Origin of the sequence: Nocardia sp. CA-135398 (genome assembly GCF_050955845.1) — a bacterium.
Classification (GTDB): Bacteria; Actinomycetota; Actinomycetes; order Mycobacteriales; family Mycobacteriaceae; genus Nocardia.
This window is the reverse complement of sequence record NZ_CP192084.1, coordinates 8,151,913-8,381,524: the sequence shown is the minus strand read 5'-3', so window position 1 is coordinate 8,381,524 and position 229,612 is coordinate 8,151,913. Positions and strand designations below refer to the sequence as shown.

Genomic DNA, 229,612 nt, shown 5'->3' with positions numbered 1-229,612 from the left:
CCCATGATCGGCGCCGCGGCATTGACGTCACCCTTCTTGCTCCAGTGCTCGCCGTCCCAGTACTCGTACTCGCCCAGATTCGCGATATCGCCTTCCCGGACCCGCGCGACGTAGGCCGCCCGATTGCGCCCGGACTGGGTGCCGTATTCGTAGACGTAGCCACCGTCCTTGACGAATGCGTTCATCTGGAAGTTGGCATTACCGCCCTCATTCGGGCGCCGGGTCTCGGGTAGCTCGGCCCAGGTCTCACCGTTATCGCCGGAAACGGCGAGTCCGGAGAAATTCGTGGTCCACCGGCCGACATCGTCCCAGCTCTGCACCGACATCAGGCTCATATACTGCACGCCGCCGACCGAAATGCCAGCCGTGGGGATTCGGCTGATCTCGATGAATGGAATCTTCGGGCTGGGAATCAGATCGCGTGCCTGGCCGAAGATATCGCGCACGACGCTGTCGAAGTAGATGCCGTTGGACGGATCGTGGGTGTGGCTGCGCACGAGAATATTGCTGCGCCACGCCCACATGCTGCCCGCGAGCAGATTCGGCAGGCCGAGTCCGGCGGTATCGCCGAATGCGGTCAGCATCTCGCCGTCGCCGTTATCCCACATGATGCCCAGATCGGTGCCGAGCACGTTATAGGTCTGGGTGTTATTCGGGCTGGCCATGCCGGTCACCTGGAATACCGCCCTGGTTCGGCCGACCAGATTGGGAAGTCCGCTGGTGCCGTTCAACACCGGGATCGGATTGATCGCATTGGGGTTTGCCGTGGCTGGGATAGTCGCTACGAGGAGCAATACCGAAGCTCCTGCCAGGGCCGAGAGCAAAGCGGACGCGGTTTTGTGCAAGTCTCAAAGCCCTCCGGTTCTGGCCGAAGTGGCACGGTACGCAGGCCCCCAACACCGTGTGTCGTGTCACATTTCGGCTGGCTGGCAAATCGTTCAAGATGCTAACAGCGAAACCGGCGAAATTGGTGGCTTGAGTGATTCGTCTGGAAACTTGTAAGCGTAGTGCTACCCGAATTGTGATCAGCGACTACGAGATATGGCCTGCCGCAGGATCAATGGCAGCTGGGTGGCCCGTTCGATGGCGAAGGTGCGCCGAGCCGAGGCGTGCCAGGAGCGATCGAAGAGTTGTTTGGCGCCCGCGACGGCGCGCGGGGAGCGGATGGCGATGCGATCGGCGAGCCTTTCCGCCGCCGCGACCGGGTCCGCGGTCACCTCGGTGACCAGGCCGATCCGCTCGGCGTATGCGGCGTCCACGATATCGGCGGTCATGGTCAGCAGCAGCGCCTTGTCGACGCCGATCAGCCGGGACAGCGTCGCCGCGCCGGTCATATCCGGCACCAGGCCGTACTTGGCCTCCATTACCGAGAATTCCGCGTCGGGGCTGGCGAAGCGGACGTCGGCGGCCAGTGCGATCTGCAGCCCGCCGCCGTAGCAGTGGCCGTGTACCGCCGCGATCACCGGCACCGAGAGTCGACGCCAGGCCCAGCAGGCCTCTTGAAAGGTATTGGTGCCGCGCCAGGGCAGCGGGATGAAGCCGCGGACGGCGGCGAGCGGATCGCGCCTGGCTCCGGCGATGTCGAGGCCGCTGCTGAAGCTCGGGCCGTTGCCGGACAGGATGACCGCGCGGACCTCCTTGTGGCCCGCGACGGTATGCGCGGTCGTGACGAGATCGCGCAGCATCTCGATGGTCAGACCGTTGTGCTTATCCGGCCGGTCCAGCCTGACGTAGGCGCGGTCGTCGACGAACTCCAGCGCGATATTCGAAGCCATTCCCGGATCTTACCCGTGAGTCAGTTCCAGGGCTATTGCCTGCACGCATGCGCTTTGCTGTAATCGAACGCAAGTTACCGTCAACATTGACGGTAAAGAGTGGAGGAACCATGCTGCCACCCGGATCGGAGCCGCGCACGCCGGTACTCGTCGGCGTCGGACAGATCGTGCACCGCTCCGGCGAGCCCGGACTGCCCGGACCGGTCGAACTCGCCGCCGAATCGCTGCGCCGCGCGGGCGCCGACAGCGGCACCGGGGATCGGCTACTGCGCTCGGCCGATCTGATCGCGGCCGCGGCCCCGGTGACCAGGCCGTATCCCGATCTCGGCGGATTGGTCGCGGCGGAACTGGGCGCCGCGCCGAGACGCACGCTGCAATCCGCGCGATTCGGCGGTGACGCGCCGCAGCGCCTGGTCAATACCGTCGCGCAGGCCATTGCCGATGGACGCTGCGAGGTCGCACTGATCACCGGTGCCGAATCGGTCGCATCCTGGAATGCGGCCACCCGCACCGGCGCCGCACTCGATTGGCCCGAGCAGGGCGAGGATGTGCGGCCGACCGAGCTCATCGGCACCGAACGCGGCCCCAATTCCGATATGGAGACGGCGGCGGGGCTGTGGGGGCCGACCTACTTCTATGCGCTGATGGAAACCGCGCTGCGCGGACGGCTCGGTCTGAGCGAGGCCGCGCATCGCGAGCGGATCGGGGGACTGTGGTCGCGGCTCTCGGCGGTGGCGGCCCGGAATCCGTATGCGTGGCAGCCCGCCGAACAATCGATCGAGGATCTGGTGATGCCGACGCGGGCGAATCGCATGGTGTCATCGCCTTATCCGAAGCTGCTCGTCGCGAACCTGTCCGTGGATCAGGGCGCGGGGCTGATCCTGTGCAGTGTGGCCGCGGCCGATGCGGCGGGCGTGCCGAGGGACCGCTGGGTCTTTCCACACGGCGGGGCCAGCGCCACCGACGAGTGGTTCGTCTCCGAACGTGCGGAGATGTCCAGTTCACCGGCTATCGCAGCGACCGGGCGGGCGGCATTGTCGGGCGCGGGTATCGACATCGACGACGTCGCGCATGTCGACCTGTACTCGTGCTTCCCGGTCGCGGTGCAGGTCGCGGCCGAGGCGCTCGGGCTGCCGATCGACGATCCGGCGCGTCCGCTGTCGGTCACCGGCGGACTCACCTTCGCTGGCGGCCCCGGCAATAACTACGCGACCCATTCGATCGCGACCCTGACCGGTCGGCTGCGCGATGACCCGTCGGCCTACGGATTGGCGAGCGCACTCGGCTGGTACATCACCAAGCACGCCATCGGCGTCTACTCCGCCCGCCCACCTGCGCGACTCTTCCATGCGGTCGAACCGGAAGTGCCTGTGGCACGGCGTGATACGGCGCCCGGTTACACGGGACCCGCTACCGTCGAGGCCTACACCGTCGCCTACCGCAAGGGGCCAGCGCCCGAACACGCCGACGAACCCGAGGCCGTGGTGATCAGCGCGTTGACTCCGGCCGGTGCCCGCATACTGGTTCGGGCGTCCGATTCGGAAACCGTCGCGGCGTTCACCGACGGCGACCCGATCGGCGCGGACGCCGATGTGATCGCCGCCGATAAGCTCATCTTGCTCACCGAGAGGACCGTCAAATGAATTCAGCGTCGCACAGCGACTCCGTGAGCGGTGGCGGCCGGGAGACGGGTGCGCCCGATCTTGTACTCGTCGAAAAGCGTAATGCGATAACGCTATTGACCGTCAATCGACCGGAAGCCCGCAATGCCATCAACCTGGCCACCGCGCAGGCCATCGAGGCGGCCGTCGACGAATTCGAGGCCGACGAAGCCGCGCGCGTGCTCGTACTCACCGGCGCCGGCGGAACCTTCAGTGCCGGAATGGATCTCGTCGCGGCATCCAGGGGTGAGATGCCGATGACCCGCAACCGGGGTCCACTGGGCATTGCCGCGAAACCCCCTGTCAAGCCGATGATTTCGGCCGTCGAGGGTTTCGCGCTGGCCGGCGGGTTCGAACTCGCGCTCTCCGGTGATCTCATCGTCGCCGCGAACAATGCCCAGTTCGGTATCCCCGAGGTCAAGCGCGGGCTGGTGGCCGCGGGCGGCGGCGTACTGCGGTTGACCCAGCGGCTCCCGCGCCCCATTGCCGCGGAGCTGGCGCTCACCGGTGGCCGTATCGACGCCGAACGGCTCTACCAGCTCGGGCTGGTCAACCGGCTCACCGCACCCGGTGCGGCACTGGAGGGCGCATTGGCACTGGCCGCCGAAATCGTCGCGGCCGCACCGCTTTCGGTGGCGGCGAGTAAGCGGATCATCGATGAATCCCCGGATTGGTCCGTCGCGGAGGGTTTCGCCAAACAGGGCGAAATCGCGCTGCCCGCGCTGTTCTCCAAGGATGCCGCCGAGGGTGCGCTCGCCTTCGCGCAGAAGCGCGAACCCCAGTGGCAGGGACGCTGATCCGATGCCCGAACGCGTCCGGGAGACGCAGGCGCAGCGGCGCTCGCGCATGCGCACGCGGCTCCTGGACGCGGCGGTGGACAGTCTGGTCGAGGTCGGCTACGCGGGTACCACCACACTCGAGGTGCAGAAGCGGGCCGGGGTGCCGCGCGGCACGCTGCAACACCACTTCCCGACCAAGGCCGATCTGCTCGCCGGTGCCGTCGAACACCTGGCCGAGCGCCGATTCGCCCAGCTGACAAGGGAATTCGCGGCGATTCCGGTCGATGCCGATCGCCTCGAAACCGCGGTCGAGCTGACCACGCGCATGTTCACCGGGCCGTCGTTCTGGGCGGCGCTGGAGATGTGGGTCGGCGCGCGCACCGATCCCGAACTGCTCGCGGCCTTTCTGCCGCTGGAGCATCGACTATTCGACCTGATACACAACAGTATTCGCGATATCTTCCGGCAGGAATTCCCGGACGACCCGCGCGTGCCGACCATTACCGAATTCACCATCGAGATCATGACCGGTCTCGCCATGCGTGTGCTGCTCACCGGCGATCTGGACCGCAACCGAATCCTGCAGCAGCGCTGGGGAAATGCGGTCCGGATCCTGCTCGGCACGGCGGATCCGGCAACACTGACGGTCAGGGATGTGGGCTGATGGTGTCGAGCAGGACCTGCGCGCAGCCCGCCGGATCGTCGAAGAACGGCGTGTGGCCGCTGCCGTGCAACGTGACGTGGCGGGCATTCGGCAGCACGGTGCGTGCCTTCCTGCTCTGGGTGGCGTAGGTCAGCAGGATATCCCGGTTGCCCCAGGCGATGGTGACGGGAATGTCGGCCAGCGCACCGATTTCGTGCAACTTCGCATCGGTGAAGGAGGCGAGGGCGGGCTCGAAGCCGGGTGCGTCGGCCGCATCGGTGGCGGTATCGATGGCCACCTGTGGATCGATCGCCCACGGCTTGCCGAAGACCAACGACAGGAAAGCGGTGCGTCCCGCGGCGGTGCCGAGCACGTCGGGCAGCCATCGACGCAGTACCCGGGCGAGTTGGCGGGATTTGCCGAGCGACTGTTGGCACCACACGCGGCCGGGGGTGTCCCAGAATCCGATCGGCGAAAATGCCGTGACCGAGCGGGCCGCGCCCCGGGCGCCCAGGTTCAGGCTGATGAGCCCGCCCATCGAATTGCCCGCCAGGTGCGGGCGCTCGATGCCCTGTTCGGTCAGGAAGTCGGCGAGTGCCTCGGTGAGGGTGTCGACGGTGGTGTGCTCGATCGGCGCGGAACCCGCGAAGCCGGGCAGATCGACGGCGATGACGTCGAAGGATTCGGCCAGGGTGTCGATGATCGGCTCCCACACCTGCCAGCGGCTGCCTACGCCGTGCACCATGACCAGCGGTTCCCCCGCGCCTGCCCGGTGATGGTTCAACGTCGTCATAGCTGTGACCGTACAGCGATTCCCGGCGGTCGGACCGAGATTTCCGGCCATGGCTAGGGCCGGATTTGCGCTGGCAGTCGGCCGAAACGTGGGTACGATAAATGGTATGGCAACGCGTAAGGTCACCCTCTCGCTGGACGAGGCGTCCTGGGCCTTCGCCGAACAGGCGGCGGCCCGCGCTGGGATGTCGCCGTCGGCGTGGATTTCGAAGGCAGCGCGTCGCGAAGCCGTCCGGACCGGCGTCGGTCCGATACCCGATGTGACGGCACTGGCCACCGCGGACGAGGCGGAGCTGGCCGCCGCCGAGGAGGCGATGCGTGCGCAGGGGTGAACTGTGGATCTATCACCCACACGGTTCGCCGCGGCGCCGTACCGTCGTGCTCATCAGCAGCGATGGCATCAATGAATCACCGAGGCAGTGGCTGATCGCCGCCGAGGTCGTCGACGAGGATCCGCTGGACATTCTGGCGGTGCCCGTCGAACGGCACGGTTGGGTGCATGCCGGGAATATCGGTCGCATCTACCGCGGCTGGCTGGCCGAACCCATCGATGAGATGGAAACGGATGCGCTGGAGCGGTTGGACACCGCATTGCGCGCGGCGATGGACCTGTAACCCCCTTCCCGACTGGGAAGCCGATCGCCGCGCTACCGCTGGACGTCGTACGGCATTATCGTTGCGGCGCCACCGCGGTGGCCGTGTATTCGAACTGAATCGAGAAGAGGAATCAGGTGCGGACCTTCCTGATCGCCGCAGCGCTCGTCGCGCTGCCGGTACTGGCGGCTTGCGGCAACGACAAGGCCGCGGACCAGCCCGCGGTAACCCAAGCGGACCTGTCCAAGTCGCTGCAGGACAAGGGACTCAAGGACAAGAGCCTGGCCGACTGCGCCGCCAAGCTGTATGTGGACCAAGGCATTTCGCAGGAGGGCCTGCGCAAGATGATCAGCGACGAATACGACACCAAGGCCGCGGACCCCAATAACTTCGGCATGAGTCAGTCCGATGCCGACAAGGCCCGCGAGGCCAACACCAAGATCTTCACCGAATGCCGCGCGAAATAGCCGGTTGATCGGCCCGTATCCGCCCCGGACCCACTGGGTTCGGGGCTCATTCGGAGCTCAGGCGGCAGGGCAGTGTGTCGACGGTGCCGGGATGACCAGGTCGATGAGATAGCGGTCGGCCGCATGTGTTGTACAGGGCGTGCGGTCGTAGGTGCCGTGGCCCCAGCCGTCGTAGGTGAGCAGGGTGGAGTCGGGGATTTGGGCGGCCACCCGAGTCGCCCATTCGTACGGGGCGGCGGGGTCGTGGCGGCCGTTGATGATGAGAATCGGTGGGGCGCCGTCGAGCCTCGGGCGGTGTGGGGGATTCTGCGGAGAGGTCGGCCAGGCGGAGCAGAGAGTGCCTGCGGCCCAGGCGAAATGGGCACGCAGCGTCGGGGTTGCGGCGTTCTGTTCGTGCCATTGCCTGATCCAGTCGTCCTGATCGGCGATATCGAATTTCCAATCGGCGCATACGAAGGCCTCCGGCGCCGTCGTCGGTCGCCCTGATCGCTGGACTGCGGCCGGTTGCACCGGGGTCTCCGGTTGAGTGGCCAATGCCTGCAGATCGGCGGCCAATCCCGACCAGTCCGGGCGGTAAAGCCGTTGTATCACTGTGATACTCAGATCGATCGGGCCTATTGCCCGATCCGGATCGGCCGAATCGTGCAACGTTGTGTGCGCGGCCCGGTCGGCGAGGTCGCCGTAGATCCGGTACACATCCGCGCCGTGCAGTGCGCAGGTCTGATCCCGTGCGCACCACGCCGCGAATTCGTCGAAAGCATCTTGGCCAGCACGCGCCTCGGTGGTGAAGAAGCCGCGACCGTCGAGGCTGTGATCGTCCACGCTGTCCATCAGCAATGCGCGCAGCCGCTGCGGGAACAGTTCCGCATAAGCCTGCGCGAACATGGTCCCGTACGACCGGCTGTAGACGCTGAACTGATCGACCCCGAGGGCAACCCGCAGCGCCTCCACATCCCGGGCGACGCTGACGGCATCCAGATGGTCGACGAGCGGGCCGGTATGCTCGCGACAACTCGCGGCGAACTCCCTTGCATAGGAACGAACTTCGTCGAGTCGGCCACCGAGGTCGGGCACCATATTCGGCCGATGCGCGGCCAGTCCGCCGTCGCAGCGCAGCGGGTGACTGCGCCGCACCCCACGTGGATCGAGACTGATGATGTCGAATCGCGTCCGCAGTTCCGGCGAGAATTTCCCGCCCTTCAGAATATCGTCCACCCCGGAGGACCCGGGGCCGCCGGGGAGCGCGACCAGCGTCCCCAGCCTCCGCGCCGGATCATCGGCCTTGTCCCGGATCACGGCGATATCGATCGTCGCACCATCGCGATCGGCCCAGTCGATCGGCACAGTGACTGTCGCGCAGTCATATTCGGCGTTCTCGGGGCAGGAGTGCCAGTCGAGCGTCGAACTTGCGTTTGAACCGCAGGCGACCAATGCGGCGGGCGCCAACGCGCTCGCCAGGACGACACAGAACATGTTGCGGCGAAAGAACATACGCGCAATCCTCAGTGTCCGATCGCACACCCGCATCATCCCGGCGAGCCATTCCGACTCACTCTCCGGTACGAGCCACCTCGGCGAGCCGTACGCCCTGTCGAAGTTCTAGAGCAACGGAGTTGACCGGCGTAGTGCCTGGTCTGATAAAGTCGCGGACGCGCATAGCGCACTGCCGATGTAGTTCAATGGTAGAACTTCTGCTTCCCAAGCAGACAGCGCGGGTTCGATTCCCGTCATCGGCTCAAAAATGCCCTGACCAGCACATTTGCGGTCGGGGTCTTTAGTTTGTGCAGAGGCCTACGCGGTTTGATCGCGGCGGTGTTTGCGGTGGCTGGTGTCGCACAGCGGGTAATTCTTCGAGCGGCGGCACAGGCAGATGGCCACCAGGAAACGGTCGCAGTGCAGTGTTCGTCCGTCGGCTGTCACCAGCTCGACCGGGCCCTCGACCAGCATGGGCCCGTCGGCGGTAAAGGACAGTCGGCGTACCGGATCAGATTCGGTCGGCACGGATCACCACCAGCTCTTCATGTCGTTGTCGCGGACCGATCAGACCGGTCGCCTCGAGCCAGGCGGCGCGCCTGCGCATTACCGGCCCGAACGGCAGGACGGCCCTGGCGACGATCGCCGCCTTCAGTCCGCCGCCGCGCAGTTGGGTGAGGGTGCGATCCGGATCGCAGACCGCGGAGTGCACGATCAGGCCGATACCGTTGTGCGCCAACAGTGTCGGCAACCGGTGGCACAGCTGGTTCAATACGGCCCGGCCGTGGTGTCCGGCGTTCCACGCGCGCGTGTGCCCCCGACCTGGGTGAGTGCTCGGTACATACGGCGGGTTGGCGACAACCACATCGAAGCGGCGATCGCCCAGCACGGTGGCGACATCGCCGCGCACGACCTCCACACCGATGCCGTGGATGCGGCTGTTGAGCCATGCCGTGGCGAGCGCCGCCCGGGAGATATCAACGGCGGTCACCGACGCCGCTCCGGCCAGTGCCGCGTGGATCGCGAGTACACCGGTTCCGGTGCAGGCGTCCAGCGCGTGCCCGCCGGGCGGCAGTGGCGCATCCCGCATGGCGCGGGCGAGCAACCAGGTATCGGCTTGCGGGCGATAAACGCCGGGCGGGCGAATCAACATCACATTCGGCGATTAACCCGAACGGTGCTCGGCAATCAGATCGGCTGGTATCGGATCGGGCTCGATGAGTCCGGGACTATGCAGCGAACTGCGCCCGTGTGCCCAGTTCTGGGCGAGAACATGATCGGCGAAGCGATCTTCGAGCAGGTTGGTGACCTGGATGCCGAGGACGATCGATGAGGTCAGCTCGGGTTCGCGGCCGATCAGGTCGCCGATCACATCGCGTCGCATGACCTGTTCGTGGACCGCGTCAGCCTCCACATGCTCGGTGTAGAACCGCACACACGCCGGGGCCGATTCGAGTCTGCGCAGGGCCTCGACCATCCGTGCCGCGCCCGGCGACGATGTTGTCTCAACGGTTGCGAAGTGCCCGACCAGCGCACCGCGCAAGTGCCGGTGCAGGCCGAATAGCGACATCATGTTGACCACCGCCAGCATCGGCGCGGGGACCACATCGAGGTAGTATAGATAGCCGGACTCCAGCCCGGCCGCGGCCATCAGGTCCGCGTAGAGCTGTGCGTGCACGCGCTCGCCGCGCCCGCCGCCGAATTCGTCGAACTCCACCGCGACCAGCGATGCCTTGGCCTGACCGCGCAGCCTGGGGATCACCCACGCATATGGATCGGCCTCCTTGTGGTGGTAGATCGATCGATGCACGAAATACTCACGCATCTGCCACCATTCACCGGCCTCCCGCAGGTGCGCTCCGATGCCCGTCGGCTCGGTGGGCTCGGTGACCAACTGAGCCAGCTCGGCGTCCAAGTCGGTGCCGCCCGGCACATCCCGCAGCAGCGCGTCGAGGAACTGTTTTTCACATCCGGCCCGCAATTCCAATAACCGCGGATTCCACTCCCACCCCGGATCGACCCCGTCGAAGCCCTGGTAGTGCAGCTCGTAACACAACTGCAGAGCCAGTTGCAGATCTTCGCCGTACGGATCCGCATCGATCACCGGCGGAACGGAATGACCGATATCGCCGCGCAACGCCTCGATGATCCCCGCCGAGAGTTCCCCGCGCGGTCGAGGCAGCACGGGCGCGGAAGTGTCGACCACTGTCATGGTTGCGCAATACCCGACCTCGGCGAATCTATCGCCGCGCCTGCGGCCGAACTCGCGCGCGAATGGCGGCTGAGGACCGGTAGCGAGCAGGCGCTACGCTCGTCGGCGTGCTGCTTTCCGATCGTGACATCCGTGCGGAGATCGCCGCTGGGCGTCTCGGCGTCGAGCCGCTGCTGGAAAACCTGATCCAGCCGTCGAGTATCGATGTGCGGCTCGATGGGCTGTTCCGGGTATTCGACAACTCCCGCTACACCCATATCGATCCAGCGCAACGTCAGGATGAGCTGACCAGCCTGGTCGAGCCCGACGAGGGTGAGCCCTTCGTACTGCATCCCGGCGAATTCGTGCTCGGCTCCACGCTGGAGGTCTGCACGCTGCCGGACGATCTGGCCGGTCGACTGGAAGGCAAGTCCAGTCTCGGACGGCTCGGCCTGCTGACCCATTCGACGGCGGGTTTCATCGATCCCGGCTTCAGCGGCCACATCACACTGGAACTGTCGAATGTGGCGAATCTGCCGATCACCCTGTGGCCGGGTATGAAGATCGGTCAGCTGTGCCTGTTGCGCCTGACCAGTCCGGCCGAGAACCCCTACGGCAGTACCAGCGCGGGCTCGAAGTACCAGGGCCAGCGCGGGCCGACCCCCTCGCGGTCCTACTTGAACTTCCCGCTGCCCACCTAGGTCGATTTGCCCGGTGGCGGTGCGGGTTTCAGGGTCCGGAAGTAGTCGCGACCCAGCGGCAGGTACCCGTACGTCGGCGCCGACCCGAACGATCTTCCTCGTCTCGCTCGAATCGTGCGCCTACGTACGGGTTTCGGCTCCGGTATGCAACTCCGGTGCCCTTTCGCTGCCATTCGCCGGCATGGAACCGGCTCGAAACACACCCGACCGAGCCCGCCCCTGTCGACTGCCAATAGAGGGGCGGACTCGGCAGGCCCGGCGCCGAGCGGCGGCGGGGACCGACGACGCATTCAGTCCCCGCCACCCGCCCCCACCGCGAGTGCCGTCGTGATGACGACGGATAACGGTGGGAGCGTGTCGCCGCGACTCGGTGGGCTGACCCAGAAGCACCCTTCCCGGGTCCACCGTCCGAGTCCGGTCGGCAACATCACGGCACTGCCGATGGCCGGAATGCCTATATCGAGACGGTTCAGCACCTCCAATACCTGTGCGCCCGGCCGACTGTCCGGCTCGGCGAGGAAGCTCCAGCGGATCTGCCTGGCCAGCATGGGGCCCCTCGTCCCCTGCTGTTCCATTGCGGCCCTGACCTTTTCGGCCCGAGTCGTCGGCAGATGGACAACGCAGACCCGGCCGGTGATGGGCAGCATCACGAACCCGCCACGTTCGGTGACCGGCAATCCGAACTCGTGCCGGTAATAGGCCACCCAATCGTCGACTGTTCTGAGTTTCTCCACATTCACGGCCAACTCCTTGCCTCCTCGGTCCAAGGGTCCTGTGCCGGACGGCGATTCGGGAATTGCCCACCCGCCCGCCTTCCACTGCCTTTCCGCTGCCTCTGATAGCGGAATGCTTTTACCTGTGGCCGCACTCACAAACCGCTCGTACTCTGAGAAGGAGTTCGTTCGGAAGGGATGCCATCGTGGTCCGGCAGTGGTCAGGTAAGGAGGCCCGCGCCCTTCGCGATGCCAGGCGGATGAGTATCCGGGAGTTCGCGGCACATCTGGGAGTGCACGAGCGGCTGGTATCGAAGTGGGAGGCCGGCGGCGCGCGGGTCCATCCGCGTCCGGTCAATCAAGCGGCCCTCGATACCTCCCTGGCAAGGTCCGACGAGGTTGTGCGGGCACGGTTCGCGGCCATGATCGATCAGCCCGTATTCGATCGACCGACCGCGCCCGGATTCGACAGGCGGGTCGATGCCTCGGCCCGCGCCAACTATTCCAGTGACGCGGACCTTTTGGCTCTCATAGACGCCGGTGCGATGAGAGGTGATGCGTTAGAGGCGATTTCGGAGAGGGATCTGATTATGGCGGCTGCCCACGAGGCGAGCGAGCACGCCGGCCGGGCCGAGAGCACCAATGTGGGTGCCACCACCTTGGAACAGCTCGATGCTGATGTCACGCGGATCGCGAATGAATATGTGCACATTCCGCCGGTGCCGATGATGGTGGAGATGCTGCGAGTGCGACGCCGGGTCTACCGGCTGTTGGAGGGGCATCAGCGCCCCGCCGATACCAGCCATCTGTATCTGCTGGCGGGCACACTGTCGGGATTGCTCGCCAACGCGAGCACCGACCTCGGCTATCTCGATGCCGCCGGCGAGCAGATCAGAGCGGCCTGGGCCTATTCGGAATTGTGTGGTCACAACGGGTTGCGCGCCTGGACCCGCGGCATGCACGCGCTGATCGAATACTGGTCCGATCGGCCGCGCCGGGGAGTGCTGCTGGCGCAGAGCGGGCAGGAGTTCGCCGAATCGGCCACGGCCAAGGTTCGACTACTGAATATCGAGGCCAGGATCTGGTCCCGGTTGGGCAGTGACGCCGACGCCGATCGCTGCATTCGGGCCGCCGACGATGCCCGCGAGGCGGCCGATACCGACTCACTGCACGACGAGGTCGGCGGCGTCTTCGGCTTCAACGAGGCCAAGGCCCATTACTACGCGGGTGCGACCTATATCCATCTCGGTCAGGCCGAACCCGCGTTGGCCGCGACCCAACAGGCCATCGAGCTGTACGCGAACGGGCCGTCCGAGCGACGCTCCTACGGCACGGAGGCGATGGCCCGGGTCGACAGCGCCGCGGCGCATCTGATCAACGGCAGTCTGGACGGTGCGTCCGCCGCCCTGCTTCCGGTGCTCGGCCTCGCCGAGGACAAGCGCATCGCCCAACTGGAGGAACGGCTCATCGGGCTGCGGCGGCGGATCGCCGGACCGCAGTTCCGCGACGCTGTCGAGGCGCGGTTACTCGATGAGAAAATCGAGGAGTTCTGCGGATCCACTGCGGCCAAGGGCATCCCGCCGGGCAACTCGTCGTCTTGATTCGGCGGAGCGCACTGGATCAAACTGCGGCTGCAAGCACCGTCGACCACCACGGAGCGAGTCTTACGAGCGACCCGTCTCGTCCGAGCGCATGCCGCAGACCCAGCACTCGACCACCAGAACGCGTGCAACATGTGCCGAACGCTCCGCCATCACCGACCACCACGGAGCGAGTCTTACGAGCGACCCGTTCGCGGCCCGTCTCGCGTCCGAGCCGTCGAAGCGCATGCGCCGCAGGCGCGAGTCTCGACGGCTCGGACGCGAGACACCGGGGGGCCGCGAACACGCCGCGGCCACGCGGCCAAAAATACAGATGGCACCATAGGCAGGGTGAGTCCTAGCCATCTACCGCACCATCCGCCGCGCGTGCTGGAGCAATCCACGAAGCTGCAGAACGTCCTCTACGAAATTCGTGGACCGGTGGGCGCGCATGCGGCACGGCTGGAGGCGGAGGGGCATCGCATCCTCAAGCTGAATATCGGCAACCCCGCGCCGTTCGGATTCGAGGCGCCCGATGTGATCATGCGTGACATCATCGCCGCGCTGCCGTATGCCCAGGGCTATTCCGAATCCAAGGGCATCCTGTCGGCTCGGCGCGCCATCGTGACCCGGTATGAGCTGGTTCCCGGCTTTCCCGAACTCGATGTCGACGACGTCTACCTGGGCAACGGCGTCTCCGAGCTGATCACCATCACGATGCAGGCGCTGCTCGACAATGGTGACGAGGTGCTGATCCCGGCCCCCGACTATCCGCTGTGGACCGCCATGACCAGCCTGGCCGGGGGCACCCCGGTGCACTACCTGTGTGACGAATCCAACGGCTGGCAGCCCGATATCGCCGATATCGAATCGAAGATCACCGCCAAGACCAAGGCGCTGCTGGTCATCAATCCGAACAACCCGACCGGCGCGGTGTACTCCACCGAGGTGCTGCAGCAGCTGGTCGACCTCGCGCGCAAGCATCAGCTGCTGCTGCTCGCCGATGAGATCTACGACAAGATCCTCTATGACGATGCCAAGCACATTTCGCTGGCGACGCTCGCGCCCGATCTGCTCTGCCTGACCTTCAACGGACTCTCCAAGGCCTACCGGGTCGCGGGCTATCGCTCCGGCTGGTTGGCGATCACCGGACCCAAGGAGCATGCGGCTGGTTTCCTCGAGGGCATCGATCTGCTCGCCTCGACCAGGCTTTGCCCGAATGTGCCTGCGCAGCATGCGATTCAGGTGGCTTTGGGCGGGCATCAGAGCATCGAGGATCTGATCCTGCCCGGCGGGCGACTACTCGAGCAGCGCGATGTGGCGTGGGAGCGGCTGAATATGATCCCGGGCGTTTCCTGTGTGAAGCCGAAGGGCGCGCTCTACGCGTTCCCGAAGTTGGATCCGAACGTCTACGAAATCCACGATGATTCGAAGCTGATCCTGGATCTGCTGCTGCAGGAGAAGATCTTGATGGTGCAGGGCACCGGGTTCAATTGGCCGAATCATGATCATCTGCGGATCGTCACGCTGCCGTGGGCACGGGATCTCGCGGTGGCCATCGAGCGCTTCGGGAACTTCTTGTCGAGTTACCGGCAGTAGCGGGCTGGGCGGTCCGATCTCCCTCGCCAGCGTGCGCTGGGCTACCGGATCGCCCTGCTTCTGGGGCCGAAACATACCCTGCGTACGGATATTCAAGAGTTTTAGTTACTAGCTAGCGCTAAACAAGACTTTTTGTGTACAGTGTCTCTTGGCACTTCGAGTGCCCGGTCAAGTTGTCTACCCCCCCTGGACAACCTGACCTCGGGTTAGGCTGCCTACCCCCCTGGGCGCCGACCTGCGGGCGGCGGAGACATCCCCCTGCTCTCCGCCGCCCCCTCCCGATTTTCCATTCGGAAGCTTTCCCGACTCCTCGTCGGTCGCTGTCGGTCCGTGAATCCGATCTTGAAAATGAAATCCTTTAAGCTCGCACCCTGGACTACAGACGAAAAGGTAGGAGTCCGGTGAGCCATGAGTGATCATCACCATCACCACGACCATTCCGGCCCCATCGCGATCGGCGCGACCGCGGCCCGAGTCGTCGTCGGGCTGCTCGCCGCGATCGGTGTCGTGGTCGTGATCGCCGCCATCGTGCTGTGGCCGAGCAGTCAGCACATCGATATTCCGCTGCCGATGCAGAACGCGGGTGGTGGCGCGGTGCAGACCGAGGCCGGAACCGTGGTGATGCAGGACCTCGGCGCCTGCGGCAGCAGTTCGATCGGCAAGGTATTCATCGATAAGCCCGAGCAACCGCGTGCCGCCGGATATACCTGTCAGCGCAGTCTGATCAGCATCGATTCGGGTCCGCACAAGGGCAATCACACCCTGTTCGAAATCGCGCCCGGCCCAGGCCAACCCGATCTGCGCGCCGGTGATCACATCCGGATCGTGCGGCAGACCGATCCGACCGGGATGCCGCTGTATTCGTTCGAGGACTATTCGCGTGGGCTGCCGTTGACCCTGATCGTGCTGGCCTTCGTCGTCGTGGTGATCGTGGTGGCGCGCTGGCGCGGGTTGCGGGCACTGCTCGGGCTGATCTTCGCCTTCGCGGTGCTCGTGCTGTTCATGCTGCCCGCGCTGTTGGACGGTAAGCCCGCTATTCCGGTCGCGCTGGTCGCGGGTGCGATGATCCTGTATGCCGTGCTGTATCTCGCGCACGGGGTGAATCTGCGCACCAGCTCGGCCCTGCTCGGCACGCTGACCTCGATGATCGTCGCGGCGGTGCTGTCCTGGATCGCCATCGAGATCACCCATCTGACCGGGCTGTCCGAGGAACAGAACACCAACGTCGCCACCTACATTCAGCACGTCAGCATTACCGGTCTGCTGCTGGCGGGCTTCATCATCGGTTCGCTCGGTGTGCTCAACGACGTCACCATCACCCAGGCCTCGGCAGCCTTCGAACTCGCCGCCATCGACGAAGCCGCTTCGCGCCGCGAGGTTTTCGCCGCCGCCATGCGCGTCGGCCGGGACCACATCGCGAGCACGGTCTACACCCTGGTGCTGGCCTATGCCGGTGGCGCGCTGCCATTGCTGCTGCTGTTCAGCGTCGCGGGCCGCTCCATCCGGGACGTGCTGACCGGTGACGCGGTCGCCATCGAAATCGCTCGCTCCTCCGTCGGCGGTATCGCGCTGGCCCTTTCGGTCCCGTTGACCACCGCCATCGCCGTCCTGCTCGCCCGCCCCTTCGGCCACAAGCCCGAACCCGCGGCCCCGGCCCGGCACTCGCGTCATGCGAAGTCCGAGTCCTCCGGAGCGGCCAGGCGCGGCAGCGGTCCGGCCAAGCGGTCCAGCCGCACGGTGGCCACCGATACGAGAGATACCGGACGCGGACGGGTGTCGGATCAATCCCGGGACAACGCGGCGGGCACCGGCTCGCACCGCCAGGTCAGCTGGGACGATCGAGCCTCGAATCCCCGTGCATACGACCGTAATCGCGGCTACCGCGGCGCCGATCCACAGGAGTACGAATCCGATTACGAGACCGACCCCCGCGGCTACCGCCGCCCGGATCCTCGCGGATACGAGAGCACGTGGGACGACGAGGCTCCCGGCCCTCGATAACTGCCGCAGGGTTCAGCTGTTGCCATGTCCAGATAGCTTCTGCCGTATCGCTGCTCGGCCCGGGTTCCGTCGAACGTAGTCGAATGGTGGTCGCCCACGCCGAAGTCGACCGCCATATCACTACGCTCGGCGAGCTGCTGGAGGCGGATCGCGCGGCAAGCAATCTGGATGCGGCACTTGCTATCACACACCCGTGCGAAAAGTGCACCCCCGGTACTGGGTATGAGCTCGGCACAAAGATTGTGCAACCGGCTGCCACATCACCTGCTACCTGGGCAGTGGCAGGTAACCAGCTCAGCGCGGTCCGGGCGGCGGGAAGGGGAAGACCTCGGGCGGAATTGTCGGCACCACGATCGGCGGTAGGCCTGGTACGACAATGGTATTCGGGCCGGGTGTGGGTGGGGCCTCGGACGTGGTGGTGCGGCGCGCGGGCGGCGGTGCGGCCACCGACTCGCTGGACTCGGTGGTGCTGGCGGGGGCGACGGCGATCTGCGGATCCAGGGTGGTGGTGCGCGGCGGGCTGGTCGGGGAGACCGAGGTCGGGCGGTCACTGCTCTGCGAATCGCGCGTGAGAACCTGTGGACCGTAACCGAGTCCGAGTCCGATCGCCGCGACGACAGCCAGGGCGCTGACGGTCAGCACCGCACCATTGATCTCCCGCTTGCCGCGGCGCCGCTTGGGCGGTGCGGATAGCCAGGCGGGTGCGAGCTCATCGTCATCGAGCAGCGGATCCGCCGCGGGCGCGTGCCGCTGCGGGGTCTGAACGACCGTGCGCACCGGACGCGCCATCAGCGCGGCACCGCGCGTGACCACCGTCTCCGGGCTGTCCGGAACGATGACCGGCACACCCATCCAGCGTTCGAGGACCTTGGCGATCAACGGAATTCGCGCGCAACCGCCGATCGCGAGCACACCGTGCACCGGACGATCCGAGCGCACGATGACATCGCGCGCCATCCGCGCCGACGATTCGATCGCCAGCATGATCAGGGCCTCGAAATTCTCCTGGGCCAGCAGCACCAGCCCTTGTTCGCTGGGCAGGGCCACCGCGGTATTCGAGGACAATTGCTCTTTGGCCTCGCGGCACAGGGCGTCCAGGGCGGCCAGCCCCGCCGAATCCGGCGGATGTGCGATCCGGCCCGAGGCGATCTGCTGTTCGCGGATCAGCGAATCCAGATAGTCGCCACTGATATCGCTGGTTCGTTCGCTGTGGCGGATCTCACGGGTCTGGGTGTCGACGACGCTGACCGTGAGTCCGGAGCTGCCGAGGTCGTAGACCACGAGTGAGGAGATGCCGCGGATATCCCCGGTGGCCTGCGCGAATTCGACCGCGGCGATGATTTCGGGAACCAGTTCGTAATTGGTGAGCTGCTGACGCGCCATGGCCGCGCGCAGCGCCTTGGCGTGCTGCTCACTGCGGTAGGCGATGGCGGTGGCCGCGATGCCGGGCATGGATTCCAGCGTCACGCCGATCGCCTCGGCGGCCAGTTCCTCCACCTGGTGCTCGACAACCGGAATGGTCTGCAAATCGAAGGAATGCGGGGCGATGGGGCCGTGGGGGCTCGCGGTGTGTGGTCGCGCCATTCGGACGGCGCCGGCCCCCACCGAAACTCCCAGAACCGAACTCATCAGCTGCCCATCCCGTTTCACACATCACGACATGCGAGCCTGCGCCGCCCGCCGGTGGATCGGCCCGCTCCCGGGACCCTACCGTCGACGTCCGACAGACCCGAAGGCAGGACCTGATCGTCTCGGCGTCGCCCCCGCGTCGGAGGCAACTCTACGGTGTGCCGAGTCCGGCGTACACCCATCCGGCGTCTCTCCAGGTGGCACGATTGAGACAGTTCCGGCCGTCGATGATCGACCGTTTGCGAACCACCGGATCGAGGTCTTGCGGACGCAATGCGACGAATTCGTCCCACTCGGTCAGCACCAGCACCACATCGGCGCGATCGCAGGCCTCGGTCACCGAGGTCGCGTAATTCAGGGTGGGGAAGACCCGTCGCGAATTCTCCGCCGCCTTCGGGTCGTACACCGTCACCACCGCGCCGTGCAGCTGGATCATCCCGGCCACATTCAGCGCGGGTGAGTCACGCACATCGTCGGATTCGGGTTTGAAGGCCGCACCGAGCACCGCCACATTGGCGCCGAGCAGCGATCCGCCGCAGGCCCGCGCGGCCATATCGACCATCTTGGTGCGACGGCGCATATTGATGTTGTCGACCTCGCGCAAGAAGGCCACCGCGTGATCGGCGCCGAGTTCGCCCGAGCGCGCCATGAACGCGCGGATGTCCTTGGGTAGGCAGCCGCCGCCGAAACCCAGTCCGGCATTGAGGAATCGGCGACCGATGCGGGCGTCGTAGCCGAGTGCGTCGGCCAGCATGGTCACATCGGCGCCGGTCGCCTCGCAGACCTCGGAGACCGCGTTGATGAAGGAAATCTTCGTCGCGAGAAAGGCATTCGCGGAGACCTTGACCAATTCGGCGGTGGCCAAGTCGGTCAGCAGGAACGGCACCTCGGCCGCGATCAGGTCCGCGTAGATCTCGCGCACCAGTTCTTCGACCCAGGCCGCGCTTTCGCGTTCGCGGTCCACGCCGAGCACGAGTCGATCCGGGCGCAGCGTGTCCTTCACCGCGAAACCCTCACGCAGGAACTCCGGATTCCAGGCCACCTCGACCTCGGCATCGGTGAGCGCGCGGGCACGCGCACCCAGTGCCGCGGCGGTCCCGACCGGCACCGTCGACTTTCCGACGATCACCGAAGGCCGCTCCAGCAGCGGTGCGAGCGTATCCACCACGGCGTGCACGTATTTCAGGTCCGCGGCGTATTCGCCCTTCTTCTGTGGTGTGCCGACACCGAGGAAATGCACCTGGGCATGGTCGGCCGCCTCCGCGTACGAGGTGGTGAAGCGCAGCCGACCGGCGTCCAGGTTCCTGCGCAGCACCTCCTCGAGCCCGGGTTCGTAGAACGGCACCACGCCATCGGACAGCTTCGCGACCTTGCCCGGATCGATATCCACGCCGATCACATCGTGTCCGAGTTCGGCCATGCACGCCGCGTGCGTGGCCCCGAGGTACCCGGTTCCGAAGACTGTGCATCGCATGATCGATTGATAGGTCCCGCCGATGGCCACCCCACGTCAGCGAGGCAAGGGTCTCGGCAACAGCAGATGTACATGTGGCGACATGAATTGCGGATAGCCATGCTGACCTGCGCAAACTCATCCTGTGACGGCCCGGTTACGATCGATCTCGTGCGACGCCAGCGCAGCATCCGGGCCCGCAGCGCCTGGGGGGTACTCGGCGTTGCGGTGGTGGTGTCGGTCGCGTGCCTGTGGCCGGTTTACGTCCGGCCGCGGGTGGACGCGCCCGCGAAAGCCGATGCGATTCTCGTGCTCGGCGGCGCGCACGATGGGCGCGAGAAGCTGGGACTGCGGCTGGCCAGCGAGGGTTACGCACCAAGGGTGCTGTTCTCCGACCCATATGAAAACAGCGCGCTGGTGAATCGAATCTGCCACAGCCGCTATACATTTCAGGTCACCTGCTTCGATCCCTCGCCGCGCACCACGCGCGGCGAGGGGCGGGAACTCGCCGAACTCGCCGCGTCGGAGGGCTGGCGTCGCGTCATCGTCATCACCTTCACGCCGCATATTTCGCGGGCCCGCTACGTCCTCGGGAAATGCTGGGACGGCGAGGTGCTGATGGTGGATCCGCGGCCCCGTCTTTCGGTCGCCAGGTGGACCTACGACTACGTCTACCAGTCCGCCGGATACGTCAAGGCCGTCTTCGAAGACTGCTAGGCCCGCAAGTGCGGGCAGGTGGCCTCAGTTTGATTTTCCAGGTGGGACGGACGTACATTGCGTCTCATGGGGCCGCAGGACGACCCGATGCAATGACGCAGATCCCCTTCGGGAGGGCAGATGGATTACGACTGGTCGGCGGCCGATCTGGCCTTTCGCGATGAGGTTCGCGCATTTCTGGACGAGAAGCTGACGCCGGATTTGCGGCGGGCCGGGCGCTTGGCGACGAGCGTGTACCCGGACCACGAGGCGAGCATGCGGTGGCAGCACATCCTGCACGAGCGCGGCTGGGCGGCACCGGCCTGGCCGGTGGAGCACGGCGGCTGCGATTGGAGCCTCACCCAGCACTACATTTTCAATCGCGAGTCGACGCTGGCCGGTGCGCCTTCGCTCTCGCCGATGGGCATTCGGATGGTCGCGCCCGCGATCGTCGCATTCGGTACGCCGGAGCAGAAAGCCTTCTATCTGCCGCGCATCCTGACCGGGGAAATCTTCTTCTGCCAGGGCTATTCGGAACCGGAGGCCGGTTCGGACCTGGCCGCGCTGAGCATGGCCGCCGTCGATGACGGCACCGATTTCGTCTGCACCGGCAGCAAGATCTGGACCACCCACGCCACCGAGGCGAATTGGATCTTCTGCCTGGTCCGGACCTCGCGCGAGGGTAAGAAGCAGCAGGGCATCACCTTCCTGCTGATCGATATGACCACGCCGGGCATCGAGATCCGCCCGCTGGTGATGACCTCCGGCGAACAGGTGCAGAACCAGGTCTTCTTCGATAACGTCCGGGTGCCGAAGGCCAATGTGCTCGGTCGCATCGATGACGGCTGGACCGTGGCGAAATATCTGCTCGTACACGAGCGCGGCGGTGCGGCCGCGCCGATGCTGCAGGTCATGGCCCAGGATGTGGCCACCGCGGCGGCCGGGCAGACCGGACCCGACGGCAATCCGCTGATCGATGACGCGGCATTCGCGGCGAAGCTCGCGGAGGCTCGAATTCGTACCGAGGTGCTGGAAATCCTGGAGTACCGCACGCTTTCGGCGATGGCACACGGCAAGAATCCGGGCCCGGCATCCTCGATGCTCAAGATCCTGGCCACCGAATTGAGTCAGACGCTCACCGAATTGGCGCTGGAGGCGGCCGGTCCGCGCGGACGCGTTTATCAGCCACATGCCACCGCGCCGGGCGGGCCGATTGCCGAATTCACCCCGCCCGCCGACGGTTATCGCAGCGGTGCGGACTGGCAGGCCGTCGCGCCGCTGCGCTATTTCAACGACCGGGCGGGCTCGATCTATGCGGGCAGCAACGAAATTCAGCGAAATATCCTCGCCAAGGCAGCATTGGGGCTCTGATGGACTTCACCTTCACCGATGAGCAGGAACTGCTCCGCGACGCGGTGGCCGGATTCCTCGGCGCCCGTTACGAATTGGACAAAAGCCGGGGCGCGGCGAAATCCGCTGCCGGTTGGCAGCCGGGCGTGTGGCGCGGATTCGCCGAGGAGCTGGACATCCTCGGGGCCACCCTGCCCGAGCGGGTCGATGGTATGGGCGGTGGCCCGGTCGAGATGATGATCATCACCGAGGAACTCGGCCGTGCGCTGGTCGTCGAGCCGTATGTCGACACGGTGGTGGTCGGCGCCGGTCTGCTGAATCGCGCCGGTGGCGAGCTCGCGGATTCGGTGCTGCGCCACATCGTTTCCGGTGCGGCGCGGACCGCGTTCGCGGCGCTGGAGCCGAACTCGGGGCAGACGCTGCACGATGTATCGACCACCGCGCGTCGCGATGGTGATGCGTGGGTGCTCGATGGCGTCAAGACCGTCGTGACCAGTGCGCCGCTGGCGACACATCTGCTCATCACCGCGCGCACCGCCGGTGATCGGCGCGATAAGGATGGGATCTCGCTGTTCCTCGGCGAATTCGATGCCGCCAACCCGCCCGCCGGGGTCGAGGTGCATTCATACCGGACGATCGACGACCGGGTCGGCTCCGATATCACCTTCAACGGATTCCGGTTGCCAGCCGATGCGCTGCTCGGGGCCCAGGGCGCGGCTTGGGATGCGATCGATGCCACGGCCGACGAGGCGATCGCCGCGATCTCGTCCGAGGCGGTCGGCTGCATGCGAAAGGTATTGGCGGACACCGTCGAATACGCCAAACAGCGGCAGCAGTTCGGTCAGCCGATCGGCAGCTTCCAGGTACTCCAGCATCGGATGGTCGATATGTTCATCGAGCTCGAGCAGGCCATTGCCGCGGTATATCTGGCTGTCTACTCCTTGGGTGCGGCAGCGGCGGACCGGGCGCGTGCGGTCTCGGCCGCGAAGGTCACCATCGGCCGGGCCGCGCGGTTCGTCGGCCAGAATGCCGTGCAACTGCACGGTGCGATGGGCATGACCGAAGAGCTCGCGATCGGCCACTACTTCAAGCGCCTGACCGCGATCGAATACGAATTCGGTTCCAGTGACCAGCATCTCGCTCGCTATGTGGCGCTGACGAGGCCGTAGCCGTGTCCGACGGGGCAGCGGTCGTATCGAAGCCGGCGCGTGCGGATGTGATCGATCTCGCGCACCGCTGGTTCCTCGACATATGCAGATCGGGTCGCAGAGCGTTTGGCCGGGCTGCCCGTTCTGCGTCCGCCGATCGAGATCCGCGCTGAACCGTAGTCAGGAGCCGAATTGTCCTATAGAACTATTACTTACCGCGTTGCGGATGCGATCGCCACGATTACGCTGAACCGACCGGAGGCGCGCAACGGTTTTACCACCGAAATGGCCGATGAACTCGGCGCCGCCTTCATCGCCGCCGATAACGACGATGCGGTGCGCGTTGTCGTATTCGCCGCGGCGGGAACGGATTTCTGCGTCGGCATGGATCTCACGGCTGGCGGCTCCGACGAGGATGTCACCGCGCCTGACTGGGTCGAATGGTCCACGCGCGTGGTCCGGCCGATGACCGATCTCGATAAACCCGTCATCGTCGCCATGCAGGGCGCTGCCGTCGGTGTCGGCCTGTCCATGACACTCGCCGCCGACTTCCGCTTGGCCGCAACCGATTCCCGCTTCGGCTTCGTCTTCGCCCGCCGCGGCCTCTTTCCCGAGGGCGGCTCGCTATGGTTCCTTCCGCGCATTGTCGGCCTGGCCAAGGCCAAGGAATGGATGATCACCGGCCGCGTCTTCGGCGCCGACGAGGCCTTGGCCGCAGGACTGGTCACCAGCCTGCATGCCCCCGAAGACCTACTCCCCGCCGCCCATGCCCTCGCCACCGAACTGGCCACCGAGGTGGCCCCCGTCTCGATCGCCGCCATCCGCCGCGGCTTGGTAGCCATGTCCGGCGACAAAACCCCAGAAGACGCCTTCACCCTCGACGCCCGCCTCATCTCCTACGCCTTCTCCAGCCCCGACCTCCGCGAGGGAATCCTCGCCTTCCTCCAAAAACGCCAACCCACCTTCACCGGAAAAGTAGCCACCGAACTCCCCGCCCTGGGCGATTGGTTGTCTTAGCCTCAGGCATTGAACATCAGCTCGACCGCCTCATGCATCTTGTAGCGCGTGGCGAGAACATGGAGCACTTCGTCGACCGATCGTGGCGGATTGCGATGTCGAAGCGAAAGTTGGGCAACGGCCGCCACAGCGCGGGGCGGATCGACAGCGCATGTGTTGGCGGCGAATTCGGCAGCGCCGACGACCTGAAGCCCGGTTGGTAAGTGTTCGGCGGGAAAGTGCCGGCGGTTCTCGGTGACGATCGCTCCGGCCCCACCGATAACCGCGGCGGCGACCACATGTTCATCGTCCGGGTCAGGCAGACCGAACGAACCCGCCAAGGGTTCCCAACCGCACACGAGGGCGTCGTCGAACGCATCGCTCATGACGGAGACCAATCTGCCTGCGCGTGCTTGTGCAGACTCGATGAGCTCGCCGCGACGAACGAGTTTGCGTGCCTCATGCACTTCGAGCTCGGCCAGGATCGCGCCACTCCAGAGCGGTCGATAGAGGTTTTCCACTGCCAGTGACAGTAGAAAGTCGCGCTGCAGGCTCGGCCACAGGACACAGGTATCGAGCAGGGCGGCGAACATCAGCTAAGCCGTCGTTTCGCTACCTCCTTGCGGATTTCGCGTAGTTGGGCCAAGACCGCCTCCGGATCGTCTTCGTCCTCGAGATCGACTGCGGTGGCAGCGAGCGCTTCGTACTGCTTGCGTCGACGTTCGTCTCGATACGCGAGGACATCGGCGAGCAGTACCCGTCGGCGCGAGCCCGTGCGTTCGGAGGGAATCTCGTTTGCATCGATCAGCCGGACGACGGTCGGGCGGCTGACGCCCAACAGATCCGCCGCCTGTTGAGTCGTCATGGACATGCTCTGCGGGGCAACGGTGACCGCCTTGCCCTCGCGAAGCGCCGCGACGACCTGCACTAGAACGCGGTGTACCGAATACGGCACCTCCACTTGATCGTGCTCGTCCGCGCCGACCAAAAGGTATCGCGGCCGGACGGATTCACCTCGCCGCGATTCGTGGGCGGCCAGGAAGCTGACGACCGGCGCGAGTTCTTCGGATGGTTCGGGTAGGTAGGTCTGCTGGACCAAGGCATGTGACGTCATCGCGGCCACCTCCTTCGAACAAATCGTAATAGGTTTCGAAACATTCGTACAGACCCGAGCGTGCCTGTGGATAAAGCTCGACCCGGGTTCGAAACGAACCCGGGTCGAGTGTTCAGTTGTGGGCGGCGGTCAGTTCTTGCGGCCGGGGGCCTTGGCGCCGGATTTGAAGCCGAGGCCGCCGGGCTTGGCGGGTGGGGGTGTCACGGCGGGGGCGCCGTTGCCGTTGGGCTCGTCCGGTTCGGCGGCGGGTTCCGTCGCGGCCTCCTGGGTGGGGGAGGCCGGTTCGGCGGGGGCCGACGATGCCGGGGTGGCCGTGCCGGGGGCCTTCGGGCCGGGGCGTTTGAAGCCGGACTTCATGGCCAAGCCCTTGGCGGGGATGGACGGCTTGGTTTCGGTCGGGGTCGAAACCGATTCGGGGGCAGGGGTTTCCGTTGCCGCGGTGGCTTCGGCGGGGGCCGAGGCTTCCGGTGCCTTGGCGCCGGGCGCCTTTGCCGCGCCCTTCATGGCGAGGCCCTTGCCCGGCGCCTTCGCCGGACCCTTCATTGCCAGACCCTTGACCGGCGGCGCGGCCGGTGCCTCGGCAGCCGGAGCCGCTTCGGCAGCCGCTTCGGCGGACGGAGTCGCCTTGGCTCCGGGCGCTTTCGCGCCGCCCTTCATGCCGAGGCCCTTACCCGGTGCCTTCGCTGGACCCTTCATCGCGAGACCCTTGACGGGCGCGGCCGGAGCGGCGGTCGCCTCGGCCGCGGTGTCCTCGGCAGGAGCCGGCGTCGCCTTGGTCCCGGGTGCCTTCGCGGCACCCTTCATACCGAGCCCACCGGGCGCCTTGGCGGCACCCTTCATACCCAGACCACCGGGCGCCTTGCCGCCCTTCATCGCCAGACCGCCACCGGTCGGAGCCGCCTTCGGTTCGGCGGGCGCTTCGACGGCGGGGGCCGGTTCGGGTTCGGCGGCAACCGGTTCCGGCTCGGGGGCCTGCTTCGGTTCCTGCACCACGGTCAGGTTCTCGGTGAGCTCGGACGGGTCGACCCGGTCGATGGCGTCGAGCATCAACTGCGCGACATCCACGACCTCGACGCCCTGGCCGACCTCGCCGCCGTCCTTGCGCGCGGTGACACCGTCGGTGAGCATGACGCGGCAGAACGGGCAGCCGGTCGCGATCTTGGACGGTTCGTTGCCACCGTTCAAGGTGGACAGCGCCTCGTCGACGCGATCGATATTGATCCGCTTGCCGAGCTGTTCTTCCATCCACATCCGCGCGCCACCGGCGCCACAGCACATGGAACGTTCGCCGTGCCGGGGCATTTCGACGAGGGTGGAGCCGGAGGCCTCCATCAGCTCACGCGGTGCGTTGTAGACCTTGTTGTGTCGGCCCAGGTAGCACGGGTCGTGGTAGGTGACGTTCTGCGATACCGAGGCAACCGGGATCAGCTGCTTGGTGCGCACCAGCCGGTTCAACAGCTGAGTGTGGTGCACCACCTCGTAGGTGCCGCCGACCTGCGGGTATTCATTGTTCAGCGCGTTGAAGCAGTGCGCACAGGTGACGACGATCTTCTTGCGTGACTGCTCGACACCCTCGAACACCGAGTTCAGCAGTTCGATGTTCTGCTGCGCGAGCTGCTGGAACAGGAATTCGTTACCGGCCCGGCGCGCGGAGTCACCGGTGCAGGTCTCGTCGGCGCCGAGCACCATGAACTTCACGCCCGCGGTGGCCAGCAGCTCCGCGACGGCCTTGGTGGTGCGCTTGGCGCGATCCTCGTACGCACCCGCACAGCCGACCCAGAACAGGTACTCGTACCCGTCGAAGGAGTCCGCATCCTGGCCGAATACCGGGATCTGGAAGTCGAGTTCGTTGATCCAGTTCAGCCGGTCCTTGGCGTTCTGGCCCCACGGATTGCCCTTGTTCTCCAGGTTCTTGAACAGCCCGGCCAGCTCGGAGGGGAACTCCGACTCGATCAGCACCTGGTAGCGGCGCATATCGATGATGTGATCGACATGCTCGATATCGACCGGGCACTGCTCGACACACGCACCACAGGTGGTGCAGCTCCACAGCACCTCTGGGTCGATGATGCCGTTGACATCCTCGCCGCCGACCAGCGGACGCTCCGCCTCGGCCTTGGCCAGCTCGGAGATCTTGGCCAGCTTCGCCTCATCGGGCTTGCCGTCGCCGTCGACCAAGCCGACCTCGTCGCCGCCCATATCCTTGCGGCCACCGGCCAGTAGGTACGGCGCCTTGGCGACGCCGTGGTCGCGCAGCGACATGATCAGCAGCTTGGGCGACAACGGCTTACCGGTATTCCAGGCCGGGCACTGCGACTGGCAGCGACCGCATTCGGTGCAGGTGGTGAAGTCCAGCCAGCCCTTCCAGGAGAAGTCCTCGACCCGGCCCGCGCCGAAGGTGTCGACATCCGGGTCGGCGGTCTCCATATCGACCGGCTTGCCCTTGGACATCATCGGCTTCGCGGCGCCCAGTGCGACGCCGCCGTCGTCCTCACGCTTGAAGTAGATATTGAAGAAGGCCGCGAACCGGTGCCAGGCCACACCCCAGTTGATATTGCGACCGACCAGCAGCAGGAAGGTGCTGCCCGAAACCATCTTGATGAACGCGAAGATGGCGACCATCGCCACGCTGGAGGGCAGCAGCTTGGCCACCTGCATGGTGAAGAAGTCGGTCCACGCCTCGGAGTGGCCGTAGGTGGCGATCTTGCCCGCCTTCACCATGACCATGCCGATGCCCTCGATGAAGACGATCGCCTCGATGACATAGGCCGGAGCGAACCGGGAACCGCTGAAGCGCGACAGTCGCGCGGGCACCCGCGGGTGGTTGAGCTGGCGAATGGCGATCAGCACCAGGATGCCGATCACGGTGCCGATACCGAGCAGTTCGTCCCACAGGTGGTAGATGCCCCAGCCGCCGATGATCGGCCAGTGGAATTCGGGATCGAAGGTCTGCCCGTACGCCTCGAAGTACAGGATGAAACCGCCGAGGAAGCCGATCATCACCAGCCAGTGCGCCCAGCCCACCGTGCGGAATTTGTTCATCCGGGTGTGGGCGAGGAATTCGACGACCATCGTCTTGAAGCGCGGGAAGAATGGTCGCCAACGATCCGGCGCGGGTTGGCCGATCATGATCGCGCGGGTCATTTTGCCGACGCCACCGACGAATGATGCCCAACCCAACAGGCTGAACGCCACACCAATCGTGCCCAGCGTCAATGTCAGGGCATTCATGTCGCGACCTTTCTTTAGAGGCAACACGAGCGTGGGCGGCGATCTCGCCACCCGGTTGGCTCGTATCCTAACTGCAAGTAAGTTACTCACCGGTAACTTACTTGTCTATCGTACGATCGCCGGTTGCTGCTGCCCCTTCTTTCTGGGGCTTGACGCGTTTTCCGCCTGTGATGGATTTCACGAAGATCGTCCGATCCCGCTGCTGTTCGGGGCGACAACCACCGTAAACAATGCTCGGTGCCCGATCGGCGGTAAGGACAGGCTTATGTCACGCCGAGATCACAGTGGGAATAGTCGATCTCGCATCTTCATGTCGGTTCGATTACGCTCACCACGTTCTGTTTGATGTGCCTGTCTTTCACACTGCTCGGGGAGAATCCGGGGTCCGACCGCCTCGGGTTGATGAGCGCTCTCGCGTGTACGGAAGCGGCGCGCGGACAACCCTGATGATGGATTGGAAACTGAATGAATCTCCGCAGCACCACCGCGGCTGCCACGATGGTCATCGGCGCGATGACCATCGGATTCGGAGTTGCTCATGCCGAGCCCGCCCCCGCGGCCGCTCAACCGATCAGCTACTCCGTCAAGCTCGTGGACAAGACGGTCGTCGCGACCCTCAAGGGGGGAACCTTCGAGCTGACGAAGTCCGACGAGGAATTGAAGGAACCGGACCTCTACACGGTCAAGGACGAGCTCGGTAACGCCGTCGTATCGGTACCGCTCGACGTCAATGTCGACCAGACCCCGGTCGACGTCAAGCCGGTTGTCAAAGAGGATGGCAAAGTCCTCGAACTGACCCCTGATCAGAGCGTCAAGCTTGAGCAAAAGGTGAATACGGTCAACGCCGTCGCCAAGCCGATCGCCTCCCCGGATGAAGACCAGCGGGCCATGAACGAGTTCTCCACTCAGTTCGGCATCGCCACGGCCGTCGGCGGCTTCGTCGGGACCGCCATCGGTGTCGTCGCCGGTGGTGTCATCGGCTGCATCCTCGGCCTGCCACTGCTCGGTGTCGGCTGCATTCCGGCCGCGATCGCGGGCGCGGGTATCGGTGGCATCCTCGGCACCCTCGCCGTCGGTGGTCCGATCCTGACCCTCGCGGGTATCGACCTGCTCAACACCCTGCAGGCGGCGCCCGGCACCACCAAGTTCGCCGACAAGTCGGTACCGGCCCAGCAGCCCGCGTCGGCTCAGCAGCCGGTGCCTGCCCAGCAGCCGAACTGATCTAGATCGAACTCGACCGGCCCGCTCCCGTCAGGAGCGGGCCGGTTGTGTTTCAGGCCTGGTGTTCGCGCAGATCCAAACTGCCGCTGAAGGTTTCCTCGCCCTTGTGCCTTCCGAATCGTCCGAAGGAACGCTCGGCCATCTCGAACGAACCGTCCTCGCGCACCAGCAGGACCGTGCTCGCCCTGGTCCCGTGCAGCGCGTTGGCGATGAATCTGGCCGAGAGCGTGCGCTCACGCCGCAGCGGAACGCCGGTGTGCGGCAACAGATCGTCGGGCGCCTCGGTGCGATCGGCCAGCACCTCGAAGTAGCGCGCCACATTGCCGGGATCCGATTCGACCACCGCGCGCAGGTCGGTGAGACCACCGCGCACCTTCGGCCAAATGGGTTGGGGCGCTTCGAATGCCGCCGCCGGGCCCGGTGCGGCCGAGGTGATGAACATGCCGTTGGATACGCCGTGGAAGCCCGGCGTCAACTCCTGAGGGGGAAGCGCGCTGCGGTTGGAATGCCACCACAGCGATTCGAGATCCGAGACCAGCACGTTGTAGCCGTTGTAGTCGTCGGGGGCGGCGGCGACATCGAGCAGGTACTTTTCCGGGGTAGGTAGTTCACGGGTCGGCCGGGTGTCGCGCAGAAAATCCATCAGCAGCGCCCCGCGTGAACGTGCGTCGCCGCGTTCGTCTTCCGGATTGCGGACGTTGGTCACGGTGGCGAATCGATTGCGGCCCTTGTCTTCCCGTGTCAACCCGAGCCAGGTGCCCGGCGGATCGCCCGCGACCTTGCGCAGCGCTCCGAGATCGCGCCCGGCAAGTAGGCCGGGTACCTCGGACCACCATCGCATCGACTCGGTCGGGCGGGAGTAGAACTCGTCGCGATTGGCCGCGACGATCAACCGATACTCCGGATGGACCCGCCAACCGATCAACACCAAACACATGCACTCCAGGATGCCGGAAGGTCGCCGGGCCCCACAGGGCATTTACCCGCTCCCGGGCGACGCAAGTTCGGTGGATCGCCCCCAATGACAGCAAAAAGGCCGACAGCGTCGCCGCTGTCGGCCTTTCGCGGGTTCTGCTAGTCGTTGACCTTCAGACCGGGATTGTCCGAAAGCACGACGCTCACCGGCTGCGCGAACAGCTGGGGCGCATTGCCGGTGAGTGCACCGATCAGATTCGGGATCTCGCAGATCGGGAAGTCGGCCACCGAGGACGCGCTGGAGATGCCCAGTGCCATCCGGCCGGTGACGATCGCACCGCCACTGTCACCGGGCAGGGCGCAGATATTGGCGGAGAAGGCCTGGGTGAGTTCCCGGTCGCCGACCTGCACGGTCTGGTCGACGGCGTTCACGATGCCGCAGCTGAAGCCGGTGCGCGCACCGGACTTGCAGACCGGAGCACCGACCACCGGAACGGCGACGCCCTCGACCGCGACCGGCTGACCCGGCTGGCGCACGAAGTTGTTGCTGAACCGGTCCTTGGCCTGATCGTTGATCCGGATGATCGAGTAGTCCTGCGAGCCGAGCACCGACTTCTGGAACGTGCCCACCTGCGCACCCGGCCGATCACCGGCCAGCTCGTAGACCCCGGCCGCATTTCCGGAGCCCGCCGACCCGATGTCCGGGTTGCAGTGGCCCGCAGTGATATTCACGACGTTGCCGTTGCGGTCGGTGCCGTTGAAGCCGAGCGAGCAGCGCAGCGACGTCCGCCCGGCGATCGAGGCGAAACCGTCGCCACCGGCCAGCGGGCCGGTCTGCGCCGCACCCGCGACCGGGGTGGTCTGCAGCTGCTCACCGGCGACCGGCGGGGCCGTCACGATGACCCGCGAGGGATCGACGAAGTTCGGCATCGGCAGGCCCGCCTGCTCGACCCGGACCGCGATGCTGTTGTTGACCGGATCGATCACCACCCCGCGCACCAGCGCGGAGACCGCCTCGGGCTGCCCCTCCAGCCAGCGCTCGAACGCGCTCTTCTCACCGCGCAGCGCCGACTCGCTCTTGGCGACATTGCGGACCTCGAATCCGGCCGACGTGGCCGCCTGGCGAGCCTCATCGGCACCGGGGCCCTGCGCGAGCGCCACAACCGCCTTGCCGCCGTCATCGAGCCACGAACCCGCGAAGACCTGCGGGAACTGGCGCTGCGCCGTGGTGGCGAAGGCCGCGACCTGCTGGGCCAGATCGGCGCGGTGCAGGTACTCCTCGGGAGAGATCTTCAGATCGCGCGCGACCGCGGCGATCAGATCGGCGGGCAGAGCCGGCTGGTCCGGTTGTGCGTTCGCCACTGCCGCCGTTGGACCGAACAGCAGAATCGCCGCCGAGGCGGCGATAACTGATTTTCGAACCCGGGCAGCTGATCGGAACTGACCTATACGTGGCAGGAGCATGCCCATACCTTAAAGTGTCCGGCCGGTTATGCCTACTTATCTCGCGATGTTGTTCGGCCCACTAGTCGAGCGGCCGCCTGTTTGTCGGAAATACGGTGTCCGACAAGGCCTCTCACCCGACGTTCGGACGGGTCCGCAATGCGATGCCGGAGCCGACGCCGCCGTCGGCGGAGGCGTCGATATCGGCCAGGATCGAGCGGATCGGAATGCCGAGCGTCGCGGTGCCGCCGTACTGGGCGAGCGCGATATTGGCCTCGTTGCAGTCGGGCGCGTCGGCGGCATTGGAACCGCTGGTGATGCCGAGAGCCAGCGTGCCCGAGACGATCGCGCCGCCGCTGTCACCGCCGAGCGTGCAGGCCGAGCTGGCGAAACCGCGCACGGTCTTGCTCACACCCTCGGCGGTGTACAGCTGGGTTTCGACCCGATCGGCCACCACGAATCCGCAGGTGAAGGTGGAGGACTGACCCGACTTGCAGACCGGCGCGCCGGTGACCGGCTCGGCGGTACCGGTGATGGTCAACGTGGTGCCATTGGCGCCGCGCACCGACGGCTGATCCATGCCCGCGTTGACCGAGCGCTCGTTGAGCTTGATGACGGAGTAGTCGAGTGCGGTCGGGCCGCCGAGGCGCGCCTTGACGAAGTTGCCGAGCTCGATGCTGTTCGGGATGTCTTTGATGTTGGGCAGGTAGACCGCGGCGTGCTGGTCGTCCTTTTCCAGGTTCGGGTCGCAGTGGCCCGCGCTGATGTTGAGCGCGTTACCCGCCGAATCCACACTGTTGAAGCCGAACGAGCAGACATCGACGCCGCGCAATGAGGTGTCCTTCAGCGAGGTCGGCGCGGTGATGTAGGTGTCGCCGCCCATCGGACGGCGCTCGATGGGGCCGCCGCTGTTGGGCGAGAGGATGACCTTGACGTTGGCGATCAGCGTGGGCAGGTTCAGCGCGTGGCCGACCGGCGTATTGGCGACCGACAGCACCAACTGGCTGTTGAGGAAGTCGACCGCGACGGAGTTGATCGACTGGGAGATCTCCTTGGGCAGCGTGTTGATCCACTGATTCAGCTGCATCAGCGAGTTCTCCAGGCTGTTCGCCGAGATCGGGGCCAGATGGGTCTGGTAGCCGTCGGCGGCGGCGATCTTGGCGGCGTCGACCGAGGTGACCGCGACGACCGGCTTACCGTCGGTGCCGAGCCAGGCTCCGGCGTAGGTGTCGGGTCGCTCGCTGCGGAACGACTCCGCGTATTCGCTGAGCTGCTGGGCCTCGGCGGAGCGTTCCAGATACTCCGCGGGCGTCATCTTCAGATCGCGGGAAATGGCCTCGACGAGTGCGGGCGGCAGGTTGTCGGCGGAGAGCTGCCCGGGTGCTGGCGGTTCGGCCGAAGCGGCGGTGGTGACGAGCAGGGGTGCGATGAAAACGGTCGCGGCGAATCCGATCGAGGCTGCCTTGACCGCGGCGCTGCGCGCCACCAACTTGCGCATGAAGTCCCTTCGTCGGCACGGGATGTGCCAGCTACTACACCGGTCAGCCGATCACTTTAAGGCACAAACCCGAGGAGGTCGCTATGAAATCAACGAGGAGGTGCCATCTCGTACGGAAAAGGCTGCTGCCACGGCAGTTGCGTCCACGTCGGGGGCGTGAACATGGGGAAGCCGGGACGGGTGGTCGTGGTCCGGCCCGGCCGGGTAGTGGTCGGCGGTGTCGTTGTGGTCGGCGTTGTGGTCGGTGGTGTCGTGGTCGGCGGCTCGGTGGTCTCCGGTTCGCTGCTGGTGATGACCACGGGCGGTTCGGTGGTCGGCGGCGTGGTTTCCGGCACCGTCGGTAGATCCACCGGCGGCTGCGGAGCCTGGCTCGTCGAGACCTGATCGGATTTGGCGTCGCGCACCGGTGGCACCGGGGTCGTGCCGGGATCACGGAACAGCACGGCGATGCCGATGCCGCCGAGTATCAGGCCGATGCCTACCGCGACCGCGATCAGCAGCGGTGTGCCGCGGTCTTTCTTGGGGGTCGGGGCCGGAGGCGGATGCGGTGTGGTTTCCTCGATCGCGGTCGCCGCGACCAGCGGGGCGGCAACCGGCATCGCCGCCGAATAGGCCTGCGGCTGTACCTCGGGCGTCGGCACCGCCGGGATGACATCGGTGACCACGGTCGAATTCTCGGCATTGCTCGGATCCGGCGGGGTCGCGCCCGCCGGGGTCGCCAGCACCGCGGCCAGCGCGGCGCGCGCGGCGTCGTAGGCGTAGGACACTTCCGGTGCGACGGTATCGCTGCCGGGCAGGTCGCCCTCGCTGACCAGCAGTACCGATTTCAGGCCAAGGTAGTCCAGTGCGTCGCGGAGCGAGAGCACATACTCCGACGGCCAGCCCGCGGGATAGGTCGCGTAGAACTCGGCGGCGCCGTTGAGATGTTCGGCGGTCAGATTGATCAGGCAGAACAGTGCGGTCGCGACCAGATCCTCGGCCCGATAGGCCTCGCCGTCGTCGACGGAGATACCGGCCGGATCGCCGACCGCGGACGCGAAACCGGCGATCGAATGCGAATGACCGGCCGGGGCCGGTCCGCCGAGGACGGTGTCGCCGTCGTCGGACATATGCAGGATCGACTCGCGGACGATGAACGTCGGTTCGCCGTTATCGGTGACGATGGCCGCTGTGCAGTTGTCCTCGGCGATGCGCAGGCCCACCCCAGTGGCCATCCTCAATACCTCGCTTCGGCGTCACGGATCGGGCCGCACCCCGATCACACCAGCAGCGAGCCGTGTCCCATGGCGCGGAGCATCGACAATAACTCCGAACGGGAACGAGCACCGATCCGGCGTCGGATACGGGCGACATGATGCTCCACTGTCTTGGCGGAAATGTAGAGGCGAGCGCCGATTTCCCGGTATGTCAGACCGAGCAGGACGAGTTCGGCGACCTCGCGTTCGCGGTCACTGAGAATCGCCGCGTCGGCGACTCGTTCCGGAGCGGCGGCCTGCCCGTCGCCCGAGGCGGCGGCCGCGGTCGGGCGGACCGCGGGCTCCTGCGGACGGGCATCGGCCCGGACGGTTCTGGCCAGTTTCAGCAGCGCGGTCGCGGTCGTGGAATCGGCGGCCGCCAGCGCGGCCTCGCTCGCCAGCCGGGCGGCGTCCCAGGTCAGGCCGATCTCGCTGAGTCCGGCCACCGCCGCCTGCACCGGAGCCGCGGCGACCTGACCGCGCAGCACCAGCACCCAGGTGCGGCCAGCGTCGGCGAGGATCGCGGCGTGCCGGTCGCCGGATTCGGCCGCGGCCTTGAGCAGCCGGGCGTGCGGGAGCAGTTCCTCCGGACTCTCGTGGGCGATCGCGGCCTGCACGCCGTACCAGTGGAAGGCATTGGCCCAGGCGGGCGGCTGTTCGAGTCGACGCAGCAGCGCGAGGCTGGCATCGACCAGCGGTGCGATCCGACGCTCGTCGCGCAGCCGGATGCCCGCCAGCCACAGCTCGCCGATCGGCAGCAGGGTGAGCAGGTCCGCGTCCACATCGTCGAAGAGCGGATAGGCGGCCTGCCAGGCGCGAGTGAGTGCGGCGTGGTCGCCGCCACGCCGGGCCAGACCGACCGCGACACCGTGCGCGAGCAGGCGGTCGCGGATATCGAGGGAATCCATTCGCAGCGCGGCGACGGTGGTCGCGGCGGCCTGTTCATCGCCACCGAGCATCGCGGCCCACGCGGTGAGGACCTGCAACTGATGGCAGCGCAGGCCGCTGGTGGTGGCGCGGCGCAACGCCTCACCGGCGCGGCGCGGTTCGCCGGTGCTCAGACACAGCAGCGTCGCGATGGAGACCGCGGTGCACGGCAGGAACCGATCGCTGCCCGCATCGGCCTGCGCGGCCTGGATCAGCGCGGATACGGCTGCGGCAGTGCCGGTTTCGTGTTCGACGATGGTGCGCGCGAGTGCGGTGGCGATCAGCCGGGCGTGCGCGTTGGCCTCGGTCGGCGGCCACTGCGTCGCCGATTCGGACAGCTGCGCGGCGGCGGCCACATCACCGGCGAGATACTGCACGGTCGCGCCGACCGCCCAATCCGCGCCGACCCGATGTGCGCCGAGCCAGGAATACAGCTGGGCGGCGCGCCCGACCAGACCGCGGCGGGTCAGCACTGCCGCGCAGATCCGCACGGCCGCAGCGAGTTCCGCGCCCGTGACACCAGGACGAGCCAGCACCGGTTCGGCCAGTCGCATGGCCGTATCGCCGTCGCCGGTGCATGCCGCCGCCTCCGCCCAGCGCAGCGCGATGACATCCGGATCTGCACCGGTCGCCGCCGCGGCAGCGTAGTAGCGCACGGCCTCACGTCCCGCCTTTGCTGCTGCGGCACAAAGGAATTCGGCGAGACGCTGGTCCCGGACGCCGGATTCGGCGAGCAGCAGTGCGGTGTGATCACGCAGCAGACCCGCATCCAGTCGTGCGTTGAGCAAGCGACGCTGCACGGCCACGAAGCGGCGATCGCCGAGCAGGGTGCGCAGCGGTGCGACGGCGGGTTCGAGCAGCAGATCGGCATCGGTGACCAGGGCGCTCGCCCTGGCCCGGTCGATCAGATCTTGGGCCACGGCGGTATCCACGCCGAGCACCTCGGTGAGTTCGGTGGAGTCCAGGCCGGTGCCGGTGGTCGCCACGACCAGGGTCTCCAGCAGATCCGGCTCGAGATTGTCCAGCAGGGCACGGGCCCAAGCGGCGACGGCATCGTCGACGGCGCGGATTCCGGCATCGAGGCGGGCCGAGCAGGCGGCGGTCAGCGCGGCGACCACGCCACCGCGACAACCCGCGGTCTGGCGATGGATGTGCTGGGCGACCGGGCGCGGCACCGCCATGCCCAATTCGCGGGCGAACGGTGCGATATCGGAGACGCCGAGTGCGCGCAGATCGGCCACCCGGCCGCGGCGAGCGACGGTGTCGGCGAGTGCGCGCAGCTGCGGATCGTGCGGGCGCGGCTGGGTCGCGACAATAACCGTGAAACGGCCGGATTCGATAGTGGCGCAGAGCGATTCGAGATCCGATGCGCTCAGGGTGTGGGCGTTGTCGATGATCAGGGCCGGCCGTGGGACGCGCGGGCGTGCGCCATCGGTGCGGTGGATCGGCTGTGTTGCGTTGTCGGGGCGCTGGATGATGGTGGGCTTCTCCGCGGTTCGGATCGCGTGTCCGTCGCCGATGGACTTGGCCGCGCCGTTGCCGGATGTTCGGCTGATGGGCGAATCGTCGTGGCCGAGTTGCCGCCCGTCCAGCGAGGCATGCGCTCCGTTGGTCGAGTTGACTTGCGCTGCAAGGTGTTCGGGCATCACGGGATCGTCTTGGAACGGGATGCCGTGGGCGCGCAGCCGGCCCCGGATCACCGACAGCAGGGTGGATTTGCCGGAGCCGGAGCGGCCTCGGATGAGATAGACGACCGGTTCCCGGTCCGCGGAGTCCAATTCGCGGAAGATCTCGCGTGCGCAGGGCAGCGTGTCGAAGGCGATATCACCCATTATCTGCCTCCGGGGATCTTGGGAAGTGCGGATACGACGCCGCCAACGGTGTCGCCGAGGGTGTCGCCGAGGGGGCTCGTCGGCAGCGACGGCGCGGTCGGGACCTGCGGCTGCGGCGCGGGCTGCGGTTGCGGTGCCGGCTGTGGTTGCGGCGCCGGCTGTGGTTGCGGTGCAGGAACTTCCACCGACGGCTGCGTCGCCGGTGCAGGCGGTTGGCTCTGGGTGGGTTGATTCTGGACGGGTTGGCCTTCGGTGGACTGGCCGGACGAGGGTTGGCCGTTCACCGCCGCGACGGTGCTCGTGCTGGAGGAACCCGGTTGTCCCGCAGCGGGTTTCGGATTCGCGCTGCCGACGGGCGAATCCTTCGCGGACGGCGTCGCAGAGCTGGTGGTAGTGCCGTCATCGGTGGCCGCCACGACGGATGCGCCCGGCCTGGTCGTCGGATCCGAGCTCGCCGGCGAGGTCGGACCGGACTGCGCGCCGGTGCCGATGGCGACGGTGCCGGTAGCGAGTGCGCCGAGCACCAGCGCCGCACCCGCGATGATGGCGGCGCGTTGGCGGCCGCTGAGCCTGCGGCGGGATCGCTCGCTCGTGTCGGGTAGCGACGTCTTTGGTGCGATGTCATCGCGTGGAACGCCACCACTGGCCAGCACACTGCTGGCCCGACTGGTCGCGGACTTTTCCACCGGCACGGTGGGCAGTTCCTCGGTTCGCGCATTGCTGCCCATGGCCGCCACCGGTGTGCGATCCACGGTGACCGCCAACAAGTCCGCGGCCAATTCGGCGGCGCCGAGCGCGCTGGTGAGCCGCGGTTGCGGCGCCGCGACCACCGGGAGTCCGAATTCGGTAGAGATCAACTCGGCCACCAGTGGGATCGCACCGCCGCCGCCGGTGAGCAGCACCCGGCCGATATCGCCGATATCGAGTCCGGCGCGATGTACCGCATCGCGGATGAGATCGAGCGAGGTCAATAAGGGGCCGCGCAGTAGGTCCTCGAGTTCGTCACGGACCAGCCGGATGTTTTCGGCGTGCTGATCGGCCGGATTCAAACGGACCGGGACAACCGTCGCGGTATTTGTGGAAAGCTCTTCTTTCGCATATCGGCAGCGATCACGCAATGCCGACAATTCCCGTTCCACCACCGGATCGAACGGATCGAAATCATTTCCACGCAAGGCATTAGCCAGGACATAGCGCATGGTCAACAGATCGAATTCGGCGCCGGCCACATCGGTGGTGCGCAATGGCGCGCCGAGTACCGCCGCCTGCGCGCCGGTGCGGCCCACCGAGACGGTGAGACCGGACGCGCCGAGGTCGTATACGACCACCGTGCCGTCGCCGAGCGGGCCGTGCGCCGCCTCCAGCCAGCGCACCGACGCGGTCGGCTCCGGTACCAGGGTCACCTCGCGCAGACCCGCGTGATCCAGCGCGGCCCGCTGCACATCGACGGTATGTCGCGACCACCACGCCGGATGGCAGGCGACCATGGAATGCGCGGCGTCGGCGCCGATCTCATCGATCAGGCAGCCGACGGCAGTGGCCACGAGATCCGCTGCGGAGTGGGCGGTTCCGTCCTCGGCGAGGATGTCCACCGGATCACCGACCCGGGCGAGGAAGCCCTCGAGTACTACGTCACTGGAGTGCCTGCCGGTGGGACGGGCACCGCTGCCGAACGCGGGCGCCGCGTGCGGGGCGAGGCGCAGCACACTCGGATGGGTGATGACAGTGTCGCCGGAGTGGCCCCTGTCATAGTCGCCGCCGTCCCCCGGGGTCGCCACGGCGACCGAATTCGACGCTCCGACAGTGATGCCGAGCGCCAGACGCTCTGTCATTCGAGAACCCCGTTCGAAAACTGTGTGGCCCGGTAGTCGCTGTTGTGTAGACAGGCAGGCGGAGTGGACCTGCCAGCCGCAACACTTCTGTCGGTTGCTGGGCGTCCGCCGTTACTCGGTCGGGGAAGTTGCGGGGAAATTCCCCTAACGGTTCGGGTGCCCCTAACCGGAACGTGTGGTGCGTAGTAGGGGCGCGCCCCGTTTCGGAGTAACGCCGGGCGTACCTAGCGTGAAAAGCATTCCAACGACTGCGGATCGCCAGGGTCCGCTCATCCAGGAGATGATTTCGATGACACCCAACGCGATTCTCGAGTTCATTCTCAACCTGCTGCGCGACCACGAGGCCGCGGTTGGTTATTGCGCGAACCCCGGACAGGCGCTGGCAGCTGCCGGTTTGCCCGCCGTGACGCCGGAGGATATCGCCGCCGTAGCCCCCATGGTCGCCGAATCGGCCCTGATCGCGGGCGGCTCGCAGCTGTCGGCGATTGTGGCGGCCGGTGGCGCGGGGGCCGCCGGTGCCGGTGCCGCCGCCGGTGCCAATACCGCCGCCGCGGTCGGGCTCGGTGCGGCCGCTGACGCGGGCGTCGACCTCGGCGCCGATATCGATCTCGGCGTGGACCTCGGCCTCGGCGTGGGCACCGGACTCGACCTCGGTGCCGGACTGAACGGTGCGATCGGTGCGGGCCTGCAGGCCGGAGCCGACCTCGGTGCCGGTCTCGGCAGCATTGTCGGCGCGGGCGCGGACCTGACCGCCGGTCTCGGCGGTGCCATCGGCGCCGGTGTGCAGGCAGTGACGGGTCTCGGTGGTGCGCTCGGTGCGGGCGCACAGGCCGGTGCCGATCTGGCCGCGGGTCTGGAGGGTGCGCTCGGTGCCGGTGTGCAGGTCGGCACCGGTCTGGAAGGAGCACTCGGTGCGGGCCTGAACGGCGGCGCACAGGTGATTTCGGGCCTGGAGACCGGCCTCGGTGGCGCAGTCGACGCGGGTGCCGACCTCGGCGCCGGACTGAGTGGTGTTATCGGAGCGGGCACTCACCTGGGAGCCGACCTCGGCGGTGCCGTTGGCGCCGGCGCGCGAGCCGGCGTTGATCTGGGCACTGGTCTTTCGTCCAGCCTCAGCGGAGTTGTGGATGCAGGCGCCCAAGCCGCCGCAGGTCTGGAGGCCGGGATCGGCGGAGCCGTCGGTGCGGGTGGCGCGCTCGGCGCTGGTTTGGGTGGTGTTGTTGGTGCCGGTGGTCAGGCTGGTGCGGATCTCGGTACTGGTCTCGGCGGCACGATCGGCGCAGGGACACAAGCGATTTCGGGCTTGGAGGCCGACCTCGGCGGCAGCCTGTCGAGCGGTGTCGGTGGTGCGGTGGATGCCGGTGCCCACGCCGGATCTGGCCTCGAAGCTGGCCTGTCCACCGGTCTCGGTGGCGCACTGGACGCCGGTGCCCAGGCATCGACCGGATTCTCCAGCGCAATTGGCACCGCAGCCGACGCGAACGCCGATCTGTCCACAGGTCTGACAGGCACGCTGAACGCCGGTGCGCACGCGGGCTCCGATCTGGGTGGCAGCCTGTCCACCGGTCTGGGTGGTGCTGTTGATGCCGGTGCGCAGGATGCTGGTGGTCTGGAATCCGGCTTGTCCACCGGTATCGGCGGTGCCATTGATACTGGCGTGCAGGCGGGTGCTGGTCTGGGTGGCAGCGTACCCACCGGCCTGAGCGGTGCGGTGGATGCCGGGGCGCAGGCGGCCGGTGGTCTGGAGACCGGCTTGTCCACCGGAATCGGTGGCGCACTCGGCGGCGGTGCACAGCTGGGATCGGACCTGGGTGGCGGCTTGTCCACTGGTCTGGAGGGCGCGGCAGGCGCTGGAGCCCAGGCAGGTGCTGATCTGTCCACAGGTGTGAGTGGCGCGGTTGGTAGTGGCGCGGAGCTGGGGAGCAATCTCGGTGCCGGTCTGTCCACGGGTCTCGGTGGTGCTATCGACGCGGGTGCTCAGACGGGTGCCGACCTGGGGGGCGGTTTGTCCACAGGTATTGGTGGGGCGCTTGGTGGTGGTGCACAGCTGGGTTCTGAGTTCGGTGGTGGTTTGTCGACCGGTCTGGAGGGCGCGGCGGGTGCCGGTGCCCAGGCGGGCGCCGATCTGTCCACAGGGCTGAGCGGTGCCGTTGGCGGCGGTGCGCAGGCTGGTGCTGACCTGGGTGGTGGTTTGTCCACTGGCCTGGGTGGTGCTGTTGATGCCGGTGCGCAGGCTGCTGGTGGTCTGGAGACCGGGTTGTCCAGCGGAATCGGTGGTGCGCTCGGTGGTGGCGCGCAGTTGGGTGCTGAGTTCGGTGGCGGTTTGTCGACCGGCCTGGAGGGTGCGGCTGGTGCTGGTGCACAGGCGGGTGCTGATTTGGGTGGTGGTTTGTCCACGGGGCTCGGCGGGGCGGTTGATGCAGGTGCTCAGGTGACGAGCGGTCTGGAAGCGGGGTTGTCCACCGGGGTGGGTGGGGCTGCTGGCGTTGGTGGTGGTTTGTCCACAGGGCTCAGCGGTGCTGTCGACGCTGGGGCGCAGGCTGCTTCCGGGATCGAGGGGGCTTTCGATGCGGGGGCGCATGCGGGTAATGGGCTCAGTGGTGGGCTGGAGGCCGGTCTTGGCGGTGCGTTGGATGCCGGGGCCGGGCTCGGTGGTGGGGTGTCGAGCGGGGCTTCGTCCGCGATCGGTACCGGTGCTCAGGTGACGACGGGGCTGGAGTCGAGTTTGGCTACCGGGGCGGCGCTCGGTGCGGGTACCGAGCTCGGTGGCGGGTTGTCGAGCAGTCTGGGGGGCGCTCTCAACGGCGGCGCGCAGGTTGGATCGGATCTGGGTGACGCTGGGACGCACGCTACGTCCGGGTTCTCCAGTGCCATCGGTGGCGCGGCTGATCTGGGTGGCGGTTTGTCCACAGGGCTGGGTGGTGCCGTCGGCGCCGGGACGCAGGCCGGTGCGGATCTGTCCACAGGCGTCGGCGCCGGTGCACAGGCTGGTGCCGATCTGGGTGGCAGCCCGGCATCCGGACTGAGTGGTGCTGTGCACAGCGGTACCCAAGCGGGAGCAAATCTCGGTGCGGGTCTGTCCTCGGGTGTGAATGGCGCGGTGGGTGCTGGTGCACATGCGGGTTCGGAGCTGGGTGCGGGTCTGTCCTCGGGTGTGAATGGCGCGGTGGGTGCTGGTGCACATGCGGGTTCGGAGCTGGGTGCGGGCCTGTCCTCGGGTGTGAATGGCGCGGTGGGCGCTGGCGCGCACGCGGGTTCGGAGCTCGGCACAGGGTTGTCCACAGGTTTGGGTGGTGCTGCCAATGCCGGGGGCCATGCGGCTACCGGTCTGGAGACGGGGCTGTCCACCGGAGTCGGTGCGGCTACCGGTCTCGGCGGCAGTGTCTCCACCGGAGCACAGGGCACGGTCGACGCCGGTACACATCTCGGGACGGGTCTGGAGACCGGTCTTTCCAGTGGAATCAGCAGCGGCGTCCAGGCCGGCAGTGGCCTGGAAACCGGTCTCGGCGGTGCCATCGATGGTGGTGCGCATGCCGGAACCGGTTTGGCGACAGGGCTTTCCACCGGTGGCACCGCGAATGCCGGTCTGGGCGGTGGACTCTCGTCGAGCGTCGACTCCACGGTGCACTCCGGCGCCGCGGCACAGACCGGCGCGAACGGCGCCGCGGATCTGGGCGGCCATGCCGGTTCCACACTGACCGGCGGCGCCTCCTCGACCGTCGGGTCCACCGCGCATACCTGGTCGTCGCTGGATGTTTCGAATGCCTTCGGTTCCGGACTCGACAGTTCGGCCGGTTCACATCTGGACACGTCGGTCACCGGACACAGCGATTCCGGCCTCTTCACCGATACTCATGCGGGTACCGATCTGGCCGGACATGCCGGCGGCGATCTCGGTGGCGACGCCTTCCTGCACTGAGAGATATTCGTACGAAAGAGGTTCGATGGGGACACCCGCAGTGAATGCTCAACCGCCCGCGGTACCGCTGCTGACGGTATTGGGTGAAACCATCGCCGCGGCGCGCGCCGCGGGTCGCAATGATCTGGTCGGTCGCCTGGAAATAGCGGCCGACCGGGTCCGCGATCCGCGGCGGCGCATCGTGATCGTCGGACAGCTCGGTCAGGGCAAGAGCTGTTTCGTCAATGCCCTGTTGAATCTGGAGATCTGCCCGGTCGGCGATGACGCGACCACCGCTGTCCCGACCTTGCTCGCCCACGGTCCCGAACCGCATGCCGAACTGGTGCTTGCCGGTCCGAGCGGGACAGAGGAGGCGCGAGTTCCAGTGCCGGTCGACGAGATCGGCATGATCACCGTCCGCACACCGCAGGCGCACGGTCGTCGGGTGCTGCGCATCGAGATCCAGCTGCCGAATCCGCTGCTCGCCGACGGTATCGTCCTGGTGGACACCCCCGGTGTCGGCGGACACGGAAGCGGTTATGCGGCAGGCGTACTCGGTCTGGTGGCGACCGCCGACGCGGTTCTGGTGCTGTCGGATGCCTCCACCGAACTCACCGAACCGGAACTGGCCTTCCTCCGGCAGGTCCGCGAACTGTGCCCGACCACCGCACTGCTGCTCACCAAGATCGACCTGTATCCGCATTGGCGCCAAGTGCATCAGGCCGACGAGGATCATCTGAGCCGGGCGCGAGTCGAGCTGCCGATCATCCCGGTTTCCGCGGTACTGCGCAGGCACGCAATGCTTTTGCAGGATCAGCAGCTCGGCGCCGAATCCGGTTTCGGTGTGCTGTATCAGTTCCTCCGCGAACAGGTGGTGGCTCGTGACCAAGCCGCGACCCTGGTCGCCGTGTCGCACGACATCCAGTCGGCCGCAGAGCATTTGGCGCTCGCGCTCGGCAGTGAACTGGTCGCGCTGCGTGATCCCCGCCAGGGCGCGGTGGCGGTGCGTGAGCTGCAATTGGCGAAGACCACCGCCGAGGATCTGCACCGACGCACCTCGGCCTGGCAGCTGACCCTCTCCGACGGGATCACCGATCTGGCCGGGGATGTGGATCACGATCTGCGCGAACGCCTGCGCGAGATCGCCAGAACCGGTGAGGAATGGATCGATAAACACGATCCGGGCCGCCATTGGGACCGGATTGCCGAATGGCTCACCGGCGATATCGACACCGCGCTCGGCGACAACCTGCTCTGGACGCATACCCGCGCCGTGGAACTCGCCGAGCGGGTCGCCGAGCACTTCACCGAGATCGGCATGGTCGAACTGCCCGATGTCAGCTCCGGCCTGCACACCGAGGACAGCCGTGCCGGTGGGGGCACCCTGGCCGATCTGGAGCCCGATATCGGCTTCGGCAGCAAAATCCTGGTCGGCATGCGCGGCTCCTATGGCGGTGTGCTGATGGTCGGGCTCGCGACCACCTTCGCCGGGCTGGCGATGCTCAATCCGATCTCCATCGGCGCCGGTGTCCTGGTGGGCGGCAAGGCATTCCGCGATGACAAGCAGGCCAGGCTGGCCCGGCGCCGCAATGAGGCCAAGGTCGCCATCCGGCGTTTCATCGATGACGTCGCCTTCCAGGCGGGCAAGGAATCCAAGGACCGCCTGCACCGTATTCATCGGGCATTGCGCGATCACTACACCGGCGTCGCCGAACGCAGCCTGCGCTCCATCGACGATTCGCTGCGGGCCGCGCAGGAGGCGGCGCATATGGAAACGGCCCGCCGGACCGAGCGCTGTGCGGTGCTCGACCGGCAGCTGCACATGGTCGCCGAGCTGCGACGCTATGCGGATGCTATGCAACCTGCCATCGCCGCGCCGCGGAGAGGGGCCGCCGGTACGGTAACCCCGTGAGAAGAGACGTGACCCGGCATGATGCTCGGCGGGCGCCCGGCATTGTCGCCGAGGCGCATCAGCTGGTCGCCGCGGCCAGGCAGGCATTTCCCCGCGAGCCGCGACCGCATGCGCTGCTGGCCGACTGTGCCCGACGCCTGGATCAGCCGCTGCGGGTGGCGCTGGCGGGTTCGTTGAAGGCGGGCAAGTCGACCCTGCTCAATTCTCTGGTCGGCCAGGACATCGCCCCGACCGACGCGACCGAATGCACGCGCGTGGTCACCTGGTACCGCAATGGTTCGACCCCGAGCGTCACGGCTTACGCACCGGACGGTTCGACGGCGAATGTGGTGGTGCGTCGCGGCAGCGGCACGCACGGGCTCACCTTTGATCTGGAACGACTGAACTGGAATGCGCCTGGCCCGCGCGAGGTGGACCATCTCGAGGTCGAGTGGCCCGCCGCCGCACTGGCGAATACCACCATTATCGACACCCCTGGCACGTCGTCGCTGTCGCGCGAGGTGTCGTTGCGGACCGCGCGACTGCTCACCCCCGGTGACGCCGACGGTGACCGCGGCATGGCCGCCGTATCGGTTCCTGGTGCGGACGCCGTGGTCTATCTGCTGCGTCGGCTCGACGATGCCGATATCAGGTTCCTCGAACAGGTCGGTGCCGGAACTGCTGGCGCGCAGGGTATTTCGGGTCCCCTGGGCGTCATCGGTGTGGTCTCGCGCGCCGATGAGATCGGGGCTGGCCGGATCGACGCACTGCATTCCGCCCGCGATGTCGCGGCACGTTTCGCGGGCGAGTTGGAGCGAACGGGACTGTGCCAGGCGGTAATTCCGGTCGCCGGTCTGCTCGCATTCGCCGCCGCGACCCTGCGTCAGCAGGAATTCGCCGCTTTCGAGGCGCTGGCCCGGGTCCCGGTCGAGGAGTTGAGCGCCGCCTTGCTCTCGGCAGATCGCTTCGCGCGTCCCGATATTCCGCTCCCGGTCCCGGCCGAACTCCGCGCCCAGCTGGCGGCACGGTTCGGCCTCTTCGGAATTCGCATGGCGGTCACTCTGATCCGCCTCGGCGTGCGCGATTCGGCCGCGCTGGCAGCGGAATTGACCAACCGCAGCGGCGTGGACGAACTCCGCTCGGTACTCGACGTGCAATTCGGCCAGCGCGCCGACCAACTCAAGGCGCACTCTGCCCTCACCGCCCTGGCCCGTGTCCTCACCGCATATCCCGGCACCCCCGCCGACCAGCTGCTACCCCGCGTCCGCACCCTGCTCGCCGACGTGCACGGTTTCGCCGAACTCCGCCTCCTCGGTCGCCTGCGCACCGATGAATTGGCTCTGCCCGCAGCCGATCTCGCCGAACTGCACCGCTTGATCGGCGGCTCGGGCGTCGCCCCGCATCTGCGACTCGGCCTGCCCTTCGGCACTGACTCCGCCATCCAGCGCGCCGAGGCCATGGCCGCCGTGCGCAAATGGCGTGCCCGCGCCCGCCATCCCCTGGCCGACCAGTTCACCACCACCGCCTGCCTGACCGCAGCACGCAGCGCCGAAGGCACCCTCAGCCTCCTGCCGGAGTGATCCCCGCCAACCGACGCCCGCGGCAAGCCACAGTGCTCCACCCTGCCTCGTCGGTGACCACGCCGCCCGAGGTTCGACGGCGAAGCACGCGGGATAGTAGTGCTCATCGGTGATGTGGTGCGCGGCATTGGTGTTCATCTGGTGATGCGGGGTGAGGCGGCAGTGTTCATCTGGTGATGCAGGGTGAGGTGACAGCGTTCATCTGGTGATGCGGGGTGAGGCGGTAGCGCTCCTCCGGTGATCCGGCGTGAGGCATCAGTGTTCATGGACGAGTGGTCGAAGGGCCGCGTCGCACTGGTCGGCGATGCGGGCTACTGCGCCGCACCGCTGTCCGGGCAGGGCGCCGACCTGTCGCTGGTCGGCGCATACATCCTGGCCGGTGAGCTGGCCGCCGCGAATGGTGATCACCATCGCCTTCGCCCGCTACCGCGCCGAGATGCTGCCGATGGTGCGGACCTGCCAGACCTTCGCCGAGGGCGTCGGCAAATGGTATGCGCCGCCGAGCGATTCGATGATCCGCATGCGCAATCTCAATGTCCGCCTGCTGCCGTATCTGCCGTGGCGGGGTTTGATCGGCGGTGCTCCGCAGAAGGTCGCCCGTACGGTCGCCGCCAAGGATTACGCGGTGTAGTCCAATGCCCCATGGGTACGCCCCGGATATCCGAACCCAGGAGCATGCGATGACTCAGAAAGATGTGGTGAACGCTTTGCTGGACCGGGCGGGCAGCGGCTATGCGGCCGAGGCGGGCATCAAGCTGGCCGATAAACCGGCTCCGCTCTTTCAACTGCTCATGCTCGCCGAATTGCTCAGCACCCGGATCTCCGCCGATATCGCCGTCGCGGCGGGCAAGGAGTTGGTGAGCAGCGGATATCGCACCCCGAAGCGGGTCGCGGACGCCGACTGGCAGGAACTGGTCGACGCACTCGGGCGCGCCCATTACAAGCGCTATGACGAAAGTACGGCGTCGCGCTTGGGTGCCAACGCGTCGCGCGTGCTGGACCGCTACGGCGGTGATCTGCGCAAACTCGCCGACGAAGCCGAGCACGATCCGACCCGCGCCGCCGAACTGCTGCAACAATTCCAGGGCGTCGGCCCGACCGGCAGCGATATCTTCCTGCGCGAAGTCCAGGACGTATGGACCTGGGCCCGACCGCATTTCGACGAACGCGCGCTACGCGGCGCCGAACGTGTCCGACTTCCGAAAGATCCGGACCGCCTGGCCGATCTCGCGCCGGAAAACCACACGGCCGATCTGGCCGCTGCGCTGGTCCGTGTTTCACTGGACAGCGAGATCGCCGATGAGGTGCTCGCGGCCAGCTGAGGATCAGGTGATCAGCACCTGCACCCGCATACCGGCCGCGGCGATCATGTTGACCAGCGCGTCCAGGCTGAACAGCTGCGTGCGGCCGCCGAGCAGATCGGAGATCCGCGCGACGGTCACGCCTAGGTGCTCGGCCGCGACCTCCGGACCCCAACCCTCGGCCGCGATCCGGTCGGTCAGTTCGAATATCAACTGCGACCGCAGCCGCATATTCTCGACGTCGCCCCGGATGTCATCGATCGCATCCCACACGATGTCGAAGATCTTCTCGGCCATGCCTAGCCCACCTTCTCGAGCTGTTCGAGGACGTATGCGCGCTGCTGGGTGTACAAGTGGAGAGACCGTGCCCATAGTCGCAGCAGGTGCGGCCAAGCGGTGGCAACTCCGCCGAACCCGCGTATTTCCGGACCCGGCGAGGGAAGGTCGTGAGGTGATGTCGGACCGTGACGCGCAACCATTCGCCCAGGTGAAACTGGTCGCGGGAGCATTATTCGTGCGCGGTGAGGACGTGCTGCTCGTGCATCAGGTCGATCGGGGCGGTTGGGACATTCCGGGCGGCAATGTCGCGCCCGGCGAATCACCCGCAGCGGCCTGTCGCCGCGCGATCCGCGAAGAACTCGGCCTCGACCGCCCGCCGTGCCGACTGCTCGTGCACGACTGGTCGCAGAAACCCGCTGGCGACCAGATCCGCTATATCTTCGACTGCGGCGAACTCGGCGACGAATCCGCGATCCATCTGCGGGCAAGCGAATTGGACCACTGGCGGTGGGTCCGTGTCGACACCGTGGACACCTTCGCCCGACCCGAGCCGTCCCGGCGCGTCTGGCAGGCGTTCCGTGCCCGGATGGAGGGCCACGCCGTCTATCTCGAACACGGTGCACCCGCGCTCAGCTACCCGGACACCGCGGCGCCCTCGTGGCTCGATCGGCAGCCCGACCGCGACCGCCACCTCGGCTGAGCGTCAGGGCGTCGTCGCGGTGCTGGCCGGGTCGATGAGGATCTTCGCGTGCTGTTCCGGATCGGCCAGCGCGGTGAAGGCGTTATCGATACCGTCCAGCCCGACCGTGCCGGTGATCAAGCGAGCCGGGTCGACCTTGCCGTCGGCGATCATGTGCAGTGTGTCGCGGAATTCACCCGGGTCGTAGCCGAAGGCGAAGCGAAGTTCGATTTCCTTGTTGATGGCCATCGCCGGTTGGAAGCGGTCGGTCTCCATACAGACGCCGACCACGACAACGCGCGACAGCGGCGGCGCGGCCATGAGTATCTGATCGATAATGCCTGGCACGCCAACGCATTCGAAGATGACCGGACCTGCCGGACCCGCATCGAGCGAATGCGCCAGCCGGAAGACATACCACCAGGGCAGATTCGGGACCCGGCGCAGCCGTTCCATGGTGTCGAAACCGAGGCTGAGAATATCGGTGACACCGTTGATCCGCCCGCGCTTCGGCGCTGCCTCCCAAGGGGATTTGGTCGCGGGGTCGACGACGATATCGGCACCGCAGCCGACGGCGAGCTCGCGGCGGCGCGGCGAGAAATCACTGGCAACGACGGTGCGTACACCCGCTGCTTTCAACATGCTGATAACCGCCAAACCAATGGGGCCACAGCCGATTACGAAAGCGGTCTGCCCCTTGCCGACCCGTCCCTTGCGCACCGCGTGCCAGGCGACGGCCATCGGCTCGGTGAGCGCGGCATGTTCGGTCGAAAGTCCGTTCGGGATCGGCATGGTCATGGATTCCTGCACCACAACCTGCTCGGCATACGCACCGGGCGCGGCCGTCGATAATCCGGTCAGCTGTGGTGCGCCGTCGTGTCGCACGATCGGCAGCGCCACCACGGGCGTACCCGTCCGCCAGCGTTTGCGGCAGCCCGGCCCGTAATCGACTATCGCGCCGCTGAATTCGTGTCCGAGCACCACACTCTGCTCCGCACGCATGAATTGGTCGTATCCGGTGCGTGCGGCCAGCTCGGCCATCTCGTCGGCATGGGTGCGAGCATGCAGATCTGACCCGCAGATGCCACATCGCGCTACATTGATCAGCACCTGCCCGCGTCCGGGCGTCGGGGTAGGCAACTCCTCCACCACGAACTTGGTATTGGTGACGACGGCGGCCCTCATAGACGGACTCCTCGAATCGGCGGCGCGCGGCTCCCCTATGTCGTCACCCTACTGCCACGCACACCGGCCGCAGCGGAAATTGCGTGTCTGAGTCAGGCAGATCCGACAGATCCGAGGCCAACGCGGTGACGGCGGCCCCGTTGTCCGCGGGAACCGCCGTCTCGCCCTACTGACGCGCCAAAGTCGGAATGACCACTTCGTTCAGATACTCCTCGATTCCGCGTCCGCCGCGCTTGGCCTCGTGCACGATGACGTGCTGGTCGGCCGCCTTCCGTTTCAGCGCCGCACGCGAATCCGCTTCCACGCCACCGCCGATGATCAGATCGGTGATCTCGCCGGTATCGAGTGCGCGCAGTGCTTCGACGTCGGCGATGGTGCCCACGGCGGCATAACCGTTGGCCCGCAATAATTCGGTGGCGGTATCGACGACGGCTTGTCCGCGTCCGATGGCAAGTACTTTCATCTCAGACTCCTGTCGGTGCCAGTTCCAGAGGATCGTCGATTTCGTGCTGCTCTAGTCGCGCATCCTTGGGGAGTGCGAGGAAGCCGAGGCACATGATGGCCAGCAGGCCGATCCCGTACCACAGCGTGTAGCGGAAGGTGTTGGCGAAATTCACCGCATTGGCCCGTTCGCCCGCATCGGTGAGCACCTGTGCCACAGCGTAATTGCCCGGATCGGAGCTCCGGCAACTGTCGGGGACCACCGTCGGATCGACCTGTGCCGACCGATCGCGAACGCAGGCAAGGAAATTCGCGATGATCTGGTCCTGTGCCGGTTCGGGAAGGCCGATGGTCGAGAGCTCGGTGCGTACCTGCGGAGTAACCGCCTCGACGCCGCGCGCCGAATCATGGTCCAGCTGACCGAAGAACACCACGCCGACCAGTGCGACGCCGAGTGCGGTACCGAGCTGCTGTCCGGTGTTGAGGAGCCCGGACGCCGCCCCCGCCTCCCGCGCGGGCACCTGACCGAGCAGCAGGTCGATGGTCGGCGCGACCACCATGCCGAATCCGACACCGGTGATGATCAGCGGAATCACCATCTGCCATGACGTGATCGACGCACCGTAATGCGCGGCCAGCCACCCGTACAGCGCGAATCCACCGGCATTCACCACACCACCGGCGACCAGCACGATGCGCCCGAACCGTGGCGCGAGCGCACTCACCGAAACCCCCGCCCCGATGCCGGCGCCGACCGCGAAGAAGACCGCGGTGAGTCCGGCCCGCATCGCCGACCAGCCCAGGCCTGCCTGCATGAACAGCGTCCAGATCAGGAAGAATCCGCCGAGACCGATCCAGAACAGCAGCCAACTCGCGAGGCCGACGGTGAACGGACGGGACCGGAACAGCTCCAGATCGATCAGCGGGGATCCGACGGTCCGCGCCCGCCGCCGCTCGAAGACGACGAATGCGCCGAAGACGACCGCGGCGCTCGCCATCATGATGAAAGTCCATGCGGGCCAACCCAATCGGCGGCCCTCGGTGAGCGGGTAGGCCAGCAGCAGCACCGCGGAGATCGCCAGCGCCATGCCGATCGGATCCAGCCGCGGTGCTGTGTTGTTTCGAGCGACCGGCGAGCCATCGCTAGCGGTGGCCGAGCGCGAATCCCGCATCACGATCGTCGCGGCGATCAGCGCCGCGATCCCGACCGGCACATTGACCAGGAAGATCGGCCGCCAGTCCAGATCGAACAGATTCCACTGCACCAGCAGTCCGCCGAGTGACAGGCCGACCGCCGAGGCCGAGCCGCCGACACCGCTGTAGATCGCGATGGCCTTGGCACGCTCCTGCCGCGGGAACGTGGCCCGGATGATGGCGAGGATCTGCGGCACCATCAGCGCCGCCATCGCGCCCTGGACGAACCGGGAGGTGATCAGCATGGTCGGATCCGAGCTGAAGCCGCACGCGGCCGAGGCGAGCGTGAAGCCGGTCATGCCGATCAGGAAGATCCGCTTGCGGCCGTAGATATCGCCGAGTCGGCCGCCGGTGATCAGCACCGCGGCGAAGGCGAGCACATAGGCCGCGATGATCCATTCGACCTGCGAATACTGGGCGCCCAGATCGGTCTGAATGCTCGGCACCGCGACATTGACGATGGTGACGTCGAGCAGATCCATGAATCCCGCGGCCAGTACGACCGCGAAGGCGATCCAGCGGCGCGGGTCGAGTTGTGGTGGCGCGTCCGCGCCAGGGGAGATGTCGGTATCCACGAGAAGGCTCTTTTCGGTCGGTGGAGTATGACGACACCTAAAACTATGCACTCGAAGTGATTATCAATCAAGTGTGCAATCACAAAGGGTGCATTGATCGGGGTATGCTCGGTGGGTGACCGATCCGACCCTCGTGCCGCTCTCCGAGCGCGCCGCCTTCCTGTTCGGCCAGCTCGGATTCCATGTCGCTCAGCGCTTCACCGATCTGCTGGCACCGCTCGGCATCAGCCCGCGTCACTACGGCACGCTGCGAATATTGCGGGCCAACGACGGCCAATCGCAGCAGCAGCTGTGCGAGGCGCAGCGGATCCATCGCAATGTGATGGTCGGGCTGGTGGACGAACTGGAGAAGCGCGGACTCGTCGAGCGACGCAAACATCCGACCGACCGGCGCGCACATGCGGTGTATCTACTTCCCGCGGCACACGAACTGCTCACCCGGGCCGAGGCGATCGTGACCGGCTTGGATGCCGACGTCACGGCCGCACTCGCTCCCGACGAGCGTGCCACCCTGGTCGAACTCCTACAGCGCACCGCGGCGGCGAACGGACTGATCCCGGGCATCCACCCGGGCTTGGCCCGCCCAGCGGACAAGCGCTGAGCTCAGATCAGCACGCCGGGATTGAGGATGCCGGCCGGATCCAGTGCGGATTTGGCGGCGCGCAGCGCATCGGCGAACGGATCGGGGCGCTGGCGGTCGTACCAGGGTCGGTGGTCCCGGCCCACCGCGTGATGATGCGTGATGGTCCCGCCGGCAGCCGAGAGTGCCTCGGAGACAGCGGCTTTGATGTCATCCCACTGCGCGAGCGTACTGCCCCAGCGACCGGCGGCGTAGATGCCGAAATAGGGTGCCGGACCGTCCGGATACACATGGGTGAAGCGGCATGTCACCACGCCGGTGGCGCCGACGGATCGGATGGCCGCATTCGCGGCCTCGGTCACCGCTGCCTTCAGATTGTCGAATTTGTCCCAGGTGCAGGCGGTTTCGAAGGTTTCGGTGATCATCGACTGTGCCGCGAGGGCGTCGCGCTGATAAGGCATCCGCAGGAAGGACGAACGCCAGGTGTCGGCCGCGCCCGAACCCGCGTGGTGCTCGGTCGATTCGGTGTAGCGCGCGGGTTCGGGAAGTGTGCCGCCGTGCTCGGTGACCAGCTCGAGCGCGCGTTCCATCCAGGTACGCGTCGGATGATCGGCGGATTCGAATCCGAGCACCAGCACACCGCCGCTCGTGGCGGCACCGGCATTGAGAAATGCCTCGGTCGGATCGAGTAGTCGGCAGTTGGACGGGTAGAGGCCGGACTGGGCGATGGCCCTGGTCGCGGCCACCGCCTGTGCGTAGTCGTCGAAGTGCACGGAAGCCGTTGCGCGCCAACGTGGCCGGTCCTGCAAGCGCATCCACGCCTCGGTGATAATCCCCAGTGTCCCCTCGGATCCGAGGAACATGCGATCCGGTGACGGCCCCGCCCCTGATCCGGGCAGCCGCCTCGATTCGCTGATGCCCGTCGGGGCCACCACCCGCATCGACTCGACCAGATCGTCGATATGGGTGTAGAGCGTGGCGAAATGTCCACCTGCCCTGGTGGCCAGCCAGCCGCCGAGCGTCGAGAATTCGAACGACTGCGGAAAATGTCGCAGCGTCAGGTTCGCGCCGCGCAGCTGATTCGCCAGCGCCGGACCGAAAACCCCGGCTTGAATGCGCGCGGCGCGGCTGATCCGATCGATGTCGAGGACGCGATCCAACGCGCCGAGATCGAGGCTGATCGCTGCGGCGAAATCGTCATCCATACCGTGGTTGTCGCCATTTGTGCCGCGGCTGCCAACGGCGTCGCCGATCCTCGGCTCTATCCCGCCGACCACGGAAGTACCGCCGCCGAACGGAATTACCGCGACATTCGCCCGCGACGCCCAGTCGAGCACGTCGACGATATCGGCCTCATTGCGTGGTCGAACAACCAGATCCGGCGGATTACGCACATCGCCGAGCAGATTGCGCACCACATCACGAAACGCCTGCCCGTGCGCGTGCGCCGCGCGGTCGACCGGGACGGTCGAGCTGAGTGCGGTGAGCGAATCAGGCACTGCGACACGAGGTTCGGGAAGTCGGAGCGATTCGATCGAGGGCGGCTCGTGCACGGTGAGATCGGTGCCAGGCAGGATGGCCGCGACGCGCTTCGTCAGCGCCTCGCGCTCCGCGCCGGTAACGGCGTCCTCGACATTTCCCCAACCCCACCACGACCGCGTCTTCGTCGGCACGACCACTCCTCTCGGCGGTTCGGCCGCACCGCCGACCGCCATCCTCGGTTCCCGAAATTACCGGAGGCATTCCATCGCTCAAACCACCAAGACCCGCGTCGCAATAGGCGCAATCGCAGCCCTGACGATCTCGCTGGCCGGGGCGCTCTTTGCGGGCGGGGGAACCGATGCCACGCCGGCACCGTCGGACAAGGGCACCACGGTCCGCAACTGGCGGGCATCACCTCGGCTGACGAGATCGGCGGACGGTGACGGTCCGGGAATAGATCGCGAAGGCAGCCGGTTGTGCTTTTCGACAACATTGAGTGTGATCGGCTCAAGTTTCAGTTGACGCCCGGTGTCGAATGGGTGCAGGATTGAGCCGACCACGCTCACCGTTGCTGGGACCGTGCTCCGTGAGGTGCTTGGGGCGAGGTCTCGTGGCAGTCGACTCGGGTTGTCCCGAGCGGATGTCGCAGAGCGGGTAGATCGCCCGAAAACCGCGATCGCCCAGCACCGACACAAGAAGTTACGTCAACTAGGAGGAACCACCATGGCTCGTGCGGTCGGAATCGACCTCGGGACCACGAACTCGGTCGTCGCCGTACTCGAAGGCGGCGAGCCGGTCGTCGTCGCGAACTCTGAAGGATCGCGCACCACCCCATCGATCGTCGCGTTCGCCAAGAACGGAGAGGTTCTGACGGGCCAGCCCGCCAAGAACCAGGCGGTCACCAATGTCGACCGCACCATCCGCTCGGTCAAGCGCCACATCGGCACCGATTGGTCGGTGGCCATCGACGACAAGAAGTACACCGCGCAGGAGATCAGCGCGCGCGTGCTGATGAAACTGAAGCGTGACGCCGAGTCCTACCTGGGCGAGGAGATCACCGACGCGGTCATCACCGTGCCCGCGTACTTCGAGGACTCGCAGCGCCAGGCCACCAAGGAGGCCGGTCAGATCGCCGGTCTGAACGTGCTGCGCATCGTCAACGAGCCCACCGCGGCCGCACTCGCGTACGGCCTGGACAAGGGCGATAAGGAACAGACCATCCTGGTCTTCGACCTCGGTGGCGGCACCTTCGACGTCTCGCTGCTGGAAATCGGCGAGGGCGTCGTCGAGGTCCGCGCCACCTCCGGCGACAACCACCTCGGTGGTGACGACTGGGACGAGCGCGTCGTGAGCTGGCTGGTCGACAAGTTCAAGGCCAGTGCGGGCATCGACCTGACCAAGGACAAGATGGCCATGCAGCGCCTGCGTGAGGCGGCTGAGAAGGCCAAGATCGAGCTGAGCTCCTCGCAGAGCACCTCGATCAACCTGCCCTACATCACCGTCGACGCCGACAAGAACCCGCTGTTCCTCGACGAGCAGCTGACCCGCGCCGAATTCCAGAAGATCACCTCGGACCTGCTCGACCGCACCCGCGCGCCGTTCCAGTCCGTGATCAAGGACGCCGGCATCAATGTGGCCGATATCGACCACGTCGTGCTCGTCGGTGGCTCGACCCGTATGCCCGCCGTCTCGGATCTGGTCCGCGAGCTGACCGGCGGCAAGGAGCCCAACAAGGGCGTGAATCCGGACGAGGTCGTCGCGGTCGGCGCCGCACTGCAGGCCGGTGTGCTCAAGGGCGAGGTCAAGGACGTCCTGCTGCTCGATGTCACCCCGCTGTCGCTGGGTATCGAGACCAAGGGCGGCGTGATGACCAAGCTCATCGAGCGCAACACCACCATCCCGACCAAGCGCTCGGAGACCTTCACCACCGCCGACGACAACCAGCCGTCGGTGCAGATCCAGGTGTTCCAGGGTGAGCGCGAGATCGCCTCGCACAACAAGCTGCTCGGCTCCTTCGAGCTGACCGGCATCCCGCCGGCCCCGCGCGGTGTGCCGCAGATCGAGGTCACCTTCGATATCGACGCCAACGGCATCGTGCACGTGACCGCGAAGGACAAGGGCACCGGCAAGGAAAACACGATCAAGATCCAGGACGGCTCCGGCCTGTCCAAGGAGGAGATCGACCGGATGGTCAAGGACGCCGAGGCGCACGCCGCCGAGGACAAGGCCCGCCGCGAGGAGGCCGAGACCCGCAACCAGGCCGAGTCGCTGGTGCACCAGACCGAGAAGTTCATCAAGGAGAACGAGGACAAGGTCCCCGCGGACGTCAAGACCAAGGTCGAGGCGGCCATCGCAGAAGCCAACGAGGCGCTCAAGGGCACCGATATCGCGGCCGTGAAGTCCGCGGTGGAGAAGCTCGCGACCGAATCGCAGGCGCTGGGTCAGGCGATCTACGAGGCATCGGCCGCCGAGCAGGCCGCGTCCGGCAACGGCGCGTCGAGCTCCGCCAGCGATGACCAGGTCGTGGATGCCGAGGTCGTGGACGAGCCGGTCGACACGGAGAAGAAGTGAGCGACGGAAACTCCGAAAAGGAGCCGATCACCTTCGTCGATAATCGCAAGCTCGATCCGGAGACAGGTGAAGTCCGGGAACCGGTGGCCGAACAGTCCGCCGCCGGGCCTGGGCCGGAAGCCGGGAACGGCACCGAACCCGTCATCGGTACCGATGAGGGCGCCGAGATCCTGGCCGAGTCCATCACCAAGGAGTTGGCCGAGCGCACCGCCGATCTGCAGCGGCTGACCGCCGAATACGCCAACTACCGGCGTCGGGTCGAGCGGGACCGGCAGGCGACCATCGACTCGGCCAAGGCGGCCGTGGTCTCCGAACTGCTCGGCGTACTCGACGATCTCGATCGTGCGCGGGCGCACGGCGATCTCGATGCCGGACCGCTCAAGTCGGTGGCGGATAAGCTCGCCGACGCGCTGCACAAGCAGGGTCTGCAGGAATTCGGCACGGAGGGTGAGCCTTTCGACCCGACCCTGCACGAGGCGGTGCAGCACGAGGGCTCCGGCCACGATCCGGTGATCGGCCTTGTCATGCGCAAGGGCTATCGGTTCGGCGATCGAGTGCTTCGGCACGCGCTCGTCGGGGTAACCGATGGGGTGGCCGATCTGGTCGAAGAAGAGGCATCGGATGCTGATGCCAATGCGAACAACCAATAGGAACCCGAGAGGAGGAGATGCCCGGTGAGCCAACGGGAGTGGATCGAAAAGGACTTCTACAAGGAACTGGGTGTCTCCTCCAGCGCCTCGCAGGACGAGATCAAGAAGGCCTATCGCAAACTCGCCCGTGACCTGCATCCGGATGCCAATCCCGGCGATACCAAGGCCGAGGAGCGGTTCAAATCCGTCAGCGAGGCGCATGCCGTGCTGTCGGATCCGGCCAAGCGCAAGGAATACGACGAGACCCGAAAGCTGTTCGCCGGTGGCGGATACGGGCGCGGCGGCTTCACTCCGGGTGCGGGCGGCGGCTTCTCGCAGGACTTCAATATCGGGGACATCTTCGGCCAGGCGAGTGCTGGCGACGGTGGCCTCGGTGACCTGCTCGGCGGCCTGTTCAACCGGGGCGGCGGGCGCACCGCGAGCCGCCCGCGCCGCGGCGCCGATGTGGAGACCGAGACGACCCTCGGCTTCCGCGAGGCCGCACAGGGTGTCACGGTTCCGCTGCGGATGACCAGTCCGTCGCCGTGTACGACCTGTCACGGCAGCGGCGCCAAGCCGGGGACCAGTCCGCGAGTCTGCCCGGTCTGCAATGGCAACGGCGTGATCAGCCGCAACCAGGGCGCGTTCGGCTTCAGCGAGCCGTGCGACGAATGCCGTGGTACCGGTTCGATCATCGACGATCCGTGCGTCGACTGCCACGGCAGCGGCATCCAGAATCGGACCCGCACCATCACGGTGCGGATTCCCCCTGGTGTCAGCGATGGGCAGAAGATTCGGCTGGCCGGACAGGGCGAGGCCGGACTGCGTGGTGCGCCCTCGGGTGACCTCTACGTGACCGTGCACGTCAGCCAGGACAAGGTCTTCGGCCGCAACGGCGACGACCTGACCCTGGTGCTGCCGGTCAGTTACAGTGAATTGGTGCTGGGCACAACGGTTTCCGTGCCCACGCTGGAAGGGCGCGTCGGTGTCAAGGTGCCTGCGGGCACCGCGGACGGTCGCATCCTGCGGGTGCGCGGCCGCGGCGTTCCCAAGCGCGGTCCCGGTGGCGGGGCGGGCGATCTGCTCGTCACCGTCAAGGTGGCCGTGCCGCAGAAGCTGGACGACAATGCCGCCGAGGCGCTCAAGCGCTACGCGGAGGCGGAGAAGACCAGCGGGTTCGATCCACGTGCGGGATGGGCAGGTGCGTGATGTCCGATAATCCGAAGCAGGCGTCCGGCGGGGCGTCCCGGGCGGAGTTCTTCATGATCTCCGTGGCGGCCCAGTTGGCGGGTATGCACGCGCAGACACTGCGTACGTATGACCGCCTCGGACTGGTTACGCCGCAACGGACTTCGGGTGGCGGTCGACGTTATTCGGCACGGGACGTCGAACTGCTCCGCGAGGTGCAGCGGCTGTCCCAGGACGAGGGCGTCAACCTGGCGGGCATCAAGCGCATCATCGAACTCACCAATCAGGTCGAGGAACTGCAACAGCGCGTCGCCGAGATGTCGGCCGAGCTGGATCGGCTGCGCGCGGGGTATCGCCCCGATCTCACGCCGCCGCAACGCAGTACCGCACTGGTGGTGTGGAAGCCGCGCAATAGGCGCTGATAAGCGCGAGAGGCTCCGGGATTCGGTTTCGACCGAGCCCGGAGCCTTTGTCATTCGTGCGAATTTGTTTTGCGCATATCGGAATTACTACTGGCAGCGCTCGAGCAAACTCCGGACGCGGGTTTGATTACCCGACGATTGGTTCGGCCGCTCGTAGGTGTCGGCATATGGTTCGACAGGGTTGCCGGTGATGTGCCGAGCTGCGAAGTTTGCTGTGGGCCTTGGCTCAGCAAACTATGTGCCGGTGGGGGGCGTCGATGCGGTCGGTCGCCAGGTCGGCGGGTGCTCCCGGTTTGCCTGCGCCGGACCGGTGGTCCCGGATCGCGGGTTGCCGTGCGATCGCTCCACGATCCCGATTGGGATGAATCTTGCAAACCGGGCCGGTCGAATTCGGCGAGTATGTGGCGGATTTCGCCGTTGTGTTCGTTCTTTCGGTTTGTTTTCAAGGGGTTTCGTGGTGCGGATCCTCGTTTTGGGGGAATTACATGCGTGATGTTTATTCGACTGATTCCGTAGCTGGCAAACCTCGCCTACACTCATTCGCATCGGCTGCTGTCGAGTGTCCCGCAGCACCTCACTCGCCGGCACGGGTTTGTGTTCGAGTGCAAAAGGGGTTGTGACACAAATGGATTCGCGGACTGTCGCTTTGATAAGAACCACGTTCAAGGCGGTTGCTGCGGAGGAGGGGGGTCCGGCCAAGCTGGCCAGTTCGTTCTACGCAATCCTGTTCACGGACTATCCCGCCGTCCGGGATTTCTTCCCCGCGGCGATGGATTCCCAGCGTGACCGATTGGTCAAGGCCATCTCCTATGCGCTGGATCGGCTGGAGGAGCCGAACAAGTTATTGCCATTCCTCGCCCAACTCGGGCGCGACCACCGCAAGTACGGGGTACAGGCCGCGCATTACCACGCCGTGGCGACCTCGTTGAAGTCCGCGATGCGGATTTTCGCGGGCACCGAGATGTGGACCGATGAGGTCGAGCGAGCATGGGACGAGGGCCTGAAGATCATCGGCGAGACCATGATCGGCGCGGCCGAACAGGAATCGACACCGCCGGTCTGGACCGGAACCGTCGTCGAACGCCGCGAGGTGCTGCGCAATCTCGCCGTGGTGCGGCTGCAATTGAATCAGCCGATGCAATACGCCGCGGGCCAATACATCAGCGTGCAGATCCCGGCCAGGCCGCGCATGTGGCGCTATCTGTCCCCGGCGGTGCCCGCGAATGCGAACGGGGAGATCGAATTCCACATCCGCGGCGTGCTCGGCGGCTGGGTCAGCCCGGCCATTGTCGGCCACACCAATATCGGTGACCAGTGGCTGCTCGGTTCACCGCTCGGCGGACTCGGTGTACCGCGCAATGTGAAACGGAAAATGCTGATGGTCGGCTGCGGTACCGGCATCGCACCCCTGCGCGCCCAGCTCATGGCGATGGCACAACGGCGCGTCAACCCGCGGGTGCATCTGTTCGTCGGCGGCCACCATCCCTGTGACCTCTACGATCTGGACATCCTGAGCCAACTGGCCACCGCCAACAAGTGGCTCACCGTCACGCCGGTCACCGAGAGCGATGAAAACCCCTGGTGGTATCTGGATTCCGGCGAACCGGAGCACCCTTGGCCGGGGCTGGAAGCCCGGATGACCGGCCAGATAGGCAAGGTCGTCGCGAGCTACGGCTCCTGGTCCGACCGGGATGTGCAGATAGTCGGATCACCCTCGATGGTGCAGACCACCAAGTTCCGGTTGATGGCCGCCGGAACGCAGACCAAGAACATCCGACACGATCCGCTGTTTTGAGTTATCGGCACCTCGTAAGACTCGCTCTGTTGTGGTTACAGTCCCTCGAATTGGATATTCGCGGCGGGGGTTCCGGTCTCGACGAGCCGATCGAGCGTCACGCGGACCATGTTGGGTGAACCGCAGACCAGCACCTGATGTTGGTCGAACGCACCGTGCGACCCGACGACATCGGCGAGCGTGCCGAAGAGCATATCGTCGAGCGGGAATCCGATATCCACGCGCGACTGCTCGTACCATTCGTCGACCCAGCCCGGATCCTCCGGACTCTCGACCACGGGAATCACCGTGAGCCAAGGCAATTCGTTCGCCAAGAGGAACAGCATGTCATCGGCGTACAGGTCGCGCGGGGAGCGCCCGCCCACGAACAGGTAGGTGGGCGGCGGATCCTCGTGCCGGGCGAGGTCGAGAATCTGGGAGCGCATCGGGGCCAGCCCGGTGCCGCCCGCGATCATCACCACCTCGTCGCCGTACGGGTCGACGGCGAGAGTGCCCATGGGAGCGCTGATCTGCCATTCGTCGCCAGGTCGGGTGTCGGCGACGATACTGCCGCTGCACCAGCCGCCCGGCACCGTGCGCACATGGAATTCCATCTTGCCGTCCAGCGACGGCGGCAGCGCGGGGGAGAGCCGACGGCGCATCCCCGGATGCTGCGGCACCCGGACCTCGACGGATTGTCCCGCGAGAAACGGGACGTACTCGCCGATCAGGCGGATCACCGCGATGTCGTGGCGCAGCCGGTGGTGACCGACAACGGTCGACTTCCATTCGGGCGCCGCACCGTTGCCGTGCGGGCTCGGATCAATTGTCATTGCTTCTCTCACACGGGATCTGAGCTGATCACCGACTCGGGGGTGCCCACCGCCATGAGAGCGCGGCGGGTGTCGGCGATCATGCGGGCCGAACCGGCGATCTGGATCTGCCGGTCGGCCCATGAGCCGAAGCTGGCCACGACCGCGCCCAGATTTCCGATCAGGCGGCGGTGCATGCCGTACGGCTCGTCCTGCGGTGGATGTGGATACCACCACGGGTTGGTCTTCTGTTCGCAGACCGGGACCACGGTGAGCCACGGATTGCTCTGCGAGAGCTGCCACATATTCTCCACGTCGTACAGATCGCAGGGATAGCGGCCGCCGATGAAGAAGTGCACGCGCGGATTGATGCCGCGCTGACCCATCTCGATCAACTGGGCGCGCAGCGGCGCGATGCCGGTGCCCGCACCGATCAGCAGCACGTCACGGCCGCTGTCGCGATCGATGTGCAGACCACCGAGCGGTCCGGCGATCATCCACCGATCGCCGACCCTGGTCTCGTTGACGATGGCCGGGCTCACCCAGCCGCCGCGAATCTTGCGGACGTGGAATTCGATTTCGCCGTAGGGATTCGCCGGAATCGCGGGCGAGAGATAGCGCCACATCTTGGGGCGCTGCGGCAGCGAGACCGGTACGTACTGTCCGGCCTGATACGGAATCGGACTGTCGGACTGGAGCCGCACGATGGCCAGATCCTCGAGCACCCGACGATGGCCGACCACGGTCGCATCCCAGTACGGCTGCGATTTATCGGAATTGGCGCCGATGGCCATGGAGGCGGAGATGAGGATGGTGATATCGCGCCAGCCCTCCTCGAGCGCGCGATTCCACATCGGACCGTTGAAGACCCGGAAGGCGGCGAGTAGCGCCCGCCCCGCGATGTCGTAGTGCGCGGCGATGACACCGTATTTGCGGTGATCGCGCGCCAACTGCTCCAGGAACTTCTGCGCCCGCCCCCAGTCCTCGAGATTGTCGAGCACGTAATGGATGGCGGTCACTACCCGCTTGGCCTGCATCTCCATCGCGGGCGGGAACAATTCCCGCAGCTGCGGCTTCTCCGCAAACAGGTGACCATAAAACGCACTGATCAACCGCTCGGGTCCGTTCGGCGACTCGATCACCGATCGGAAGTTGGCGCGGACCAGCGCTGCCGAACGCGCATCCACGACGTGGAGCTTCCTTTCCCTCAAAATCTGCCCAGGGACATGTCCGTAACCGGCGGTCCTCCGCCGTCAAGTATCCCTGAAAATCACGTGGTCGTGTGGGTATGACCGATCACGCCCGGCCAACGGTAATCCGTGGGCAAATCGGGGCTGGTGTGGGCCGGACATGCAGGATATCGCGAGCCCGATCGCTCCGGGTTACCGCCGGGTCAACTCGCGACGTTCGCGCGCACCGCGGGCGCGACCAATTCGGCGTAGCGATGCACCTGGTCGACCGGGTCGCCTTCGGTCGGCCAGAAGATGAAGCCGTCGATGCGCTGGTCGCGATGCAGCGCGGACAGATCGTCCACCCAGCGCTCGGGCGGGCCCTCCAGGAAGCCGTGGTCGGTGCCGTCGGTGGTGATGGTGCCGGAGAGGTTGTAGACCCGGCGGATGGCGCGCGGATCGCGCTGCGCCGCGGCGGCCGCATCGTCGATGCGCTTACCCGCCTCGGTCAGGAATTCGGGCGGGGCCCAGGCCGCCGAGGGCAGCCAGCCGTCGGCGCGCTGTCCGGTCAGCGCGAGCATGTGCGGCCCCTTCGCGCCGAGCCAGATGCCGGGATCGTGTTGCGGCCGCGGGCCGGGGTGAGCGCCGGCGAGCAGATGGTATGTGCCGGGCACCCGGACTGAACGTTCGTCGCTCCACATGGCCCGGATGACCGCGATGCCCTCGGCCAGCGCCCGGACCGATTCGCCCGCGCTCAGGTGGTAGCCGCCCATGGCGGCGATGGCGGCCCAGAAGGCGCCGGCGCCGAGTCCGAGGTGGATCCGGCCGCCGGTCATGATGTCCAGGGAGGCAACGGATTTCGCGAGTACGGCGGGATTGCGCAGTGGCAGGTTGGCGACATCGGGGAAGAAGGTGAGTCGCTCGGTGCGCATGGCCAGGCCGGTGATCAGGGTCCAGGTGTCGAGGAAGCGACGCTGGTAGGGATGGTCCTGGACGCCGATCAGGTCGAGTCCGGCGCTCTCCGCGTATGTCGTCAGCTCGGTGAGCTGCTTGTAGTTGTCGGCCTCCGGAAGCAGGAAGAGGCCGAATTCGGGTGGGCGTGCTGAGCCCTTTTTTCGGGCGGCCACCTGAGCTCAGATGGCTAGCACGGTTTTGCCCCGCGCGCCCAACGCGCCGATGACCGAAGGGCCCTGGTCCAGCGGGACGGTCGCGTCGATCGGCACGACCACATCGCCGGCGGCGACCCGCGCGAGCAGTCGGGTCAATTCCGGTGCACGTCCGGAGGATTCGATATTGCCGCCCTTGATGCCCCGATCGCGCAGCGCGTCCGGATCGGCGGACCAGATGGTGGAGTAGACCGTGCCGCCGTCGCGGACCAGCGCCGTCAGTTCGGCCAGCGCCTCGGGTGGACTCACCAGATCGAACAGCGCGTCGACGCCGTCGGGATGGGCGGCGGCGACCTGTTCGACGACCGGACCCCGGGTGTAATCGATGGTCTCGGCCGCGCCGAGCCTGGTCATCTGATCGGCGACCGCCACGCGCGCCGTCGCGATGACGTGCGCCCCGGCGATATTCGCCAGCTGCACCAGGAAGGACCCGACGCCGCCGGTGGCGCCGACGATCAATACCTTCTGGTCCGGCTCGATCTTGGTGGCGTCCACGATGTCCTGCGCGGTTATGCCCGCGGTCGGCAGCGCCGCCGCCGCCACGGTCGGCACCCGGTCCGGGATGGGGACCAGGGTGGCGTCCTCGGGCAGTACCGAATACTCCGCGAAGCTGCCGTGGCCCGCGGGCGGGTACAGGAATTTGCCGACAACGCGGTCGCCGACGCCGAATTTGGTGACGCCGGGGCCGACCGAGGCCACCGTGCCCGCACCGTCGACGCCGAGGATCATCGGAAAATCGTGTGGCAGCTTTCCTTCCAGAATGCCGCCTGCCATCTTCTGGTCGAAGGGGTTCACCCCGGCCGCTTCGAGCTGGACTCTGACCGCGCCCGCGCCGGGTTCGGGTGTCGGCATCTCGGCCAGTTCGGGTGTTGCTCCGAAGCTTCGTACCACGATCGCGCGCATACATCGCTCCTCGAGTCGGGCTGGATTGTGATGCATCAACCATCGGCCAAGGCCATCGTAGGCATCGCGGTGCCATGGACCCGGCGATTGATGCCATTCGGCAGTGTCGCGGCGTAGCGTTCAAGCCGAGTCTTTACCGGTATCGGGCGCTCCGCTCGAGCGATTGAAGTTGAGTGGAACAGACTCAACCTTTCCGACGTTGGATAGGGCGAATCGACTAGTAGGAAGGTGACTTGTGGACTCGTTCAATCCCACCACCAAGACCCAGGCGGCCCTGACCGCCGCCCTGCAGGCCGCCTCGGCCGCGGGCAATCCGGAGATTCGTCCGGCGCACTTGCTGGTGGCGTTGCTGGATCAAACCGATGGCATCGCCGCCCCCTTGCTCAAGGCCGTCGCGGTGGATCCGGCGACGATTCGACGTGAGGCACAGGACATCGTGGACAGGCTGCCTCGTGCGACCGGTGCGACCACTACTCCGCAACTCGGCCGCGAGGCCCTGGCCGCGATCACCGCAGCCCAGCGCCTCGCCACCGAACTCGGCGACGAATACGTCTCCACCGAACACGTCATGGTCGGCCTGGCCGACGGCGATTCGGATGTGACCATGCTGCTGAAGAAGTACGGCGCGACCCCCGAGGCGCTGCGCGAGGCCTTCACCGCCGTGCGCGGCAGTGCGCGGGTCACCAATCCGGATCCGGAGGGCAGCTACCAAGCGCTGGAGAAGTATTCGACCGATCTCACCGCGGCCGCCCGCTCCGGCAAGCTCGACCCGGTCATCGGGCGCGATACCGAAATCCGCCGTGTCGTACAGGTTTTGAGCCGTCGCACCAAAAACAATCCGGTGCTGATCGGCGAACCCGGTGTCGGTAAGACCGCGATCGTCGAGGGCCTCGCCCAGCGCATCGTGGCCGGTGATGTGCCGGAGTCGTTGCGCGGCAAGTCCGTTGTCTCGCTCGACTTGGGCGCGATGGTGGCCGGTGCGAAGTACCGCGGCGAATTCGAGGAGCGGCTCAAGGCCGTCCTCGAGGAGATCAAGAGCAGTGCGGGCCAGATCATCACCTTCATCGATGAGCTGCACACCATTGTCGGCGCGGGCGCGACCGGTGAATCGGCGATGGATGCCGGAAATATGATCAAGCCGATGCTCGCCCGCGGTGAGCTGCGGCTGGTCGGCGCCACCACGCTGGATGAGTACCGCCAGCACATCGAGAAGGATGCCGCACTGGAGCGTCGCTTCCAGCAGGTGCTGGTCGGCGAGCCGTCGGTGGAGGACACCATCGGCATCCTGCGCGGCATCAAGGAGCGTTACGAGGTGCACCACGGTGTGCGCATCACCGACTCCGCGCTGGTCGCCGCCGCCACGCTCAGTGACCGCTACATCACCTCGCGGTTCCTACCGGATAAGGCGATCGACCTGGTCGACGAGTCGGCGTCCCGGCTGCGCATGGAGATCGATTCGCGCCCAGTGGAAATCGACGAGGTCGAGCGCGCGGTGCGCAGGCTGGAGATCGAAGAGGTCGCGCTGGAGAAGGAGACCGACGCGGCCTCCAAGCAGCGGCTGGACAAGTTGCGCCAGGAACTCGCCGACGACCGCGAAAAGCTCAACCAGCTGATGACCCGCTGGCAGAACGAGAAGAGCGCCATCGATCAGGTCCGGGTGCTCAAGGAGGAGCTGGAATCGCTGCGCGGTGCGTCCGAACGCGCCGAGCGCGACGGTGATCTCGGCAAGGCGGCCGAACTGCGCTACGGGCGCATCCCGGCATTGGAGAAGCAGCTCGCCGAGGCCGAAAAGGCCTCAGCCACAGCCGGTGACGGCGAAGTGATGCTCAAGGAGGAGGTCGGCCCCGACGATATCGCCGAGGTGGTCTCGTCCTGGACCGGTATTCCGGTCGGCCGGATGATGGAGGGCGAAACCCAGAAACTGCTGCGGATGGAGCAGGAGCTGGGTAAGCGCGTGGTCGGTCAGGCCGAGGCGGTGCAGGCGGTTTCCGATGCGGTGCGCCGGGCGCGCGCCGGAGTCGCGGATCCGAACCGGCCGACGGGTTCGTTCATGTTCGTCGGCCCCACCGGTGTCGGTAAGACCGAGCTGGCAAAGGCGTTGGCGGACTTCCTGTTCGATGACGAGCGCGCCATGGTCCGCATCGATATGAGCGAGTACAGCGAGAAGCATTCGGTCGCTCGGCTCGTCGGCGCCCCGCCCGGCTATGTCGGTTACGACCAGGGCGGTCAGCTGACCGAGGCGGTGCGGCGGCGGCCGTACACGGTGGTGCTCTTCGATGAGATCGAGAAGGCGCATCCCGATGTCTTCGACATCCTGCTAGCCGTACTCGACGAGGGTCGCCTGACCGACGGCCAGGGCCGCACGGTCGACTTCCGCAACACCATCCTCATCCTGACCTCGAATCTGGGTGCGGGCGGCGAGCGGGAGTTCGTCATGAACGCGGTGCGTTCGGCCTTCAAACCGGAGTTCCTGAACCGCCTCGACGATGTGGTCATGTTCCATGCCCTCGACGAGGAGCAGCTGGAATCCATCGTCGATATCCAGCTCGACCAGTTGCAGAAGCGACTGTCGCAGCGCCGACTGAAGCTGGACGTCAGCGATTCGGCCCGGTTCTGGCTGGCCGTGCGCGGCTACGACCCGGTCTACGGCGCCCGCCCGCTGCGCAGGCTGATCCAGCAGTCCATCGGTGACACCCTCGCCAAGGAACTGCTCGCCGGTGAGATCACCGACGGCGACACCGTCGCGGTCAATGTCTCCCCGAACGGCGAGGGCCTGATCGTCGGACGCGGCTGAAATAGCGGCCCGGCTTGCGAAAAGCCCGCAGCTGGGCCGCCTCGGTCACCACCACGCAGCGAGTCTTACGAGCGACCGTTCGCGGCCCGTCTCGCGTCCGCGCCACAGGCGCGGCCATCGAACACAGCCGAGTCGTCGAAGCGCATGCGCCGCAGGCCCCGGCACTCGATCACCCCGCATGCGTGCACCAAGTGCCGAACACTCCGCCGTCACCGACCACGGCGGAGCGAGTCTTACGAGCGACCGTTCGCGGCCCGGCTCGGACGCGAGACATCGTGGGGGCCGCGAACACGCGGCGCCGCAGGCGCCGCAAAAACAACAGAGCCTACCCTGGAGGGCATGAGTAGTCCCAACGATCCCTGGGCTCAGCGACCGGAGGATGCGCCGACGGAACATATCGGTCCGTCGGGTAAGTCGGGATTCCAGCCGTCCTCGCATACGACCGAATACACCGACGCGTATGGCCACGGCGATGCGACGTCGGTGTATCCGTCCGCCGAGCGATACGACCCGTGGGCTCCGCCCCTGGTCAATGCGACAAAGGAGTTCTCGCCATACGACAGCCAGGTCCAGTGGGGCGGACCGGAAGGCGGCGGGTGGCAGGAGCCGACCCAGGTCGGTGCATACGGTCAGCCCGGCGCGCCGTATCCGCCGGGACCGCCGGGTGGACCGTTACCTCCGGATCAGCAACCACCGCGCAAGCGCAACGCCGGCCTGTGGATCGCCCTTGGACTCGGGGTGATTCTGTTGCTCGGCGCGGTCAGTGTGGTCGCGGGGATGCTGCTCGGCGGTAAGGACACCTCATCGAGCTCAGCCGCCAGCACCTCGGCCGTCCCGACCGCGGGCCGATCCACCGGCACCGCGCCCTCGGGCGGTCCGTCCTCCCCCCGGGTCCTTCCGAGCATTCCGGGACTCGGCGGCATCGATGACCTCGGCGCGACCATGGGCACCATCACCGCTAATGCCGGTGGCCAATTGACCCTCGACACTGTCGGCGGATCCGCCGTGACGGTACGCACCACCGATAAGACCCAGGTGATCTCGATGAACGGGTCCAAGGCGGCCGAGCTTCCGGTCGGTGACATGGTCGTGGTGCAGGGCGATAAGGCCGCGGATGGTTCGATCGACGCGAAGATCATCATCAGCACCGCACTGCCCGGAGGCACGCGGTGAAATATCGGCGGGCAGTGCTGCGCAATAGCCCTGTCGGCTCTATAGGGTAGGCGACGATGACGGCAATGTGGTTCGGGTTGGCGGCGATCGCGCTCGTTGGTGCGATCGTGCTGCTGTATTTCGATCGGGTCCAGCGGCAGCGGACCGGTCATGCGCGCCAGGTGTGGGCGAAGGCCCAGGGCTATACGTATGTGTCGGTGGAACCGGCACTGGCGTCCACCTGGCGCCGCGGTGCGTTGGCCAAGCTCGGCTACCTGTCCGCGGTGGATGTGGTGTCCGGCATTCGCAAGGGCGAGAAATTCGTGCTCTTCGATCTGGAAGACGCCGCGACGCTGGTCGCGGTGCGCAGGCAGATCGGCTCCGATATCGATGTGGATATGCGGCTCAAGACCGCCTCCCCGCCCAAGGATGCCGATCTGGAACTGCTCGGCGCGATCGGTGATCGGGTGGTGTTCGCGACCAATCCGGAGATCGCCAGGCACGCTGTCGACCAGCGCATGGTCGCCTTCATCGAATCGCTGCCCGACACCGTGCAGATGCTGTGGAGTGAGGGCAACTGGACCCTCGGCATGCTGAATGTCGGTACGGTGGCCAAGGATTGGGAGACCGCCATCGATGCGGTGCTGCGGCTGTCCGGTCTACTGCATGTGCTGCCGCCGGTGAGCGATGTGCGCGGGGTGGATTCCGGCGGTCACGATCCGGGTCGACCGCATCCGCGCAAGCGCCCTGGTGATCGGGAAGAGGCGGATCGTCCGGTCGCCGCGCGGGTCGCGTCGGCGGATCTGCGCAAGCGCGCGGACTTCGACGACGAGGACTACGACGAATCGCCTTATGACGGAGACGATTTCGAACGTCCGAAGTACCGTGAGTACTCCGATGACGACTACTACGACGAGGAACCGGCCGCCGATCCGGTGACTCCGGAGCCGCCGCGTCGCCCCAGTCTCGCTGTCGTCCCGGATGCCCGCTCGCGGGCCCGCGACGAGCGCTGGGCGGCCGAACCGGATGACGACTGGTCGCCGCAGGACCGCCCGGCCCAGCGCGAACCCGCCGGGTCCGAGCCGGATGAGGACGAGTGGCACTCTGCCGAGCGCACGCCGGATCAGCCCGGCGGTCCGTTCCATCCTGGATTCCGCCCGTATCAGGGACCCGTTCCGCAGTGAGCGGGCACAGCGCCCCTTCGAACCGGATTGCGCAATGAACGACAGTCCCGCGCGCCTGCCCGGTGCCATCCGCCCCGTCGCGCTGATCACCGGACCGACCTCCGGCATCGGGCACGGATTCGCCGTGCGTTTGGCGGCACTCGGCTATGACCTGGTGCTCGTCGCCCGCGACAAGGACCGGCTGAACGCACTCGCCGCGGAATTGGAGCGGAAATTCGCGACCCGTTCAGAGGTGCTCGTCGCCGATCTGGCCGATACCGAAGATCGGGATCGGGTGTCGGCCCGCGCGGCCGACGGCATCGAATTCCTGGTGAACAATGCCGGATTCGGCCAGTCGGGGGAGTTCTGGACGCAGCCGCCCGCCGCGGTCCAAGCGCAGCTCGACGTCAATGTCACCGCGGTGGTGCAGCTCACCAGGGCCGCGCTGCCGTCGATGATCGCGGCCGCGAAGGGTTCGATCGTCAATGTGGCCAGCGTGGCTGGTCTGATCCCCGGACGGGGCTCGACCTATTCGGCCTCCAAGGCCTACGTCGTATCCTTCACCGAGGGGCTGGCGGGCGGACTGGCCGGAACCGGAGTTCGGGTCCAGGCCCTGTGCCCCGGATTCGTGCATACCGAATTCCACGAGCGGGCCGGTATCGAGATGTCCTCGCTGCCGAAACAGCTGTGGCTGAGCGTCGACCAGGTGGTCGCCGGTTCGCTACGTGATCTGGAGAAGGACCGGGTGCTCAGCGTGCCCGGTGTGCAGTACAAAGTGCTCACCACCGCCGCCGGGATGATCCCGCGAGCCCTGGCGGCCCGACTGAATCGCGGCATATTCAACGCACGCGGAAGGACTTGACAGACATGATCGACGAGGCGAACAAGGCCGCCGTTTCGACCGACGATCGCGATAGATTGGCCGCACTCGTACGCGAGCTCGCGGTCGTACACGGCCGCGTCACGCTGTCCTCGGGCAAGGAGGCCGACTATTACGTCGACCTGCGCCGCGCCACCTTGCACCACGATGCCGGGCCGCTGATCGGCAAGCTGCTGCGTGAACTGGTGGCGGACTGGGATTTCGAGGCCGTCGGCGGACTCACCATGGGGGCGGATCCGGTCGCGCTGGCCGTCATGCACGCGCCCGGCCGTCCGATCGACGCCTTCGTGGTGCGTAAAGCCGCCAAGACCCACGGTATGCAGCGCCAGATCGAGGGTCCGGACATCGTCGGCAAGCGGGTGCTAGTCGTCGAGGACACCACGACCACCGGAAATTCACCGCTGACCGCCGTGCGCGCGCTGCGCGAGGCCGGTGCGACCGTCGTCGGCGTCGCGACCGTGGTGGACCGGGAGACCGGTGCCGATCAGGTGATCGCCGCGGAGGGCCTGGAGTACCGGTCCATCCTCGGATTGAAGGATCTCGCCCTCGGCTAAGCTGCAATTGCGGTCCCGGGTCGCAATCGCTGGTGGTCGGAGCTTGGAATTGGTCTGAAACTCCGACAGCGGTGCGACCCGATGAGGGGGCGTGTTCGAGACAGCGAAGGGTCGTGTGAGTTACCTGTGGTGAGCATTGCAGTCAATAAGAGCCGTGCGAATGTCGCGATGCTCGGCATCGGTGCTTACCGTCCGAAACGCCTGGTCAGCAATGAAGAGGTGTGCGAGGTTCTCGATTCGACCCCGGAGTGGATCTACGAGCGCACCGGTGTGCGCAACCGTCGGTGGATCAGCGGCGACGAAACGCTGCAGTCGATTTCGGCTGCGGCCGGTGAGCGCGCGATCGTCAACAGCGGCATCGACCGGTCCAAGATCGGCGCGCTGATCCTGGCCACCTCGAGTTGGTTGACGCTTACTCCGCACGGCGCCCCCAAGGTCGCCAATGACCTGGGGATGAATGGGATCGCGGCCTTCGATCTGACCTCCGGCTGCGGCGGTTTCGGCTATGGTCTCGGCGTCGCCGCCGACCTGATCCGGTCAGGATCGGCCGAATACGTGCTGCTCATCGGTGCCGAGACGATGACGGTCGGACTCGATCCGACCGATCGTGGCACCGCGATGATCTTCGGTGACGGTGCGGGCGCGGTGGTGGTCGGCCCGAGCGAGGAGAACGGCATCTCCCCGACGGTGTGGGGCAGCGACGGCGAGAATGCGTCGGCGATCGAGCAGGACGTCAACTTCCTGGAATACATGGAGAAGGCGCAGCGGCTGCAGGGCACCGATCCGGCCGTCGAGCCCATCGGCCGGATGTCGCTGCGGATGGAGGGGCCGCGGGTATTCCGTTGGGCGGCGGTCACTTTGCCGCGCGCGCTGGCCTCGGCGCTCGAGGTCTCCGGTGTCTCCAAGGACGATATCGAGGTCTTCATTCCGCATCAGGCCAATGCCCGCATCAACGAGTTGATGAAGAAGAACCTCGGACTGGCCGATGACATCCCGGTGGCCAATGACATCGAGAACACCGGCAATACCTCGGCCGCCTCCATCCCGTTGGCGATGGAGGAGATGTTGGTGACTGGTAAGGCCAAGGGCGGCCAAGTGGCGCTGCTGCTCGGCTTCGGTGCGGGTCTGAGCTATGCGGGCCAGGTGGTCACGCTGCCGCCCGCGCCGAAAGAGCCGAGCTTCGGTGTCTGATTTGCGGCTTTCGCGGGGCGTGCGTCCGTTCCGAGCGGGGTTTGTGGTGGCTGCCGCGTTGACCGTGTATGGCGCGGTCACCGGCCGTGACAAGCTGCAATGGGTGGCGAAGCCGCTGCTGATGCCGCTGTTGGCGGCGGATGTGGCGACCGATCGGACGGTGTCGGATCCGGTCGGTCGGACAGTTCTGCTGGGTTCCCTGGGTGCCGCGACCATCGGTGATGTGCTGTTGATCGAGCCGGATAATGATCGGCGGCTGATCGCGGGGGCGTCCTCGTTCGCGGTGATGCAGACCGGATATTCGGTGCTGTGGTGGCGGCGGGGTGGACGGCCCCGTCCGGAGATCGCGATTCCACGGCTGCTGGCCTGGCTCGGCGCCGCGGCGCTGATGCGGACCGGGGCGCCGACCGTCGCGGCTCCGCTGACGGCCTACGGTGCGACGCTGGGCAGTGCGGCGGTGCTCGCCTCCGACCCAGGTTTGGCTCCGGGCGCGAAAAATATTGCCGGACTGAATATTCCGAATTCCGATCCACGTAGTCGGCTCGGCCTCGGTGCATTGCTGTTCACGGTTTCCGATGGGTTGATCGTGCTGCGGCGGCTGTTCGCGCGCAGTGCGCGTTCCCGGCGGGTCACCGAGGGCGTCATCCTGGCTACCTATGCGGCCGCGCAATATCTGCTCGCGGACCCGCGAGCGCATGCACGGGACTGACCTCGCGCCCGAAAGCTATTGCCCCAGAACGAGAATGATCCGATCCCGATTTTCCGGATCGACTCGGATGGAGATGGTCTCACCGACCGCCAGTCGCGGCTTATCGGCCGGGGTGACATCGAAAACGATGGTGCCACGGTAACTTTCGGATCCGGGTACAACGAGCTCCAGATCGAATTCGGTCAACTCGGTGTGATGATCGGTGCGCTGCAGCGTATGCGCACCCTCGATGGTCGCCCACCCCTCCAGCCCGTGCCGCCACAGCTGCCGATCCGCGCGCGATGGCCGAGCGGCCAAGAGCATTCCGACGCCCACGCATGATCCGAACAGACCGACCAGCGCGACGATCTGAAACGGCTCGGTCCCGGGCGGCGTATGCGGTAGTAGCCAGCCCAGCCAGAATCCGAGCACGATCAAATACCCGGCGGTCACCCCGAGCACTGTGCGGAGAACGCGTGCGTGATCCATGCCAGCCTCCACCCGACTGCCCTGCATCTCCAGAATAGGACCGGCCACCCTGGCGTGAATGCGCCTTGACCAGAACCGTGACCTGCCCGTTTTCGCCGCGCCCGGCCGTCCGTCCCCTCCGATGGGCGACCGAGTGGTCCGCGAGCCCGTAATGCTTCCCGGTCACGACTCGCGGCGGTGCCGTCGAACCATACGGTTCTGCCGAGCACCGCGGTAATACCGCTGATCAATTGTCCGGCAATGCTTTTGGTCAGCTGATCGAACTGCTTACCAGCATGCGGATGCCTACAGCCCGGCCGCGCTGACCTGGTAGGCCGCCTCCATCAGCAGCCACCCCGACAGTTGCACCGACATATCGCGTTCGGGCACCCGCGACGAGGTCACCGAACCGCCCGCGGTGAAATGTCCGGCGCCGGACCGGCCGCCGGGTAATTGGGCGGGTTTGCTCCAGTCGTGGCCGAACAGCGGCTCGCCCTCGACGTCGAGCCGGTTCGCCCAAGCCGCCGCCGCACTGGCGCGGACCATGGCCGCCGCGGTCCGCCGGTCGGCGGCGTGTTCGCGCTCATCACCTGGCAGCATCAGCGCGACCACCGCGAGATACCGGGCCAGAATGCCGTTGAACAGGCCGCCGTCGCCACCACCGCCGCCATTGATCACCCCATTGGTGGTCATCTGCTCCTCGACCGCGGCGAGCAGTCGGTGCACCCGTTCGCCGTGCCGCGGCTCGCCGGTGTGCACCGCGAGTTCGGTCTCCAAGCCGAGCACCACGCCCTGGCAGTAGCTGAAGGTCGGGCGCTCGATCTCGCCGGAAGGCAAGTGGATGCCATCCAGGATCAGGCCGGATTCCTTGTCGCACAACCTCGCATCGATCCAGTCGGCCATTTCCTGCGCGCGGACGTGGCGGCCGAGCCGCAGCAGCGCGATGGCGGCCGGCCCGTTGGCGGGGGCATTGAAATAGTCCGAGTCGACCCGCCACGGCACACCACCGCCGCGTGCCGGATCCCAAGCGCCGTACAGCTCCTTCTCGAGTGCGACCAGAGCGCCGCGCGTCTCGGTGATGCCCTGGGTCCGCTCGGCACGCTCCAAAGCGATTGCCAGCCAGGCCATATCGTCGTAGTAGCTGTTGGTCCATCCGGTGATATTGCGCAGCCGATGCGCCCGCGCGATGGCGGCGATGCGCTTGCGCCGGGTCGGCGTCGGCACCCGGTTGGCGGCATCGACCGCGCAGTCGATCAGATGCGCCTGCCACCAGTAGTGCCAGGTCGCGAAGCCGCGTTCACGACGGGTCGCCGGCCAACCGACCACACCCAATTCGGTACCCGGCACGCCCCATAGCGCGCGTAGGTGCCGAGAGACGATCGCGGATTCGGCCATATCCGCACGCTCGGACCACAGCGCGGGCGTGGGGGCAGCATCGCGCCCGGTATCCGGGCTCCGCGAGGTCATGGGTCAATGGTGCCAGCTTCGTGCCGAATAATGCCGGTCTTTTCGTTACCAAGCTGACGTCAAATCGGCATGTTGCCGGATCCATGCGTGCATGGCGATACCAGCCGCGACTCCGGCATTGATACTGCGGGTCGAACCGAACTGCGCGATCGAAACCGTCAGCGCGGCCGCACCCTTGGCATGTTCGGTGACACCCGGTCCTTCCTGCCCGAACAACAGCAGGCAGCGGCGCGGTAACTCGACGGTTTCCAGCGGAACCGAGCCCGGCACATTGTCCACGGCGACCACGGTCAGATTTTCCCGCTCCGCGAAGGCGATCAGCTCGCCGATATCGGTGTGATGTTCGATGTGCTGATAACGGTCGGTGACCATGGCGCCGCGGCGATTCCAGCGCCGCCGACCGACGATGTGCACGGCGGCCGCGGCGAAGGCATTGGCGGTGCGTACCACGGTGCCGATATTCGCGTCGTGGCCGAAGTTCTCGATGGCGACATGGAACGGATGCCTGCGGCGGTCGATATCGGCGATGATCGCCTCGCGCGCCCAGTAGCGGTAGGCATCGACGACATTGCGGCGGTCACCGCCCGCGAGCAGCTCCGGGTCGTAGCGTGGATCATCCGGCGGGGCCTGCCCGTGCTCCTGCGCCCATGGCCCGACACCGTGCGGATGCTCGCCCCATTCGGTGGGGCCTGGCTGCTCGGCCGTATCCGGCGCGGGGTGGTTCACCCCGACGATGCTAATTCCGGCCGCGCCGCCACGTTCGGGTGGCCGGATTCAGTAGGTCGAGGACGAGGCGCCTATAACGGCGAAGACCGCAATGATGATGACGAATGCGAGGGTCACGACCAGCAGGATCGAGGCGATGATGCCGCAGATATATCCGGCCTGGACGCTGCCGCGACCACCGATGGCGCCGCCGGACGCGTCGATCTCGTTGAGCGCCTTCTTCCCCATCACCCACGCGACCGGGCCAAGGATCTGGCACATCAGCAGGCCGAGAATGCCGAGGATCATGATCGTGACGGCCTGCGGATGATCCTGCGGCGGACCATAGGCCGGGTAGCCGTACGGCGAACCGTACTGCGGCGGTGGCGGATAGTTCATGCGCAGGATGGTAATTGGTGGTGTAGCTGGCCACACCTCGGATTCGCCGGTCAGCTCGATCGAATGCCGAAGTGACCGCGACAACGATGGAGTCCATGACCGAGACCCGAACCCTCGTGCTCGACGCGCCCACCGGTAAGACCGGTCCGGACGCGCGAGCGGTGCTGCGCGCGATATTGCGGGCGCCGATCCAGGCCAGGACCTGGAAGCAACTCGTCTATGTATTCACGGTTTTCGCGATCGGCATGCTCGCCGTCTGCTATCTGTTCTTCGGTTTCGGCGGCGGTCTGTACGCCTCGATCTTCCTCATCGGTATTCCGATCCTGGCACTGGTGATTCTGGGCGCGCGGCTGTGGGCGAAGGTGTATCGCGCGCTGGCCAGGGATCTGTTGGATACGCCGGTGGACGCGCCGCCGCCATATGTCTCGCGGCCGGGCTTCTTCGGATTCCTGAAGAGCGCGTTCACCGATCGCGCGAGTTGGCGAGCCATGCTGTTCCTGTCAGCGCAGGCGGTACTCGGTGTGGTCGGCGGATATCTGGTGCTGGTCGTGGTGGCCGTGACGGTATTCACCGCGCTCTCGCCCATCCCGTGGGTGCTGTTCAACCCGACGAATATCGACGACAACGGTGTCGCGCACCATTCCCTTGCCCAGTTCGGATCCGTGTACATCGACACTTGGTCGCGGGTTTTGCTGATGTCCGCGGTCGGCATTATCTGCTGCTTCGCACTGCCGTGGCTGCTGCGCGCGGTGTGCTGGGTGCACGGACTGCTCACCATCGCGTTGCTATCGGCGACGGCGCGGGACCGGCAGCTGGTCGAATTGCGGGCGAGTCGGCGTGCGGCGGTCGAGGATTCGGCGGCGACGCTGCGTCGGGTGGAGCGGGATCTGCACGACGGCACGCAGGCGCGGCTGGTCACCATCGCCATGGCGCTGGGTCGGGCCGAGGAGCGGATATCCCTCGGCGGCGACGCACGCGACCTGATCGCCGACGCCCACGCCAATGCCAAGGAGGCGCTGACCGAATTGCGCGAACTCGTACGCGGAATCCATCCGCCCGCACTCGAATTGGGGCTCGAGCCAGCATTGGAGACACTGGCTTCGCGGTGTGCCGTTCCGGTGGAACTGCGAGTCCAGCTGCCGCAGCGGCCGAATCCGGCCATCGAGGCGATCGCCTACTTCTCGGTCGCCGAACTGCTCACCAATGTGGTCAAGCATGCGCATGCCACCAGTGCGTGGGTGTCGGTCGTGCCGACCGATGCGCACACCATCGCGGTCTCGGTGCGCGACAACGGGATCGGCGGCGTGCTGCCGCCGATCGATGGGGAACATGTCGCGGGTAGCGGACTTTCCGGGCTTGCGGCGCGGGCGCGTGCGGTGGACGGCACGCTGACGGTGCAGAGTCCGACCGGCGGACCGACCGTGGTGACCATCCTGCTGCCGACGGCCGGGCCGCGATGAGTACGCCGTTGCGGGTGGTCATCGCCGAGGACAATGCGATCCTGCGCGACGGGCTGGCCGGACTGCTGACCGAGCGTGGCCACGAGGTGGTCGCCATCGTCGGCGACGCCACCACCTTGAGCGATGTAGTCGGCACCTACCACCCCGACGTGGCGGTGGTCGACGTGCGCATGCCGCCCACCTTCACCGACGAGGGCCTGCTCGCGGCGATCGAGTTGCGCCGCAAGTACCCGCTCACCGGCGTGCTGGTGTTCTCGCAGTGGATCGAGACCCGCTATGCCACCGAACTTCTCGCGGGTGGCGCGAGCGGCGTCGGCTACCTGCTCAAGGATCGGGTGGCCGACGTGCGCGATTTCGTCGACGCCCTGGACCGAGTCGCCACCGGCGGCACCGCACTCGACCCGGAGGTGGTGAGTCAGTTGATGGGTGCTTCGCGCCAACAGGATTCGCTCGCCCGGCTCACACCCCGCGAGCGCGAGGTCCTCGAACTGATGGCACAGGGACTGTCGAACAATGCGATCGCGACCGCGCTCACGGTCACCGAGCGCGCGGTCGAAAAGCACATCGGCAACATCTTCACCAAACTGGATCTGCCGCCGTCGGACACCCACCACCGCCGGGTCCTCGCGGTCCTGCGCCTGAAAGGCTGAACCGGCGCGGCCGCGGTTGCGCCGGTCATGGCGTCAAATCGAGGCCGTCTTCGTGTCGTCGCCCGCGGTTTCGAAATCGAATTCCTCGGCGGGCTTGGCGATCTCCTGGCGGTAGTGCCGGATGCCGATGGCGGTTCCGATGATCAGGCCGACCACCAGGGTGCCGATGACTCCCGGCATCAGCCACGGCACCCGGTCCAGGAAACTGCCCGCGTAGTAGCCGATGAGCAGCAGCACCGGCGCCCAGATAATGGCGCCGACCGTGCTGGCCACGGTGTATTTGCGGTGATCCATCCTGGCCGCGCCCGCGACCATCGGGCACAGCGTGCGCACCCATGGGATCCAGCGCGAAATGAGCACCGCGAGGAAACCGTGCCGCTGCAGCAATTCGGTGACCCGCTGCAGGTTGCGGGTGTTGATGTAGCGGCCGTTCTTCCTGGCCACCAGGTGATGGCCGGTGCGATGCCCGATGACGTAGCCGACCTGGTTGCCCGCGATGGCCGCGACCATCGCGCCGACGGACAGCGCCCAGACATGGGCCTCGCCCGTGGCATTGGAGGCCATCACGATGCCCGCCGTGATCAGCATCGAGTCACCGGGCAGGAACAACCCGATGATCAACGCGCATTCGAGGAAGACGAAGGTCAGCACCACCGTCCAGACGAGCGCGGGCCCCGCCGAGGTCAGCGGATCGAAACTGCCCACTGCTAGGGGCAACTGCGCCGTGGACACGGGCTCAGTGGGTCGGCTCGTTCGTCGAGGCGGTCAGCGCGGCATCGTCGTGCTGAGCGGCCTCGTCCGCACCGCGGTTGAGCACCTTTTTGGCCACCGTGATGATGCCGGGCAGGATCGAGATGAAGACGATGAGCAGGAAGATCGGCTCGATGTTCTTGCGAATGAATTCGATGTTGCCGAGGAAGTAGCCGAGCACCGTGACACCGCCGCCCCACAGGATGGCGCCGACAATGTCGAAGGTGACGAACTTGCGATAGTCCATCTTGGACACACCGGCCAGTACCGGCATGAACGTGCGCACGATCGGCACGAAGCGGGCCAGGATGATCGTCTTCGGACCGTGTTTTTCGAAGAACGCGTGCGTCTCGGTGACGTAATGCTTCTTGAAGAACCGGGTGTCTTCCTTCTGGAACAGCGCGGGCCCGATCGCCCGGCCGATCCAATAGGCGCATTGGTCACCGGCGAAGGCGGTCACCATGACGGCGGGCAACAGCAGCCAGATCGAGACCGGCGGATTGTCCGTCGCGGACAGCAGGCCGCCGGTGAACAGCAGCGAATCGCCCGGGAGGATCGGGAAGAGCAGGCCGGTCTCGATGAAGACGATCACCAGGATCGCCGGGAGCACCGCATTCTTGAGCCACGTCTCCGTAAGCAGGTGCATCGGGTCCAGCAACTGGGTCAATGCGACGTTGCTCGTCACCGATTCTGTCGCTGCCAGCAGAATCACGCGGCCTCCTGTCCCGGGTACGGCTGGCCTACATTGCTTGCCACCGCATCGGAAGCTGCCAGCGCAATTACGCGGCCAACAGTACCGGGTCCAACTGAGAAACCTCTTGCTGTGCGAAAAGTTCGCCATGTCCGACCGGCCGGTCCGCACTCTGCGGCGGGCGCGCAGAGCGGTCCCCGCACATCGCGCGAAAGCCCGCTGGCCTAGTCTGTGACCTGACAGAATTGTCTTTTGCCGCACAACACGGAGGTCTTCACAGTGCCCATCGCGACTCCGGAGGTCTACGCCGAGATGCTCGGTCGGGCCAAAGCGAACTCCTTTGCCTTCCCGGCCATCAACTGCACCTCCTCGGAAACCGTCAACGCGGCCATCAAGGGCTTCGCCGACGCGGGCAGCGATGGCATCATCCAGTTCTCCACCGGCGGCGCGGAGTTCGGCTCGGGCCAGGGTGTGAAGGATATGGTCGTCGGCGCGGTCGCACTGGCCGAATTCGCGCATGTGATCGCCGCGCGCTACGACGTGACCATCGCGCTGCACACCGACCACTGCCCCAAGGACAAGCTGGACACCTTCGTGCGGCCGCTGATCGCCATCTCCCAGGAGCGGGTGAACGCGGGCAAGAACCCGCTGTTCCAGTCGCATATGTGGGACGGCTCGGCCATCCCGATCGACGAGAACCTGGAGATCGCCAAGGAGCTGCTCAAGGCGACCAATGCCGCGAACATCATCCTCGAGGTCGAGATCGGCGTCGTCGGCGGTGAAGAGGACGGTGTCGAGGCCGAGATCAACGAGAAGCTCTACACCTCGCCCGAGGACTTCCAGAAGACCATCGACGCGCTCGGCTCGGGCGAGAACGGCAAGTACCTGCTCGCCGCGACCTTCGGCAATGTGCACGGCGTTTACAAGCCGGGCAATGTGGTGCTCAAGCCCGAGGTGCTGGCCGAGGGGCAGCGGGTGGCGGCCGCCAAGCTCGGCCTGGCGGCGGACGCGCAGCCGTTCGATTTCGTCTTCCACGGCGGTTCGGGCTCGCTGAAGTCGGAGATCGAGGATTCGCTGCGCTTCGGTGTGGTGAAGATGAACGTCGACACCGACACCCAGTACGCGTTCACCCGACCGGTCGCCGCGCACATGTTCACCAACTACGACGGTGTGCTCAAGATCGACGGCGAGGTCGGCAACAAGAAGTCCTACGATCCGCGCAGCTACCTGAAGAAGGCCGAGTCGGCCATGGCGGCGCGGGTCGTCGAGGCGTGCAATGATCTGAAGTCTGCGGGTCGCTCGATCAGCGCCTGAGCCTTTACGTTTAGTACATGAGTCTGGATGTGCGCGTGCTCGGGCCCGTGCGACTGCTGGTCGGTGGTGAGCCGGTGGCGGTCGGCGGGCCCAAGCCGCGAGCCTTGCTCGCCGCGCTGACCGTCAATCGACGGCGCGCGGTGGCTTCGGCCGCGCTGGCGGATATGGTCTGGAACGAGGATCCGCCCGATTCCTACGCCGCCAGCCTGCAGGTATTCGTCTCGAATATTCGTAAGGCACTGCGTAATTCGGGTGTGGACCCGGCCATGGTGCTGCGCACCGAATCATCCGGCTATCGACTCGAGATTCCGGAGGACGCCTGCGATCTCGGCCGCTTCGAGGCGGCCAGGGATGCGGGCGCGCGTGCCGCCGAGGTCGGCGACCATGTCGGCGCGTCGCAGCTGTTCGGAAACGCGTTGCGCGAGTGGAGCGGTCGGGCACTGGCCGATCTGGCCGGATTGCAGTTCGCCGACGGTTTCGCCACCGCGATGGACGAGGAACGGCTGCAGGCCGCATCGGCTCGGATCGATGCCGAAATCGCCTGTGGGCGTGCGTCATCGGTGATCGGCGAGTTGGTCTCGATGACCAATGAACATCCGCTGCGCGAACCGCTGTGGGGGCAACTGATCACCGCGCTGTACCTGTCCGGCCGACAGGCCGATGCGCTGGACGCCTGCCGCCGGGTGCGCACGGTGCTCGCGGACGAACTCGGCATCGATCCTGGGCCGGTCCTGGTCGATCTCGAACAGCGGGTGCTGCGGCAGGAACCGCTGAGCACAATGGAACTCAAGCGCACCGAGCGGCTGGCCGCGGCGATGACCGAGACGGTCACCGAGATGCCGCGCGCGGTGCGCAGCGGACAGCTGCGCATGCCGGACGGCCGGGTCACCGCGATCGCGCAGGGCGGCATGCGAATCGGCCGGATGACCGACAACGATCTGGTCCTCGACGATCCGAAGGCCAGCCGCTACCACGCGCATATCATGCCGAGCCGGGCCGGACTGCTGATCAAGGATCTGCATTCGGCCAATGGCGTGTACGTCAACGACGAGGCGATCGATAGCGGTGCCCTGCTCGCCGACGGCGACAATATCCGCATCGGCGCAACAGTTCTGGTGTTCCAGGCCGTTCAGTAATTCGCTCAGTCGCAGGCGATACCGTCCCCATCTGGATCCAGATACGGGTTATACCCAGCCTGCCCACGGTAAAGCGGTAGCTTCCCCTCGGCCCGAACCTGATCGCAATCGGTGTAATACCTCGGCGACTCCTCCTTAGACTCCTCCGGCGGCGGCACATTCGACCCCTTCGGCCCCGGCCGATAGCTCGGCACCGGAAGCGAACTATCGGGCCCGGCAACGAATTGGACGGTGGACGAATCGGCGGCGGCGATCGGCGACGCGATGCCGCCGATCACCAGACATGCGGCTCCGAGCGCGGGTACAGCGCGGCGATAGATCAGTGAAGCGTTCACATTCTCCATCCTGCTCCGCTTTCGGCGCCGATGTCAGTGCGGTTTATTCGCAGGCGATTCCGTCGTTGTCGCGGTCCAGGTGGGAGGCGTATCCCGGGTCACCCCGGTGCAGCGGCGCCTTTCCCGCTCGGCGCACCTCGTCGCAATTCTTGTAGTAGGGCGCCGGTTGGGTCTGCGGTGGTTGTGATTGGGGCGGTGGGTTGTTCGGCCAGTTCTGTTGCGGTTGTGCGGGCGGGCAGAACTGGGCGGAGCCCGAGTTGCACAGCAGGTCGGTGAGCGGATCGGCGCTGGCTGTCGGTGCCGCGAATGCGACGGCGGCGGAAGCGATCAGGATCGCCGAAGCCGTTCCGAGCAGCGACCTCGGGTGCAAAGTCGGTTTCATGGGTGTCCTCTGGTCGAATGAGAACCACCGGGGGCCCTTTGCTCCCCCGGTGGACGGCCACTCACCCCGACTCGAGTTGTCGTGTCGTGGACGGTAGCAGGACAGCCGGGCAGAGGTCCCGAAAATAGAGTATAAGTTTCCTGTTAATTCTGGATGTCCGTGCGGCGCATGGCCGATTCGGTAAGTCGGCCGGGTCGAAGTGGGCAAAACCGGTAGGGTCGGGCGCTGGTGCGCGGCGCCGCGCAGGGCTTCGATGCGGCAGGTGGCCGGGAGACGGGTGTCCATTTTGCGCGAGATACCAAGGGGTTGGCGATGACTCGGCGGTGGGTAGTGGTGTTCGGTGCGGTCGTGTGTGCGGCCGGGGCTTTGACGTGTGCCGCGCGACCGGCCGGTGCCGCGCCTTCCGGACCGGTGGCCGGTCCGTGCCGCACGGATCCGCCCGCGACGCATGCGGGCCTGGTGCCGAAGACGCTCGAAGTGCCGATTCCGTATCCGGTGCTCACCGTGCTGCCGCCAGCTGCCGCCGAACCCGCGCCGGTTCGCACGGAAATGGAGTTGCCGTCGGATCCCTGTGTGAATCCGTGCCCGGATCTGACCGATGCACCGGCTCCGCCGCCGAGTCCGGCGAGTCGACTCGGCATTCCGGAAATTCTATTGAGCCCCAAGCCTTTCCATTTCGCGATTCCGGGACCTGGACCGGATCCCGGTCAAGTGCCGCCGCCTCCGGCGCGGGTGGATCCGCCGATCGAATCCGCCCCTTTGTCCGCGGTTCGGCCGACGCCGCGGATCGGCGCGGTCACCGAGGTGGCCAAGCAGACCGGCGCGAGTTCGGTCAATCGCACCGATAAGCGCTGGCAGGTGGATGGCACGGATCTCGGCATCATGTGGGAGAGCGCACCGGGGGAGATCGCGACCGCCTTCGGCGACACCGTCGGCCGCGGCTTCCACCCGCCGGGCGGAATGGGATTGGATTGGCGCAGCAATGTCCTCGCATTCAGCACCGATCGCGATCTCGAAGACGGGATGACCTACGACCGAATGGTGACCGACGACCGCTGCCACGCCGCCGAGGTGCTCTCCAGCCGCAAACTCGACAATGTCGAGGTCACCACGATTCCGACCTCCGGATTCGCCCTCGGTGCGCGGCAGTACCTGAGCTATATGTCGATTCGCACCTGGAACAGTATTCCGGGCACGTTCTTCACCAATTACGGCGGCATCGCCTATTCCGATGACCACGGTCAGACCTGGACCAAGGATCCGTACGCGCGCTGGGACAACATCTTCGGACTCGCGAATTTCCAAGTGAGCGCGATGGTTCCGCAGGGCGACTACGTGTACATGTTCGGCACGCCCAATACCCGGCTCGGATCGGTCGGACTGGCGCGAGTGCCGAAGGATCAGCTCCTCAACACCACCGCCTATCAGTACTGGCAGGACGGAAACTGGACTCCGGTAGGCGGATTCGGCTCCGCCAGCCCGATCGTCGACGCGCCCGTCGGCGAGTTGTCGGTGCGCTTCGATGCTTCCCGAAATGTATGGCAGATGAGCTATTTGGATACCGGGAAAGCGGCACTGGTGGTACGCGAAGCGGATTCACCGCAGGGGGTGTGGACCGATGGCACGCCGACGGTGACGGCACGCGAATATCCCGAGCTGTACGGCGGATTCATCCACCCTTGGTCCTCGGGTTCGGACCTGTACTTCAATATTTCGACATGGAACGACTACAACGTCTATCTCGTGCACGCGACCATCGAATGAGGTCGCCGCGCTAGGCGAATCGAACCTCGGCGATGGCCCGGCCGAAAAGTTTGCGGCCCCCTGAACTACCCGCGAGCACAATGGTCGCGGTCCGTCGGCGCGGATCGAGCGATTTGATCCGCCCGCTGAATTCGACGGAGCTCGGCGCGTCGGCGGTCACCGGAACGAATCCGGCGAACCGCACACTGAACTTCTCGATGGCCGTCGGATCACCGAGCCAGGCGGTCAGGTAGTCGCCCGCCAGACTCATGGTCAGCATGCCGTGTGCCACCACGGTCGGCAGTCCGGCCAACTGGGCCGCGCGCTCGCTGAAGTGAATCGGGTTGGGATCGCCGGAAACTCCCGCATAGTTGGCCAGATCGCCGCGCGTCACCTGAGCGGTCTCGGCCGGGAGCTGATCGCCGACGGCTAGTCGGTCGAAGTCCGGGAGGGATCGCACGGAGGCGCTGCGCACCGCGGGCTGCCCAGGGGCGGGAGCGTCCGCGGGCAACGCGACCAGCGGGTCCGGCCTGGCGATGTCACCGATGGTGACCGGACGCGCGTGCATCATGATGTTCTCGACGGCGGCCGCGATATTCGGATCCACCTCGACACCGCGGCGCGCCACGATGGTGGTCGAACCCGATTGCACGATCTCGCCGTGCTGATTGGTCAGCGAGAATGTCACCAGCACGAAGTCGTTATCGCCGAACTGACGGATCGAGTCGATCACGATCTCGGTGCTGAGCTGGTCGCCCGCAAGGATCGGGCGGGTGAGTTCGAAGACCTGGTCGGTCTGCAGGATCTGAGACAGGTCGTATTCGGTGAGGACCGTATCCAGCAGGACCCTGGTCGCATTGATGCCGATGACCGAGGCGAAGGTCGGCGGCGCAATGATGCCGTCGTAACCGAGCTCGAGCGCATCCGGTTCGGAGTAATGCGCACCGTGGCGACTCTGCGTCGCGCGGGCGAACTCACGGACTTTCTCCCGGCCGACCGAATAGTGTTCGCGCACCCTGAACCGGCGCCCCGCCGCCGTGGCTGTCTGCTCGGCCGCTTCGACTTCCGGCTTATCGATTGTCTGCTCCCTGACCATGATCCGGGCCATGCTACTGGCGAACCGGTCTGATGACCAGGTGAGTGTGACGTTCACTACCGGTTAGAGGGCTTACCTTTTGGATATGTCCTGCTGGATGCGGTGCCATCTTTCGGTCATGGCGTTCCGGAGCTCGGCGGCTCGCAGACCTTCCAACCGTCGGCGGTCTGCTCGAGGTCGAACGTCCGCGCCGAGCGCTTCGTCGGATCCGCATCGGTGTACACGGTGGCCTGTGCGATCGCCGTCTTATCGGTGATCTTGATGGTATCGACGCTCGCCACCACCGGGATATTCTTGCGATCCATCGACAGCTGGTGCACGCCCGCGAACTGGTCCGCCGCAATGTTCTGATAGAAGTCGTGCAGCTGCCCGCAGGTGCTGCTGCGCAACGCCGCGAGATCGCCGGATTTCAGCGCCCCGGTGTAATCGCTGATGGTCGTGCGGACCTTCGCCTCCGGGGAGCTGTCGCCCCGATTCCCGATGAGCACGGCCGCGAGCCCGATCACCGCGATGAGCGCCACCGCGGCTGCCCCGATGACCAGCCAGCGCTTCGAGCGCTCGGCCGGTGCCTCGGCGTCCGCCGATTGCCGACCGGGCGTGATTCGCTGCGGCTGGGCCATCGGTCGCGGTCCGCCGACCGGCTGGGCTGGTCGAGTCTGCTGGGTATCGGCCGGTGACGGTGCGGATGCGACCTGTCGTGGCCGTCCCGGCCCGCGCGGCGCCGACGGTGCGGTCTCCTCGACCCCGGGGCCGCCCTGCGAAGGACCTTGCGCCCCAGCCTGTTTCGGACCAGCGGCCGGACGCGGTGTGCTCGGCGGCTTGCTGATCGGTCCGGGCCGCGCCGCGGGCGGGACGATCCGGTCGGTACCGGGCTTGGTCCCGGCATCGGTCCGCATTCGCTCCGTGGCGTCCTTGTCGATCGGCTTACCGACCGGCTTCTGAATCGGCAATGCGACGGTCTGCTCGGCATCCAGCTTCGAAACCACCGGCATGGCGACGGTCTTGTCGTCCGCGCCCGCCAAATCCGGCTCATCCGGCTGCGTCGGCGCGGCAGCCGCACCCTTGCCCTTCGGATCGACCCGCCGCATCACCATGGTCGCCGCATCCGCACCCGCGGCATCGTCGACCTTGTCCGGTGGTGCCGCGGGTTTGGTCGCAGCCGAATCCCGCTGAATCACAGCGGTTTCCGCAGCGGATGCGGGAGTGCCACTTGGTGGCGCAGCGTTTTCGGTCGGTGGCGTGGCTCCCCTCGACCGAGTAGTCGTTTCGGCGGCTGCTCCGGCGGACTTGTCGCCTACTGCTTCGTCGCCTGCGTCGGATCCTCCGGCGGCCGCAGCGGCAGTTCCACCCGCCGCACCGGCAGCCGCGGCTGACTTCGCCGAACCGCCACCAGCCTGCGCTGCGGTACCGCCCCGTTTGATCACGACGGTCGGTGAATTCGGCCCGGCGGCAGTCTGGCCTGCCCCGCCGGAGCCCGCGTCTTGCGTCGCCTCGGTCGGCTCCGACTTGTCTTTACCCGCGACACCACCACGCGAGATCTCCGCCGTCTTCCCTTCGGAATCCGCCGCAGCACCCCCGGCCTGTGCCGACCCGGCACCTGCGCCCGGCTTCCCAGAACCAGACGAGGCCGCGCCACTATCGCGCCCACCCGGCCTATTTGTGCCACCGGGGACAGGAACAGATTGGGTGCCGCTACCTCGTTGGCCTGCACCCGGCGCGGTTGCGCTACCCGACGCGGAAGCCGGTGAGGCGGTGCCACCTCGTTGGCCGGTGCCACCGGGGCTGGCTGTATTGCCCGGCGCGGGAGCAGCCGAGGTTGGGCCGCTATCGCGCGGGCCTGCGCCGCTCGGCGTCGGAGCAGACGGGACCGCGCCACCACCGCGTTGGCCCGCGCCGCCGGGGTCGGCTGCGCCGCCACCGCGCTGGGCCACGCCGCCGGGGCGGGTTGTGCCGCCCGGCGGGGGTGTAGATGAGGCTGCATCGCTATCCCGCTGACCTGCACCTCCGGGCGTGGGTGCGCCGCTCGGCGTTTGAGCGGATGGGGCTGCGTCGCCCCCTCGCTGACTCATGCCGCCCAGCTTGGCGATGTTGCCCGACGCGGGAGCAGGTGAGGCAGTTCCGCTATCGCGCTGGGCCGTGCCGCTCGGCTTGGCTGCGCCGCTCGGCGCGGCAGTCGATGAGGTTGCGCTGCCACCTTGTCGGCTCATACCGTCCGGCCTTGTCGCTTTGCCTGGCGCTGAACCGGGGGAGGCGGTTCCGCTACCTCGCTGGCCCGCGCCGCCGGGGTTGGCTGTGTTGCCAGGTGCGGGAGTAGATGAGGCTGAGCCGATACCGCGCTGGCTCGTGTTGCCGGGCCTGGGTGCGCCGCTTGGCGTTTGAGCGGATGGGTCTGCGCCTTTTGAACCCGCGCCTCCGGGCGTGGAAGCAGGCGGTGCGGTTCCGCCACCTCGCTGGCCGGTGCCGCCAAGGTTGGCAGTGCTGCTCGGTGTGGGAGCGGGCGAGGCGCTGCCGCTTTCTCGTTGGCCCGTGCCGCCTGGCCCGGTTGCGGTGCCCGGCCTGGTTGCGTTGCCTGGCGAGGAGACAGACGGTGCGGCGCCGCCAACTTGCTGGCCGCTGCCGCTCGGCTTGGCTGCGCCGCCCGGCGCGGGAGCAGTTGGGGCGCTGCCGCTTTCGCGCTGGCCCGCGCGGCCGGCTGCGCTGCTCGACGCAGGGGTAGATGGGGCTGCGCCGCCTTGGGGGCCCGCGCTACCTGGCTTGGCTGCGTTGCCCGATGCGGGAGCGGTTGGGGCGCTGCCGCTTTCGCGCTGGCTCGCGCGGCCGGCTGCGTTGCTCGGCGCGGGCGTAGATGGGGCTGCGCCGCCTTGGGGGCCCGCGCTACCTGGCTTGGCTGCGTTGCCCGATGCGGGAGCAGGTGAGGCGGTGCCGCTACCTCGCTGGTCCGCGCCGCCGCGCTTGGGGGCGTTGCCCTGGACGGATGGCGCGGGCGGTGTATCGGCTCCGCCCGAATGGCTTGGTGCCGCAGGCTTACCGAGCGCGGCGATATCCCCGGTGGCCGCACCGGATCCGGTCGACTGACCAGAGCCGGTGGACGGCTGCTTCGGGAGCGATGGCGACGGAATCGGGCGAGTAGGAGCGGCCGCGGCGCGCTCGCCCGCGGCTTTCGCGGATGCCGAAGGCCCGTTCGGCCCCGACGATGCCGCAGGGACTCGCCGCGTCGCCGCGTTGGCTGCCCCGCTTCCTGGCGTCGCACCGGATCCAGGAGACGCGCTCGGCCCTGATGGGGCTGACGGTCCGGTGGCTGAGCCTGCGCTGCCCGCCGAAGCACCATGTCCGGAGGAGGAGCCCGGCCCTGAAGGGGTGCCGGGACGCGAGGGGGTGTCGGAACCTGTGGCTGGACCGGAGCGGGTGGGGGCATTGGGTCCCGACGAGCTGGCCCCTGACGATGAGCGGAACGGTCGGGTCGCGTCAGCTGCGCCTTCCTTCGCCCCAGCCCCGGCTTCCGAGGGGCTGCCCGGGGTGCCGGAGCCTGCTGCGGAACCGGGGCGCGAGGATGCGCCTGATCCCGGAGACTTACCCGGTTCGGGCGATGCGGGTGTCCGGTCTGCGGGTGCGGCGGGGCGCGGGTCAGCTGCCGCTTCGGCGGGGCGGCCGGGATTTCGTGCCGGGCTCTTCTCGTCGTTCGGGTCGGACACCTATAACCCCTCGGTCGGGCGGAACAGTTGAACTCGACGGCCAGCCTAGCCAGCAATTCGGTCGACTGTAAGGAATCCCCTGCCCTGTCCGGCTCGATGGCGGCGGGTGGGCGGGCGCGGCGGGCGGGCACTGCTCAGCCAGGGGAACGCAGTGTCGGCGCGGCACGCGCACGCAGTGCACAATGAACCGCATGACCTCGTTCGGTGACTTGCTCGGACCGCAACCGGTACTCCTGCCCGAAGACTCCGATGCGGAGGAGGCGCTGCTGAACAACGCCGATCCGGTGCAGGTCGCGGCCGCGCATCCGGCGGCTTCGATCGCCTGGGCCCAGCTCGCGGAGGCGGCGTTGCAGCGCGGCGGCGCCGATGGCGATACCCAGGTGGTCAATCACGACATCGTCGCCGCGTACGCGTTCGCGCGCACCGGTTACCACCGCGGCCTCGACCTCTTGCGGCGCAATGGCTGGAAGGGTTTCGGCCCGGTGCCGTGGAGCCACGAACCCAATCGCGGTTTCCTGCGCAGTGTCGGCGCACTTGCCAGGGCGGCAAGGGCGGTCGGTGAGACCGAAGAGTACGCACGCTGCCTCGATCTGCTGGAAGACTGCGACCCGCGCGCCGCGGGTGAGCTCGGCCTCGACTGACAGTTGATCGATCCGAATTCCCCGGTCGGCGTCGCCCGCGCCAGCAGCATGGAGCGGCTGCGCAGCTCGTGGGCGCGATTGCGACTGTCCGCGCTGCCGATTCTGCAGTGCGCGGTCGGCGCGGCGCTGGCCTGGTTCATCGCGCACAAAATAGTCGGGCATTCGGTGCCCTTTTTCGCGCCGACCGCGGCCGTGGTCTCGATCGGCATTTCGTTCGGCGCCCGGCTGCGCAGGTCGGTGGAGTTGGTGGTCGGTGTCGCGGTCGGCATCGGCATCGGCGATCTGTTCATCACCCGCGCGGGTACCGGCGTCTGGCAGATCGCCTTGGTTGTCGCGGTGGCCATGGCCCTTGCGGTATTCCTGGACGGTGGTTCGATCATCACCATGCAGGCCGCCGGTTCGGCGGTGCTGGTCGCGACCTTGCTGCCGCCGTCTGCGGGCGGCGGCTTCTCGCGCATGATCGACGCGCTCGTCGGCGGGTTGGTCGGCGTGGTCGTCGTCGCATCGATACCGCTGCATCCGGTGCGCCGGGCCCGCGAGCAAGCCGCGGAAGTCCTTGCGGTACTGGCGAAATCGCTGCACGACTGCGCCGACGGCCTGCTCGAACAGGATCAGGAGAAGATCCGCACGTCCCTGACCGCGGCCCGCGCGACCCAGCCCCAGATCGATGGTCTGCGCTCCACCTTGGAGGGCGGCCGCGAGATCAGCCGAATCTCGCCGCTCTATTGGAATTCCCGCCAGCGCCTCGACCGCATCCGCGCCACCGCCGATCCGCTCGACAATGCCGTCCGCAATACCAGGGTGCTGCTGCGTCGTTCGCTCACTCTGGTCCAGGACGACGAAATCCTCGACCCCCGACTGATCGAGGGACTCGAGCGTCTCGCCCAAGCCGTCGAGGTGGTGCGCCGGATGATGCTCGCCGATCCGGGCGAGCAGCCGGATCAGGCCGAGGCCGCCCGGGTGCTGCGTGGCATTGCGAAGGCCGCGCGACCGGAACTCGTTGAGGGCGCGGGACTTTCGGCCCATGTGGTCTTCGCCCAGATGCGCTCCATGCTGGTCGACCTCATGCAGGTCTGCGGCATGCAGCGCATCTCGGCCATGGCCCTGCTGCCCCCGACGGTCCCGAATCCGCATGTGCCGCCGGAGGAATGAGTCGACTACTCAGCGGATTTCGGACTTTCCCGCCCGATGCGGGACAGTGCGCTCGGCCTTCGGCGCCCGAATCATGATCTTCACGTAGTCCGCTACTCGTGTTCGCGTATGCCCGCGGTCATAGCCTCGAGAGGCAACCGCGGTTACGAGGGGTAGCGCGGTTGGGACGCTTCGCCCGACGGCGAACCGCCCTACCGGCCATATGGTGTGGTGGCCGGGCGGGTGAGGGCGCGCAGCGGTCGTGCGAAGAGGTCGCCCGGTTCGAGAGGTCGGACCGGGCGACCGGTATGTCGGCTAGGTCCAGAACCGCGTAAGCCAGCTGCCGAACCGCGACCAGTCCGAGTCGACACCGGACAATTCGTACAGCGAGTACACCGCATGGAAGAACATCTGGTTGATCGACGGGGTGAACAGCAGCGCGAACACGATCAGCATCCCGAACGGCTTGAACTGATCGAGTGCCCGCCTGGTCTGATAGCTCAGCGACGGCTCGATCACGCCGTATCCGTCCAACCCGGGCAGCGGCAGAATGTTCAAAAGCGTCGCGGTGATCTGCAGAAACGCCAGAAAGCTCAGGCCGTACCAGAACGCGCGATGTGACGTGTCACTGCCGAAGAACCGCACGATCACCAACAACAGCACCGCGCACACCGCATTCACCGCGGGCCCGGCACCGCTGATGATCCGCTGCATGCGCGCACTGACGTTGTGCGTGTGCACGTACACAGCACCGCCCGGCAAGCCGATGCCGCCGAGCGCGATGAACACCATCGGCAACACGATCGACAGCAGCGGATGGCTGTACTTCAGTGGATTCAGCGTGAGATAACCTCGCAACTCCACCTCGCGGTCGCCCGCCCGCCACGCCGTGTACGCGTGCGCGAATTCGTGCAGGCACAGCGTGACGATCCAGCCGAAGACGACGAGCAGAAATACCCCGAACTTCGCCCGCGTGGACTGCACATCGGCACCCCACGCGAGCACGCCACCGGCCACCGCGATGGCGATCACCAGCAGGAATATCGGGCTCGGCCGCCGCGAAACACCCAGCGCTGGGCGGCCGCCTCTCGGGAAACGCATCGTCAACGCACCAGTAGCCAGTTCTCGTGATGCCGATAGAACGACGACCGCGGCAGCACTCGGTCGTTGGCAATGCCGTCCCTGGTCACCACGGCCCCGGGCGTGCCGAGCTGTGCGGCCCGCCCCTCCAGCCAGCGGCGCCTGCGGATGATGTTCTTCTGCACGCTCGCCCGCACCCCCGGCAGATCCAGCATGGGGGAGACGATCATCACGTCGACCTTGCCGGAGAACAACAGGGCGTCATCCACATAGGCCTCGCCCTCGAGCTTCTCGCCGCCCGGACCGGTGATCTCGGCCCGACCGACGAGCACCGTTCCGGTGTCATCGCGAATCAGCGGGGTTTCGACAGCCCGGCCCTTCACCGCGCGTTTGGCGGCGGCATTGCCGGTGCCGGTCTGGTAGGCGCGTGAGCCGTAGGTCTTGTCGACGGGCACATACCCGATCTCCACATGCAGTCGCTCGGTCCGCATCAGATGGGTCAGCACGGAGGCCAGGGCGGCATCGTCGCCGAGCACGATCAGCCTGGGCAGGCTGTCGGCGGCGAGGACGGGCAACAGCTCATCGATCACGCCGTTTTCCGGGATGGCGGTCGTCTGCGAAAGCGGCAGCGACGCGAGGGCGATGGGTACCGGTGCGCCGTCGCAACGGAGAACGTGGGTACTCAAACTGCCGTACACCCTCCTCGGTTCGGCCGACAACCCGTCGGTCACCCTCGCCACCTGTCGGCGGACCCCCTGCTGGTCCGCCAGTGCCTCGCAACCATAGCCCTGCCCGACTACGGCCACACGGTTGTCGAGCCTACGGTGCGATCCGGTTCGATGCCGCCTCGAACGCGTTGGGTAGACTGTGCTTCCGGCCACCGCCTCGATACGGCAGGTAGCTGCAGTACACGAGATACTGCGCGTCGAACCGTAGGAGACACGACCATGCCGGCAATCGTCCTGATCGGCGCCCAATGGGGCGACGAGGGTAAGGGCAAAGCAACCGATCTGCTCGGTGGCAGGTTGCAGTGGGTTGTCCGGTACCAAGGCGGCAATAACGCCGGTCACACGGTCGTTCTGCCCAATGGCGACAAGTTCGCACTGCATCTGATCCCGTCCGGGATTCTCACGCCGGGCGTGACGAACGTCATCGGCAACGGTGTCGTGGTCGATCCCGGCGTCCTGCTCGCCGAGCTGGCCGGACTGGAGGAGCGCGGCGTCGACACCACCGGACTGCTGCTCTCGGCCGACGCGCACTTGATCATGCCGTACCACGTGGCCATCGATAAGGTCACTGAACGCTTCCTCGGCAATAAGAAGATCGGCACCACCGGTCGCGGTATCGGGCCGTGCTATCAGGACAAGGTCGCCCGGGTCGGCGTGCGCGTCGCCGATGTGCTCGACGAGAAGATCCTGACCCAGAAGGTCGAGGCGGCCCTGGAGTTCAAGAACCAGGTCCTGGTGAAGATCTACAACCGTCGCGCATTGGATCCGCAGCAGGTGGTGGATGAGGTACTCGGACAGGCGGAGAGCTTCGCCCACCGCATCGCCGACACACGCCTGGAACTGAATCTGGCGCTGGAGCGCGGCGAAACCGTACTGCTGGAGGGTTCGCAGGGCACCCTGCTCGATGTGGACCACGGCACCTACCCGTATGTGACCTCGTCCAACCCGACCTCGGGCGGCGCGGCGGTCGGCGCGGGCGTCGGACCCAACAAGATCACGACGGTGCTCGGCATCCTGAAGTGCTACACCACCCGCGTCGGTTCGGGGCCGTTCCCGACCGAACTATTCGACAATTTCGGTGAATTCCTCGCCAAGCAGGGTGGCGAGGTCGGCGTGACCACCGGTCGGGCCCGCCGCTGCGGTTGGTTCGACGCGGTCATCGCGCGCTATGCGACCCGGGTCAACGGCGTCACCGACTACTTCCTCACCAAACTGGACGTCTTGTCGAGTCTGGAGCGGGTGCCGATCTGCGTCGCCTACGAGATCGACGGCAAGCGGGTCGAGCAGATGCCGACCACACAGACCGAATTCCACCACGCGAAGCCGATTTACGAAGAGATGCCCGGTTGGTGGGAAGACATTTCACAGGTAAAGACTTTCGAGGAATTGCCTGCCAACGCCCAGGCGTATGTCTTGCGTCTGGAGGAACTGTCCGGCGCGCGCATTTCCTGCATCGGTGTCGGACCAGGCCGTGACCAGACCATTGTCCGCCACGACGTGCTCGGTTGAGGACCGTAACGGCTGATACGGTGCGGCCGTTCATGGTTCGTTGTCCTCGATCATGATCGGTGACGAACTAGAGTAAGAGCTATGGCTCGGAACTGGCCGATGATCGAGCGCGAGACCGAGTTCGAAGCGATCCGCGCGGCACTCACCGGAACCGAATATGTCGGTGCGGTATTGACGGGCGACGCCGGAGTCGGAAAGACGACGCTGGCGAGACAGGCGACGGCCGCGGTAGGCGGCAATGTCCGGTGGGTGGCGGGTACGGAGTCGGCCCGCACCATCCCGTTGGGCGTATTCGCCCATATGGTCGGCGCTTATACGGCGCACGATCCGGTGACATTCATGTCCGCCGCGCGCGAGGCACTGCTCGTCGACGGCCACACGACCATCGGTGTCGACGACGCGCATCTGCTCGATCAGCTCTCGGCCACACTGCTGTTGCAGCTGGCCATCGATAAGGCCGCGCATATCGTCGCGACCGTGCGCAGCGGGGTGCAGGTGCCCGACGCGGTCACCTCGTTATGGAAGGACGGCCATCTGCTGCGTATCGACCTCACTCCGTTCACGGAGCAGCAGAGCGTAGATCTGGTGGAGTCGATGCTCGGCGGCCAGTTGGAAGGCTTCACCGCCAACCTGATGTGGGAGTCCTCCGGCGGAAACGCCCTGTTTCTCAGGCATTTGGTGGAAGGTGCGCTGGAGGCCGGTTCGCTGCGGCAGGTGAACGGCGTCTGGCAGTTGCGCGGCCGGGCCGCGGTGACCTCGGAATTAGCTGCGCTGCTCGAGGATCGGGTGGAGCAGCTGCCCGAGCCGGTGCTGCGAGTGCTCGAACTGCTCACCTTCTGCGAGCCCATCGATCTTGACGTGCTTTCCGAACTGGCGGGTGAGGAGGCCGTTGAGGCCGCCGAAACCCGTGGTCTCATCAGGGTTGTCCAGAACACCCACCAGTTGATCGTGCGTTACAACCATCCGCTCTTCGGCGAGGTCATCCGGCGCAGGCTCGGTATCGCGTCGGCCCGGCGGCTGCGCGGTCGGCTGTACTCCTCGCTCAAGGAACGGCCGGTCAATTCCGCGCCGGATCGCATCCGGTTGGCCGAATTGGCTTTGGACAGTGATAAATCCGCCGATCTCGAACTCTTCGAGGCGGCCGCCGCCGATGCGATCGGACTGGCCAATTTGCCGCTCGGTGAGCGCTTCGCCAGGGCCGCGGTGGAACGTCGCGGCGGGGTGGAGGCCGCGGATCTGCTGGCTCGGGCGCTGCTGTGGCAGGGCCATCGGATCGAGGCCGAACGCACTCTGGCCAGTTTCGATCCGGATCAGATGAACGAGGTGCAACTGGGCCGCTGGGGCAGTACCCGGGTCTCGAATCTGTTCTGGGCCATGGGCGATGCCGATCGGGCCGACGAGGTACTCGCGATGCTGCGCGGCAGGGTGCGGCATCCGAAGATCAAGGCCACCTTCGAGGGCTTGGCTGCGGCGTGCGCGGTTCACGAAAATCTGCTCGAGGACGCGTTTTCCGGGGCCGAGGCGGTGATGGAGACCGAAGGCGCACCGCCGTGGGCGGTTTGGTGGGCGGCCTTCGGCGGCGGCTTGGCGCTGGCGCTGATGGGTAGGGGCGAGGCGGCGCGGCAGTACGCGGCCCGCGGACATCAGGTGGAGTCGCATATCGACGGACTCAACCGGTTCATCTCGACCCATGCCGAGGTGCTCGCGCTGATCTGCACCGGTGATCTCGAGGCCGCACGCCGGCGCGCCACAGGGTATTTCGGCTACTCGGCACCGGGCCAGTACCTGGCGTGGGGCATGTCGAAGATCTTGCAGGGCACCGTCGACGTGGCGCAGGGCCGCTTCCCGGACGGGATCGAACATCTCGAACAGGCATTGGCCGCGCTCACCGCCGAGGGTGCCGCCACCTGGCACATTCCGGCGAGAATCCGGCTGGCCGAGGCATATTCGGCCCTGGGGCGGCCCGCGGAGGCGGCCGAATCCATTGCCGAGGCGGCGGCTCGCGGTGGCAGGCACAGTGCGGTCTACGACCCGCAGTTGGAGCTCGCGCGCGCCTGCGCGGCTGCCGCGGAGGGCACCGTCACCCCCGCCATCCGACTGGCCATGGGTGCCGCCGACGCGGCGGCGCGCGCACATCAGCACGCGATCGAGGCGATGGCACTGCATACGGCCGCCCGCTTCGGCGACCATTCCGTCGCGGGCCGACTCGCCGACCTGGCCGCCCGGGTCGACGGGAGCCTGGTGCAGGTCCAGGCCCGCCACGCGGTGGCACTCGCCGCCCACGACGGACCCGGTCTCGACACGGCCGCAGCCGAATTCGAGCGCATCGGCGCCATGCTCTCGGCCGCCGACGCCGCCGCCCAGGCCGCATCCGCCCACGAACGCGCCGGTGACCGCCGTCGCCTGCTCGAATCCGCCGCCACCGCAAACCGTCTCGCGGCGGCCTGCGGCGGCGCAAGCACCCCGGCGCTGCGTCAGGCGGCCCAGCCCTTGCCGCTGACCTCGCGCGAACGTGAAATCGCGAATCTCGTCGCGGCTGGGCTGTCCAACCGTCAGATCGCCGATCGCCTCACGGTTTCCGTCCGGACGGTCGAGGGCCACCTCTACCGCGCCTGCATCAAGATGGACGTCACCGACCGCGAGTCCCTCGGCGCGCTGATGCGCGGGGAATCGTCCGGCGGGGGAGCAAGCTGAGCGGACGGGCGGGGGTTAATTGTTGATGCGCCAGGTGATGTCGAAGCGGGCGAGGGCATCGAGGAGTTCTTCGGCGTCGAAGGCTTCGGCTACGGACAAGGTGCCGGGCTCGGTGGTTCCGTCGGCCAGGCGGACCGCGATTTCTACCGCTTCCAAAGCCGAATCGCGGTAGGAGTCGACACCGCTGACGACGCCGCGAGCCGAATGTCCGTTGGTGTCATAGGCATCCACCACCACGTCGTAGCGCAGGTCGGAACTCGGCTCGTCGGGCAGTGATTCGATGATCTCCTCGGTGAAGGAGCCGAGGAGGTCGAGGATGGCGGTGTCCAGGACGCCTTCCACATACGACACATCGGTATGTCTGGGGATCGTGATCACCGGCGGCTGTGGGAATTTCGCGACGGCGGTGGCCGCGGTGTGGCCGGGAAATGTCATCTGGGCATGGCGGGCGGCGATTCCGGTGCGGAGTTCGCCGTTCTGGAAGTGCCAGCCGCCGCTGCGGAACCAGTCGAGGCTGGCGAAGACCGTTTTCGCGCTGCCCCTGGAACCGTTGCCGCCGCTTTTGCTGAGGTGGCTGAGCACGATCTCCACCGGTCCGGTCAGTCGGCGCGCGGTCAGGTGGGCGAGCAGGTCGCCCGCGACATTGTTATCGGTGACGCCCGGAATCACCGTGACGCCCGCGGCCTCGGCTTTCGCTCCGTACTCGTCGAAGACCCGCTTCAGGAAGAGCTGTTCGCCGGACAGATCCGTGTAATGCGCCCCGGCCGCGATGGCTGCCGCCAGGACCGGCTCGCCATTGTGCACATACGCGGACAGGCTGCTGATGACCGCGTCCGCGTCGGTGAAGGCGGCGACGAGTGCGTCGTGATCGGTGAGTGCCGCGACCCGGATCTCGGCATCCGGTATCCCGGCCGCTTCCGCGGCGGCCCGCATCCGAGATGCGCTGCGGCCCACCAGGATCGGCGAAATCCCGCGGCGGTGCAATTCGGTGAGCAGGTAGCTGCCGGTGTGGCCGGTCGCGCCGTATACGGCAATCTTCGTCGTTGTCATGAGTAAGACACTATGGACATCACATGAGTAAATGAATGCTTGGCAAGCGCAGCATAATGTCTGAAACACTCATAGTGCGAGAGGTATGGTGAACAGGTGGACATCCTCAGCGAAACCATCGCCGCCATCCGCACCGGCAATCCGACCTCGGGCCTGTTCATCCGGCACGCACCGTGGGGCCGCGCCTATCCGGTCGTCCCCGGCGCGGGTTTCCATGTGGTGCTGCAGGGTTCGTGCTGGGCGGTGCCGACCGGCGGCGAACCCATCGCGCTCGGCGTCGGCGACGTCCTGTTCATGCCGCGTGGCGCCGATCACGATCTGCTCGACCGCCTCGACAGCCCGGTAACCGAGCAGGCGCGGCCGGGGGAGCCGCGCGAGATCACCGGACCCGGCGCTCGCACGGCCCTGCTCTGCGGCGCATACGAACTCGGCAGGCAGCGCAGCCATCCGCTGCTCGACGAACTTCCCGAATTCATCCACCTCCCAGCGCGTCCCGGCCGTCACCCGTCCCTGCGCGCCGCGGTCGACCTGCTCGCCGCCGAGGTCGCCGAGCCGAAGCAGGGCAGCGATGCCGCGGTCCCCGCCATCCTGGAGACCCTGCTCCTGTTCATCCTGCGCGCCTGGTTCGACGAGCAGGCCGCCGACGAACCCGCCACCGGTTGGGCGGGCGCCTTCGCGGATCCGGCGGTCGCGGCCGCCCTGCGCGCCGTACACGAGGCGCCCGCCCGGACCTGGACGGTCCCCGATCTCAGCGATGTCGCGGGCGTCTCCCGAGCCACCCTGGCCCGGCGCTTCACCGCCACCGTCGGCGAACCACCCCTGGCCTACGTCACCCGCTGGCGGATGCTCACCGCCGCCTGCCTGCTCCGCGACACCGACAGCCCCCTCGGCGCCATCGCCAGAAAGGTCGGCTATACCTCCGAATTCGCCTTCGCCAAGGCGTTCAAACGCGAATACGGCCAAGCCCCAGGCCAATACCGCCGCGCCGACGACCAGCCGCCACTGATCGCGGTCTGATCGCCGCTCACCCGAGCCCGCCCGCGATCCGCCGTGGTAGATCGTCGCCAGCTGACGCGGCAAACTAGATTAGAACGATGTCGCTCCTCGGCCGCATCACTTCGAGCCCCGAAATTTGCGACGGTAAATCCGTGGTGCGCGGCTTGCGGTACCCCGTCGAGATGTTGCTGGAACTCCTGGCAGCGGGCATGAGTATCGATGAAGTCCTGGCCGACTACCCGGATCTGGAGATCGAGGACATGCTCGCGGAGCTCGAATACGTCGCGGTCTGACGCCGGGCAGGCGGTCAGCTGAACGGCGTTTTCGGACGGTCTTGGAGTTCGCCGTCGAGGTAGATATCGACCTTCTCGTTGTAGAAGCAGGCCAGGCCCGCGATCTTCTGGCTTTCCGGGAGCGGGGTGCGGTAGCCCCAGACGATGTCCGGGTACTCCTTGCCGTCGATGTGGACGGTCCAGTAGTCGGCGGTTCCCTTGTAGGGGCAGCTGGTGTGCGTGTCCGACGGCTTCAGTAGGTCTTGGCGCACATCGGTCAGCGGGAGGTAATACCTTGCGGGAAGGCCGGTTTCGAAGAGGATGCGGGGGGAGTGCGAGTCGGCGACGGTGGTGCCGTCGATTTCCACGCGGATGTGGCGCGAGCTGGCGAGGATGTCGACGCGGGTAAACGGATCGCGCGGATGGACGTAGACCGGCTCATCCTCCTCGAACCATTCGTCCATGGCGTTCCAGTCCAGCCGCACCAGCTCGTTCAGTTCGGTGAACGGGGAGTCGTGATAGCGCACCGCGGCGCCGGACGCGGTGGCGCCGTCGACGACCACGTCGTATCCGGTCGCGGTGCCGCGGCTCGGGGATTTCGCGCTGGTGCCGTTCGGCTCGAGTTTCGCGTGCAGATCCGCGACGGGCAGATAGTAGGTCGGGTAGTGCGGGCTCTCCCAGACCAGGACCGCTCGGACGGTATCGGCGACCAACTGACCGCCGAGGTAGACCCGGACTCGCTTCTGGCTGGTCGCTACCTTGACTCGGCCACGCTTCTCATCGGTCATACTCTCCGACCGTACTCCCCGCCCGACCGTACGCCGGAGCGCGATGCGACCAGCGGAATCGGCTATCGCGACGTGGGCAGCTGCCGCGGCACCGACTTCTTCAGTGCGTCCAGCAGTTCCCGCATATCGCTTTCCATCCGGGCCAACCGTTCGATATCGAAACCGGCCAGCCCCGCCGCCATCGCCTCGCCGAAGGCGCCACGGGCCCGCGTCAAGCGGGTGCGGCCGGCCGGGGTGAGCTCGACGACGACGGCCCGGGAATCATCCGGATCCTTGCGCCGGGAGGCGTATCCATCCGCGACGAGCTTGCCGATCAGCGCCGTTGCCGCCGGCTGTGAACATCGATCGATGCGAGCGAATTCGCTGACGCGCACCGCGCCGTGTTCGTCGAGCACGGCGAGTGCGCGCATCACGGCTCGCGGCAGATCATCGCCGCTGATCACCCCGGCCAGCCGGGTCAGCCGCCCAGCGGTGACGAGGAGGTTGACCACGATGTCATCTGCTGTCGCCGCCTGAGCCTGCTGCACACAATATTATTACATACGCTAACTATCTATGGCCAGGGTGCGCGCGGACCTGCCCAAACGACGACGCGCGGGTCAGGCGGGTTGTGGGAGCGGCCGGTGCGGTCGTCCGAACAACTGCGCATCACCGTGTGCGCGCTTGAAGAACAAATGCGCGTCGTGTTCCCAGGTGATGGCGATGCCGCCGTGCAACTGCACCATCTCGGCCGCGATGGTCGTGAACGCCTCCGAACAGTGCGTCCGCGCCGCCCAGACATCCTCCGCGGCGGATGGGCTCCGCTCCGCCACGGCGACCGTCGCCGCATACGATGCGGATTCGGCCGACTCCACCAGCACATACATATCCGCCATACGGTGCTTGAGCGCCTGGAAACTGCCGATCGGCCGACCGAACTGCACCCGGGACTTGGCGTACTCGACCGTCATCTCCAAGCACCGTCGCGCGGCGCCGACCTGCTCGGCAGCCACTGCGGCCCAGGCGATTTCGCGCAGGCGGGCGATGAGCGCCGGATCCGCCGAACCGAGCCGTCGCGCCGGAACCGCCGCGAATGAGATTTCGGCGAGCTTGCGGGTGGGATCCATGGTCGCGACAGCGCGACGAGTCACCCCCGCGGCACCCGACTCGACCTCGAACAGCCCGTCCGAAGTCACCACGACAAGAGTGTCGGCAGGCAACCCATCCAGCACGTAATGCGCTGTGCCGGAAAGTGTTCCGTCTTCGGAATGGACACCCGGCTCGTCCCAGCCACCGGTACCCGCCCAGCACACCGCGATCGTGCGGGTACCTTCGGCGACCTCGGGCAGCAGCCGCTCACACGCCTCGCTGTCACCGGACAACAGCACCGCCTGCGTACCGAGTACCGCCGAACCCAGCATCGGCACCCCCGCCAGCGTGCGCCCCAATTCGGCTACCACCAGCAGGGATTCGACCAGGCTTGCACCGAACCCGCCGTATTCCTCCGGAATCGCCAGCGCCGCGACACCGACCTGCTCGCACAGCAGCCGCCACAGCGTCTCGTCATAGCCGAGTTCGGTATCCATTGCCGCGCGCACCGCGGCGGATCCGGCGTGTTTGGTGAGCAGTGCCCGGACCGAGGCGATGAATTCCTGATGTTCGGTGCTCGGCCCACCCGTCGCCCGACCGCCCCCCATCGAATCGCCACGCGATGCAGTCATTTGATACCTCGCAGTGCCCGATCCCGAACAGCTTCATCGCGCAGTGCGCGGGCAATCCGGGAACGATGCAGATCCGGTGTGCCCCAGGCCGATCGCAGCGCGGTCACCCTGGTCAACCACAGCGACAGGTCGTATTCGGCGGTGTACCCGATCGCACCGTGCACCTGCAGCGCCGCCCGAGCGGCCCGATAGGCCGCATCACCGCAGGCGATGACCGCGGCCGAAACGTCCCGGCTGCGCGTGGTTTCACCCATCGTCAATGCCGCCCGGTAGAGCAGCGGCTCGGCCAGGTCCAGCCCGATCAGCACATCGGCCAACTTCTGCTTGACCGCCTGGAATTCGCCGATCGGTTTACCGAACTGTTTGCGCTGCTTGGCATATTCGGTAGCGGCCGCCAATAGCGCCCGTCCCGCACCGAGCAGCTGCGCCGCATTGGCCAGCGCACCGGCGTCGAAGGCGGCCGCGATGGCCTCGAGTACCTGCTCGCCCTCGGCGACCACGGCATCGGATTCGACGACGAACAGTCGCCGCGCCGGATCGACCGAGCGCACCAGCCCCGCGCGATGCCCGGTGCTGAGCCGATTGCCGTCGGCGATCAGCACCACTTCGGCGGTATCCGCATCCAACGCGACAGTGCCGTGATCGGGTGAACTAAATGCCAATGTCCCGAGCGCAGCTCCCTCCGCGAACCCGGGCAGCCAGCGTTCGGCCAATTCGGTATCCGGAAGGGCTTGCAGCAGTGCGGGTATCGCGGCCGCCGTCTCGACCAGCGGTCCCGGCGCGGCGGCCCGGCCGATCTCCTGGAATGCGACGACCAGATCGATCGGCTCCGCGCCGACACCGCCGTGCCGCTCGTCGATGGCGAGACCGAGCGCACCCGCACCGGCCAGCTGCCGAATGAGTGCGCGGCCGGGCCGTGGATCGCCCGCGGCCCAGTTGCGTACGGAGGCGGGAGTCCGTCCGGCGTCGAGCAGCTTGCGCAGGCTGGTGCCGAAGTCGAGTTGTTCCGGGCTGAGCGCGAATCTCATCGGCTGCTCCCTCTCGGTAGTCCGAGCAGCCGCTCGGCGATGATATTGCGCTGAATCTCATTGGTACCGGCGTAGATCGGGCCGGACAGCGAGAACAGATATCCGTCGGTCCACGGCCCGGAGCGCTCGCCCGCACCGCCGAGCACCTCCAGCGCGGTCTCGTGCATGGCGATATCCAGTTCGGACCAGAACACCTTGGTGATCGAGGATTCCGCGCCCAGCTTGCCACCCTCGTTCAACCGGGTGACCGTGCCGAAGGTATGCAGCCGATAGGCCTCGCTGCCGATCCAGGCGTCCACCACCGCATCCCGCTGCGCGGTATTGGTGCGGTCGCCGGTGTCGAGCCAGAGATCGATGAGCCGCTGCGCGGTGGCGCTGAAGCGGCCGGGAGACCGCAGCGACAGTCCGCGCTCATTGCTCGACGTGCTCATCGCGACCCGCCAGCCCTCGCCGGGCGCGCCGATCACATCGCGATCCGGCACGAAGACATCATCGAGGAAGATTTCCGCGAATCCCGGCTCACCGTCCAACTGTGGAATCGGCCGCACCGAAACACCATCCGCGGACAGTGGGAACATCACGTAGGTGAGTCCACGGTGTCGTTCGGCCTCGGGGTCGCTGCGGAAAAGTCCGAATGCCCAGTCCGCGAACGATGCTCGCGAACTCCAGGTCTTCTGGCCGCTCAAGAGCCAGCCGCCGGTGGTGCGCCGCGCGGTCGAGCGGATACCGGCCAGATCGCTGCCCGCCTCCGGCTCGGACCAGGCCTGCGCCCAGATATCGTCCCCGCGCGCCATCCGCGGCATGATCCGTTCCAGCTGCTCCGGCGTTCCGTGCTCGAAAAGCGTTGGTGCCAGCAGGAATATGCCGTTCTGGCTGACCCGCCCAGGCGCGGCCGCGGCGTAGTACTCCTGCTCGAAGAGCACCCACTCCAGCAGTGAGGCATCGCGCCCGCCGTACTCCCGCGGCCAGGCGACGACCGAAAGGCGTGCCTCGGCTAGCGTGCGCTCCCATTCGCGATGCGCCTCGAAACCGGCCTGGGTATCCATCGAAGGCAGCGGTTTCGCGGGTTTGTTGGCGGCCAGGAATTCGCGAACTTCGCGCTGGAATTCCTGTGTCGCCTGATCGAGATCCAGATCCACTACGTTGTCCCGTTCTGCTCGGACGTCGAGGCCGCGGTCGTCGCATCGGCCTTCATCGACTTGGCGTTCATACCGCCGAGCGAATCCACGCCGACCTCGGCATTGTGCGCATGTGCGAAATGGTGCAGGCCGAATACCGAATCCATGCCCGCTCGCATGCCCATCAGATCCTCGGCCTGGTTGACCGCCTTCTTGGTCAGCGCGAGCCCGAATTGCGGCATGGTGGCGATCTTTTCGGCCAGTGTCATGGTTACGGTCTCGAGCTGGTCGCGCGGTACGACGCGATTGACCATGCCCCATTCCTTGGCCTTCGCCGCATCGAAGCGGTCACCGGTGAACAGGAACTCCTTGGCCGCGCGCGGACCCATTACCCACGGATGTGCGAAATACTCCACACCCGGAATACCCATGCGCACCACGGGATCGGAGAAGAAGGCGTCATCGGCGGCGATGATCAGATCGCAGACCCAGGCCAGCATGAGCCCGCCCGCGATGCAGGCCCCCTGCACCATGGCGATGGTCGGCTTCGGAATTTCGCGCCAGCGGCGGCACATGCCGAGATATACCTCGAGCTCGCGCGCGAAACGCTGATCGCCGCCGACCTTGTCGACATGATCCCACCAGAGCGCGGCCTTGTTCTGGTAGCGCACATGGTGATCGCGGCCGGGGGTGCCGATATCGTGCCCGGCACTGAAGTGTTTTCCATTGCCCGCCAAGACGATTACGCCCACCTCGGGATCCTCGACCGCGCGCTCGAAGGCGGCGTCGATGGCGTAGGTCATCACCGAATTCTGCGCATTGCGGTAGTCGGGCCGGTTGAGCGTCACGATGGCGACCCGCCCGCGCCGTTCATACGTGACGACGTCCGGCTCATAGGGGATCTCGGACATTACGACTTCTCCTCGCGTAGTTCACGTTTCAGCACTTTCCCGGCCGCGCTGTAGGGCAATTGGTCCCGGAATTCGATGAACCGCGGCACCTTGAAATTCGCCAGCACCGTGCTCGCATGGGCGCGCACCTGTTCCTCGGTGAGCGCCGCGCCGGGCTTGCGCACCACGAATGCCTTGCCCACCTCGCCCATTCGGGTATCCGGCACCCCGATGACCGCGGATTCGGCCACCCCGTCGAGCCGGGCCAGCGCCTGCTCCACCTCCGCCGGATACACATTGAATCCGCCGGAGATGTACATATCCTTGAGTCGATCGGTGATCTTCAGATAGCCGCGCTCGTCGATCGTGCCGATATCGCCGGTGTGCAGCCAGCCCTCGGTATCGATGGTTTCGGCGGTGCTTTCCGGATCGTTGAGGTAGCCGAGCATGACATTCGGGCCGCGCAGCAGCACCTCGCCCTGCTCGTTCAGCCGCAGTTCGAAATCGGCGATCGGTCGGCCGCAGGTGCCCGCGATCGTCGCGGCATCGTCGTCCGCGCGACACATGGTGCCGAATCCGGCGGCCTCGGACAGTCCATAGCCGGTGATGACGACATCGAAGTCGAGTTCCGAACGCATGCGCTCGACCAGCACCACCGGTACGGTCGCGGCGCCGGTGACGGCGACCCGCAGGGTGCTCAGGTCGTAGTCGTCCCGGTCCGGGAAGTCCAGGATCGTCTGGTAGATGGTCGGCGGGCCGGGAAGTACCGTGATCTTCTCTTCGCCGACCAGTCGCATGGTCACCGGCACATCGAAGGTGGCCTGCGGGATGATCGTCGCGCCGGTCACCAGGCACGCGAGAATGCCCGCCTTGTAGCCGAAGTTGTGGAAGAACGGGCTCACCACCAAATAGCGATCGGAGCTGGTGAGGGTGCTGCATTCGGCCCAGGCCCGCACCACCGATAGCGCCTGCCGATGCGCGACCAGAGTTCCCTTGCTGCGTCCGGTGGTGCCGGAGGTGAACAGGATGTCGGAAATATCCTCGGGGTCAACGGCTTCGGCGCGCCGCACGGCTTCGGCCACCGGGACGGCTTCGGCTATTGCCGCCAGCTGCGACCAGTTCAGCGCGGTGGGATCGGCGGTATCCGACTCGACCGGAATGACGACCACGGTCTCGATGCGCAATTCCGGTGCGGCGGCGCGCAATTCGGCCAGCCGGTCCCGGCCGAGGAAGGTCCCGGCAATGAACAGCGCCTTGGCTTCGACGCGCTCCAATACATCGGCTGCCTCATCCGCGACGTAGCGGGTATTCAACGGCACCAGGGCCGCGCCCGCATAGTGGGCGGCCAGTGCGGCGATCACCCAGTGATAGGTATTCGGCGCCCACATGGCGACCCGATCACCCGACTGCACGCCGCGCGCCATCAGCGCCCGCGCCACCTCCTGCACCGCCGCCAGCAACTGCGCCCAGTCCAGCCGCACCTCGCCGTCGCCGAGGGCGGGCGCGGTGCCGAAGGTGCGCGCGGCATCGTGCAGTGCCATGGGTGTCGTTTGTGCAGGGGTTGTCACGGTTGTCCTCACCGTCGGCGGGGTCTTTTGCTGCCTTTGCTCGATAAAAGCGGTCCGGCTCTAACAAAGCAAGTGCTTGGTAGGTTATCCTACCGGCGTGGTTGCGATCCAGACCTCAGATTCCGACACCGCGGCACAGGACGCGCGGTTTTCCGCAGAAGTGCGCGAGTGGTTGGCCGAGAACCTCGACGGCGAGTTCCGTGCGTTGCGCGGACTCGGCGGGCCCGGCCGCGAGCACGAGGCCTTCGAGGAACGCCTCGCCTGGGACCGGCATCTGGCCGCCGCCGGATGGACCTGCCTCGGCTGGCCCAAGGAATGGGGTGGGCGCGAGGCCTCGGTGCGCCAGCAGGTGATCTTCCACGAGGAGTACGCCAAAGCGAATGCGCCCGCGCGGGTTTCCCATGTCGGCGAGGAACTGCTCGGTCCGACGATATTGGCATTCGGTACCCAGGCGCAGAAAGAGCGCTTCCTGCCGGGCGTGCGGAATGTCACCGAGCTGTGGTGCCAGGGCTATTCCGAACCCGGCGCGGGCTCGGATCTGGCCGCCATCACCACCAGCGCCCAGCTCGACGGCGACGAATGGTCGATCAACGGCCAGAAGATCTGGACCTCGCTGGCCCACGTGGCCGACTGGTGCTTCGTGGTCGCGCGCACCGAAAAGGGTTCGACCCGGCACAAGGGCCTTTCCTACCTGCTGGTTCCGATGCATCAGCCGGGTATCGAGGTCCGCCCGATCATCCAGCTGACCGGCACCTCGGAATTCAACGAGGTCTTCTTCGACGATGCCCGCACCGCGGCGGACCTGGTCGTCGGCGAACCCGGTGACGGTTGGCGCATCGCCATGGGCACGCTCACCTTCGAGCGCGGCATCTCCACCCTCGGCCAGCAGATCCGATTCGCCCGCGAACTGGCCGATATCGAGGCATTGGCCCGCCGCACCGGCGCGGCCGACGATCCGTTGATCGCCGATCGCATCGATAAGGCATGGGTCGGCCTGCGCGTCCTGCGCGCCCACGCGCTGCGCACCATGCAGGACAGCACCGCCGACGACGGCGGCCAAGCCTCGGTTTCGAAGCTGCTGTGGGCTAATTGGCATCGCGGCCTCGGCGAATTGGCCATGGCCGTGCTCGGCCCCGCCGGTCTGGTCGCCGACGAGCACGATCTCAACGAATGGCAGCGGCTGTATCTGTTCACCCGCGCCGACACGATCTACGGAGGTTCGAACGAAGTGCAGCGCAATATCATCTCCGAGCGGGTGCTCGGCCTGCCGCGGGAGGCTCGCCCATGAACGGACCGCTTTCGGTTGCGCCGCAGCCTATTCCGGGGCACGGCCTGCTGACCGGACGCAATGCCGTGATCACCGCAGCGGCGGGCACCGGCATCGGCTCGGCCACCGCGCGCAGGCTGCTCGCCGAGGGCGCCGATGTGGTCGTATCCGACTGGCACGAGCGACGTCTCGCCGAAACGGAGGTCGAGCTGAAGGCCGAATTCCCGGAGCGCCGGGTCGCCTCGATCGCCTGCGATGTGCAGAGCACCGAACAGGTCAACGAGCTGATCCGCGGCGCCGCGACCGCTTTGGGCCGCATCGACATCATGGTCAACAATGCCGGACTCGGCGGTGAGACCCCGGTCGTCGATATGACCGACGAACAATGGGACCGCGTCCTGGATATCACGCTCAACGGCACCTTCCGTTGCACCCGCGCCGCCCTCAACTACTTCCGCGATGCGGGCCACGGCGGTGTCATCGTCAATAACGCCAGCGTGCTCGGCTGGCGCGCACAGTACGGCCAGGCCCACTATGCCGCCGCCAAGGCCGGTGTCATGGCCCTGACCCGCTGCAGCGCCGTCGAGGCCGCCGAACTCGGCGTCCGGATCAATGCCGTCGCCCCGAGCATCGCCAGGCACGCCTTCCTGGACAAGGTCAGCTCGACCGAACTGCTCGACCGCCTCTCCGAACGCGAAGCCTTCGGCCGCGCCGCCGAACCCTGGGAAGTCGCCGCCACCATCGCCATGCTGGCCAGCGACTACACCACCTACCTCACCGGCGAGGTGGTGTCGGTAAGCAGCCAGCGCGCCTGACCGACAACGTCGTTAGGCGGCCGCGAACACGCAGCGCCGCAGGCGCTGTCGATCAAACGCTGCCTGATCAGGTAAAAAGGGCGGGACGCAGGGCATCTTGGTGTGCAATGCTGGGAGTGGCCGAATCCCGCACTCCCCTAAGGGGCGATGGCTATGGGGCTGGATCGCCCACAGGCCCGCGAACAACTGGAACTCGAATTGGTACGCGAAGTCGTGCTGGCCAGGCGACGGCTGGACAGCATGGTGCTCGCGGCACTCACCGTCGGTGCCGAACTCATGGACCACACCTCCGAGCGCGCGACCGCGACCCGGGCCGCTCAGATTCTCGAGCAATACGCGATCGACGAATCCGAGGTAGCCCGCGATCCGCGTGGTGCGTTGCGTGCCGATATGGCACGCGATTACGAACGCGCCTGCCGCATCGGGCTCGGTGCCGCATCGCTCGGATCCGAACAGGACCGCAGACGGCAGCGGCAGACGGAGCTGTTGTGTGAGGTGCGAGCGGATCTGCTCGACGTCATTCACAAGTGCCGCAAGTTCCGCTTCGATCGTGCGGCATTGGCCGACGAGATCGCCCAGGGCCTGTGCGCCGCCACGGACAAGCTCGTCGTCGGCGCGGATATGGATACCTATCGCGCGTGGCAGCGCGGCATGATCCTCAAACTCATCGAGGAGCCGGTCCCCTTCGGTCCGCCACGCGTGTTGGCCACCGTCGACGCGGGCCCGGACCGCGGCCCGCTGACCGTCGAATGGGACAGCTGTGAACGCCGACTCGCGCTGGTCGCCCGGATGGCGCGCGCAGGCATTTCCCCGGTCGTGATCTGCGACCGACTGCTTGCGGACTTGTCGGTGTCCTCACCGCTGCGGTATTCGATGCGCTGATGCCTCGGCGGACCAGCCGCCCTAGCCCAAGCAAATGCTTGGTTGTATTATGAGCCGTGTGACCGCACCAGACGCCTCGAAATCAGCACGGCGCAATGAATTGCTCGCACTGGCGGCCCAACTGTTCGCCGAGCGTGGACTGCGTGCGACCACCGTGCGTGATATCGCCGACGCGGCCGGGATTCTATCGGGGAGCCTCTATCACCACTTCGATTCCAAGGAGTCGATGGTCGACGAGATTCTGCGCGGCTTCCTCGATGATCTGTTCGGGCGGTATCGGGAGATCGTGGCCGCCGGGCTCAGCTCGCGAGATACCTTGGAAGCCTTGGTGATCGCGTCCTACGAATCCTTCGACCGCTCACACGCCGCGGTGGCGATCTATCAGGCCGAGGCCAAGCGCCTGCGCGATGCGGAGCGGTTCACCTATATCGCGGACTACAACCGCGAATTCCGCGAGCTGTGGCACCGGGTATTGATCAATGGCGTCGAGGACGGCAGCTTTCGGCCGGAACTCGACGTCGAATTGGCCTACCGATTCCTCCGGGACACGGTTTGGGTTGCGGTGCGGTGGTACGAGCCCGGCGGCTCGATCACCGTCGAGAACCTCGCCAAGCAGTACCTGACCATCGTGCTGGACGGCCTGACCGTGCCGTAGTCGATTTCGGCGGTCGCCGGGCCCTCCGTGGTTACCCGAACTGCCGCCTCCGGGCCCGTCGCTCCCGCCGGGCAACACCAAGTAGGAGTTTCCAGATGTCAGCACCATCCGCTCGCCGCCCGTACGCTCCGCTGCGGGATGCCTATGTGATCGACGCGGTGCGCACGCCGGTCGGCAAGCGCAATGGCGCGCTGGCCGCGGTGCATCCGGCCGATCTCGGCGCGGCGGCACTGCGTGGGCTGTTGGACCGCAACCCGATCGATCCGGCAATGGTCGACGATGTGATCGTCGGCTGCGTCGACAATATCGGTCCGCAGGCCGGCAATATCGGTCGCACCATGTGGCTGACCGCCGGTTATCCGGAGGAAGTTCCGGGTGTCACCGTCGACCGGCAGTGCGGATCTTCCCAGCAGGCCATCAATTTCGGCGCGCAGGCCATTATGAGCGGCACCGCGGAAGTGATCGTCGCGGGCGGTGTGCAGAACATGAGCGCCATCCCGATCTCGGCGGCGATGTTGGCGGGTAAGGAATATGGCTTCGACTCGCCGTTCGTCGGTGCGCAGGGCTGGGACCATCGCTATGGCACCGGCGAGGTTTCGCAGTTCAACGGGGCGCAGATGATCGCCGATAAGTGGAATATCGGCCGAGAAGAGATGGAGCGCTGGGCATTACGCAGCCATGAGCGTGCCCGCGATGCCATCAAGAACGGCCGCTTCGACCGTGAGATCGTGCCGGTCGGCGAATTCTGGATCGACCAGTGCCCGCGCGAGACCTCGCTGGAGAAGATGGCGTCGCTGCCGGTGCTCGCCGAGGGCGGCACACTGACCGCAGCGGTCGCCAGCCAGATTTCCGACGGCGCGAGCGCGACCCTGCTCGCCTCCGAATGGGCGGTCGCGGAATATGGATTGCGCCCACGCGCCCGCATCCACCACGTGAGCGCCCGAGGCGCCGACCCGATCATGATGCTCACCGGTCCGATTCCGGCCACCAAGTGGGCACTGGAGAAGTCCGGTCTGACCATCGAAGACATCGATGTCGTCGAGATCAACGAGGCCTTCGCCCCGGTCGTGCTCGCCTGGCTGCGGGAGACCGGCGCCGATCCGGAGAAGGTGAACGTCAACGGCGGCGCGATCGCCCTCGGGCACCCGCTCGGCGCCACCGGCGCAAAGCTTTTCGCCACCCTGCTCAATGAACTGGAACGCCGCGACGGCCGCTACGGTCTGCTCACCATCTGCGAAGGTGGCGGCACCGCCAACGCCACCATCATCGAACGCCTCACCTAGCAGCCCACCGAGGGTAGTCAAATGGCGGCTGGCAATACCCGCCACAACCCCCATTTGACTACCCTCGGCAAAGGAAATCTCGAGAACGCAACCACAGCCGGTGCACGGCGAGCAATCCGTCATCGAGCGTAGTCATACGGCGGCTCAACCCATCGATCCCAACCGCCATATGACTACCGTCGACCGGAGTGTCAGTGCGCGGTGAGGGCGGCGATGGTTTCGATCCGGGCAACCGCATCGGCCACGATGCGGTCGATGAGTTCCTTACAGGTCGGCAGGTCATCGATGATGCCGGTGACCTGACCCGCGGCGAGCACGCCAGCCTGGGTATTGCCCTCGACGAGTCCGGCGCGCAGCAGCATGGGGGTATTGGCGGCCATGACGACCTGAGACCAGCTGAGGTCCTTGGCCTTTCGCATTGCCAGTCCGTCGCGGACCATGGTCGACCACTTCATGCCGGTCATACCTTTGAACTTCGCCGCATTCGAGACGGCGGCGGCCAGCCCGCGCCAGCGACCCGAATGCTCCAGGCGATCGACGAGTTCGGTATTCAGCACCCGGTGCGGCATGCCGTCGACCTTGAGCGAGACCACGGTGTCCTGTAACTGCCGCTTCAGGTACTCCTGCTTGACCGCCTCGGGCACGGTGCTCTCCTTGGTCAACAGGAAGCGCGTCCCCATCGCGACACCCGCCGCGCCATAGGCCAATGCGGCGGCCAGACCACGTCCGTCGAAGAATCCGCCCGCCGCGACAACCGGAATATCGACCGCATCCAGCACCGACGGCAGCAGCAGCGTGGTCGCCACCGGGCCGGTATGCCCACCGCCCTCACCGCCCTGCACGATCACCGCATCGGCACCCCAGGACGCGACCTTCACCGCGTGCTTGGCCGCGCCGATCGACGGAATCACCACCACACCGGCATCTTTCAGCTTGGCGATGAGCTCCTGCTTCGGTGCCAAGGCGAATGATGCGACGGCCACCTTTTCCCGGATCAGCAGGTCGATCCGTTCGGGCGCATCCGTGGCATCGGCGCGGATATTCACGCCGAAGGGCTTGTCGGTGTGCGCTTTGGTCTTCGCGATCGCGGCTTCCAATTCGGCGAAGGTCATGGTGGCCGAGGCGAGAATTCCGAGCCCGCCCGCCTCGGCGGTCGCCGACACCAGACTCGGCCCGGCCACCCAACCCATACCGGTCTGCACGATCGGATGTTCGATGCCGACCAACTCGGTCAGCGGTGTGCGCAGCGCGCTCATGACGGCACCTCGGATTCCCGAACCTTCTTGGGGTCGAGCACATCCCGGATCAACCGCAGTTCCTCGGAGGTCGGCTGTCGGGTCCGGCCCGCCTCGGCCAGTCCGGCGATCTCGAACGAGGTGTTCTCGGCGACCTCGTCGGCGGTGACGCCCGGATGCAGACTGCGCGCCCGCATCGTGTGGTCGGGTCCCTCGAAATCGAAGACGCCCAGATTGGTCACCACCCGGTGCAGGTGGTGGAACCGATACGCCGGATCGGCCGGATCGATTTTGTCGTAGCCGACACCGGAGACGATATCGACCTGATCCACGAACACCCGCCGGGTGTGCCGCGAAACCCAGTAGCTGGTCGGGTGATTGATGGTGTTGCCCGGCGCACCGCGCGAACCGAACATCTGCCGGGTCGGCTGCTGCAACGGACCGAATGCCGACAGGTTCTGATTGCCGTATCGATCGAGCTGATTGGCTCCCATCACCACATGGCGTCGACCGGAGGCCACCACATCGAAGACCTTGCGGAACGGAATCCACCCCTCGATCGGCGCTTTACCGCCCAGCGGGGGAGTGTCGGCGAAGAACAGCGCCTCGCCATCGGAGAGCAGCAGATCCGGTTCGGTGGTCAACTTGGCCAGCCGCGCGCCGATGATCGTCATCGGCGACATCGGCGAGGCCATGATTTCCCCTGCGCCGCTGAAGATCTCGGCGCAGGCGATCGCGCAGATCTCGGCCCTGGTCACAGTTTCTGTCATTTCTGCGCCTCCTGTGCGAACTCGCGAACGGCGGCCTGATATTCGTCCTCGGAGACCGCCAGGTACTTGTCGACGAACTGCTGCCAGGACTCCGGCGTCTTGGCCGACTCCACATAGTGCTTCTGGAACTTCTCGTCGCGACCGTAGCTATCGGCGGCCAGCGTGAAGTGCGCGCCGCCTGGCGCCTCGACTACTCCGTCGACCAGCATCCGGTTCAGCAATAGCGACTGCAGCGGAACGGCTTTCACCAGTTCCTCGGTCTCAACCACTCGCTCCACCGATACATAGCGCCGCTCGGCGGCCAGGCAATACAGGTCGTCGAAGTACGGATCGACACCGGTGTACGCGGCATTGCCGTGTTTATCGCCGATATTCAAATGCACGAGCGCCGCATCGAGATTCAGCGCGGGCATCGCGATCAGCGTCTCGGTTCGTCCGTCGCCGTCCGGATACGGCGATGCGACGGTCTTCAACTCGCCGTCCCAGAAGTTCACGACATCGGATCCGAGTCCGGCGCGGATCGGCAGGAACGGCAGTCGCGCGGCCGCCGCCTCCAGCCCGCATTTCAACATGCCCTCGTCCATCTCCCGCGCCACCAAGGCGCCGGAGGTGCGCGCCTTGGCGAACCACGGATCGTAGAACGGCGGCGAATCCAGCGAGACGAAGCCGTAGTACGCCTTGCGCACCTTGCCCGCCGAACACAGCAGACCCAGATCGGGTCCGCCGTAACTGACCACGGTCAGATCGGTGATATCCGAGCGCAGGATGGCCCGCACCAGCGCCATCGGCTTGCGCCGTGAGCCCCAGCCGCCGATGCCGATGGTCATACCGCTGCGCAGCTCGCCGACGACCTCGTCGAGCGACATTCGCTTGTCCCGCATCAGTTTTCCTTGCTCTCTTCCTTGCGCGCGGCCAGATCGTCGTCGAACCGCGCACGGATCTCGTCCGCGACACCGGCCAGATTCAGTTCGAAGGTGAAGCCCTGTTCGTAGCGGTAGCTGCGGTGCACGTCCTGCACATCGATGCCATTGAGCGCTCGCTTGGCCGCGCGGATGACCCGGCTGTCCTTTGCCGCGATGTTCTTGGCGACTTCCAGTGCGGCGGCATCGAGTTCGGCGCGCGGCACGACTTGGTACACCGAACCGAAGTGCTGCAACTGCTGTGCGGTGATGGTGCTCGCGGTATAGAACAGCGCCCTCATCAGATGCTGCGGCACCAGCCGGGACAGATGGGTTGCCGCGCCGAGCGCACCGCGGTCGACCTCGGGCAGCCCGAAAGTCGCGTCATCCGAGGCGATGACGACATCGGCATTGCCGACCAGGCCGATGCCGCCGCCGAGGCAGAAGCCCTGCACCGCCGCGATCACCGGGACCGGGCAGTCGTAGACGGCCGCGAAGGCTTCGAAACAGCCGTGATTGGCGTCGATCAGCGCTTGATGACCCGGGGTGCGCTGCATCTCCTTGATATCGACACCGGCATTGAAGCCGCGGTTTTCGGCGCGCAACACCACCACTTTGGTTTCCGGATCGCGCCCGGCCGCGCGGATCTCATCCGCCAGCGTGAACCAGCCGTCGGACGGTATGGCGTTGACCGGCGGGTAGTCGACCGTGACCACGGTGATGCCGGTTGATTCGGAGTGACGGTTGATCCCCATCGCATGTCCCATCGTGTGTACGGGGTGGCAAAGCAAGCAGTTGCTTGGTAGGTTAGCACGGTGGCACTCGAAATAGACCTCACCGGCAACGTCGTCCTGGTCACCGGCGGTGTGCGCGGTGTTGGTGCGGGCGTCAGCAAGGCCTTCCTGGCTGCTGGAGCGACCGTCGTGGCCTGCGCGCGACGTCCCGGCGACGAGCCGGTGGCGCATGATGGCCGGGAGATCGAATACCTGCCCTGCGATGTGCGCGATGCCGACGCGGTGCGGGGTTTGATCGATGCGATCGTCGCGCGGCACGGCCGCCTCGATCATCTGATCAACAATGCGGGCGGCGCCCCGTTCGCGCTCGCCGCCGATGCGAGCAAGAACTTCCACGCCAAGATCATCGAACTGAATCTGCTTGCGCCCCTGCTGGTCTCGCAGGCCGCCAATGCGGTGATGCAGCAGCAGCCGGGCGGCGGATCCATTGTGATGGTGTCCAGTGTGAGCGGTCATCGACCCTCGCCGGGTACCGCGGCCTATGGCGCGGCCAAGGCGGGCATCGACAGCCTGACCTCCTCGCTCGCCGTCGAATGGGCGCCGAAGGTCCGGGTGAATTCGCTGGTCGTGGGCCCGGTCGTCACCGAACTGAGCGAACTGCACTACGGCGATCAAGACGGTATCGACGCCGTCGGCGCGACCATCCCGCTCGGTCGGATGGCCCGCCCCGAGGACATCGGCCGCTGCGCCGCATTCCTGACCTCATCGCTGGCCGCGTATGTCAGCGGCGCAACGCTGCTGGTGCACGGCGGCGGTGAGCGTCCGGCATTCCTCGCGGCGTCGAATGCGAATCTCGGCGAGCAGATCGCTCAGGCCTGAACAATCGAATCCGAAAACGAAGAGGACACAACAGGTTATGGACACCGAGCAGATCTGCGCGGGACGCATTGTCATCGTCACCGGCGCCGGCCGCGGTATCGGCCGGGCGCACGCGCTCGCCTTCGCCGCCGCCGGAGCCCGCGTGGTCGTCAATGATCTCGGCTCCGCGCTGGACGGCGCGGCGACCGGTGAGACGCCCGCCGAACAGGTTGTCGCCGAGATCAAGGCACTCGGCGGCGAGGCCGTGGCCAATGGTGACGACGTCGCGGACTGGGACGGCGCCCGCAACCTCATCCGCCAAGCCGTCGACACCTTCGGTGGTCTGGATGTGCTGGTCAACAATGCCGGCTTCGTGCGCGACCGCATGCTGGTGAACCTGGGCGAGGACGAGTGGGACGCGGTGATCCGGGTCCATCTCAAGGGCCACTTCGCGACCATGCGCCATGCGATCGAGTACTGGCGCGGTGAATCCAAGGCGGGCCGCCCGGTCGATGCCCGCGTCATCAACACCAGCTCCGGCGCGGGACTGCAGGGCAGTGTCGGCCAGAGCAATTACGGTGCCGCCAAGGCGGGTATCGCGGGCCTGACCCTCACCGCGGCAGCCGAATTCGCGCGCTACGGCGTAACCGTCAATGCCATCGCCCCCTCCGCCCGCACGCGAATGACCGAAACCGTCTTCGCCGAGACCATGGCCGCCCCCGAGGACGGCTTCGACGCGATGGCGCCCGAGAACGTCTCGCCGATCGTCGTCTGGCTCGGCAGTGCGCAATCCGCGGCCGTCACCGGCCGGATGTTCGAGGTCGAGGGCGGCAAGGTCGCTCTGGCCGACGGCTGGCGGCACGGCACCGCCGTGGACCGCGGCGCCCGCTGGAATCCCGCCGAAATCGGTCCGGTGGTCGCCGACCTGATCGCCAAGTCCGTTCCGCCGGAGGCGGTTTACGGCGCCTGAGCGCTGGCACCGCCGAGCGGCTGTTGAAAAGGGCGCTCGGCGGTTGCTTCACCCAACCGAGATCGGTACGGACGTACTATTCTGATTTTCGGTTCGAAGGGGTTGTATCGGCGCGTCCCTCGATTCGTGTTGGGTCACGGGGCGCGCTCACGCGGTCTATGGCGGGGGGCATCGCACAGCGACCGGACCGACACAGGTTCCACTGGGGGCGCGTCTGATTCGCGTCTGCGCGGCATCGACATACGTACTGGTCTGGTCGTTTATCCCAGCGCGCGTAGGGGATCAACGCGGAAATGTGTTCGGGATTACAGCCGGATCTCCGAATGCATGCTCTGGGCGGCTGACCGAGAACGGGCGTGCGGCCGGTCGGGCGTGTCGAATGCCGGGCGTGCCCCGAGCCGCTGCGCGGATTTGGGCTGAGGTTTACTATGGGCTCCCGTCCGTCAAAGTCCCGGAACTGAGGTGTTGCGACCGGGCAGAAGATCTGCGCTATATCGATGAGGGGAAGGCTGGCGCATGGCCATTGGTCGCACGCTGGGTGTGGTTGCAGTACTTGCGACTGTCGCCGGCTTTGCGCTACTCGGGGGTGTTTCGGCCGAGGCGCAGCCCGGCGGTGTCTGTCCGCAGTGCGCGGACCCGACTAGTCCGACGCCGGATTCGAACGGTGATATCTGGATGCCGCTGGCGATTCCGGGACAGTCGAGTGTCGGTTCACCGGTCGCTCCGACCGACGCCGCAGCGAACCCGGCCGCCGGACCCGGTTCGGCAGCGGCCGGATCCGCCGCCGCTGGATCCGCGGCACTCGGCGCGACGGGTCTGCTCGGCGCGCTTCTCGGCGGCGGCTCGGTAGGCGTGGGCACCATCATCGGCACCGGCTCCGCGGGGGTCGGCGCGATCATCGGCACCGGTTCGACCAGTGTCGCCACCATTCTCGGTACCGGTTCCGCCGCCGTCGGCTCCGCGGCCGCCGGTACGGGTTCTGCCGTGCTCGGCACGGGCTCCGCTGTGCTCGGAACCGGTTCTGCCGCAGTCGGTTCCGCCGCTGTCGATACCGGATCGGCACTGGCGGGTACGGGTTCGGCCGCGGTCGGTTCGGCCGGTGTCGGTTCCGCGGGCGTCGGTTCGGCCGCAACCGGTTCCGCCGCTATGGGTTCGGCCGCCGTCGGCTCCGCGGCCGTCGGCTCGGCCTCGCCATTGCTGTTGCTCTTGATCCCGCTGCCGACACCGCCCGCGCCCGCGGTGCCGCCTGCTCCGCTCATCGTTCCGCCGGTACCTGCCGCGCCGCAGCTCGCGCCGGTCCCGGTGGCTGCGCCACCTGCCCCCGCTCCTGAGCAGGCACCTCCGCCGCCCGCGGTGCCGCCCGTCGCACCGCCCGCGGCCTCGGCCAAACCGAATCCGGATGTCCGGCCCACCAGTGCCGACAACGGCCTGCCCAAGCCCAACGTACTCGGCGTCGTCGGCGGTCTGATCGCGCTCGCACTGGCCGGAACCGGTTCCGGCGCAGTGAGTTTCCAGAGTGCGTCGGCCGCACAGGCCCGCATCGACGCCGCTCGTGCCGAATTCTTCGGAGCGAGGACATAAGGGGGCCTTCGATGAGTGAGAGCAGGACGCAAAGCGGACTCCGGGCCTATCGCCGGGTCGCCGCGGCGGTCGACGCGGTATGCGCCGTCGCGGCGGATTCCGATGCGACCACCCTGGAGGAGGTCGTCGCCTCCATTGCCAGCGAGCGCCGCCGTGAGATCGAAATCGCCAGTGCCGAACTGGGTCCTGGCGTCTGCGGTCAGCGCCGGTTCTATCCGGATCGCGATGTCATCGTGCTCGCCGCCGCACTGCCGAGCCGCGACCACACGCTCGCACACGAATTGGGTCATATCGTCTTCGATCACGAGGGTGCGCCCGCGCCGGAGGTGACGCTGGAGGCCAGCGACGATCTCATCGCCTACATGCTCAGCCAGCGGGCGCATCAGCAGATCGTCGACGACGGCGCGGACGAACTCGCCGAATGGGAGGCCGAAACCTTCGCCGCCATGTTGATGACCCGACTTCGCGTATTCAACAGCCGAGGCGCGGGCGTCTCGGTCCTTCGATTCGATGAGGCGCTGGGATGACCCTCTGGTTGACGGCCATGCTGGTCTGGGTTGCCGCCGGTGCGCGTGTGGGGCGCGTGCTGGTGAAACCCGCGACGACCGCCCGGGTGGCGATCGTCGTCGCGGTCGCGGCGGTCGCGCTCGCGGCCACGGTCGCGGTGCCCGAGATCGCACTCGCGCTGGACAACCTGCTACCGCGCGGCCTGCATTCGGGTCTGCTCTCCGACGGCGTCGTTGCCTCGGCCTGGATCCTCTTCGCGACCGCGACCTCGGTGGTCGCCTCGGCGGCGTGGCCGGTCGTCTCCCGCACCAACCTGCGCCAGATCGCGCTCGTCATCTATGGCCTCGGTGTGCTCGCGGTGGCGGTGAATCTGTTCTGGTCCACCACCTTCGGCTGGATAGTCGTCGCACTCGGCTGTGTATTCATCGTTGTCACCGGTGTGCGCAATCTGGACTGGACCACCCTCGGTCGCGGTATCGCGATCTACACCGCCGGTACCGCGGTCGTCGCGGTATCGGCCGTGCTGCAGGTCCGCCGGGCCTATACCGATGCGTCGCCCGCGAATGCCGGTGAACCGGACTGGGGCTGGCCGATCTGGGAGGCGGCCGCGCTGCTGATCGCATTCGGCGCGGTCTGGATCGTGGTGGAGTTGTGGGTGCGCGCGCGAATCCTGTTGCGGCAGATCAAGGTTCTGCATCGCATCATGGTCGGCCGGTTTCCGGAGGTGGTCGCGCACGAGCAGACGGGTACCTCGACCCAGCTCAAGGCCTCCGATCAGGTCGCCCAGATCATGGACGCGCTGTATCTGCAATCCGGCGGCGGCGTCGAATTGGTCGCCGCGGGTCCGCCACCGCCACTGGTATCGGTGCGCGCGGACCGAGTTGCGCAGTGGGCGCGAAACCCATTGGGCGATGTAGTAGTCGACGCGCGATGGATTGCTCCACCCGAGGGGATTAGTCCTCGCGGTTGGGTCCAGGCAATCGCGCGTGCCTACGAAGCGGGTACCGGAGCCGCCGCTCGAAATTGATCGTGTGCAATCAAAACAGAGCAGTCCGAAGCATTCTGAAGGACTCGCTCCGGGTATTCAATATGGTTGACATAGCATGGAATCCGGCGAGGCCGATGGCCATGCCGGATTCGATGTGTCTACCTACGTATCCGCACAACTGATTTCGTCGCAAGCCGGTCACTCCGGGCGTGCTTTATCGCAAACCTGCACTCGTCGCCAAGCCCACAATTTTATGGGTGATGCGGACGCGACGAAGTCGAGAAGCAACAATACCCATGACGCAGTACGGTGCGACCCTGAGGGCCGCACCGTACTGCGCTGTAGGAGAACCTATTCGGTACCGTCCGGAGGAATTTCGGGCAGACCTTCGCTTGCCCGCAACTTCTCCGCCATGGAGGTGAGGAGGTTCTGTGATTCTTCGGACAGATCGAACGCCCTGCTCGACAACCTGCGCAGCCCGTAGCCCTGCAGCTGGGACAGCAACTCCAGATCGTGATCGATCTTGGCGGCATAGATGTCGTTGAAGAAGTAGTCCGGCTTGACCTTGAAGAACTTGGCCAGTGCAGCCACCGTTTCGTCCGACGGGTTGGTCCGCTGTCCCGACCGCAACTGCGAGAGGTACGGTTTCGAGATCGGATGCCCGGAGGCAGTCAGCGCAGCCGCAACCTCCGCGTTGGTGTGCGGCTTGCGCCCCGGGGGATGCACGGTTTCGAACAGCTTGTTCAGCCGCGCCGCGAAATCAGCCATTGTGAGCCGCCCAATTCCCTTCGCTGTACTAACAGTCGTTATCTCGGATACGTATCATTGATATTAGCGGCTCAGTAACTGAAAACCTACGCCTGATTCAGGATTTCCTTGAAGCTTCTAGGTGCCGCTCCGGGGAAGTGACTGCGACCGTTGCGTTTGCGGGTCACGCCAACGGCTCTTGAGAAAACGTGGTGTGAACCGGTTCTGGCCCGTCGCGGGGGTCTTCCCCGACAGGTCTATGATAGCGAAAAGATAGCTGATGGGTCATCTAGGCGTCTGCGCTGGTGTTTGTGTGGCGTACGACACGTTTTGGCCACATTGGGATGAACGTTCAACCTTTGGGACAGAATTGGTTGAATACGCTACAACCGCTCGATGATAGTGCCTGTCGCCAATGCGCCACCTGCGCACATGAGAACCATCGCGGTGCTGCCGCCGGATCGTTCCAGTTCGTGCAAAGCCGTTGTGATGAGCCGAGATCCGGTTGAACCGACGGGGTGTCCGAGTGCAATCGCACCGCCGTTTACATTTACCCGGTCCATGTCTGGTTTGTGTACAGAAGCCCATGAAAGTGCAACTGCCGCAAAGGCCTCATTGATCTCGAAAAGGTCGATGTCGCCGATATTCATTCCGGAGCGTTCGAGCAGACGGGTGCACGCCTGCACTGGACCGTCCAGATGGAATTCCGGTTCCGCACCGACGAGCACCTGGGTCACGATCCGAGCTCGCGGCCGCAAACCCGCTCGCTGCGCGGCCTTTTCGTCCATCAGCAGTACGGCGGCGGCGCCGTCGGAAATCTGCGAGGACGTGCCAGCGGTGTGGATACCACCTTCCAGTACCGGCTTCAGCTTGGCCAGACCTTCGAGCGAGGTGTCGCGCAGGCCCTGATCCCTTGTCACGTCCAGCTTTTCGCCGGTGAGCTTGCCTTCCTTGTCGACGCCGGGCGCCGTCACGGCGAGCACCTCACGGTCGAAGCGCCCCTCGGCCCAGGCCTGGGCGGCCAACCGCTGCGAGCGGACGCCGAGTTCGTCGAGATCGTCGCGAGTAAAGCCGCGCCGCTTGGCAATACGCTCGGCCGCCTCGAATTGATTCGGCAGATCGATATTCCAGGAGGCCGGGCGGCGCGGGCCCGCGTTCTCGCCGACGTTGGCGCCCAAGGGAACTCGGCTCATTGCCTCCACGCCGCAGGCCATGCCGATATCGATGGCGCCGGTGGCGATCAGTCCGGCGATCAGATGGTTGGCCTGCTGCGCCGATCCGCACTGCGCGTCGATGGTGGTGGCGCCGACCTGCCACGGCAGTCCGGCGTGCAACCAGGCGACCCGGGTCACGTTATTGGACTGTTCACCGGCCTGGGTGACGCAGCCGCCGATGACCTGCTCCACCGCTGCCGGATCCAGGTGCGCCTTCTCGAGCAGTCCGCGCTGGGCGAGTCCGAGCAGTTCGGCGGCGTGCAGACCGGCGAGCCAGCCGCCGCGCTTGCCGATGGGGGTGCGAGCGGCCTCGACGATGACGGGTGTGCCCATGTCCAACCTTTCTTTTTGGGACAGAACTGAAACGTGTGTTCACGCGCGTTGCAGCGGAATCTGTCCTGTTCTTCCCTCATTATGCAGCCTATGCTTGAATGATTGTAGAACGTGTTTCAGTTTGTCGAAGGAGACATCTGGTGGTAGACCAGCGGAATGCCCGGCCGAATCTGCCGGATGGGTTCGATGTCACGGACCCGGACATTTATGCCGAGCGTGTTCCGGTCGAGGAGTACGCCGAACTGCGCCGTACCGCACCGATCTGGTGGAATCCGCAGCCCCCCGAGATCGGCGGCTTCCACGACGAGGGCTTCTGGGTGGTGAGCAAGCACGCCGACGTCAAGGAGGTCTCGCGCCGCAGCGATGTGTTCTCCACCTTCGAGAACACCGCGATCCCGCGCTTCAACGACGACATCACCCGCGAGCAGATCGAATTGCAGCGCTTCGTCCTGTTGAACATGGACGCGCCCCAGCACACCAAACTGCGCAAGATCATCTCCCGCGGCTTCACCCCGCGCGTGATCAACGGCCTGAGAGCCGAACTCAAAACCAGGGCCGAGGCCATCGTGAAGGAGGCCGTGGAGAACGGCACCGGCGACTTCGTCACCCAGGTCGCCTCCGAACTGCCGCTGCAGGCGATCGCCGAGCTGATCGGCATTCCGCAGGAGGACCGCAGGAAGGTCTTCACCTGGTCCAACGATATGACCGGCTACGACGATCCGGAGAGCACGGCCGATCCGGTCGCCGCCTCCGCCGAGGTGCTCGGCTACGCCTACCAGATGGCGGCCGCGCGCAAAGAGTGCCCGGCCGACGATATCGTGACCAAGCTGATCGAGGCGGATGTCGACGGCGACGAGCTGACCCCGGAGGAGTTCGGCTTCTTCGTGATCATGCTGGCCGTCGCGGGCAATGAGACGACCCGCAACGCGATCACCCACGGCATGGCGGCCTTCCTGGAGCATCCGGACCAGTGGGAGCTGTTCAAAAAGGAGCGTCCGGCCACCGCCGCCGACGAGATCATCCGCTGGGCCACCCCGGTCACCTCGTTCCAGCGGACCGCGCTGGAGGACACCGAACTCGGCGGCGTGCAGATCAAGAAGGGCCAGCGGGTGGTCATGCTCTACCGCTCGGCCAACTTCGACGAGGACGTCTTCGAGAACCCGGAGAAGTTCGACATCATGCGAAAGGACAACCAGCACTTGTCCTTCGGCGGCACCGGAGCGCACTTCTGCATCGGCGCGAATCTGGCGCGCATGGAGGTCGATCTGATCTTCAACGCCATTGCCGATGCCATGCCCGATATCACCAAGCTCGGTGATCCCAAGCGGCTGCGCTCCGGCTGGCTCAACGGCGTGAAGGAGTTCCAGGTCGGTTACAAGGCCTCGGGCTGCCCGGTCGCGCACTGAATCGCCGGGGATCCAGGCTTGTGTCGGCAGCCTGGATCCCCGGCCCTCGGTGAGACAGACAAGGGCCCTCGCGCCGGTTTGCCCAAAGCCGGTGCGAGGGCCCTTGTTGTGCTGCCCCACGAGGGGAGAGGCAGCGCGCTCAGTTAATCGGTTGGGGGTTAATCGGTTTGGCGGTCGCCATGGCGCGATCGACCTCCCAGAAGGCCCGCAGCGCGGCGATTTTGCCCGATTCGTCGACCTTGTAGGTGAACACGCCCTCGGCGTCGATCTGGTGTCCGCCCATCTTGGTGCGGATCAGGCCGGTGAAGGCGATCTCGTTACCGCAGGCGAAGGAGTCCCCGAACAGGAACTCGATCGAATCGGTCTTCGCGATCGCCATATCCCAGAAGGCCGCGATGGCCTCCTTACCGCGATGACCCTTGCCCTCCGGATCGAAACCCGAAGGGCCGATGGGATCTTCGACGATGCCGTCGGTTGCGAAAAGGTCGACCCAGGCCTGTTTATCCCTGGCCCGCACCGCCGCCTGCGAGGCGAGTCCGGCGGCCCGCGCTGGATGTTCGGAATTACTCATACGCGTGCCTTCGCGACGATGGGTTCCTCGATATTCTTCGCGGCGAAGCGGCGCAGTGACTCCTGTTTGGCCGCCAGCTCACCGTCGAAGCCGATGCCGTCGGCCAGCCACGGGACCACGATCGCATCGGTCACCCCGGCATCGGCCAGATCCTGGTATCCGGAGCGCCCGAACTTGTCGATGCACACCGCCTGGATTTCGAAAGGCGCAGTCTCCCGGTCGAATTCGGCGCGCAGCGTATCGAGCTTGCCGATGGTGACGCACAGTTCGTCGTAGGTCATCATCGCCGAGGTCCAGCCGTCACCGACCTTGGCCGCTCGGCGCAGTGCGGGCGCGGTGTGGCCGCCGATGTAGAACGGCACCGGTTCGCTCGGCGCCGGGCTGATCTGCAGCGGGTCGAAATCGAAGAACTTCCCGTGGTACTCGACCATGCCGCCGCCGAGTACCAGCTTGATGACCTCGATCATCTCGTCGACCCGTGCCCCACGAGCGACATAGGGCACACCGCACCATTCGAATTCCTCAGGCGCCCAACCGATTCCGACACCGAATCCGAACCGGTTACCGGACAGGTTGGCGACCGAACCCACCTGGCGCGCGAGCAGCAGCGGATTGCGCGAACCGAGCTTGAGGACGTTGGTGTAAAACCGAATCCGGCTCGTCACCGCGGCCATGGCGGTCGCACCGATGAGCGGGTCGACCCACGGTGTGTCCGGACCCCAGAAGCGGCTGCCGTCGGCGGTGTAGGGATACTTCGCCGACGCGGACTGCATATAGAACAGCGAGTCCGGTAGGGCGATCGACGAAAAGCCGCACTCCTCAGCGGTTTTCGCCAATTCCGGCAACTGCTCCAGCGGACTCAGCGCGATACCGACGGTGAACTTCAACGGATTCATCAGCGGGGCTGCTCCGAGCCGACCACCCACATCGAGAAGTACTGCGACCCACCGCCGTACGCATGTCCGAGCGCCTTCTTGGCATTCGCGACCTGGTAGTCCCCGGCCCGGCCCATGACCTGCTTGGCGGCCTCGGCGAACCGGATGAGCCCGGACGCGCCGATCGGATTGGAGGAGAGCACGCCGCCGGACGGATTGACCGGCAGGGTGCCGCCGATCTCGGTCTCGCCCTTATCGGTGAGCTTCCAACCGTCGCCCTGCGGGACGAAGCCCAGGTTCTCCAGCCACATCGGCTCGAACCAGGAGAACGGCACGTAGATCTCGGCGACGTCGATTTCGTTGAGCGGGTCGGTGATTCCTGCGGCCTGCCACAGCGCGGCCGCGGCATCCTGTCCGGCCTGTGGATTGACCTGATCGCGTCCGGCGAAGGTGGTCGGCTCGGTGCGCATGGCGGTGCCGTGCACCCACGCGACCTTCTTGCCGGTGGCCTCGACGGCCTTGGCGGCATCCTCGTCACCGATCACCAGGGCACACGCACCGTCCGAGGACGGGCAGGTCTCGTCGAATCGGATGGGGTCCCAGAGCATTTGGGAGGAGAGCACCTTCTCCAGCGTGATATCGGGCTGGTGCAGATGGGCCAGCGGATTCTTCGCGCCGTTGCGGCGATCCTTCACCGCGACCATCGCGCCGATGTGGCCCGGCGCATTCGATCGACGTATGTAGGAACGCACGTGCGGTGCGAAGTAGCCGCCCGCACCCGCGCCGACCGGCATGGTGAAGGGCACCGGAACCGACAACGCCCACATGGCATTCGATTCCGACTGCTTTTCCCAGGCAATGGCGAGTACCCGCTTGTGCACCCCGGCCTGCACCAGATTGGCGGCGACGATGCCGGTGGAGCCGCCGACGGATCCGGCGGTGTGCACACGAAGTAGCGGTTTTCCGGTGGCGCCCAACGCATCTGCCAGATACAGCTCGGGCATCATGACGCCCTCGAAGAAGTCGGGTGCCTTACCGACCACCACCGCATCGATATCGGCAATGGTGAGTCCGGCATCGATGAGTGCGCGATCGATTGCCTCGCGGCACATGCCCGCCATGGACACATCGGTTCGTTTCGTCACGTGATGGGTTTGTCCGGTGCCGAGCACCGCAGCAGGAAAACTCATCGGCTCGCCTCCGAATCCAAAACGGCTACCAGGTTCTGTTGCAGGGCGGGACCGCTGCTGGCATGGGCGAGCGCCCGATTCGCGGTGCCCGCGATAATCGCCTCGGCCGCGAAACCGATGCGCTCCAGACCCGCCGCGAACATCGGATTGGCGGCTAGTGCGCCGCCCGACGGGTTCACCTTGGTCTCGGGCCGCAGGCCGATGGCCTCGGCGAGGATCAGCTGCTGATGGCTGAACTGCGCATGCAGTTCGGCGATATCGAAGCCGCTGGTATCGCCGCCGGTAACCGACTGTGCCGCAGCCGAAGTCGACGGGGATACGGTCAGATCGCGGGCGCCGAGATTCGGGGTGTCCACCCGATGCGCCATGCCGGTGATCCAGGCTGGCCGCTCGCAGAGTTCGCGCGCCCGATCGCCGACCGCGAGCACAATGGCGGCCGCGCCGTCGGTGATCGGTGCGACATCGTGCGCGCGCAGCGGATCGGCGACATACGGTGTGGCGAGCAGACTTTCGATATCACCGGAATCACCGGCCGCCACCGCCGCCATATCGCGCTCGGTCCAGCGTCCCGCATCCAGTCCGGCCTGTGCCTGCAGACCCGCGATGGACCACGCATCCGGCCACAATGGAGTGACCAGGTACGGATCGAGCTGCATGGTCAGAACCTGGCGCAGCGTACCCGCCGACGACTTGCCGAACCCGTACACCAGCGCCGTCTTCGCCTGGCCGGAGCGGAGTTTCACGAAGGCCTCGTAGAGCGCCCACGCGGCGTCCATTTCCACATGCGATTCGTTGATCGGCGGCACCGCGCCGATGGCATCGACCGCCGAGATGAACGAGAAGGCGCGGCCCGCAAGGTAATCCGAGGAACCGGAGCACCAGAAGTCGATATCGGACTTGGTGATGCCGAGTCGGGCGTAGAGCTGCTGGAAGATGGGCACCAGCATCTCGACACCATTGGTGGTGCCGAAGGTCTCCGGCACATGCGGTGCGTGCGCGAAGCCCACAACCGCGATGTCGCTATCGTTGTTCGTCAACGTGGCCTCTCAGAGGTGGTGCTTGTAGGTCTCGTAGTCGGCATCCGGCTCGCCGGTGGGGCGGAAGTGGTCCACATTGCTGAGCCCGAAGCCCCACTCCTCGCGCGGTTTCCACACCGCCTCCACCCGCATGCCCATCCGCACCTCGCTCGCCTCGCAGCCGAGCACCAGGTGCAGCACGGGGATATCCGCGCCGTCGAGCAGCACATATGCCGCGACGTACGGCGGCTTGATCCGCTGGCCCATGAACGGCACATTGACGATGCAGAAGGTGGTGACGATGCCGCGGTCGGGCAGTTCGACGATTTCGTCGGTCGGCCTGCCGTCGGTCGGATTGGCGCCGCGCGGCGGGAAATACACCTTGCCCGCGGCATCCGTGCGCCCGCCGAGCAGTTTGCCCTCGGCCAGACCGCGCAGATAGATGGTCTCCTGCGGCGATGCGCTGTGCATGTAGTGCAGGTCGACCGGGGTGATGAGCACCTCGATCGGCTCGATGTCCGCGCTGGATTCCGCGGGCGCGGTGGACGTCTCGCCCGGTACGAAGCAGGCGATGTCCTTGATACTGCCGATGGTCTCGTCGGCCCAGCGCGCGACCACGCGCAGTCCGGTGTGGATGTCCTCGGGTGTGGAAACATCGACGGCGTGCAGCAGCGTGGTGTCCGCGCCGTCGAGCTTGATCAGCGCCCAGGCGAACGGTCGGTCGAACGGCTGACCCGGCAGCGGCTCGCGCACGAAGGTCCACGACTGGACGGTGCCGGTATCGGCCACATCGACGAATTCGGTCAGCGGTGCGGAGGTGACCGGATCGTATTCCGGCGGCGGCACCAACACCCGCCCGTCCGAGCCGCGCACACCGACGATCCGGCGGGCGCGCAGCTCGGCCAGGAAGGTGCCGATGGTCGGTCCGACCGATCGTGTGTAGTCGAATTGCACCCGCAGGGGTGCGCTGAGTACATCGGGTCCGGTGTTCAAATCCGAGCCTCTCTCATCCGTGATTGTGCCGGATGCGGTATTCCCCTGAGTCACGATATCGAGTAGAACAGGTTCTTATTCTGGTGGCAAGAAGTTGCTGATCTTTTCGATCGAGCTAGCGATAGAAAGAGGTCCCCATGAAGTTCGGATTGCAACTCGGGTACTGGATGGCGCAGCCGCCGCAGAATGCCGGTGAGTTGGTGGTCGCCGCCGAGGCGGCCGGTTTCGATGCGGTCTTCGCCGCCGAATCCTGGGGATCGGATGCCTTCGGGCCGCTGATGTGGTGGGGCTCGTCGACGAATCGGGTGCGGCTCGGCACCTCGGTGGTGCAGATGTCGGCGCGCACGCCCGCCGCGACGGCCATGCACGCGCTGACGCTGGACCATCTCAGCGGCGGCCGGGCCATCCTCGGGCTCGGCGTTTCCGGGCCGCAGGTGGTGGAGGGCTGGTACGGGCAGCCGTTCAGCAAGCCGTTGCAACGCACCAGGGAGTACGTCGGCATCATTCGCCGCATCCTGGAGCGGCAGGCGCCGGTCACCAATGACGGGCCGCAGTACCCGCTGCCCTACACCGGACCGGGCGCCACTGGGCTCGGGAAGCCGCTCAAGCCGATCGTGCATCCATTACGAGCGGATTTGCCGATCTGGCTCGGCGCGGAGGGTCCGAAGAATGTGGCTCTCACGGCCGAGATCGCCGACGGCTGGCTGGCGATCTACTACGCACCGCGGCTGGCCGGGATGTACAACGACTGGCTCGACGAGGGCTTCGCCAGGGCCGGCGCACGGCGTTCGCGGGAGGATTTCGAGATCGCCGCGAGCTGTCAGGTGGTGATCACCGACGATCCCGAGAGCGAGCTGGAGCGGATGCGTTGGATCATGGCGCTCTACATCGGCGGCATGGGCGCACCGGAACTGAACTTCCACGCCCAGGTCTACCGACGCATGGGCTACGAGCGCGAGGTGGACGAGATCGGCAAGCTCTTCCAATCCGGAAAGAAGGCCGAGGCCGCAGCGATCGTGCCGGATGAGCTGATTCTGGATACCTCGATCATCGGCGACGAGGAGCATGTGCGTAAGCAACTCGGGGTCTGGGAAGCCGCGGGTGTTACCGAGATGCTGGTGTCGGTTCCAGATATCGAGCAATTGCATCGGCTCGCACCCCTTGTACAGATGTAGAACACGTTCTAGATTCGTAGGGGTGACTGATTCACCCACCCCGTCGGCTCCGCCTCCTCACCATCCCCCAATGCAGTCAGCAGAAATTCTCGGTCTCTGGAACATCGCGAACGCGGAACCCGATCGGATCGCATTGGTGGATCCATCCGGCCGCGAGGTGAGCTATCGCGAATTGGCCACGCTCGCAAACCGTTACGGCACCGGCTTGCGGGCGCTCGGCCTGCAGCCCGGCGACGTGCTGGTCAGCATGGTGCACAACTGCGTCGAGGCGGTCGCCGCCTACTTCGCGGCCTATCAGGCCGGGCTGTACATCGTCGCGGTGAACTGGCATCTGACCGGCCCGGAGGTCGCCTATATCCTCGCCGACAGCGAGGCCAAGGCCTTCATCGCCAGCGACCGGTTCGCCGCCGCCGCGATCGCCGCCGCGGATGAGGCCGGACTTCCCGCCACCGCGCGCTTCGCGGTCGGTGAGATCGAGGGCTTCAAGTCGGTGTCGTGGCTGGGTGCCGCCGATACCGGTCGTCCCGACAACCGGACCACCGGTGCGCCGATGCTCTACACCTCGGGAACCACGGGGCGGCCCAAGGGCGTTCGGCGTCCGCTCACCGGCACCGACCCGGATGTCGTACCGGCACAGTCGCCCGCATTCTTCGGCCTGTTCGGGTTGAAGCCCTACGACGATCACGTACACATCTGCGGTTCGCCGCTGTATCACACCGCCGTGCTGAACTTCGCGACGATCTCGATCCAGTTGGGGCACAAGGTCGTTCTGATGGATCGCTGGGACGCCGAGGAAATGCTGCGGCTCATCGAGAAGCACCGGGTCACCCACAGCCATATGGTGCCGACCCAGTTCCACCGCCTGCTCGCGCTGCCCGCCGATGTGCGCGCCAAATACGACGTGTCCTCGTTGCGCAGCATGGTGCACGGTGCGGCGCCGTGCCCGGCCGAGACGAAGCGGCGGATGCTGGAGTGGTGGGGCCCGACCGTCACCGAGTACTACGCGGCCACCGAGGGTGGCGGCACCGTGATCAACGGTACCGAGTGGTTGCAGAAGCCCGGCTCGGTCGGCAAGGCCTGGCCGTGGTCGGTGATCAAGGTGCTGAGCGAGGAAGACGGTTCCGAAGTTCCGGCGGGCGAGGCCGGTCTGGTCTATATGCGCATGGGCGCGTCCAGCTTCGAATACCACCACGCCAAGGAGAAGACCGAAGAGTCAAGGGTCGGTGACCTTTTCACGGTCGGCGATATCGGCCACCTCGACGAGGACGGCTACCTCTACCTGCACGACCGCCGCTCCGACCTGATCCTGTCCGGCGGCGTGAACATCTACCCGGCCGAAATCGAGAACGTACTGACCACCCACCCGAAGGTCGAAGATGTCGCGGTCTTCGGTCTGCCCCACCCGGATTGGGGCCAAGAGGTCAAGGCCGTAGTCCAGCCCGTCGCGGGGGTCGAAGGCAACGACGAACTCACCGCCGAACTACTGGCCTACGCCGCAACCCAATTGGCGAAATACAAAATGCCCCGCTCCATCGACTACCTCGACGAACTCCCCCGCGACCCCAACGGCAAACTCTACAAACGCAAGCTCCGCGACCGCTACATCCCCGCATAAAGGCGTACTGCCGCAACCCAGTACACGCGGAGCCGGGACCTGCTGCACTGGTGTGCTCGTCCCCGCATAGAGAATCGCTGTCACATATCCAGTGACTGTCGCGCACAAGGTATACGTTGTGCGCGACAGCCATTGCTTGTGCGGGAAGCTCACAGGCTCTGCGCCCGGCCTACTAGTCCCTCGCCCGGCACCCCTCCCCCCACCGACCGCTCGTCTCCTCTGCCACCCCCATCCCGGCAGGTCCGGAATACCGTCCCCTTCAGGCAGTTTCGCGCAGCTCTGGGGCCAAGCCGAAGAGAGGGAACAGTTTTTCGGTGTCGAGGAAGAAGTTGAGTCCGGCGATCGCGTCGCCGTCCAGTTCCAGCACCGTGATGGACCACGGCACCCAGACGCCCGGTTCGGTTTCGCTCGGCTTGTAGTGGCCGAAGGCGGGTAGGCCGTTGGCGCCTTCCAGGCGGATCATGCGGGAATCGCGGCAGCCCTTGCCGTGGCCGAGCATGAACGCGGCCACGTTCTCCGGGCCCGAGACCCACAGTTCGAGCGGCGGCATGGACAGTGCCACATCGGTTTTCAGCAGGGTGGTCAGGGTGTCCATGTCATAGGCCTCGAAGGCCTTGACGAAATCGTCGACGAGTTTGCGCTGATCGTCATCGGTTTGGTCATAGGTGTCGGTGGCCGTGGGCTGCACCTTCGACATGGTGGCCCTGGCCCGTTGCAGTGCGCTGTTCACCGAGGCGGGCGACATGGTGAGCGCCTCGGCCGTCTCGTTGGCCGAGAACCGCAGCACTTCGCGCATGATCAGGATGGCGCGCTGGGTGGCGGGCAGATGTTGACAGGCCGCGACGAAGGCCAGCCGCAGTGTGTCCTTGGCCGAGGCGTGCTCGGCCGGATCCGATCCGAATGCCAGTGCGTTGGGGATCGGTTCGATCCAGACGTAGTCCGGCTGCGGCATCGGCATCGGCGAATCCGGTCGCGACGGACCGGACAGATCCATCGGCCTGGCCCGCCGCTGTGGGCCGTCGAGCATATCGAGGCAGACATTGGTGGTGATCTTGTACAGCCAGGACCGTAGGCTGGCGCGACCCTCGAACGAGTCGTAGGACTTCCACGCGCGCGTGAAGGTCTCCTGCACCGCGTCCTCCGCTTCGAAGGAGGAGCCGAGCATGCGATAGGCGTAGGCGCACAGTTCCCGCCGGTGTCCTTCGAAGGAATCGAGGATGTCCGGGGTGAGGCCGACGGAGTCGTTCATGGTTGTCACCCTGCCACAGCGCACCGACACATTCGAGAGCCGAATTCGTTCTACCTGCGGCTTCAAGATCATCGACAGGTGTTCGGCCACGCAGCGCCCGGAACCGATGAGTTTCGCGTGCTCGCTCCGTCTCCATATAGACACCGCCGAAGCCGACGTAAGGGATCCCGGATGCCCAGCAAGATGATCTTCATCAACCTTCCCGTCGCGGACCTGGGCCGGTCCAAGGATTTCTACGAGGCGATCGGCTGGAAGGTGAATCAGGACTTCACCGATGACAACGCCGCGTGCATCGTCATCGACGACAACATCTGCGCCATGCTGCTGACCAAGGACTTCTATGCGAACTTCAGCAAGCGCCCGATCGCCGACACGATCGCGACCACCGGCGGCGCGTACGCGTTATCCCTGGCCAGCGCACAAGAAGTCGACGCACTCACCAATGCCGCCCTGGCCGCGGGTGCCACCGAGGAGATCAACGACGACCGCCGCGCCCAAGAAGCCCAGGTCGGCATGTTCGGCCGCACCTTCATCGATCCGGACGGCCACCAGTGGGAGCCCTTCTGGATGGACTACCCCGGCTACTGATCCACGCGGACGCCGATCGAATGGTGGCCTCCGGCCAGCCCCCGCCCTCGGCGCGAACCTAGCTCAGCTCCCGGTAAAAGTCGGCTTGCGCTTCTCGGCGAAGGCCTTCGGGCCCTCCTTGGCGTCGGCCGACCGGAAGACCGCCATGCCGAGTTTGGCCTCGATCTGGAAGGCGTCCTCTTCCGGCATGGCCTCGGTCTCCCGAATGGTGCGCAGAATCGCCTGCACCGCGAGTGGGCCGTTGGCCGAGATCTGTGCGGCGAGTTCGAGGGCCTTGTCCAATGCGGTGCCGTCCGGGACCACATGTCCGATCAGCCCGATCTCCTTGGCCTCGGCGGCGGTGATGTGCCTGCCGGTCAGCAGAATGTCCGCGGCGACGGTGTAGGGGATCTGGCGGACCAGCCGAACGGCCGAGCCGCCGAGCGGGAACAGCCCCCAACGCGCTTCGGACACACCGAATTTCGCGCCTTCGGCGGCCACCCGGATATCGGTGCCCTGCAGGATTTCGGTGCCACCGGCGATGGCAGGGCCCTCCACCGCCGCGATCAGCGGTTTGCTGAGTCGGCGGCCCTTGAGCAGCGCCTCCAACTTGGTCGGATCGAAGCTGCCGGCGTTGTCGCCTGGGTGCTGTGCGGTCATCGCCTTGAGGTCCATGCCCGCACAGAACGCACCGCCCGCGCCGGTCAGAATCGCGACGCGGATATCGGGATCGTTGTCCACCTGGTCCCAGGCGTCGCGCATGATCGCCATCATCTCGGCTGAGAGGGCATTGCGGGCCTCGGGCCGATTCATGGTGACGATGAGGACGTGATCGCGCTTCTCGACGAGGCAATCTGGCATTGCTGGTTCTCCTGACTTTCCAGGGGGACGGCAGGTCGGCGGATTCGGCCGGTAGGTAAATTCAGCCTTGTCAGAAACAGTAACACGTTCTATTTTTAGCTCTGTGAGCTACAACATAGCGGACCTAGTCGAACACGCCATCGATCTGATGCCCGACCGCGTAGCGCTGGCCGACGACGGCCGCGAGGTGACTTACGCGCAGTTGGAGGAGCGGGCCAACAAACTCGCGAACTACCTGCTGCAACAGGGTGTCCAACCGGGCGACAAGGTGGGCATCTATTCACGGAACACGATCGAGGCCGTCGAGGCCATGGTCGCGGTCTTCAAGGCGCGTGCCGTGATGATCAACGTGAATTTCCGATACGTCGAGAACGAGTTGCAGTATATTTTCGACAATTCGGATATGGTCGCGCTGATCCACGAGCGCCGCTACAGCGATCGGGTGGCCGGGGTTCGCCCGAATACCCCCCTGCTGAAGACGGTCATCGTCGTGGACGACGATACGACCGGCAGCATTGCGACCGCAGCCGATTCAGTGGAATACGAGACGGTGCTGGCCTCGTCCTCCGGTGAGCGCGACTTCGGCGAACGCTCGGCCGATGACATCTTCATGCTCTACACCGGCGGCACCACCGGCCTGCCCAAGGGCGTGATGTGGCGGCACGAGGACTGGTGGCGGGTGCTCGGCGGCGGCATCAACTTCCTCACCGGCGAATACGTCGAGGACGAATGGCATCAGGCGAAAACCGGTGCGGGCAATCCGCAAATGGTGCGGTTCCCGATTCCGCCGATGATCCACGGCGGCTCACAGACCGCGACCTTCCACAGCCTGTTCGACGGCGGTAAGGCCGTGATGATTCCGGAGTTCACCGGACACGGCGTGTGGCAGCACATCGATCGGCACAAGATCAACCTCATTTTCATCACCGGTGATGCCATGGCACGGCCGATGATGGATGCGCTGGTCGAGGGCAATCCGGAAACCGGTGAGCCGTATGACCTTTCGAGCCTCTATCTGATCGCCAGCAGTGCGGCGCTGTTCTCGCCGACGCTCAAAGACCAATTCCTGGAACGACTGCCGAACCGGATGATCACCGATTCCATCGGCTCCTCCGAGACCGGCTTCGGCGGTCTTTCCGTTGTCGCCAAGGGCGCCAACCACACCGGTGGCCCGAGGGTGAAGATCGATGCGGCCACCCAGGTGCTCGACGATCAGGGCAATCCGGTGGAGCCCGGCTCCGGGCAGGTCGGTTTCCTCGCGCGCAGCGGACACATTCCGGTCGGCTACTACAAGGACGAGGCCAAGACCAAGGCAACGTTCAAGGAGTTCAACGGAATTCGCTACTCCATCCCCGGCGACTACGCCCGGGTCGAGGAGGACGGCACCGTCACCATGCTCGGCCGCGGTTCGGTGAGCATCAATAGTGGCGGCGAGAAGATCTACCCGGAGGAGGTCGAGGGCGCGCTCAAGATCCACCCCGAGATCTTCGACGCGCTGGTGGTCGGCGTTCCGGACGAGCGGTGGGGGCAGCGGGTGGCGGCGGTCGTTCAGTGTCGCGGCGACAAGCGTCCGACCCTCGACGAACTGCGTCCGGTGCTCACCCAGGAGATCGCGCCCTACAAGCTGCCGCGCAGCGTGTGGTTTGTCGATCAGATCAAGCGCAATCCGGCGGGCAAACCCGATTACCGTTGGGCCAAGGCGCAAACCGAGGAGCGTCCGGCCGACGAGCACGCCGAGGCGAGTAGCAAATAGTACCGGTACTCGAATAACGGCAAGGGCTACCGCGATCCGCGGTGGCCCTTGCCGTTTCGGTGCGCCGATGGAATAGGAGATCGAATTGGCAATGCGCTTGGGGTTTTTCGAGGAGACCGCGCTCGGCTTCGAGCCGTTGCCGTTCGCCGCGAGCGCTTGGTCGCCGGATATGGTCAACGGTCCCGCGATCTGTGGACTGCTGGCGCAGGCGCTCGAAAGCGAACACGGTCGGGACGGATTCGTGCCCGCCAGGCTGACCGTCGATCTGTTCCGGCCCACGCGCAGGCAACCGGTCCAGGTGGTCACCGAATTGGTGCGCGAGGGGCGGCGGATCCGGGTCGCGGATGCCGCGCTGATGCAGGACGGCGCCGATGTTGCTAGGGCGACGGCGGTCTTCTTGAAGAAGTCGGCACAGCCGCCGGGGGAGTTGTGGACCCGGCGGGATCAACCCGCGCCGCCGCCGATCGAGATCTCTCCGCCGACCGACCTGCCGCGGGCGCCGATGTGGGGCAGCGACGCCCATGCCGACGGGTGGTCGACACGGATCGGTGAACATCAGAACGGCAGTCGCAAACGGAGCTGGCAGGTGCCGATGCCGTTGATCGAGGGGCAGACGCCGTCCGCATTCGTCGGTGCGACCATCATCGGCGAGGGGACCAGCATGATGACCAATTGGGGCAGCGCCGGAATCGGATTCATCAATACCGATCTGACCCTGGCACTCGCGCGGCCCGCCGTGGGCGTGGAAATAGGGCTCGAGGCCGATATGCACATCAGCGCCGACGGGATCGCGGTGGGCGCCGCGACGCTGTTCGATCGGCACGGATCCTTCGGGACCTGTGTGGTGACCGCGCTGTCGAACGCCGAACGCCAGGTCGATTTCTCCAACGGGATCAGTCACGTCGAGGCCGCGAATAGGTAAGGCCCGCCGGGCACTTGCCGGGCGGGCCGTTTCTGCGGGGACTATCGGTTGGCGAGTTCCGCGAGGCGGAATGCGAGCTTGTTCCGGACCGCCGGGATCCGGGTCGCCACCGTCATAACGGTATTGCGGACGACGCGCGCCGGGAGCGGGCGCAGGGTGGCCATCTTCGTCATCCGATCGGTGAAGGCGACGACGCCGAGAGCGACTGGGCGACGGGTGGTTTCGTAGGTATCGAGCACATTGTCGGGCTCGCCGTTGACCACCCGGGCGAGTAGCGGACCGAGGAAGGCCGCGTCCTGGATGCCGGTGTTCATCCCCTGTCCGCCCGCCGGGCTGTGCACATGTGCGGCATCGCCGGCCAGTAGCAGGCGGCCCGCGCGGTAGTGATCCGCGACGCGGTGGTGCACCCGGAAGCGCGAGCTCCACAGCACCTCACGGACTTTCACGCTGCCGCCGGGGCCGCGGGTGTCCAGGATGGTCTGAATATCCTCGATGGTCGGGTGTTCGGGGGCCTCGTCGACGGTTGCCACGACCCGGTACCGATTCGGATCGGTGTCGTCCGGCAGCGGTGCGACCACCGTCACGCCCTCCGGCGAAAGGTGCAGTGCCACTTCGTCACGCGCGATCGGCCAGTCCATCCGGACATCGGCGAGGATGAAGGATTCCGGGTAGGTGTCGCCGGTGAAGCCGATACCCGCCTGCTCCCGGACGACGCTGTGCATTCCGTCCGCACCGACCACATAGTCCGCCCGAATTGTGCCGCTCGCGTCCGCGCCGTCGACGTATTCGACCGTGACGCCGTCGTTTTCATCGACGACCTCGGTGATCCGGTAGGGCCGGTGTACATCCCCGCCCGCCTTGCGCAATCGTGCGAGCAGTACGGCCTCGGTGGTGTCCTGCGGAACCATCAGGGTGTATGGGTACTCGGTGGGCAGTCCGCCGAACGGCACTGTCGCCAGTGTGCGGTTGCCGTCCAGCACCCGGAAGGTCGGCACCACGATGCCGCGGTCGACGAGCTCTTCGGCAATGCCCAGTTCCTGCAGCACCTCGAGGGTCCTGGCGTGTACCACCGCGGCGCGCGAGGTGTTCGCGCCCTCGGCGAGCCGGTCCAGCAGTACGAAGTCGATACCGGCGTCGGCCAGGGTGATCGCGGTGGTCAGTCCGGCCGGACCGGCTCCGACGATGACGACGGAAGTGGTCTCCGGCAGCGGGGTGGTGTTCATCGGAACTCCTAGGTCAACTTCTGTAGGCCAACGCTTGTTGGCATAACCGTATCGCGCACCGGCTATGTAAGTCAACAGTTGTTGGCCTACACTTGTTGGCATGAACATCGAGCCTGATCAACCGCCTGCACGGCGCTCCGACGCCACCCGCGCGGCCATCCTTGCCGCGGCCCGCGCCCGCTTCGCCGCCGAGGGTTTTCGCAAGGCGACCATCCGCGCCATTGCCGCCGATGCCGCGATCGATCCGTCGATGGTGATGCGCTACTTCGGCAGCAAAGACGGACTCTTCGCCGCGGCCGTCGATGTGCGCCTCGACCTGCCGGATCTCGCCGCGGCCGACCCGGATGCCATCGGCGAACTATTGGTTCGCCGATTCCTGGAGATCTGGGAGGACCAGCCCGATAACGAGGTGCTGGTGATTCTGTTGCGCTCATCGATCACCGATGAGGCGGTGAGTCAACGCTTTCGGCAGATCTTCGCCGAACAGGTGCTGCCCGCGGTGCTGCGCTTCGGTGATCCGGCCGACGCGCAGCGCCGCGGGGGTCTGATCGTCACCCAGTTGCTCGGGCTCGCGCTGTGTCGCTATGTGCTCGAGCTGTCGCCGGTGGTCGGCCTGACGCGGCAACAGATCATCGCCGATATCGCACCGACCCTCCAGCGCTATCTGACATCGACGCCGATCAGCGCTTAGACGTGTGCGCCACCGTCGACGTGAATCGTTGTCCCCGTGATGAATTCGCCATCATCGGAGGCGACCATCGCGACCACACCGGCAACCATCTCGGGTGTGCCGAGCAGCGGCCCGATGGCCGGAGCCATCTTGCTCATCAGGGTCGGATCGATATCCGGTGGCACATCGAGCAGGCTGTAGGTCATGGCCGTCTCGATGCCGCCGGGCGAGACGCAGACCGCGCGCAGATTCCGCTTGCTGTACTCCAGCGCCAGCACCCGGGTGAAGGCCTCCAGTCCGCCCTTGCTCGCCGCGTACGCCGCGCGATACGGCGCGGCATAGGACGCCGCATTCGAGCTGATATTGACCACCACCGCGCGCCCGGACTCCAGCAGTGCGGGCAGGGCGGTCCGGGTCACCAGGAACGATCCGGTCAGATTGGTGCCGAGGACGGTATTCCACAGCTCGGTCGTGGTCTCGTGGGTATGCGACATGCGCACGATCCCAGCGGCATTCACCAGCACGTCCAGGCCGCCCATCCCGGCTGTCAGTTCGGGCACGGTCTGCGCGACCGCCCCCTCGTCCGCGATATCGAGCGACGCGACGGTGAGCCGGTCGCCCGACTCCTGATCCATCGCGAGCTGGGCCGTCTTGGCGAGCCCATCGCCGCTCCTGCTGACGCCCACCACCTCCGCCCCCTCATCGAGCAGCCGCAAGACGATGGCCCGGCCGATGCCGGATCCCGCGCCGGTCACCAGCACTCGGCGTTGCGCGAAACGTTTCATACGCTCTGCACATCCCGCTCGGCCAACAACTGCGCGATCTCGGGCAGCCGGTCGAGATCGATCGGCTCGGCGACCAATTCGACGGGGAAGGGCCGAACCGCGGGCTGCGGCAGGCCGGGGCCGAGGATCAGGCCGCCGCGGATGCCGATAGCGTCCATCTCCTGAATCAGCGGCTCGTATCGTGCGGGCTGTAAGTTGTTGTGCAGCACGAAATCCCGGACATCGTCGGCGGTGGTCAAACTGCGCTGGCGCACCGGGGAGCAGACCGGGAATTTCGGATCGAGGAAGGTCATCTCGTCGACGAAGCCGCGCATGAAATCCGCGGCATGCTGCTGCAGCGGCGAATGGAAGGCACCCTTGTACGCGTCGAGCACGAACATTTGGCGGGTATCCGAGGATGCCTCGATTTCGGCCAGGATCGCTTGCAGCGCCGTGAGATAACCCGAGATCACGAACGACCGGTGCACGTCATCGATCGGACCGGTATCAACGGCGAGGTGCACACCGGGTCGGCGTGCACCGTAGTAGTTCGCCGGATCGTCCTCGATCGGCGTGTACATCAGCCCCATCCCTTGTGCCGCAACACCTTCCGGCGATTCGGGTACGAGTCGGCGGTGATGGAGCATGCCGAACAAATCGTGCCGCTGTACCGCTCCGGCCACGCAGGTGCTGATCAGCGCACCCAGGCTCAGTCCACCGGCGGCCTCCGGTTCGAAACCGCCCGCGGCCAGATCCTCGGCCAGGCCGAGTGCGAAGGCGGCCTGGCGCAATGCGCCGAGGCTGTGCCGATCCTCCGGTTCGCTCGCCATTTCCGCGGCCAGTTCCCTTGCGCGCAGTCGGTCCACCGATAATCCGGTCACCGCGGCGGCTTCTTCGTAGACGAGTGCGATGGACGGGCACCGCTCGCAGAACTCATCGATGACTTCGGCGGTCAGACTGACCTGTCCACCGAATAGAAAAGAAACCCTCATTGCCTGTCCTACCCACGCCGGGGCGCACAATGGCGACACCCACTGCGTATCTGTGAATCACGTTCGACCGGAACGGAATTGGCGGCGCCGCCGTATCGAATACACCAAGCGAGCGCCCCGATGGGCAAGAGTTTCGCCGGACCAGGCGTTGGCCACCCCCTGACCGGTAGTACCCCTGATCAGTAGTACTACCGGCCGAGTCGCCCGAGGAATCGCAGCATCAGCTGGTCGATTTCGCACGCGTGCGTGAGATTGGGTGTGTGCGCTGCCCCCTCGACGGTGTGGAATTCCGCGGGACCGCCGAGTCCCTTTGTCAGCAGATCCACCGAGTCGTGATCGAAGGCCGGGTCGAAGGCGCCGCGGACCAATAATGCGGGACAGGTGATTTCGCCGATGAGATCCGAGATGTCGTCCACATTGATCAGACAGTCGGCGGCCGCGGCGACGCGTTCCCGATCACCGCGCAACCATTTGGCCAGCCACGGTTGATGATCGGACCGATCACCACCGATGATCAACCCCGCCACCATCTTCGCGATCACCGTCAACGGCCCCGTTCCGATCCAGGCATCGGTGACCTGGCGATAGCCGATCCGTTGCACGCCGCTGTAGGCCTGCGCGGAACACCCGAGCAGAATCAGTCCGTCCACTCGTGGCGGACACAGCAAGGCCATGCGCAGCGCGGTGAACCCGCCCTGCCCGGCACCGCCGACGACCACCCGGTCGATGCCGAGCTGGTCGACCACCGACCAGGCATCGCGGGCCAGATCCCAGAAACTGTATGCGCCGCCGTCATGTTCGGTCAGCCCGTGTCCGCGCGCATCGATCGAGATCACGCGGTACTTCGGTGCGAGCGCGGCAACCTGGTTCGCGAACATTTCGTGATCCATGAAGAAGGCGTGCCCGAGCACCACCGCGGGCCCGGATCCTCCGCTGTCGACGAAGTGCACTTTCGCGCCAGCGGAGGTTACGAAGGGCATAACCGTGCTCCTGTCAGACTGCGTCCCCCGAAGCGAGCAGCCTAACAAGAACCGGTTATACCAACGGTTTTCACCACATCACGGGCAACTCCTCGACACCGCCGGTGAAGCTGCTTGTGCGCATCGGCACGGCGGCCGGGTCGACGGCCAAGCGCATGGTCGGGAAGCGGGTCACCAATTGGGTGAAGACCGTGTGCAATTCGATGCGGGCCAACGGTGCGCCGATGCAGTGCCTGGCACCGTAGCCGAAGGTCACGTGGGAGCCGTCCTTTCGGGTCACATCGACCCGGTCGGGATCGGTGAACACGGTCGGATCATGGTTGGCCGCGGTCAGATCCAGCAGGACGAGATCACCGGTGCGGACCTCGTTGCCGTCGATCTCCATATCGGTGCGCGCGTAACGGGGCATCTGGGTGGCCTCGGCCGTCCGAAGCAATTCTTCGATCGCGGTCGGCACCAGTTCGGGATCGTCGACCAGTGCCTGCCATTGGTCGAGGTTCTCCAGCAACCGTTTGGCGCCGACCCCGATCTGGACCACCGTGGTCTCGTGGCCGCCGAACAACAAGCCGAGGCCGAGCGTGGCGATACCCTGATCGGACAGATCGTCCCGGGCGCACAGCCGAGACAACACGTCATCGGCCTGGTCGTGTCGTTTGCGCTGGACCAATGCCATGAAGTATTCGAATAGTCCCGCGACACCCTGCTGCACCTTCGCGGCATCGTGCTGTTCGCCGAGAGCCTCGGTCCAGGCGCGGAACTGATCGCGGTCGGCGTAGGGCACACCGAGCAGTTCGCAGATGACCAACAGCGGCAGCGGCAGTGCCACGGCGGTGTGCAGGTCGGCCGGGGAGCCCTTCGCGGCCATCTCGTCGAACAGCCGCGTGGTGAGTTCTTCCACCCTGGGTCGCAATTCGCGCATTCGCCCGGGTGAGAAGAACGGAACCACCAACTCGCGCAATCGGGCCTGATCGGCCGGCTCGGTCTCGAAATTGCCGAGCGGTCCGCCGAAGAACATCGAATCCGATGCTCGCGCGGCGGTTTCCGGTGTGGGATGGGCACGGCCGAGGCGCGGATCGGCGAATAACGTCCGGACCTGCGCGTAGCTGGTGGCCAACCAGCCTTCATGGCCGAGTGCGGTGCGGGTGCGCTGGATGGTGTCGCCCGTGACGGGGCAGCCCATGTCCACGGTCACTCCTTACGTAGTTCTCGGGTCAGAGTCATTCGGGCAGGCGCACCCGCAGCAGATTGCCGCTGGCGGTGCCGACCAGTAATTCCCGTGCGTTGCTTCGCGATACGACGATCGAGGTCATCGGCTCGCCCGTCAGGACGGTGCACGTCGAGTGATCCGTCGGGTTGATGCGCACCAGTCGACCCGAGGTGGTGGCGTCGTAGAGCAGGCCGTCCGGACCGATGGCGAGATCGTCGGGTAGCGGGGGTGCGCCGGGCCCGGCCGCAAGATCCGCGACGACGGTGACGAGCGACGGATCATCGAGCGGGATGCGCAGGATGCGGCCGCTCGGGCTGAGATAGAGCGTGACGTACAGTGCGTCGCCGTCGACCAGAACCCCATCGGCACCGAAATGCTTTGCCCGGTCGGACCATTCGGCGTCGACGCTGCCGTCCGGCCGGATCCGGACAACGCCGGTCGAGGTGTCGGCGACGAAAAGGTTTCCCGCCGGGTCGAATGCGGCGCCATTGGCCATGCCAAGACCGGAGGCGAATATCTCGGCCAGCGGAATCTCGGCCGAGGGGTCGATGCGGATGACCCCGCCGCCGGTCGAGCCGGGTACCAGATTGGTCGGGAAGTTCCCGTACGTCACGTAGATCAGTTGGTCCGGGCCGAGTTTCACCGCACCGGGATACGAGACCCCGACCCTGGCGGTGACCCGGCCGGACGGGTCATAGCGCACCACTTCGTTGCGTCGCACCCGCGAGACCCACAGGTCACCGTGCGCGTCATAGGCCAAACCCTCGGCCCAGTCCTCGTCCCGCACGACAGCGGCCGCCGCGATCGTCGCGGTCGCGGTGCCACACGAAACCGGTTCGGCCACTGCCGAAACCGGGAGCACGCCGACGAGCGCGCAGGCAATCGCGATGCCGACCCGTGCCGCGTTCACCATGCGACGGGCAACGAGGTCAGGCCCTTGGTGACAACGTTCTCGCGCACCTTCAACTCATCGGGGTCGACCGTCAGATGCAGTGTCGGGAAGCGGGATATCAGCTGACCGAAGGCGACCTGCAATTCGATGCGAGCCAGCGGCGCGCCGGTGCAGTAGTGCAGGCCGTAGCCGAATGCCAGATGCTGCCCCTCCGCCCGGGTCACGTCGAGTTGGCGCGCATTGGTGAAGATCTCCGGATCATGGTTGGCCGAATCGACATCGAGCAGCACCAGATCGCCGGTCCGCACGGTGACGCCGTCGATCTCCATATCGGTGCGCGCATACCGGGCGAAGGCGGTGGAATCGTGTACCCGCAGCAGTTCCTCGATCGCGGCGGGCACCAGCTCAGGGTGGTCGACCAGCTGCTGCCACTGCGCCGGATTCCGGAGCAATTGCACGGTGCACAGGCCGATCTCGACGACCGTGGTTTCGTGCCCGGCCAACAGCAAGCCCATGGCGAGCGTCGCGATGGCATCGTCGGCCAGATCCGGCACCTCGCACAGCTTGGCGATCACGCCCTCGCCCGGTTCCCGGCGCAGCCGTTCGACCAGCGATTTGCAGTAGAGGAACCATTCGGCCCCGGCCTGTCCCGACTTCGCGCCGTCGCTGGTGTCGAATAGCGCCTCGCTCCAGCTCCGGAACTGCGCGCGATCCTCGTAGGGGACCCCGAGTAGTTCGCTGATGACCAGCAGCGGCAGCGGTTCGGCGAAGGCTCGGTGCAGGTCGGCGGGGGAGCCCTTTTCGGCCATATCGTCGAGCAGTTGTGTAGTGAACGCGGCCACCCGCGGCGTGAGTTCGCGCATTCGCTTGGCCGAGAACAGCGGATTGAGCAGCCCGCGCATGCGCGCGTTATCGGCGGGTTCGGTTTCGAAGTTCCCGAAGGGACGGCCGAAGAACACCGACTCCGACGACCGTGCCGCGGTCTCCGGTGTCGGATGGGAGCGGCCGAGCCGCACATCGGTGAACAGTTCCTTCACCTTGTGATAGCCGCTGACCTTCCAGGCTTCGTCGCCCGTCGCGGTACGGACGCGGCTGATCGAGCTGGATGCGGTGTCGGTTCCGGTGAAGGGGCACGCGAGTTCCGATGAATCGGTGGTCATGGCTCACTCCTTGCTAACAAGCTCTTGTACAAGCAAGCTTAAACATAATTACTTGTACTATTCCACTTGAACAAGGAGGTGATGTCATGCCCGAAAGCCCAACGCCCGCCGAGACTTCGGCCGAACCCGTCCGGCGCATGCCGCGCGCCCAGCGGCGCGAGCAGATCCTCGCCGCCGCCACTCGCGCGGTGGCCCGCAATGGATTCACCGGGACGGGCCTGCCCGATATCGCCGCCGAGGCGGGCATTACGCACGTCATCCTCTATCGACATTTCGCCTCGAAGGCCGATCTGTACCGGGCTGTACTGGAACGGGCCTACACCCGGCTCGGCGACGCGGTCGGCACCGAAAAGCTCGACGGCACAAGCATTTCCGCGCTGCTTCGCGCGGCGGCCGCGGACCCGGACGCCTTCCGCCTGTTGTTCCGTCATGCGGTCCGCGAGCCCGAATTCCGCGATGTGATCGATATGGTCCGCAGCTATTCGACGATGATCGCGCAGCGGTATCTCACCGATGCCGTGCCCGCGGGGCCATGGCAGGACTGGGCCGCGCAGGTCATCCCCACCTTCATCCTGGACGCCGTGATCGCCTGGCTCGATGCCGGACAGCCGGACCTCGACGATGCCGCCGAACGGATCAATCGCGCGGCCCGTGCGCTCATCGAGGTCGCCGGCGGCGAATTGGTCCAGAAGGATTGAGCGGCAAGGCATAACGTCATCCATGGGCGGCGACCCGAAGGAGGAACATGGATGAACTACAGGTGCCGACGCTCGCCGAATTCGTACGGATGCGGCGGCAGCGACCGACCGCGGCGCATCCCGGCGGCCTGAGCCGACAGCAGCTCGCCGAGGCGATCCACTCCAGCGTCGGCTATCTCGCCAAGATCGAACAGGGCGGCGCGTTCAATCCGAGCCCATCGATTCTGGATGCGCTCGCCGATGTCTTCGCACTGGATCCGGACGAGCGCATCCATCTGTATCACCTTGCGCAGCAGCGATTCAGCGGCGCCGCGCCGCAGCCGGGCCCGGTGCGCCCGCCCGTGCGCAAGACGCTCGACGCGCTGACCCCGCATCTCGCGGCAGCGCTCGACGACGGCTGGCGCGTCATCGACTGCAACGACGCCTTCGATGCTGCTTTTCCCGGTCTACGACCGAACGGACATGTGCTGCGCTGGATGTTCACCGATCCGCGGGCGCGACTGGTGATCGAGGAATGGGAGCGGGAGGCGGATCTTATGGTGGGGCGGTTGCGCGCCTATGCGGGCCGTGCGGGTGCACGATCCGATGTCCAGCCGCTACTGCGCGAGCTGGGCGTTCAGCCCGACTTTCACCGCCTGTGGAATACCGGCCGGGTCCACATCGGCCGCCGCGACCCGACCATCCGGCTTCGAAATCGCAAGACCGGCAAGCCATTCGAAATCCACGTCCAACGATTCCGCACCACGCTGCCCGAGCCGACCCGACAACTTTTCGTCGGGTTGCTCGAGGACAATGCGGCCGAATGACGGCCGTTTTCGCCGAGCACCGCCCTCACAACGACCCGCTGACCCGAACAACCACTGCAACAACAGCTCGCAGGGCGGCGTGCGAGGCGTTCGTGATTCGAAGAGGTCGACCGCGCGCCGCGAGTCGGCAACCGGTGCGGCCTGTTTCATGGCATGGGGGCGATTAGTTCTATGGTCGGAAAATAGCCGCGGTACCGGGTAGCGTCCCGCGTCAGTAATCGATATCCGGCGACTGCGGCATGGGCGCCGATGTAGAAGTCGGGCATCGGGGAGCGCTTCTCACCGCTGTTACGGCGATAGCGCTGAAATGCCTTACCCGCCAGGAATCCGGCGCGGAATGGCAAAGCCTCGCGCTCGAACTCATCGGCGGGCAGCAAATCGTCCAACTCTTCGACGCTGTCATACCCCACGGAGACCTCTGCGTAGATGATCGGGTTGATGACCACCCGACCGGAATCGAGTGCCTCGGTGATTCGGTCCATCGACCACTGCGCCCAGTGCTCGTCATTGGTCATGACATCGAGTAGCACACACGAATCGATCAGGACGGCGGGCCCGCCGATAGGAGTTGGACTACTCGCCACGCAGCAATTCCATGATCTCGTTCGTGCTCATACCTTCGATGTCTCGGCTGTCCGCGGTTCCGCGCAGGCGCCGGACGAGGCGTTGACCCCGAGTGGGGGCGCCCTCGGTCCGCACGATCCGAAGGGTGCCATCGACCTCGATGATTTCGACGTCGTCGCCCTCGCGCAGATTGTGCTTGGCGCGCAGCTGTGCCGGGATAGTCACCTGGCCCTTGCTGTTGAGTAGCACAATGCTCTCCTCGGTCCGTATCTGTAATACGTGTATTACGTAATACTAGTATGAGCGGCTGCGTCGCGCAGCGATCGGCCCGCCGGTGGCAGGTCCGGCGGGCCGATCAGGGGGTGCGGATACCGACCCTTTCGAGCGACCTGCAAGCAGTCGCCAGCGCCCGGTCAGGCAGGAGTTTCCGCGAGCAGCGTGCCGATGGCGCGCAGGTGATCGGTGGCCGCGCCGAGTGCGAATTCATTGTGCTTGGCGGCGGTGAAGTAGTTGTGCACGATGTGGTCGCGGTCGATGCCGACGCCGCCGTGTACATGAACCACGGTGTGCGCCACTCGATGTCCGGCATCGGCGGCCCAGAATTTTGCGGTGTGTACCGCTTCCGCGCTGGCCAGATCCTCCGAAACCCGCCAGGCGGCCTGGGTGACCGCCAGCCGAAGCCCCTGGACGTCGATGTAGGCGTCGGCCAGGCGCTGCGCGACCGCCTGGAAGCTGCCCACCGCCTTGCCGAATTGTTCACGTTCGCGGGCATATTCGGCGACGAGTTCGAGTGCGCGTTCCAAGGTGCCCAATTGCTGCGCGCTCAGACCGAGCCAGGCGCGGGTCAGGATCCAGTCCAGGATCTCGGCGCCGGAGGCCACCGTCGCGACCAATTCGGCCGGGGTGTCATGGAATTCGACGCCGAACTCGGCGCTGAAGTCGACCACACGCTGGGCGGTCACCTGCACGGTCGCATCGGCGGGATCCACCAGGAACAGCGCGGGTGCTCCGGAAACCGTGGCGGGGACCAGGATTCGGGCCGCGCGATCGGCATAGGGCACGGTGGTCTTCGCGCCGGTGAGTCGCCAGCCGCCATCGGCCTCGTGCGCGACCGTGGTCGGCTTGGTCGGCTCCCAGTTGTGCTCCTCGGCGAGCCCGGCGGTGAGGATTATGCTGCCCGCGCCCGCTTGGCGCGCCCAATCCTGTTGGGCGTCCGAGCCGAAAAGCGCGAGCGCACCCGCGCCGACCACGATCGACCAGAGGTACGGGACCGCGGCGACATGCTTGCCCAGTTCACGCAGCACGGCGCTCTGCTCGAGCGCACCGAAATCGCCGCCGCCCACTGCTTCCGGCAGTGCGGCGGCCAATACGCCGGTCTCGGCGAGGGATTGCCACAGCGGTTCGTCGAAGCGGCCCTCGGTGTCGAGTTCGCGGATCCGGTCCGCGGTGACCAATTTGGCGCAGACCTCGGCGGTCAGGCGGGTCAGATCGAGCTGAGCTTCGGTGGGGGTGAAGTCCATGGTGTCTACCTACTTTCTGCTCAGCGCGCCGCGGCGGGTTGCTTCAGTGCGGTCATGGCGATGATGTCGCGCTGGACCTCGTTGGTGCCGCCACCGAAGGTGAGGATCAGTGCGGCACGGTGGAACCGCTCCAGCCGTCCACGCAGCTCGGCGCCGGGCGAATCCTGACGCAGATAGGCCTGCGGCCCGAGGATTTCCATCAGCAGGCGATAGGCCTCGGTGGACAGTTCGGTGCCGTAGACCTTGCAGGTCGAGGCATCCCACGGCCGGGGCGCGGCATCCCCGCCCGCATCGGCGCGGCTGGCGATCTCCCAGTTCAGCAACTTCAGATATTCGACCTTGGCCTGCACCCTGGCCAGATTGAGCTGCACCCATTCCTGATCGATGACCCTGGATCCGTCGCCCGCCTTGGTGTTGCGCGCCCATTCGGTGGTCTGATTCAGCGCGACCATGAGCGGCCCGGCCGAGGTCAGCGCGACCCGCTCGTGGTTGAGCTGGTTGGTGATCAGCGCCCAGCCGCCGTTCTCCTGCCCGACGAGCGAACTCGTCGGCACCCGAACGTCTTGGTAGTAGGTGGCGCTGGTGTCCGGTCCGGCCATGGTGTGCACCGGTGTCCAGGAGAAGCCCTCGGCGGTGGTCGGCACGATGAGCATGCTGATGCCCTTGTGCTTGTTGGCGGTCGGATCGGTGCGAACCGCGAGCCAGACATAGTCGGCGTAGGCGATCAGGCTGGTCCACATCTTCTGGCCGTTGATCACATAGTCGTCGCCGTCGCGCACGGCGGTGGTGCGCAGGCTGGCCAGGTCGGTGCCGGCGCCCGGTTCCGAATAGCCGATGGAGAAGTGCAGTTCGCCCGCGGCGATCTTGGGCAGGAAGAACTTCTTCTGCTCCTCGCTGCCGTAATGCATGATCGTCGGCGCCACCGAATTGATGGTGAGGAACGGCACCGGCGCACCCGCGATGGCGGCCTCATCGGTGAAGATCAGCTGGTCCATGGTCGGGCGGTCCTGGCCGCCGAACTCCTTCGGCCAGGCCAGGGTGAGCCAGCCGTCGCGGCCCATTTCCTGGACCACCTCGCGGTAGACATTGCCGTGGCCGTACTCGCCGGTGGTCGCGCTCAGCGCGGCTCGGCGCTCCGGGGTGATCAGCCGCGCGAAGTAGTCGCGCAGCTCCGCGCGGAGCTCTTCCTGCTGCGGCGTGTACGCAATGCGCATGGCAATACCTCATGCCCCTCGTTCGGTGTCGGTCAACCGATCATTGCATACGAACTGAAACATGTTCCAGTATTGCTACCGAATCCGCACAATGGCGGTACCCGATACGACCTGGTGTTGTTACGCTTCGACCAGAGTCGCGTTTAAGGAGTTCCTATGAAGGTCACGGTCGATCTGGATCAGTGCGAGGCCAACGGAATCTGTGTCGGAATCGCCCCCGACGTGTTCGAACTCGATGACGAGGACGTGCTGCACATCGTGTCGGCCGACGTGCCCGACGATCGGCTCGCCGATGTCGAGGATGCGGTCGCCCAATGCCCGAAGGCGGCGCTGAAGTTGCAGTAGCCGATGGCTTGCCGTTGGTGAGAACACGTTCTAGAGTCGGCCCCGTGAGTGATGTGGACAACACGGATGTGAGCCTTGCGGGGCGGGTTGCCATCGTTACCGGTGGCGGCGCCGGGCTGGGGCGCGCCGAGGCGCTGGCCTTGGCGGGGGCGGGCGCGTCGGTGGTGGTCAACGACCTGACGGAATCGGATGCGGTGGCCGAAACCCTCGCCGATATCCGTGCACTCGGCGCCAAGGCCGAGTTCGTCGCGGGCAGCATTGCCGAGCGCGCGACCGCCGACGCGCTCATCAGCACCGCCGAGCAGGCCTTCGGCAGCGTCGACATCGTGGTGAACAATGCGGGCATCACCCGCGACCGCATGTTGTTCAACATGTCCGACGAGGACTTCGACGCGGTGATCGCGGTGCATCTGCGCGGCCATTTCCTATTGACTCGGAACGCCGGCGCTTACTGGCGGGCCAAGTCCAAGGCGGCGGGCGCGCCGATCTACGGCAGACTCGTCAACACCTCTTCCGAGGCCGGCATGCTCGGTCCGGAGGGGCAGGCCAACTACGGCGCGGCCAAGGCCGGTATCACCGCGCTGACGCTGTCCGCCGCGCGCGGGCTGTCCCGATTCGGCGTGCGCGCCAATGCCATTGCGCCGCGGGCGCGTACCGCGATGACCGAGGCGGTCTTCAGTGCCGCGCCGGAGGGCGGCATCGATCCGCTCTCGCCGGATCATGTGGCCCGGTTGGTCACCTATCTCGCTTCACCCGCCGCCGATGCGGTCAACGGTCAGCTGTTCGTGGTGTACGGACCGATGGTCGCCTTGATGGCCGCGCCGGTCGTCGAACAGCGCTTCGATGCCGCCGATGATCACTGGTCGGTAAATGATCTGGCCGCCACGCTCGGCGGTTACTTCGCGCAGCGGCCGGCGGGGCGTACGTTTTCAGCGTCTTCATTGATCGATCTGGACAACTGACACTGTGATGGCAGGTGCCATCGGAGGCTAGCTGATCACCCGACCAGTTGTTGATCACCGATGCGGCGCTTGGTAGACATGGAAGTCAACGGTGTGTGACGCCTCACAAGGGTTAGTCCACCCTCAAATGACACCTGTTACAAATTCATGGGTCGAATTTAGGAAAAATGGCAGCTCAAATATGCCAAAAAGCTTCCTACAGCAATGTGAACGTGTTCTAATCGTTGCGGCGATGTGGCCAGGGCGGGGCATCGTGCGATGAGCGGAATCAGCAGGATGAGCAAGGAGGATCGTGCATGAACGAGGTCCTTGCTGTGCCATTGCGGGCAGTCGGCGGATTCTTCGAACTCGTCGCCGATGTCGCGCGGGCCAGCATTCGACGTCCGTTCCAAGGGCGCGAGTTCATTGATCAGGCCTGGTTCATCGCACGCGTTTCGATCATTCCGACACTGCTGGTGGCGATTCCGTTCACCGTGCTGGTGAGCTTCACGCTCAACATCCTGCTGCGCGAAATCGGCGCCGCCGATCTCAGCGGTGCCGGTGCGGCATTCGGTGCGGTAACCCAGGTCGGGCCGATTGTCACCGTATTGATCGTGGCGGGCGCTGGCGCCACCGCGATCTGCGCGGATCTCGGAGCGCGAACCATTCGCGAGGAGATCGATGCGATGCGTGTCCTCGGTATCGACCCCGTGCATCGGCTGGTGGTGCCGCGGGTGCTGGCCTCGATGTTCGTGGCATTGATGTTGAACGGCCTGGTGTGCACCATCGGCATCGTCGGCGGCTTCCTGTTCTCGGTGCTGCTGCAGGATGTGAATCCGGGCGCATTCGTCAATGGCATCACGCTGCTCACCCATCTGCCCGAGCTGGTCATCTCCGAAGTGAAGGCCGGTTTGTTCGGGCTGATCGCCGGACTGGTGGCCTGTTATCTCGGCCTGAATGTCAAAGGTGGTCCCAAGAGTGTCGGTGATGCGGTGAATCAGACCGTTGTCTTCGCCTTTATGGCCCTGTTCGTGGTGAATGTCGTGGTCACCGCTGTCGGCATCAAGTTCGCGGCGCGGTGAGGCGATGGCATTCGTAATCCAATCCCGCTTCCCGCGTACCGTGCGGCGAGTGCGTCGTTTTTCGAATTCGCTCGATTCGGTGGGTAAACATGCGGTGTTCTATGCGCAGACGATCGGTTCCATCCCACGCGCACTGACGCACTATCGGACCGAGACCATTCGTTTGATCGCCGAAATCAGTATGGGCACAGGCGCTTTGGCGGTTATCGGCGGCACCGTGGTCATCGTCGGATTTCTCACGCTGTTCACCGGCGGCACCATCGCGGTGCAGGGTTACAGTTCGCTCGGCAATATCGGCGTCGAGGCATTGACGGGCTTCTTCGCGGCATTCATCAATGTGCGCATCGCGGCGCCGGTGATCTCCGGAATCGGTTTGGCGGCAACGATCGGCGCGGGTTCGACCGCGCAGCTGGGCGCCATGCGGGTGGCCGAGGAGATCGATGCACTGGAGTCCATGGCGATCCGGCCGATGCCGTTTCTGGTCGGCACCCGGGTGCTCGCGGGCATGATCGCGATCGTGCCGCTGTACGCGCTCGCGGTGATCTGTTCGTTCATCGCCAGCCGATTCGCCACCGTGGTCATCTACGGACAGTCGGCGGGCGTCTACGACCACTACTTCTCCACCTTCCTGATCCCGAGCGACATCCTCTGGTCCTTCGCCCAGGCGATCTTCATGGCCTTGGCGGTCATGATGATTCACACCTATTACGGCTACAACGCCGCGGGCGGACCGGTCGGCGTCGGGATCGCGGTCGGCAATGCGGTGCGGGCCTCGTTGGTCGCGGTGGTCACGGTGACACTGCTGATCTCGCTGGCCATCTACGGCACCTCCGGCAACTTCCATCTCTCCGGGTAGAGCGGTATGGCAACGAAGCAATCGGGAAACGGCCTCGGCGCGGCACTGCGCGCCGGGCTCGGGCTCAAGCTCGCCGGGCTCGGCATGGTGATCGCGCTGGTCGCGATCGTGTCGGTCGCGATGGTCATGTTCGTCGGCGGATTCACCAAGACGGTGACCGTCACGGTGGACGCACCGCGCAGCGGTCTGGTGCTCGATCCCGACGCCAAGGTGAAGATCCGCGGTGTGGAGATCGGGCGGGTCTCGCAGATCAAGCAGACCGCCGACGGTGCGAAGCTGACGCTGGCGATGGATCCCGAACTGCTGAAGATGGTTCCGTCCAATGCGACCGTGGATATCAAGTCCACCACCGTATTCGGCGCCAAGTACATCAATTTCACTGCGCCGGAACAGCCTTCATCGACTGCACTGAAGCCGGGATCGACCGTGACGGCCGAAGCGGTGACCGTCGAATTCAATACGCTGTTCCAGCATCTGACCGATGTGCTGCAGAAGATCGAGCCGGAAAAGCTCAATGCCACCCTGTCGGCGCTGGGCACCGCGCTGCAGGGACGTGGTGAGAAGCTCGGTGATCTGCTCGCCCGCAGCGATGCCTACCTGCGCGATATCAACCCGAGTCTGCCCGCGTTGCAAAGGGATCTGGTCTCCTCGACCGGGGTCACCAACCTGTATGCCGACACCGTGCCGGATCTGTTGCGCACCACCGATAACGCGATCGTGACGGCCGCGACGCTCGTCGAGGAGCAGGAGAACGTCGATGCCATGCTGGCCAACCTCATCGGATTGGCCGATACCACCGGCTCGGTGCTGCACGAGAACGAGCAGCCGCTGGTGACGGCGCTGGATCTGCTGCGTCCGACCACCCAGTTGCTCGACGACTACAAGCCCGCGCTGTACTGCCTGGTTGTCGGCCTGGCCAATGTGCTCCCGATCGGTGAGGACATCTTCGGCGGACGGTTCGACGCGGTGCCGCTGAATGCGAGTTTCATGCCGGGCGCCGATCCCTACCAGTACCCGCAGGATCTGCCGAAGGTGAATGCCACCGGTGGGCCGCACTGTGAGGGCGTGCTGGACCGGGTGCCGGACAGCCACGCGAACTTCGTGGTCACCGACACCTCCCAGGGCCATGTGTGGACGCCGTCGACGACGACACATCTGAACGGGCCCAAGGTGTTCCAGCTGTTGTTCGCTGGATTGCCGGGGGTGGGGCAGCTGTGAAACCGCACGCGACAACAGTCAAACTGACCATCTTCACGCTGGTGATGGCGCTGGTATTGGCCGGACTGGTGGTGGTGTTCAGCCAGATGCGATTCGCCAGGGAGACCGGCTATCACGCGGTCTTCACCAACTCCTCCGGCATGGCGGACGGTGCGAAGGTTCGAATCGCCGGTGTGCCAGTGGGTTCGGTGACCGGGGTGCATGTAGGTAAGGACAATCTCGCGCACGTCGATTTCGATGTGGACAGCAGGTACCGGCTCTACACCAGCACCAAGGTGACCATCCGTTATGAAAACCTGGTCGGTGACCGCTATCTCGAACTGCTGGAGGGTCCGGGCACCGCGCAGGTGATGTCCAAGGGCGCCACCATCGGCGTCGATCGCAGCTCGCCCGCGCTCGACCTCGATATGTTGCTCGGTGGCTTCAAACCGCTGCTGCGCGGCCTAGATCCGGCTCAGGTCAACGATCTGACCGAGGCGCTGCTCCAGGTTTTCCAGGGGCAGGGCGGCACACTTGTCGCGCTGCTGAACAGTTCCGGATCGTTCGCCAAGACCCTCGCCGATCGAGATGCGTTGATCGGCAGTGTGATCGAGAATCTGAAGACCGTGCTGGCCACGATCGATGACCGCGATCAGCAGTTCGCCACCACACTCGAGGAATTGCAGCGGCTGGTCAGCGGTCTGGCCGCCGATAAGGATCCGATCGGTGCCGCCCTGCCGCGGATCGCCGGGGCGACCGGGGATCTGACCGATCTGCTGCAGCAGGCCCGGCCGGATCTGAAGACCACCATCGAGCAGACCGGCGCCGTCGCGGCAACCCTCGACGACGGCTCCGACACCGTCCAGTGGGTATTGGACCGGCTGCCGGACACCTACAAGAAGCTGGTCCGGATCGGTTCCTACGGTTCGTTCCTGAATATGTACGTGTGCGGCACGAACTTCATTGTCGACGGGCCGGACGGCAAGCCGTTGCACATCACCCTGCCCGGGATGCAGACGACGGGAAGGTGTGCGAAGAACCGATGAAGGAAACCCGATCACGCGCAGTCTCGCTCGGCATTATCGGCATTGTCGTCGCGACCACGATCTCGCTGTCCGCACTACAGGTCGACCGGCTGCCGTTCATTCGCTCCGGCGCGACCTATACCGCGTACTTCGCCGATGCCGGTGGACTGGTTCCCGGTGACAATGTGCAGGTCGCGGGTGTGAAGTCGGGACGCGTCGAGCAGGTGAAGCTGGACGGTGCGAAGGTCTATGTCCGGTTCACCCTGGACGAGGGAATCGTGCTGGGCAACAAGACGAGTGCCGCCATCAAGACCAATACGGTGCTGGGCCGCAAATCGCTCGAGGTGACTCCATCAGGCAGCGGTTCGACCCGGCCCAACGACACCATTCCGCTGGACCGAACCACCTCGCCGTATTCGCTCACCGACGCGCTCGGCGATCTGACCAATACCGTCAAGGGCCTGGATATGGACAGGGTCAACCAGACGCTGGACGCATTGTCCACGACATTCGCCGATACCCCAGCTCCGTTGCGTTCGGCACTCGACGGCGTCACCCAACTCTCGCGCAGCCTGAATGCCAGAGATCAGGCGCTGACCGAGTTGCTCAGCCGGGCGCAGAACGTCACCAAGGTGCTCGCCGATCGCAGCAATCAGATCAACGCGCTGCTGGTCGACGGCAATGAGTTGCTCGGCGAATTGGATCGGCGGCGCGGCGCGCTCAGTCAGTTGATCGTGTACATCAACGGGCTGGCGCAACAGCTGACCGGCCTCGTCAACGACAACGAGGCGCAGCTGAAACCCACATTGGATCGGCTGAATTCGGTGCTCGCACTGCTGCAGTCCAATAAAGACAACCTGTCGAAGGCGCTGGATGGACTCGGTCCGTTCTCGGCCGCGCTCGGTGAACAGGTCGGCAGCGGTCCGTACTTCCAGGCATATGTCTCGAACGCGACCACGCGCGGCCTGCAGATCCTGGTCGACGCGCTGGTGTGGCCGCAGCATGTGCCCGACTCCTTCCGCGCATATCTGACCGACCCCGCGTTGCCGTCGATCGAGCCCGCGATTCAGGAGCCGCCTCGATGAATGCATTGCGCACTGTTCGTTCGGCACCGCGCTGGGTGCGGGTGCTCGCGCTGGTCGTCATCGCCGCGCTGGTGATCGCCGGGGGATGGTCACTGCTATCGCGGCTCGGAAAGACCTCGATCACCGCGTATTTTCCGTCCACGACCGGTCTGTACGCCGGTGACGAGGTGCGGGTGCTCGGGGTCAAGGTCGGCCGGATCGACTCTATCGATCCCGGTCGGGACCAGGTCCGGGTCGCGATGACACTCGATCGCGGTATCGAGATCCCCACGGATGCCAAGGCGGTCATCATTTCGCCGTCGCTGGTCTCGGCGCGGTTCATCCAATTGGCCCCGGCATACACCGGCGGCCCGAAAATGCACGACGGCAGCGTGATTCCGATCGAGCACACCGCGGTGCCGGTCGAATGGGACGACATCAAGGCCGAATTGTCCAAGCTGGCAACGACATTGGGGCCGGTTGGCGACGATAAGCAGGGCTCGTTCGGGCGGTTCGTGAATACCGCCGCCGACAATCTCGGCAACGGCAATGCGGAGGCGCTGCGCGACACCCTGCGCGAGTTGTCGCACACGCTGAGCACGTTGTCGGACGGGCGCACCGATCTGTTCGGCACCATCCGCAATCTGCAGCAGTTCGTGGATGTGCTGTCCAAGAGCAACGATCAGATCGTGCAGTTCGGCGGGCGGCTCGCCTCGGTGTCCTCGGTGCTCGCGAATGTTTCCGGCGATCTCGGTGCCGGACTGGACAACCTCGACATCGCCGTCGGTGATGTGCAGCGGTTCATCCAAGAGCGCGGCGGGGCGCTGACCGAGGGGGTGCAGCGGCTGGCCGAGGTTACCCAGATCCTTGCGGACAAGCGGCCCCAGCTCGAGCAGGTATTGCATTCCGGGCCGACGTCGCTGGCGAACTTCTATCAGATCTACGATCCGGCGCAGGGCAGTCTCACCGGTGCCGTTGTCGGGACGAACTTCGCCAACCCGTTCGCCTTCCTCTGCGGCGCGGTCGAGGCGAATGATGCGAACGGTTCCGATCAGAGTGCCGCGCTGTGCCGCCAGTATCTGGCACCGGTGATCCAGCAGCTCATGATGAATTACCCACCGCTGCTCGCCAATCCGGCCTCCAACCAGACCGCGTTCCCGCATCAGCTCGTCTACAGTCCGCCGAGTCTTGCCGCGCGCGGACCGAGTGATTCGGTGCCGCAATCGGATCCGGTCACCGTGCCGAACGGCATTGCCGGACTGGCCATTCCGGGAGGAGGGCGATGATGCGGAGGCAAATCGCCGGTGCGGCAATCGGATTGGCCGTCGTGCTCGGCGTCAGCGGCTGCGAGTGGGACGGGCTCAATTCGCTGCCGATGCCGGGTACGGCCGGAAGTGATCCGAACGCCTACGAAGTCGAGATCCAGATGCCCAATGTCACCACGCTGACCCGTAATTCGCCGGTCCGCGTGCACGACGTGACGGTCGGCACGGTGAAGAAGATCGAGGTGGAGGGTTGGCACGCGCTGGTCACCGTCTCGTTGAACCACGATGTGAAGCTGCCAGCGAATGCGACCGCCCGGATCGGGCAGACCAGTCTGCTCGGCAGCAATCATCTCGAACTCGCCGCGCCGAAAGATGTTCCGGCACAGGGTGAGCTGAAGAACGGCGACCTGATCCCGTTGGAGCGGGCGGGCGTCTATCCGACTACCGAGCAGACCTTGTCATCGCTGTCGGTGGTGCTCAACGGCGGCGGCATCAGTCAGCTCGAAACCATTACCCACGAACTCAATGCCGCGTTCAACGGTCGCGAGGATGCGATCCGGGATCTGCTGCCGCAGCTGACCGAGCTGACCACCACCCTGGATTCCCAGACCAAAGACATCATCGATGCGATGGGCGGTCTCGACCGGTTCGCGGGCACGCTCGCCAAGCAGAAGGATCGGGTAGCCGCGGCGATCGAACAGATTCATCCGGCGCTCACCGTGCTCGCCGATCGGCGCGAGAACATCACCCAAACTCTTACCGCCCTAGGTGATCTGAGCGATGTGGTGCAGCGGATCATCGCGCAGGGCGGGGACAATCTGAAGGCGAATCTGGCGAATCTGGCACCCGTGCTGGAGACGCTGAGCAGCACCGGGAACAGCCTGGTCGAGGTCTTGAAGATACTCCTCACCTTCCCGTTCCCGATGAAGAATCTCGATCACGCGGTCAAGGGCGATTACATGAACCTGCTCATGACCGTCGATATCACCGGCAAGCGGTTGGATTCGAACTTCCTCACCGGAACTCCGCTCGGCGGTCGGTTCGGCGGGGTGGAGGGCGCACTCGGCGGTCTAGCCGGTTCCGCGGAGGGCAACAGCAATCCGGCCACGGCGCCGCTGCAGTCACCGGGCGCGACTCCGGCTCCGACGCCGAGTATCCCTGGGCTGCCGCCGATTCCGGGTCTGCCCGCGATCCCGGGCCTCACCGTTCCGCCCGCAGGGCAGGAAGGTGCGGGCCGATGAAACTCACGCGCTTCGTCCGGATCCAGTTGGGCATCTTCTCGGTGTTGACCGTGATCGGGTTGGTGGTGATGGGCGGCACCTATGTGGGACTGCCCGCCATGTTCGGTATCGGCCGCTATGAGGTGACGGTCAAATTATTGGCGACCGGCGGGCTGTATCCGACGGCCAATGTCGCCTACCGCGGCACGAATGTCGGCAAGGTGCAAGAGGTTCGGCTCACCCCGACCGGTGTGGACGCGAAGCTTTCCATCGATAGCGATTACAAGATTCCGTCCGACGTCGACGCGTGGGTGCGTAGTGTCTCGGCCATCGGTGAGCAGTACGTCGATCTGGTACCGGCCGCTGATGCCAAGGGCGGCAACCTCTCCGACGGTTCGGTGATTCCGGTGGACCGCACCAAGCTGCCCGAGGATATCGGCACTGTGCTCGATCGCTCCGATCGTCTGCTGTCCAGCATTGCCGATACCAAGCTCCGGCAGGTGATCGACGATGCGTTCAAGGCCTTCAACGGCGCCGGACCGGATCTGCAGAAATTCATCGATTCCGCATCGCTGCTGGTGCAGGAGGCCCAGGCGAATGCCGAGCCGACCAAGGACCTGCTGGAAAAGATCGGGCCGCTGCTGGACACGCAGAATCAGTCCGATGCCGCGATCCGGTCCTGGACCCAGGATCTGGCAACCGTCACCGACCAACTGCGCGCCCATGATCCGGCACTGCGCGATGTCATCGAGAAGACGCCCGGTGCGGCACAGCAGGTGAGTTCACTGTTCCAGGACCTGCGCCCGACCCTGCCGATCCTGCTGTCGAATCTGGTCAGCGTCGGTCAGGTCGCGGTGACCTATCACTCGGGTCTGGAACAGATCCTGGTGATTTACCCACCGCTGACGGCCGCGTTCCTGACGGCCATCCGCGGCCCCGTCGAATACGGTGCCGTCGTGGACTTCCACCTGGAACTCAACGACCCGCCCGGCTGCACCACCGGCTTCCTCACGCCCGAACAGCGCCGCTCGCCCGCCCAGCTCGACACCCCGGACACGCCGCCAGGGCTGTACTGCAAGGTGGCGCAGAACGCCAGGGAAGCTGTGCGCGGTATCCGCAATACGCCGTGCATGGAGGTGCCGGGTAAGCGGGCGCCGACGCCGGAGCTGTGCCGCGACCCGAACGGCTATGTGCCCGAAGGCAACAACCCCGCGTTCGGTGCGCCGCAGCCGGTGACGCCGTCGGGTGGCCCCATCGGCGATCAGGGCTCGACCCACCCGGCGGCACACAGTACGACATTGGATCCCGGCAGTGGGACGTTCATGGGACCGGACGGGCGCACGTACCGTCAGGGGGATATCGGAAAGGACGGATCCGGCACGATACCGTCGAGTTGGCAGGCGATGCTTCAGGAGCAGCAGTGAGAGAGCGCAGCGAACGACCAATGTCACAGCGTGCTTCGCGCATGCCGGAACCGAGCGTCAGCGAGGAGCAGGCATGAGTGAATCCGGTGTGGTCAAGGCTCGGCCCAGGCGACGGGCGGTGCGTTCGGCGGGTCCGCCGCCGGAGGACACCCTCCCGCTCGAGACCGAAGGTGTCGAGCTGTCCAAGGCCGTCGATGTCACGGTCAAGGTGACGAAGGCGGAGTCGGACGGTCCGAGCGAGGATGCCGAACCCGTGACGACACTGGAGATACCCAACGTCGGCGAAGTCGTCGATGACGCTCCGAAGTCCGCGCCACCACGCTGGGTCCTCATCGCAGGTGCCGCCGCGGCCGCGATCGTGGCCATCGCGCTGGTGGTCGGCACCGGATTCTTCGCCTACGGGCTGCACTCCGCATCCGATCGCGATGCGCGGCGCGCGGACTACGTCCAGACCGCCAAGCAGGCGATTCTCAATCTCACCACCATCAAGGACGACACCGCCAAGGCCGATATCGACCGCGTCCTCGCGGTGGCGTCCGGCGAACTCAAGGCCGAATACTCGCAGCGCAAGGACGCCTACGCGAGCGTTGTCGAGCAGGCCAAGGTGAAGGCCACCGGTGAAATCATCGAATCCGCCATCGAGAGCGAGGACGGGGATTCGGCACGCGTGCTGGTCGCCGCCAAGCAGACCCTGACCAATGCGGGCATGGCGGATCCGCAGACGCGGTACTACCGATTCCGGGTCACTGTCACCCGCGGCGATAACGGGATCACCGCTTCACAGGTGGAGTTCGTGGCATGAACAGGCGGCTGATTCTGGTGGCGTCCGCGGTCGCCCTCGTCATCGTCGCGCTGGCGGCCATCTGCGGAGTCACCGGATACAAGTACTGGAACGACCGCAAGAGCGAACAAGCCCGCACCCAGGCCGTCCCCGCGGCCCAGCGCACTGTCGAGTCGATGTTCACCTACAACTTCAAAACGGTGGACGCCGAATTGCCGAAGGCCGCGGACAATCTCAGCGGCAGCTTCCGCGACGACTATCTGAAACTGATCAGGGAAGCCATCGCCCCCGGCGCCAAGGAAAAGGAACTCAACGTCCAGGCCACCACCCAGGCCACCGGCGTAGTCTCCGCCGACCCCGCCCACGCGGTAGTCCTGCTCTACCTGAACCAGGTAACCACCGGCAAGGACTCCCCCCAAGCCAATATCAGTACCAGCCGAGTCCGAGTAACCCTCGACAAAACCGACAGCCACTGGCTCGTATCCGCAGTCACACCCATATAGCCGCTCATCGCAGATGGGCCACAGCGTCACGGTCGCTCAGTGGGTTCGCGCGGGAGGCGGACGGTGAAGGTGGTGCCTTCGCCTTCGGCGCTTTCGACGCTCACTGTGCCGTTGTGGGCGTCGACCAGGGCTTGGACGATGGACAGGCCGAGGCCGGTGCCACCGCTGGCGCGGGTGCGGGAGGTGTCGGTGCGGTAGAAGCGTTCGAAGATGCGCTCGGCCTCCTCGGGCGGTAGACCCTGACCGGTATCGGCGACCTCCAGCAGGACCTCGTCGTCGGTTGGCGTCAGCCGGACCGTGACGTCGGCGTCCGGGGGTGTGTGCGTGAGAGCGTTGTTCAGCAGATTGGCCAGTACCTGACGCAGCCGCGCTTCGTCGCCGATCACTTCCAAAGTTCCGCTGCCCGAACGGATTTCCAGTTCGACCGAGCGGTGCGGCCCGTCGTCACCATTGGCCGCGGAGACGGCGCGGGCATTGTGCACGGCGTCGCTGGCGAGGGCGAGCAGGTCCACCGGACCCAGTTCCAGCGGACGCTGCGCGTCCAATCGGGCCAGCATCAACAGATCCGCGACCAACAGCCCCATGCGTTGGGCCTCGTGTTCGATGTGGTCCATGAACATGGCCGGATCCGCGGTCGCGCCCTGCCGATACAGTTCGGCGAAGCCGCTGATGGTGGTGAGCGGGGTGCGCAGTTCATGACTCGCGTCGGCGACGAAGCGGCGCATCTTCGCCTCGGAGCGCCGGGCCGCCGATTCGGAGGCTTCCGTCGCGGCGAAGGCCCGCTGGATCTGGGCCAGCATGCCGTTCAGCGATTGGGACAGCCGGTCCACCTCGGTGTTGGTGCCGCGCACCGGAACTCGGCGATGCAGATCACCGGCGGCAATGGCGGCGGCGGTCTTCTCGACCGCACGCAATGGCCGCAGACTGCGTCTGATCACGAAGTAGGCGAGCACCGCCAGTGCGGCGAGCACCACGGCGCCGACCATGAGCTGCAACATGATCAGTCGATTGACGGTGTCGATGTTCTCGGTGAGCGGTATCGCGACCGTTGTCGTCGTATCGGGCGAAACCGCCGTCATGGTGCGCCATTTGACCGTCGAGCCGTTCTCGGAGCCGACGGTCACCGGTTTGGTGAGTACCTTGCTGCCCGGTGGATCCGTGCTCGGACGCGCATCGGTCAACCGCGGCAGCTCGGGCTCGGCCTCCTCATTGAACGGCCTGGTCTCGAAATACACGGTGCCGTTGCCGCCGGGGGTCGGTTCGATGTGGACGAAGAAGGTACTGGACGGATGCGGCGGATTCGAAGGAGTCGGCGGGCGCGGCCGCGACCACGCCATCACCGCATCGCGAAGCTGCTGATCGGTGCGGTGCAGCAGTGAATTCTCCAGCGCCGAGGTGACCACCGTGCCGGAGGCGAACAACCCGAGCGCGGAAAGCAGCACGAGCGCGAGCACCAGCGTCACCCGCAGCGGAATCGCGGAAGTAGCGCCTGCCAGTTTGCGCCGGGTCTGTTCGATCCGGGAGGTGATCATTTCTCGGACTGGCGCGTGCGATTCGGTGCGCGCATCACATAGCCCACGCCACGCAGCGTGTGAATCAAGCGCTGATCGCCTGTGTCGACCTTCTTGCGCAGATACGAGACATACGTTTCGACCACGCCGACCTCACCCCCGAAGTCGTAACGCCACACATGATCCAGGATGCGCGGCTTACTCAGCACCGTCCCGGCGTTGACCATGAAATACCGCAGCAGGGTGAATTCGGTGGGCGACAGCGCGACCGGCTCGCCCGCCTTCCACACCTCGTGCGTATCGTCGTCGAGTTCGATGTCCTCGAACCGGATTCGCGAACTCTCGCGCTGCGGTGCGGTATGACCGAAGCGGCGCAAGACGACTCGCAGCCGGGCCACCACTTCCTCGAGGCTGAACGGTTTGGTGATGTAGTCGTCGGCGCCGAGGGTTAGTCCGGCGACCTTGTCCTGGACGTCGTCGCGTGCGGTCAGGAACAGCACCGGCGCGTCGATACCATCGGCGCGCAGTCGGCGCAGCAGCCCGAAGCCGTCCATACCGGGCATCATCACATCGACGATCAGCGCCTGCGGTCGGAAGGTACGCGCCTTGTCCAGCGCCTGCGCCCCGTCGATGGCCGTATCGACGGCGAACCCCTGATAGCGCAGGCTCACCGACAGGAGCTCCACGATCATGGGTTCGTCGTCCACCACCAGCACCCGGGCTTCGGGCGTGGACTCCGCAGGCGCACCACTCATTGCTTCATAGTCCGGCAATCGACTGGGAACTGTCTGGACCTTGGCTGGGTGAATGCTGTGAGTGGTGTCAGCGACGGGGAGCTCGGGACTCCGGGTATACATCGTCGTCGGTGAGCAGTGCACTGCCCGCGACCTGGTCCTGAGCCAGCGCCTCCAGGAACGACCGCGCCCAGCGGTCCACATCATGGGCGAGGACCTGGCGGCGCAGCGAGCGCATTCGGCGGCGGCGGGTATCCCGGTCGTCCTCCAGCGCCGAGACGACGGCATCCTTCACGCTGTTCAGATCGTGCGGGTTGCACAGGTAGGCCTGGCGCAATTCGGCTGCGGCGCCGGTGAATTCGCTCAACACCAACGCTCCGTTGAGACCGCTGTGACAGGCGACGTACTCCTTGGCGACCAGATTCATCCCGTCGCGCAGCGGCGTCACCAGCATCACGTCGGCGGCCACGAAGAAGGCGACGAGTTCCTCGCGCGGAATCGGGCGGTGCAGATAGTGCACGACCGGATAGCCGACCCTGGCGAATTCACCGTTGATCCGGCCGACCTGGCGCTCGATATCGCCGCGCATCTGGATATAGCTCTCCACCCGCTCCCGACTCGGGGTGGCCAGCTGCACCATGACGGTATCGGCTGGATCCAGCCGGTTCTCCAGTAGCAATTCCTCCAGCGCGGCCAGGCGGATATCGATGCCCTTGGTGTAGTCCAAACGGTCGACGCCGAGCAGGATATTTTTCGGGTTGCCGAGTTCGGCGCGGATCTTCGCGGCTCGTTCCCGGACCGAGCGGCGACGCGAATGCTCGTCGAGTTCGGCCGAGGCGATCGAAATCGGGAACGCGCCGACCCGGACCGTACGGAAGCCCACTTGGACCACGCCGAGTTTGGACCGCACACCGACGGTGCCGCGCGAGGTGGGCTGCCCGGCCAGCCTGCGGGCCAGGTAGAGGAAGTTCTGCGCGCCGCCGGGCAGGTGGAAGCCGATCAGGTCGGCGCCGAGCAGACCCTCGATGATTTCGGTCCGCCATGGCATCTGCATGAACAGCTCCACCGGCGGGAACGGAATGTGCAGGAAGAATCCGATGGTGAGATCGGGCCGCAGCATGCGCAGCATCTTCGGCACCAACTGGAGTTGGTAGTCCTGCACCCAGACGGTCGCGCCCTCGGCGGCGACCTTCGCGGTGGCCTCGGCGAAACGCCGGTTCACCGTGACATAGGCGGCCCACCAAGCCCGATCGTAGACCGGGCGCACGATCACATCGTGGTACAGCGGCCACAGTGTGCCGTTGGAGAAGCCCTCGTAGTACTCGGAGACTTCCTCCGCGGACAGCGGCACCGGATGCAGCTCCAGACCGTCCTCGATGATCGGATCGATGTCGACATCCGGAACACCGGCCCAGCCCACCCAGGAACCCTTGTTATTGCGGAGCACCGGCTCCAGCGCGGTCACCAGACCGCCCGGACTGCGCTTCCAACGGGTGGAACCGTCGGGGAGTTTCTCCAGGTCGACGGGCAGCCGGTTCGCGACGACGACGAAGCCGGAACCTGCCCCGTTCATCTCGGCGAGGGCGGAGGGGACCACCGTGGTGTCGGGTTCGGATGGGGGCTCTAGAAAGGCGTGTTCGGAGTCGTCGGACGGCTGTTGGGTCATCTGGTCCACTCACGCATCCTTTGCGCGTCGCTGTTCCCGTTGAAGTTGTGAATAGTCGACGGCCCCGTTGACGTCGAGGAGGTTTACTCGCCCCGAGAGTTAGGCCCGATGCCGAGCATCGACAGCAGCATCCGGCATTCGTCGGCATCCTCCGCGTAGGCCGCGACGACTCGCTGCGCCTGACGGGCGGTCTCGTCGGCGAGTGGTTCCAGATCGTCGTCCGCGATGTCGTTCGCGCTGCTCTTCGCGGCCATCTTCTTGTCCTCCCGGCTCAGTACGCTCGTACGTGCGAATAGTCAATGGTATCTGGCCACCGTGGCGGTGCGCCGCACCTGGCTGAGGGTGACCTCGGACACGTTCGGCGTCATACCCTTCGCTGTTCGTCGAAAACCGAAGCCCTATACCTTGGGAACGCAGCACCAACTCCACGAAAGGGTCGATATGCCGCTGGCCACGGTGAACGGAATTTCACTCAACTACCAGGTCAAGGGCGACCGAACCAAGGGCACGGAGACGAAGGGCGCGGGTCCGCTGGTCGTCATGATCATGGGCACCGGCAGCCCGGGCCGGGTTTGGGAGTTGCATCAGGTCCCGGCGCTGGTCAAGGCGGGATATCGGGTCTGCACCTTCGACAATCGCGGCATCAAACCGTCCTATGAGTCGGCCGAGGGCATGACCATCGATCAGCTGGTCGGCGATACCGCCGGGCTCATCGAACTGCTCGACGAGGGTCCGGCACTGGTGGTCGGTACCTCGATGGGCGCGCGGGTGGCGCAGGAACTCGCGCTGGTGCGTCCGGAACTGGTGCGCAAGGCGGTATTCATGGCCGGGCACGGCCGCCTCGACCAGTTCCAGAAGACGCTCTCGCTCGGCGAGCACGAACTCGACGCCAGCGGGGTCAGCCTGCCCGCGAAGTACGAGGCCGCCGTGACCGCGGTGATGAATATGTCGCCCGCGACCATGGCCGATCCGAACGCCGCCCGCGACTGGCTCGATCTGTTCGAATTCACCGGTGGTGCGGTGACGCCCGGCATCCGCGCTCAGCGCCGGATGGACCACGATTTCGACCGGGTGCAGGCCTACCGCGGCATCAAGGTGCCGTGCCTGGCCATCGGATTCGCCGACGATCGGATGATTCCGCCGTATCTGTCCAGGGAGGTTGCCGAGGCCATCCCCGGTGCGCGGTACCTGGAAGTTCCTGATGCGGGGCACTACGGCTATCTCGAGCGTCCAGAAGCGGTGAACAAGATCCTGCTCGATTTCTTCGCGGCCTGAGGTAACTGCCTACACGTAACGTCTGCCTTGCTAGGGTCGACACAACGCTCGGGGAGCTTCCGGCGCTCGACAGCGTTGGACGAGCCAAGGGCGATCCCGTACATGCGCCAGTATCCAGTGAGGTGAAATTGAGCACCAACCCCTTCGATGACGAAGACGGCCGCTTCTTCGTTCTGGTCAACGATGAGGAACAGCATTCGCTGTGGCCGGCCTTTGCGGAGGTTCCGGCCGGATGGCGAGTCGTTTTCGGCGAGGACAGCCGCGCCGCGTGCGTGGAATACGTCGAGAAGAACTGGACCGATATGCGTCCGAAGAGCCTGCGTGACGCGATGGCCGCCGATGACGCGGCCCGTCAGGGCGCCCAGTCCTGACCCGCGGTATCCGATACTGCGCCGGGCTCACTGCTGAACCGTCACTGCGTGGCACCGTAAAGCCGGTGTCACGCAGCTGGCGCGCCCGGTTATGATTGGCACCGTTTTGAAAGACCGTCCGCCTCCTTAGCTCAGTGGTAGAGCACCGCTCTTGTAAAGCGAAGGTCGTCAGTTCAATCCTGACAGGGGGCTCCAAACGGGCGCGCCGTCAACGGCGCGCCCGTTCCCTTTTTGTACGTCTGATCACCATGTACTGGTGGAGGCAAATCCCGAGAACGCTTCTGCACCAATACATTCTCGAGCGATCTAGTCGGGGACGTTAGAGGCGTAGCCGAGGTCGCGGAGGGCGGCCTTGATTTTGGTTTGGGCTTCGTCGAGGGATTCTGGGGTGGGGTGGGGGTTGGCGCCCGAGATGTCGAAGTTGCCCATGGTGAAGGCTGGGAAGACGTGGACGTGCAGGTGGGGGACTTCCAGACCGGCGATGAGTAGTCCGGCGCGGGGAGCGTCCCAGGCGCGGCGGACCGCTTGGCCGATTTTCTGCGCTACGCCGTTGAGCCGCGAGAAGGTGTCGGCGTCTATGTCCTGCCACTGATCGATCTCCTTGCGGGGGACCACCAGGGTGTGCCCTTGCGTCACCGGGGCGATGGTGAGGAATGCGACGAATTCGTCGTCCTCCCAGACGAAACGGCCCGGCAGCTGGCCTTCGATGATCGCGCTGAAAACAGAAGCCATGCACCGCAGGCTACGCCGAGCGCTCGCACAGCTCTGCTCAGCCACCGACGGATGCGTCGCAGCGGCAATGCTCGGGCGCTGCGAATCGAGACCCCGAACGGCGTCTCGGGCGGGCTTCGTCACCATCGGTGGCATTCGAGCGAGCTGCTGACCTGGTCCGTCCGGTGGTCACCAGCGGAGTCGGTGCTCAGGCGACGTAGTGCGACAGGATGCCCTGCACTTCGTAGATGTCGACCTGGCGGTTGAATCGCTTCTGCACCGGTTCGTGGGTGCCGGAGATCCAGATGCAGAGTTCGGCATCCAGGTCGAAGGTGCCCGCGGTTTCCACCGTGAAGTGCGTGATGGCGCGGTAGGGGATGCTGTGATAGCTCACCTTGCGGCCGGTGACACCCTGCTTGTCGACCAGGATGAGACGCTTGTTGGTGAACAGAATCGCATCGCGGACAAGAAGATACGCGGCATAGACCTGTTCACCGCCGCCCATCAGTCTCGCGTATTCCTCTTGCGCCTTACCGGGATCGATCCGCCCGGCATTGCCCATCAGTCCGTCGATCAGACCCATAGTCAGCACGTCCTTTTGCGCGGTGGAGGTCGGCTGTCGCGCCCCCTCCCATCAATCATCCACACGATGACCGGCCGGGGACCGCGAACGCGAGTACATGGGTAACTCGTCGGGCACGCCCGAGAATGAGCCAGGGACTCGACCGCCGGTCCGCGGACGAAGTTACGACGTACCCAACGACCGGCAAAAGTTCCGGGGAGGCGGGGAGGCCATTGTTGGCGACAACCTAAGCTGTTGCCCGTGCGCGTACTCGTCATCGGTTCCGGAGCCCGTGAACATGCCCTCGTCCTGGCCCTGCGCCGGGACCCCGCGGTGACCGCATTGTTCGCTGCGCCGGGCAATGCGGGCATCGCCCAGTACGCGCAGGTCAGAGCGGTCGATCCGTCCTCGGCGGAGGCGGTTGTCGCGCTGGCTACCGAGCTGGACGCGGACCTGGTGGTGATCGGACCCGAGGTGCCGCTGGTGCTCGGCGTCGCCGATGCGGTCCGGGCCGCGGGCATAGCCTGCTTCGGTCCGTCGGCCGCGGCCGCGCGCATCGAGGGATCGAAGGCGTTCGCCAAGGACGTCATGACCGCCGCCGGGGTCCGCACCGCGCACAGCGAGATTGTTGACACCCCCGCTGAACTCGACGCCGCACTGGATCGGTTCGGTCCGACCTGGGTGGTCAAGGACGACGGTCTGGCCGCCGGCAAGGGTGTGGTGGTGACCGCCGACCGGCATGCCGCCCGCGACCACGGTGCCGAACTGCTCGAGCAGGGCCATCCGGTGCTGTTGGAGTCCTTCCTGGACGGGCCGGAGGTTTCGCTGTTCTGCCTGGTCGACGGCGAGACGGTGGTGCCACTGCTGCCCGCGCAGGATCACAAGCGCGTCGGCGACGGTGATACCGGGCCGAACACCGGCGGTATGGGTGCGTACACGCCGCTGCCGTGGTTGCCGAAGGAGACGGTCACCGCGATCGTCGAGGATGTGGTGAAGCCGGTCGCGGCGGAGTTGGTGCGGCGCGGCTGCGCCTTCTCCGGGCTGCTCTACGCGGGTCTGGCGATCGGCGCCGACGGACCTGCCGTCGTCGAATTCAATTGTCGCTTCGGCGATCCGGAGACCCAGGCGGTGCTCGCATTGCTGGAGAGTCCGCTCGGCGAATTGCTGAATGCCACCGCGACCGGCACGCTCGCCCAGGTCGATGCCCCGCGTTGGCGGGACGGTTCGGCCGTCACGGTCGTGATCGCCGCCGAGAACTACCCGGGTCGCCCCCGCGTCGGTGATGTGATCACCGGAGCGGGCGAGGGCAATATCGACGACTCGTCCGCCGTGCTGCATGCGGGAACCGCATTGCGCGAGGACGGGGCCTTGGTTTCCGCGGGCGGTCGGGTGTTGAGTGTCGTCGGCGTCGGCGCGGATCTGGCCGAGGCCCGCGCGCACGCCTACGACCGCATTGCCTCGATCAAGTTGCCGGGCAGCCACTTTCGCACCGATATCGGTCTCGCCGCCGTCGAGGACCGCATTTCTGTTTGACTCAGACGACTCGCACTAGTGCGGCCAAAAATTCAGAAGCTGAGCCCGTGCACCGCCAACCACTGCTGCGGGTCGACGTGCTGTCCGTTGATGATCACCTCGAAGTGCAGATGCGGCCCCGTGGAGTCACCGCGGTTACCCATGCGGGCGATCTGCATACCCGCCGGAACACGCTCGCCGACCGAGACGAAGAAGTCGTACATATGTCCGTAGACGGTGATGCTGCCGTCATCGTGCCGTATCCGCACCCATAGCCCGAAGCCCTGCGCCGGTCCCGCATCGATGACGGTGCCGCTGGCGACGGCATAGATCGGTGTGCCGATCGGCCCCGCGATATCGATGCCGTTGTGGAAAGTGCCCCAGCGCGAACCGAATCCGGAGGTGAAGGTGCCGCGGGTCGGCAGAACCATGCCGGTGATACCTGGCAGCACCGATCCGGTGGTGACCGGCGCGCTGCCCGCCATCCACGGCTGATACTCACCGGATACCGCCGCGGCCGCCTCGGCCTTGGCGCGTTCCAATGTCGCGCGGGCCGCGGCGGTGACGACCTCCTGCTCACGGATGCGCTCACCGTTGGCGATGGCGTTCAGATAGCGCTTCACCGATGGCGGTGTCGACTGCACCTGTTGTGGATAGGCGAAGGCGACGCGTTGCGCCTCGTCGGGGCCGGGCGTGCGAACGGTGACGCCCCAGTCGAACGAGGAATCGGCGGCCGCGAATACGGCGGTGACGCAGACGCCCGCGATCAGGATGCGGTGCTTGCGCACGAGCGCGCGGTAGTCGGGTTTGGGCCGGTCCTCCCACAGCGCCCGCAGGTCGGGCGGTGGTTGCCGACGCAGCCAGATCAGGCCGTGCTTGCACTCGCCGAATACCTCGCGCACCCGCGCACCCAGCTCGGACACGCGCCGTTCCCGCAACTCGGCACGCCAATCGGGGGGAATGACACCGATGCCACCCACCCCGGGTACTCGGTCCAGCCGCGCACGGCGAGCCTTGTCAAGCATTAACGCCGACCATAACCCGGGCGGCATGCCGCACACACGCAGAACCACGCGGTCGGTCGCATTTCGTGTCGGGTCCGACAAAGCCGAGCATCGGCGCGCAGCCGATGTGCGGGACGGTCTACCGTACGTCGGGTGTCCAGAGAATCTCGCCGGTCGACCATTCCACCTTTCTACGTGATGGATGTCTGGAAAGCTGCCGCCGAACGGGCCAGGACGCACGGCGATGTGCTGGTGCTGGCGGCCGGGCAGCCATCGACGCCGGCACCGGCCCCGGTGCTGCGCGCGACGAAGGCGGCGATCGATTCCGAATTGCTCGGCTACACAGAGACATTCGGCATTCTGCCGCTACGCGAGGCGATCGCCGAACACCACCGCGATACCTATGGCTATGCGGTCGAACCCGATGACGTCGTGGTGACGACCGGATCCTCCGGTGCGTTCACCCTCATCTTCCTGGCCGCATTCGACGCAGGGGATACCGTCGTGGTGGCCAGGCCCGGATATCCGGCTTACCGCAACTCCCTGACCGCGCTGGGTTGTCGTGTCGTCGAACTCGATTGCGGTGCGGAGACCCGATTCCAACCGACGGTAGCCATGCTGGAAGCGCTCCCGGAACCGCCTGCCGGTCTGATCGTGGCCAGCCCGGCCAACCCGACCGGCACCATGATCGATCCCGATGAGCTCGCCGCGCTGGCCCGCTGGTGCGATGCGCACGGCACCCTGCTGATCTCCGACGAGATCTATCACGGCATCACCTACCGGGGCGTCAGCGTCGGCCGGACGTCATCGTCCTGGGAGACCTCGCGCGAATCCGTGGTCATAGGTTCTGTCTCGAAATACTTCTCGATGACCGGCTGGCGGCTCGGCTGGATGCTGGCGCCGAGCCGATTGCGGCCCGCGCTGCAGCGGCTCGCGTCCAATATGACCGTATGTCCGCCCGCGGTCTCGCAGTTCGCGGCGCTGCATGCCTTCGGCGCCGAGGCCAAGGAGGAACTCGACGGTCACGTCCGTCGCTACGCGGTGAATCGGCAACTGCTACTGGAGGGACTGCCGAAGCTCGGCATCACCGAGCTCGCCCCGGCCGACGGCGCCTTCTACGCCTACGCCGATATCGGCCATCTCACCGACGATTCCCGGAAGTGGTGTGCCGAGGTGCTCGACCACACCGGAGTCGCCCTCGCCCCCGGAATCGACTTCGATACCGCGGCCGGGCACCGGACGGTACGGTTCTCCTTCGCCGGAGCTACCGCGGACATCGAGGCGGCACTCGTTCGGCTGGGTCACTATCTGCGTGGTTGATCATGGTGTCCGACAACAAGTTTGCACAGTTCGGCACCATGAACGAGCAGATGCGGTAAAACAACGATGGCTGGGTTTTCACTCTCTGGGTTTCCTCTCTGATTTCGCACGGATGAACTGATGATGACTGGCACGATGGCACGGTGATAACCGCGACGACCCCGAAAGGCGAACGGCGTCGCCAGGCTTTGGTAGCGGCCGCCGCCGAGTTGTTACTCGAAGGCGGATTCGATGCGGTGCGGCATCGCTCGGTCGCGACGCGCGCCGACCTTCCGCTGGCGTCGACGACGTACTACTTCGAGTCGCTCGATGATCTGATCGCGCGGGCGGTCGAATTCAGCGGCAATGCGGAACTGGACGCGATGCGGCGTCGGGTCGGCGAGGTGAGTCATCGTCGCCGCGGCGCGGAGGCGACCGTCGATTTGGTGTTGGACCTGCTGGTGGGGTCGGACGGCAACGACGAGGGCGCACGCGGGCAGCTCATCGCGCGCTATGAACGTTCGGTGGCCTCGGCGCGGCATCCGGAACTGCGTGAAGTCCAGCTCCGACTAAGGGCGCAGCTGGACGAGTTGCTCGCCGATGTGCTGCGCCGCTCCGATCGGGCGGTTCGGCCGGAGCAGTTGCGCAGGATGGTCGCGGTGGTCGACGGTGCCGTGGTCGCGGCGCTGAGCGAAATGGACCCGGAGCCAAGGCGAATGGCGCGCGGGGCATTGCTCGAGGTCATCGATATCGTCGCGCCCGCGACGCCGCAGCAGGTCGATCGGTTCCGGACACTAGACTGACTGGACGTGAGCCTTGTCCCGAACGTCCTTGCCACCCGATACGCCAGCCCCGAGTTGGTGCATCTCTGGTCGCCCGAGAACAAGATCGTGCTCGAGCGGCGGCTGTGGCTGGAGGTGTTGCGGGCGCAGTCCGAACTCGGCATCGAGCTGCCCGCGGGCGTCATCGACGATTACGAGCGCGTCATCGATCAGGTGGATCTGGCCTCGATCGCCGAACGTGAGCGGGTCACCCGCCACGACGTGAAGGCGCGCATCGAGGAATTCAACGCACTGGCCGGACATGAGCATGTGCACAAGGGCATGACCAGCCGTGATCTCACCGAGAATGTGGAGCAGCTGCAGATCCGGCTCTCGCTCGAGCATGTGCACGCGCACGGTGTCGCGGTGGCGGCTCGGCTGGCCGAGCGGGCGGCCGAGTACCAGACGCGGGTTATGGCGGGCCGTTCGCACAATGTCGCCGCCCAGGCCACCACGCTCGGCAAGCGGTTCGCCTCCGCCGCCGACGAGCTGCTGATCGCGCTGACCCGGCTGCGTGAGCTCATCGACCGCTACCCGCTGCGCGGTATCAAGGGCCCGATGGGCACCGCGCAGGACATGCTCGATCTGCTCGGCGGCGATTCGGCGAAACTGGCGACGCTGGAGCAGCAGGTCGCGCGGCATCTCGGCTTCGCGAATGTGCTGACAAGTGTCGGTCAGGTGTATCCGCGCTCGCTCGATCACGATGTGTTGTCGGCGCTCGTGCAGGTCGGTGCGGGTCCGTCGTCGTTCGCCCACACCATCCGGTTGATGGCGGGCCATGAGCTGGTCACCGAGGGCTTCCAGCCCGGGCAGGTCGGCAGCTCCGCTATGCCGCACAAGATGAACACCCGCTCCTGTGAGCGCGTCAACGGCCTGCAGGTGGTGCTGCGCGGTTATGCCTCGATGGCCGCCGAACTCGCTGGCGCGCAATGGAATGAGGGTGACGTCTTCTGCTCGGTGGTGCGCCGGGTCGCGCTGCCGGACGCCTTCTTCGCCATCGACGGCATGATCGAAACCTTCCTCACCGTGCTCGCCGAATTCGGTGCCTACCCCGCCGTCATCTCTCGCGAACTCGACCGCTACCTCCCGTTCCTCGCCACCACCCGCATGCTCATCGCCGCCGTGCGCGCCGGTGTCGGCCGCGAAACCGCCCACGAGGTAATCAAGGAACACGCGGTAGCCGTTGCCCTCGCCATGCGCGAACAGGGCCGCGAACCCGATCTGCTCGACCGCCTCGCCGCCGACTCCCGCTTCCCCTTGGATCGCGCCGAACTGGACGCTGCCCTGGCTGATAAGTCCGCCTTCATCGGCGCGGCCGAGGCCCAAGTTTCCGATGTGGTGGCCGCCGTCCAAAAGCTGGTGGACCAATACCCCGACGCCGCCCGCTACACCCCGTCCCCGATCCTTTAGTGCGAGTTGAACGTAGTCGAATGGTGGTCGCCCATGCCGAATTCGACCGCCCTATTACTACGCTGGGCGAGCCGCCAGCAAGCAATCTGGACGCGGCACCAGCCGACCGGCCATAGTGATCGGCGTGAATCCGTACACGATCTTCGGGGACATTGTGGCTGGGCGGGCCGAGGCCAGCCGGGTGTATGAGGACGATGATGTGGTGGCGTTCATGGACATTCGGCCGATGACGCCCGGGCATTTGCTGGTGGTGCCCAAGGTTGCGGCGCGGAGTCTGGCCGAGCTGGATCCGGCGGTCGGGGGGAAGTTGTTCCAGGTGGCGCAGAAGTTGGCCGGGGCGCTGCGGGCCAGTGAGGTGGGGTGTGATGGAGTCAATTTCTTCTTGGCCGACGGGGTGACGGCAGGGCAGGAAGTCTTCCATGTGCACCTGCATGTCATTCCGCGGACGCCGGGTGACGGGTTCGGATTACGTGGGCGGCCGACTAGTCCGCATCGCGCTGACCTGGACTATCTGGCGAATTCGATCCGCAGCGCGCTCAATCGCTGAGCCGTCGCCGGGCGCGCCGTCCGGGACTGCCGGTGCTGGCGTGAAAGTTGTTACCCGCCGGACGGTTTGCCGTGGAAACGCCGGAACCTGGAATCTCTTCTCCAACGTCTCGACGTGAGTTACGTTGAATGCCATTGTCATGCGGTGGTGGAGGTGGGTTCGTGCGGCGAACGAAGATAGCTGTTGCGGTGCTGGCCTTTGCGACCGCGCTGATGACTCCCATGCTGGCCGATCCGGCCACGGCATCGGCGGCGCGGATCGATCGGATCGATGAACTGAGCTCGACGCGCTCGGCGCTGTTCATCGAATCGCCGTCGATGGATCGGATCATCCAAGTCCAGGTTCTGCATCCGGCGGATGGCGGCTCGCACCCGTCCTTCTACCTGCTGGACGGCCTCGATCCCGGCATCAACCAGAGCACCTGGACCAATGCCACCGACGCCGAATCCTTCTTCAGGGGCAAGAGCGTCAATGTGGTGCTGCCGGTGGGCGGACAGGCCAGCTACTACACCGACTGGCAGCGCGACGATCCCAAATTCGGCCGCTACCAGTGGGAAACATTCCTGACCGAGGAACTGCCGCCGATCATCGACGCCAGATACGGCAATGGCGTCAATGCCATCGGCGGCCTGTCCATGGGCGGCAATGCCGCCTTCATCCTTGCCGCCCGCCATCCCGAGTTGTATCGGGCGATCGCGGGCTACAGCGCCTGTCCCGACACCACCCTCGCCATGGGCGCGGTGATGTTCTCCATCGCCAACCGCGGCGGCAATCCGGTGAATATGTGGGGCGGTCCCGGCAGTTCGGCGTGGGCCGAGCACGATGCGGCGGCGCTCGCGGATCGCTTGCGCGGCAAGGCGATATACCTCTCCACCGGCACCGGCATACCTGGTCCGCACGAGGCCGAGGTCAAACCTCAACTGGGCGAGAACATCGTCCTCGGCGGCCCGGTCGAGGTCGTCGTCAACACCTGCGTCATCTCATTCGAACAGCGGCTGCGCTCCCTCGGCATCCCGGCCGAGATCGAATACAGCCCAACCGGAACCCACTCCTGGTCGTACTGGCAGGACACTCTGCACGCCTCCTGGCCGACCATCGGTCCGGCGATCGGAGCCTGAGGTCAGGCCCGCAGCACGCGGACAACGGCGAATACCACGACGATCGCGGCCAGCAAGACCGTGCCGAGGATGACGATGCCCGCGGGCACGCCGAACAGTTCCACATCCTCGGTTCGGTAGATCGTCTGGTAGACCTCCGCGTCGCTGGTATCGGCCTCGAAGGCGAAGTCGGAGCGGATATCCGCGGGGCTATCGATCGAAATCCGCAGTTCGGTCAGGTAGTCCCGGCCATTCGTGGTCACCGGCGCGAGTTCTGGATCCGATGTGGCGACCCGACCCGCGAAATCGACGTGCACACTCTGGGCGGCGGCATCGGGATCGGAGCGTCGCACGCGATGCTCGCTCAGCGCGTAAAGATGCACATACTGGGCCTTTTCGGCGGCGCTCGACATGCGCATCGGATACACGAACCGATCCGAATCGAAGGTCAGGCGCACCGGGTCTAGTGCGCCATCGAGGGGTTGGGCGCTGGTGAGCCGCATCGCGACGAAGGACCAGCCCTCACGCAGATACGGTTCGAGGGTGCTGACCACCTCGGGACGCATCTCGTAACCGTTGTCGCTCAGCCACTTTCGAATACCATCCAGATTGCCGCCGGACAGGGTGGTTGCTTCGAGCGGGCCGAGTTGCACGCGGTCGAGGACGGTCGGGCCGCCGCCACCGGCAGCGCTCATAGCGCCCTCGCCCGCGGCGTCAGCACTCGAACCGAACCATCGGCGCTGGGTGACCACCTTTGGCGCGGTCAAGTTCGCCAGTTCGGTGAAGGTCGTGGCGGAGCCACCCGCGACGGTGGCCGGTTTCGGTGTCGGCACGATCAGCGCCGCTCGAGCGGTACCGGATTTCAGCGCGAGCCGCATGAGCACCGTCTCGCGCCGCCCGTCCCAGCTGACCAGCGCCGTCTCCTCGCGCACCGATGTCGGGTGACCCGGCGGATTCGCCATCCCGCCGCACGCGCACGCCGAAGCCGGTGCGAGCGCGCCGATTCCGGCCGCGGCGAACAGCATTCCGATGACGGCCAGCAGGTGAACAGCGCGCATGGCCGCGAGCCTACTGGGCTGCGCGGCCGCGCCCGGGGACCGTCAGGCGCACCGCGTTTCGCGAAACTCCCAGCTCGGATAGTCGCTGTATCCCGCGGCATCGCGCCCGTACAGCAACTCCTCACGAATCGAAGCCAGCGGCAGATCGTAGGTAATCCGTTCCACCAGATCGGGATTGGCGATGAAAGCGCGCCCGAACGACACCAGATCGGCCAGCCCCCGCTGCAGCACCGCCTCGGCCTCGACCGCACTGGTCGGCTTACGGTTCTCACCGATATTCGCGATGAGCGTGCCGTGCCAGCGCGGCCGCAGATCGGCGAGGGCGGGATAGTCGTCGTTATCGGTCAGATGCAGATATGCCAGGTCACGGCGGTCCAGCTCGGCCACCAGCGTGCGGTACAGCGGTGCCGGATCCGCCTCGTACATATTGAACTGCGGGTTGCCCGGCGAGAGGCGAATAGCGGTCCGGTGCGATCCGACGGCACCGACGACAGCGTCGACGATGGCCAGCGGCGCGCGCATGCGGTTCTCGATCGAGCCGCCGAATTCATCGGTGCGCAGATTGGTGTTATCGGCCAGGAACTGGTGCAGCAGATAGCTATTGGCCCCGTGGATCTCGACAGCGTCGAACCCCGCCGCGATCGCATTGGCGGCAGCGGCCGCGAAATGCTCGACCACGGCGGCGATTTCGGCACGGCTGAAGGCGCCCGGTGTGATCGGATCCGCCTTGGTGCCGTCGAGCAGATGCGGTCGATCGTCGTCGACCACCGATGACGGTCCGGTAGGCCAGGATCCGTCGACCCGCGCCAGCGGATGTCCCTTCCGACCTCCGTGCATCAGCTGCGCGACGATCCGCCCGCCCGCCGCGTGCACCGCGTCGGTGACCCGCCGCCAGGCATCGACATGGCGACCCGTCTGCAGGCCGGGCACCCAGGCCTCGCTCTGCCCGGTCGAATGCGGCCAGATGCCCTCGGTCACGATCAGTCCGGCCGTGGCCCGCTGCGCGTAGTAATCGATGACGTCGGCGGTCGGCGAACCGTCCGGATGCGAACGTAACCGGGTCATCGGTGACATGACGATGCGATTGGGCAGGGCCAGAACATGGTTGCGGTATTCGCTCAAAAGCTGCATGACGGCACCATAAAACCTGACATCGATGTGAGGTCAAGTAAGCTCGAGACCGCAACGGCTGATTTCGGGGAGGCGGGACAGATATGCGCATCGGTGAGCTGGCCGAGCGGACCGGGGTGAGCGTCCGCTCCCTGCGGTATTACGAGGCCAAGGGCATGCTCGGATCCGAGCGCACCTCCGGAGGCCAGCGCGAATATCCGGAGTCGGCGGTCGCGCGGGTGCTGCGCATTCGGGAAATGTTCGCCGCGGGCATCGGCAGCGACACGGTCAGCCAGTTGCTGCCGTGTATCCACGACGAAGACGGCACGCCCAACGAACTGGCGACACCATTCCTGGTGGACAAACTGGCCGAGGAGCGCCGCCGCATCGACCAGGCCATGACCGATCTGCACCGGGCGGGCGCGGTACTCGACGACATCATCCGAGCGGCGGGCGGTGCGCAACCCGAACAGTAGGGTGGAGCCCATGGCTCTCGACAGTGGAATCGGAACGCTCGACGGTCCGGGTGATGTGACGGCCCCGGTCGCCAAGCGGGTGCGCACCGAGCGGGTGCACCACGGCGATGTCTTCATCGACGAGTACGAATGGCTCCGCGATAAGGAAAATCCCGAGGTCATCGCCTACCTCGAGGCCGAGAACGCCTACACCGAGGCGCAGACCGCGCATCTCGGCGGACTGCGGGACAAACTCTTCGACGAGATCAAGGCGCGCACCCAGGAGACCGACCTCTCGGTGCCGACCCGGACGGGCGAGTACTGGTACTACACGCGCAGCTTCGAGGGCAAGCAGTACGGCGTGCACTGCCGCTGTCCCGTCGATTTCGGGGCCGAGGGGATCGATGCGTGGACCCCGCCGCAGCTCGAGGTCGATACCGAGATTCCCGGGGAGCAGGTGCTGCTGGACAGCAACGAGCTCGCCGAGGGCCACGACTTCTTCACGCTCGGCGCGTTCTCGGTCAGCCAGGACGGCAACCTGCTCGCGTACTCGGTCGACACCAGCGGTGACGAGCGCTACCTGATGCGCTTCAAGGATCTGCGCACCGGTGCGGTGCTCCCCGACGAGATCGCGGGCACCGCACCCGGCGCGACCTGGTCGCTGGACGGCACGCACGTCTTCTATCAGACGGTCGACGAATCCTGGCGGCCCGACACCGTGTGGCGACACCGGCTCGGCACGGCCAAGGACGACGATGTCAAGGTCTTCCACGAGCCCGATGAGCGGTTCTGGGTGAGCATCGGCGCGACACGCTCGAAGAAGTATCTGATGATCTGGCTCGGTTCCAAGATCACCAGCGAGGCCTGGGTACTCGAATCCGATAATCCGGAAGGGGATTTCCGGGTCGTCCTGCCGCGGCGCGACGGTGTCGAGTACTCGGTGGACCATGCCGTGGTCGGTGGCGAAGACCGCTTCCTGATCCTGCACAACGATGTCGTGGACGGGGTGAAGGCGCAGAACTTCGTACTGGCCGAGGCCCCGGTATCGGATCCGTCGAATATGACGCTGCTGATCGGTCACCGCGACGATGTGCGGCTCGAGGATATCGATCCGTTCGCGGGTCATCTGGTGCTGAGCTATCGGCGCGAAGCCCTTCCCCGCATTGCCATTTGGCCGCTGACCGAATCCGGCTACGGCGAACGGCGCGAACTCGAATTCGATCTGGAACTCTTCGCGGTCGGTTCGGTCCGCAATCCGGAGTGGCAGCAGCCGACGCTGCGCATCGGGCTGACCTCGTTCATCACACCGATGCAGGTCTTCGACTATGTCCCGGCCACCGGTGAGTTGCTGCTGCGCAAGGAGCAGCCGGTGCTCGGCGGCTATGACGCGAACGACTATGAGCAGGACCGGGATTGGGCGATCGCCGCGGACGGCACCCGGATTCCGATCTCGCTGGTGCGGAAGAAGGGTCTGCCCGCGGGCCCGAAACCGCTGCTGCTGTACGGATATGGCTCTTACGAGACCCCGATCGATCCCGGATTCTCGGTATCGCGGCTCTCGCTGCTCGACCGCGGCATGGTGTTCGCGGTGGCGCATGTGCGCGGCGGCGGTGAAATGGGTCGGCTCTGGTACGAGCACGGCAAGACGCTCACCAAGAAGAACACCTTCACCGACTTCATCTCCTGTGCAAGGCATCTCATCGATACCGGGGTCACCTCGGCGGACCGGTTGGTCGCCGATGGCGGCAGTGCGGGCGGTCTGCTGATGGGTGCGGTGGCGAATCTGGCGCCCGAGCTGTTCACCGGAATTCTGACCAACGTGCCGTTCGTGGACCCGCTCACCTCGATCCTCGACCCGTCGCTGCCGCTCACCGTCATCGAATGGGACGAGTGGGGAAATCCGTTGGCGGACAAGGATGTCTACGACTACATCAAGTCCTACGCCCCCTACGAGAACATCGAAGCCAAGGACTACCCGGCCATCCTGGCCGTCACCGGCATCAACGACACCCGCGTGCTCTATGTCGAACCCGCCAAATGGGTCGCCAAACTGCGCGCGACCAAGACCGGTGACACACCGCTGCTGCTCAAGACCGAAATGAGTGCTGGCCACGGCGGCGTCAGCGGCCGCTACGAGCAGTGGAAGGAAGTCGCCTTCGAAAACGCCTGGCTCCTGGACACTCTCGGCCTGGCCGACGCCTAGGTTCGGTGAGCGGCCGGTCCACCCGGCCGCGCACCAGCGGGTACCAATAGTTTGCCGAGCAGGGTCGTGAGCTGGCGGCGCTCGGCGGCGGTCAGTGCCGCGAAGGTCGCATCGAGGTAGGCCGGGATCGCGGCCTCAGCCTCGCGGAGTCGTTCGCGGCCCATATCGGTGATGGTCACCGCATAGGAACGCCGGTCGCGCGGATTGCGTTCGCGCCGTACAAAATCCGACTTCTCCAGGTCATCGCAGACACTGACCATGACACTGCGATCGATCCGCAATTCCTCGCTCAGCGTCTGCTGCGAGCACGCGCCGACGGCATCGAGCATCTTCAATACCAATTGCTGTCCAACACCCAAACCCTGTGTCGCGGCGTGGGTTTCGCCTGCTCTGGCGACGAAGGTCGACGCACGGCACAGCGCGATATCGGGCCGCTCGGCGGCGAGCCGCGGAAAGTAGGTCGGTTTGGTCATGGTCCCTCGCTGTCGGTGTCGCCAGCCTATCATTAATCGTCTGCTGGACAATCGTTTGACAGCAGATGATTTGTGGCCATACGGTCTGAGTGATCGCAGGAATCGGCCCGAGGAGTACCCGATGACAACGCTGGATCTGACCCCGGACGAGTTGCTGTCCACGACCCGAGCCGTGCGCAAACGCCTGGATTTCGACCGTCCGGTGCCACGCGAGTTGATCGAGGAGTGCATCGACCTCGCGACCCAGGCGCCGACCGGACGCAATCGACAGCGCTGGCACTTCATCGTCGTCACCGATCGGGCCCGGCGTCGAGTGGTCGGGGACATCTTCCGGCGCGCGCTCACCGTCGGAACCGGACAGCCGCTGACCGCCGATGACGTCTGGCGCATGAACTATGCCCCGCATTCGACCGAGCGGGTCTTCGACGGTCTGCGCTATCTCGCCGACAATATCCATCGTGTTCCGGCCATGGTGATTCCGGCCATCGAGGGACGGACCGATCGCGCCTCGGTCGAGATCCAGTCGGGCGCTTGGGGTTCCATTCTGCCCGCGGTGTGGAGCTTCATGCTCGCCGCGCGGGCCCGCGGACTCGGCACCACCTGGACCAGTGCGCAGGGTCCGCTGGAGCGCGAACTCGCTGCGGCACTGGGTATTCCGTATGAGAAGGTGATGCTCGCGGCATTCATTCCGCTGGCCTACACCCTCGGCACCGACTTCAAACCCGCCGTGCGGGTACCGAGGGAGCGGGTATTGCACTGGGAGCGGTGGTAGATCAGAGGCCGCAGGTGCGCATGTTTTCCAGGAACGTCGCACGATCGCTGTCGCGGTATTGTTCGATTCCCTGATATGCGCCGTTCGCGTCCATGATCGTGATGTAGGCGTCGGCGATCTGATCCGGAGTCGCATCGGGTGTGCGGCTGCGCACCTGGTTGACGAAACCCTGTGTCGCAGTGCAGGTTTCGTCTTGACTGAAGATCTGGGGGTCGCCAGGGTCGGCTAGGGCGGTGGCCGGGGCGATGAGCAGGAGTGGAACTGACAGAGCGCTGAGCAGGGCTGTCTTCACGCCGGAGATCTTAGGGTAGATGTGCTGTGGGTGTGGCGCAGTGTTCGTCGGCGGGTCATCCGCCCTGCATGTCGAGTACATCTGCGGCTGGCACCGTGAGGTCATGAACGCTGAGCTGATCGTGTCGATTTCCGGGATCCGGGACACCACGCGGGACGCGGCTATCGAATTCGCGGCCGAAATGGATCGTCGCGATGTGCGGCTTTCGCTACTGGTCGCGCCCCGGTTGAAGGGCGGCTACCGGCTGGTGGAAGATCCGGCGACGCAGGCATGGCTGCGTCGTCGGCGCGCCCGCGGCGATGCGATCGTGTTGCACGGCTACGACCAGGCGGCGACCAAGCGGCGCCGAGCCGAATTCGCCACCCTGCCACGGCACGAGGCGCGGCTGCGGCTGACCGCGGCGGATCGAGTGCTCGAGCAGGTGGAATTGCGCACCCGGCTGTTCGCGGCCCCGCGCTGGGATGCCTCGGCGGGCGCCATCGAGGCGCTGCCCGAGGCCGGTTTCCGGCTCGCGCTCGGGTTGACCTCGATTCTCGATCTCGAGCGCAATATCGCCCAGAAGGCGCGCGTCTACGGCATGGGCGAGGGTTTCCGTGCCGAGCCGTGGTGGTGTCGCGCGCTGGTGCTCGGTGCGGCCAGGACCGCACGTCGCGGCGGTGTGCTGCGCCTGGCCGTTTCCGCGGCTCAGCTCGGTCGCTCCGGTCCGCGGCAGGCGATGCTCGACGCGGTCGATCTCGCGCTGTTCCACGGTGCGGCCAGCGAGGTGTACCGCTGGGAGCAGTTCGCCGCCGTCAAGGCGGCCTGATCAGGTCCGCCGGGAACGTGCAGGGGTGTGGTCGGCACCGCCGCACGAGGCGCCGCCGCCCGTAATGGCGTGATCGGGCGGCGGCGCGCGGCGTAATCGACTCTGCACCAGCACTATTCGGCGGCTGAGGGCCGGACGGGCCGCGCCTTCTTACTCGGCACCGCCGCGGTCGCGTTGTGCGTGAATCCGCCCGCTTCCTCTTGGGTGAGCGGTTTGGCCTGTGGATGCTTCTCCAGTTGCGCCATACCGCGCGCGATATCGGCGAGCAGTAGGTCTGCCATATCGATGCTGAACCCGTGCCGGACCAGCGCGCGCATGATCGTCTCGTTCTCCCGGTCGGCGGGCAACGGATACGCGGCGATCAGCCAACCCCTGGTCCGCAGCCGATCCGACAGTTCGTAGAGATTGAAGCCGACATCCTCGGTCAGCCGCCAGGACACCGCCGCGATGCCTCGATGTGGATTGCCGCCGTGGATAATCTCGAACGGACCGAGTTTCAGCAGGCCATCGGCCAGATGCTGGGCGACGTGGTAGAGCTGGGACTGCAACCGGGTGTACCCGGTGTGGCCGAGCCGGATGAATTCGTAGTACGAGGTGATCACCTGCCCGCCGGGGCGGGAGAAGTTGAGATTGAAGGTGGCCATGCTGCCACCGAGGTAATCCACATTGAAGATCAGCTCCTCGGGCAGATCGGCGGCCTCGCGCCAGATCGCCCAGCCCGAGCCGAGCGGCGCGAGCCCGGTCTTGTGGCCGGAGGCATTGATGGATTTGACCCGGGACAGCCGGAAATCCCAGATCAGATCCGGTGCGGTGAACGGCGCGAGGAATCCGCCGCTGGCGGCGTCGACATGGATCGGGATATCCAGGCCGCTGACCTCCTGTAGTCGGTCCAGTGCCCGACTTATCCCGGCGACATCCTCGAACAGGCCGGTGTAGGTCTGTCCGAAGGTCGGCACCACCATGATGGTGTTCGCGTCGCAGTAGGCGGTCACATCGTCGGGATGCATGGTCAGCCGGTCCCCACGCAGCGGAATCCGGCGTATCTCCACATCGAAATAGCGCGCGAACTTTTCCCAGCACACCTGCACCGGACCGCAGACGAAATTCGGGGTGCCGCCGCTAGCGACTGCTCGCGGGTGGCTCGAAACGGCACTGCCGCCACGTTTGCGCCAGCGGAATTTGGCGGCCAGACCGCCGAGCATCGCAGCCTCACTCGAGCCGGTGGTCGAGGTGCCGTGCGTGCCCGCCGGATCCGGCGCATGCCACAGGTCTGCGACCATCCGCACGCAGCGACGCTCCAATTCGGCGGTCTGTGGGTATTCGTCCTTGTCGACGATGTTCTTGTCCAGGGATTCGTTCATCAGCCTGCGCGCCTGGTCGTCCACCCAGGTGGTGCAGAACGTCGCCAGATTCATCCGGGAGACGCCGTCGAGCATCAGCTCGTCGTGCACGATCTCGTAGGCGACCTGCGGGAACAACTCGTTTGTCGGAAATCCGGCCTTCGGTGCCGACCGGCGCAGGCCCGGTAGGGCGAATAGGTCGTCGGGCTCCAGTCCTTCTGTCATCGAACCGCCTCCGAACATGGCTCGCGTGATGGTTGCGAAACAGCGGTAACCAGCGTCGACGTATCAGCATGTCATAGCGGCGGTCGGATTTTCGGGGTTCCGATCCGGACGACACAGACCGATCGGTCGGCTGAGTTCTCCCGTATGCACCGAGCGGTTCATGCCAGAGTGGGCGGGCGGCGCGTCCTCGGCCGCTTCTCTGTGCTGGATCGGATCGGAAATGAGGTTCGCAGATGATCGACGACTCCCGCATCGCGGCGCTGCGCCAGCGGGTGGCCGCGCTGATGCCGCAGGCGAAAACCGATCTCACCCAACTGGTTTCGTTCAAGTCGGTGGCCGATCCCCGGCAGTTCCCGCCGGAGGAGTGCGACCGGACCGCGCAGTGGGTGGCCGACGCGTTCGCCGGGGCGGGGCTGACCAAGGTGGGACTGCACGAAACTCCCGACGGCAGTAAGGCCGTCATCGCCTCGCGTCCCGCACTGCACGGTGCGCCGACGGTATTGCTCTACTGCCACTACGACGTGCAGCCGCCGCTCGACGACGATGCCTGGCGCACCCCGGTCTGGGAGCTCACCGAGAAGGACGGCCGGTGGTACGGGCGCGGCAGTGCCGACTGCAAAGGCAATATCGTGATGCACCTGACCGCGCTGCGGGCACTGGGCGCGGATCTGCCGCTCGGGGTCACGCTGGTCGCGGAGGGTTCCGAGGAGCAGGGCACCGGAGGGCTCGAACAATTCGTCGAGGCCAATCCGGATCTTTTGCGCGCCGATGCGATTCTGATCGGCGACTGCGGCAATTTCGCGAACGGGATGCCGACCTTGACCGAGTCCCTGCGCGGCAATGTGAATGTGGTCGTCACCATCGAAACCCTCGCCGGGCCAATGCATTCCGGTATGTTCGGCGGTCCGGCTCCGGATGCGCTGGCCGCCCTCATCCACTTGCTCGCCTCCTTGCGCGACGACCACGGCAACACCACCGTTGCCGGTCTGCGCAACGATCAGCGCTGGACCGGTGTGCAGTACCTGGAAGACCAATTCCGTGCTGACGCAGGCGTACTCGGCGGCGTCGAACTCACCGGTGACGGCACCGTCGCCGATATGCTCTGGGCGCGACCGGCTTTGACGGTGCTCGGCATCGACGCACCGAAGGTGGTCGGTTCATCGGCGGCCATCCAGCCCGCCGCGCGGGCCCGGCTCAACCTGCGCATTCCGCCGGGCACCGAGCCCGGCCAGGCGCTGGAACTGCTGACCGCACACCTGCACGCGCATACGCCGTGGCGCGCGAAACTCACCGTGGAATCCGAGGGGACCGGCGCGCCGTTCCGGTCGGCCACGGGCGGTCCCGCCCGCACCGCGATGGAAGCCGCACTCACCGCCGCATATGGCCGCGCGACCACCACCCAGGGCCAGGGCGGCTCGATCCCGCTGTGCAATGTCTTCGCCGACACCTACCCGGACGCCGAGATCATGCTGCTGGGCGTCGAAGAGCCCAAATGCCTGATCCACGCCCCCAACGAGAGCGTCGACCCCGCCGAAATCGAACACATGGCCCTCGCCGAAGCCCTTTTTCTCGCCACCTACGCCGAACAGGACGGCTGAGAGCGAGCTGGACGCCCGATCACCATGTATCAGTGGCGGACCCCTCTCGCGACAGATACATGGTGATCAACCCTCCAGGGATTAGAGGTCTCGGTGGGTTTCGGGGGTGATTACGGTGAATTCTGTTGTGGTGTGGGCCATTTCGGCTAGGCGGCCGAAGTAGATGCCTTGGGCTTCGGGTTGGATGATGCCGAAGTGGATGGGGAAGGCGGTGCGGGGGGCGACGGCGCGCAGGTAGTCGACGGCCTCGCTGATGCGCATCCACGGTGCGGATGCGGGGATGGCGAGGACGCCGACTTCGACCGGGGGCACCCAGAGCGAGTCGCCGGGGTGCACGAGTTGGGCCGGGTCGTCCGGGGTGCCGAGTTGGAAGACGGTGTTATCGATCACCGGGATCTCCGGGTGGATTACCGCATGCCTGCCGCCGCCTCCGGTGATCTGGAGATCGCCGAGGGTGATCACATTGCCCGCGTGCACCGCCTCCCACGGTTCGCCGCGCTGCTGAGCGGTCTGCGGATCGCTGAACAGGCGCGCGTTCGGGTTGTTGTCGAGCAGCGCCTCGATCCGACTCGGATCGATATGGTCGGGATGCTGGTGGGTCACCGCGATGGCGTCCAGGCCGGTAATGCCTTCGAAGCCGTGTGAGAAGGTGCCCGGATCGAACAGCACCTTCTTGCCGTGCAATTCGACGAGGATGCAGGAGTGGCCGAAGTGGGCTATGCGCATGGGGCCATGCTATTTGACTCGACCCCGACCGACGCTCGGACAACCTGGACAACTACGCTGCTCAGGTAACCCCAACACCACCTGAGGAGCAACGCGTGGCACGAGTCGTGGTCGAGGTGATGCCGAAGGCCGAGATCCTGGATCCGCAGGGTCAGGCCATCGCCGGCGCGCTCCCGCGCCTGGGATTCGCCGGAGTGTCGGATGTGCGGCAGGGCAAGCGATTCGAACTCGATGTCGATGACAGTGTCAGCGACGCGGAGCTCGAACAGATCGCCGAGGCGCTGCTCGCCAACACCGTGATCGAGGACTGGAAGGTCGTGCGGGTCTCATGACTGCACGGATCGGGGTCATTACCTTTCCGGGCACGCTCGATGATGTCGACGCCGCTCGGGCGGTCAAGCTGGCGGGCGCGGAGGCGGTCAGCCTGTGGCATGCCGATGCCGATCTGAAGCAGGTCGACGCGGTGGTTGTGCCCGGCGGCTTCTCCTACGGCGACTACCTGCGCGCCGGTGCCATCGCCCGGTTCGCCCCGGTGATGGGTGAGGTCGTCAAGGCGGCGGGTAAGGGTTTGCCGATCCTGGGTATCTGCAACGGTTTCCAGGTGTTGTGCGAGGCGGGTCTGCTGCCCGGTGCGCTGACCCGCAACGAGGGGCTGCACTTCGTCTGCCGTGACGAATGGCTGCGCGTCGAAACCGCGAATACCGCATGGACCTCACGTTTCGAGCCCGGTGCCCAGATCCTCATCCCGGTCAAGAACGCCGAGGGGCGCTACCAGGCGTCCGATCGTGTACTCGACGAACTCGAGGGCGAGGGCCGAGTGGTCTTCCGTTACGCGGGCGACAATCCGAACGGCTCCCAGCGCGATATCGCGGGCATCTCCTCGGCCGATGGCCGGATCGTCGGCCTGATGCCGCATCCCGAACACGCCACCGAACCGCTGACCGGCCCGAGCGATGACGGCCTCGGCCTGTTCCTCTCGGTACTCGACACTCTGGTCGCGGCTTCGTAGCCCATAGCATCTCGTGATTGACACTTACGAGCGACCTGCAAGCAAGTCGCTAACGGCTCGTCGAGACTCGCGCCTGCGGCGCATGCGCTTCGACGGCTCGGACGCGTGAACGGACGCTCGCGCTCCGTCGTAATCACCGTGTCAGGCAACTGATCTCAGGTGATCCGGGCGATGATGTCGAAATCGACGCCGTCGGCCAGCGCGATGTAGCCGTGCTGCTGGGCTTGGTTTCCGACGAAACTTCGGGAACCGCCAGGTGTTTCGAGTTGCACACCCCGGTCCAGCGCCGCGTGTACGTCGGGTACGTCCAGTGATCCGACCGTCTCGCCGATCGCGCGCAGGGTGTGGATCGCCTCGTAGCTCATATTGCTGAAGCTGGTCAGTGCGGGTGCGAAGCTGCCGTGTAGTCGGCGGTAGCGGGCCAGCCGGTCGCGGCCGTCGTCGGTGCGCGGGTCCACGAAGAAGCTGGATGCCACGTAGAAGTTGTGGTTGGCATCGGGACCGGCGGTCAGCAGCACGTTTTCGTCGGCGGCGGGGCTTATGCGCAGCAGCGTGTCGGCGCGTCCGGTGGCGGCGAACTGCCGGTTGAAGCGGGAGACATCCGCGCCGACCATCAGGATGATGACGGCATCGGCCTGGTCCAATGCGGGATGGTCGAGGAATTCGCTGAAGTCCGGTGCGCCGAGCGGTACGAATCGCTCCAGCACGATGGCGCTCGGATCGGCCAGGCTGCGGCGCACCGCCTTGGCCGATTCGCGCGGCCAGATGTAGTCGTTGCCGATGATCGCCCAGCGTCGCACACCGTGTTCGCGCTCCAGCCAGTGCACGGCGGGCAGGGTCTGGCCCGCCGGATGTTCGCCGAGCATCAGCACCCCGGGTAGCTCATTGGTGAGTCCCTCGTGTCCGGTGGCGAAAAGATAGGGCACCCGACTGGCATTGGCGCGTGCGACCGCCAATCGCACCGCGGAGGTGTGCCAGCCGGTGATCGCGTGCACCATCCCGGTGGCGAGCAGTGCGGAAACCTCGTCGGCGACCTCGCGCGGATTCCGGCCGCCATCGATATTCGTAGTACGAATTTCGCGGCCGAGAAAACCGGTCCCAGCATTGATTTCGCCGACCGCGAGGGAAATCGCCGCATCGCACGAGGCCGCAACGATACCGCCCGGTCCCTGCATCGGAACTATGTTCAGGATCTCGATCGTGCCGTCTGGGCTCTCGCCGAACGCTGACATTCGGTACTCTTCTTCTCGTTCGAGCGAAATTCATGGCAGGCAGGAAATAATGACGACCATTGTAAGCGGATATTCCACGCTGCATGGTGCGCTGCGTGCCGCGGAACGGCGTTGGCTGGATCATCTCGACGCCGCCCTGTGCGCCAGGCAACTGACGGCCGATCAATGGTCGATGCTGTCGAATCTGTCCACCGAGTTCGGGGTCACCATGAGTGAGCTCGCGGCCAGGTCACAGCTACCGCCGTCCTCGGCGACCAGGCATGCCGACGCGCTCGCCGAACGCGGCCTGATCTTCCGGGTGGCCGCCGAGGACGACCGCCGCCGCATCCTGATCGGGCTGAGCAGGCTCGGTTCGGATCTGGTCGACGCGGTGCGCGCCGAGGAGGAACGCGTGGAGCAGGAGTTGCGCTCGCGTATCGGTGCGCGGCGTTACGCCGAGCTGATGCGTTCGCTCGAACTCGTTTCCGCGGAGTAGTTCAAATTGGCACTGGGGTAGTCGTCGGATGAATTAATCCCATGAATGTTCGATTGCGCTGTCTGGACGCGCAATTCCATCCATTCGGTTATGTTCCGAATAGACCTCATTATGGTGTTCGAATATTCGACCATAGCCGCAAGACGAGACCGAGTTGCTCCATCGCGGTGGTGGTTCCGGCGACGAAACCAGTCCTTGCCGATGTATGCGCCCGCAACACGGTTCTCGGTGGATCGGCGGCACTTCGACCGCCACCGTTCCTTACAGGTTGTTGAACCGGGAGCCATGCGCCCGCTGCGTACTGGATAACGGACGGCTTGCTCGACTTCCATCGAACCTGGAGCAACGACCCGCTCGAGGCGAAGGAGCAGCGTGCGGGATCTCTTCGAGATCGAGCCGATCGGATCCTGGCGCGGCGTCTGCATAGGATCGCAGGCATGCCCGTTTCCACTACCGCTGCCACGGCCGCCGGGTTGTGCGCCTTCATCGACGATTCACCGTCGCCGTTCCACGTATGCCGGACGGTCGCGCGGGAACTGGACGCCAACGGCTTCACCCCGCTCGCGGAGTCGGCGCCGTGGCCCGCGGATGGGCCGAGCCGCCACTACGTCGTGCGCGGCGGTTCGCTTGTCGCGTGGGCGACGGCCGATGCCGCGGGTGTGACGCCGTTCCGGGTGGTCGGTGCGCACACCGACAGTCCGAACCTGCGGGTGAAGCAGTATCCGGATCTGGCCGCGGTGGGTTGGCAGCTGGTCGGGTTGGAGCCCTACGGCGGCGCCTGGCTGAATTCCTGGCTGGACCGGGAACTCGGCATCTCGGGGCGGCTCAGCGTGCGCGACGGAAATGTGGTGCGCGACCAGCTGATTCGCATCGATGAACCGATCTTGCGGGTGCCGCAGTTGGCCATCCACCTCTCGGAGGATCGCCGCGGCGTCACGCTGGATCCGCAGCGGCACGTCAATGCGATCTGGGGTCTTGGTGCGCGGCCGCGCTCATTTCTCGATTTCGTCGCCGAATATGCCGAGGTCGATCCGCAGTCGGTGCTCGGCTGGGAGCTGATGACCCACGATCTCGCGCCGAGCAGGTTGGTCGGCCGGGACCGCGATCTGGTGAGCGCGCCGCGCCTGGACAATCAGGGCACCTGCTATGCCGGATTGAGCGCCTTCCTGGCGGCGATCGAGGAACCCGGTGCGGCCATTCCGGTGCTGGCGATGTTCGATCACGAGGAGGTCGGCAGCCAGTCCGATCGCGGCGCGCAATCCGATCTGCTGCCCACGGTGCTCGAGCGCATCGTGCTCGCACGTGGCGGCGGCCGCGCCGAATACCTGGCCGCACTGTCCGGATCCGTCTGCGCCTCCGGCGATATGGCGCACGCGACCCATCCCAACTACCCGGATCGGCACGAGCCCGCACACCGCATCGAGGTCAACGGCGGCCCGGTGCTCAAGGTCAACCAGAACCTGCGCTACGCCACCGACGCAGCGGGTGCGGGTGCCTTCGCCCTGGCCTGCGCCCAAGCCGAGGTCCCCCTGCAACGCTACGTGCACCGCGCCGATCTCCCCTGCGGCTCCACCATCGGCCCGATGACCGCCGCGCGCACCGGCATGCCAACCGTCGATGTCGGTGCCGCGCAACTCGCGATGCATTCGGCCCGCGAAATCATGGGCGCAGAAGACGTTTCGTCCTATGCCGCCGCCCTGGCCGCCTTCCTGACCCCCGCACCACTCGACGGGTAGGGACCCGCGGTTCCGCACACCCCGGGTGCAGCACGCCGAATCGGCTGACGAGTCCGGTGGGGGCTCGTGCACAAGCAGCGGGCATGTCGCATAGCTAATACCCTGTGCGAGGGGCTCACTCGCTATGCGACAGCTCAGGGAAAGGGCGATCGCGATCAGGCTGCGGCGCTGGTCTTCTCGGGTACCGCGCTGTGCGTCGGGTGGTAGGCGATGACGGCGACCACGAATACACCGAAGGTGGCGAGGACGTAACTGCTGCCGATGATCTGTTGCCACCAGGCCCAGCCGAGTTCCAGGTCCTTCGAATGGGGCAGCAGCCATTGGGGGCCGATCATGAACAGCACGGTGAAGGCGGCGACGGTGCCGATGACCCGGCGGTCGCGGGTGCCGCGGGCGATGGCGTCGGCGGCGACCAGAATGGCCGGGGCGATCCAAACCCAGTGGTGCGACCAGGAAACCGGGGACACCAGCAAGACGGCGGCAGCGTTCACCATCAGGGCGGCGACCTGCTGTCCCGCTTCGAGTAGCCGGTGCATCCATACCGCCGCCATGGCAATCGCGATGAGCGACAGCGTGATCCAGATCATGGTGGCCAGCGAATCGGAGACGCCGAGGCGGAAGGCCATGCCCTTGATCGACTGATTGCCCGCGAAGTAGGGCGGGCCGATGCGGCCGGTATCGGCAAGGGTGTGGAACCAGTATTCGGCCGAATCGCTCGGGAACAGCAGGAATCCGAGTCCGACCGCGACGATCGCGGAGACGACCAGCGTGCCCGCCGCCTTCCAATCCCGGCGTAGCAGGAAGTACAGCAGGTATCCGGCCGGAATCAATTTCACCGAGACCGCGATGCCGATGAGCATGCCGCGCGGCCAGACCGGTTTTCGGACAAGGCAATCCATGGTGACCGCGGCCATCAGCACCAGATTGATCTGACCGAAACCGAAGGTCTGCCGGATCGGTTCGGACATCTGCGCCACCGCGACCACACCGATCACCAGCGCCAGCACGGTCCGCCGCTCGAGGGTCGGGCGCAGCCGCACGAGCACCAGCCACAGCGTGATGCCGAGGCTGAGCACCGAGGTTGCGGTAACCAGCACCTCGGCCAGCGGCAGCGGCATCAGCGCGAGCGGCGCGAAGAACAGGGCGGCCAACGGGGGATAGGTGAACGGCAGTCCGATCCCCTCGACCGGGGGCATCGGTCCGTACAACTCACCGTCGTCGAGCCAGACGCGCGCACCGTTGCGATAGACCTGGAGATCGATATATCCGTTCCACCAGTGCACCACCAGCGAGACGATGGCCGACACGGCGAACATCGCGACGGCGATCAGCAGCCAGCGCAGCTGCGGGTTCGACAATGAGAATCGCGGCGAGGTGTCCGAGTCGGCGTCGAGCCGGATGTCCTGCGTGGTGACGGGCTGCTCGGCCGGATCCGCAACCCCCGATCGATCGTTCACCGCCAAAGCGTAGCGGTTGCGAGCTCGTGCGATGTGTGCCGACCCGAGGCATCCGGGCCGGAAAACCGGCGATCCGGACGCCCGGTCGATGCGACCGGCTGGCCATCGAGGGCCACGGCTAAACTTCATGGCGAATCCCCAGCTTCGCGCTCCGGCCCGAAAGGACCCTGGTACTCCGTGACTCCGCAGGTCGACACCGTCAGCGCAGCCGCAGCAACTCCCGACGCCCCGCAGCCGTACAAGGAGCTCGGTCTCAAGGACGACGAGTACGCGCGGATCAAGGAAATCCTCGGCCGTCGGCCGACCGACGCCGAACTGGCGATGTATTCGGTGATGTGGAGCGAGCACTGCTCCTACAAGTCCTCGAAGGTGCATCTGCGCTACTTCGGTGAGACCACCACCGACGAAATGAAGTCCGCGATGCTCGCGGGCATCGGTGAGAACGCGGGCGTCGTCGATATCGGCGAGGGCTGGGCGGTCACCTTCAAGGTGGAAAGCCATAACCACCCGTCCTATGTGGAGCCGTATCAGGGTGCGGCCACCGGTGTCGGCGGCATTGTGCGCGACATCATGGCCATGGGCGCGCGGCCCATCGCGGTGATGGATCAGCTGCGCTTCGGTGCGGCGGACGCACCGGATACCCGGCGCGTGGTCGACGGTGTGGTGCGCGGTGTCGGCGGCTACGGCAATTCGCTCGGCCTGCCGAATGTCGGCGGCGAGACCGTTTTCGATGCCTCCTACCAAGGCAATCCGCTGGTCAACGCGCTGTGCGCCGGTGTCATGCGGGTCGAGGATCTGCATCTGGCCTTCGCCTCCGGCGCGGGCAACAAGATCATTCTGTTCGGCGCGCGCACCGGACTCGACGGCATCGGCGGCGTTTCGGTGCTGGCCTCGGACACCTTCTCCGGTGACGAATCCGGTACCGGCCGTAAGAAGCTGCCCAGCGTTCAGGTCGGCGACCCGTTCGCCGAGAAGGTGCTCATCGAGTGTTGTCTCGAGCTGTACGCGGCCAAGCTGGTGGTCGGCATCCAGGACCTCGGCGGCGCCGGATTGTCCTGTGCCACTTCCGAACTCGCGGCCGCGGGCGACGGAGGCATGCATATCGACCTGACCAAGGTGCCGTTGCGGGCCAAGGGCATGACCCCGGCCGAGGTGCTCTCCAGCGAATCGCAGGAGCGCATGTGCGCGGTGGTCACGCCGGAGAATGTGGACGCGTTCATGGCCGTCTGCCACAAGTGGGATGTGCTGGCCACGGTCATCGGTGAGGTCACCGAGGGCGACCGGCTGGTGATCAGCTGGCACGGCGAGACCGTCGTCGATGTGCCGCCGCGCACCGTCGCGCATCAGGGCCCGGTATACGAGCGTCCGGTGCAGCGCCCGGATTTCCAGGACGCGCTGATCGCCGACACTCCCGACACACTGCCCCGCCCGAAGACTCCGGACGAATTGCGCGCCACCGTATTGCAGATGGTCGCCAGCCCGCAGCTGTGCAGCCGCCGGTGGATCACCGAGCAGTACGACCGCTACGTCCGCGGCAATACCGTGCTGGCCGAACACGCCGACGCGGGTGTCATCCGGATCGATGAGGAGACCGGCCGCGGCATCGCGCTGGCCACCGACGCGTCCGGCCGCTACACCAAGCTCGACCCCTACACCGGCGCGCAGCTCGCGCTGGCCGAGGCATACCGCAATGTGGCCACCACCGGTGCGACGCCGAAGGCCGTCACCAACTGCCTCAACTTCGGCTCCCCGGAGGATCCGGGCGTCATGTGGCAGTTCCAGCAGGCGGTGCGCGGTCTCGCGGACGGCTGTGTGGCCCTCGGCATTCCGGTCACCGGCGGCAATGTCAGCTTCTACAACCAGACCGGTCAGGACGCCATCCTGCCGACGCCGGTAGTCGGCGTGCTCGGCGTCATCGACGATGTGCACCGACGCATCCCGACCGGCCTCGGCCTGGAGCCGGGCGAAACGCTGATCCTGCTCGGCGAGACCGCCGACGAATTCGGCGGCTCGATCTGGTCGCAGGTCGCGCACGATCATCTCGGCGGCGTACCGCCCAAGGTCGACTTCGCCCGCGAGCAACTGCTCGCCGAGGTACTGACCTCCGGTTCGCGCGACGGCATGATCAGTGCGGCACACGACCTTTCCGAGGGCGGTCTGATCCAGACCGTGGTCGAGGCCGCGCTGGCGGGCGAAACCGGTTGCCGCATCCTGCTTCCCGAGGGTTCGGATCCGTTCGTGCAGCTGTTCTCCGAATCGGCGGGCCGGGTGCTCGTCGCGGTGCCGCGCTCGGAGGAGACCCGGTTCACCAAGATGTGCACCGCGCGCGAATTGCCGTGGCTGCGTATCGGTGTGGTCGATCAGGGATCGGATTCCGTTGAGGTGCAGGGCCAGTTCTCGATCACGCTGGACGACCTGCGCGAGGCGCACGAGGGCACGCTGCCGAAGCTGTTCGGGGCCAGTGCCGTTTGAGCGCGCCGGAGGCTGGTGAAGTCTCGGTAGCCCGCCGCGGTGCTCGATTCGCGGCGTTCGCTGTCCCCTCCGTGGTTACGCTCCGCTACCGCCTCCAGGGCCTGAGCTCACGCCGCGGGGGCGTCGGCAAGGTTGTCGGCGTCGTCGAGCGCTTCTTCCATCCGAACTACGTCGGGCTCATCGTGGCCACGGTGTTCTTCGGCTGGTCGCTGACACCCTCACTACTGCCACGGGATTGGCTGTTCGAGGGACTGGTCAGCGGGATCAATGCGGCCATCGGCTACGGCGTCGGGTGTCTGTTCGTATGGGTGTACCGCAAGTGGTTGCGGAAACCGTTGCGCCGCAAGGTTGCTCAGTTGCCGCCAGCGGTCGGGCGGTTATGGGCGAAGCGGCCCAAGTGGCTGTCGGGCGCAGTCAAGACCGCCATTGTGCTCGCCTGTCTCGGCGTCGCCGTCTTTCTGCTGATCGAATCGGCCCGCTGGCAGCGCGAGATCACCGCGCTCATGGGCATGGAACCCATCACGACCTCCGGGTTTCTGCGCACCGGCGCATTGAGCGCACTGGTCGGTGCGATCGTCATCGCGGTATTCCGGATACTGCGGCGGCTCGTCCGTACGATCGCATTCGAGCTGATCAGGCGCGCGCACTTTCCGCGCCAGCTGGCCGTCCCGACCGGTGTGCTCGTCGTCGTTGTCGCGGCGGTGCTGCTGTTCAACGGCGTGCTCACCAAGGTCTTTTTCGATGTGGCGAATTCGGCGTTCAGCGTGCGCAACAGCCATACCTCGCCGAATGCCGTACAGCCGCAGCTGCCGGAGCGCTCAGGCAGCCCGAACTCGCTGGCGGCCTGGGAGACGCTTGGTTCCGAGGGCCGTTGGTTCGTCTCGTTCGTGCCGACCGCAGCCGATATCAGCCAGGTCACCGGGAAGCCCGCGCGCGAACCGATCCGGGTCTACGCCGGATTGGAATCGGCCGACGGGGCCGAGGCGCAGGCCGAATTGGTTGCGGCGGAGTTGGAGCGCACCAAGGCGTTCGAGCGCAAGGTGCTGGTGGTCGTGACGACGACGGGCACCGGCTGGGTCGACTCGTCCAGCGCCGAATCCATCGAGCTGATGTACAACGGCGACACCGCGATCGCCGCGACCCAGTACTCCTATCTGCCGAGTGTGCTGTCGTTCCTTTCCGATAAGGACAAGGCCACCCAGATGGGAAAACTGGTCTTCGACAAGGTTTATGAGCACTGGTCGGCCCGACCGAAGGATGCTCGGCCCAAGCTACTCGTCTACGGCGAGAGCCTGGGTTCTCAAGGCTCCGAGGGAGCTTTCACCGGGCTGGCAGATATCCGATCGAAGACCGACGGCGTGCTGTGGGTCGGACCGCCGAATTCCAACCGGCTGTGGAGCGAATTCACCGCCCGCCGCGATCCCGGCACGCCGGAGACCTTGCCGACCTATGCCGACGGACTGGTCGTGCGCTTCTCCGACAGCCGCGCCGACCTGTGGAAGCCTGGGGACAACTGGCTGCCGCCGCGCATCGCCTATCTGCAGCACGCTTCCGATCCGGTGGTCTGGTGGTCGGCGGATCTGCTGTTCAGCGAACCGGATTGGCTGCGCGAATCCCGCGGTCCCGATGTGTCTTCGCGCATGGCGTGGTATCCGATCGTCACGTTCTGGCAGGTCGCCGCGGATCTGCCCAGAGCGCAAAGCGTCAGCGATGGACACGGGCACAACTACGGCAACCTGGTATTGGACGCGTGGGCAGCGATCGCGCAGCCGCCGGATTGGTCGGCCGATCTGGCGGATCGGGTCCGGGATTATCTGACCATTTCCTCGGCTCGCGAGCACCAACTGAAATAAGGCACACACCTGGGCGGGCCCGAACCCCTCGTTGCCGGACTCGCCCAGATGCGCACCGTCAGCCGACGGATTTGAACGGATCGTGCTCCGCGATCAGCTTTTCCATCCGCGCCTCGTCCAAGCGACGGCTGATGGTGGCCGATTCCTGTTGGTCGCGAACCACCTTCGCCAAGGTGAAGGCGCTCGAAACCAGGAACAGCACAGACATGCCGAGGAAGCCGCGCTGTGCGATATCGAGTGGCAGGTAGAAGATGCCGACGCCGGTCCCGAAGAAGCTGACGCCGAACGCGATCGCGGCTTGCGCGAGGAAGGCCGAAGAGGTTTTCGGCCGGGCGTTGGGATTGCTCATGCTTACGAAGTCTGCTGATTCGGCGCGCTGCGCAACCGCGTACAACTACTCGAGCGCATTGGGTAGTAGCCGGACGATGCGGTAAGGGACACTGCCGCTGGATGATTCGCGAATCGAGTTCGTCGGGTCGGCCGAGCGCCGCTGTGATCTGTGTCAGCAATACCGCGTGCCGCCCCGGGCAACGCCCCGCCGCCCCGGGCACACCCGCATACTGTTCGGGTGATGATCGCTACGGACCCGTTGCCGCCCGTGCCCGATCCCAACCGCCACGATCCGGGCATCGCGCCGTCGCGCTGACCGATGCTCGAAACCGCGACCACCCTGAAGAAGCTGCGTGCGCGCGGCGTGGTGGTCGTGCGCCGTGCCGAGGACATCATCGATCTGAACTACGTCGGGCTGGTCTTCGCGACGATCTTCTTCGCACTCTCGGTGACGCCGTCGCTGGTACCGCGCGACTGGCTGTTCCAAGGCCTGATCAGCGGCATCAATGCCGCGCTCGGCTATGGCCTCGGGTGCCTGTTGGAGTGGTTGTTCCGGCTGTGGGCTCGGCCGCGGCTGGCCAAGCTGCTGCGCGATCGGATCGCGCCGCCGCCGACCTGGGTGCGCTACGCCGTGAAATCGGCGATCCTGTTCAGCGCCGCCCTCAGCGCCGCCTTCATGCTCGTGCAGTCGGCCCGCTGGCAGCGCGAGATCACCGCCCTGATGGGTATGGAGGGCACCACGACCCCGGCCTATCTGCGCACGGGAGTGCTCAGTATCGCGGTGGGGACCGGCGTGGTCGCGGTGTATCGGACGCTGCGCGAGATCATCCGGTTCCTGGCGCGCCAGCTCAACCGCTGGGTGCGGGTGCCGCGCGAGCTGGCCCCAGCGGCCGGATTCCTGGTTCTGGTGGTGTTGACCGTCACGCTGTTCAACGGCGTCGCCTCGCGCGCCTTCTTCGCGGTGGCCAACTCCGCGTTCAGCGTGCAGAACGATCACACCTCGCCGAATGCGGTCCAGCCGGTGCAGCCCGAACGGTCGGGCAGTCCCGCCTCGCTCGCGAAATGGGATTCGCTCGGATTCGAGGGCCGCTGGTTCGTCTCGCACGGCCCCTCCGCGGCGCGGATCACCTCGATCACCGGTAAGCCCGCGCGCGAGCCGATCCGGGCGTATGTGGGTCTGGAGTCGGCGCAGAGCGGTGCAACGCGGGCCGAGCTCGCGGTCTCCGAACTGGAGCGCACGGGAGCCTTCGACAGGAAGGTACTGGTGGTGGTCACCACGACCGGCACCGGATGGGTGAATTCCATGGCGGCCGGTGCCATCGAATACATGTACGGCGGCGATACCGCCATCGTGGCCTCGCAGTATTCGTATCTGCCCAGCGTGCTGTCCTTCCTCGCGGACCGCGGCAAGGCATCGGATGCGGGTGAGCAGCTCTTCGACGCGGTGTACCAGCATTGGTCGGCGCGGCCGGAGGCAGCCCGGCCGAAGCTGCTCGTATATGGCGAGAGTCTGGGCTCGCAGGGCTCGGAGGCGGCCTTCGACGGACTCGCCGATCTGCGCTCCAAGGTCGACGGTGCGCTGTGGGTCGGGCCGCCGAATTCGAATCGACTGTGGGAGCAGTTCGTTTCGCGACGCGATCCTGGATCACGCGAGGTCGAACCGGTGTACGCCGATGGTCTGGTGGTCCGATTCGCCTCCGACAGTGCCGATCTCGCGCGTCCGACGACCGAATGGCGGGCGCCGCGCATCGCCTACCTGCAGCACGCCTCCGACCCGATCGTCTGGTGGTCTTCGGATCTGATCTTCTCCCAACCGGATTGGCTGTCCGAACGGCGCGGCTCCGACGTTTCCTCGCAGATGCGCTGGTGGCCGTTCGTTACGTTCTGGCAGGTCACCTGTGACCTGTCCAATGCTCAGGGCGTCGCCGACGGGCACGGGCATCGGTACGGCAGTCTGGTGTTGGACGGCTGGATCGCCGTTGCGGCGCCGCCGGATTGGACCGTGGAACAGTCGGACAAGATCCGGGCCCAGATCGAGGCCGCCGAGGACTACGAGCGCGAGACCAAATGACGTTGATCGATCGGATGACGAAAACTGTTGCCGCCGTTGCCGCTCCGTTGGCATGGAGCAATTGGGTGTTGCCGCGATTGAAGCTCGAGCTGCGCGGACGCACCGTGGCCAATGCCGGATTCGCGACCGGCTACGCACTGGCTTTCCACGGCCGACCGAACTGGTTGTCCGCAAGTGGTCTCGGTTACGGACTCGCCTCGGCGGGCGTGGTTGCCGCCGGTTATGGTGCGGCCGTTGCTATTCCGGTGCTGCGTGAGCGCCTGGACGGATTCGCCGACCGCGCCCCGGACGTGCCGTTCGATGAGTGGATCGCGATACATATCCCGATCGGAACCGTCTACAGCGAGGAACTCATCTTTCGTGCCACGTTGAACCCCTTGCTGGACAACGCTTTCGGGCCACGTGGCGGTGCATTGATCGGAGCGGCCACCTTTGGCCTCTGGCATATCCATCCCGCCCGTGCGGCGGGCGACAGCGTCCTCGCAACAATTGCCGCGACCGCGGCCGGTGGCCTGGTATTCGACTTGCTGCGCCGCCGCACCGACAGTGCCACCGCCCCCGCGCTGCTGCACTTCGCCCTGAACGCGGGTGGCGCGCTCGCGCCGCACCTCGCCGCGGCTGGTTCGCCGAGCAGTCGACCGGCTTCAGCCACTGTCACGTAGCGGCTCCCGGCTTGTTGCCGGACCATCCATCCCGGCGCGAACGAGCCCGCCGACCGACCACTGTCTCCGCGCCCGCTACTTCCCCGACATCGAGCTCGTCGGAGGATGTTCGGTGGTCCGGCACGGTCAACCTGACCTACCTCGACCTGGACTCCGCCCCGCCCAAGGTGGTATCCGGGAACAATGGCGCCAGCACGTGGGCAATTCGGGCGAGAGCGCGGGCGCTTGGGCTGACCGCCGCCCAGTATTCTCGGCACCGTGGCAGGACGAACGACGGTGAACCCGGCGGAACTACAAGCTGCGGTCGCGGCAGTCAGTGCTTGGCTGCGCGACGACTCCACACCCGCGCCCGCCCGACCTGAACTCGCCGCCGCGGTCCGCACCACCGCCCGCACCCTCGCCGCCTCAGCGCCCGGCCATTCCGTCGAGGTCCGCGTCCCACCTTTCGTGGCGGTCCAGTGCATCGAGGGCCCACGGCACACCAGGGGCACACCGCCGAACGTCGTCGAAACCGACCCGCGCACCTGGCTTTTGCTCGCCACCGGCCTACTCGAATTCGATGTTGCGGTGGCGTCTGGCGCGGTCAGTGCTTCCGGCAGCCGAGCTGTCGAAATCGCCCACTGGCTGCCCATCACGCACGCGTCCGCGGACTGACGATCGCCCTGGCCAGTCGCACCGTCCACGTGTGGACTGCGCAGGATTCGCCCTCCGTTCACAGCGCCACAAGCGTGCGGTCTACTTGCTCGGGCCCGGGGTCCCGTCGAACGTAGTCGAATGGTGGTCGCCCACAGCGAATTCGACCACCGTATTACTACGTTCGGCGAGCTGCCGGGCTTAGGGATACAGGGCGTCGGCGGCCTGGGTCAGGCGGTCGAGCAGGGCGGTCCTGATACCCGGGCGGGAGCCGAAGATCAGAGTGAAGGTCGCCTCGCGGACGGAGCGTTCGGCCAGGTTGCCGCCAGTGACGGCCGAGCTGCCGACTGCGGTCACCAGGGCGGTGGCGGCGCGGACGGCGAGTTCAGAGGCGCGGGCGCGGGCCAGGTAGACATCGGACTGGCCGGTGAGCGCATCGTCGAGTTCGGTTCGGATGCGGGCGGATTCGGCGGCCAATGCGGTGGTGTCGATGCCGAGCCGGGTGAGTTCGCCGAGGCAGCGGCGCACGATGCCGAGCGCGAGCGCGCCATTTCGCCAGGCGGCCAGGATGAAGGAGGCGTGGAAGTTGCGCAGCGAAATCCGGTTGTCCACAGCGGAATCGGGCACTTGGACGCCGTCGAAGGTGAGCGTCACGGTCTTGCTGGCATCGGCGGCGATGAGCGGGAGCGGGGTGGCGTGCAACGCGGGCCCGGGTTCGGCGGGCACCAGCACGCTGATCAACGATCCCTCATCGTCCGCATCGCGCGCCATCACACCGAGAATGTCCACCAGACCCCACCCGGTGACGAACGGCGCGGTGCCGTCGAGCACATACCCACCGTCGATGCGGCGCGCGATCAACCCGGGCTGGTCGTTCGCGCCCGCGTAGCTCACACCGGCGCGCACCCGTCCGTACCGCAGATCCTCGGTAAGTCGTTCGCGCAGTTCGACATTCGGTGAGGTGGCGATCCGGCGCGCGACCCCGAGATGCTGCGCCCAGACGAAGGTGGTCGCCAGACATCCGGCCACCAGGATCTCACCCGCCTGGGTGAAGGTGGCGATATCCATATCTTCGGCCATGGTCGCGCCGTAGAACCCGTACTCGGCGAGCAGGTCGAAATGGGTGCCGGGAATTTCACCGGTGCGGTCGACCGCGTCGGCCTGCGGTGCGAAAATCTCATCGGCCAGATACCGCGCGTGTTCGATCCACGAATTCACACCACCCATCTTGGTGCATGCCGCCGAGCCGGTCGCACCCGCCACGAGTCCCGCCTCAGCCGCGAGACAGATCGCGCCTGTGCAGGCCTTTGTAGTCGTAGTACCGGGTGATGAAGGTGCCGAGCACCAGCCCGATCGTGAGTCCGAGCACCGCCATCCACACCCCGCGCGCCAACCCCGCCGGGAAGTTCGCGTCGAAGTACAGAATTGCGCGCACACCGACGAACACCTGGTGCATCGGCTCGAATTTCGCCAGCCAGCCCAGATATTTCGGCGTCGCCTCGATCGGCACGGTGCCGCCCGAGGAGGGCAGCCCGAGAATGATGAACAGGATCAGATTGATCAGCAGACCCGCCGAACCGACCGCCGCGAGCACGGACAATCCCGTGATGCCGACCGCCATGATGGCCAGCGCACTGTAGAGGAACAGCGTGAGCGGATGATCGATCGGCATATCGAGCAGTCCGGCCACACCGAGGAATACGCCCGCGATGATATTCGCGGTGATCACCATCACGCCCCATTTGATCAGCAGCGTATTGAACCGCGAGATCGGAGTGGCCGGGAAATGTACGTACCACGGCCCGTATTCGGTGGGCACGAATCCGAGTGCGGCATCGATCATGGTGTGGATGGTCATCGAACCGACCAGCCCGGCGAGCAGCAGTAGCAGTGCGTAGAAGAACGCGGTCAAACCCTGTCCGGTGCCGGATGGCAGCGGACGGAACGGCGTGATGACGATGTGCACCGGATCCGCGAGCGCCACCCGCGTCGCTCCCGACAACTCGGGCCCTGCCCCGCCGCCCGGCGGCCTCAGCTGCGCATTCACCTGATCGGTCAACTGCTTACCGACCTGCTCGTTCACCTGGGCCAGCGCCTGGGTGCCGATGGTCGTGGCGATATTCGTGACGAACGCACCACTGCGCGGACTCGTCTGCAATGTCAGCGTCGGGCGCTGAATATCACCGGGCACCACACTGCCCGCACCGAGAATGCCGAGGCGCTTACTGAAATCGCCGGGGATCAGGATCGTGCCGTAGACCGCACCGGATTGCATCCTCAGCTCGGCCTCGTTGATGCCGAGCACCTGCAGATCGACCTTGTCCGCCGGAATGCCCTGGCGCAGCGCGTCGGTGATCTGTGTGCCGAAATTCACCTGCTGGCCGCCGACCGTATCGCCGACATCCTGATTCACCAAGGCGATCGGGAAGTCGTGCAGGTTCTGCTCCGGATCGGCGACGTAATCCAGATACATCGTGGCCAGCAGCGCCATGAACAGGGTCAGTACCGTGATCGGGGCCAACCACATACGCACGGTCAACCGGGTATCCGACCCGCGGGTGCGCGCACGGTCCGAAGTCGTCACGGCTGGCCACGGTAACACCGTGCCGCGCGGAAAAACGGCAGCGTCGCTCGGCGATTGCTGCGCCTCCCCGGTGGCGGTGATCGCGGCGCATCGTTCACCCGTAGAATGGCCATTGCCCCCAGCCCGCCCGAACAGGGAGCAAACGGTGACCAACGCCGAAATGCCGGCCGAAACTACCCCCGATCAGGTCGAGAACGAACCACGTGAAGAGTGTGGTGTGTTCGGAGTCTGGGCGCCGAGCGAGGACGTGGCCAAGCTCACGTACTACGGCTTGTATGCGCTGCAACACCGTGGCCAGGAAGCGGCGGGCATCGCCGTCTCCGACGGCTCACAAATTCTGGTCTTCAAGGATCTCGGCCTGGTCAGCCAGGTATTCGACGAGCAGACACTGGCCGCCATGCCGGGGCATATCGCCATCGGTCACTGTCGCTACTCCACCACCGGCTCCACCACCTGGGAGAATGCCCAGCCGATCTTCCGTACCACCTCGGTCGGTTCCGGACTTGCGTTGGGCCACAACGGAAATCTGGTCAACACCGCCGAATTGAGCGCGCGCGCACGCGAACTCGGGCTGATCGGCATGCCGCCGGTTTCCGGTGGTCGCCCCGCCCCGATCACCGCCACTTCGGACTCGGATGTGATGACCGCGCTGCTCGCGCACGCCGCCGCGGATTCGAGCATCGAGCAGGCCGCGATGAAGCTGCTGCCGACGCTGAAGGGCGCGTTCTGCCTGACCTTCATGGACGAGCACACCCTCTACGCCGCGCGGGATCCGCACGGCGTTCGTCCGCTGTGCCTCGGTCGGCTCGACCGTGGCTGGGTTGTAGCCAGTGAGACCGCCGCGCTGGATATCGTCGGCGCCGCCTTCGTCCGGGAGATCGAGCCGGGCGAACTGCTGGCGATCGATGCCGACGGCGTGCGGTCCATGCGCTTCGCCAATCCCGAGCCCAAGGGCTGTGTTTTCGAATACGTCTACCTGGCCCGGCCCGACAGCACCATCGCCGGTCGCTCGGTGCATGCCACCCGGGTGGAGATCGGCCGTCGCCTGGCCAAGGAACATCCGGTCGAGGCCGATCTGGTCATCCCGGTGCCGGAGTCCGGCACTCCCGCCGCGGTCGGTTACGCGCAGGGCTCGGGTGTGCCCTACGGGCAGGGCCTGATGAAGAACGCCTACGTCGGGCGCACCTTCATTCAGCCGAGTCAGACCATCCGCCAGCTCGGCATCCGGCTCAAGCTGAATCCGCTGCGCGAGGTGATCCGCGGTAAGCGGCTGATCGTGGTGGACGACTCGATCGTGCGCGGCAATACCCAGCGCGCGTTGATCCGGATGCTGCGCGAGGCGGGCGCGTTGGAGATCCATGTGCGGATCGCCTCGCCCCCGGTGAAGTGGCCGTGCTTCTACGGCATCGACTTCGCTTCGCGCGCGGAGCTGATCGCCAATGGCGCGGGCGCCGATGACAGCTACGACGACATGGTGGAGGCGGTGCGCCGTTCGATCGGCGCGGACACCCTCGGCTACATCTCCACCGAGGGCATGATCGCCGCCACCGAGCAGCCGCGCTCGCGACTGTGCTGCGCCTGCTTCGACGGCGATTACCCGATTCCGCTGCCCACCGAGGCGGCCATCGGCAAGAACGTGCTGGAGGGCATGCTCACCGGCCAGTCCGAGGCAATGTTGTTGAGCGAGAACGCGAATGCGAGTGCCTTGAGCCGTCCCTGACGCCATTTGAAGATCGCGAACCCCTCGGCGAATGCCGGGGGGTTCGATCTTGTTCGGGGCTGGCTTACCGCGCGACCTGTCCGCGGTCGTGCCATGGCCTCCTCGAGACGCGGCGATCACGCATTCGGGGCGAAACTGGTCATTCGTCCGGTGATCCGGCGTTGTCCGCGCAGCATTCGTAACCTCCGCTAACAGCCCCGTGATTTTTTCTTTGAAAACGCAACATCCCAGAAATGGATCCTGGGTACGGTGCCCGACATATCGGAAGTTCACCGTGCCCAGCACAGTGCTGTGATCCAGCACACGTGGTAGGCGCGCTCGAGAAGTGGGGCCTGATGATGAGGGTTTCGAAGAAGCCTGGGCGACGGGATCGGATGCGACGAATCGCGGCGGTCGGGATGGCGGCACTTGCCGTCTCCGCGATCGCGGGATGCGGTTCGGGGCGCACCGGTGGGGGTGGTGACGGAGCGGGTTTGGTGGCGGGCACCACGGACAAGATCTTCTCGCTCGATCCCGCGGCCGCCTACGACAACGGTTCGCTGCTGGTCGAAACCCAGATCTATTCGTATCTGCTGAACTTCGCGCCCGGCGATGCCACACCGAAGCCGGACGCCGCGGAGAAGTGTGACTTCAGTTCCCCGACGGTATACACGTGCAAGCTGAAGTCGGGGCTGAAGTTCGCCAATGGGGACCCGTTGACCGCCAAGAGCGTCAAGTTCTCCTTCGATCGCATGCTTGGCATCAACGACCCGAACGGTCCAGCCTCACTACTGGGCAATCTCGAGAAGACCGAGATCGCCGACGACCTGACGGTGAACTTCACGTTGAAGGTCGCCAACGATCAGACCTTCCCCGCGATCCTGCCGACCCAGGCCGGCCCGATCGTGGACGAGAAGGTCTTCCCGGCCGACAAGGTCCTGCCGGATGAGGACGTGGTGAAGACCAAGGGCTACTCGGGCCCGTACACGATCGCCAGCTACGACAAGAACAAGCTGGTCGAGTACGAGGCGTACCCGGACTACAAGGGCATCCTCGGCACACCGAAAACCGCGCGGGTCTCCACCAAGTACTACGCGACCTCCGACAATATGAAGCTCGATCTGCAGAGCGGTGCCGTCGATGTCGCGTATCGGTCCTTCACGCCGACCGATGTCGAATCGCTGCGCAAGGACAGCAAGGTCACGGTGTCGGATGGGCCCGGCGGCGAGCTGCGCTACATCGTCTTCAATTTGAACACCATGCCGGGCGGTACCCCGGAGCAGAAGCTGGCGGTGCGCAAGGCCATCGCCTCGTCGATCGACCGGCCCGCGCTGGCCGAGGGTGTCTACAAGAACACCTATCAGCCCGCGTACGGCTTTGTGCCGCAGGGTATGCCGGGTGCGGCCGAGCCGCTGAAGGACCTCTACGGAGCCAAGCCCAATAAGGATGCGGCGGCCAAGTTCCTCTCCGGTGCGGGCGTCGCGACACCGGTGGAACTGAACCTGCAGTACAACCCCGACCACTACGGTTCGAGCAGCTCCGAGGAGTATGCGGCGATCAAATCGCAGCTGGAGTCGACCGGGCTGTTCAAGGTGAATCTGCAATCCACCGAATGGGTTACCTACCAGAAGGAACGGGCCCGTGACGGTTACCCGCTCTATCACTTCGGCTGGTTCCCGGACTACCCGGACGCCGATGACTACCTCACCCCGTTCTTCGGCCCCAACAACTTCCTGCAGTCGCACTTCGAGGATCCGAAGATCAATTCGCAGCTCACCGCGGAGACGACCGAGCAGGACAAGACCAAGCGGATCAAGCTGATCGAGGATGTGCAGAAGGATCTCGCGCAGAACTACCTGCCGACCCTGCCGCTGCTGTCCGGTAAGCAGATCGCGGTGTCGAATCCGAGCGTCAAGGGTGTGTCGGACACACTCGACGCATCGTTCAAGTTCCGATACACGGTGCTGAGCAAGTGACATCCGGCGAAGCCGGGCCCGAAGCTGTTGCCGCCGCTGAAAAGCCGGCACCGGTTCGGGCCCGGCGCTTCGGGCTGCCAGTGTTCGGGAAGTCGAGTGGTGATTCCCGACAGCTGGCGTTGTTGCGGTACTTGGTGATTCGGCTGTTCTTGATCCTGCCGACGGCGTGGATCCTGGTCACCGTCGTGTTCTTCCTGATGCGGGTGATCGGCGATCCGATCAGCGCCGCGATGGGCGGACGGATGACTCAGGAACAGATCGAAGTGCGCAAGGAGGCGGCCGGTTTGAACCGGCCGATCCTGACCCAGTATTGGGAGTACATTTCCGGGCTGATGCACGGGGATTTCGGTCATTCCCAGGACAATCGGCAGATCAGCGAGGTGGTGACGACCTACGGCGCGGCCACCCTGGAACTGGTGTTCTGGGCGCTGCTCGTCGCCTTCGCGGTCGGTGTTCCGCTCGGCAGATACGCTGCGACACACCGTGATTCGACCGCGGATGCTGGGCTGCGGCTGTTCGCCATTCTGGCCTACGCGGCACCGGTCTTCTTCGTCGGCCTGCTGCTCAAGCTGGTCTTCGCGGTGAAGTTGGAGTGGCTGCCGGTCGCCGGTCGGGCGAGCACTCCGGTCGAGCTGCAACTGCAGCATGTCTCGCCGAAGACCAACATCATGGTGATCGACGCAATCCTGTACGGGGACAACAGTTATCTGATCGATGTGCTGAAGCATGCGATATTGCCCGCGGTCGCACTCGGCCTGTTGACGGCGGGCATCTTCCTGCGCCTGGTGCGCGTCAATCTGATCCAGACGCTGCGCAGCGAATTCGTGGATGCCGCACGGGCGCGCGGACTTTCGGCGCGGGTGGTGACCGGACGACATGCGGTGCGCAACGCGATGATTCCGATCATCACGGTGATGGGCATGTATATCGCGACGCTGCTCGGCGGTGCGGTGCTCACCGAGACCACCTTCGAATGGAAGGGGCTGGGTTATCAGCTCGCGGAATACCTGCATCAGCGCGATTTCATCGCGGTGCAGGGGATTGTCGCGTTCCTGGCGCTGGCGGTCGCGGTCATCAGCTTCCTGGTGGATGTCGTTGTCGCGCTGATCGACCCGAGGGTGAGGTTCTGATGACCGCTCCGGAATTGGCCAACGAGCCACTGGTGATGCCGCCGGTGCCGCCGACCGAACGCAGGCGGATCCCCGGACTGCGGCTGTTCACCATGACCGCGGGATTGCAGCGGGTGACACTGATCGTCGGACTCGGCCTCGTCGCGATATTCGTATTCGTCGCCATCTTCGCTCCGCTGATCGCACCGTACGGGCTGGCCCAGAACTCTTCGGACGGTGTCGGTTTCGTCGCACAGCAACCGCCATCGGGTCAGCATTGGTTCGGCACGTCGGTGCGCAGCGAGGATGTGCTGTCCCGGGTGATCTTCGGTGCCCGCACCGCGCTGTTCGTGATCGCGATCTCGCTGGTGATGTCACTGGTCGTCGGGGTACCGCTGGGTTTGGTGTCCGGGTACATCGGACGTGCCCTCGACCGGGTGCTCGTACTGTTCATGGACGCCATCTACGCGTTCCCGACCCTGCTGCTCGCGATCGTCGTGTCCATCGTGGTCGCGGGTGGGCAGTCGAGCAGCTTCGGCGGCGTGCTGTCGGCGGCCGTCGCGATCACGGCAATCTATGTGCCGCAATACTTTCGGGTGGTTCGCAATGCGACCGTCGCGGTGAAGAACGAACCGTATGTGGACGCGGCCAGGGTCACCGGTGCGTCCACCACTCGAATCATGTTCCGGCACATCCTCGCCAACGTCACCCAGTCGCTGCCGGTGATCGTCACCCTCAACGCGGGCGATGCCATTCTGACGCTGGCCGCGCTCGGCTTCCTCGGTTTCGGCATCGAACCGACCCAGGCCGCCGAATGGGGCTATGACCTCAACAAGGCGCTTTCCGATGTCTCCAACGGCATTTGGTGGACGGGCATCTTCCCGGGTACGGCCATCGTTCTGGTCGTGCTCGGCCTGACGCTGGTCGGCGAGAGCCTCAACGAGGTGCTAAACCCACTGCTGCGCACCCGTCGAGCACTCAGCCCGGCCACCGTCGCCAGCGACACCCTTATCGTTCCCGTCCTCGAAAAAGACGTTCCCGCAGCGGAACTCACCGCCGCCGAACTCGATCGCGTGGACGAGGCCGATTCCGACCCGGAAGGACCGGCACGATGACCGAATCGATAGCCGAGAAACGTCCGGCGCTGTCCATCGAATCGCTATCGGTCACCTTCGCGACCGACGCAGGCCCCGTATACGCGGTCAGCGATGTCTCCTACGAGGTCTTCCCGGGCGAGGTGCTGGCCATCGTCGGGGAATCCGGCTCGGGCAAATCGGTGAGCTCGCGCACCGCGATCGGACTGCTGCCGAATACCGCTCGGGTCGATGGCCTGGTCACTCTCGGCGCGGACAAGGTCACCTCGATGAGCGAGCGGCAGCTCACCGCGGTGCGCGGGGGCGCGATCTCGATGATCTTCCAGGAGCCGGGACGAGCACTCGATCCGCTGTTCACGGTGGGCTATCAGATCGCCGAGGCATTGCGGGCGCACAGCGATATGAGCCGCAAGGCCGCCAAGGCCAGGGCGATCGAACTGCTGCGCATGGTCGGACTGCCCGATCCGGAGCATCGGGTGGACTACTACCCGCACCAGCTCTCCGGCGGCCAGAAGCAGCGCGTGATGATCGCGATCGCGATTTCCTGCGAGCCGAAGGTGATCATCGCCGACGAACCGACCACCGCCCTCGATGTCACCGTGCAGGCCGAAATCCTGGAGCTGCTGCGCGATCTGCGCGATCGCATCGGCAGCGCGATCGTGCTGATCACACACAACATGGGCGTTGTCGCCGATATCGCCGACCGGGTAGTGGTGATGCGCGACGGCAAGGTGGTCGAGCAGGCGCCGGTCGACGAACTGTTCGCTGCGCCGAAACAGGAGTACACCCGCAAACTCCTCGCCGCCGTACCGCATCTGGGTACCGAACAGTTGGAGCACGGTGCCGTCGAGGAGGTCGCGGCCGCAGAGCCGGTGCTCGAGGTGACCGATCTGGTAGTGCAGTTTCCCGGACCGTTCGGCCGACCGCCGTTCCGCGCGGTGGACAACGTGAGTCTGTCCATTCGACCCGGCGAAACCCTTGGCCTGGTCGGCGAATCCGGTTCCGGGAAGTCGACCATCGGCCGCTGCGTCGCGGCGCTGCAGCGCCCGACATCCGGGTTGGTGAAGGTGCGCGGCCAGAACATCGCGGAACTGTCCCAGCGGCAGCTGCGGCCGATTCGCCGCCGCTTCGGATTCGTCTTCCAGGATCCGGCCAGTTCGCTGAATCCGCGGCTCACCGTCGGCGACTGCGTGGCCGAACCGCTGATCGTGCACAAGGCGGGCAGTTCCGCGCAGATCCGGGCGCGGGTTCGCAAACTCCTCGATGACGTGCAGCTGCCAGCGGGCACCGAACGCCGCTACCCGCACGAACTATCCGGCGGCCAACGGCAGCGCGCCAGCCTGGCCAGAGCGCTGGTCCTCGATCCGGATCTGCTGGTGGCCGACGAGCCGACCAGCGCACTGGATGTCTCGGTGCAGGCGGCGGTGCTCGAGCTGTTCGGTCAGCTGCAGCAGGAATGCGGCTGGGCCTGCCTGTTCATCAGCCACGATCTCGCGGTCGTCGACCAGCTGGCCGACCGGATCGTGGTGCTGCGCAATGGCGCGGTGGTCGAGCAGGGTGATCGTGATCGCATTCTGCGCCGACCGGAGCAGGAGTACACCCAGCGACTGGTCGCCGCGGTCCCGGTGCCCGATCCGGTGGAGCAGCGACGGCGGCGCGCTCGATCCGCCGCGATGTTCGCCACCGAGCACGCCGAGTGATCGGCGTGCGGCGTGTGTCCGGTACGAACGAGACGACTGATTTCGTTCACATGGGTAACTCGTCGGGCACGCCGAGCAGGTGCTGATCACACGACCGTCGGCCCGGCGATCGAGCCTCCTGGCACCTACGACCGGCCGAAGTCCCGGGAGGCGGGGCAGCCGTGCAGCGCGACGTCCGCTGCAAGCTTGTTATGTGACTCCGGTAGCGTGAGCTGGCATCTATCCGCCGATTCGGTTTGGAGCTTTCCCCGAAAATGACTGAGCAGACCCCCAGTGGTGCCGGTGCTTCGTACGCCGCGGCCGGCGTGGACATCGAGGCAGGTGACCGCGCCGTCGAGTTGTTCGGGCCATTGGCGAAGAAGGCGAGCCGACCCGAGGTGCAGGGTGGGCTCGGCGGATTCGCCGGGCTGTTCGCACTGAAGGGCGGCTACCGCGAGCCGTTGCTCGCGGCCTCCACCGACGGGGTCGGCACCAAGATCGCGGTCGCCCAGGCGATGGACAAGCACGACACCGTTGGCCTCGACCTGGTCGCCATGGTGGTGGACGATCTGGTGGTCTGCGGCGCCGAACCGCTGTTCCTGCAGGACTACATCGCCATCGGCAAGGTCGTCCCGGAGAAGGTCGCGGAACTGGTCTCCGGCATCGCGGAGGGCTGCGTGCGGGCGGGCTGCGCACTGCTCGGCGGCGAGACCGCCGAACATCCTGGCCTGATGGATCCGGACGACTACGACCTGTCCGCGACCGGTGTCGGCGTGGTCGAGGCCGATTCGGTGCTCGGTCCGGATCGGGTGCGTCCCGGCGATGTGGTTATCGCCATGGGGTCATCGGGTCTGCACTCCAACGGCTACAGCCTGGCACGCAAGGTGCTGCTCGATATCGACCGGATGTCGCTGACCGGCCACGTCGAGGAGTTCGGCCGCACCCTCGGTGAGGAGCTGCTGGAGCCGACGGTCATCTACGCCAAGGACTGCCTCGCGCTGATCGCCGAAACCGATGTGCGCACCTTCGCGCACGTCACCGGCGGTGGCTTGGCCGCGAATCTGGGCCGGGTGATTCCCGCGGGCATGGTCGCCGAACTGGATCGCGGCACCTGGAATCCGGCGCCGGTATTCAAGATGATCGCCCAGCGCGGCCGGGTCGATCGGGTCGAGATGGAGAAGACCTTCAATATGGGCGTCGGCATGGTTGCCGTAGTGGCGCCCGAGGACGTCGACCGGGCGCTGGCCGTGCTGACGGCACGCCACATCGCCTGCTGGACCCTCGGCACCGTCAAGAAGGCCAAGGACGCCGACGCGGTACGCGCCGTTCTGGTTGGCGAGCACCCGCGCTTCTGAGTCTGTATCTTTGGCCGCGCCTCCGGCGCGGCGTGTTCGCGGCCCCCTGGTGTCTCGCGTCCGAGCCGTCGAGACTCGCGACTTCGTCGCATGCGCTTCGACGACTCGGACGCGAGACGGGCCGCGAACGGTCGCTCGTAAGACTCGCTCGGGTGTGGTCGGTGAGGCAGAGCGTTCGGCTCGGCACTTGGTGCACGCGTGCGGGGTGACCGAGTGCCCGGGGCTTGCGGCGCGTGCGCCTCGACGACTCGGACGCGAGACAGGCCGCGAACGGGTCGCTCGTAAGACTCGCGCGATGTGGTTGGCGCTTGTGGCGCACGGGAATTCACAACAGCGTCCCGCATCGTCGGATGCGGGACGCTGTTGTTGTGCAAGCCTCGAATGGTTAGTCCGGTCACGCGGCGTCAACGGGTGAAGGGGGAGGCCCGTCGGCCTCCCCCTTCATCGTCTACCGAGTCAGCGGCGCCAGTCTTTGTAGTCGTCGTCCTCGTCCCAGCGGGATGAGGATTCGTCCGCGTCGTGCTCATCGGACAGCACACCACTCCGATGGGAGGTGGGGCTACCCGAAAGCTCGCGCTGAAGGCTCGCGAAGTCAGTCGGCGCGGAGCTGTACTTCAGCTCGCGTGCGACTTTGGTCTGCTTTGCCTTAGCCCGGCCACGGCCCATGGCTGACCCCCTCGCGTCACTGCGGGGCGGCCTGGGGTTTGTTGGCGGCCCCGTTCGAATTAATACTCTTCCTGACAGACACTTTAGCGTGTGTCCGGCAGTCGCGCTTCCAGGAGTGGCTGAAGACCTCCCGAAGTGGTGCCGTTTGCCCGGTTGTCGCCGCCGGGCCGCCCCTCAGACGACCCCGGGAATCGCTCGGATGACCCCGACCCTGGCACCGCCGCCGAGCACCGGCGGCGCCGCGAGTTCGGCGTGCGCCGCGGTCCATTCGATGCCCATGCGATGCAGAATGGCCAGCGTCAGGGGGATGCGCGCACGGTCGTGACCATCGGCGATCTTGTACGCGAAGGCCGTTCCGTCCGGTAGCGCACCCGCGTGCACACCGTCCGCGCCCATCTTGCAGACCAGGCCCGGCGTGGCCTGCATGGTCAATAAATCGGGAGCGTTCGTGCCGGAAATCACTCGCGGATTGGTGCGGATGGCATCGGCGACGCGCCGCTCCGGCGAACCGGGCGTGGCGGTGGCCATGGCCGCGAACGCGCGGGCCAGATTCACCAGTGAGACCGGGATGATCGGCAGCCCGCAGCCGTCGATGCCGAGGTCGGTTTCGGGTTCGCCGGTGAGGTCGGTAATGGTCGCGATCACCGCTTGCTGCAGCGGATGTGCCTGGTCCAGGTAGCCCTCGGTGGGCCAGCCGTTGACCGCGCAGGTGGCAAGCATGGCCGCGTGCTTACCGGAGCAGTTCATGTACACGCGGCGCGGTTCGGCCAGCGCCTCGGCCCGTGCGCGCTCCTCCTGCGGCAGGTCGGGCGGGCATTCCAGGGCCTTCTCGTCGAAACCGAAACGGTCGAGCAGGCGCTCGACAAGGGCGACGTGATCGGGTTCGCCGTAGTGCGATGCGGTCGCGATGGCCAGCTCGGCATCATCGAGTGGTTCGAAGCCGTTGCGCAGCAAGGTGATCGCCTGCATGGGCTTATTGGTGGAGCGCGGGAAGATCGGGACGTGCACCTCGCCGAGCGCGAGGGTCGGTTCACCGTCGGCGCCGAGGATCACCACCGAACCGCTGTGCACGCATTCGCGGAATCCGGAGCGGACGACCTCGACCAGTTCGACGGTCATAGCTCGGCTCCTGTCGGTTCGCCGCGCTGCGCACGCGCACGATTCGCGTTGGCGTGGCGGCGGCCGTGCCGCTCGATCTGCATGCGCACATCATCGGAGATGGTCGGTTCGGCCGCGAGCAGAAGCGCGAGCAGATCGGGATCGTGCCCGGTGAACAGGTCGCGGACGGTGATGCCGTGCTCGGGCGTATGCACGATGCGAACCTCGTCGCCGGCACCGATCGTGCCCTCGGTGAGGACGCGCAGGTAGGCGCCGGTATCGCTGCGCAGCGTGAATCGCTTGACCCAGTGGGACTCGCCGGACCAGTGCTGGAAGGTCGAGCACGGCACCCGGGGTGCGCTCACCTCGAGCAGGGTGTCACCGATGGTCCAGCGCGCACCGATCACCGCATCGCTGACCGGGAGTCCGGTGATGCGCAGATTCTCGCCGAACCACCCCGCTGGCAGGTCGCGGCCGAGTTCGTCGCCCCAGCGCCGCGCGTCCTCCTCGGCGTAGGCGTAGACGGCCTGATGCACGCCGCCGTGATTCTTGGTGTCGCATACGTAATCGCCGTCGAGACCGCGGGCCCGCGCGGCGACGCGATGGGGGACAGGGCGCTTGTCGATGGCCGTGCGGCCGACGCGGGTCGGCACCGTCAGTTCGGCATGGACGACGCACACGGCAAGCACCCGAGCGCTATCGGGCTGCATCAACGGCCACGCAACCGGTCGACGGCGATCCGACCCGCCTGGGGTGCCTCGTCGGCTCGGACCGAATCCGGATCGATGGCGGCGGCGGTCGGGCCCGCGACCAGTTCGGTATCGGTCGGGATGGTGCGTTTGATCAAAGCCAGTGCGACGGGGCCGTATTCGTAGTGGTCGACGACGGTGCCGAGTCGGCCGACGGTGCGACCGCCCGCGGTGACGTCCGTACCGGTGGTCGGGCGTTCGTCGGCGGAACCGTCGAGATGCAGCAGCACCAGGTGACGCGGCGGCTTGCCGAGGTTGTGCACCCGGGCCACGGTTTCCTGGCCGCGGTAGCAGCCCTTGTCCAGGTGCACCGCACCGTGTTCGGCGATGCCGCCGATCCAGCCGACCTCATGCGGGATGGTCCGCTCGTCGGTGTCGAGTCCGATCCTGGGGCGCAGTGCCGCGACGCGCAGTGCCTCGAAGGCCCACATGCCGGCCGGTTCGGCACCGGCGGCGATGAGTCGGGCCCAGCGGTCGGCGAGGTGGTCGCGTGGGATGACCAGATCGAAGGAGTCCGCGGTGGGCCACGGCATGCGGCGCAGGAATCCGCCGTCCGGCAGCGGCACCGCGTCGTAGGTCTGCGGGAGGTTGGAAATGCCGAGCGCTTCGGTCAATTCGGTGATGCGCGGGCCGAGCAGGCTCAGCACCGCGTGATCGGCGGCCTCGACCGGTTTGGCATCGGCCCAGAAGACCATCTTCGCCAGGAACTCCAGCAGGGCCGGTCCCCGTTCGGGCTCGGTATCGATCCACACCGTGCCATCCAGTTCGGTCAGCACGAAATGTTGCAGCACCCGGCCGTTGAGATCGAGGTCCAGATTCTCGGCGGACCGACCGTCACCGAGGCTGGCGATGTGCTGGCTGCTGATGGTGTGCAACCAGGTCAGCCGTTCGGCCCCGGTGATTTTCAGGACGAAGCGATGCGACCGGTCGATGATCGCCACCCGCTCCGCGGCGGTGCGCTGTTCTCGGAAGGGATCCCCGTAATGCCAGGCGACGGCGGCGTCCGGCGAACCGGTCGCGCCCGCGACGGCGCCCGGGACAGCGAGGATGGGACTGGGTGCGACGACCACGGACACGTAAACCACTCTAAGCGCGAACCTTATTGCGTGCTTTCAGCGGCCTGTCCAGTCGTCCACTCCGTCTATTTCTGCGCGACCGACGGAGCGAGTCTGATGTGCGAGGAGTTCGTGGTCTGTCTGGTGTCCGAGTCGGCGAAGTGCGTGCGGCGAAGCGGGTGTTTCGCCTGTCCAGCAGGCGTACATGCAGGTGCCGCGCGATCGCTGATCACCACGGAGCGAGTCTTACGAGCGAGGAGTTCGCGGCCCGTCTTGCGTCCGAGTGATCGAAGCGCATGCGACGCACTCGCGAGTCTCGACGGCACCGCCAGCGGACTGCTTGCAGGTCGCTCGAAAGGGGCAGCCGCGACACACCAGAGGCCGCGAACCCGCCGTGCCGCAGGCGGGGCAAATCAAACACGGGCGCGGTCAACGAACACCGCCTACGCTCGTCCCATGGTGGATCGAGTTCTTGTAACACTCGACGGCGCCGTCCAGGATCCGGACGCGCCGTTGTTGTTTGCCGACGACATCGGCGTGCTGCGCGGTGACGGTGTCTTCGAGTCGGTTTTGGTGCGTGCTGGTGACGCGTGCGCGATCGAATTTCATCTAGGCCGACTGCGTCGTTCGGCGCAGGCACTCGATCTACCCGAGCCCGAGCTGGGGAAATGGCGGGACGCGATCGAGACGGCGACGAAGGAATGGGGGACCGAGCGCGAGGGGCTGATGCGGCTGGTCCTGACCCGTGGTCGCGATACCGAGCTTTCGGCCCCGTCCAGTGTCACCTCGGGTGATCTCGCGGCCGCGGTGCCGGTGCCGACCTCCTATGTGCTGGTGCTGCCGGTGCCCGAGCGGGTGTTCAAGGCGCGCACCGATGGCGTCGCGGTGGTGTCGCTCTCGCGCGGGATCTCGGTCGATCTGGCCCAGGCCGCGCCATGGCAGCTGCTCGGCGCGAAGACGCTCTCCTATGCCACCAATATGGCGGCGCTGCGGTTCGCGCAGCGGATGGGCGCCGATGACGTGATCTTCACCAGCACCGAGAACCGGGTGCTCGAGGGGCCGCGTTCGTCGGTGGTGATCGTGCGCGATAAGCAGTTGATCACCCCGCCCGCGAAGAACGGCGTACTGCCGGGGGTTACCCAGCGCGCGCTGTTCGCCGAGGCCGAGAAGGCCGGGTGGAAGTGCAGTTACGAGTCGTTGTTCACCGCGGACCTGCTGACCTGCGACAGCATTTGGCTGCTTTCGAGCATCACGCTCGCCGCCAGGGTGAATTCACTGGACGGGCTGCGCATGATGGCGCCGGATAATGCGGCCGAAATCATCGAATTGGTGGACCGTGGGGTGGAGAGGGCCGGGGCTATCGGCGATTGGTGAGTCCGCCGAGCCGTGATCTTCGTCCTACTACAGCATGTAGGAGTGCTCGGCGAGCTCGGAGAACGGGTCGTTCAGGGCCGTACGCGCCGGTGTGTCGTGGCGTAGGCCTCCTTGATGGGCCCCTTCTCGGGCGTACTCTTACTACGTAATGTCGTAGATCGGCGGGAGGTCGGTTTTGAGCGTCCTGGACTTATCGCGTTGGCAGTTCGGCATCACCACCGTCTATCACTTCATCTTCGTACCGCTGACGATCGGTCTTGCCCCGCTGGTCGCGGGCATGCAGACCGCTTGGGTGATTACCGGCAAAGAGCACTGGTACCGGCTGACCAAATTCTTCGGCAAGCTGTTCCTGATCAATTTCGCCCTCGGCGTCGCGACCGGCATCGTGCAGGAATTCCAGTTCGGCATGAACTGGAGCGAATACTCCCGCTTCGTCGGTGACGTCTTCGGCGCACCGCTCGCGCTGGAGGGACTCGTCGCCTTCTTCCTGGAGTCGACCTTCCTCGGTCTGTGGATCTTCGGCTGGACTCGATTGCCCAAGAAGGTGCATCTGGCGACGATCTGGCTTGTCGCGATCGGGGTGAATGCCTCCGCGTATTTCATTGTCGCGGCCAATTCGTTCATGCAGCATCCGGTCGGCGCCAGGTACAACCCGGAGCGTGGACGCGCCGAACTCACCAGCATCTGGACGGTGCTCACCAATAACACGACGCTGGCGGCATTTCCGCATGTGGTTGCGGGAGCATTTCTGACCGCGGGAACTTTCGTCGTCGGCATCTGCGGCTGGTGGATGGTACGCAATGTGCGCAGCGGCGAGGTGACCAAAGTGCTCGAGGCGCAAACGATGTGGCGCTCCGGCGGACGGGCGGGACTGTGGGTGATCGTGATCGCCGGTGTCGCGCTGTTCTTCACCGGTGATGTGCAGGGCAAGCTGATGTTCGAGCAACAGCCGATGAAGATGGCCTCGGCGGAATCGCTGTGCAATACCGCGACCGATCCGGACTTCTCGGTGCTGACCATCGGCACTCACAACAACTGCGACAGCGTGACGCACGTGCTCGAGGTGCCCTATGTGTTGCCGTATCTGGCCAAGGGCAAATTCAGCGACGTCACTTTGGACGGTGTCACCGATCTGCAGCACGCCTACAACGCGAAGTTCGGGCCCGGCGACTACCGACCCAATCTGTTCGTCACCTACTGGTCCTTCCGCGCCATGATCGGCCTGTCGGCCGGTGCGATCCTGCTGTGGATGGTCGGTCTGTGGCTGACCCGCGGCGGCCGGATCACCGATAAGCGCTGGTACTCGTGGCTGTGCCTGATCGCCATCCCGACCCCGTTCCTGGCCAATAGCGCGGGCTGGGTCTTCACCGAAATGGGTAGGCAGCCATGGGTTGTCGCGCCGAACCCGACCGGCGACCAGAGCCTGCGGCTGATGGTGCAGCAGGGCGTCTCCGACCACGTCTCGGGCACCGTGATCGCCTCGCTCGTGGTGTTCACCCTGCTGTACGGCGCGCTCGCGGTGGTCTGGTTCTACCTGATGCGGCGGTACACGGTGGCCGGACCCGAAGCGCCCGCGACGACTTCGCCCGGTGGGCCGGACGATACGGGCGGCGGTCATCGGGCCGAAGAGCCTGCTGTCGAACAGCTTTCGTTCGCATATTAGGAGCCGACGATGAATCTGCAACAGTTCTGGTTTCTGCTGATCGGCGTCTTGTTCACCGGCTACTTCGTGCTGGAGGGCTTCGACTTCGGCGTCGGCATGCTGATGCCCATCCTCGGCAAGGGCAGCGATACCCGAAGGCGGGTGGTGCTCAACACGATCGGGCCGGTCTGGGACGGCAACGAGGTCTGGTTGCTGACCGCGGCCGGTGCGATGTTCGCGGCCTTCCCGGAGTGGTACGCGAGCCTGTTCTCCGGCTTCTATATCGCGCTGTTGCTGGTGCTGGTCGCGCTGATCGTGCGGGTCTGCGCGATCGAATATCGCAGCAAGATCGATGATGCGCGGTGGCGGGCCTGGTGTGATGCCGCGATCGGAATCGGTTCCTGGGTACCGGCATTGGCGTGGGGCTGGGTATTCGCGAATGTGGTGCGCGGGGTGCCGCTGAACGAGAAGAAACACATCGCCGGTTCGGTGTGGGATCTGCTCGGGCCGTACGCATTGCTCGGCGGGCTCACGACCGGATTGCTGTTCGCGTTGCACGGTGCGGTCTTCCTGGTGCTGAAGACCGGCGGTGAGGTGCGCGACGATGCGGCGAAGACGGTGCGGTTGCTGCTGGCGCCGACCGCGGTGGTGGCCGGCGTGTTCGGAGTGTGGACGCAGTTGGCCTACGGAACCGGATGGACCTGGATTCCGTTGGCGCTGGCCGTGATCGGACTGCTGCTCGCGGGCGCGGCGGGTTTCGCCGATCGCGACGGTTGGGCGTTCGTCGGCACCGCGGTCACCATCGCGGCGGCGACGGTGCTGCTGTTCGGGTCGCTGTATCCGAATGTGCTGCCCTCCACCATCAGTGACATGTTCGACCTGACCATCGACAATGCCTCCTCGACGCCGTACACACTGAAGGTGATGAGCTGGGCGGCCGTGGTCGTCACGCCGGTCGTGCTCGGCTACCAGGGTTGGACGTATTGGGTATTCCGCAAGCGGATTACCGTCGAGCAGATTCCCGCGCCGACCGGCCTGCCGTTGGAAGTCGTCAAGGACTGATCATGGCTCGTCCGCCCGTCGACCCCCGGTTGTGGAAGTACGCACGCTCGGCTCGCCGCTATCTGGTGCTGAGTGTGGCACTGTCCGTGGTGATCACGGGTTCGATCGTGGTTACGGCGGTCACACTGGCGAAGGTGCTGGCCGGAGTCGTCACCGACCCCGGTCGGCGCAGCTTCGGGGCTTGGATATTCGAGTTGGTCGTGCTGGCGGTTGCCATCGGCTGTCGGGTGCTGGCCACCTGGGCGCAGTCGCGGATCGCGCATCGGGCCGGGGCCGCGGTTGTCGCGGAACTGGAATCCGCGGTGCTTGGCGCCGGCGCACAGCTGCCGCCCCGCGAACTCGAAACTCGGCGAACCGAACTCGCGGTTGTCGTGAGTACCGGGCTGACCGGGCTGCGGGCGTATCTCACCGGGTATCTGCCCGCGCTGCTGCTCGCTTGCCTGGTGCCGCCGATCGTGTTGGTGGTCATCGGGTTTCACGATCCGATCTCCGGCGTCATCGCGCTGGTCACGCTGCCGTTGATTCCGGTGTTCATGGTGCTCATCGGGCTGCTCACGCAGGGCCGTGCGCAGGCCACGCTCGCCGCGACGACTCGGCTGTCGGATCAACTGCTCGATCTTTTCGCGGGAATGCCGACGTTGCGTGCGCTGGGACGGGAGGGGAGCACGGGACGGACTGGTTCGATGGAGCACCGTGTGCGCGAGCTCGGGGACGCGTTGCGGCAGCGCACCATGCGTGCGCTTCGGATCGCGTTTCTGTCGTCGATGGTGCTCGAGATGCTCGCCACGTTGAGCGTCGCATTGATCGCGGTTTCCATCGGCCTGCGGCTGGTATACGGCGAGATGAGTCTCTATGCCGGGCTGGTGGCGTTGATTCTCGCGCCGGAGGTGTATCTGCCGCTGCGGATGGTGGGGGAACGGTTCCATGCCGCACAGGACGGAATGGCCGCCGCGGACAAGGCCTTTGCTGTGCTCGAACCCGCTGTGCCCGCTGCCGACTCCCGCCATGAGGTTCTCGGCGGTAAGGGTGCTGTGCACGACGGTAGGAATATCAGCGAACTCGGTTCAGTGGCATCGAGCGGCGATCCCATCGACACAGTGCCTGAACTCGGCAACGATGGTCGGGGCGTCATCGAGATATACGGTCTCTCGGTACGCGCCAGGGACGGGTTTGCGCCCGCTGGACTGACAGCGATGTTTCGGCCAGGAGTGCTGACCGTATTGACCGGGCCCAACGGGAGCGGGAAATCCACGGCGCTGCAAGCGATTCTGGGCTTGATCACACCGGAGTGCGGCTCGGTGCGGGTCGACGGCACCGACGTGCGCGACCTGGATCAGAACACTTGGTGGTCCCGTGTCGCCTGGCTGCCGCAGCGTCCGGTGTTGGTCCCGGGGACACTGCGCGAGAATCTCGAACTGCTCGGCGCACGCACACCCGACACCGCGGCGAAGGGCGCGGCCGGCGTACTCGAAGCCGCCTGCATCGCAACGGGATTCGACACCGTACTCGACGAACTCCCCGATGGCTGGAACACGATCGTCGGCGCGGGCGGCATCGGCCTCTCCCTCGGCCAGCGCCAACGCCTGGCCCTCACCAGAGTGCTCGCCGCCGACCGCCCCATCCTCCTCCTCGACGAACCGACCGCCCACCTGGACCCCGCCGCCGAAGCCACCGTCCTCACCGCCCTACAGCAGCGAGCCCGCACCGGTGCCACGGTGATCGTCATAGCGCACCGCCCAACCGTTCTCGCCGCCGCCGACCACATAATCCCCATCCACTCCACCGCATCCCAGGCAGCCGCCTCATGAACGGTCATATCGGAAGCTATCGGATGCCGGACACAGTCCGGCCCGATCGGCGAGCGTGTGTTCACGGCCCGTCGAATCGGCGCGCGGTACGTGTCGGGAAGGTCGGCGGTGAAGTCGCGTGTACGGCTGACCGGGATGTCGTGGCGTTGCTCGGTCAGCGGGCGGGCGTCCCGCCGGGCCATGCTGTCGAGGGCGATGCGCGATGAGTATCGGTGCGAGAGAAGCTTCGGTGCAGCGCGGCGGTGGCGCGGTGTGGGCGGATCTGCGACGGATGTGGCGGCTGCTCGAGTTGTCGCCGTGGCGGGTCGCGGTGGCGATCGGGTGGGGCGTGTCGGCGCTGGGCAGCGGGCTCGGACTGGCCGCATTGGCGGCGTGGTTGATCGCACGTGCCTGGGAGATGCCGCCGGTACTCGATCTGAGTGTTGCCGTTGTCGCGGTACGTGCCCTGGGTATCTCGCGGGGGCTGTGCCGGTATCTGGAACGCCTTGCCACCCATGACGTTGCGCTGCGCGCGATGACGACCGCTCGCACAACCGTCTACCGGACCCTCGCTCATTCGGATGCCTGGATGCGGCGGGACGTGCGAGGCGGTGATACAGCTGACGGTTCCGGAGGCCTGCGTGCCGAGGAACTCGACGACGCGATTCGTACGCCCGGCGACAGTGCGTCAGCTGGCTCGGTGGATGGGATCAAGGGCTTCATCAGCAGGCCAGTTCGCAGACGCGACCGGGATGCCTCGATCATCGAGTCGGATCGAGTGACTGCCGAAGTAGCCAACGCGAACGAAGCGGATGCGGTCTACAGCGGGGGGACGTCGGAGCCAGGACTGTCCGGGCGGCGTGACGTGGTGACTTCGTTCGGCCCGGCAGATACCTCGGACCGCAACGTCGAGGGGCCGGTCGCCGTGCCGGATTCGGCGGGTGCGGACGGTGCTGCGTCCTTGCGGCGCGGGGACCTGCTGGTTCGAATCGGTAGCGATATCGACGATCTCGGTGCGGTCGTCGTGCGCGTATTCGTGCCGATCGCGGTCGCGATTGTGCTGTCGTCCGCCGCGGTCGGACTCATGGCCACCATTTCGGTTGGGGCGGCGGCCATTCTGGCCGTATCGCTCGGCATTGCCGGAATCGTCGCACCGTGGCTGTCCGGGTGGGCCGCCCGCGAGGCCGAGCGTGCGGTGCGGGCCGACCGCGCCGAATTCACCGCGCAAGCGCTCACCGTCCTCGACCACGCGGCCGAACTCCGCGTCGCGGGCAAGCTGGATGTCGCACTGGCGGCCGCCGACCGCGCCGGACGACGCGCGGTCGCCGCCGAGGATTCCGCGGCCGCACGCAGCTCCTGGGCCGCCGCGGCGACGCCTCTCTCGATCGGCGCCAGCGTCCTCGGCGCCCTCCTGATCGGCATAGCGATCTACGGAACCAATCCGCCCGCGATGACCCCCATGGCCCTCACCATCCTCGTCCTGCTGCCCCTCTCGGCCTTCGAAGCAGTCGCCCCACTCCCCACCGCCGCCCAGGCCCTCACCACCGCCCGCGCCGCGCTGCACCGCCTCCCCCTGGTAGAAACCACTCGAAACTCGCGTTATGGGCGAGACCTGTTGTCGGACAGCGTGTCCGGCTCAGCCGAGGGCATCGAGTGTGGTGTCGGTGGTTCGTCGTCGGATGGCGAATCGCAGGCATCCGATCGTGTAGCTGCCGATGATGGCTTCCGCGGCGCGCGAGATCTGTTGCCAGGCAACCTGCCTGAGCGTCCCGAGGGTAAGCGAATTGCCGTCGTCGGGCCGAGCGGGGCGGGGAAGACCACATTGCTCATGGCTTGGGCCGGGTTGTTCGGCACGCCCACCCCCGGCGTGACGTTCTTCGCCGAGGATGCGCACATCTTCGGCACCTCCGTGCTGGAGAACCTGCGTGTCGCGCGTGGGGATATCACTGTCGAAGCAGCCGAGAGGGCCCTGTGCGCGGTCGGCCTCGGGGATTGGCTGGAATCGCTGCCGGATGGTGTGCACACCGACCTGGTCGGAGGTGCGGCGGCGGTTTCGGGTGGGCAGCGGCGGCGGATTCTGCTCGCTCGCGCGCTCATTTCGCCCGCGCGGGTGCTGCTGCTGGATGAGCCGACCGAACATCTCGACGCCGAGGCGGGCGCCCGACTGCTGCGCGAGTTGCTCGATATCGACAGCGGCTTGGTCGAAGCCGACCGGATCGTGGTTGTCGTCACACATCAGCTGCCAGCCGATCACCGTGCCGACGTGCTGCTGCACATCGGTGCATCAGGCCAGGTAACGACCACTTTCCCGGTATCTGCACGAGCCGAGGACCGCACCGGTTCAGCGCCCCGCGAAATTCCGTTGCCGACCTTCTGACCGGTGACTAGATTCGTTAGTACACAAGGAAGGAGGTGGTTCGAAGAATGTATGTTCATAGGACTTGTGAGGTGGCTGTCCGCTAGCGCCACCGCTGCAACGGATTCCGTTCGCGAGTGCTGAGCGAATTCCAGGCAGCCACCCGGCCCCCGAGCTACCGGTCTAGTCCGACCGGGACCTGTGCAGGCTTCACCGCCAGCAGGGTATGGCTCGGGGGCCGTTCCTTTTTCGGCACAATTCCCTCGGACGGTAGAGTCCGGCGACCGGGTTCGACACGAGGGGTAGCCGATGCCATCGGAGGGTCTCGCGGCAGTGGTTGGACGCCGCATCAGGGCGGTTCGCCGCATGTTCTACGTACAGGGCAGTGATGTCGACCGCACCGAAGGGCCCATCGAATTGACCTTCGACGACGGTTCGGTGCTGCTCCTGGACGCCGGGACCGACGGCGAGGAACTTCTCGTCGCGTCGACCCCGTGGCGTGACCCGTTCGCCGGGCTCACCGAACCCGAATACATCGACTACGTCGCCGAATCCGGCAAATACACCGCCTTCGACGTGGGCTCCGAACCCCCGTACTCACACCTGATCGGCTCCCACATCGCCGCCGTCTCCGAATCCCGCCTGCACGACGACCGCCTCCGCGCCGCCGTCCTCGAGGTGAACGGCTCGAAGCTCGCCGTCGAAACCCTCGCCGATGAACTCCTCGTCACCTGGCACCCAACCTGATTCGCGCAAACCTACTGGTCCTGGCCGCACATCCAGCGCAGCGGGTGTATAGCCGGCAGCGGGGGTCCGTGCCCAGCGGACGGGCCATGCGTACCAGTCAAATTCGCCCCGACAGGCGCTACGCTGGGGCAATGACCGTTGAGCCGTTGCCCGACTGGGTGATCCCACCTTCTGGTGGATTCACCGTCGAGGATTTCTTGGCGCTGCGCGGCCTGCCCAAGCACACCGAGTTGATCGATGGGGGTCTGGTCTTCGTGAGTCCGCAGGAAAAGTGGCACAGCCGAGTCGTCTCACTTTTCTGGCGGGACCTGGATCGCCAGGGACCATCGCACCTGCGGGCCGATCGAGAGATGGCGGTGCGGCTCGGTAAGCGTCAGATGCCGGAGCCGGACGTCCTTGTTGTGACCGCGGAGGCGTACCTGCGTGCGGATCCGTCGACGTACTACTTCGCCGAGGATCTTGTCCTCGCGGTGGAGGCCGTGTCCCCGGACTCCGAGGAGCGCGACCGCGAGACCAAGCCGGGCAAGTATGCCAAGGCCGGGATTCCGCATTACTGGCGAATCGAACGGCGGGACGAAGACGCCGTCGTCTATGTCTATGAACTCGATCCCGCCACAAGTTCTTACGGCTTGGTCGGCATCTTCCACGATCGCCTGAAAATCAGCGTCCCATTCCCGATCGACATCGACCTGACATCGATCGGGCGCGCGCGCGGTTAACCAATGTAGCGCTGCAAACGGGCTGACAGGCGGGGTTCCAAAGGACCGTCGGCCACCACGCGTTCCTCGACGTAGGCCAGGTCACCACCTTCGACAATGCCGTACAACCGTTTGGCTCCGCCGACGACGATGCCGGATTGGCTGCGGATGACGACATCGGTGGCCAATTCCCAGGAGGACTGGGTCAGTGCGGTGCCGTAGAAGAGTTCGACGATGCCGGTGCTGTGGGTCAGCAGCAGTTCGATGACCTCGTCATCGCCGTCGATGCCGACCCGCCAGAAGCCGCTCTCGCGCAGATCGGGGCCGCCGTAGGAACCGTCGGATTCGATGACCCAGGAACGGGAGTCCCAGGACAGATAGTCGCCACCGTCGTGGGAGACGATGATCTGCTGGCCGAAGCGGTAATCGCCGCGAGCGGGATCATTGCCCTCGCCCTCACCGCGCCAAACGCCGACCATGGGCAGCAGCGCGAGCATCGACGAACTCAGATCCGGACCGAGCCGCAAATTCGCGGTGTCCTCGGGTAGCGGCAGATCCGGTAGCACCGGAATATTGCGCGCACCAGTCCATTTCGCCCGTTCGGCCGCCTCGGCCACGGCCTCGTCGCCACTGCGGCGCGGCGCGGACTCACCCGGGCCGTTGCCGTTCAGTTGTTCACTCGCTCGCTCGGCCGGATTGGAACCTTCGCTCGCGAGTTCACTCATGATTCGGTGAACAACCGGTAGAAGACGTACAGGCCGAACCAGCCGATCAGAACGGCCACGGCCACCAGCAGAATCTCGAAGAAGAGGACCACAACTGGATTCTAACGAGTTGCGTCCCACCCAGCACAACGGCCCCGTTGCTTCCCAGCTACCGGGAAACGACGGGGCCGTCGGGGGGATTACTTACTTGGCGACTGCGACATCCACGGCGTGGATCCCCGCGCCCTCCGGACGAACCTCGGCCGAGCCGTTGCCCGAGGAGGACAACGCCCGCACGGTCCAGGCGCCCGGCGCGGCGAAGAAGCGGAAATCACCGGTGCCCGAGGCCACGACCTCGGCGGTGAAGTCACCGTTGCCGTCGAGCAGGCGCACGAACGCGCCGCCGACCGGCTGACCGTCGGTGCTCAGCACGCGGCCGGTGATGACCGTTTCCTTCTCGACATCGACTCCGGCCGGAATGGCCTGACCCTGGGTAGGTGCTGCGCACATGTGATTACTCTCCCAACTCGATCGGTGCACCGACGAGCGAGCCGTATTCGGTCCAGCTGCCGTCGTAGTTCTTGACATTCTGGTGGCCAAGCAGCTCCTGCAGCACGAACCAGGTGTGCGAGGAGCGCTCACCGATGCGGCAGTAGGCGATGGTGTCCTTGGTTCCGTCCAGTCCGGCCTCGCCGTAGATCTCGGCCAGCTCGGCATCGGACTTGAAGGTGCCGTCCTCGTTCGCGGCCTTGCTCCACGGCACGTTGATGGCGCCGGGGATGTGGCCGGGGCGCTGGCTCTGCTCCTGCGGCAGGTGGGCCGGAGCCAGGATCTTGCCGGAGAACTCGTCAGGGGAGCGCACGTCGACCAGGTTCTTGGCGCCGATGGCGGCGATGACCTCATCGCGGAACGCGCGAATGGTCAGGTCGGGGGCGGAGGCCTTGTATTGGGTGGCAGGGCGGTTCACGGCGTCGCGGGACAGCGGACGGCCGTCGAGCTCCCACTTCTTGCGGCCGCCGTCGAGCAGCTTGACGTTGTTGTGGCCGTACAGCTTGAAGTACCAGTAGGCGTACGCGGCGAACCAGTTGTTGTTGCCGCCATAGAGCACGACCTCGTCGTCGTTCGCGATGCCGCGCGCCGAGAGCAGATCGGAGAACTGCTCCTGGTTCACGAAGTCGCGACGAACCTGATCCTGCAGGTCCTTCTTCCAGTCGAGCCGAACGGCGCCCTCGATGTGGCCGCCGTCGTAGGCGGAGGTGTCCTCATCGACCTCGACGAAGACGACGCCGGGGGCGTTGAGGTTCTCTTCGGCCCAGTCAACGGAGACCAGGACATCGGAGCGAGCCATGTTGTTCCTTTCGGGGTGGTGACTTGCAGTGTCAGTTCGCCGGGGACGGGTTCCGGCGGAGTCGGGCGACCAGCGGATAGATCTGGCAACCCAGGCAGATCCCGAACGCCGCATTCAGGAACGCCGCGAACAGGGCGAAGCCGGCGAACACCGCGCCGACGACGGTGGAGCCGACCAGGAAACCCAGCAGGCTGACGGCACTGAAGACCAGGCCGAGTAACTGGGCGAACCGCAGCGGCGCCACGGGTTCGGTTTCGACGGTCGGACCGAGCCGCGGCGCGACGAACGCGGCGAAGATCCGGCCGTACGGATGCCGACGCGGCCCGTAGGCCGCGCCGATCGCGAAGACCACCGCCTGGGCTGCGATGAGCACCGCGGCGACCGGAGTCGAGACGGCCGCGGCGAGCAGGACCAGAACGAGCACGCCGGTGGTGACCCAGGCGGCGAAGCGTGGCCCGCGCACGTCGACGACGGCGGGAATTCCGGGCCCACCCGTCACCCGACCGCCGCCCCTCATGGAATCGCTGCGCGATGCTGTTTCACTGGTTGTGTTTCGGGAATTTGTGGACATTGTGCGTACTCCTGCGCTGAATTTCGCTGTTGGCGGGAAAAATGCCAGTTCGCCGGGGGATCAAGAGATCACTCGCACGACGGACGCAGGTCGGCATCGGGAATTCTGACGGAGCCGACCGCTCAGCCACACAGGCAGCAACAACCACCGAGGCGACACAGATCAACTGTGCGGCGTCGGGTGAGCATCAGCTCGTGGTTGGCTTGCACGCAGAGGAGTTTACCTGGTTCTGCCGGGGAATTGGACCCGGGGTTCGTCACAGTTGCTATGAACGCTTGTCACGCCCTGTTTTTCCGCCGTCAGCGGCGATCCGCCGGAAGAGTTATCCCACCGTCAGCGGTTCGAGTGCGGTACGCAGGTCCGCGGATTTGGGAACACCGGAGATCCGGAATCGTTCCCGGCCTTCGATATCGAAGACGAAGGTGGTCGGCAGCGACAGCACGTTCAGTTCCTTGGCCAGCGCGGGCTCGGCATCGATATCGATCTCGATATCCAGCGGCGGACGCGGCGATCCGGACAATTCCTCGGTCACCCCGGCGACCACCCGGCGCACCGCGGCGCACGGTCCGCACCAGTCGGCGGAGAAGTGCAGCACCGCCGGGCCCGAGTTGTCGGCGCCGACCGATGCCAGCAGATCGGTACGCGCCGATTCGGCCTGTGTCTCGGTGTCGCTCGCGCGCAACTTGCCGTCGCGGCGCCGCAGCAGCACCCCGACCGCCACCGCGGCAAGCGCAACCACCAGCAGGATTGTGATTTCAATCATGGTCGCCGCAATCTATCCAGGTCGATGGTCACGTTCTCCGCCTTGGCCTCGATGACGATCTGGCCGCCCTGTGCGGAGACCTTCGTCGGCCGCAGCCCGAACGGCAGTTCGTTGGTATCGATGGTCCGGGTGAACTGCTCGAGCACCTTGGGGCGCTCGGTATCGGTGACGACCGCGGTCGTCGTGGCATCACCCGTACCACGGTAGATGCTGGTCGCGACGACCTTCACCTGATCACCGTCGACAACGAGGTCTGCGGTCACACTCACATTGTCACCGCCGAGCGGCCCACCCGGCTTGCTCGGCGTCTTGCCGGGCATGGTGCCGGTGAGCAGGAGTTGCCCGCCGGTGGTCATGCCGGAACCGCCCGATCCGCCCGTTCCGTCGGATTTGTTCCCCGGTGCCGAATGTACTTGCAGGTCAGGGATTTTGAACAGCCTGCCGAGCTCGGTCGGCTCGAGCCGCATCTGTCCCTCGACCTGATCCACCGGCACCGCGCGCACGTTCCCGTCGGTGAGATCGCCGAGGGAAAGGTGGGCTCCGGTCAGCGTCGC

The 229,612-nt window shown here is 66.0% G+C and carries 211 protein-coding genes, 2 tRNA genes and 2 pseudogenes (2 of these 215 running past the window's edge); 114 read left to right on the top strand and 101 right to left on the bottom strand.

Going from position 1 to position 229,612, the window contains the following annotated elements; genetic code table 11:
• A protein-coding gene (locus ACQP1T_RS37255) for a DUF4185 domain-containing protein (RefSeq protein ID WP_433757642.1) crosses the window boundary here: on the bottom strand, nt 1–845 show its 5' portion. Its footprint begins 265 nt before the window's first position; 845 of the gene's 1,110 nt are visible here — the first part of the coding sequence; the start codon lies at nt 843–845; the stop codon falls past the left edge of the window.
• A gap of 180 nt (nt 846–1,025) precedes the next feature.
• Nucleotides 1,026–1,775, bottom strand: coding sequence for a crotonase/enoyl-CoA hydratase family protein (locus tag ACQP1T_RS37250; protein ID WP_433757641.1), 750 nt, complete (start codon nt 1,773–1,775; stop codon nt 1,026–1,028).
• 110 nt (nt 1,776–1,885) lie between these two features.
• On the opposite strand from ACQP1T_RS37250, the gene ACQP1T_RS37245 reads away from it, so the two are divergent.
• Genes ACQP1T_RS37245 through ACQP1T_RS37235 form a run of 3 tightly spaced genes read left to right on the top strand, consistent with a single transcriptional unit; the run spans nt 1,886 to nt 4,879 of the window.
• On the top strand, nt 1,886–3,418 hold the full coding sequence (locus ACQP1T_RS37245; protein WP_433757640.1) for an acetyl-CoA acetyltransferase: 1,533 nt from the start codon (nt 1,886–1,888) through the stop codon (nt 3,416–3,418).
• Nucleotides 3,415–4,233: a crotonase/enoyl-CoA hydratase family protein gene (locus ACQP1T_RS37240; RefSeq protein WP_433757639.1), complete on the top strand. Its 819-nt coding sequence runs from the start codon at nt 3,415–3,417 to the stop codon at nt 4,231–4,233. Before ACQP1T_RS37245 ends, ACQP1T_RS37240 begins: the two co-directional genes overlap by 4 nt.
• A gap of 4 nt (nt 4,234–4,237) precedes the next feature.
• On the top strand, nt 4,238–4,879 hold the full coding sequence (locus tag ACQP1T_RS37235) for a TetR/AcrR family transcriptional regulator (protein WP_433757638.1): 642 nt from the start codon (nt 4,238–4,240) through the stop codon (nt 4,877–4,879).
• On the opposite strand, the gene ACQP1T_RS37230 is transcribed toward ACQP1T_RS37235, so the two are convergent.
• The gene (locus tag ACQP1T_RS37230) at nt 4,863–5,651 is read right to left on the bottom strand and encodes an alpha/beta fold hydrolase (protein ID WP_433757637.1); all 789 of its coding nucleotides are present in this window, start codon (nt 5,649–5,651) and stop codon (nt 4,863–4,865) included. The two genes, ACQP1T_RS37235 and ACQP1T_RS37230, sit on opposite strands and share 17 nt — an antisense overlap.
• Nucleotides 5,652–5,757: 106 nt before the next feature.
• Between ACQP1T_RS37230 and ACQP1T_RS37225 the strand changes: the two genes are divergently transcribed.
• The 3 genes from ACQP1T_RS37225 to ACQP1T_RS37215 all read left to right on the top strand — a co-directional run bounded on the left by ACQP1T_RS37225 (nt 5,758) and on the right by ACQP1T_RS37215 (nt 6,711).
• Entirely contained in the window at nt 5,758–5,982 is a 225-nt protein-coding gene (locus ACQP1T_RS37225; RefSeq protein ID WP_433757636.1) for a hypothetical protein, read from the top strand.
• On the top strand, nt 5,969–6,265 hold the full coding sequence (locus tag ACQP1T_RS37220; protein WP_433757635.1) for a hypothetical protein: 297 nt from the start codon (nt 5,969–5,971) through the stop codon (nt 6,263–6,265). Before ACQP1T_RS37225 ends, ACQP1T_RS37220 begins: the two co-directional genes overlap by 14 nt.
• A 116-nt stretch (nt 6,266–6,381) precedes the next feature.
• Nucleotides 6,382–6,711 (top strand): hypothetical protein, encoded by a 330-nt coding sequence (locus ACQP1T_RS37215; protein ID WP_062992578.1) that lies wholly within the window; start codon nt 6,382–6,384, stop codon nt 6,709–6,711.
• A gap of 57 nt (nt 6,712–6,768) precedes the next feature.
• Here the strand turns inward: ACQP1T_RS37215 and ACQP1T_RS37210 are convergent, their stop codons facing one another.
• The gene (locus ACQP1T_RS37210) at nt 6,769–8,202 is read right to left on the bottom strand and encodes an alpha/beta hydrolase (protein WP_433757634.1); all 1,434 of its coding nucleotides are present in this window, start codon (nt 8,200–8,202) and stop codon (nt 6,769–6,771) included.
• A gap of 174 nt (nt 8,203–8,376) precedes the next feature.
• Between ACQP1T_RS37210 and ACQP1T_RS37205 the strand changes: the two genes are divergently transcribed.
• Nucleotides 8,377–8,447 (top strand) — tRNA-Gly (locus ACQP1T_RS37205).
• A 55-nt stretch (nt 8,448–8,502) separates the two neighbouring features.
• Here ACQP1T_RS37205 and ACQP1T_RS37200 read toward each other — a convergent pair.
• From ACQP1T_RS37200 to ACQP1T_RS37190, 3 genes are read right to left on the bottom strand one after another with little or no spacing between them, the layout of a single operon-like run.
• A complete protein-coding gene (locus ACQP1T_RS37200; protein WP_433757632.1) occupies nt 8,503–8,712 on the bottom strand; it encodes a CDGSH iron-sulfur domain-containing protein in 210 nt (69 codons plus the stop codon).
• Nucleotides 8,696–9,337 carry a HemK2/MTQ2 family protein methyltransferase gene (locus tag ACQP1T_RS37195; RefSeq protein WP_433762519.1) on the bottom strand — a complete coding sequence of 214 codons (642 nt, stop codon included), beginning with the start codon at nt 9,335–9,337 and terminating at the stop codon, nt 8,696–8,698. Before ACQP1T_RS37195 ends, ACQP1T_RS37200 begins: the two co-directional genes overlap by 17 nt.
• A 12-nt stretch (nt 9,338–9,349) precedes the next feature.
• Nucleotides 9,350–10,396, bottom strand: coding sequence for an iron-containing redox enzyme family protein (locus ACQP1T_RS37190; RefSeq protein ID WP_433757631.1), 1,047 nt, complete (start codon nt 10,394–10,396; stop codon nt 9,350–9,352).
• A gap of 107 nt (nt 10,397–10,503) precedes the next feature.
• On the opposite strand from ACQP1T_RS37190, the gene dcd reads away from it, so the two are divergent.
• Nucleotides 10,504–11,076 (top strand): dCTP deaminase, encoded by a 573-nt coding sequence (dcd, locus tag ACQP1T_RS37185; protein WP_397030674.1) that lies wholly within the window; start codon nt 10,504–10,506, stop codon nt 11,074–11,076.
• Nucleotides 11,077–11,366: 290 nt separating this feature from the next.
• Here dcd and ACQP1T_RS37180 read toward each other — a convergent pair whose 3' ends face one another.
• On the bottom strand, nt 11,367–11,816 hold the full coding sequence (locus ACQP1T_RS37180) for a hypothetical protein (protein WP_433757630.1): 450 nt from the start codon (nt 11,814–11,816) through the stop codon (nt 11,367–11,369).
• A 233-nt stretch (nt 11,817–12,049) separates the two neighbouring features.
• On the opposite strand from ACQP1T_RS37180, the gene ACQP1T_RS37175 reads away from it, so the two are divergent.
• The 3 genes and pseudogenes from ACQP1T_RS37175 to ACQP1T_RS37165 all read left to right on the top strand — a co-directional run.
• Nucleotides 12,050–13,390: a helix-turn-helix domain-containing protein gene (locus ACQP1T_RS37175; protein ID WP_433757629.1), complete on the top strand. Its 1,341-nt coding sequence runs from the start codon at nt 12,050–12,052 to the stop codon at nt 13,388–13,390.
• A gap of 321 nt (nt 13,391–13,711) precedes the next feature.
• Entirely contained in the window at nt 13,712–14,968 is a 1,257-nt protein-coding gene (locus tag ACQP1T_RS37170) for a pyridoxal phosphate-dependent aminotransferase (RefSeq protein ID WP_433762518.1), read from the top strand.
• A 408-nt stretch (nt 14,969–15,376) separates the two neighbouring features.
• Nucleotides 15,377–16,645, top strand: a pseudogene (locus ACQP1T_RS37165) (YibE/F family protein); the annotation flags it as partial.
• A 618-nt stretch (nt 16,646–17,263) separates the two neighbouring features.
• Here ACQP1T_RS37165 and ACQP1T_RS37160 read toward each other — a convergent pair.
• Both ACQP1T_RS37160 and ACQP1T_RS37155 read right to left on the bottom strand, forming a co-directional pair.
• Complete coding sequence (locus ACQP1T_RS37160) at nt 17,264–18,598, bottom strand: Hsp70 family protein (protein WP_433757628.1); 1,335 nt, start codon at nt 18,596–18,598, stop codon at nt 17,264–17,266.
• 151 nt (nt 18,599–18,749) lie between these two features.
• A complete protein-coding gene (locus ACQP1T_RS37155; protein WP_433757626.1) occupies nt 18,750–20,072 on the bottom strand; it encodes a UDP-glucose dehydrogenase family protein in 1,323 nt (440 codons plus the stop codon).
• A gap of 150 nt (nt 20,073–20,222) precedes the next feature.
• Here ACQP1T_RS37155 and ACQP1T_RS37150 point away from each other — a divergent pair, with 150 nt between their 5' ends.
• The 4 genes from ACQP1T_RS37150 (at nt 20,223) to ACQP1T_RS37135 (ending at nt 24,262) form a co-directional block, all read left to right on the top strand.
• A complete protein-coding gene (locus ACQP1T_RS37150) occupies nt 20,223–20,768 on the top strand; it encodes a YdcF family protein (protein ID WP_433757625.1) in 546 nt (181 codons plus the stop codon).
• 120 nt (nt 20,769–20,888) lie between these two features.
• Complete coding sequence (locus ACQP1T_RS37145) at nt 20,889–22,118, top strand: acyl-CoA dehydrogenase family protein (protein ID WP_433757624.1); 1,230 nt, start codon at nt 20,889–20,891, stop codon at nt 22,116–22,118.
• Nucleotides 22,118–23,266 (top strand): acyl-CoA dehydrogenase family protein, encoded by a 1,149-nt coding sequence (locus tag ACQP1T_RS37140; protein WP_433757623.1) that lies wholly within the window; start codon nt 22,118–22,120, stop codon nt 23,264–23,266. The genes ACQP1T_RS37145 and ACQP1T_RS37140 overlap by 1 nt, the downstream gene beginning before the upstream one ends.
• A gap of 171 nt (nt 23,267–23,437) precedes the next feature.
• The gene (locus ACQP1T_RS37135) at nt 23,438–24,262 is read left to right on the top strand and encodes an enoyl-CoA hydratase-related protein (protein ID WP_433757621.1); all 825 of its coding nucleotides are present in this window, start codon (nt 23,438–23,440) and stop codon (nt 24,260–24,262) included.
• A 2-nt stretch (nt 24,263–24,264) separates the two neighbouring features.
• Here ACQP1T_RS37135 and ACQP1T_RS37130 read toward each other — a convergent pair whose 3' ends face one another.
• The 3 genes from ACQP1T_RS37130 to ACQP1T_RS37120 form a co-directional block, all read right to left on the bottom strand.
• Complete coding sequence (locus ACQP1T_RS37130) at nt 24,265–24,834, bottom strand: PIN domain-containing protein (RefSeq protein WP_433757620.1); 570 nt, start codon at nt 24,832–24,834, stop codon at nt 24,265–24,267.
• Nucleotides 24,834–25,355 carry a helix-turn-helix domain-containing protein gene (locus tag ACQP1T_RS37125; RefSeq protein ID WP_433757619.1) on the bottom strand — a complete coding sequence of 174 codons (522 nt, stop codon included), beginning with the start codon at nt 25,353–25,355 and terminating at the stop codon, nt 24,834–24,836. Before ACQP1T_RS37125 ends, ACQP1T_RS37130 begins: the two co-directional genes overlap by 1 nt.
• Nucleotides 25,356–25,484: 129 nt before the next feature.
• On the bottom strand, nt 25,485–28,586 hold the full coding sequence (locus ACQP1T_RS37120) for a heterodisulfide reductase-related iron-sulfur binding cluster (protein WP_433757618.1): 3,102 nt from the start codon (nt 28,584–28,586) through the stop codon (nt 25,485–25,487).
• Between the two features lie 465 nt (nt 28,587–29,051).
• On the opposite strand from ACQP1T_RS37120, the gene ACQP1T_RS37115 reads away from it, so the two are divergent.
• The gene (locus ACQP1T_RS37115) at nt 29,052–29,807 is read left to right on the top strand and encodes a hypothetical protein (RefSeq protein WP_433757617.1); all 756 of its coding nucleotides are present in this window, start codon (nt 29,052–29,054) and stop codon (nt 29,805–29,807) included.
• A 52-nt stretch (nt 29,808–29,859) separates the two neighbouring features.
• Here the strand turns inward: ACQP1T_RS37115 and ACQP1T_RS37110 are convergent, their stop codons facing one another.
• The 6 genes from ACQP1T_RS37110 to ACQP1T_RS37085 all read right to left on the bottom strand — a co-directional run bounded on the left by ACQP1T_RS37110 (nt 29,860) and on the right by ACQP1T_RS37085 (nt 39,489).
• Nucleotides 29,860–30,744, bottom strand: coding sequence for an NRDE family protein (locus ACQP1T_RS37110; RefSeq protein ID WP_433757616.1), 885 nt, complete (start codon nt 30,742–30,744; stop codon nt 29,860–29,862).
• A gap of 137 nt (nt 30,745–30,881) precedes the next feature.
• Entirely contained in the window at nt 30,882–32,084 is a 1,203-nt protein-coding gene (locus ACQP1T_RS37105; protein WP_433757615.1) for a S1 family peptidase, read from the bottom strand.
• 214 nt (nt 32,085–32,298) lie between these two features.
• On the bottom strand, nt 32,299–33,663 hold the full coding sequence (locus ACQP1T_RS37100) for a S1 family peptidase (RefSeq protein WP_433757614.1): 1,365 nt from the start codon (nt 33,661–33,663) through the stop codon (nt 32,299–32,301).
• 89 nt (nt 33,664–33,752) lie between these two features.
• Entirely contained in the window at nt 33,753–34,877 is a 1,125-nt protein-coding gene (locus tag ACQP1T_RS37095; RefSeq protein WP_433757613.1) for a hypothetical protein, read from the bottom strand.
• Between the two features lie 44 nt (nt 34,878–34,921).
• Complete coding sequence (locus tag ACQP1T_RS37090) at nt 34,922–37,657, bottom strand: LuxR C-terminal-related transcriptional regulator (RefSeq protein ID WP_433757612.1); 2,736 nt, start codon at nt 37,655–37,657, stop codon at nt 34,922–34,924.
• Nucleotides 37,657–39,489, bottom strand: a complete 1,833-nt coding sequence (locus tag ACQP1T_RS37085; protein WP_433757611.1) for an Hsp70 family protein — start codon at nt 39,487–39,489, stop codon at nt 37,657–37,659. Before ACQP1T_RS37085 ends, ACQP1T_RS37090 begins: the two co-directional genes overlap by 1 nt.
• Nucleotides 39,490–39,778: 289 nt before the next feature.
• On the opposite strand from ACQP1T_RS37085, the gene ACQP1T_RS37080 reads away from it, so the two are divergent.
• From ACQP1T_RS37080 to ACQP1T_RS37060, 5 genes and pseudogenes are all read left to right on the top strand, one after another.
• The gene (locus ACQP1T_RS37080; protein WP_433757610.1) at nt 39,779–43,408 is read left to right on the top strand and encodes an IniB N-terminal domain-containing protein; all 3,630 of its coding nucleotides are present in this window, start codon (nt 39,779–39,781) and stop codon (nt 43,406–43,408) included.
• 25 nt (nt 43,409–43,433) lie between these two features.
• Nucleotides 43,434–45,299, top strand: a complete 1,866-nt coding sequence (locus ACQP1T_RS37075; RefSeq protein ID WP_433757609.1) for a dynamin family protein — start codon at nt 43,434–43,436, stop codon at nt 45,297–45,299.
• Nucleotides 45,296–46,858: a dynamin family protein gene (locus ACQP1T_RS37070; RefSeq protein ID WP_433757608.1), complete on the top strand. Its 1,563-nt coding sequence runs from the start codon at nt 45,296–45,298 to the stop codon at nt 46,856–46,858. The genes ACQP1T_RS37075 and ACQP1T_RS37070 overlap by 4 nt, the downstream gene beginning before the upstream one ends.
• A gap of 225 nt (nt 46,859–47,083) precedes the next feature.
• Nucleotides 47,084–47,489, top strand: a pseudogene (locus ACQP1T_RS37065) (FAD-dependent monooxygenase); the annotation flags it as partial.
• Nucleotides 47,490–47,538: 49 nt separating this feature from the next.
• A complete protein-coding gene (locus ACQP1T_RS37060) occupies nt 47,539–48,180 on the top strand; it encodes an endonuclease (RefSeq protein WP_433757607.1) in 642 nt (213 codons plus the stop codon).
• A gap of 3 nt (nt 48,181–48,183) precedes the next feature.
• Here the strand turns inward: ACQP1T_RS37060 and ACQP1T_RS37055 are convergent, their stop codons facing one another.
• A complete protein-coding gene (locus ACQP1T_RS37055) occupies nt 48,184–48,456 on the bottom strand; it encodes a helix-turn-helix domain-containing protein (RefSeq protein WP_433757606.1) in 273 nt (90 codons plus the stop codon).
• Nucleotides 48,457–48,613: 157 nt separating this feature from the next.
• Between ACQP1T_RS37055 and ACQP1T_RS37050 the strand changes: the two genes are divergently transcribed.
• Nucleotides 48,614–49,138 (top strand): NUDIX domain-containing protein, encoded by a 525-nt coding sequence (locus ACQP1T_RS37050; protein ID WP_433757605.1) that lies wholly within the window; start codon nt 48,614–48,616, stop codon nt 49,136–49,138.
• Between the two features lie 3 nt (nt 49,139–49,141).
• Here the strand turns inward: ACQP1T_RS37050 and ACQP1T_RS37045 are convergent, their stop codons facing one another.
• The 3 genes from ACQP1T_RS37045 to ACQP1T_RS37035 all read right to left on the bottom strand — a co-directional run bounded on the left by ACQP1T_RS37045 (nt 49,142) and on the right by ACQP1T_RS37035 (nt 52,512).
• A complete protein-coding gene (locus tag ACQP1T_RS37045; protein WP_433757604.1) occupies nt 49,142–50,302 on the bottom strand; it encodes a zinc-binding dehydrogenase in 1,161 nt (386 codons plus the stop codon).
• A gap of 166 nt (nt 50,303–50,468) precedes the next feature.
• Entirely contained in the window at nt 50,469–50,765 is a 297-nt protein-coding gene (locus ACQP1T_RS37040; RefSeq protein ID WP_433757603.1) for a hypothetical protein, read from the bottom strand.
• Nucleotide 50,766: 1 nt separating this feature from the next.
• Entirely contained in the window at nt 50,767–52,512 is a 1,746-nt protein-coding gene (locus ACQP1T_RS37035) for an MFS transporter (protein WP_433757602.1), read from the bottom strand.
• 115 nt (nt 52,513–52,627) lie between these two features.
• Between ACQP1T_RS37035 and ACQP1T_RS37030 the strand changes: the two genes are divergently transcribed.
• A complete protein-coding gene (locus ACQP1T_RS37030; RefSeq protein WP_433757601.1) occupies nt 52,628–53,113 on the top strand; it encodes a MarR family winged helix-turn-helix transcriptional regulator in 486 nt (161 codons plus the stop codon).
• Nucleotides 53,114–53,115: 2 nt separating this feature from the next.
• On the opposite strand, the gene ACQP1T_RS37025 is transcribed toward ACQP1T_RS37030, so the two are convergent.
• Together ACQP1T_RS37025 and ACQP1T_RS37020 are read right to left on the bottom strand one after the other, a co-directional pair.
• The gene (locus tag ACQP1T_RS37025; protein ID WP_433757600.1) at nt 53,116–54,807 is read right to left on the bottom strand and encodes an FAD-binding oxidoreductase; all 1,692 of its coding nucleotides are present in this window, start codon (nt 54,805–54,807) and stop codon (nt 53,116–53,118) included.
• Nucleotides 54,808–54,843: 36 nt separating this feature from the next.
• On the bottom strand, nt 54,844–55,140 hold the full coding sequence (locus ACQP1T_RS37020) for a hypothetical protein (RefSeq protein WP_433757599.1): 297 nt from the start codon (nt 55,138–55,140) through the stop codon (nt 54,844–54,846).
• Between the two features lie 157 nt (nt 55,141–55,297).
• Here ACQP1T_RS37020 and dnaK point away from each other — a divergent pair, with 157 nt between their 5' ends.
• The 5 genes from dnaK to ACQP1T_RS36995 all read left to right on the top strand — a co-directional run bounded on the left by dnaK (nt 55,298) and on the right by ACQP1T_RS36995 (nt 61,179).
• Nucleotides 55,298–57,145, top strand: coding sequence for a molecular chaperone DnaK (dnaK, locus tag ACQP1T_RS37015; protein ID WP_433757598.1), 1,848 nt, complete (start codon nt 55,298–55,300; stop codon nt 57,143–57,145).
• Nucleotides 57,142–57,795 (top strand): nucleotide exchange factor GrpE, encoded by a 654-nt coding sequence (grpE, locus tag ACQP1T_RS37010; protein ID WP_433757597.1) that lies wholly within the window; start codon nt 57,142–57,144, stop codon nt 57,793–57,795. The genes dnaK and grpE overlap by 4 nt, the downstream gene beginning before the upstream one ends.
• 24 nt (nt 57,796–57,819) lie before the next feature.
• Nucleotides 57,820–58,983, top strand: a complete 1,164-nt coding sequence (dnaJ, locus tag ACQP1T_RS37005) for a molecular chaperone DnaJ (protein WP_433757596.1) — start codon at nt 57,820–57,822, stop codon at nt 58,981–58,983.
• Nucleotides 58,983–59,384, top strand: a complete 402-nt coding sequence (locus tag ACQP1T_RS37000; RefSeq protein WP_433757595.1) for a heat shock protein transcriptional repressor HspR — start codon at nt 58,983–58,985, stop codon at nt 59,382–59,384. Before dnaJ ends, ACQP1T_RS37000 begins: the two co-directional genes overlap by 1 nt.
• A gap of 625 nt (nt 59,385–60,009) precedes the next feature.
• Nucleotides 60,010–61,179 carry an FAD-binding oxidoreductase gene (locus ACQP1T_RS36995; RefSeq protein WP_433757594.1) on the top strand — a complete coding sequence of 390 codons (1,170 nt, stop codon included), beginning with the start codon at nt 60,010–60,012 and terminating at the stop codon, nt 61,177–61,179.
• Between the two features lie 35 nt (nt 61,180–61,214).
• On the opposite strand, the gene ACQP1T_RS36990 is transcribed toward ACQP1T_RS36995, so the two are convergent.
• The 4 genes from ACQP1T_RS36990 to ACQP1T_RS36975 form a co-directional block, all read right to left on the bottom strand.
• Nucleotides 61,215–61,991, bottom strand: coding sequence for an FAD-binding oxidoreductase (locus ACQP1T_RS36990; RefSeq protein ID WP_433757593.1), 777 nt, complete (start codon nt 61,989–61,991; stop codon nt 61,215–61,217).
• A gap of 8 nt (nt 61,992–61,999) precedes the next feature.
• Entirely contained in the window at nt 62,000–63,157 is a 1,158-nt protein-coding gene (locus tag ACQP1T_RS36985; RefSeq protein ID WP_062993357.1) for an FAD-binding oxidoreductase, read from the bottom strand.
• Nucleotides 63,158–63,363: 206 nt separating this feature from the next.
• Entirely contained in the window at nt 63,364–64,266 is a 903-nt protein-coding gene (locus ACQP1T_RS36980) for an LLM class flavin-dependent oxidoreductase (protein WP_433757592.1), read from the bottom strand.
• 6 nt (nt 64,267–64,272) lie between these two features.
• Nucleotides 64,273–65,208 carry an NADP-dependent oxidoreductase gene (locus tag ACQP1T_RS36975; RefSeq protein ID WP_433757591.1) on the bottom strand — a complete coding sequence of 312 codons (936 nt, stop codon included), beginning with the start codon at nt 65,206–65,208 and terminating at the stop codon, nt 64,273–64,275.
• Nucleotides 65,209–65,443: 235 nt separating this feature from the next.
• Here ACQP1T_RS36975 and clpB point away from each other — a divergent pair, with 235 nt between their 5' ends.
• The 7 genes from clpB to ACQP1T_RS36940 all read left to right on the top strand — a co-directional run bounded on the left by clpB (nt 65,444) and on the right by ACQP1T_RS36940 (nt 73,651).
• Nucleotides 65,444–68,002 carry an ATP-dependent chaperone ClpB gene (gene clpB, locus ACQP1T_RS36970; RefSeq protein WP_433757590.1) on the top strand — a complete coding sequence of 853 codons (2,559 nt, stop codon included), beginning with the start codon at nt 65,444–65,446 and terminating at the stop codon, nt 68,000–68,002.
• Between the two features lie 339 nt (nt 68,003–68,341).
• Nucleotides 68,342–69,175, top strand: coding sequence for a DUF5666 domain-containing protein (locus tag ACQP1T_RS36965; RefSeq protein WP_433757589.1), 834 nt, complete (start codon nt 68,342–68,344; stop codon nt 69,173–69,175).
• A 56-nt stretch (nt 69,176–69,231) separates the two neighbouring features.
• Entirely contained in the window at nt 69,232–70,338 is a 1,107-nt protein-coding gene (locus ACQP1T_RS36960) for a hypothetical protein (RefSeq protein WP_433757588.1), read from the top strand.
• 34 nt (nt 70,339–70,372) lie between these two features.
• Entirely contained in the window at nt 70,373–71,179 is an 807-nt protein-coding gene (locus ACQP1T_RS36955) for an SDR family NAD(P)-dependent oxidoreductase (RefSeq protein ID WP_433757587.1), read from the top strand.
• Nucleotides 71,180–71,184: 5 nt separating this feature from the next.
• Complete coding sequence (gene pyrE / locus ACQP1T_RS36950; protein ID WP_433757586.1) at nt 71,185–71,751, top strand: orotate phosphoribosyltransferase; 567 nt, start codon at nt 71,185–71,187, stop codon at nt 71,749–71,751.
• Nucleotides 71,752–71,877: 126 nt separating this feature from the next.
• The gene (locus ACQP1T_RS36945) at nt 71,878–72,942 is read left to right on the top strand and encodes a beta-ketoacyl-ACP synthase 3 (RefSeq protein ID WP_062993349.1); all 1,065 of its coding nucleotides are present in this window, start codon (nt 71,878–71,880) and stop codon (nt 72,940–72,942) included.
• A gap of 19 nt (nt 72,943–72,961) precedes the next feature.
• Nucleotides 72,962–73,651 carry a lysoplasmalogenase gene (locus ACQP1T_RS36940; RefSeq protein WP_433762516.1) on the top strand — a complete coding sequence of 230 codons (690 nt, stop codon included), beginning with the start codon at nt 72,962–72,964 and terminating at the stop codon, nt 73,649–73,651.
• 15 nt (nt 73,652–73,666) lie between these two features.
• Here the strand turns inward: ACQP1T_RS36940 and ACQP1T_RS36935 are convergent, their stop codons facing one another.
• From ACQP1T_RS36935 to ACQP1T_RS36920, 4 genes are all read right to left on the bottom strand, one after another.
• Nucleotides 73,667–74,119: a hypothetical protein gene (locus ACQP1T_RS36935; protein ID WP_433757585.1), complete on the bottom strand. Its 453-nt coding sequence runs from the start codon at nt 74,117–74,119 to the stop codon at nt 73,667–73,669.
• Between the two features lie 285 nt (nt 74,120–74,404).
• Nucleotides 74,405–75,493, bottom strand: a complete 1,089-nt coding sequence (locus ACQP1T_RS36930) for a glycoside hydrolase family 76 protein (RefSeq protein WP_433762514.1) — start codon at nt 75,491–75,493, stop codon at nt 74,405–74,407.
• 117 nt (nt 75,494–75,610) lie between these two features.
• Nucleotides 75,611–76,291, bottom strand: coding sequence for a TrmH family RNA methyltransferase (locus tag ACQP1T_RS36925; RefSeq protein ID WP_433757584.1), 681 nt, complete (start codon nt 76,289–76,291; stop codon nt 75,611–75,613).
• Nucleotides 76,292–76,339: 48 nt separating this feature from the next.
• Nucleotides 76,340–76,669, bottom strand: a complete 330-nt coding sequence (locus ACQP1T_RS36920) for a DUF4190 domain-containing protein (protein ID WP_433757583.1) — start codon at nt 76,667–76,669, stop codon at nt 76,340–76,342.
• Between the two features lie 95 nt (nt 76,670–76,764).
• Between ACQP1T_RS36920 and ACQP1T_RS36915 the strand changes: the two genes are divergently transcribed.
• Nucleotides 76,765–78,129 (top strand): sensor histidine kinase, encoded by a 1,365-nt coding sequence (locus ACQP1T_RS36915; RefSeq protein WP_433757582.1) that lies wholly within the window; start codon nt 76,765–76,767, stop codon nt 78,127–78,129.
• A complete protein-coding gene (locus tag ACQP1T_RS36910; RefSeq protein WP_433757581.1) occupies nt 78,126–78,779 on the top strand; it encodes a LuxR C-terminal-related transcriptional regulator in 654 nt (217 codons plus the stop codon). Before ACQP1T_RS36915 ends, ACQP1T_RS36910 begins: the two co-directional genes overlap by 4 nt.
• Nucleotides 78,780–78,812: 33 nt before the next feature.
• On the opposite strand, the gene ACQP1T_RS36905 is transcribed toward ACQP1T_RS36910, so the two are convergent.
• Both ACQP1T_RS36905 and ACQP1T_RS36900 read right to left on the bottom strand, forming a co-directional pair.
• On the bottom strand, nt 78,813–79,496 hold the full coding sequence (locus ACQP1T_RS36905) for a DedA family protein (RefSeq protein WP_433762513.1): 684 nt from the start codon (nt 79,494–79,496) through the stop codon (nt 78,813–78,815).
• 19 nt (nt 79,497–79,515) lie between these two features.
• Entirely contained in the window at nt 79,516–80,175 is a 660-nt protein-coding gene (locus ACQP1T_RS36900) for a DedA family protein (RefSeq protein WP_433762511.1), read from the bottom strand.
• A gap of 324 nt (nt 80,176–80,499) precedes the next feature.
• Here ACQP1T_RS36900 and fbaA point away from each other — a divergent pair, with 324 nt between their 5' ends.
• Both fbaA and ACQP1T_RS36890 read left to right on the top strand, forming a co-directional pair.
• The gene (gene fbaA, locus ACQP1T_RS36895; protein ID WP_433762510.1) at nt 80,500–81,534 is read left to right on the top strand and encodes a class II fructose-bisphosphate aldolase; all 1,035 of its coding nucleotides are present in this window, start codon (nt 80,500–80,502) and stop codon (nt 81,532–81,534) included.
• A 17-nt stretch (nt 81,535–81,551) separates the two neighbouring features.
• Nucleotides 81,552–82,670: a BTAD domain-containing putative transcriptional regulator gene (locus ACQP1T_RS36890; protein WP_062993337.1), complete on the top strand. Its 1,119-nt coding sequence runs from the start codon at nt 81,552–81,554 to the stop codon at nt 82,668–82,670.
• 5 nt (nt 82,671–82,675) lie between these two features.
• On the opposite strand, the gene ACQP1T_RS36885 is transcribed toward ACQP1T_RS36890, so the two are convergent.
• A complete protein-coding gene (locus tag ACQP1T_RS36885; protein ID WP_433757580.1) occupies nt 82,676–83,005 on the bottom strand; it encodes an excalibur calcium-binding domain-containing protein in 330 nt (109 codons plus the stop codon).
• A 43-nt stretch (nt 83,006–83,048) separates the two neighbouring features.
• Complete coding sequence (locus ACQP1T_RS36880) at nt 83,049–83,387, bottom strand: excalibur calcium-binding domain-containing protein (protein WP_433757579.1); 339 nt, start codon at nt 83,385–83,387, stop codon at nt 83,049–83,051.
• Between the two features lie 312 nt (nt 83,388–83,699).
• Between ACQP1T_RS36880 and ACQP1T_RS36875 the strand changes: the two genes are divergently transcribed.
• Entirely contained in the window at nt 83,700–85,151 is a 1,452-nt protein-coding gene (locus tag ACQP1T_RS36875) for a DUF4185 domain-containing protein (RefSeq protein WP_433757578.1), read from the top strand.
• 10 nt (nt 85,152–85,161) lie between these two features.
• On the opposite strand, the gene ACQP1T_RS36870 is transcribed toward ACQP1T_RS36875, so the two are convergent.
• Both ACQP1T_RS36870 and ACQP1T_RS36865 read right to left on the bottom strand, forming a co-directional pair.
• The gene (locus ACQP1T_RS36870) at nt 85,162–86,226 is read right to left on the bottom strand and encodes a fused (3R)-hydroxyacyl-ACP dehydratase subunits HadA/HadB (RefSeq protein WP_433757577.1); all 1,065 of its coding nucleotides are present in this window, start codon (nt 86,224–86,226) and stop codon (nt 85,162–85,164) included.
• 116 nt (nt 86,227–86,342) lie between these two features.
• Nucleotides 86,343–87,404, bottom strand: coding sequence for an Rv0361 family membrane protein (locus tag ACQP1T_RS36865; RefSeq protein ID WP_433757576.1), 1,062 nt, complete (start codon nt 87,402–87,404; stop codon nt 86,343–86,345).
• Between the two features lie 1,297 nt (nt 87,405–88,701).
• Between ACQP1T_RS36865 and ACQP1T_RS36860 the strand changes: the two genes are divergently transcribed.
• From ACQP1T_RS36860 to ACQP1T_RS36850, 3 genes are all read left to right on the top strand, one after another.
• Nucleotides 88,702–89,301 carry a hypothetical protein gene (locus ACQP1T_RS36860; RefSeq protein ID WP_433757575.1) on the top strand — a complete coding sequence of 200 codons (600 nt, stop codon included), beginning with the start codon at nt 88,702–88,704 and terminating at the stop codon, nt 89,299–89,301.
• A gap of 808 nt (nt 89,302–90,109) precedes the next feature.
• The gene (locus ACQP1T_RS36855; protein ID WP_062993703.1) at nt 90,110–90,559 is read left to right on the top strand and encodes a DUF3151 domain-containing protein; all 450 of its coding nucleotides are present in this window, start codon (nt 90,110–90,112) and stop codon (nt 90,557–90,559) included.
• A 48-nt stretch (nt 90,560–90,607) separates the two neighbouring features.
• Nucleotides 90,608–91,711, top strand: a complete 1,104-nt coding sequence (locus ACQP1T_RS36850) for an FUSC family protein (RefSeq protein ID WP_433762508.1) — start codon at nt 90,608–90,610, stop codon at nt 91,709–91,711.
• Nucleotides 91,712–92,005: 294 nt separating this feature from the next.
• Here the strand turns inward: ACQP1T_RS36850 and ACQP1T_RS36845 are convergent, their stop codons facing one another.
• Nucleotides 92,006–92,791, bottom strand: a complete 786-nt coding sequence (locus ACQP1T_RS36845; protein ID WP_433757574.1) for a site-2 protease family protein — start codon at nt 92,789–92,791, stop codon at nt 92,006–92,008.
• A gap of 2 nt (nt 92,792–92,793) precedes the next feature.
• Nucleotides 92,794–93,501: a hypothetical protein gene (locus ACQP1T_RS36840; protein WP_433757573.1), complete on the bottom strand. Its 708-nt coding sequence runs from the start codon at nt 93,499–93,501 to the stop codon at nt 92,794–92,796.
• A gap of 216 nt (nt 93,502–93,717) precedes the next feature.
• On the opposite strand from ACQP1T_RS36840, the gene ACQP1T_RS36835 reads away from it, so the two are divergent.
• Both ACQP1T_RS36835 and ACQP1T_RS36830 read left to right on the top strand, forming a co-directional pair.
• Nucleotides 93,718–95,007, top strand: coding sequence for an adenylosuccinate synthase (locus tag ACQP1T_RS36835; RefSeq protein WP_433757572.1), 1,290 nt, complete (start codon nt 93,718–93,720; stop codon nt 95,005–95,007).
• 81 nt (nt 95,008–95,088) lie between these two features.
• Nucleotides 95,089–97,701, top strand: a complete 2,613-nt coding sequence (locus ACQP1T_RS36830; protein ID WP_433757571.1) for a LuxR C-terminal-related transcriptional regulator — start codon at nt 95,089–95,091, stop codon at nt 97,699–97,701.
• Between the two features lie 15 nt (nt 97,702–97,716).
• Here the strand turns inward: ACQP1T_RS36830 and ACQP1T_RS36825 are convergent, their stop codons facing one another.
• Nucleotides 97,717–98,751 (bottom strand): saccharopine dehydrogenase NADP-binding domain-containing protein, encoded by a 1,035-nt coding sequence (locus ACQP1T_RS36825; protein WP_433757570.1) that lies wholly within the window; start codon nt 98,749–98,751, stop codon nt 97,717–97,719.
• A gap of 96 nt (nt 98,752–98,847) precedes the next feature.
• On the opposite strand from ACQP1T_RS36825, the gene ACQP1T_RS36820 reads away from it, so the two are divergent.
• Both ACQP1T_RS36820 and ACQP1T_RS36815 read left to right on the top strand, forming a co-directional pair.
• Nucleotides 98,848–99,768 carry an AraC family transcriptional regulator gene (locus ACQP1T_RS36820; RefSeq protein WP_433757569.1) on the top strand — a complete coding sequence of 307 codons (921 nt, stop codon included), beginning with the start codon at nt 98,848–98,850 and terminating at the stop codon, nt 99,766–99,768.
• Nucleotides 99,769–99,845: 77 nt separating this feature from the next.
• Nucleotides 99,846–100,040, top strand: coding sequence for a DUF433 domain-containing protein (locus ACQP1T_RS36815; protein WP_433757568.1), 195 nt, complete (start codon nt 99,846–99,848; stop codon nt 100,038–100,040).
• 14 nt (nt 100,041–100,054) lie between these two features.
• Here the strand turns inward: ACQP1T_RS36815 and ACQP1T_RS36810 are convergent, their stop codons facing one another.
• From ACQP1T_RS36810 to ACQP1T_RS36780, 7 genes are all read right to left on the bottom strand, one after another.
• On the bottom strand, nt 100,055–100,807 hold the full coding sequence (locus ACQP1T_RS36810) for a DUF427 domain-containing protein (RefSeq protein ID WP_433757567.1): 753 nt from the start codon (nt 100,805–100,807) through the stop codon (nt 100,055–100,057).
• A 62-nt stretch (nt 100,808–100,869) separates the two neighbouring features.
• Entirely contained in the window at nt 100,870–101,334 is a 465-nt protein-coding gene (locus ACQP1T_RS36805) for a MarR family winged helix-turn-helix transcriptional regulator (RefSeq protein WP_433757566.1), read from the bottom strand.
• Between the two features lie 72 nt (nt 101,335–101,406).
• Nucleotides 101,407–102,483 (bottom strand): acyl-CoA dehydrogenase family protein, encoded by a 1,077-nt coding sequence (locus ACQP1T_RS36800; RefSeq protein ID WP_433762507.1) that lies wholly within the window; start codon nt 102,481–102,483, stop codon nt 101,407–101,409.
• 20 nt (nt 102,484–102,503) lie between these two features.
• On the bottom strand, nt 102,504–103,535 hold the full coding sequence (locus ACQP1T_RS36795) for an acyl-CoA dehydrogenase family protein (protein ID WP_433757565.1): 1,032 nt from the start codon (nt 103,533–103,535) through the stop codon (nt 102,504–102,506).
• The gene (locus tag ACQP1T_RS36790) at nt 103,532–104,674 is read right to left on the bottom strand and encodes an acyl-CoA dehydrogenase family protein (protein ID WP_433757564.1); all 1,143 of its coding nucleotides are present in this window, start codon (nt 104,672–104,674) and stop codon (nt 103,532–103,534) included. Before ACQP1T_RS36790 ends, ACQP1T_RS36795 begins: the two co-directional genes overlap by 4 nt.
• Entirely contained in the window at nt 104,674–105,564 is an 891-nt protein-coding gene (locus ACQP1T_RS36785) for an enoyl-CoA hydratase (protein ID WP_433757563.1), read from the bottom strand. The genes ACQP1T_RS36790 and ACQP1T_RS36785 overlap by 1 nt, the downstream gene beginning before the upstream one ends.
• On the bottom strand, nt 105,564–107,111 hold the full coding sequence (locus ACQP1T_RS36780) for a FadD3 family acyl-CoA ligase (protein WP_433757562.1): 1,548 nt from the start codon (nt 107,109–107,111) through the stop codon (nt 105,564–105,566). Before ACQP1T_RS36780 ends, ACQP1T_RS36785 begins: the two co-directional genes overlap by 1 nt.
• A gap of 97 nt (nt 107,112–107,208) precedes the next feature.
• Between ACQP1T_RS36780 and ACQP1T_RS36775 the strand changes: the two genes are divergently transcribed.
• The 5 genes from ACQP1T_RS36775 (at nt 107,209) to ACQP1T_RS36755 (ending at nt 112,013) form a co-directional block, all read left to right on the top strand.
• Nucleotides 107,209–108,399, top strand: coding sequence for an acyl-CoA dehydrogenase family protein (locus ACQP1T_RS36775; protein WP_433757561.1), 1,191 nt, complete (start codon nt 107,209–107,211; stop codon nt 108,397–108,399).
• Nucleotides 108,396–109,193 carry an SDR family oxidoreductase gene (locus tag ACQP1T_RS36770; RefSeq protein WP_433757560.1) on the top strand — a complete coding sequence of 266 codons (798 nt, stop codon included), beginning with the start codon at nt 108,396–108,398 and terminating at the stop codon, nt 109,191–109,193. Before ACQP1T_RS36775 ends, ACQP1T_RS36770 begins: the two co-directional genes overlap by 4 nt.
• A gap of 153 nt (nt 109,194–109,346) precedes the next feature.
• On the top strand, nt 109,347–110,075 hold the full coding sequence (locus ACQP1T_RS36765) for a hypothetical protein (protein WP_433757559.1): 729 nt from the start codon (nt 109,347–109,349) through the stop codon (nt 110,073–110,075).
• A 49-nt stretch (nt 110,076–110,124) separates the two neighbouring features.
• Nucleotides 110,125–110,730: a TetR/AcrR family transcriptional regulator gene (locus ACQP1T_RS36760; protein WP_062993697.1), complete on the top strand. Its 606-nt coding sequence runs from the start codon at nt 110,125–110,127 to the stop codon at nt 110,728–110,730.
• A gap of 95 nt (nt 110,731–110,825) precedes the next feature.
• Nucleotides 110,826–112,013, top strand: a complete 1,188-nt coding sequence (locus ACQP1T_RS36755) for an acetyl-CoA C-acetyltransferase (RefSeq protein ID WP_433757558.1) — start codon at nt 110,826–110,828, stop codon at nt 112,011–112,013.
• A 191-nt stretch (nt 112,014–112,204) separates the two neighbouring features.
• Here the strand turns inward: ACQP1T_RS36755 and ACQP1T_RS36750 are convergent, their stop codons facing one another.
• The 4 genes from ACQP1T_RS36750 to ACQP1T_RS36735 are packed head-to-tail and all read right to left on the bottom strand — an operon-like array spanning nt 112,205 to nt 115,672.
• Entirely contained in the window at nt 112,205–113,269 is a 1,065-nt protein-coding gene (locus tag ACQP1T_RS36750; RefSeq protein WP_433757557.1) for an NAD(P)H-dependent flavin oxidoreductase, read from the bottom strand.
• On the bottom strand, nt 113,266–114,018 hold the full coding sequence (locus ACQP1T_RS36745; RefSeq protein ID WP_433757556.1) for a CoA-transferase subunit beta: 753 nt from the start codon (nt 114,016–114,018) through the stop codon (nt 113,266–113,268). Before ACQP1T_RS36745 ends, ACQP1T_RS36750 begins: the two co-directional genes overlap by 4 nt.
• A complete protein-coding gene (locus tag ACQP1T_RS36740; protein ID WP_433757555.1) occupies nt 114,015–114,899 on the bottom strand; it encodes a CoA transferase subunit A in 885 nt (294 codons plus the stop codon). The genes ACQP1T_RS36745 and ACQP1T_RS36740 overlap by 4 nt, the downstream gene beginning before the upstream one ends.
• The gene (locus tag ACQP1T_RS36735) at nt 114,899–115,672 is read right to left on the bottom strand and encodes an enoyl-CoA hydratase family protein (RefSeq protein WP_062993708.1); all 774 of its coding nucleotides are present in this window, start codon (nt 115,670–115,672) and stop codon (nt 114,899–114,901) included. The genes ACQP1T_RS36740 and ACQP1T_RS36735 overlap by 1 nt, the downstream gene beginning before the upstream one ends.
• Before the next feature lie 60 nt (nt 115,673–115,732).
• Between ACQP1T_RS36735 and ACQP1T_RS36730 the strand changes: the two genes are divergently transcribed.
• From ACQP1T_RS36730 to ACQP1T_RS36710, 5 genes are all read left to right on the top strand, one after another.
• Nucleotides 115,733–116,530 (top strand): SDR family oxidoreductase, encoded by a 798-nt coding sequence (locus ACQP1T_RS36730; RefSeq protein WP_062993701.1) that lies wholly within the window; start codon nt 115,733–115,735, stop codon nt 116,528–116,530.
• Between the two features lie 37 nt (nt 116,531–116,567).
• The gene (locus tag ACQP1T_RS36725; RefSeq protein WP_433757554.1) at nt 116,568–117,479 is read left to right on the top strand and encodes an SDR family oxidoreductase; all 912 of its coding nucleotides are present in this window, start codon (nt 116,568–116,570) and stop codon (nt 117,477–117,479) included.
• Between the two features lie 516 nt (nt 117,480–117,995).
• Nucleotides 117,996–119,060 (top strand): hypothetical protein, encoded by a 1,065-nt coding sequence (locus tag ACQP1T_RS36720; RefSeq protein WP_433757553.1) that lies wholly within the window; start codon nt 117,996–117,998, stop codon nt 119,058–119,060.
• 11 nt (nt 119,061–119,071) lie between these two features.
• On the top strand, nt 119,072–119,587 hold the full coding sequence (locus tag ACQP1T_RS36715; RefSeq protein ID WP_062988544.1) for an ImmA/IrrE family metallo-endopeptidase: 516 nt from the start codon (nt 119,072–119,074) through the stop codon (nt 119,585–119,587).
• Nucleotides 119,584–120,594, top strand: a complete 1,011-nt coding sequence (locus tag ACQP1T_RS36710; RefSeq protein WP_433757552.1) for a hypothetical protein — start codon at nt 119,584–119,586, stop codon at nt 120,592–120,594. Before ACQP1T_RS36715 ends, ACQP1T_RS36710 begins: the two co-directional genes overlap by 4 nt.
• Nucleotides 120,595–120,906: 312 nt before the next feature.
• Here the strand turns inward: ACQP1T_RS36710 and ACQP1T_RS36705 are convergent, their stop codons facing one another.
• Together ACQP1T_RS36705 and ACQP1T_RS36700 are read right to left on the bottom strand one after the other, a co-directional pair.
• Complete coding sequence (locus tag ACQP1T_RS36705) at nt 120,907–121,323, bottom strand: helix-turn-helix domain-containing protein (RefSeq protein ID WP_011207048.1); 417 nt, start codon at nt 121,321–121,323, stop codon at nt 120,907–120,909.
• Between the two features lie 362 nt (nt 121,324–121,685).
• On the bottom strand, nt 121,686–122,849 hold the full coding sequence (locus tag ACQP1T_RS36700; protein WP_433757551.1) for a steroid 3-ketoacyl-CoA thiolase: 1,164 nt from the start codon (nt 122,847–122,849) through the stop codon (nt 121,686–121,688).
• Between the two features lie 98 nt (nt 122,850–122,947).
• Between ACQP1T_RS36700 and ACQP1T_RS36695 the strand changes: the two genes are divergently transcribed.
• A complete protein-coding gene (locus ACQP1T_RS36695) occupies nt 122,948–124,255 on the top strand; it encodes a cytochrome P450 (protein WP_433757550.1) in 1,308 nt (435 codons plus the stop codon).
• Nucleotides 124,256–124,394: 139 nt separating this feature from the next.
• Here ACQP1T_RS36695 and ACQP1T_RS36690 read toward each other — a convergent pair whose 3' ends face one another.
• Genes ACQP1T_RS36690 through ACQP1T_RS36670 form a run of 5 tightly spaced genes read right to left on the bottom strand, consistent with a single transcriptional unit; the run spans nt 124,395 to nt 128,900 of the window.
• Nucleotides 124,395–124,826, bottom strand: a complete 432-nt coding sequence (locus ACQP1T_RS36690) for a nuclear transport factor 2 family protein (protein ID WP_433757549.1) — start codon at nt 124,824–124,826, stop codon at nt 124,395–124,397.
• The gene (locus ACQP1T_RS36685) at nt 124,823–125,713 is read right to left on the bottom strand and encodes a TIGR03619 family F420-dependent LLM class oxidoreductase (RefSeq protein ID WP_433762506.1); all 891 of its coding nucleotides are present in this window, start codon (nt 125,711–125,713) and stop codon (nt 124,823–124,825) included. The genes ACQP1T_RS36690 and ACQP1T_RS36685 overlap by 4 nt, the downstream gene beginning before the upstream one ends.
• Nucleotides 125,714–125,721: 8 nt before the next feature.
• On the bottom strand, nt 125,722–126,891 hold the full coding sequence (locus ACQP1T_RS36680) for a thiolase domain-containing protein (protein ID WP_433757548.1): 1,170 nt from the start codon (nt 126,889–126,891) through the stop codon (nt 125,722–125,724).
• Nucleotides 126,888–127,928 (bottom strand): thiolase domain-containing protein, encoded by a 1,041-nt coding sequence (locus tag ACQP1T_RS36675; protein ID WP_433757547.1) that lies wholly within the window; start codon nt 127,926–127,928, stop codon nt 126,888–126,890. The genes ACQP1T_RS36680 and ACQP1T_RS36675 overlap by 4 nt, the downstream gene beginning before the upstream one ends.
• Before the next feature lie 9 nt (nt 127,929–127,937).
• On the bottom strand, nt 127,938–128,900 hold the full coding sequence (locus tag ACQP1T_RS36670; protein ID WP_433757546.1) for a Zn-ribbon domain-containing OB-fold protein: 963 nt from the start codon (nt 128,898–128,900) through the stop codon (nt 127,938–127,940).
• Nucleotides 128,901–129,037: 137 nt separating this feature from the next.
• On the opposite strand from ACQP1T_RS36670, the gene ACQP1T_RS36665 reads away from it, so the two are divergent.
• On the top strand, nt 129,038–130,075 hold the full coding sequence (locus ACQP1T_RS36665) for an LLM class F420-dependent oxidoreductase (protein ID WP_433757545.1): 1,038 nt from the start codon (nt 129,038–129,040) through the stop codon (nt 130,073–130,075).
• A 70-nt stretch (nt 130,076–130,145) separates the two neighbouring features.
• Nucleotides 130,146–131,690, top strand: coding sequence for an acyl-CoA synthetase (locus tag ACQP1T_RS36660; RefSeq protein WP_433757544.1), 1,545 nt, complete (start codon nt 130,146–130,148; stop codon nt 131,688–131,690).
• Nucleotides 131,691–131,949: 259 nt separating this feature from the next.
• Here the strand turns inward: ACQP1T_RS36660 and ACQP1T_RS36655 are convergent, their stop codons facing one another.
• Nucleotides 131,950–132,939, bottom strand: coding sequence for a sigma-70 family RNA polymerase sigma factor (locus ACQP1T_RS36655; RefSeq protein WP_433757543.1), 990 nt, complete (start codon nt 132,937–132,939; stop codon nt 131,950–131,952).
• Between the two features lie 171 nt (nt 132,940–133,110).
• Between ACQP1T_RS36655 and ACQP1T_RS36650 the strand changes: the two genes are divergently transcribed.
• Entirely contained in the window at nt 133,111–133,527 is a 417-nt protein-coding gene (locus ACQP1T_RS36650; RefSeq protein ID WP_433757542.1) for a VOC family protein, read from the top strand.
• Between the two features lie 63 nt (nt 133,528–133,590).
• Here the strand turns inward: ACQP1T_RS36650 and ACQP1T_RS36645 are convergent, their stop codons facing one another.
• Complete coding sequence (locus ACQP1T_RS36645) at nt 133,591–134,367, bottom strand: crotonase/enoyl-CoA hydratase family protein (RefSeq protein ID WP_433757541.1); 777 nt, start codon at nt 134,365–134,367, stop codon at nt 133,591–133,593.
• Nucleotides 134,368–134,470: 103 nt separating this feature from the next.
• Between ACQP1T_RS36645 and ACQP1T_RS36640 the strand changes: the two genes are divergently transcribed.
• Together ACQP1T_RS36640 and ACQP1T_RS36635 are read left to right on the top strand one after the other, a co-directional pair.
• The gene (locus ACQP1T_RS36640) at nt 134,471–136,120 is read left to right on the top strand and encodes an acyl-CoA synthetase (protein WP_433762505.1); all 1,650 of its coding nucleotides are present in this window, start codon (nt 134,471–134,473) and stop codon (nt 136,118–136,120) included.
• A 91-nt stretch (nt 136,121–136,211) separates the two neighbouring features.
• Nucleotides 136,212–137,042: a thioesterase family protein gene (locus ACQP1T_RS36635; RefSeq protein ID WP_433762504.1), complete on the top strand. Its 831-nt coding sequence runs from the start codon at nt 136,212–136,214 to the stop codon at nt 137,040–137,042.
• 41 nt (nt 137,043–137,083) lie between these two features.
• Here ACQP1T_RS36635 and ACQP1T_RS36630 read toward each other — a convergent pair whose 3' ends face one another.
• Nucleotides 137,084–138,265 carry an FAD-dependent oxidoreductase gene (locus ACQP1T_RS36630; RefSeq protein WP_433757540.1) on the bottom strand — a complete coding sequence of 394 codons (1,182 nt, stop codon included), beginning with the start codon at nt 138,263–138,265 and terminating at the stop codon, nt 137,084–137,086.
• Between the two features lie 100 nt (nt 138,266–138,365).
• On the opposite strand from ACQP1T_RS36630, the gene ACQP1T_RS36625 reads away from it, so the two are divergent.
• Nucleotides 138,366–138,956, top strand: a complete 591-nt coding sequence (locus tag ACQP1T_RS36625) for a TetR family transcriptional regulator (RefSeq protein WP_433757539.1) — start codon at nt 138,366–138,368, stop codon at nt 138,954–138,956.
• On the opposite strand, the gene ACQP1T_RS36620 is transcribed toward ACQP1T_RS36625, so the two are convergent.
• The 6 genes from ACQP1T_RS36620 to ACQP1T_RS36595 form a co-directional block, all read right to left on the bottom strand.
• Nucleotides 138,953–139,720, bottom strand: a complete 768-nt coding sequence (locus ACQP1T_RS36620; protein ID WP_433757538.1) for an SDR family NAD(P)-dependent oxidoreductase — start codon at nt 139,718–139,720, stop codon at nt 138,953–138,955. The two genes, ACQP1T_RS36625 and ACQP1T_RS36620, sit on opposite strands and share 4 nt — an antisense overlap.
• Nucleotides 139,717–140,691, bottom strand: a complete 975-nt coding sequence (locus ACQP1T_RS36615; RefSeq protein WP_433757536.1) for a hypothetical protein — start codon at nt 140,689–140,691, stop codon at nt 139,717–139,719. The genes ACQP1T_RS36620 and ACQP1T_RS36615 overlap by 4 nt, the downstream gene beginning before the upstream one ends.
• Nucleotides 140,692–140,879: 188 nt before the next feature.
• Nucleotides 140,880–141,671 carry an alpha/beta fold hydrolase gene (locus tag ACQP1T_RS36610; protein WP_433757535.1) on the bottom strand — a complete coding sequence of 264 codons (792 nt, stop codon included), beginning with the start codon at nt 141,669–141,671 and terminating at the stop codon, nt 140,880–140,882.
• A 70-nt stretch (nt 141,672–141,741) separates the two neighbouring features.
• Complete coding sequence (locus ACQP1T_RS36605; RefSeq protein WP_433757534.1) at nt 141,742–142,851, bottom strand: cytochrome P450; 1,110 nt, start codon at nt 142,849–142,851, stop codon at nt 141,742–141,744.
• Nucleotides 142,852–142,888: 37 nt separating this feature from the next.
• A complete protein-coding gene (locus tag ACQP1T_RS36600; RefSeq protein WP_433757533.1) occupies nt 142,889–143,791 on the bottom strand; it encodes an SMP-30/gluconolactonase/LRE family protein in 903 nt (300 codons plus the stop codon).
• The gene (locus ACQP1T_RS36595; RefSeq protein ID WP_433757532.1) at nt 143,785–144,930 is read right to left on the bottom strand and encodes a cytochrome P450; all 1,146 of its coding nucleotides are present in this window, start codon (nt 144,928–144,930) and stop codon (nt 143,785–143,787) included. The genes ACQP1T_RS36600 and ACQP1T_RS36595 overlap by 7 nt, the downstream gene beginning before the upstream one ends.
• A gap of 86 nt (nt 144,931–145,016) precedes the next feature.
• Here ACQP1T_RS36595 and ACQP1T_RS36590 point away from each other — a divergent pair, with 86 nt between their 5' ends.
• Both ACQP1T_RS36590 and ACQP1T_RS36585 read left to right on the top strand, forming a co-directional pair.
• Complete coding sequence (locus ACQP1T_RS36590; protein ID WP_245672316.1) at nt 145,017–145,628, top strand: TetR/AcrR family transcriptional regulator; 612 nt, start codon at nt 145,017–145,019, stop codon at nt 145,626–145,628.
• Between the two features lie 47 nt (nt 145,629–145,675).
• Nucleotides 145,676–146,434, top strand: a complete 759-nt coding sequence (locus ACQP1T_RS36585) for a helix-turn-helix transcriptional regulator (protein ID WP_433757531.1) — start codon at nt 145,676–145,678, stop codon at nt 146,432–146,434.
• A gap of 146 nt (nt 146,435–146,580) precedes the next feature.
• On the opposite strand, the gene ACQP1T_RS36580 is transcribed toward ACQP1T_RS36585, so the two are convergent.
• From ACQP1T_RS36580 to ACQP1T_RS36565, 4 genes are all read right to left on the bottom strand, one after another.
• Nucleotides 146,581–147,018, bottom strand: coding sequence for a type II toxin-antitoxin system VapC family toxin (locus ACQP1T_RS36580; RefSeq protein WP_433757530.1), 438 nt, complete (start codon nt 147,016–147,018; stop codon nt 146,581–146,583).
• Nucleotides 147,008–147,247 (bottom strand): AbrB/MazE/SpoVT family DNA-binding domain-containing protein, encoded by a 240-nt coding sequence (locus tag ACQP1T_RS36575; RefSeq protein ID WP_433757529.1) that lies wholly within the window; start codon nt 147,245–147,247, stop codon nt 147,008–147,010. Before ACQP1T_RS36575 ends, ACQP1T_RS36580 begins: the two co-directional genes overlap by 11 nt.
• A gap of 164 nt (nt 147,248–147,411) precedes the next feature.
• Complete coding sequence (locus ACQP1T_RS36570; RefSeq protein WP_433757528.1) at nt 147,412–148,518, bottom strand: acyl-CoA dehydrogenase family protein; 1,107 nt, start codon at nt 148,516–148,518, stop codon at nt 147,412–147,414.
• Between the two features lie 20 nt (nt 148,519–148,538).
• Complete coding sequence (locus ACQP1T_RS36565; protein ID WP_433757527.1) at nt 148,539–149,732, bottom strand: acyl-CoA dehydrogenase family protein; 1,194 nt, start codon at nt 149,730–149,732, stop codon at nt 148,539–148,541.
• Between the two features lie 156 nt (nt 149,733–149,888).
• Here ACQP1T_RS36565 and ACQP1T_RS36560 point away from each other — a divergent pair, with 156 nt between their 5' ends.
• From ACQP1T_RS36560 to ACQP1T_RS36505, 12 genes are all read left to right on the top strand, one after another.
• Nucleotides 149,889–150,077 (top strand): ferredoxin, encoded by a 189-nt coding sequence (locus tag ACQP1T_RS36560; protein ID WP_062988489.1) that lies wholly within the window; start codon nt 149,889–149,891, stop codon nt 150,075–150,077.
• Between the two features lie 44 nt (nt 150,078–150,121).
• Entirely contained in the window at nt 150,122–151,039 is a 918-nt protein-coding gene (locus tag ACQP1T_RS36555; protein WP_433757526.1) for a 3-oxoacyl-ACP reductase, read from the top strand.
• Between the two features lie 296 nt (nt 151,040–151,335).
• On the top strand, nt 151,336–152,100 hold the full coding sequence (locus ACQP1T_RS36550) for an MlaE family ABC transporter permease (RefSeq protein ID WP_062988486.1): 765 nt from the start codon (nt 151,336–151,338) through the stop codon (nt 152,098–152,100).
• Nucleotides 152,101–152,104: 4 nt separating this feature from the next.
• The gene (locus ACQP1T_RS36545; protein WP_062988484.1) at nt 152,105–152,956 is read left to right on the top strand and encodes an MlaE family ABC transporter permease; all 852 of its coding nucleotides are present in this window, start codon (nt 152,105–152,107) and stop codon (nt 152,954–152,956) included.
• Nucleotides 152,957–152,962: 6 nt separating this feature from the next.
• Nucleotides 152,963–154,174 carry an MCE family protein gene (locus ACQP1T_RS36540; RefSeq protein ID WP_433757525.1) on the top strand — a complete coding sequence of 404 codons (1,212 nt, stop codon included), beginning with the start codon at nt 152,963–152,965 and terminating at the stop codon, nt 154,172–154,174.
• Nucleotides 154,171–155,199: an MCE family protein gene (locus ACQP1T_RS36535; RefSeq protein ID WP_433757524.1), complete on the top strand. Its 1,029-nt coding sequence runs from the start codon at nt 154,171–154,173 to the stop codon at nt 155,197–155,199. Before ACQP1T_RS36540 ends, ACQP1T_RS36535 begins: the two co-directional genes overlap by 4 nt.
• Nucleotides 155,196–156,263, top strand: coding sequence for an MCE family protein (locus ACQP1T_RS36530; RefSeq protein WP_433757523.1), 1,068 nt, complete (start codon nt 155,196–155,198; stop codon nt 156,261–156,263). The genes ACQP1T_RS36535 and ACQP1T_RS36530 overlap by 4 nt, the downstream gene beginning before the upstream one ends.
• Nucleotides 156,260–157,528, top strand: a complete 1,269-nt coding sequence (locus tag ACQP1T_RS36525; protein ID WP_433757522.1) for an MCE family protein — start codon at nt 156,260–156,262, stop codon at nt 157,526–157,528. The genes ACQP1T_RS36530 and ACQP1T_RS36525 overlap by 4 nt, the downstream gene beginning before the upstream one ends.
• Nucleotides 157,525–158,748 carry an MCE family protein gene (locus tag ACQP1T_RS36520; protein ID WP_433757521.1) on the top strand — a complete coding sequence of 408 codons (1,224 nt, stop codon included), beginning with the start codon at nt 157,525–157,527 and terminating at the stop codon, nt 158,746–158,748. The genes ACQP1T_RS36525 and ACQP1T_RS36520 overlap by 4 nt, the downstream gene beginning before the upstream one ends.
• Nucleotides 158,745–160,151, top strand: coding sequence for an MCE family protein (locus ACQP1T_RS36515; protein WP_433757520.1), 1,407 nt, complete (start codon nt 158,745–158,747; stop codon nt 160,149–160,151). Before ACQP1T_RS36520 ends, ACQP1T_RS36515 begins: the two co-directional genes overlap by 4 nt.
• Before the next feature lie 73 nt (nt 160,152–160,224).
• Nucleotides 160,225–160,953 (top strand): hypothetical protein, encoded by a 729-nt coding sequence (locus ACQP1T_RS36510; RefSeq protein ID WP_433757519.1) that lies wholly within the window; start codon nt 160,225–160,227, stop codon nt 160,951–160,953.
• On the top strand, nt 160,950–161,435 hold the full coding sequence (locus tag ACQP1T_RS36505; RefSeq protein ID WP_433757518.1) for a h domain protein: 486 nt from the start codon (nt 160,950–160,952) through the stop codon (nt 161,433–161,435). Before ACQP1T_RS36510 ends, ACQP1T_RS36505 begins: the two co-directional genes overlap by 4 nt.
• A gap of 26 nt (nt 161,436–161,461) precedes the next feature.
• Here ACQP1T_RS36505 and ACQP1T_RS36500 read toward each other — a convergent pair whose 3' ends face one another.
• The 4 genes from ACQP1T_RS36500 to ACQP1T_RS36485 form a co-directional block, all read right to left on the bottom strand.
• A complete protein-coding gene (locus ACQP1T_RS36500; protein WP_433757517.1) occupies nt 161,462–162,967 on the bottom strand; it encodes a sensor histidine kinase in 1,506 nt (501 codons plus the stop codon).
• A complete protein-coding gene (locus ACQP1T_RS36495; RefSeq protein ID WP_433757516.1) occupies nt 162,964–163,701 on the bottom strand; it encodes a response regulator transcription factor in 738 nt (245 codons plus the stop codon). The genes ACQP1T_RS36500 and ACQP1T_RS36495 overlap by 4 nt, the downstream gene beginning before the upstream one ends.
• Before the next feature lie 67 nt (nt 163,702–163,768).
• On the bottom strand, nt 163,769–165,253 hold the full coding sequence (locus ACQP1T_RS36490) for an alpha,alpha-trehalose-phosphate synthase (UDP-forming) (protein ID WP_433762503.1): 1,485 nt from the start codon (nt 165,251–165,253) through the stop codon (nt 163,769–163,771).
• Nucleotides 165,254–165,429: 176 nt separating this feature from the next.
• Complete coding sequence (locus tag ACQP1T_RS36485) at nt 165,430–165,600, bottom strand: hypothetical protein (RefSeq protein ID WP_169338030.1); 171 nt, start codon at nt 165,598–165,600, stop codon at nt 165,430–165,432.
• A gap of 187 nt (nt 165,601–165,787) precedes the next feature.
• Between ACQP1T_RS36485 and ACQP1T_RS36480 the strand changes: the two genes are divergently transcribed.
• The 3 genes from ACQP1T_RS36480 to ACQP1T_RS36470 all read left to right on the top strand — a co-directional run bounded on the left by ACQP1T_RS36480 (nt 165,788) and on the right by ACQP1T_RS36470 (nt 167,187).
• Nucleotides 165,788–166,621, top strand: coding sequence for an alpha/beta fold hydrolase (locus tag ACQP1T_RS36480; RefSeq protein WP_433757515.1), 834 nt, complete (start codon nt 165,788–165,790; stop codon nt 166,619–166,621).
• Nucleotides 166,622–166,749: 128 nt separating this feature from the next.
• The gene (locus tag ACQP1T_RS36475) at nt 166,750–166,992 is read left to right on the top strand and encodes an MbtH family protein (protein ID WP_011207082.1); all 243 of its coding nucleotides are present in this window, start codon (nt 166,750–166,752) and stop codon (nt 166,990–166,992) included.
• Between the two features lie 120 nt (nt 166,993–167,112).
• Nucleotides 167,113–167,187: transfer RNA gene (locus ACQP1T_RS36470), tRNA-Thr, on the top strand.
• 111 nt (nt 167,188–167,298) lie between these two features.
• Here the strand turns inward: ACQP1T_RS36470 and ACQP1T_RS36465 are convergent.
• Nucleotides 167,299–167,724: an HIT family protein gene (locus tag ACQP1T_RS36465; RefSeq protein WP_433757514.1), complete on the bottom strand. Its 426-nt coding sequence runs from the start codon at nt 167,722–167,724 to the stop codon at nt 167,299–167,301.
• Nucleotides 167,725–167,911: 187 nt separating this feature from the next.
• On the bottom strand, nt 167,912–168,286 hold the full coding sequence (locus tag ACQP1T_RS36460; RefSeq protein ID WP_040686337.1) for a PH domain-containing protein: 375 nt from the start codon (nt 168,284–168,286) through the stop codon (nt 167,912–167,914).
• 240 nt (nt 168,287–168,526) lie between these two features.
• On the opposite strand from ACQP1T_RS36460, the gene purD reads away from it, so the two are divergent.
• Nucleotides 168,527–169,798: a phosphoribosylamine--glycine ligase gene (gene purD, locus ACQP1T_RS36455; protein WP_433757513.1), complete on the top strand. Its 1,272-nt coding sequence runs from the start codon at nt 168,527–168,529 to the stop codon at nt 169,796–169,798.
• Nucleotides 169,799–169,830: 32 nt separating this feature from the next.
• Here purD and ACQP1T_RS36450 read toward each other — a convergent pair whose 3' ends face one another.
• Nucleotides 169,831–170,802, bottom strand: a complete 972-nt coding sequence (locus ACQP1T_RS36450) for a M23 family metallopeptidase (protein ID WP_433757512.1) — start codon at nt 170,800–170,802, stop codon at nt 169,831–169,833.
• Nucleotides 170,803–170,934: 132 nt separating this feature from the next.
• Here ACQP1T_RS36450 and ACQP1T_RS36445 point away from each other — a divergent pair, with 132 nt between their 5' ends.
• The 5 genes from ACQP1T_RS36445 to ACQP1T_RS36425 all read left to right on the top strand — a co-directional run bounded on the left by ACQP1T_RS36445 (nt 170,935) and on the right by ACQP1T_RS36425 (nt 175,976).
• Entirely contained in the window at nt 170,935–172,101 is a 1,167-nt protein-coding gene (locus ACQP1T_RS36445; protein WP_433757511.1) for a pyridoxal phosphate-dependent aminotransferase, read from the top strand.
• A gap of 143 nt (nt 172,102–172,244) precedes the next feature.
• On the top strand, nt 172,245–172,883 hold the full coding sequence (locus tag ACQP1T_RS36440; protein ID WP_433757510.1) for a TetR/AcrR family transcriptional regulator: 639 nt from the start codon (nt 172,245–172,247) through the stop codon (nt 172,881–172,883).
• 6 nt (nt 172,884–172,889) lie between these two features.
• A complete protein-coding gene (gene purB, locus ACQP1T_RS36435) occupies nt 172,890–174,311 on the top strand; it encodes an adenylosuccinate lyase (protein WP_433757509.1) in 1,422 nt (473 codons plus the stop codon).
• A gap of 124 nt (nt 174,312–174,435) precedes the next feature.
• Nucleotides 174,436–174,858, top strand: coding sequence for an HIT family protein (locus tag ACQP1T_RS36430; RefSeq protein ID WP_433757508.1), 423 nt, complete (start codon nt 174,436–174,438; stop codon nt 174,856–174,858).
• Between the two features lie 161 nt (nt 174,859–175,019).
• On the top strand, nt 175,020–175,976 hold the full coding sequence (locus ACQP1T_RS36425; protein WP_433757507.1) for an alpha/beta hydrolase: 957 nt from the start codon (nt 175,020–175,022) through the stop codon (nt 175,974–175,976).
• A 2-nt stretch (nt 175,977–175,978) separates the two neighbouring features.
• Here the strand turns inward: ACQP1T_RS36425 and ACQP1T_RS36420 are convergent, their stop codons facing one another.
• Nucleotides 175,979–177,013 (bottom strand): DUF2330 domain-containing protein, encoded by a 1,035-nt coding sequence (locus ACQP1T_RS36420; protein ID WP_433757506.1) that lies wholly within the window; start codon nt 177,011–177,013, stop codon nt 175,979–175,981.
• A 42-nt stretch (nt 177,014–177,055) separates the two neighbouring features.
• Complete coding sequence (locus tag ACQP1T_RS36415) at nt 177,056–178,144, bottom strand: alkene reductase (RefSeq protein ID WP_433757505.1); 1,089 nt, start codon at nt 178,142–178,144, stop codon at nt 177,056–177,058.
• Between the two features lie 83 nt (nt 178,145–178,227).
• Here ACQP1T_RS36415 and ACQP1T_RS36410 point away from each other — a divergent pair, with 83 nt between their 5' ends.
• Nucleotides 178,228–178,599, top strand: coding sequence for a MerR family transcriptional regulator (locus tag ACQP1T_RS36410; RefSeq protein ID WP_433757504.1), 372 nt, complete (start codon nt 178,228–178,230; stop codon nt 178,597–178,599).
• A gap of 10 nt (nt 178,600–178,609) precedes the next feature.
• Nucleotides 178,610–180,781, top strand: a complete 2,172-nt coding sequence (locus ACQP1T_RS36405) for a S9 family peptidase (RefSeq protein ID WP_433757503.1) — start codon at nt 178,610–178,612, stop codon at nt 180,779–180,781.
• Here the strand turns inward: ACQP1T_RS36405 and ACQP1T_RS36400 are convergent.
• Nucleotides 180,778–181,254: a MarR family winged helix-turn-helix transcriptional regulator gene (locus ACQP1T_RS36400; protein WP_433757502.1), complete on the bottom strand. Its 477-nt coding sequence runs from the start codon at nt 181,252–181,254 to the stop codon at nt 180,778–180,780. The two genes, ACQP1T_RS36405 and ACQP1T_RS36400, sit on opposite strands and share 4 nt — an antisense overlap.
• A gap of 121 nt (nt 181,255–181,375) precedes the next feature.
• Between ACQP1T_RS36400 and ACQP1T_RS36395 the strand changes: the two genes are divergently transcribed.
• Nucleotides 181,376–182,026: a nitroreductase family protein gene (locus tag ACQP1T_RS36395; protein WP_433757501.1), complete on the top strand. Its 651-nt coding sequence runs from the start codon at nt 181,376–181,378 to the stop codon at nt 182,024–182,026.
• Nucleotide 182,027: 1 nt separating this feature from the next.
• Here ACQP1T_RS36395 and ACQP1T_RS36390 read toward each other — a convergent pair whose 3' ends face one another.
• Nucleotides 182,028–182,318, bottom strand: coding sequence for a hypothetical protein (locus tag ACQP1T_RS36390; RefSeq protein ID WP_433757500.1), 291 nt, complete (start codon nt 182,316–182,318; stop codon nt 182,028–182,030).
• Nucleotides 182,319–182,421: 103 nt separating this feature from the next.
• Between ACQP1T_RS36390 and ACQP1T_RS36385 the strand changes: the two genes are divergently transcribed.
• Nucleotides 182,422–183,123, top strand: coding sequence for a DUF2334 domain-containing protein (locus ACQP1T_RS36385; protein ID WP_433757499.1), 702 nt, complete (start codon nt 182,422–182,424; stop codon nt 183,121–183,123).
• A 113-nt stretch (nt 183,124–183,236) separates the two neighbouring features.
• Here ACQP1T_RS36385 and ACQP1T_RS36380 read toward each other — a convergent pair whose 3' ends face one another.
• Nucleotides 183,237–184,688, bottom strand: coding sequence for a glutamate decarboxylase (locus tag ACQP1T_RS36380; RefSeq protein WP_433757498.1), 1,452 nt, complete (start codon nt 184,686–184,688; stop codon nt 183,237–183,239).
• A 233-nt stretch (nt 184,689–184,921) separates the two neighbouring features.
• On the opposite strand from ACQP1T_RS36380, the gene ACQP1T_RS36375 reads away from it, so the two are divergent.
• Nucleotides 184,922–186,286, top strand: a complete 1,365-nt coding sequence (locus ACQP1T_RS36375; protein ID WP_433757497.1) for a dipeptidase — start codon at nt 184,922–184,924, stop codon at nt 186,284–186,286.
• 81 nt (nt 186,287–186,367) lie between these two features.
• Here ACQP1T_RS36375 and ACQP1T_RS36370 read toward each other — a convergent pair whose 3' ends face one another.
• A complete protein-coding gene (locus ACQP1T_RS36370; RefSeq protein WP_433757496.1) occupies nt 186,368–187,012 on the bottom strand; it encodes an MBL fold metallo-hydrolase in 645 nt (214 codons plus the stop codon).
• Between the two features lie 95 nt (nt 187,013–187,107).
• Between ACQP1T_RS36370 and purS the strand changes: the two genes are divergently transcribed.
• On the top strand, nt 187,108–187,344 hold the full coding sequence (gene purS / locus ACQP1T_RS36365; protein WP_062988386.1) for a phosphoribosylformylglycinamidine synthase subunit PurS: 237 nt from the start codon (nt 187,108–187,110) through the stop codon (nt 187,342–187,344).
• Complete coding sequence (gene purQ / locus ACQP1T_RS36360; RefSeq protein ID WP_433757495.1) at nt 187,341–188,021, top strand: phosphoribosylformylglycinamidine synthase subunit PurQ; 681 nt, start codon at nt 187,341–187,343, stop codon at nt 188,019–188,021. The genes purS and purQ overlap by 4 nt, the downstream gene beginning before the upstream one ends.
• Nucleotides 188,022–188,176: 155 nt before the next feature.
• Here purQ and ACQP1T_RS36355 read toward each other — a convergent pair whose 3' ends face one another.
• Nucleotides 188,177–189,253 (bottom strand): substrate-binding domain-containing protein, encoded by a 1,077-nt coding sequence (locus tag ACQP1T_RS36355; RefSeq protein WP_433757494.1) that lies wholly within the window; start codon nt 189,251–189,253, stop codon nt 188,177–188,179.
• A 49-nt stretch (nt 189,254–189,302) separates the two neighbouring features.
• On the opposite strand from ACQP1T_RS36355, the gene ACQP1T_RS36350 reads away from it, so the two are divergent.
• Both ACQP1T_RS36350 and ACQP1T_RS36345 read left to right on the top strand, forming a co-directional pair.
• Nucleotides 189,303–189,728: a MarR family winged helix-turn-helix transcriptional regulator gene (locus tag ACQP1T_RS36350; protein ID WP_433757493.1), complete on the top strand. Its 426-nt coding sequence runs from the start codon at nt 189,303–189,305 to the stop codon at nt 189,726–189,728.
• A 437-nt stretch (nt 189,729–190,165) separates the two neighbouring features.
• Nucleotides 190,166–191,464 carry a M18 family aminopeptidase gene (locus ACQP1T_RS36345; protein ID WP_433757492.1) on the top strand — a complete coding sequence of 433 codons (1,299 nt, stop codon included), beginning with the start codon at nt 190,166–190,168 and terminating at the stop codon, nt 191,462–191,464.
• Between the two features lie 155 nt (nt 191,465–191,619).
• On the opposite strand, the gene ACQP1T_RS36340 is transcribed toward ACQP1T_RS36345, so the two are convergent.
• Nucleotides 191,620–192,921: a glycosyltransferase 87 family protein gene (locus ACQP1T_RS36340; protein WP_433757491.1), complete on the bottom strand. Its 1,302-nt coding sequence runs from the start codon at nt 192,919–192,921 to the stop codon at nt 191,620–191,622.
• Nucleotides 192,922–193,098: 177 nt separating this feature from the next.
• Here ACQP1T_RS36340 and purL point away from each other — a divergent pair, with 177 nt between their 5' ends.
• A complete protein-coding gene (purL, locus tag ACQP1T_RS36335; protein WP_433757490.1) occupies nt 193,099–195,393 on the top strand; it encodes a phosphoribosylformylglycinamidine synthase subunit PurL in 2,295 nt (764 codons plus the stop codon).
• A gap of 71 nt (nt 195,394–195,464) precedes the next feature.
• Complete coding sequence (locus ACQP1T_RS36330) at nt 195,465–197,246, top strand: alpha/beta hydrolase (protein ID WP_433757489.1); 1,782 nt, start codon at nt 195,465–195,467, stop codon at nt 197,244–197,246.
• A gap of 58 nt (nt 197,247–197,304) precedes the next feature.
• Here ACQP1T_RS36330 and ACQP1T_RS36325 read toward each other — a convergent pair whose 3' ends face one another.
• Nucleotides 197,305–197,595: a YiaA/YiaB family inner membrane protein gene (locus tag ACQP1T_RS36325; RefSeq protein ID WP_433757488.1), complete on the bottom strand. Its 291-nt coding sequence runs from the start codon at nt 197,593–197,595 to the stop codon at nt 197,305–197,307.
• Nucleotides 197,596–197,895: 300 nt separating this feature from the next.
• Between ACQP1T_RS36325 and ACQP1T_RS36320 the strand changes: the two genes are divergently transcribed.
• The 3 genes from ACQP1T_RS36320 (at nt 197,896) to ACQP1T_RS36310 (ending at nt 200,963) form a co-directional block, all read left to right on the top strand.
• Nucleotides 197,896–199,647: an alpha/beta hydrolase gene (locus ACQP1T_RS36320; protein ID WP_433757487.1), complete on the top strand. Its 1,752-nt coding sequence runs from the start codon at nt 197,896–197,898 to the stop codon at nt 199,645–199,647.
• Between the two features lie 14 nt (nt 199,648–199,661).
• Nucleotides 199,662–200,309, top strand: coding sequence for a lysostaphin resistance A-like protein (locus ACQP1T_RS36315; protein ID WP_433757486.1), 648 nt, complete (start codon nt 199,662–199,664; stop codon nt 200,307–200,309).
• A 258-nt stretch (nt 200,310–200,567) separates the two neighbouring features.
• Nucleotides 200,568–200,963: a sterol carrier family protein gene (locus ACQP1T_RS36310; protein WP_433757485.1), complete on the top strand. Its 396-nt coding sequence runs from the start codon at nt 200,568–200,570 to the stop codon at nt 200,961–200,963.
• 180 nt (nt 200,964–201,143) lie between these two features.
• Here the strand turns inward: ACQP1T_RS36310 and ACQP1T_RS36305 are convergent, their stop codons facing one another.
• Both ACQP1T_RS36305 and ACQP1T_RS36300 read right to left on the bottom strand, forming a co-directional pair.
• Entirely contained in the window at nt 201,144–202,205 is a 1,062-nt protein-coding gene (locus ACQP1T_RS36305) for an acyl-CoA dehydrogenase family protein (protein ID WP_433757484.1), read from the bottom strand.
• 10 nt (nt 202,206–202,215) lie between these two features.
• A complete protein-coding gene (locus ACQP1T_RS36300) occupies nt 202,216–203,469 on the bottom strand; it encodes an ABC transporter permease (protein WP_433762502.1) in 1,254 nt (417 codons plus the stop codon).
• A 217-nt stretch (nt 203,470–203,686) separates the two neighbouring features.
• On the opposite strand from ACQP1T_RS36300, the gene purF reads away from it, so the two are divergent.
• The 6 genes from purF to purM all read left to right on the top strand — a co-directional run bounded on the left by purF (nt 203,687) and on the right by purM (nt 212,438).
• Nucleotides 203,687–205,246, top strand: a complete 1,560-nt coding sequence (purF, locus tag ACQP1T_RS36295; RefSeq protein WP_433762500.1) for an amidophosphoribosyltransferase — start codon at nt 203,687–203,689, stop codon at nt 205,244–205,246.
• 398 nt (nt 205,247–205,644) lie between these two features.
• The gene (locus ACQP1T_RS36290; RefSeq protein WP_433762499.1) at nt 205,645–207,201 is read left to right on the top strand and encodes an ABC transporter substrate-binding protein; all 1,557 of its coding nucleotides are present in this window, start codon (nt 205,645–205,647) and stop codon (nt 207,199–207,201) included.
• Nucleotides 207,202–207,320: 119 nt separating this feature from the next.
• Nucleotides 207,321–208,331: an ABC transporter permease gene (locus ACQP1T_RS36285; protein ID WP_433762497.1), complete on the top strand. Its 1,011-nt coding sequence runs from the start codon at nt 207,321–207,323 to the stop codon at nt 208,329–208,331.
• 35 nt (nt 208,332–208,366) lie between these two features.
• Entirely contained in the window at nt 208,367–209,425 is a 1,059-nt protein-coding gene (locus ACQP1T_RS36280; protein ID WP_433762495.1) for an ABC transporter permease, read from the top strand.
• The gene (locus tag ACQP1T_RS36275) at nt 209,422–211,104 is read left to right on the top strand and encodes an ABC transporter ATP-binding protein (protein ID WP_433757483.1); all 1,683 of its coding nucleotides are present in this window, start codon (nt 209,422–209,424) and stop codon (nt 211,102–211,104) included. The genes ACQP1T_RS36280 and ACQP1T_RS36275 overlap by 4 nt, the downstream gene beginning before the upstream one ends.
• Before the next feature lie 254 nt (nt 211,105–211,358).
• Nucleotides 211,359–212,438 carry a phosphoribosylformylglycinamidine cyclo-ligase gene (gene purM, locus ACQP1T_RS36270; protein WP_063044470.1) on the top strand — a complete coding sequence of 360 codons (1,080 nt, stop codon included), beginning with the start codon at nt 211,359–211,361 and terminating at the stop codon, nt 212,436–212,438.
• Nucleotides 212,439–212,894: 456 nt separating this feature from the next.
• Here the strand turns inward: purM and ACQP1T_RS36265 are convergent, their stop codons facing one another.
• The 4 genes from ACQP1T_RS36265 to ACQP1T_RS36250 form a co-directional block, all read right to left on the bottom strand.
• Nucleotides 212,895–213,104 (bottom strand): DUF3073 domain-containing protein, encoded by a 210-nt coding sequence (locus ACQP1T_RS36265; RefSeq protein ID WP_062988356.1) that lies wholly within the window; start codon nt 213,102–213,104, stop codon nt 212,895–212,897.
• Nucleotides 213,105–213,278: 174 nt separating this feature from the next.
• Nucleotides 213,279–214,223: an asparaginase gene (locus ACQP1T_RS36260; protein ID WP_433757482.1), complete on the bottom strand. Its 945-nt coding sequence runs from the start codon at nt 214,221–214,223 to the stop codon at nt 213,279–213,281.
• A complete protein-coding gene (locus tag ACQP1T_RS36255) occupies nt 214,220–214,912 on the bottom strand; it encodes an MOSC domain-containing protein (RefSeq protein ID WP_433757481.1) in 693 nt (230 codons plus the stop codon). The genes ACQP1T_RS36260 and ACQP1T_RS36255 overlap by 4 nt, the downstream gene beginning before the upstream one ends.
• Nucleotides 214,912–216,027: a YgfZ/GcvT domain-containing protein gene (locus ACQP1T_RS36250; RefSeq protein ID WP_433757480.1), complete on the bottom strand. Its 1,116-nt coding sequence runs from the start codon at nt 216,025–216,027 to the stop codon at nt 214,912–214,914. The genes ACQP1T_RS36255 and ACQP1T_RS36250 overlap by 1 nt, the downstream gene beginning before the upstream one ends.
• A 435-nt stretch (nt 216,028–216,462) precedes the next feature.
• Between ACQP1T_RS36250 and ACQP1T_RS36245 the strand changes: the two genes are divergently transcribed.
• From ACQP1T_RS36245 to ACQP1T_RS36215, 7 genes are all read left to right on the top strand, one after another.
• A complete protein-coding gene (locus tag ACQP1T_RS36245) occupies nt 216,463–217,380 on the top strand; it encodes an aminodeoxychorismate lyase (RefSeq protein ID WP_433757479.1) in 918 nt (305 codons plus the stop codon).
• Nucleotides 217,381–217,555: 175 nt separating this feature from the next.
• Nucleotides 217,556–219,043 (top strand): cytochrome ubiquinol oxidase subunit I, encoded by a 1,488-nt coding sequence (locus ACQP1T_RS36240; protein WP_433757478.1) that lies wholly within the window; start codon nt 217,556–217,558, stop codon nt 219,041–219,043.
• Nucleotides 219,044–219,052: 9 nt separating this feature from the next.
• Nucleotides 219,053–220,084 (top strand): cytochrome d ubiquinol oxidase subunit II, encoded by a 1,032-nt coding sequence (gene cydB, locus ACQP1T_RS36235; protein ID WP_433757477.1) that lies wholly within the window; start codon nt 219,053–219,055, stop codon nt 220,082–220,084.
• A gap of 2 nt (nt 220,085–220,086) precedes the next feature.
• On the top strand, nt 220,087–221,892 hold the full coding sequence (gene cydD / locus ACQP1T_RS36230; RefSeq protein ID WP_433757476.1) for a thiol reductant ABC exporter subunit CydD: 1,806 nt from the start codon (nt 220,087–220,089) through the stop codon (nt 221,890–221,892).
• A gap of 202 nt (nt 221,893–222,094) precedes the next feature.
• Nucleotides 222,095–224,248 (top strand): thiol reductant ABC exporter subunit CydC, encoded by a 2,154-nt coding sequence (gene cydC / locus ACQP1T_RS36225; protein WP_433757475.1) that lies wholly within the window; start codon nt 222,095–222,097, stop codon nt 224,246–224,248.
• A 288-nt stretch (nt 224,249–224,536) separates the two neighbouring features.
• Nucleotides 224,537–224,974: a hypothetical protein gene (locus ACQP1T_RS36220; RefSeq protein WP_397052560.1), complete on the top strand. Its 438-nt coding sequence runs from the start codon at nt 224,537–224,539 to the stop codon at nt 224,972–224,974.
• Between the two features lie 131 nt (nt 224,975–225,105).
• Nucleotides 225,106–225,693 (top strand): Uma2 family endonuclease, encoded by a 588-nt coding sequence (locus tag ACQP1T_RS36215; RefSeq protein ID WP_433757474.1) that lies wholly within the window; start codon nt 225,106–225,108, stop codon nt 225,691–225,693.
• Here ACQP1T_RS36215 and ACQP1T_RS36210 read toward each other — a convergent pair.
• The 6 genes from ACQP1T_RS36210 to ACQP1T_RS36185 all read right to left on the bottom strand — a co-directional run.
• The gene (locus ACQP1T_RS36210; RefSeq protein ID WP_433757473.1) at nt 225,690–226,397 is read right to left on the bottom strand and encodes an FABP family protein; all 708 of its coding nucleotides are present in this window, start codon (nt 226,395–226,397) and stop codon (nt 225,690–225,692) included. The genes ACQP1T_RS36215 and ACQP1T_RS36210 overlap by 4 nt on opposite strands.
• 183 nt (nt 226,398–226,580) lie before the next feature.
• A complete protein-coding gene (locus tag ACQP1T_RS36205; protein ID WP_062988334.1) occupies nt 226,581–226,886 on the bottom strand; it encodes a DUF1416 domain-containing protein in 306 nt (101 codons plus the stop codon).
• A gap of 4 nt (nt 226,887–226,890) precedes the next feature.
• Nucleotides 226,891–227,724: a sulfurtransferase gene (locus ACQP1T_RS36200; RefSeq protein ID WP_433757472.1), complete on the bottom strand. Its 834-nt coding sequence runs from the start codon at nt 227,722–227,724 to the stop codon at nt 226,891–226,893.
• Nucleotides 227,725–227,755: 31 nt separating this feature from the next.
• On the bottom strand, nt 227,756–228,241 hold the full coding sequence (locus ACQP1T_RS36195) for a DUF4395 domain-containing protein (RefSeq protein ID WP_433757471.1): 486 nt from the start codon (nt 228,239–228,241) through the stop codon (nt 227,756–227,758).
• 376 nt (nt 228,242–228,617) lie between these two features.
• Nucleotides 228,618–229,058, bottom strand: coding sequence for a thioredoxin family protein (locus tag ACQP1T_RS36190; RefSeq protein WP_433757470.1), 441 nt, complete (start codon nt 229,056–229,058; stop codon nt 228,618–228,620).
• Nucleotides 229,055–229,612, bottom strand: partial view of an LmeA family phospholipid-binding protein gene (locus ACQP1T_RS36185; protein WP_433757468.1) — the 3' portion only. Its footprint extends 249 nt past the window's final position; only the last 558 of its 807 coding nucleotides appear in the window; the start codon falls outside the window, past its right edge; it ends in the stop codon at nt 229,055–229,057. The genes ACQP1T_RS36190 and ACQP1T_RS36185 overlap by 4 nt, the downstream gene beginning before the upstream one ends.

Coding starts and splice junctions, on each gene's coding strand:
- ACQP1T_RS36300 (WP_433762502.1), bottom strand. CDS start 203,469: ATGTGGTTGGCCCCGATCACGGTACTGACCCTGTTCATGGCGCTGCTG.
- ACQP1T_RS37100 (WP_433757614.1), bottom strand. CDS start 33,663: ATGCGCAAGTTGGTGGCGCGCAGCGCCGCGGTCAAGGCAGCCTCGATC.
- ACQP1T_RS37000 (WP_433757595.1), top strand. CDS start 58,983: ATGTCCGATAATCCGAAGCAGGCGTCCGGCGGGGCGTCCCGGGCGGAG.
- ACQP1T_RS36265 (WP_062988356.1), bottom strand. CDS start 213,104: ATGGGCCGTGGCCGGGCTAAGGCAAAGCAGACCAAAGTCGCACGCGAG.
- cydB (WP_433757477.1), top strand. CDS start 219,053: ATGAATCTGCAACAGTTCTGGTTTCTGCTGATCGGCGTCTTGTTCACC.
- cydC (WP_433757475.1), top strand. CDS start 222,095: ATGAGTATCGGTGCGAGAGAAGCTTCGGTGCAGCGCGGCGGTGGCGCG.
- ACQP1T_RS36210 (WP_433757473.1), bottom strand. CDS start 226,397: ATGAGTGAACTCGCGAGCGAAGGTTCCAATCCGGCCGAGCGAGCGAGT.
- ACQP1T_RS36710 (WP_433757552.1), top strand. CDS start 119,584: ATGACCCTCTGGTTGACGGCCATGCTGGTCTGGGTTGCCGCCGGTGCG.
- ACQP1T_RS36960 (WP_433757588.1), top strand. CDS start 69,232: ATGACGGCAATGTGGTTCGGGTTGGCGGCGATCGCGCTCGTTGGTGCG.
- purQ (WP_433757495.1), top strand. CDS start 187,341: ATGACTGCACGGATCGGGGTCATTACCTTTCCGGGCACGCTCGATGAT.
- ACQP1T_RS36990 (WP_433757593.1), bottom strand. CDS start 61,991: ATGACAATTGATCCGAGCCCGCACGGCAACGGTGCGGCGCCCGAATGG.
- ACQP1T_RS36485 (WP_169338030.1), bottom strand. CDS start 165,600: ATGGCCGCGAAGAGCAGCGCGAACGACATCGCGGACGACGATCTGGAA.
- ACQP1T_RS36910 (WP_433757581.1), top strand. CDS start 78,126: ATGAGTACGCCGTTGCGGGTGGTCATCGCCGAGGACAATGCGATCCTG.
- ACQP1T_RS36600 (WP_433757533.1), bottom strand. CDS start 143,791: ATGGTGAACGCGGCACGGGTCGGCATCGCGATTGCCTGCGCGCTCGTC.
- ACQP1T_RS36370 (WP_433757496.1), bottom strand. CDS start 187,012: ATGCGCATAGCCCACTTCGGCCACTCCTGCATCCTCGTCGAATTGCAC.
- ACQP1T_RS36570 (WP_433757528.1), bottom strand. CDS start 148,518: ATGGACTTCACCCCCACCGAAGCTCAGCTCGATCTGACCCGCCTGACC.
- ACQP1T_RS36530 (WP_433757523.1), top strand. CDS start 155,196: ATGAAGGAAACCCGATCACGCGCAGTCTCGCTCGGCATTATCGGCATT.
- ACQP1T_RS36750 (WP_433757557.1), bottom strand. CDS start 113,269: ATGAGCGCGCTGCGCACACCGCTGACCGAGTTGGTCGGCATCGAACAT.
- ACQP1T_RS36480 (WP_433757515.1), top strand. CDS start 165,788: ATGCCGCTGGCCACGGTGAACGGAATTTCACTCAACTACCAGGTCAAG.
- ACQP1T_RS36615 (WP_433757536.1), bottom strand. CDS start 140,691: ATGAGGGTTTCTTTTCTATTCGGTGGACAGGTCAGTCTGACCGCCGAA.
- ACQP1T_RS36635 (WP_433762504.1), top strand. CDS start 136,212: ATGCGCTTGGGGTTTTTCGAGGAGACCGCGCTCGGCTTCGAGCCGTTG.
- ACQP1T_RS37130 (WP_433757620.1), bottom strand. CDS start 24,834: ATGTTCGCCGCCCTGCTCGATACCTGTGTCCTGTGGCCGAGCCTGCAG.
- ACQP1T_RS36380 (WP_433757498.1), bottom strand. CDS start 184,688: ATGACAGAAGGACTGGAGCCCGACGACCTATTCGCCCTACCGGGCCTG.
- ACQP1T_RS36515 (WP_433757520.1), top strand. CDS start 158,745: ATGAAACTCACGCGCTTCGTCCGGATCCAGTTGGGCATCTTCTCGGTG.
- ACQP1T_RS36490 (WP_433762503.1), bottom strand. CDS start 165,253: ATGAACGGGGCAGGTTCCGGCTTCGTCGTCGTCGCGAACCGGCTGCCC.
- ACQP1T_RS37120 (WP_433757618.1), bottom strand. CDS start 28,586: ATGAATGCCCTGACATTGACGCTGGGCACGATTGGTGTGGCGTTCAGC.
- ACQP1T_RS36585 (WP_433757531.1), top strand. CDS start 145,676: ATGGATGAACTACAGGTGCCGACGCTCGCCGAATTCGTACGGATGCGG.
- ACQP1T_RS36890 (WP_062993337.1), top strand. CDS start 81,552: ATGAGTCTGGATGTGCGCGTGCTCGGGCCCGTGCGACTGCTGGTCGGT.
- ACQP1T_RS36690 (WP_433757549.1), bottom strand. CDS start 124,826: ATGAGTAATTCCGAACATCCAGCGCGGGCCGCCGGACTCGCCTCGCAG.
- ACQP1T_RS37085 (WP_433757611.1), bottom strand. CDS start 39,489: ATGACAGAGCGTCTGGCGCTCGGCATCACTGTCGGAGCGTCGAATTCG.
- ACQP1T_RS36695 (WP_433757550.1), top strand. CDS start 122,948: ATGATTGTAGAACGTGTTTCAGTTTGTCGAAGGAGACATCTGGTGGTA.
- ACQP1T_RS36550 (WP_062988486.1), top strand. CDS start 151,336: ATGAACGAGGTCCTTGCTGTGCCATTGCGGGCAGTCGGCGGATTCTTC.
- ACQP1T_RS36830 (WP_433757571.1), top strand. CDS start 95,089: ATGGCTCGGAACTGGCCGATGATCGAGCGCGAGACCGAGTTCGAAGCG.
- ACQP1T_RS36770 (WP_433757560.1), top strand. CDS start 108,396: ATGAACGGACCGCTTTCGGTTGCGCCGCAGCCTATTCCGGGGCACGGC.
- ACQP1T_RS36375 (WP_433757497.1), top strand. CDS start 184,922: ATGATCGACGACTCCCGCATCGCGGCGCTGCGCCAGCGGGTGGCCGCG.
- ACQP1T_RS36975 (WP_433757591.1), bottom strand. CDS start 65,208: ATGCGCGCGATCGTGGTACGAAGCTTCGGAGCAACACCCGAACTGGCC.
- ACQP1T_RS36900 (WP_433762511.1), bottom strand. CDS start 80,175: ATGCACCTGCTTACGGAGACGTGGCTCAAGAATGCGGTGCTCCCGGCG.
- ACQP1T_RS37145 (WP_433757624.1), top strand. CDS start 20,889: ATGGATTACGACTGGTCGGCGGCCGATCTGGCCTTTCGCGATGAGGTT.
- ACQP1T_RS36450 (WP_433757512.1), bottom strand. CDS start 170,802: ATGCTTGACAAGGCTCGCCGTGCGCGGCTGGACCGAGTACCCGGGGTG.
- ACQP1T_RS36355 (WP_433757494.1), bottom strand. CDS start 189,253: ATGTCAGCGTTCGGCGAGAGCCCAGACGGCACGATCGAGATCCTGAAC.
- ACQP1T_RS36540 (WP_433757525.1), top strand. CDS start 152,963: ATGGCAACGAAGCAATCGGGAAACGGCCTCGGCGCGGCACTGCGCGCC.
- ACQP1T_RS37210 (WP_433757634.1), bottom strand. CDS start 8,202: ATGTTCTTTCGCCGCAACATGTTCTGTGTCGTCCTGGCGAGCGCGTTG.
- ACQP1T_RS36395 (WP_433757501.1), top strand. CDS start 181,376: ATGACAACGCTGGATCTGACCCCGGACGAGTTGCTGTCCACGACCCGA.
- ACQP1T_RS36220 (WP_397052560.1), top strand. CDS start 224,537: ATGCCATCGGAGGGTCTCGCGGCAGTGGTTGGACGCCGCATCAGGGCG.
- ACQP1T_RS36835 (WP_433757572.1), top strand. CDS start 93,718: ATGCCGGCAATCGTCCTGATCGGCGCCCAATGGGGCGACGAGGGTAAG.
- ACQP1T_RS36880 (WP_433757579.1), bottom strand. CDS start 83,387: ATGAAACCGACTTTGCACCCGAGGTCGCTGCTCGGAACGGCTTCGGCG.
- ACQP1T_RS36645 (WP_433757541.1), bottom strand. CDS start 134,367: ATGCCAGATTGCCTCGTCGAGAAGCGCGATCACGTCCTCATCGTCACC.
- ACQP1T_RS36720 (WP_433757553.1), top strand. CDS start 117,996: ATGGCCATTGGTCGCACGCTGGGTGTGGTTGCAGTACTTGCGACTGTC.
- ACQP1T_RS36725 (WP_433757554.1), top strand. CDS start 116,568: ATGGACACCGAGCAGATCTGCGCGGGACGCATTGTCATCGTCACCGGC.
- ACQP1T_RS36350 (WP_433757493.1), top strand. CDS start 189,303: ATGACGACCATTGTAAGCGGATATTCCACGCTGCATGGTGCGCTGCGT.
- ACQP1T_RS37060 (WP_433757607.1), top strand. CDS start 47,539: ATGACTCAGAAAGATGTGGTGAACGCTTTGCTGGACCGGGCGGGCAGC.
- ACQP1T_RS36420 (WP_433757506.1), bottom strand. CDS start 177,013: ATGCGCGCTGTTCACCTGCTGGCCGTCATCGGAATGCTGTTCGCCGCG.
- ACQP1T_RS36935 (WP_433757585.1), bottom strand. CDS start 74,119: ATGGATCACGCACGCGTTCTCCGCACAGTGCTCGGGGTGACCGCCGGG.
- ACQP1T_RS36565 (WP_433757527.1), bottom strand. CDS start 149,732: ATGCGCATTGCGTACACGCCGCAGCAGGAAGAGCTCCGCGCGGAGCTG.
- ACQP1T_RS36495 (WP_433757516.1), bottom strand. CDS start 163,701: ATGAGTGGTGCGCCTGCGGAGTCCACGCCCGAAGCCCGGGTGCTGGTG.
- ACQP1T_RS37175 (WP_433757629.1), top strand. CDS start 12,050: ATGAGTATCCGGGAGTTCGCGGCACATCTGGGAGTGCACGAGCGGCTG.
- ACQP1T_RS36630 (WP_433757540.1), bottom strand. CDS start 138,265: ATGAACACCACCCCGCTGCCGGAGACCACTTCCGTCGTCATCGTCGGA.
- ACQP1T_RS36610 (WP_433757535.1), bottom strand. CDS start 141,671: ATGCCCTTCGTAACCTCCGCTGGCGCGAAAGTGCACTTCGTCGACAGC.
- ACQP1T_RS36660 (WP_433757544.1), top strand. CDS start 130,146: ATGCAGTCAGCAGAAATTCTCGGTCTCTGGAACATCGCGAACGCGGAA.
- ACQP1T_RS36825 (WP_433757570.1), bottom strand. CDS start 98,751: ATGACAACGACGAAGATTGCCGTATACGGCGCGACCGGCCACACCGGC.
- ACQP1T_RS37045 (WP_433757604.1), bottom strand. CDS start 50,302: ATGAGGGCCGCCGTCGTCACCAATACCAAGTTCGTGGTGGAGGAGTTG.
- purM (WP_063044470.1), top strand. CDS start 211,359: ATGACTGAGCAGACCCCCAGTGGTGCCGGTGCTTCGTACGCCGCGGCC.
- ACQP1T_RS36875 (WP_433757578.1), top strand. CDS start 83,700: ATGACTCGGCGGTGGGTAGTGGTGTTCGGTGCGGTCGTGTGTGCGGCC.
- ACQP1T_RS37050 (WP_433757605.1), top strand. CDS start 48,614: ATGTCGGACCGTGACGCGCAACCATTCGCCCAGGTGAAACTGGTCGCG.
- ACQP1T_RS36700 (WP_433757551.1), bottom strand. CDS start 122,849: ATGGGCACACCCGTCATCGTCGAGGCCGCTCGCACCCCCATCGGCAAG.
- ACQP1T_RS36680 (WP_433757548.1), bottom strand. CDS start 126,891: ATGAGTTTTCCTGCTGCGGTGCTCGGCACCGGACAAACCCATCACGTG.
- ACQP1T_RS36260 (WP_433757482.1), bottom strand. CDS start 214,223: ATGACCGTCGAACTGGTCGAGGTCGTCCGCTCCGGATTCCGCGAATGC.
- ACQP1T_RS36800 (WP_433762507.1), bottom strand. CDS start 102,483: ATGGGGGGCGGTCGGGCGACGGGTGGGCCGAGCACCGAACATCAGGAA.
- ACQP1T_RS36785 (WP_433757563.1), bottom strand. CDS start 105,564: ATGTCCGAGATCCCCTATGAGCCGGACGTCGTCACGTATGAACGGCGC.
- ACQP1T_RS37240 (WP_433757639.1), top strand. CDS start 3,415: ATGAATTCAGCGTCGCACAGCGACTCCGTGAGCGGTGGCGGCCGGGAG.
- ACQP1T_RS36275 (WP_433757483.1), top strand. CDS start 209,422: ATGACCGAATCGATAGCCGAGAAACGTCCGGCGCTGTCCATCGAATCG.
- pyrE (WP_433757586.1), top strand. CDS start 71,185: ATGATCGACGAGGCGAACAAGGCCGCCGTTTCGACCGACGATCGCGAT.
- ACQP1T_RS36810 (WP_433757567.1), bottom strand. CDS start 100,807: ATGACCGATGAGAAGCGTGGCCGAGTCAAGGTAGCGACCAGCCAGAAG.
- ACQP1T_RS37225 (WP_433757636.1), top strand. CDS start 5,758: ATGGCAACGCGTAAGGTCACCCTCTCGCTGGACGAGGCGTCCTGGGCC.
- ACQP1T_RS36400 (WP_433757502.1), bottom strand. CDS start 181,254: ATGACCAAACCGACCTACTTTCCGCGGCTCGCCGCCGAGCGGCCCGAT.
- ACQP1T_RS36410 (WP_433757504.1), top strand. CDS start 178,228: ATGCGCATCGGTGAGCTGGCCGAGCGGACCGGGGTGAGCGTCCGCTCC.
- ACQP1T_RS36855 (WP_062993703.1), top strand. CDS start 90,110: ATGACCTCGTTCGGTGACTTGCTCGGACCGCAACCGGTACTCCTGCCC.
- ACQP1T_RS36415 (WP_433757505.1), bottom strand. CDS start 178,144: ATGCAGCTTTTGAGCGAATACCGCAACCATGTTCTGGCCCTGCCCAAT.
- ACQP1T_RS36315 (WP_433757486.1), top strand. CDS start 199,662: ATGACGAAAACTGTTGCCGCCGTTGCCGCTCCGTTGGCATGGAGCAAT.
- ACQP1T_RS36215 (WP_433757474.1), top strand. CDS start 225,106: ATGACCGTTGAGCCGTTGCCCGACTGGGTGATCCCACCTTCTGGTGGA.
- ACQP1T_RS36650 (WP_433757542.1), top strand. CDS start 133,111: ATGCCCAGCAAGATGATCTTCATCAACCTTCCCGTCGCGGACCTGGGC.
- ACQP1T_RS36510 (WP_433757519.1), top strand. CDS start 160,225: ATGAGTGAATCCGGTGTGGTCAAGGCTCGGCCCAGGCGACGGGCGGTG.
- ACQP1T_RS36200 (WP_433757472.1), bottom strand. CDS start 227,724: ATGGCTCGCTCCGATGTCCTGGTCTCCGTTGACTGGGCCGAAGAGAAC.
- ACQP1T_RS36745 (WP_433757556.1), bottom strand. CDS start 114,018: ATGACAGAAACTGTGACCAGGGCCGAGATCTGCGCGATCGCCTGCGCC.
- ACQP1T_RS36955 (WP_433757587.1), top strand. CDS start 70,373: ATGAACGACAGTCCCGCGCGCCTGCCCGGTGCCATCCGCCCCGTCGCG.
- ACQP1T_RS37095 (WP_433757613.1), bottom strand. CDS start 34,877: ATGGCCACTGGGGTGGGCCTGCGCATCGCCGAGGACAACTGCACAGCG.
- ACQP1T_RS36915 (WP_433757582.1), top strand. CDS start 76,765: ATGACCGAGACCCGAACCCTCGTGCTCGACGCGCCCACCGGTAAGACC.
- ACQP1T_RS37055 (WP_433757606.1), bottom strand. CDS start 48,456: ATGGCCGAGAAGATCTTCGACATCGTGTGGGATGCGATCGATGACATC.
- ACQP1T_RS36815 (WP_433757568.1), top strand. CDS start 99,846: ATGTCGCTCCTCGGCCGCATCACTTCGAGCCCCGAAATTTGCGACGGT.
- ACQP1T_RS37230 (WP_433757637.1), bottom strand. CDS start 5,651: ATGACGACGTTGAACCATCACCGGGCAGGCGCGGGGGAACCGCTGGTC.
- ACQP1T_RS37110 (WP_433757616.1), bottom strand. CDS start 30,744: ATGTGTTTGGTGTTGATCGGTTGGCGGGTCCATCCGGAGTATCGGTTG.
- ACQP1T_RS37250 (WP_433757641.1), bottom strand. CDS start 1,775: ATGGCTTCGAATATCGCGCTGGAGTTCGTCGACGACCGCGCCTACGTC.
- ACQP1T_RS37075 (WP_433757609.1), top strand. CDS start 43,434: ATGGGGACACCCGCAGTGAATGCTCAACCGCCCGCGGTACCGCTGCTG.
- ACQP1T_RS36760 (WP_062993697.1), top strand. CDS start 110,125: ATGAGCCGTGTGACCGCACCAGACGCCTCGAAATCAGCACGGCGCAAT.
- ACQP1T_RS36525 (WP_433757522.1), top strand. CDS start 156,260: ATGAATGCATTGCGCACTGTTCGTTCGGCACCGCGCTGGGTGCGGGTG.
- ACQP1T_RS36500 (WP_433757517.1), bottom strand. CDS start 162,967: ATGATCACCTCCCGGATCGAACAGACCCGGCGCAAACTGGCAGGCGCT.
- ACQP1T_RS36715 (WP_062988544.1), top strand. CDS start 119,072: ATGAGTGAGAGCAGGACGCAAAGCGGACTCCGGGCCTATCGCCGGGTC.
- ACQP1T_RS36655 (WP_433757543.1), bottom strand. CDS start 132,939: ATGAACGACTCCGTCGGCCTCACCCCGGACATCCTCGATTCCTTCGAA.
- ACQP1T_RS37125 (WP_433757619.1), bottom strand. CDS start 25,355: ATGACGTCACATGCCTTGGTCCAGCAGACCTACCTACCCGAACCATCC.
- ACQP1T_RS36845 (WP_433757574.1), bottom strand. CDS start 92,791: ATGCGTTTCCCGAGAGGCGGCCGCCCAGCGCTGGGTGTTTCGCGGCGG.
- cydD (WP_433757476.1), top strand. CDS start 220,087: ATGGCTCGTCCGCCCGTCGACCCCCGGTTGTGGAAGTACGCACGCTCG.
- ACQP1T_RS36795 (WP_433757565.1), bottom strand. CDS start 103,535: ATGAGATTCGCGCTCAGCCCGGAACAACTCGACTTCGGCACCAGCCTG.
- ACQP1T_RS36920 (WP_433757583.1), bottom strand. CDS start 76,669: ATGAACTATCCGCCACCGCCGCAGTACGGTTCGCCGTACGGCTACCCG.
- ACQP1T_RS36590 (WP_245672316.1), top strand. CDS start 145,017: ATGCCCGAAAGCCCAACGCCCGCCGAGACTTCGGCCGAACCCGTCCGG.
- ACQP1T_RS36995 (WP_433757594.1), top strand. CDS start 60,010: ATGGATTCGCGGACTGTCGCTTTGATAAGAACCACGTTCAAGGCGGTT.
- ACQP1T_RS36595 (WP_433757532.1), bottom strand. CDS start 144,930: ATGACCACCGATTCATCGGAACTCGCGTGCCCCTTCACCGGAACCGAC.
- dnaK (WP_433757598.1), top strand. CDS start 55,298: ATGGCTCGTGCGGTCGGAATCGACCTCGGGACCACGAACTCGGTCGTC.
- ACQP1T_RS37195 (WP_433762519.1), bottom strand. CDS start 9,337: ATGTTGATTCGCCCGCCCGGCGTTTATCGCCCGCAAGCCGATACCTGG.
- ACQP1T_RS36705 (WP_011207048.1), bottom strand. CDS start 121,323: ATGGCTGATTTCGCGGCGCGGCTGAACAAGCTGTTCGAAACCGTGCAT.
- ACQP1T_RS36870 (WP_433757577.1), bottom strand. CDS start 86,226: ATGGTCAGGGAGCAGACAATCGATAAGCCGGAAGTCGAAGCGGCCGAG.
- ACQP1T_RS36245 (WP_433757479.1), top strand. CDS start 216,463: ATGGTGGATCGAGTTCTTGTAACACTCGACGGCGCCGTCCAGGATCCG.
- ACQP1T_RS36605 (WP_433757534.1), bottom strand. CDS start 142,851: ATGGGCTGCCCCGTCACGGGCGACACCATCCAGCGCACCCGCACCGCA.
- ACQP1T_RS36460 (WP_040686337.1), bottom strand. CDS start 168,286: ATGGGTCTGATCGACGGACTGATGGGCAATGCCGGGCGGATCGATCCC.
- ACQP1T_RS36625 (WP_433757539.1), top strand. CDS start 138,366: ATGAACATCGAGCCTGATCAACCGCCTGCACGGCGCTCCGACGCCACC.
- ACQP1T_RS37115 (WP_433757617.1), top strand. CDS start 29,052: ATGAATCTCCGCAGCACCACCGCGGCTGCCACGATGGTCATCGGCGCG.
- ACQP1T_RS36325 (WP_433757488.1), bottom strand. CDS start 197,595: ATGAGCAATCCCAACGCCCGGCCGAAAACCTCTTCGGCCTTCCTCGCG.
- ACQP1T_RS36320 (WP_433757487.1), top strand. CDS start 197,896: ATGCTCGAAACCGCGACCACCCTGAAGAAGCTGCGTGCGCGCGGCGTG.
- ACQP1T_RS36740 (WP_433757555.1), bottom strand. CDS start 114,899: ATGCGGGACAAGCGAATGTCGCTCGACGAGGTCGTCGGCGAGCTGCGC.
- ACQP1T_RS36405 (WP_433757503.1), top strand. CDS start 178,610: ATGGCTCTCGACAGTGGAATCGGAACGCTCGACGGTCCGGGTGATGTG.
- ACQP1T_RS36465 (WP_433757514.1), bottom strand. CDS start 167,724: ATGGCTTCTGTTTTCAGCGCGATCATCGAAGGCCAGCTGCCGGGCCGT.
- ACQP1T_RS36385 (WP_433757499.1), top strand. CDS start 182,422: ATGAACGCTGAGCTGATCGTGTCGATTTCCGGGATCCGGGACACCACG.
- ACQP1T_RS36520 (WP_433757521.1), top strand. CDS start 157,525: ATGATGCGGAGGCAAATCGCCGGTGCGGCAATCGGATTGGCCGTCGTG.
- ACQP1T_RS37040 (WP_433757603.1), bottom strand. CDS start 50,765: ATGAAAGTACTTGCCATCGGACGCGGACAAGCCGTCGTCGATACCGCC.
- ACQP1T_RS36620 (WP_433757538.1), bottom strand. CDS start 139,720: ATGAAACGTTTCGCGCAACGCCGAGTGCTGGTGACCGGCGCGGGATCC.
- ACQP1T_RS36505 (WP_433757518.1), top strand. CDS start 160,950: ATGAACAGGCGGCTGATTCTGGTGGCGTCCGCGGTCGCCCTCGTCATC.
- ACQP1T_RS37080 (WP_433757610.1), top strand. CDS start 39,779: ATGACACCCAACGCGATTCTCGAGTTCATTCTCAACCTGCTGCGCGAC.
- ACQP1T_RS36665 (WP_433757545.1), top strand. CDS start 129,038: ATGAAGTTCGGATTGCAACTCGGGTACTGGATGGCGCAGCCGCCGCAG.
- purF (WP_433762500.1), top strand. CDS start 203,687: ATGCCGGCCGAAACTACCCCCGATCAGGTCGAGAACGAACCACGTGAA.
- ACQP1T_RS36765 (WP_433757559.1), top strand. CDS start 109,347: ATGGGGCTGGATCGCCCACAGGCCCGCGAACAACTGGAACTCGAATTG.
- ACQP1T_RS37155 (WP_433757626.1), bottom strand. CDS start 20,072: ATGCGATGCACAGTCTTCGGAACCGGGTACCTCGGGGCCACGCACGCG.
- ACQP1T_RS37235 (WP_433757638.1), top strand. CDS start 4,238: ATGCCCGAACGCGTCCGGGAGACGCAGGCGCAGCGGCGCTCGCGCATG.
- ACQP1T_RS36545 (WP_062988484.1), top strand. CDS start 152,105: ATGGCATTCGTAATCCAATCCCGCTTCCCGCGTACCGTGCGGCGAGTG.
- ACQP1T_RS37160 (WP_433757628.1), bottom strand. CDS start 18,598: ATGAGTTCGGTTCTGGGAGTTTCGGTGGGGGCCGGCGCCGTCCGAATG.
- ACQP1T_RS37140 (WP_433757623.1), top strand. CDS start 22,118: ATGGACTTCACCTTCACCGATGAGCAGGAACTGCTCCGCGACGCGGTG.
- ACQP1T_RS36255 (WP_433757481.1), bottom strand. CDS start 214,912: ATGCAGCCCGATAGCGCTCGGGTGCTTGCCGTGTGCGTCGTCCATGCC.
- ACQP1T_RS36290 (WP_433762499.1), top strand. CDS start 205,645: ATGGCGGCACTTGCCGTCTCCGCGATCGCGGGATGCGGTTCGGGGCGC.
- ACQP1T_RS36280 (WP_433762495.1), top strand. CDS start 208,367: ATGCCGCCGGTGCCGCCGACCGAACGCAGGCGGATCCCCGGACTGCGG.
- ACQP1T_RS37245 (WP_433757640.1), top strand. CDS start 1,886: ATGCTGCCACCCGGATCGGAGCCGCGCACGCCGGTACTCGTCGGCGTC.
- ACQP1T_RS36195 (WP_433757471.1), bottom strand. CDS start 228,241: ATGAGGGGCGGCGGTCGGGTGACGGGTGGGCCCGGAATTCCCGCCGTC.
- ACQP1T_RS36930 (WP_433762514.1), bottom strand. CDS start 75,493: ATGGCCGAATCCGCGATCGTCTCTCGGCACCTACGCGCGCTATGGGGC.
- ACQP1T_RS36190 (WP_433757470.1), bottom strand. CDS start 229,058: ATGATTGAAATCACAATCCTGCTGGTGGTTGCGCTTGCCGCGGTGGCG.
- ACQP1T_RS36965 (WP_433757589.1), top strand. CDS start 68,342: ATGAGTAGTCCCAACGATCCCTGGGCTCAGCGACCGGAGGATGCGCCG.
- ACQP1T_RS36755 (WP_433757558.1), top strand. CDS start 110,826: ATGTCAGCACCATCCGCTCGCCGCCCGTACGCTCCGCTGCGGGATGCC.
- ACQP1T_RS36205 (WP_062988334.1), bottom strand. CDS start 226,886: ATGTGCGCAGCACCTACCCAGGGTCAGGCCATTCCGGCCGGAGTCGAT.
- ACQP1T_RS36735 (WP_062993708.1), bottom strand. CDS start 115,672: ATGGGGATCAACCGTCACTCCGAATCAACCGGCATCACCGTGGTCACG.
- ACQP1T_RS37025 (WP_433757600.1), bottom strand. CDS start 54,807: ATGGCGGTCGGCGGTGCGGCCGAACCGCCGAGAGGAGTGGTCGTGCCG.
- ACQP1T_RS36850 (WP_433762508.1), top strand. CDS start 90,608: ATGGAGCGGCTGCGCAGCTCGTGGGCGCGATTGCGACTGTCCGCGCTG.
- ACQP1T_RS37190 (WP_433757631.1), bottom strand. CDS start 10,396: ATGACAGTGGTCGACACTTCCGCGCCCGTGCTGCCTCGACCGCGCGGG.
- ACQP1T_RS36560 (WP_062988489.1), top strand. CDS start 149,889: ATGAAGGTCACGGTCGATCTGGATCAGTGCGAGGCCAACGGAATCTGT.
- ACQP1T_RS37090 (WP_433757612.1), bottom strand. CDS start 37,657: ATGGGTGATATCGCCTTCGACACGCTGCCCTGCGCACGCGAGATCTTC.
- ACQP1T_RS36345 (WP_433757492.1), top strand. CDS start 190,166: ATGCCCGTTTCCACTACCGCTGCCACGGCCGCCGGGTTGTGCGCCTTC.